Raw genomic sequence first — 230,686 nt, 5'->3', positions numbered from 1 at the left:
AAGTGATTACCGTTATTGTTGAGCTACAAGAAGAGTCAATTGTCGAGTCAAAACACATAGGGAAAAATCATACGAAAAATCACTTAGCGAAAGCACGTAATCTCGTAATAAATGAAATACAATCTGCAACTTCCTCTAGCAATATTAATCAGGAATATGAATATGTATTTTCTGGTTTCTCTTTAGAACTTCCACAAAATGAACTTTATAAATTAGTAGATATTGATGGGATTAAAGCAGTATATCCTAACCAAGAGTATGAAGCAGTATCTATTAGTGAGGATGATATATTTACTTCACAATCAATTACTCCTGAGATGCTTGAAACAGCCCCATTCATCCAATCGGAACAAGCATGGGATGCAGGGTATACTGGTGAAGGTGTAACAGTAGCGATCATTGATACAGGTGTAGATTACACACACCCTGACTTAGTTAATAATTTCGAAGAATATAAAGGCTGGGATTTTGTTGATAACAATGATTCCCCACAAGAAACCCCTGTTGGAGACCCGCGTGGTGATGCGACAACTCACGGTACTCATGTGGCAGGTACTGTAGCCGCAAATGGGAATATTAAAGGTGTTGCACCCGAAGCAACGTTACTCGCTTATCGAGTGCTTGGTCCTGGGGGAAGTGGAAGTACGGAAAATGTCGTTGCAGCTATTGAAAGAGCTGTATTAGATGGTGCGGATGTGATGAATCTATCATTAGGTAATACTTCTAATGACCCGGATTTTCCAACGAGCATTGCTCTAGATTGGGCAATGGCAGAAGGTGTTGTAGCTGTTACGTCAAACGGTAATAGTGGCCCGAACAATTGGACAGTTGGTTCGCCAGGAACATCTCGTGAAGCGATTTCTGTTGGTGCATCACAGCTGCCATATAATTTTTATACTGCAGAGATCTTTACATCTCCAGGGGCAGATTATCCATCTGCAAAAGTGATGGGGTACCCAAATGAAGAGGAGCTACTTGCTTTAAATGAGGGTGAATTTGAATTTGTCGATGTTGGACTAGCTGGAACAGATGAAGATTTTGAAGGGAAGGATTTAGAAGGAAAGATAGCACTTATTCAACGTGGCGACTATCCTTTCGTTGAAAAGGCTGAAAATGCGAAAGAGCATGGTGCTATTGGTGCTGTTATTTATAATAATGTAGAAGGGGAGCAGCCTGAAGTTGCAGGATTAGCTATTCCATCTATTATGACAACTCTAGAAGATGGGGAAGTCTTATTAGCTGAACTTGCAGCTGGGAATAATACGATCTCATTTAATATTGAGTTTGATAGATTGATTGGTGAGACAATTGCTGACTTCTCATCTCGTGGTCCCGTTATGAATACGTGGATGATAAAGCCTGATGTAGCCGCACCAGGTGTTGCGATTTTAAGTACTGTTCCAACACACAATCCAGATAATCCACATGGATATGCATCAACACAAGGCACAAGCATGGCGGCACCACATGTAGCAGGCGCTGCTGCACTCATTTTACAAGCGAACCCGGATTGGAGCGTCGAGTTTGTTAAATCAGCATTGATGAATACTGCTGAAAATTTATATGATTTTGATGGAAACCTATATCCTCATAACACGCAAGGTGCAGGAAGTATTAGAGTGTTTGATGCTATCAATACAAATACGGTCGTCACACCAGGAAGCCATTCATTCGGTATTTTTTCAAAGGAAAAAGGAAAGGAAGTTCAGCGTCAAAGCTTTACTATTCACAATTTATCAAATGAACGTAAACGTTATTCATTAGAGTTTACTGGTCATGAAGGAATTAAAATTCAGACGAGCAGAAATCTACAAGTACAACCAGGAAGAACACAAAATATCAACTTTGGTGTACAAGTAGATGCGAGTAAGCTAGAGCCAGGCTATTACGAGGGAACATTTATTTTAAGTGATGGTGAACAATCTGTGGAAGTACCAACTATCCTTTTCGTACAAGAGCCTGATTACCCAATGCTAAGTGGGTTATCACTTGGTATAGCTGGTGAAAATCTTGTCGGAACAGTAAATGTACCTGGTGGCGCAGAAGTATTTAACTTGAGAATTAGGAATGCTGATACTGGAGAGCTTCTTGCTGAACCGGCTAAAGCAACAAATGTACCACAAGGGCTTCATAGCTTTAGTTGGAATATGACGATAAATGGAGAACCATTAGTTCCAGGGAGATATCAAATCAATGTCTATGCAAGAACTGGTACGAATGAATACGAGTTACAAGGTGGCGTTTTAACAATACAATAAATTAGTAACGAGAATTTTATTGTAGAGAAGGATATTCTATATTTTCGGAGCAGAATGACTCAAAAGCTAGGCACTGAAAAAGGTAAATATCGGAGGCACTGAAAAAGTACAAATCAACTTTTTCAGTGCCTTTTATTTGTTTTCGCTGCATTAAAAAAGCCTAATATAAAAATGGAACGAGTCGATAACGATGGCGGCACCAGTATGTGTAAATATCGCCATACTTTTCTTTAAATATTGATTCCTCCATTATCATAGTGTAATGCAACGCACTACCTAGTAAGAGGAAAGTACACAAAATGGACATCCAATGCCCACTTAAAAACAAACCAATGCCGAGTGTGATGAGAAATAATCCACTATGAAGAGGATGGCGTGAAAAGCGAAATGGTCCATGACTAAATAACGGGCGCACGTCATTATTGCTTATTGACCTACTAAAGTAAGGCTTGATTAAAAAATAGGTCCAATATCTAAGGACGATTCCCTGTGCTAACAAAAACAAACCGATAATAGATGAAAAACTCATCTGTTGTCCAATAACATTACGTAATAAAACACTAACTATAATGGAGAAAAGTACCGTAATAGCTACTATTCCTTTTAATAGTAATGCTCTATTGTGAACCTCCTTTTCTTTTCCGGTCGATTCTTGAAAGATAAACCATTCCACAAACCACGCAATTAAAAGTGTAATAAATAAGATACTAGTAATATTCATATACATAGAATGTGCAACAATAAAAAAATTAGCCAAAAAAATAATATTTTTCACAAAAACTTGGGAATAGATTTAAGTAAATTTTACATCATGAAAAATAGTGGAAATAGAAGAGGGGCACTGAAAAAGTGAAAGAACATCACTTTTTCAGTGCCTAATAAACTTATGACATCGTGTTATTTTGTGCGTATGGAATTTGGTTTTGATAGCCAGAAAATTGTTGGTACGATTGCTGAAGTGTTTGCTGCTTTTCAGCGTCAAAGCTATACCAACCTTTTTCAAACATTAAGTTAAAGAGCTTACGCTGACATTGTTGCGATTGTATAAAGTTTTCTTGAATGTCAGTATAAAGAGATTCGTGACTTGCTTCGTTCATCGCCACAGAATAAGCATCAGTCATGTATTTTTCTGTCGTTAACATATCATTGATGAAATCCCGATCAGTCATTTGTGGGGTTTCAGGATGTTGTGTTTTCGGATTTTGAATTTTTGATGATTGTTGCTGATTTCCTTGATTTTGCATTTGATTATTATTCATAAGTAGAGCCTCCCTCCATTATTGCATCGTGTTTTGTTGCATTTGTGCTTGCTGCTGTTGTTGATCTAAGTGCGTCATTAATGTTTGGTAATGGTTATAATGCATCTTACCAGCTTCCTCTAATGCTTGTGCAATTTGTTGATCTTGACATTGAGAGGCGAAGTGATGCGCTTTCTTCATTGCTAACAAATTCCAAGCAAGCATATCAGTAATATAAAGATGGTCCTTCGTCGTTATAATATTAGGTGGTTGTGGCATAACATTTTGTTGCTGTTGTCCCATTTGTTGCTGCTGTTGCATTGGTAAGTCCTCCCTTACTTGCTTTATTAGCTATGCAATTACATAGACGCTTTTATTGTACTCTTATTAAAAAGCGATATACTTCAATTCATAAAGTTCAAACATCTGACATATACTTAGTAAAGAAGAGAATAGTTTTAATTTACAAAAAATTAAGTTAAATCGGTTGCTAATCAGGAAAAAATCTTATATAGTAAGTGTAACTGAACTAATGCCTGAGATTTCTTAGTATATTTTTTTACAATAAAAATGAATGAGTATTCATTCAAAAGGGGAGGTATTTCATGGTAAACAGAATTGAAAAGGTTGCTGTTTTAGGTTCAGGGATTATGGGGTCAAGTATTGCTGCTCATTTAGCTAACGTTGGTATACCTACGTTACTCTTGGATATCCCGCCAAAGGAACTGCATAAGGAGGAAGAAAAACGAGGATTGTCTTTAGATGATAAAGTCGTTCGTAATCGTTTAGCGACTGAGGCAATAAAAAAGCTAAAGAAGCAAAAACCAGCACCTTTAGCAAAAAAAGGAAATATAGATCTCATCCAGCCCGGTAATTTAGAGGACGACATGAAACGAATTGCTGAGGTTGATTGGATTATTGAAGTAGTTGTTGAAAATTTAGAAATCAAGAAGAAAGTGTTTACACAAGTAGACGAATATCGGAAAAAGGGAAGCATTGTAAGCTCTAACACTTCAGGTATATCGATCGAGGCGATGGCGGAGGATAGGTCGGATGATTTTAAAAGACACTTTTTAGGAACTCATTTTTTCAATCCACCAAGATACTTAAAGCTACTTGAAATTATTCCTACAAAGTCGACGTCTCCAGAAGTTTTTCAGTTTATGCGTTCATTTGGAGAAAACATTCTAGGAAAAGGTGTTGTAGAAGCGAAGGATACTCCTAATTTTATTGCTAATAGAATTGGAACATATGGCTTATTAGTCACTGTACGAGAAATGCTGCAAAGAGGGTATACAGTTGGTGAAGTAGATTCTGTGACAGGTCCAGCAATTGGAAGGCCAAAAAGTGCAACTTTCCGTACGTTAGATGTAGTTGGTTTAGATACATTTTTACATGTTGCAAAAAATGTATATGACAAGGTGAACGGGGAAGAAAAAGAGGTGTTTAATCCACCTGCATTTATGAAACAAATGGCCGAGAACAATATGCTCGGTAGTAAAACAGGGAAAGGTTTTTACTTTAAAAAGAAGACAGACAAAGGAAGCGAAATACTTGAGCTTAATTTTGAGACAATGGAGTATGAACCACGAAGAAAGTTAAAAGCGCCTTCTGTACAACGAAGTAAACAAGCAAAAACGAAACAGGATAAATTGAAAGCGCTTATATATGCGGATGATCGTGCTGGTGAGTTAGTCTGGAGTATACTAAAGCCTGCATTACTATATTCTGCAGAAGTGTGCCATGAAGTGGCAGATTCCATCCATTCAGTTGATTTAGCTATGAAATGGGGCTTTGGATGGGAGATGGGACCGTTTGAAACTTGGGATGCCATTGGTGTAGAAAAATCGGTAAAGCGAATGGAAGAAGAAGGTGAAGAGGTTCCGCTTTGGGTAAAGGAGATGCTCGATAAAGGACTTACCCATTTTTATCAAGCGTTTGATGAATACTATTCCGAAGGTTCCTATGTAAAAGCGGACTTAAATGAAAAAGTCATTTACTTAAAGGCGTTAAAAGAAGATGAAAACGTTATTATGAAGAACGCAGGTGCTTCTTTAATAGATATTGGTGATGATGTAGCATGTTTAGAATTTACGTCTCCTAACAACTCCATTGGATTAGACGTTTTACAAATGATTAATAAGTCTGTAGATGAAGTTGAGAAAAATTATAAAGGACTTGTTATTAATAACCAAGGTAAAAATTTCTGTGTCGGTGCAAATTTAATGATGATCTTGATGGAAGCACAAGACATGAATTTTCCAGAAATAGATCTTGTTGTTCGTCAATTTCAAAAAGCAATGGCAAACATACGCTACTCAGCAAAACCGGTCGTTACTGCACCATTTGGTATGACACTTGGAGGAGGAACAGAAATTTGTTTACCGTCTGCTAGTATTCAAGCATCACTAGAAACGTATATGGGTCTAGTTGAAACAGGTGTTGGCCTCATCCCTGGAGGTGGGGGTAATAAAGAGCTTTATTTAAGACAGATTCAAAGTTTACCAGAAGGTGCCAAAATTGATTTACAAGCTGTTGCAAACCAAGTTTTTGAAACGATTGCAATGGCGAAGGTTTCAACAAGTGCACAGGAAGCACAACAATATGGATTTTTGCGACCGCAAGATGGTGTTAGCATAAATGGTGACCATTTATTACATGAAGCAAAAAATAAAGTTAAATTCTTATTTGATCAAGGCTATAAACCACCGAAGCGAGAAAAGATCCCTGTTGTTGGGGAAACAGGATATGCAACGATGCTTCTAGGTGCAAAGCAAATGCATTTAAGTGGCTATGCCTCAGATCATGATTTGAAAATAGCGGAGAAGCTCGCATTTGTTCTTGCTGGTGGACGTGTACCGAAAGGATCATTAGTAGATGAGAAATATTTACTAGATATTGAGAGAGAAGCCTTTCTAAGTCTAGTAGGGGAACCAAAGACACAACAACGTATGCAGCACATGCTTGCAAAAGGTAAACCGTTACGTAATTAATCGATAAAAAAGGAGGGGAATCATTTGAAAGAAGCAGTTATCGTTGCAGGTGCAAGAACACCTGTAGGTAAAGCAAAAAAAGGGACTTTTCGAAGTGTAAGACCAGATGACCTTGGTGCAATAACGATAAAGGAAACATTGAAGAGAGCGAATAATTATGATCAATCTCAAATTGATGATGTTATTATCGGCTGTGCGATGCCTGAAGCAGAGCAAGGCATGAATATGGCACGTAATATATCTGCGTTAGCAGGTCTGCCCGATCACGTACCAGCGATAACGGTAAATAGATATTGTTCATCTGGGCTACAATCGATTGCTTACGCTGCAGAAAGGATCATGCTCGGATATGGAAAGGCAATCATTGCTGGTGGAGCAGAATCAATGAGCTTGATTCCAATGGGGGGGCATGTCATTGCACCTAACCCTACTTTAGTTGAGCAAGCACCTGAGTATTATATGAGTATGGGACACACTGCAGAAGAAGTTGCGCGAAGGTTTGACGTAACTCGCGAAGATCAAGATGCCTTTGCTGTAGAAAGTCATAAACGAGCAGCGAAGGCGTTGAAGGAAGGAAAATTTAAAGACGAAATTGTTCCGGTACCAGTGACGATGAGATCAATTAATCTTCAACATCAGTTAGTAGAAAACAATGTTGTACTAGAAGAGGATGAAGGAGTTCGCCCTGATACTTCAGTTGAAACACTGGCAAAACTAAAGCCTGCATTTAGTACGACAGGAACAGTAACAGCCGGTAATGCTTCACAAATGAGTGATGGAGCTGCTTCAGTATTAGTAATGGATCGTGAAGAAGCAGAAGAATCTGGGTTAACACCGATCGTTAAATTCCGTTCTTTTACAGTGGCTGGAGTAGCGCCAGAAATTATGGGCATCGGTCCAGTTGAAGCAATTCCACGTGCCGTGAAAATGGCCGGATTAGAGGTAGAAGATATCGGGTTATTTGAACTAAATGAAGCATTTGCTTCACAAGCCATTCAAGTAATCAGACATTTAGGACTTGATAGTGAAAAAGTTAATGTGAACGGTGGCGCAATAGCTTTAGGTCACCCGCTAGGATGTACTGGTACAAAGCTGACTTTGAGTCTTATTCATGAAATGAAGCGGCGGGGAGAGCAGTTTGGTGTTGTCACAATGTGTATCGGTGGTGGCATGGGAGCAGCAGGTGTGTTTGAGTTAATTCAATAAACATCAGAAGTAAGTGTAATAGATTACTATATTTCAAAGGAGGACTAAACGATGGATACGGCTGATAAAACGGTAAGAGGTGGAGGGTTCCTGCTAGAAGAACTTTCGCCAGAACGTGTATTTACCCCAGAGGATTTGTCTGATGAGCATAAGATGATTGCAAAAACGACAGAGGATTTCGTGAAGGGGCAAGTAGTACCTGAAATTGAAAAAATTGAGGAGCATCAGTTTGATATTTCAGTGCGGCTTTTAAAGGAAGCGGGAGAGCTCGGCTTACTTGGAGCAGACGTCCCTGAAGAGTATGGTGGAATCGGCTTAGACAAAATTAGTTCTTCTTTAATTACAGAAAAATTTGCATTAGCAGGTTCTTTCTCTCTTTCACATGGTGCGCATGTAGGGATTGGTACATTACCTATCGTTTTTTTCGGTAATGAAGAACAGAAGCAGAAGTATTTACCAGAATTAGCTAGTGGAGAAAAAATTGCAGCTTATGCTCTTACGGAGCCAAGCTCAGGGTCAGATGCACTTGGTGCAAAAACGACAGCAAAACTAAATGATGCTGGTACTCATTATGTCCTCAACGGTGAAAAACAATGGATAACGAATGCTGGATTTGCTGACGTTTTCGTTGTGTATGCGAAAGTGGACGGAGAACAATTTACCACATTTATATTAGAACGTGATTATGAAGGGGTATCAACGGGTCCAGAAGAAAAGAAAATGGGAATTAAAGGTTCATCCACTAGAACTTTAATTCTGGAGGATGCCCTCGTTCCTATAGAGAACGTGTTAGGCGAGATTGGTAAAGGCCATGTGATTGCATTTAATATTTTAAATATTGGGCGCTGGAAGCTAGGAGTTGGCTGTGTTGGTGGAGCGAAATTAGGTATTGAGTTGTCTGCAAAGTACGCGAATGAAAGGAAACAATTTAAACGACCAATTTCCAAATTTACACTTATTCAAAAAAAGTTAGCTGAAATGGCTGCCAAAACGTATGCAGCTGAAAGTACAATATATCGAACTGGCGGCCTCATTGATGAAGCTTTCCAAGCTTTATCTGCAGAACAACAAAAAGATGGTAAAGCTGTCGGAAAAGCGATTGCAGAGTATGCGATTGAATGCTCATTAAATAAAGTGTTTGGTTCAGAGGTGTTAGACTTTGTTGCCGATGAAGCAGTTCAAATACATGGTGGATATGGATTCATGGCAGAATATGAAGTGGAAACGATGTATAGAAACTCCCGTATTAATCGTATTTTTGAAGGGACAAACGAAATAAACCGAATGCTCGTCCCTGCAACAATTATGAGAAAAGCGATGAAGGGAGAATTACCACTTCTTGAGCAGGCGGGATCTCTTCAAGAGGAACTGATGATGATGATGCCGCAAGAAGTTGGGGATGATCCGCTTGAGCAAGAAAGATATTTGCTCGAAAATGCGAAAAAAATATTTATGATGGTAGCTGGAACGGCTGTTCAAACATATGGAGAGAAATTGCAAAAAGAACAAGAGTTACTATCTCATATAGCTGACATTGTATCAGATATATTCAGTATAGAATCTTGTATATTAAGAACGGAAAAAGCAATCAATCAAACTGGCATAGAGAAAGCAAAGCAAAAGTTATTGTTAACGGAAGTATTTACACAAGAGGCTTTTAATCGAATCGAAGCGTATGCAAAGGAATCATTAGTGGCGTTAGAGGATGGCGATAGCCTACGAACTATGCTTTCTATTTTGAAAAAACTCACTCGTCATACACCTGTAAATGTAGTGGCGAAGAAGCGTGAAATTGCTGCTGCGATTATTGAAGCCGAAAAATACGTTATATAATTTGGGGCACTCCCCTGCCCCAATACTAAATATGACTTGTCCTTTATAAGAAAGGGACATTCTCCTCTCTAAAAGTGAGTCACTTAAGCAAAGAGCTTGAGTGACTCACTTATGCTTTCTATACTTTTAGGCTTTTCATCAGTAACGTATCATTAATTTAATACATAAATTGGTGGAAAAGCTTTATTTTTTTCTTTTGCTGCATATATTAAAAAAAATATTTTAAGGGAGGACCCAACATCATGAAAAAGCCAGCAAATGAATTTATAAAAGGGTACCGTATTGAGGCAGTTGATAAGTTTTCAACGGAATCTGAAGATAAAGGTCCAATTGAGGGTATACAAGAAGCTTATAAAATGCCTCCTCAAGATGTAAAAAAAATTAATGAGGCAAAATAGTGAATTTGCTTGAGAAATAATATAATATTATTTTAGAAAGGAGGTTTTTTATTTTGAGTACTACTATTTATCAATATCCTAAATGTGGAACATGTCGAAATGCTTTAAAATGGTTAGATGACCAAGGAATTACGTATGAATCGATTCATATTGTTGAGCACCCTCCATCAAAAGAAGTATTAACGGATTTGTACAAAAAAAGTGGGTTAGAATTAAAGAAATTCTTTAATACAAGTGGAAAAAAATATCGCGAACTAGGAATAAAGGATAAAATTCCTACTGCAAGTGATGATGAACTTCTTACTTTATTAGCTTCTGATGGTATGTTAATTAAACGCCCAATTGTCACTGATGGGGAGAAGGTCACTGTTGGTTTTAAAGAAGAAACCTTTGAAGAGACTTGGAAGTAACACCATTTAAGGTTGTTTGCAAAGTCTTTTTGTAATATAGTTTTAGATGACGTATGAATAAGAACTGTGTCATACATAATGTTTAAAAACACACTTTGCAGTTCAAGCTGGACATGATAATGATGGAGGGATTTATAATGAGCTTACCAAAAGATTATAAGTATTCAGAAGAGCACGAGTGGGTAAAGGCTGAAGGGAACAAAGTCCGTATCGGAATTACTGACTTTGCACAATCAGAGCTAGGCGATATCGTTTTTGTAGAACTTCCAGAGGTTGGAGATACAATTGAAGCGGACGAGCCTTTCGGAAGTGTGGAATCTGTAAAAACTGTATCTGAGCTTTATGCACCAATTACTGGTAAAGTAGTTGAAGTGAATGAAGAACTAGAAGAATCACCAGAATTTGTTAACGAATCTCCATATGAAAAAGCATGGATGGTCGTTGTTGAGCCGACAGATCCATCTGAATTAGATAAGTTAATGACAGCGGAAGCATATGAAGAGATGATAAGTGAAGACTAAAAGAGACTAAAAACGAGCTTAGTGAAGCTCGTTTTAGTCTTTTCTACAACAAACTTACTTTATATTAACGTTTTTTTCCTTTCATACTTATTGCACAGAGTGTAAATCATAAAAGTAAGGAAGGGGTGTTAGCTTTGAAGAACATTGATCAAGATTTTTTCACTGTGCATGACAATAAACAAGACACCGAAATGGCTTCTGAAGTTCGTGTTGATGTAACAGATAAAGTGGAGCATAAAAAAGAAAGTAATGGCGAAACAGCGCTTTATTTAAACAAAGAAAAAATAGGCGAAATCAAGAATAATGGACAGGAACATTTATATGAAATGGCAGAGGGCTTTGATTTAGATGAAGAGAAAATTTATAAAAAAGAGAAGAAACCTCAACAACCACAATCGTATGTAGAGGGTTGTGACATGGGCTGGTGCTAATTTCCTTTTTTCATAAAAATGCTTGTTATACTCTTCACAAGAATTGTCCAAGAGGGTGACTTAAAAGGGGCGATATGAGGCCACTGAAAAAGTAAAAAGCAACTTTTCAGTGCCTATTAATTGTATTGCAATGGCTACACTCGCCTGATAGGAGAAACTCACTCCTATCAGGCTTTTTAACGATTGCAACGGCTACATACATTGCTAAGGAACACTGAAAAAGTGAAAGAACACAATGGCACTTAAAAAGTCCTAGATTGAAAGGGGAGGCTAATAAATATAAGGTCATTTGAATATAAAAGTTGATGAGACCTGCACAAATTCGCTTTTTCGTAGAGAGTCGGCAAGCCGCTTCGAGCCTCGCTCTGCAGTGTCTCACCCTGACTTACTTTTCCACAGGAAGAGCGACGCTTCTTTGATGAAGCTTCGAGTTGTCTCGACGCTGCTCCATCAGCATTTTTTCTCTTTTGTTATTTCTCTATATGCTCATACAGTTACGGATACGCTCCAAAGCATATGCGCGTAGAGGAAGAGACAGTTACCTCGCTTGCTCCAGGATCATCAATTCGTCCTTAAATTATGGCTTATGAATATTAATACAGGATACAATCATGTTTTTTACTTTTTCAGTGCTCTTCGAATTTTCACCTTTTAAGTCAGCCACTTTTATTATTTCCTAAGTAACATTCACAGTATTATCCATGTAAATATTAAAATAATATCTTTTCAAATTTTCTTCCATCGGCTATGATAAGTATATATTTAGAGACTCGAAGTAACCTAAATATTTTGACTTTAAGAGGTGGAAGGCAGGAAATTTCATGACAAAATTCGTAGGCGATTGGTCAAATCAATTCAAGGGATACAATCGCAACGTACGTTTATTTCTCACTGGCTCTATATTTGCACATATAGGCATGGGAATTTTTATGATCATTTACAATTATTACATTCGTGAGTTAGGATATAGTGACCAAACGAACGGTTCAGTTATTGCAATGCAATCTATCGCTACAGCACTGTTACTATTGCCAGCAGGAATTTTAAGTGATCGGGTTGGAAGAAAAAAGCTCATTTATATTGGTGGTATCTTTGCGGCTTTAAGCTTATTACTTAGAGCTGTTCTTTCCGTTGAGATACTACTTTTAGGAACGGCATTTATGACAGGTATTTTTATGGCATTTATTCAAGTTTCCTCTATTCCGTTGCTAGCTGAAAATTCAACTGAAAAACAACGCGTTCACTTATTTAGTTTTAACTTTGCGATAATTATGGTTGTGAACGTCATAGGAAATACATTGGGTGGTACATTAAGTGACTTCTTTCATTTGATTTTAGGCTTTGATGCATTATGGAGTATACGTTTGACGTTACTGATTGGTGTTGGATTTGTCGTGCTAGCTTTACCATCTTTCTTGAAAATAAAGGAAGAGAAAAAGCTAACATCGCAAACAGTACAAGATCGTTCTTTTAAAAGTTTATTTAAAACACACCGGGCTGGATTTAAAATTATTATTTTATTTGCTATCGCACAAATACTGATTGGCTTCGGATCAGGACTTGTCATTCCATACTTGAATCTATATTTCGTAGATAGATTTGAAATCTCTCATTCACTCGTAGGGATTATCATATCTGCAGGTCAAGCAATGACAGCAGTCGCTCTTCTTATAGGTCCAGCAGTCGTGAATAAGGTTGGAGAAGTTAAAGCAGTTGTTATTTTACAACTATTATCCATTCCATTTCTTCTTCTCACTGCCTATACACAAAATATTTATTGGGCAGTATTTGGTTTTTTATTTAGGCAAGCATTAATGAACGCAGGTAATCCCATTCAAATGTCACTTATGATGCGAAGTGTTGATGACTCAATTAAAGGATTAGCAAATTCGGTAGGTCAAGCAGTATTCCAGCTAGGATGGGCAGTGATGGGACCAGTCTCTACAACAATTGTGATGGTTTACGGTGCTTATTCAGGTTATGCAATCGTATTTTCGATTACTGGTGTTCTTTATTTAGCAGGTACGCTTTACTTCTTCTTTGTTTTTAGAAAACAAATTCCGCATAAAAAAGAGAAACAAATAGAAAATGTCGGATAAAAAAAAGGGAAATTGTCCTTAAAAGGAGAATACCTCAATTAGGTATAACCTTAGTAAGGGCGGGATGATGATGCATGAGCTTCTCTTAGCGTCGGTCAATCGAATTCGAAAGTCAATTCATATGAATGAACTAGTAGATAAAGCATTCATAAATGTTTGTTTTATTTGTGACGAGGAGCAATGGATCGTTCGTTTTAATGGACAGAACATAGACATTGAGTCTGTGAAAGATACAGTTGGGGATGTCATCATTGAAGGTGATATTGAATCACTTAGGCTATTGCTACAAGGAGAAGACTTCCTCATCTCTATGAAAAAAAGAGGTGAGTTAGGAGTTAGTGGTCAGCTGAAGGATCTTTTATTGCTAGAGTCACTCCTTTACTTAAGTAAAAATTTCCGGTAAAAAATAATTGACATTCTTTTTATAGCCGTGATATGATTCCACAAGAGCGATGTTAATTTACTAAAATAATAATACTTTCTTATCCAGAGAGGCGGAGGGACTGGCCCGATGAAGCCCGGCAACCACCAAGGTGACTTGGAAAAGGTGCCAATTCCTGCAAAGTGTGATGCTTTGATAGATGAGGGGTAGGTTTCATAATAGAGAAACCTTTCTGCTTATCTTTCGTGAGAGCAGAAAGGTTTTTGTTTTATTAAAATACAATTTCTTGAGATAATAATAAAATTCTAACATTCTACTATATACAATCCGCACTATGCGTATAGGGATAATAGATTATAAGGCTTATAGTGAGCCAACACAAAAAAAACTAGTTTTAAAAGAACCAAAGAGGGGGCAAAGAAGATGATTTCGTTATCGAATCTTGTGAAAACATTTAATACTCGTGATGGGAAAGTCACCGCTGTCGATGAAATAAATTTAACAATTGATGAAGGTGAGATTTTCGGGATCATCGGATATAGTGGGGCCGGCAAAAGTACACTAATAAGATTGTTAAATATGCTTGAAACCCCAAGCTCTGGTGAAGTAACGATAGCAGGGAAGACGATGAACAAGCTTTCAAGTAAAAAACTTAGAGCGGCACGTCAAGAAATAGGAATGATATTTCAACACTTTAACTTACTTTGGTCTCGAACAGTAAAAGAAAATATCTCTTTTCCGTTAGAAATTAAAGGAGTACCAAAAACGGAACGTGATGAGCGGGTTGAGGAGCTAATTCGTTTAGTTGGACTTGAAGGACGTGGAGGTTCATACCCCTCACAGTTAAGTGGTGGACAAAAACAAAGAGTTGGTATAGCAAGAGCACTTGCAAATAACCCGAAGGTGTTGTTATGTGATGAGGCAACTTCGGCGTTAGACCCAAAAACAACTGATTCTATCTTGGAACTACTAGTAGATATAAATAAAAAGCTTGGTCTTACTGTTGTTTTAATTACACACGAGATGCATGTTATAAGAAAAATATGTCATAGAGTTGCTGTAATGGAGCAAGGAAAAATAGTAGAACAAGGGAATGTTTTAGAAGTTTTCAAGCATCCAAAACAAGAAATGACAAAAGAGTTTGTGAAGCAAGTGACTGAACCGGAAGAAACTGAAGAAGCAATTAGACATCTATTAGAGGAAGAAGATATCGGTCATGTTTTGCAGTTAACTTTTGTTGGAAGAGAAGCAGAAAAGCCTTTAATTACAAATATCATTCGTACATTTGATGTTACGGTAAATATTTTACAAGGGAAGATTAGTCAAACTCAAAATGGACCCTATGGATCGCTTTTCATTAATGTAGACGGTGAGGCTAGTGAGTTAGAGAGAGTAATTGCTTATATCCGTGAGCAAAAGGTACAAGTGGAGGTGATCCATCCATGAATATAGGAACGATCTATAATATTTTATTATTTGAAAATGTAAAATGGCCCAACATGTGGGATGCGACAAAAGAAACGATTTATATGACATCATACTCACTGCTGTTTACATTTCTATTTGGGATATTACTAGGTTTACTTCTCTTTTTAACAGATAAAGGTAACCTATGGGAGAACAGAATTATTCAAGGTGTTATTTCGGCATATGTCAATGTCTTTCGGTCGATTCCTTTTATTATACTGATCGTCTTGCTAATTCCATTTACGAGAATCATTGTAGGAACGATGTTAGGTCCTTCCGCTGCACTACCAGCATTAATTATAGGGGCAGCACCGTTTTACGCTCGTATGGTAGAAATTGCACTAAGAGAAATTGATAAGGGGGTGATTGAAGCATCAAAGGCAATGGGCGCTAGTAATAGACAAATTATCTTTAAAGTATTATTGCCAGAATCAATGCCAGCATTAGTATCAGGCTTGACAGTCACTGCCATCGCATTAGTAGGTTATACAGCAATGGCTGGGGTCATAGGTGCTGGTGGATTAGGTGATTTAGCGTTTAGAGATGGTTTCCAACGACGAAATACCGACATTACGCTGATGGCAACATTGATTGTGTTACTGATCGTCTTTATTATTCAATTTATCGGCGATCGTTTAACCAATAGATTAGATAAAAGATAAAAATAATTGGGGGTAAATTTAGATGAAAAAATTAGTTAAATTAATTACTGCATTTGGTCTTTCGTTAAGTATTTTAGCAGCTTGTGGTACTGGAGAAGATGAAACAACTGATGAGCAAGGTACTGCTGATGCTGGAGAAGTAGAAGAAACAACAGAAGATGATGCAACTACTGAAGAATTAGTATCATTAGTTATAGGGGCGACTAATGTTCCACATGCAGAGGTGTTAGAATTTGTAAAGCCACTACTAGTAGAAGAGGGAATTGATTTAGAGATTGTTACATTTAACGATTATGTTTTACCAAACGAAGCGTTAGATGCTGGTGAATTAGACGCTAACTATTTCCAACACATTCCTTACTTAGAGATGCAAATTGAAGAACAAGGCTATGACTTTGTTAATGCTGGTGGCATTCATATTGAACCAATTGGTGTTTATTCTCAAGATTATGGCAGCTTAGATGAACTACCTGAGGGAGCGCAATTTATTTTAAGTGATTCAGTTGCTGATCATGGTAGAATTTTAATGATGCTTGAGGATCATGGATTAATTACATTAGCAGAAGGTGCAGGTATTGGTGCATCTCTAGATGATATTGTAGAGAATCCAAAAAACTTTGAGTTTTTAGCTAATGTCGAAGCAGCATTATTACCAACTGCTTATGAGCACAATGAAGGTGACGCAATTTTAATTAATTCTAACTACGCTTTAGATGCTGGTTTAAATCCTGTTGAAGACGCAATTGCACTTGAGTCTGGTGACCAAGATAACCCATACGTAAACGTTATTGCTGTACGTAGTGGAGATGAAAATGACGAGCGTATCACTACATTATTACAAGTACTTCGTTCTGAGGATGTTAAAAACTTTATTTTAGAAACTTATGATGGTGCAGTAGTACCTGCTGAATAAGTATGCTGGTGACTCAAAAGGTAAATTTTACCTACTGAGTCACCTTTTTTATAGATGTATTAGCTTAGGGGATGGAGTTTTTCTCATTTTAAGAGCAAAATCATATAAAAAAGAGGTGCCGATGCCATGGGTAGTAGCGAGAAGACTACTCACTAGTACTTTAAGAGCTACGGCGAAATTCCACTGCTTCTAAGAAAAGACTAAAACCTTCCATAATATCTTTCCTTCATATAACTCATACTATGATTGTTTATGATCGAAATCATTTTGAAGGAGCGGGAAGTATGGAAAATCAATACGAGGGTTCAATTCAAGAAGCATTGCATCATTATAAGGAAGGAATTGGTATATTTACTAAGCAAATGCCTGATATTGCTGGTAAATTTAACGAATTTACGGAGGCGTGTTTTAAGGAAGGAGCCCTTTCACAAAAAGAGAAGCAATTAATTGCCCTAGGTATAGGCATTTATAGTCAAGACGAATATTGCATTATATACCATATGAAGGGTTGCATTGATCATGGGTGTAGTAAGGAAGAAATACTTGAGGCAGTAGGCGTAACTGCAGCATTTGGTGGTGGTGCTGCAATGAGTAATGCAGTTACTTTAGTTGAAGAATGCCTTCAAGAGTTTGGAGGACAGGCACATTAGTTTCAAAATGAAAGTATAAAAGAGAATATTGGTGGATATGTAGAAAAGAGTTTGGTAGTTCGATGTCAGATTATATTATACGTTCACGTTATATTTTATGACATAAAACTCCTTTTGGCACATTTTCTTTCAAGTGTTACCATTAAATATGTGAAAGAAAGCAGAGGTAATATAAGAATTAAGTAAGATTACCTCAAAAACATTTGAAAGGAAAGTGATTTATTATCCATCAGATTCAAGCGAAACATACTACTGAGATGGAAAAAGCGATGCAACAATCTCACGGAATCGGTTATGCAGAATACAATCGTAAGTTGGAGAACCGAATGGAAGTGGAAGAGCAGCGAGAAAAGGATCATCATCAGTCTATATCCATTGTCGCGGAATTCCAACGTCAAGTTCATAAATAAAACGTGAGAGACTCAAAAGGTTATAAAATACCTTTTGGGTCTCTCTTTATGCAAATGTACGGTGAGTCTAGTTAGTGTATTATTAGGAGACACCGTGTTTTCATATATCACTCATTATGGACAACTTCTCTCCTAAATGTAAACGATATTCATTCTCAATTAGAGTTACAAATTATCATTTCGATGAGAATGATAAACACTTGCTCATTCATAATTAATGAGATTTAGTGAAAAATATAGCTGTAATGTCAAGTAGGCTGAATACGCAAAATTGAAAAATTTGTGAATAAAAACAAAGAATTATTGGGAAAATACATAAGTTGTTCATAAAAAAGTGTAGAATAAGTAAAAAAATTAAATTGTGAATAGGTTCCTTTTCCTTGAACTGGTTTTGCATTTGATATAAGATTGTAATGAGAATAGATTGAGAATGATATTAATTTCTTAGTCTTAAGCTTTTTAAGTATCATACTGGTACGAAAATAAAAGAGAAGACTCATAATGGAGTTATTTCTTTTCATTCAATTACGTAAAATAAATGGAGGTATGGAAAATGACTAAGCCAAGCTTAAAAGTAGAAGATCTTCATGTATCAATTGAAGATAAAGAAATTTTGAAAGGGTTTGGAATCGAAGTTAAAGGTGGAGAAATTCATGCAATTATGGGTCCGAACGGAACTGGTAAATCAACTTTAGCCTCTGCCTTAATGGGACACCCTAAATATGAAGTAACGCAAGGGAACGCAACTTTTAATGGAGAAGACCTTTTTGAAATGGAAGTTGACGAGCGTGCACGTGCAGGACTTTTCTTAGCGATGCAATATCCAAGTGAAGTTAGTGGTGTTACGAATGCAGATTTTGTTCGTAGTGCTATTAATGCTAACCGTGAAGAGGGAGACGAAATTTCTCTTATGAAATTTATTCGTCAAATGGATGAAAAAATGAATACGTTAGAAATGGATGAATCATTCCAACATCGTTATTTAAACGAAGGGTTCTCTGGTGGAGAAAAAAAGCGTAATGAAATATTACAGCTAATGATGCTTGAACCAAAAATTGCTATTCTTGATGAAATTGATTCTGGTTTAGATATTGATGCACTAAAGGTTGTTTCTAAAGGTATTAATGAAATGCGTAGTGATGATTTTGGTTGCCTTATTATTACTCACTATCAACGCCTTCTTAATTACATAACTCCGGACTTTGTCCATGTTATGATGCAAGGTCGTATCGTTAAATCAGGTGGACCTGAATTAGCTGAAAGATTGGAAGCGGAAGGATATGACTGGATTAAAGAAGAATTAGGTATTGAAGACGAAACGGTAGGCCAATAATAACGACGGTTTTTAAGAGGAGGAATGAAGATGACAGCGGAAACTAAACTTCCAGTAGATCAAAGCAGTGTTACTAGCTTCTCTAAAGATCGCCAGGAGCCAAAGTGGCTTACGGACTTACGAGTTTCGTCAATAGAGAAAGCGAGTACTTTAGATCTACCGAAACCTGATAAAACAAAAATTACGAAATGGAACTTCACACCATTATCTTTGGAAGCTAACGTGCAAACTAGTGGACAATTTGCTGAACTTTCAGATGAAGTGAAAGGTCTTATTGGTGATGAAGAAAAAATACAAAATTTACTTGCTCAAAAAAATGGTGTAACTACCTTTACAAATGTTAGTTCAGATTTAGCTAGTAAGGGCGTTATTTTTACCGATATTGAGACTGCTTTAAAAGAGCATGCTGATCTAGTTGAAAAATACTTTATGTCTGAAGCTGTTTTACCAGATGAAAATCGTTTAACAGCCCTTCACACAGCACTATTAAATGGTGGGACATTTATATATGTACCAAAAAATGTGCAAGTGGACGTACCTTTACAGGCTGTTTATGCACAAGAAGGACAGTTTGGCCTATTTAACCATGTTTTAATCGTTGCTGAAGCTAATAGTTCTGTCACATATATTGAAAACTATGTTACAGAAGGTCAAGCAGTGGAAACTGTAGCTAACATTGTAGCTGAAGTTTATGTTGAGGATGGAGCTACTGTAAACTTTGGTGCTGTAGACAACTTCTCAACAGCAACAACAACGTATGTAAATCGTCGCGGACAAGTGAACGGTAAAGATGCGAAGCTATACTGGGCATTAGGTCAGATGAACGATGGTAATACGGTATCTGAAAATACTACGTATCTTCACGGAGAAGGTTCTTATGCGGATACAAAAACTGTTGCTATCGGGCGAGGCAAGCAAGTACAAAACTTTACGACAAACGTGGTACATTACGGGAAGCATTCAGATGGCCAAATACTGAAGCACGGTGTAATGAAAGAGGAAGCTACATCTATATTCAATGGAATTACTAAAATTGAGCATGGTGCAACGAAATCTAACGGTGAGCAAACAGAGCGTGTACTCATGTTAAGTGAAAAAGCACGAGGAGATGCTAACCCAATTCTTCTTATTGATGAAGATGATGTAACTGCAGGACACGCAGCTTCAGTAGGGAAAATCGACCCTCTTCAAATGTTCTATTTAATGAGCCGAGGAATTTCAAAGCGCGAAGCAGAGCGTTTAATTATTCACGGATTCTTAGCACCTGTAGTTAACGAACTACCTATTGAATCTGTAAAAGAGCAATTGATTGAGGTAATAGAAAGGAAAGTATACTAATGAATGTTCAAGAAGTCCGTCAAATGTTCCCGATATTAGATCAGGAAGTAAATGGGCACCCTTTAGTATATTTAGATAGCGCAGCTACTTCTCAGAAGCCAAAACAAGTGATAGAAAAGCTCGATGACTATTATCGACGCTATAATTCTAACGTTCATAGAGGTGTTCATACTTTAGGAACACTTGCTACAGATGGGTATGAGGGTGCGCGAGAAAAGGTTCGTTCCTTTATCAATGCTAAAAGTACTGAGGAAGTTATTTTTACTCGTGGAACGACGACAGCAATTAATTTAGTTGCTTCAAGCTACGGACGAGAGAATTTAGGGCCAGATGACGAAATTGTTATCACACCTATGGAACATCATAGTAATATTATTCCTTGGCAGCAAGTCGCTAAAGCAACTGGGGCGACATTAAAATATTTACCTTTACAAGCAGATGGATCCATTGATCTTAAGGACGTCGAGGAGACAGTAAACGATAAAACTAAAATCGTTTCTGTTATGCAAGTGTCAAACGTCCTTGGGGCAATTAATCCGATAAAAGAAATAACAGCAATTGCACATAAAAACGGTGCAATAATGGTCGTAGATGGTGCACAGAGCACACCACATATGAAGGTGGATGTGAGAGATTTAGATTGTGACTTCTTTGCTTTCTCTGGTCATAAAATGTGTGCTCCTACAGGCATCGGGGTACTATATGGGAAGAAAAAACTGTTAGATAAAATGGAGCCAATAGAATTTGGTGGAGAGATGATTGACTTTGTCGGTCTTCAAGAGTCGACATGGAAGGAACTTCCTTGGAAGTTTGAAGGAGGTACACCAATTATTGCAGGTGCAATAGGACTAGGTGCAGCCATTGACTTCTTAAATGATATTGGTTTAGACAATATTGAAGCACATGAGCATAAACTAGTCCAGTATGCAATGGATCAATTGTCCAATGTCGACGGAGTGGAGATCTATGGACCTAAGCATCGTGCCGGATTAGTGACATTTAATTGTGAGGATGTACATCCTCATGATGTAGCAACTGTTCTTGATGCTGAGGGTATCGCGGTTCGTGCAGGGCATCATTGCGCACAACCGTTAATGAAATGGTTGAACGTATCAGCAACTGCTAGAGCAAGCTTCTATTTGTATAATACAGAAGAAGATGTAGATGCTTTTGTTAAAGCATTAATAAAAACAAAGGAGTATTTTGGAAATGTCTTTAGGTAATCAACTAGATACGTTGTATCGTCAAGTTATTATGGATCATTACAAAAATCCTCGTAATCGTGGTCAGTTAGAAGGGGATTCATTAACAGTAAATATGAATAACCCCACTTGTGGAGATCGTATTGAGCTACAAATGCGTGTAGAGGATGGGAAAATTACAGACGCAAAGTTTGTAGGTGAAGGCTGCTCCATCAGTATGTCTTCTGCATCCATGATGACGCAAGCGATCAAGGGGTTATCAGTTGATGATGCTTTAAAGCTTTCTGAGATCTTTTCATCGATTATGTTAGGGAAAGACTATGACGAAGGTGACTTCGATTTAGGTGATATAGAAGCACTTCAAGGTGTTGCTAAGTTCCCTGCAAGAATAAAGTGTGCAACACTTGCCTGGAAAGCGATGGAAAAAGGTGTAGACACTAATAATAATGAGGAAGAATAGATAGCGACAATCACTTGGTTTTCACTGTCTTAGTAGTGTAAAATAGACGTATAGATCTTTTAGCCATTGTATGACTTCCCTTTATCAAGCTTCATGGCTTTAAGAAACGTTTAAAAAGGGTACATGGAAGAGTGTTATAATTTTTTAAGGGAGGGTTTATTATGGCAAAGAAAATGCCTGAGATCGGTGAATATCAATACGGTTTTTCCGATAAAGACGTTTCGATTTTTCGCTCTAAAAAGGGCTTAACGAAAGAAATCGTCGAGGAAATTTCCCGTATGAAGGATGAGCCGAAATGGATGTTAGATTTCCGTTTGAAGTCATTAGAACAATTTTATAAAATGCCTATGCCACAATGGGGCGGAGATTTGTCTGAATTAAATTTCGATGATATTACTTATTATGTTAAACCATCGGAAAAGTCAGAGAGATCATGGGATGAAGTGCCTGAAGAGATTAAAAACACATTTGATAAGCTAGGTATTCCAGAAGCAGAACAAAAGTATTTAGCCGGTGTATCTGCGCAATATGAGTCTGAGGTTGTATACCATAATATGAAAGAAGATCTTGAAGAGCAAGGAATTGTGTTTAAAGACACAGACACTGCGCTAAAAGAGAATGAAGCTGTATTTAGAGAGCACTTCGGTACTGTAATTCCGCCAACAGATAACAAATTTTCTGCTTTAAACTCAGCTGTTTGGTCTGGTGGATCGTTCATATACGTTCCAAAAGGAATTAAGGTTGATACACCATTGCAAGCTTATTTCCGAATTAACTCTGAAAACATGGGTCAATTTGAGCGTACGTTGATTATTGCTGATGAAGATAGCTCTGTGCACTATGTAGAAGGTTGTACAGCACCAGTTTATACAACGAATTCACTTCACAGTGCGGTTGTAGAAATTATCGTTAAAAAGAATGCATATTGCCGTTATACTACAATTCAAAACTGGGCGCCAAACGTATTTAACTTAGTAACGAAGCGTGCAGTTGCAGAAGAAAATGCAACGATGGAATGGGTTGACGGAAATATTGGGTCTAAATTAACGATGAAGTATCCTGCTGTTGTCATGAAGGGTCGCGGTGCACGTGGTAATGTGTTATCTATTGCAATCGCTGGTAAAGGACAACATCAAGATGCAGGAGCTAAAATGACACACTTAGCACCTGATTGTTCTTCAACAATCGTGTCTAAGTCGATTTCAAAGCATGGTGGTAAAGTAACGTATCGTGGTATTTGTCACTTTGGACGTCGTTCTGAAGGTTCTAAAGCAAATATCGAATGTGATACACTCATTATGGATAACGAGTCTACTTCAGATACAATTCCATACAATGAGATATTAAACAACAATATTACACTTGAACACGAGGCAACAGTGTCTAAAGTGTCTGAGGAACAATTATTCTATTTAATGAGTCGTGGAGTATCAGAGCAAGAAGCGACTGAAATGATTGTTATGGGATTCATTGAGCCATTTACAAAAGAACTCCCAATGGAATATGCGGTTGAAATGAATCGTCTCATCAAGTTCGAGATGGAAGGCTCTATAGGGTAAAACTAATTTTGATGTCATAACCTAATTCAGACTATTTTGTCTGGATTAGGTTTTTTCGATATAAGGGAGGAGGGATTTTTTTGTGATTTGGGTAGGTTTAACAGGCTGGGGAGATCATGACTCTCTCTATGAAAAACAATCACATAAGCTCACTACGTATGCTAGCCACTTTCCAATTGTAGAAGTTGATTCATCCTTTTATGCGATCCCACCACAGCGAAACATTGAAAAATGGATGGAAGAAACTCCTTCTACATTTACATTTATAGTGAAAGCTTTTCAAGGCATTACGGGACACTTAAGAGGAGATATTCCTTACGATTCAAGGACAAAAATGTTCGAAGCATTTAAACAATCAATTCAGCCAATGAAGGAAGCGAACAAACTGGCGATGATCCTTTTACAATTTCCACCGTGGTTTGAATGTAATAAAGAAAATGTTACCTATTTAAGATATTGTAGACAACAGTTTTCTCACTGGGATATCGCTTTAGAATTTAGACATCGTTCATGGTATAATGAACAATTCATGGAAAAAACAATTGCATTTATGGAAGAAGATGAATGGATACATAGTATATGTGATGAGCCTCAAGCAGGAGAACGTTCTATTCCATTTGTCCCTCATGTTACGAATAAAAACAAAACGCTGTTCCGTTTTCATGGACGGAATATTTATGGTTGGTCTAGTCCGAGAAAAGGTGAAAATTGGCGTGATGTTAGGTATTTATATGAATATAATAATGAAGAGTTAACAGATCTAGCTAAAAAAATCGAAAATCTATCTCATAAAACGAAAGAATCTTACGTTTTGTTTAATAATAATTCTGGTGGTCATGCAGCAAAAAATGGGAAGCAGTTTATTGAAAAATTAAAGTTAAATTATATAGGATTAGCGCCTCGACAATTACACTTATTTGATTGATAATAGAAGATAATCGGATTTCTTGTCACATTTTTTGTTTTTCTGAGGGAATATATGCATGACTGCATAACAAAAAAGGAAGCAGGTCTTTTTATATGGAATGGATAATATTATTGCTTTTAGGCCTTGTAGCTGCCATTTTAGGAAGTATAATGGGACTTGGCGGAGGTATTATCGTTGTTCCGGCATTGATGATGCTAAGTGGGTATATGCCAATATTGCATGGGATTACACCCCAAATTGCTGTTGGAACTTCTCTGTTAATTATGATTTTTACAGGATTATCTTCCACATTAGCGTATTTAAAACAGAAGAAAGTTGATTACCAAAGTGCATTCATCTTTTTTGGAGGAAGTGGACCAGGCGCATTATTTGGTGTTTGGTTAAATAAAGATCTTAATACGGACATCTTTCTAATTATTTTTGGTACTTTTATTGTTTTAGTATCGTTCGTATTAATGGTAAGGAAGTACATTTTACCACTGAAGCCTGCAAAAAAAGGGGTACAGCGGACGTATGTTAATCGTGCAGGTGTTGAGATTACATACGGCTATCACCCAATTATAGGCATTCTCATTGGGTTTGTCGTTGGTATGTGCTCAGGGCTATTTGGTATTGGTGGGGGCTCTTTAATGGTTCCTGCAATGATATTGTTATTCGGTTTTCCGCCCCATATCGCTGTTGCAACATCTATGCTCATGATTTTTTTATCAGCCATTTTAAGCTCAGTATCACATATGGCTTTAGGTAACATTGATTGGCTATATGTTTTAGCATTACTTCCAGGTGCTTGGATTGGTGGACAACTTGGTGCAGCGATAAATAGAAAAATGCAAAGCGATGCTATCGTTAATCTCTTAAGAGTATTTTTAATTATCATTGGAATTAGATTGATATATCAAGGCATTACGGGAAGTTAATGTGATGTAAGCAGAATGGCGGTGGAATTGGGTGAAAGTGAAGAAGCTTAGAATTCTTCATACAAACGATTTACATAGTCAATTAGAAAATTGGTCAGCCGTCGTTGCGCTTATTAAAGAAAGAAGAAATGAAGCAGAGGCGAACGGTGAAGAAGTACTTTTATTTGATGTCGGAGATCACATAGATCGTGTACATCCCATTTCTGAAGGATTAAAGGGAAAAGGGAATGTAACACTATTAAATAAACTTCATTACGACGCAGTAACGATCGGTAATAATGAAGGAATTACTTTTTCAAAAGAAGATTTAAATCGTTTGTATGAAGAAGCAAATTTTCCGGTTCTTATTTGTAACCTTTTTGATGAAACGAATGAAAGACCTTCCTGGGCTAAGCCATATAAAATAATCGAGACGAAAAATAAATTAAAAGTTGGAGTAATTGGTGCTACGATACCTTTTTCTCTCTTTTATCAAACGTTAGGTTGGAAAATAGCAGATCCATTCACTTGCTTGGAACCATTAATAAAAAAAATTCGTCCTGAAGTGGATTACCTTATATGTTTATCTCATTTAGGATTACATCAAGACGAACAGCTCGCAGTAAAGTATCCTCAATTTGATTTCATCATTGGGGCCCATACACACCATGTACTAGAGAGCGGTAAAATGATTAATGGCACTTGGATAAACCAATCCGGACGTTCAGGAAAATATATTGGAGAAATTAAACTTACGCATAGAAATAAAGAAGCGGATCCAATTGTTGATGTTCATTCGATAAAAGTAAATACGAATAACAAAGATCAATTTACAGAGGACTTACTCACTACTCTTGAAATTGATTCACATAAACAATTAAATCAAACCGTAGCTAGGCTAGACGAGCCCCAAGAAGTGAATTGGTATAAAGAAACCCCAATAATACGATTGTTGGCAAGAGGCTTAAGAGAATGGTGCGATGCAGATATAAGTATGGTAAACGCAGGGGTGCTTTTAGATGGTTTAAAAGAAGGTGAAGTAACAATAAAGGACATTCATCGGATTTGTCCTCACCCTATCAATCCTGCTAGTGTAACAATTACTGGTCAAGGTTTATTGGAGATTACACGAATGGCACGATCTCAGGAAATGATTGAGCTTAAATTAAAGGGTTTTGGCTTCCGTGGTAAAGTATTAGGAGAAATGATTTTTGATGGTCTTACATTGCCTCATGATGGTTTTATTCATGAGAACAATGTTTTTATTCATGGTGAATTAATTGAGGGAGACAAGGTCTATAAACTAGCTACACTAGATATGTTTACTCTAGGAAAATTGTACCCTGAAATTAGCGGGTGTAAGGATAAAACGTATTATATGCCAGAATTTTTAAGAGACATATTAATTTGGAAATTAAAGAACCGATAAATAAAAGGGACGGACACTAATTTTCGAATCAATCATAGGCTATTAACATGCAGTTGTTAATGACTTATGAAAGGGTGAAGAAATAATGGTCGAAGTACAGCCAATGTTTATCGAAGGAAAACCTTTTACTGCAGTCTCTGTAGTACTGCCAAAAACGAACCTTTTAGTAGTTACAAATGATAAGGGTTATATCATGTGTGGAGCATTAGATGTAGCGTTACTTAACGAAAAATTAAAAGATCGCAAAGTGGTTGCAGGGAGAGCTGTTGGTGTGAAAACAATAGAACAATTAATTGAAGCCCCTTTAGAGTCTGTTACGGTAGAGGCAGAGAATTTAGGCATCTCTAAAGGAATGACAGGAAAAGAGTTTTTACTTAAATTAACATAAGGAAAATAGCAGCTCCTTCCATGGAGCTGCTTCAACCAAGAGGTGCACGGAAGGGGCAGTACGATGAGAATACGATCAGTTAATTCATTACAGGTAAATGATCGGTTAGCAAAGGCAATTTATAATGAGAATGGACAAGCATTACTTAATAGTGGAGTGCTTTTGACTAAAACAATAATTGATCGAATAAAGCGAAAAGGAATTTCTTTTGTATACATTGAAGATAACGAGACAAAGGATATTTACGTTGACGATGTCATTCCAGAGCATGAGAAGCTAAAATCAGTAATGGAAATTGAAAATAATTTTGGCAAAATGTCTCGAGATATCACGCTCGGGAAATCGATTGATATGGATAAAATAAGTCCAACCTTTGGTGCTATTGTTAAAAATATTCTTCATGGTATTAAGGATCAAAAAGAAGTAATATCTATGCTATCTGATGTATATTGCTACGATTCATACGTCTTTCAACATTCATTAAATGTAACAATATATTCTCTTGCATTAGGAAATAAGCTCGGATTAAATGATAAGCAATTAAATGAGCTTGGTATGGGAGCAATTCTTCACGACATAGGGAAAGTTGCTATCCCAGTTGAGATATTAAACAAACAAGATAAATTAACAGATGAAGAGTTTCAACTTATTCAAGAGCATTCGACCATTGGTTTTGATTTGTTAAGAAAATCGCAAACAATCTCATTAATTGCAGCTCATTGTGCATACCAGCATCATGAAAGGTTAGATGGATCAGGATATCCGCGAGGTATTAAAGGAAAGGATATCCACCTTTATGCAAAGATAATTGGCATTGCAGATGTATTCGACGCAGTGACAGGTAACCGTGTATATCGTAAAGCGAAGCTACCTCATGAAGCACTTGACATTCTTTATGCTGGTGTAAATACGCTCTATGAAAAAGAGATGGTCGAAGTTTTCTCAAGGACTGTCGCACTTTACCCAGTAGGGTTGGAGGTTGTATTAAGTAACGGACATGTCGGTGTTGTGGCTAGACAAAACGGTGAGTTCACTACTAGACCTGTCGTTAGAGTAATAGAAGAAAATAACATTCCAGTTAAGCCCTACGATTTAGACTTAATGAAACAGCTAGATATAACGATCGTAGAGTGTGAAGTTGCGCTTACCCAAAAAATGGTAGGTTCTTAATATAAGAAAGAAGCTTATAAAAATGAGGAGGAACGTTTAAAATGAGGCAGTATCATGATTTATGCAAGCATATTTTAGAAAACGGTACTGAAAAAACAGACCGTACTGGAACAGGTACTATTAGTACATTCGGTTATCAAATGCGCTTTAATCTGAATGACGGTTTTCCAGTGTTAACGACTAAGAAGCTAGCATTAAGAGCCATTATTCATGAGTTATTATGGTTTATAAAAGGTGATACAAATATTCGCTATCTACAGGAAAACAACGTCCGTATTTGGAATGAGTGGGCAGATGAAAACGGTGATTTAGGGCCAGTATACGGAAAGCAATGGAGGTCTTGGCCTACGCCTAGTGGTGAGACGATTGATCAGTTAGGTAATGTCATTGAACAAATTAAAAATAATCCAGATTCACGAAGACTAGTAGTAAACGCTTGGAATGTAGCTGACCTTGATAAAATGGCATTAGCACCGTGCCACTGCCTTTTCCAGTTTTACGTAGCAGACGGAAAACTATCATGTCAACTTTATCAAAGAAGTGCTGACGTTTTTTTAGGAGTGCCATTTAATATTGCTTCATACGCACTTTTAACAATGATGATTGCTCGAGAGTGCGGACTTGATTATGGTGATTTCGTTCATACATTCGGCGATGTTCATATTTACAAAAATCATATCGAACAAGTTAATCTACAACTAACAAGAGACCCAAGACCTTTACCAACAATGAAGCTAAACCCTGAAGTAAAAAGGATTGAAGATTTTAAAATTGAAGATTTTGAGTTGGTCGGATATGATCCACATCCTCATATAAAAGGAGAAGTCTCCGTATGATTTCTATGATTGCAGCAATGGGAAAAAACAGGGAGATTGGACTAAACGGAGAAATGCCATGGCATTTACCTAATGACTTAAAATTCTTTAAGAAAACGACATCAGGTCACTCCGTGTTAATGGGAAGGAAAACGTACGAGTCGATTGGACGGCCTTTACCGAATCGACGAAACTTAGTCGTTACGAGAAGTGAATCTTTTCATGCTGATGGGGTAGAAGTGTTACATTCATTAGATGATGTAAAGCCCCTTGTCAATAGTGAAGAGGAGTTCTTTGTCATAGGTGGTGCCACACTGTATGAACAGTTAATGCCAATTGCTAAACGTCTATATATTACTTCTATTAATGCCGAATTTGAGGCAGATACATATTTCCCAGCGATAGATGAAATAGAGTGGAAAATAGTTTCAAGTGAAAAAGGTATTGTAGATGAGAAAAACAAATATGAACATACTTTTCAAGTTTTTGAAAGGACAAGTAATTAGGTGTTAAGAAAGAGGGAAGTGAAAAAGGACGGGCTTTAACTTATTTAGTTCCTAGTTTCAATGTTGCACTCTTTTGAATACGAGTGGGTTTGCCATACTCACAACGACGAACCATTGACATTCTAACTAAAGGCACTGAAAAAGTTGAACTGGATCTTTTCAATGGACTCTTTATGAAACGGGGATATCCCCGTTTTTTTGTTTTTTATATAGGGAAGTTTGATGATGCTGGCGCGTTATCTGCCATTGAGCAAGCAAAATGAAGTGTGATGGTAAGATGGGGCGTCGCTATCAGCCCGTGAGAGACTAAAAATGTGTGGGAGGTAAGAAGGGAGCGTGCCATCTGCCCGTGAGCAAAGAAAAAATAGTGCGAAGGTAAGAAGGAGCATCGCCATCAACCCTTGAGCCAAAAAAGTTAGTTGAAGGTATGATCCCCCACACATAGTCCATTAAGTAAACAAAATCAACTGATCGGAAGAAGTCATTAACCGGTCCCATCCAACAACATTCATCAACAAATTACCCTTAGTAAAAAAAGAAAAATTTCTAGTTAAGATGCTGTCCATTCCTGCATATAGATGAAAGCAGAAGGGGGTTGACTAGCTATGAAGAATCTTAGAACATTTCGTCCCCGTAAGAAAAGAAAGGGACCCTTACCCTTTCGCTTTGTGTTTTTAATTTCGCTACTTATTTTTAGCTTTTTAACAGTACAGGGACTTATTATAGTAGAAGCGGGGATTAGACCAACGCTCATTGAAATAGCTAAAACAGAAACACAGCGGGTAGGAACATTAGCAATCAATGATGCAATTTCGAAGAAGGTAATAGGAGACTTAAATGTCGATGAAATTGTGGAATACCAATATGATAGTAATGGAAATATTCAATCGTTTCAAATTAACAATTCAATATATTTAAAAGTACAGCATGAAACTGTTAAAAGAGTACAAGATTATTTAAACGACATTGAGCATGGCCGTATTAAAGACTATAGTCTCCCAACCGATGTCGATATAGAACGTGAGGGTGCGACTTTTACCGAGGATGGTATTATTCATATGATTCCTTTAGGGCAAGCAACAAATAATGCCCTTTTGGCTCATCTAGGACCAAGAGTTCCTGTAAGATTATCGACAATCGGAGAAGTGAAAGCTGACTTTGGGCAAGAGATTGTTAATACTGGAATAAATAATACTTATTTAAGCATAACTGTTGATATTGAAGCCGATGTACAAGTGGTTATCCCTTTTGCAACAGACCAAGAAGTAGTCAAAACATCAATCCCTGTTGCAAACGTCTGGCTTTCAGGAGATGTACCTCAGTTTTATAGTAGTGGCGGAGATGGAGTGACTCCAGCTATTATTGCACCGAATGACATAGATCAGCAACAAGGCATTCAAGGAGATTTTAGTGATTTTGAGTTGCCGGAGTTACCTTCTGGGAATAATTAGCAATGCTTATGTATTTCTCCACTAGTATTACTATAATAGATGAGGTTCAGTGTAACGTTCGTAAAAGTTCTAGTGATCACAATGTTCATGATGACATTAGTTTAGTATACGATACAAAAAATAAATTATTATACTAGAAAACACGTTCTGACTAGGAGGTGTTTTCTTTTTGGGTAATTTCATCCTTTACAGCGTTAATTTTAAGTTTACAGTATTATACATATTCTAAATTAATAGAATATTTTAATAATAATTTGTTATATACCTAATATACTTTTACTACACAAAGGGGGACATACATCGATACTTTTCCTTAGTGAAACTGAACTAATAAAGAAAGGGGAGAAATGAAATATGAGTCGTGAACAATGGGCCACAAGACTAGGATTTATTTTAGCCGCAGTTGGCTCAGCGGTAGGTTTAGGGAACATTTGGAGATTCTCCTATGTAACTGGTGAGAATGGCGGAGCAGCATTTTTAATCATTTATATTTTGTGCATTTTTTTAGTAGGCTTACCGGTTTTATTAGCTGAATTTTCTGTTGGTAGAAGAGGACAGTCTGATGCCATTGGCTCCTTTAATAAAATTGCTCCAGGTAAACCGTGGGTACTTGGCGGTATTTTAGGGGTTCTATCCTCATTTTTCATACTATCTTTTTATGGGGTTATTGCTGGATGGATCATATACTTTTTATATAGCTATTTGACTGGCACTGCTCAAGGTGTAGGAGCAGGTGAATTTGAAAACTTCTTTAGTAATTTTGCAGGTGGTTCATATGGTCCTGTATTTTGGCAATTTTTATTTATGGCGATTGTCATAGTGATCGTATTCTTTGGTGTGAAAAAAGGGATTGAGTTTTCTAATAAAATATTTATGCCACTCCTTGCGATTCTTTTAATTATTTTGGCAGGGTTTAGTTTAACATTAGATGGTGCATCGGATGGTTTAGCATTTTTATTTAGTCCAGAATGGAGTGCCTTTGGAAATCCAGATGTTTATGCTGCAGCAGTAGGGCAAGCATTCTTTACTCTGTCTTTAGGTATGGGGGCAATGATTACGTACAGTAGTTATTTGTCTAAGGAAACGAAGTTACCACATGCAGCAGGTACAGTAGTGACTTTGGATACTATTTTTGCCATTGTAGCAGGCATTGTTATTTTTCCAGCAGTTTTTACGTTTGCTAATATCGCTCCAACAGACGGTGCCGGATTAGTGTTTGTTACGCTACCTGAAGTATTTGGCTTGATGGGAGGAGCAGGCTCGTTTTTTGCAATCTTGTTCTTTTTCTTAGTAGCGATTGCAGCATTATCTTCAGCCATTTCTTTGCTAGAGGTTAGTGTATCGTTTGTCATGAGAAAAATGAAATGGAGTCGTAAAAAAGCTACATTGATAGCAGGTATTGCTGTCACGTTACTGGGAATTCCCTCTGCGTTAAGTCAAGGCGGCCCTTTCGATTTCCTCATCTTTGGAGAAACATTTTTGGACTTCGTTGATTTATTAACCGATCAATACTTCCTACCACTTGGTGGAATGATTATCGCTTTATTTGTAGGTTGGGGATGGAACAAAGTCGATGCATTAAAGGAAACGGGATTAACAAACACAATGATTGGAACCATCTGGATTTGGTTTATTAGAATTATTGCACCGCTAGGTATATTATGGATCTTACTTCTTAATATATTGTAATCTTGTAGAAGCTTAAATACGGGAACTAAAGGGAAGGGAACTGATTAAGGTGAAGATCAGGGTACATTGAAAAAGTATAAAACAACTTTTTTCAGTGCCTCTTATTTTTATTGCAATGGCTACGCTCGTCGCTCGCCTGATAGGAGAAACCGACTCCTATCAGGCTTTTTAATGATTGCGACGGCTACGCACATTGCTTAGAGACACTAAAAAAAGTGAAATCTGTTAAGTCCGGACGCTTATCCTCGTTTTTTCTTCCGTTCCTTCTGTTCTAGCTGTCTCAATTGTGGGTAAGGGTCGAACGACCACTCAATAATGCCGTTGTCTCGATAAACGCCATAATGGAGATGTGGAGGGAATTTACCAGATGTACCTGGTTTTCCATAACCTGTGCTTCCAACGTATCCAATAACTGTTCCTGGCTCCACAATTGCTCCACGATCGATACCATCTTCAAACCGACTTAAATGCGCGTAGTAATGATATACATTATCCTTATCTCTGATACCGATTCTCCAACCACCATACTTGTTCCACCCTTTTAACTCGACAACCCCATATGTCGTAGATTTTACGGGAGTACCATGATCGGCAAATATATCCGTTCCTTCATGAATTCTTCTTCCGCCCCAACCACGCGCATCACCAAATGTACTTTTATAGCTGTAATTAAAATGTAGTGGTACTATAAACGATTTTTCTCTTAAATCGAGCGTATTAAATTTTTTATATACTTTTGCATGTCCAGTTATGAGTTCGACAGCTTTATCACGCTGATAGTAGTCCCATAAACCGATTCGAATATCTTCTTCATTACTGCCGAATTTAGTTAAGTGCTCTGCAAATGAGAACAAGATATCTTCATCATTATTGATGTCTGCAAGTCCGTCTCCGTTGCCATCACGTCCAAATCCGTCAAAAAAGGAAATGGATAAAGCATACTTGTCTTCTTCATTTGGGTTAAGTTCGCCAACCCATTTTTGTTGTGGAATATAAATAGCTATAAAACCATCTTCTTTTGGTCGATCTTTTCGAGCTTGTCTTAATCCTCGTTCATAGCTATCTACTGCTGCGTAATAATACCAAGGTATGTGAGAGTGTGCTTCTGCCTTTTTATACAGTGCCATTCTTTCGTTAAAAATCTCTTCAGAAGTCAAATCATCTTTTTTGTCTTCCGCTAATCCCTGTAAGGGGAGAATGAATAAAATAGGCAGTAAAAATAAGCATGTTACTACAATTTTCTTCATTGTATGAACGACTCCTTTCATACTTTATCCATGTTTATAGTGTTGTATTAAATAGGGACAATCCATTCCAACAAATGTTGGTAATTTTTAAAATGAATAGTTTATCTGTAAAAAGTCCCTTTGGAATTTCTCCCAGCATATACAGAACCTTTGAGATTTATTTGTTTTCATGGTAAAGTAACTAATGATTATCGCCTTAGTTGGAATACTGAAATAAAGTACAAGTATGCAAAGAAATATAGATGTGCGAACATACAGGGAGCGTGACTAACAATGTCAAAGCAAGAAGAATATGTGCGTAAACCGGAATGGTTAAAGATAAAATTAAATACAAATGAATCTTATACAGGATTGAAAAAAATGATGCGCGAGAAAAAATTACATACAGTGTGTGAAGAGGCACGCTGCCCTAATATTCATGAATGCTGGGCTGAAAGAAAAACAGCAACATTCATGATCTTAGGAGACACTTGTACTCGTGCTTGTAGATTCTGTGCTGTTAAAACTGGACTTCCAACCGAATTAGATCGTCAAGAGCCAGAACGTGTAGCTGATTCAGTAGCACAAATGGGATTAAAACATACGGTTATAACAGCTGTGGCAAGGGATGATTTAAAAGATGGTGGTGCTGAAATATTTGCAGAAACAGTAAAAGCCATTCGTCGAAAAAATCCTTTTACGACTGTCGAAGTACTTCCGTCAGACATGGGTGGAAAAGAAGAAAATCTAAAAATATTGATGGATGCGAAGCCCGATATTTTAAATCATAATATTGAAACAGTGAAAAGACTTACACCAAGAGTAAGAGCAAGAGCAACATATGAGAGATCATTAGAATTTTTGAGAAGAGCGAAAGAAATGAAGCCAAATATTCCTACTAAATCAAGTTTAATGATTGGTTTGGGCGAGACGAAAGAGGAAATTATAGAAACAATGGATGACTTGCGTGCAAATAACGTTGATATCATGACTATAGGTCAATATTTGCAGCCTACAAAGGGACATTTAAAAATAGTCAAATATTGGACCCCAGAAGAGTTTCGCGAGCTAAGAGATATCGCATTAAGTAAAGGCTTTAAGCATTGCGAATCTGGCCCACTCGTAAGATCTTCTTATCATGCTGATGAACAAGTAAATGCTGCTGAACAGCGATAAAGGTTAAGAACATATTGCTATACGGCGCTAGCATGGATTAAGGGTGACTCAAAAGGTAATATTCAACCTATTGAGTCACCCTCTTTCAATTAAAGTGTTATTGATTCTGTCTGCTTGTTTGATTATTACGATGATCCTCCAATAAAGGCTCATTTAAATCAATATCTTCTCCTTGTGGATATTGAAGTAATAACTCAATCGTAGCATTCAGTGATTGAACGTAATTTTGGTCTCTTGTCGATAGCCCTTGAAATCTTTCTATTTCGTCGACTAATGTCATATCATTTGCAACATAAACATCATAAAATGCTGGCACACCCGAATATGCTGTCTTTTTAACTTGTGTTGCTATATCGTAAATATTCGTATCGTCCATCTCTGGAGTGTAAGTAATTAAGACGTGTTGATCAGTAACGAGCACCCCAGCCTCACGTATATAAGGATTTGTAGCAACCATTTTACTAATATTGTCAGCAAGTAAGGCTCTATCAAAAACAGCATAATCAGGTATACTCTGACCAGCGTATGCAGTTTCTTCTGTTTGCCTTTGGAAACCGAATCGGTTGTATTCATCTACATCGTCACTTGATCGCCTATTAATTACGAAATGTTGTGATGGTTGGTGGTATTCTTGTAAAAAATCGAGTTGTTGCCCCGTTGGTCCCGTTGCATTATCATTTCCACATCCAGTCACTGCAATTGTGAAACCAATACTACAGAGTAAGAGAGATAATCGTTGGTTCTTCATATTCGCACCTCCTATCATTAGGATGACCGATTGTATAAGCGATAACGTTAGTAAATATTGGTTCTATTTATGCTGAATACATTTTGTATATTGAAATTTATTTATAAATAAGGCAAGATATAGTATAGAAGCGAGGTGTGCATATCAATGATTCGTATTCAAGGAAATACTTATGAAGTAATTGAAGATAATAGGAATGGTTGGAATGAAGAGGAATTTAAAAATAGATTTAGTGACGTTCTAAATAAATATGATTACATTGTTGGTGATTGGGGATATGATCAGCTAAGATTAAAGGGTTTCTTCAAAGATGATAATAAAAAAACTACCTTTGACTTAAAAATTGGCTCACTCCAAGAATACCTTTATGAATACTGTAATTTTGGATGTGCTTATTTTGTATTAAAAAAAGTGAAGGAATAATTGATCTCAAATAAATGAAATGGGATTAATGTGTAAACAGTGTATATACCAAGCTATTGATAGTTCTGGCAATGTAAACAGTCATCGAGTGCTCGCTATAAGAAACACAATGATAGTGCGTTATCATTGCACTCAATAGAAATTAAATGGGCGCTGAAAAGGTCAATATCGACCTGCTTCAGTGCCCTCGGATTTATCCCGTGGAGTCCTCCTCTTTTAGAACGGTTCGTCCTTATTTTGCCGTTTGTCGTCATGTGTTGGATGTGCTCCAGGATCTTTACGTTCGAGTCCCTCATGCAAATTTCTGTTTTCATAAGTGAAAGCACTTATTGCTTGTTGATCTTCTTTCCAAGGAGAGTTTTTTCCTAAAGTTCCTTCAATTGGTGAGCCATAGGGTCCTTCTGGGGTTGCTTCAGGAATGATTTCATTTTTATTTTTTTCAACAGCAATAAAATCTCTGTAATTTTGATTACCTTCCATACCTTTATGATCACGGTATTTTTTCATAAAAAAACCTCCTTTTTAACATTAGTATGTTGCAAAGAAGGAAAAACATCTTACTAAATTAAGGTAGTCATTGATTAAATAACTTCATATAAAAAATCTCTTAGTTCGTTTGCATCCTCATCATTAAGTTGAAAAGCATGCTCTATGTATCCAGGTTCCTCTAGATCGTCTGTACCAATGATGGCTGAACGATTTGATTGTATGTCTAATATTAGTTTTTTTCCATAGTAACGAGACGTATTGATAATTGCTAAGTCAAACCGTTGTGAGTCCCCCATAAAACTCACATATCTTGTTTTTGTTTCTTCTGTTTCGTCGTATAAGAAAAATCGCTCTGACATGTATACCCTCCTCATTTCATCTTGATAAACTTGACTATTTCCATCATAACAAAAAAAACCACTAAAATAAATTTCAACCTATTTATGATATACTAACGAGGAAAAGGATGGTGACCGTTGTGTACTTTGTTGATAGAGAATTACTAGGTGAGAGATTAGAATATTACAAACAATTATTGACTTTTTTTTCTGAAAAAGAAAGCTGGAATGCGCTTGAAGAAAAGTTAGCTTTAGAGCGTGTCATACATATGAGTATTGAAACGATGATTGATGTTGGGAATCAAATGATCGATGGGTTTATCATGAGGGATCCAGGGAGTTATGACGACGTTATTGATATATTAATCGATGAAAGGGTTATTGAAGCAAGTGATGGCAAATCACTTAAAAGAGTTATTCAGTTAAGAAAACAGCTTCTTCAAGAGTATACTGTAATCGATCATAATATGCTTATAAACATAATGAAAGAAGAGTTGAAAGTACTCATTACTTTTCCACAAAAAGTAAGAGCGTATTTGGAAAATGAGTTAGGGCCTGTTTCGGCTTTTCTTCCACAGAAAAATCGTCAATAAAGATCTACACAGATACTGCCTAAGGTGAGGTTGACTCAAAAGGTACAAAAAATCCTTTTGAGTCAACCTCACATGATAGTTAATGGTGAGTAAAATTAGCAATTTTTTGTAATAGTGAACAAAATATGAACGGATTAAGTCAAATTTTTAAACATTCTCTTTTCATAATTTACGAAACTTCATTTATTAGCTAAGATGAAATGAGAAGGAAGGTGATAAAGTTGGCGACGAATACGACTTCAACGAGAGATCTTATTTTAAGTATATTGAAGCGAAAAAAGCAACTTACAGTTTCTGCGATTGCGTTGGAATTGGACATTACCGAAATGGCTGTCCGGAGACACTTAAATACTCTTGAGCGCGATGGAATAGTTGAGACATCATTGTTACGACAGGCGATGGGCAGACCGACTCATGTCTATCATCTATCTCACAACGGAGAGGAAATGTTTCCGAGAGATTATGGGACGCTTGTCATTGAATTGTTAAAAGACCTTCAGGAGTTAGATGGTCAAGAAAAAATTGAGCAATTGTTTATCCGCCGCATGGAAAGACAGCAGCAAAAATACGAGAAAAGATTAGTTTCGAAACGATTTGATGAAAGAATTTATGAACTAGCTAAATTGTATAATGACCAAGGCTATATGGTGGAAGTAACGAAAGAAGAGGATGGCAGCTTCACTTTTATGGAATTTAATTGTCCAATTGCTGAAGTTGCAAAACAGTTTCCAATCATATGTGAAATGGAGCACAAACTTTTTCGTAAACTTTTAAATACAGATAATATTCAATGTCATAAATGTTTAGCGACTGGACATGATTCATATTGCCAGTATACAATAATACCTGAATAGTAATCTTTTCGTCACTCACCTGTAGTGGCGTTTCTTTTTTATATGTAAAGGCTGAAGCGAAAATCCACTACAAAGTTAAACATAGCCTTTTATATAGATGGTACAGGAACGATTTTTTCATAAAAATGGAGGTTTCGGTGTTGAAGAATTATGAAGGCTATTTAATTGATTTAGATGGAACAATGTATAGAGGAGAAGAGAAAATAGATGCGGCTTCTCGATTTGTGAAAAACCTCGAGAAAAAGGGTATTCCTTACTTATTTGTAACGAATAACTCCTCGAGAACTCCAAAGCAAGTTTCAGAAAAATTAATGTCAATGGATATTCCAGCAACTAAAGATCACGTGTTTACCTCTAGCATTGCAACAGCTAATTATATTGAGCAACATTTCGGTAAAACGAAGGTTTACATGATTGGAGAAGAAGGATTAGAGGATGCATTAATGAATAAAGGAATGATATTTTCGAGTGATAATGTAGATGTGGTTGTTATGGGACTGGACCGGAAACTTACTTATGATAAGTTAGCTAAGGCGTGTTTACTCGTGAGAGAGGGTGCAACTTTTATATCAACAAATGGTGATATTGCCATTCCAACAGAAAAAGGTTTTTTACCTGGGAACGGTTCGCTATGTTCCGTTGTTGAAGTATCAACAGGAGTGATAGCGACTTATATTGGAAAGCCAGAAGCCATTATTGTGCAGCAAGCACTTGAAGTTTTAGGTGTAGAAAAAAATAAAACGGTAATGGTTGGAGATAATTATGCGACTGATATTATGGCCGGGATCAATGCTGGAATGGATACAATAATCGTCCATACAGGCGTAACAACACGTGATCATTTGTCTAGCATTGATATTCAGCCATCGTGGTCGATTGATTCTTTAGATGAGTGGAAGGTGTAATATAAAGCATCAGTAAAACTTTTGCTTATTTTATATTACAGATAATGCAACAATTTGGCTGTGGAAATGATGACGCGTACTAGCGAGAAGAGCACTCATTACTACTTTTAAGACATGTGACATCATTTCTTCACCGCTTCTAAAAAAACTAAAAACGAGCTTGCTAAAGCTCGTTTTTAGTTTTTTTATTCCGTATCTTCAGCGCTATGAGCAAGTCGACTAGATGCTGCAGCAGCAATTGCACCTACGATATCATCTAAGAAGGTGTGACAGCCTTGGCTTTTATCATTAAGCTTCTGTAGGACACCAGGCTTTTGTTTGTCAATATAGCCATAGTTTGTAAAACCAATTGAACCGTATACGTTTACGATGGATAATGCAATAACCTCATCCACCCCATACAAGCCTTCATCTCTTTCTATAACGCCTTGCAGTGGTTCATCAAGCTTCTTTTCTTCAGCTAAACGGTCGAGCATTACCCCTGTTAAAATGGCGTTTTGTACTTCGCGCTTTTTAAGTACAGCTTCGATATGTTCAATACACAAATCCAAAGTTAGCTCATCAATATAATTTTTCTGCAAGTAATACACTAACTCTGCAATATCATCAATAGATACGCCTCGTTCAATTAACCAATTCCTTGCAGTTTCCGTATAGTATTTGCTATTCTCTTTCAATTTAAATCACCCTCAAGTGTTAGACATACATACTTTTTTAACTTTGTAATGCTCTTAAATTATCGTATGTGTATTTTATGTAATTTATTCTAATGTAAGCTTCATATTTGTCGGTGAACAAAAGTATAATTGTCATGAATCATGCATTCTTTTTGTGAACAGTTTTTTCTATAGGTCATAGACTATATAGTAATTAGAACAGGAATTGGAGGGAGTCCCTCATGTTAGAAAGAGCAATGTTTGATACCTTTAGAATATATCCAGAGCAAGTGATGAGTGTCGGGGATGACCAGTTGATATTATCTGATGGTGTACAGTATCTCCTTCGTGAAATAGATTCGGCTATGCTCAATATAATAAGGGAAAAAGAGGCAATGGCAGAGTGGTTGGAGTTCTATGGGGAACAAGATGTTGCTAAGCTACTTAGACAAGATGGAAAGGGACGGACACTACATGTTGATGGGCAAGAATGGATTGCATTTGAAATACCAAGTAGTAAAACGATTATTAGTGATAATAATCTAGGTAAACGACTCGCAAAATTTCATCAACGAGGAGCGAGCTATGCACCACATCAAAAGTCTTCACAAAATTTAAGTTGGAAAGCTAAATGGACAAAACGTTTAGATCAATTAGAAAACTGGTTTGTATATATATCTAATAAAAGCGGAAAAACATACTTTGATGAACAGTTTTGCCTAACATTCCCATACTTTCTAGGTCTAAGTGAAAATGCTATCCAATACATCACAGACATGGAATTAGATAATCAAGTGCAAACGCCTCCCTTTTATACGATTTGCCATGTGCGTTTTAAATCAAATACATGGCTCACACTGGATGAAACATCTACCTCTCGTATAAAAGTTCCTACTGATTTTACGTATGATCACTTTACAAGAGATATCGCAGAATATATTAGAAACATTTGGAGTGAAAAAGGTTGGTCAGAAGCATGTAAAAAAGAAGTATTATTATTTTTAAAAGAGTATGAAATGATTCATCGGCTTACTTCATATGAACAAAAAAAATTAATTGCCAGGCTTATGTTTCCTATTCATTATTTTGAGATGGTCGAAGAATATTATCAATCAAATGACGAGAAACAAATGAGAAGACGTGAGAAAGAATGCTTGCACATATTTGAAAGCGCAAGTGACTATGAGGAGCTTTTAAAATTTATTGTAGATAAATTTGCTCAATTACATTCTAATATTGAATTACCTCACTGGATTCCTTCAAAAACGACACGGAAAGAAGTAGTGAAAATGTCTCAACATAAAATCGCAGCCCGTTTACAAAAATGATGAAAAATACACTTCCCTATATATTAAGTAACCCTTTCGGTTGAGAGGGAGAAGACGGAACAAACAATAGCTTTTGGAGATGCAATTAGCCCGCTAATTAACATCTCCTTTTTCTGTTGTCATATCAATATTTAAGCGCAATACAATGTGGTTCAACAGGCAATTTTTTTAGCACACCAATTGACAAGGGTGAATAAATGTATGCATTGGTGCTGCTATTTTGGGTGTTAAAACATACGTGAATTTGCTCTCTATAAAGAACCTAGCGATTCGAAAAGGAGAAGAGAACTGTCTGGGCTCATAATGCTCCGCACTTATAGATTAGGAATTCGGGTTATGCACCCGGTCTGATAAATAAGCGGAGAAATTTCCCTTAATTAATAAATAGGCAATGAAAACAGGCTAAATAGACGGAGAGATTCCGCCTATTAACTCGAAGCTCTTGAAAAAAGGGGCTTTAGGTTTGAATAGCCGGAAATTCTCCGCTTATATAGCCCGAAACAAGCTCATTTTTCAATTTAATCGGAATTTATCCGCTTATTTTGCTTCACTGATAAGTATAGGGAGACTTCTACATTTCAATACAAAAGTAAAGGGTGACTCTATAGGAAAAATACTTTTGAGTCACCCTTTTATCTAAGATTAAGAAAGTAGAAAAGACATTTGTGGTTGGGAAAAAAGTAATATGGCGGTGGGAATGATGCCACGCGTAGTAGCGAGAAGATCACTCACTACTACATTAAAGACCTGTGACATCATTCTTCACCGCTTCTAATAAAAGACTAAAAACGAGCTTCAGCAAGCTCGTTTTTAGTCTTTTATTATTAAAATACCTGTTCTAATTCTTTTACACCTGGTACTTCTTCAAGTAGTGCACGTTCAATCCCAGCTTTTAAAGTAATTGTAGAACTTGGGCATGAACCGCATGCACCCATTAAACGAACCTTTACGATTCCATCCTCTACATCAACTAACTCTACATCCCCACCGTCACGAAGTAAGAATGGACGTAATTTATCAAGTACTTCTTGAACTTGTGATTCCATTGTAGCTTCTGCCATTTTAAAACACTCCTTTCTTTCCTTTATTATAATATCCATGAAAGAAAAAATCCATGAACTTGATTGTTTAAATATATATTTATAGTGACAAAATTGTTAATTGTCGTTTTAAGTATGTTACGATATAGATAGAAGAAAGGGAGAATTACAATGAAAGAGATAAAAATTACGATATTTGGCGCAGAAGAAAAATGTGCGAGCTGCATACATTTACCAAGTGCTTATGAAACGATGGAATGGTTAGAGGCTGCTATTACAAGAAAATTTCCAGATCGAGAAATATCATTCAAGTACTGTGATATTGAAAATGCTAACTATAGCACTGACGAAGAGAAACGCTTTTCTGAGATGATATTAAACGATGAATATTTTTATCCACTAGTAGTACTTAATGGAGAAGTAATCGCAGAAGGGAATCCTCATTTATCATCTATTTATAAGGTGATTGAAAACATGTAGGAAAGGGTGACTCAATAGGTTTAACTTTGAGTCACCCCATTCATTTTATTAAGGTGTGGATTTTTTACACGACGACAAGTAGTAAGTAAGCACTCACTATTATCAAGCAAGGGCTCTAAATAATCGTTTAATGTCCAGAATGATGTTTATACATCCAAAGGACTCCTGATTTGAGAACACGAGGTACTCTCCCAGTAAGGGCTTTTTCACCCATTAAACCAAAACCGTGTTTTTTCCCTAATGAACCTAACACACCTTTCAGCTTTATCCTTGGCATTTCCTCAGGGTATGGATCATCATGCCATTTTTTTATAAGAAGCATAGCAATTTGTTCCGCCTGTGATTCTGCTAATTGAGCGCTTGGTGCATGGTTTAATGCTGCACAATCTCCTACAATAAATACATTTTCGTGTGATGGAATGTTATGATATTTTGTTACCATAATTCTACCCATACTATCCTTTTCGACATTTAACTCTCTTACTAATCGATTTGCTTGAATACCTGCTGTCCAAATAATTGCATCTACTGGAACTGGTTCATCATGATTGTATAATACAGTTTTTTCAGCCTTTGTAATATTGGCTTCGTTAATAATTTCAACGCCATTTTGTACTAACCATTCTGTTACATAGTGATAAAGCTTCGGGGGGAACATTGAAAGTATATTTTTCCCTCTATCATATAATTGGATGTTAAGATCAGGCCGGCTTTCACGTAACTCACTTGCTAATTCAACCCCGCTTAAACCGCCACCAACTATAGCGACAGTACCATTTGCTTTTATACTTTGTAGGACATGATAAGTTTTGCGAGATCGCCTCATACTTTGAATACTAAGTGTATTTTCAGCTGCTCCTGGGATCCCATGATAACGATCTTCACAGCCTAATCCGATAACAAGGTCATCGTAATGTAGCTGTTCTCCATTCGACAAAGCAACTTTTTGTTCTTCTAAAATAATATCGGTAACTGTTTCAAATTTTAGTTCAAGACGAACGTCATTTGGAAAGGACAATCTTAAATGAGTATCGGCAACTGTACCAGCAGCTAGCGCATAAAATTCTGTTTTTAAACTATGGTATGGCTCCTTCTCTACTAAAGTGATAGAAACACCTCTAAGCATATCAGAAGCTAGTAACCTTTGTATTACTCGAAGTCCTCCGTATCCGCCACCTAAGATTAATAAATTCCGCACAGGACCGCCTCCTTATATAGTCGGAATCGTAATATTGTTATGGTGGAAAAACGTAAATACCCCTTTAACACTATTTCGATAATGGAAATGTTTTCAACTAAATTAAATGTTATCAGCTTTTCATATAAATAACAATAATTTTTAGAATATTTTATCACTATAGTAGTAGGATTGGATTGACAAAATTATTTATTATCGTTAGGATTTATTGAGGAACTATCATGAGGTGATATTTTGAAGCCAATTATTGAATTTTGTGTTAGCAATATAGTAAGTGGAACGAAAGCTGTGAAAGAAGAATTAGAGAAAGATCCTAACCTCGATGTTATTGAATACGGATGTCTTAGTTATTGTGGGCAATGTGCAAGAAAGAAGTTTGCTTTAGTAAATGGCGAGCTTGTTTCTGGAGAAACGAATGAAGAATTGCTAGCGAATATTTATACATTTATAGACGATAATCTTATGTTTTAAGGGCAATAACAATGTGAAATTCAAGCGGATCGATTAGCTTGGATTTTTTACTTCATAGTAATAAATGCTTTGTGATACAATTCGAATGAACAATAGAGTAGGGTGATAATAATGAGACCAATACCATTTGACCATACATGGCCATATGAAAAACAAATGGGGGAAATTTATTTCTCTCAATGTCCATATTGTAAAACCGATAATGTGCTGACACATATGAAGGAAGCATCATTGGAACTTGCGAAAGAAAAAGTGAAGCAGCGTATTAATTTACCTTGCTGTCACAGAACGATGATCATATTAGAGGCTGATGAAGATTATTTTTGGACGAATGAATCGTTACGATAACAACAATAGAGGAAGTGGTCCTATGAAGTTTACTAAAATGCATGGACTTGGAAATCAATATATTTTTGTGAATCAGTTTGAGGAAAAGCTTCGAGAAGAGGAATTAGTAGCATTGTCGATAGAAGTTTCAGATGTTTTTACTGGTATTGGTTCTGACGGGATGATTCTTATAGGACCATCTACAGTAGCGGATTTACAAATGCGAATATTTAATAAGGATGGTTCCGAAGCAAAAAACTGTGGGAACGGACTACGTTGTGTTGCTAAATATGCGTATGATAACGACCTCGTCAATAAGCTTTCTATGACGATTGAAACATTGGGTGGAATTGTTGAAGCAAGTGTAGAGGTGAATGAGGAAACGAATACAGTGACTCGCGTTACTGTAGACATGGGTGTACCACGGTTAGAGCCGAAAGAAATACCTTTGTTAGGGACAGAAAAAACACCAGTAATCAAAGAAGGAATAGAAGTAGACAATGCCAGACATGAAATGACGGCAGTTTCGATGGGGAACCCTCACGCCGTATTTTTTGTAAACTCTATAGAAAATGCGCCACTAACGACATTAGGGCCTAAAATAGAAAAACACCCGCGCTTCCCTGATAGTGTTAATGTTGAATTTGTTCAACAAGTATCTACTCGCGAAATGCATTTTCGTGTGTGGGAAAGAGGATCGGGCATTACACAAGCGTGTGGGACAGGCGCATGTGCAGCAGTGGTTGCGGCAGTACTAAATGGTTTTTCGAAAAAAGGGGAAGAGGTTTTGGTTCACCTAGCAGGAGGAGATCTCCATATTACGTGGGATAAAGACGATCGCGTTTGGATGACAGGTCCTGCTGAAACGATTTGTATTGGTGAATATGTAAGAAAGAAAAATAGAGTGTAATGGTCCGAATTTCTGATTAGATAAAAGGGTTTACTTATAAGGAGGGAAATTGTCCTTTTGAGTACAGAAAGTCTAAAGGTTGTGGCAATTTAGCCACGGTAATAGCGAGTAGAGTACCCACTAATACTGAAAAAGAGAGTGGCAAAATTTCTCTACCTCTTTAAAGAAAAAAAGTTATAACAGCTTTCTGTTATAACTTTTTTCTTATGCTAATAGGTTTTTATAACGTTATAGAATGTATCTCTTTCAACGGGCTTTTTGTTCGCTCCTTTTATAAGGTGCGTAAGCTCGCTTCGAGTCAACCCTTGTGAGGTCAAGGCACCAGCTGAATGAGAAATTCGCTCTTCAATTAGTGTTCCGTGAATATCAGAGCTTCCGAACGTTAATGCCATTTGTGTAAGTTGTGGACCGATATTAATCCAATACGCTTTAATATGATCAAAGTTATCAAGCATTAAGCGGCTAATCGCAATTGTTCTTAAATCATCATAAGCAGATGTGCGGCGCTTTAATCCGGCGTTTACACTTTTTGGCTGCATTGCTAATGGGATAAAGACCATATAGCCATTTGTTCGATCTTGTAATTGACGAAGGCGATCCATATGGATTAAGCGCTCTTCTTTAGATTCAATTGATCCATAAAGCATTGTTGCATGCGTTTTTAACCCTAATCCATGAGCAATTTCATGCGCTTCTAACCATTGGTCCGTGGAAGCTTTCTCTGGACTCATTTTTGCACGATAGTTTTCAGTAAGAATTTCAGCACCACCACCAGGTATTGTATCTAGACCAGCTTTGATGAGTTCTTCTAAAACTTCTTTCATAGAAAGACCAGAAATTCTGGAGAAAAATTCAATTTCAGCACCTGTATAGGCCTTCACCGTACACTGTGGGTAATGTTTCTTTAAGACACGAACAGTGTTTAAGTAATATTCAAAAGGTACTTCGTGGTTATGTCCACCAACGATATGGAACTCTCTAATGTTGTCATTCCAACGATCAGATACGTACTTGAGAAGTGCTTCCTCATCCATTGTGTAAGCACCTTCTTCACCCGGCTTACGTTTAAATCCACAAAATGCGCAGCTTGCTTCACAAACGTTCGTAGGATTAATGTACATATTTTCAATAAAATAAACGTTATCCCCATTTTTTTGCTCGTTTACTTGATTGGCTAATTGAGCTACAGTAAGTAAGTCAGGCGTGTCATATAGCTTAAGGCCATCTTCAATTGTAAGACGTTCTCCGTTTATTACTTTGTCTTTAATATCTTCTAAACTTTGATCTAAAAGTACGATGCTCATTGATTTCCCTCCATTAAAAATAAAAACTATAAAAATGAGTACATGTAAAATATTTATAGAAAGCGTAGTAAGGCTTTTTCGGATTGCGAAACTCTTATTCTATCTTAACATCATTTTTAGGACAGTGACAAATGGTTGTTATTAGGAATAGTACATTTATATAGTAATAATAATAAAAAATATAAGGAAGCTCCAGTTCTAGGTGTTGATTCCTTGAAGACTGTAGTTTGAAACGATATACTAATAATACATCCGAAGTAAAATAAAGGGGTGAAACATGATGATTAACATTACAGAAGCAGCAGCTTCTCAAATTAAAACAATGATGGAAGAAGAAGGAGAGGCTAAATACCTCAGAGTTGGAGTAAAGGGTGGAGGCTGCAGCGGACTTTCTTATGGAATGGGCTTCGAAACAGAAGTAACTGATAAAGATGAAACTTTTGTAAAACATGGTATTCAAGTTGTTGTAGATAACGAAAGTGCACCGATGCTAAAGGATGTTCAAATTGATTATAAACAAAACATGATGGGCGGCGGATTTACGATTGATAATCCTAACGCCATCGCATCTTGTGGTTGTGGATCTTCTTTTAGAACAGCAACTAATGCTGGCACACCGGAAGATTGCTAAATATTCATATAAACAGGCTCACCATTCGAGGAAAGCCTGTTTTTTTCTCATTTATTACCACTTCTTTCTTCTAAAAAAACCTAGCGAATATATCGCTAGGTTTAAATCTTAAAACAAACTAGTACTATGTCCAGGATGAGCTTTTGCATTAGGGTCTACGTAAGATTTAGCACTGCTGACTGCAATTGGTGCTTCTCCAAATCCAGTAGCAATTAATTTAACTTTTCCGTCGTATGTAGCAATATCCCCAGCTGCATAAACGCCTTCGATGTTTGTTTCCATTTTAGAATTGACAACAATGGAATTTTTCTCGATTTCCAAGCCCCACTCTTTAATTGGACCAAGGTTAGAAATGAAACCAAAGTTTACAATTAGCGTGTCGATATCAATTGTTTCAGTTGTATCTCCATTTTTTTCTTGAATATCAACAGAAGTAATCTTATCTCCATTGCCGTGTAATTTAGTAATCACATAAGGTGTCTTAATACCAATTTTTTGAGAACCTGTTAATTGCTCCACACTGTGCTCATGTGCGCGGAATTTATTTCTTCTATGAACGATTGTAATTTCTTCTGCAATATCTTCAAGCATAAGCGTCCAATCAACTGCAGAATCACCACCACCAGATAAAAGAACCCGGTCTCCAGCGAATTTGTTTAAGTCATTAACAAAATAGTGTAAGTTTTTACCTTCGTACTCCTCAGCACCTTCAACCTCTAAACGTCTTGGTTGGAAAGCACCAACACCCGCAGTGATAATAACTGTTTTTGTGTAATGCTTTTCTTTCGTTGTTGTTAATGTAAAGATGTTATCGTCACCTTTTTCAACTTTATCAACTGATTGTTCTAAAACAACAGTTGGTTCAAATTGATTTGCTTGTTTCCACAATTCATCAACTAACTCTTGTGCACGGACTTTTGGAAATCCCGCTACGTCATAAATGTACTTTTCAGGGTATAAAGCAGATAATTGCCCACCAAGTTGAGGCATAGATTCTATAATTTTCACCTTCATCTGTCTCATCCCACCATAAAATGCAGTAAAGAGACCAACTGGTCCGCCCCCGATAATCGTTACGTCATAAACTTCTCTTTCTGTCGTCAAACCTCGCACCTCCAAAAATAACTTCATTCTTCTTTGTACAATATTATTTATTATAAATGCAAATTCTATATAATAAAAGGAAAAGCAGTTTTTGCATTTTTAATATTAGATATTTTAGAAAATTTAATCTATATATTACATGATGTTAGATTATATGTAAATTATAAATTTTAACCATTATTTTCTCTAAAAAAGTAAAAAAATGTTGTTCTAGTTCATAAAATGTTCAAAAAGAGGTTGAAAAAAGTGTAACTTACTAATAAGATGATATAGGAAGTATTTTAGTTTATTCTCTTTCGAAATAGTGGAAACTCAAATCGATTATGAATAGATATGTATTACTTTTCACGTTTTTGTACGTGAAAAATATCACAATCTATTGTCGGTATGGAAAAAAACACATGCTTGACATTTTGTTGAGTAGGGAAAAATGACAAATAAGAATTAAAATAATTGGAGTGAGAATGATGAATAAAAAGCCTAAAATAGTCATTTTAGGAGCGGGTTACGGTGGAATGATGACAGCATCAAGATTACAAAAGGCAAATGCATATCAAGATGCAGAAATTACTTTAGTAAATAAGCATAATTATCATTATCAAACGACTTGGTTACACGAGCCAGCAGCAGGTACGTTACACCATGATCGTACAAGAATGCTGATTGATAGTGTTATCGATACAAATAAAATTAACTTTGTTAAAGATGCTGTCAGTGAAATAAAAACAGATGAGAAAAAGGTTATTCTTGAAAATGGTGAATTAGAGTACGACTATTTAGTTGTTGGCTTAGGATCAGAGCCAGAGACGTTCGGTATTCCCGGTGTTAACGAACATGCATTTTCGATCCGCAGCGTTAACTCTGTTCGCTTAATTCGTGAACATATTGAATATATGTTTGCAAATTACAATAAAGAGGAAGAAAAACATGATGATTACCTACATTTTGTAGTAGCTGGTGCTGGGTTTACTGGTATTGAATTTGTTGGTGAATTATCAGAGCGTGTTCCTGAATTATGTGCAGAATATGATATTGCCCGTGAGAAAGTTAAAATTTATTCTGTAGAAGCTGCGCCAACTGCATTACCTGGTTTTGACGAAGATCTTGTCACTTATGCAATGAATTTATTAGAAGATCGTGGAGTCGAATTCCTCATTAATACACCGATAGAAGAAGTGACTGCCGAAGGCGTAAAGTTAAAAGGCGGAGAAGAGATTAAGTCTCGAACTGTAGTTTGGACTACTGGAGTTAGAGGAAGTTCAATTCTAGATAAATCTGGATTTGAAACAATGCGTGGCCGTATTAAAGTAGAAAAAGATTTAAGAGCACCAGGTCACGATGATATTTTTGTTATAGGTGATTGTGCATTAATTATTAACGAAGAAATTAATCGTCCTTACCCTCCAACAGCACAAATTGCTATTCAACAAGCGCTGACATGTGCTAAAAATTTGAAGGCATTATTAGCTGGAAGTGAGAAATTACAGGAGTTTAAGCCTGACATTAAAGGTACAGTTGCTTCACTTGGTGGTAAAGAGGCAATCGGTTTAGTTGGTTCTAAAAAACTGTTTGGCACTACAGCATCTGCAATGAAAAAAGTAATTGATAACAAATATTTATATCAACTAGGTGGCATGCCTTTAGTGCTTAAAAAAGGAAAATTTAATGTTTTTTAAAATAAAATAAATGAGAAAGCCTTAAAAGGAATGGATCCTTTTAGGGCTTTCTTTTGGTGGAAATATATTACTCAATACTGCTCTTGAAACGGTGATTTTCTGAGGATAGGTTGCCATCTTCCCTTGAGGTAGGGGAAAGAAGTGTGAAGGTAAGATGGGGCGTTGCCATCTCCCTTGAGCGAAGAAAAATAAGTGTGAAGGTAAGATGGAGCGCGCCAACTACCCTTAAGTGAAGAAAAAGAAGTGTGAAGGTAAGATCGAGCGAGCGCCATACACTTTTACAATAAAAATAGTAAAGAAATGACGCTGTCCTACTCCCTAAATTCTTCAAACAGAAACCTTTTATTTATGTAATATTTTTTAACATAGTGTATTTTGAAGGAAAGGGATTATGTATACGTTTTCACTAACGTTTTTGCCATTTTTTACTTCTTTTCAAAAATGATATTAACTGGTATATTATCAGAAAGTTCAGATTAATGTTTAGGAGGAGTAATAATGGCTCTTAAAGATAAAAAACTAAATTCGAAGGATTGTCCATATTGTGTAGGGAAAGGCTATTTTCAACTATTATTAGGTGGTTCTGAAACGTGTATGAGTTGTGAAGGGTCTGGTCAAAAAAGGTGAATTGTTAAAATATACCATTCTGATATTAAAAGGAGACCATATATAAAGGGTGCTCCTTTTTATTTTCCTACTTTTCATGTACAAGTTTGTTGACGTTCTCTACATAATTAAGTAAACTTATCTTTGATCTTATGGAGGTGGAAAACACCAATGCTAAGTTTACCGCAATTAATTATAGCAATCGTACTTTATTTTGTTCTTTTCTTTGGAATAGGTTTTATTTTAAATATGTTACTTAGATCTACTTGGACGATGGCAATCATTTATCCAATCGTTATCTTTTTCATTGTAGATAACTCTGGTTTCTTTTCTTATTTTACTCGCCCTGGTGAAGTGTTTCCGATATTTTGGAATGACTTAATTGCATTAAAAAGTGCAGACGTCGTAATATTAATTTCGGGGATGGTTGGTGCAGTTTTATCAGGTATTGCAATTCGAATGTTAAGAGTTCGTGGGTACCAAATGTTTTAATTAATACGGCCTCATTTTACAGAGCATCATCTGTAAAATGAGGTTTTTTACGACATAATAAATTAGAATGTAGAAATTAAGTGGTATCGGGAGGGTTACTCTACTATAAAGATAGTGGCAATTTTTTCATCACTTATTTTAAAAGAAAAGACTATAAGTTTCGGCATTGGCGCCACTCGCCGTGCACCACTATAAGAAATCGACTTATAGTAGGGCGGCTCCGCCAATTGCTTAGAAGGATTCGACCTTCTGTATCACAATCAATTTTGTCTCTTTGTAAAAGATAACGCTACACCGAATTTATAGAACTCACATTATACCTTTGCCCCCCATTTTGCCCTTTGGAAAAATACACCAAATTAGTTTTCTCCAATATAATTTGTATAATTCTTCTCTCACTTGGAAAACATGTCAAGGTGAGAGGAGTGGAAACGAAATGATTCGCTTTCAAAAGCCAATGAAGCATATGTTATTTACAATATTACTTCTTGGTGCTTTACTTACGACATTTATGAGTATCTCAAATGTAAGTGCTGAACAGTTAAAAGAATGGATAAATGAGGAGCCGTTTTGGGTACGTGAAAATATTAGTCTAGAGGCAGGGAATTTAAGTCTACGTAAATCTGGACTAGAAACGAGATATTTACCTTTAGAGGTTAAAAAGTATGATAGGTATATTATGTCACATGAAGTAATTGAAGGAACACCTCTTACTCTTGAGGATTCGCAGGATTGGTCTGTTTATCCTTCGATTGAGGTTGTTGCAACAGGATACACTGCTGGTCCAGAATCAACAGGTAAAACTGAAGGGCATCCTCTTTATGGTATTACATTTTCAGGGGTGAAGGTAAAACGTGACATATACTCCACTGTTGCTGCTGATCCGAGTGTTTTCCCAATAGGAACAATACTTTTTATTCCAGGATACGGGTATGGTGTTGTGGCTGATACTGGTTCAGCGATTAAGGGAAACAAAATTGATCTGTATTATGAAACAGTAGATGAAGTTTTTGAGGAGTGGGGTAAAAAGTCTGTAGAAGTTTATATTATTGAAGAAGGTAATGGTCATTTAAGTGAAGAGGAATTAATCGACTTGAATGAAGATGAGGCAGTTCAAGTTTTTCGAAGACAAATGTCTTTTGTTGATGCTTCTTAAATGAGTTGAAATCAAGAGTTTGCTAATACCTTATAAGTTATTACAGTGTTCTGCAGTCACTTGAAAGTCTAATATCACTGCGCGCCTTTTATTACTCTTCGAAATATGGTCAATGATAGTTCTGTTTATAGCTTAGAAGACAACTCACTTCTATTAAAAAGCAGTTGGCAAATACGCCAACTGTTTTACTTTATCCGATATTAGACTTGGCAATTTCGTGACACGAGATTAGATCAAGTGGATGATTTACCTTTTAGCAATGTGTGTAAATATACCTTCTTTCTGTAATATATGGATCCCCTTCTTAAAAAGAAGATTCAAAAGAGGACACTGAAAAAGTACAAAACAACTTTTTCAGTGTCCTTAATTCAAAACACATCATCATCGCTTCTCTGCTAATAAAAGACCCAATACTTATCCTTCACGCAAACTACATATTAGGTTTTTCCTTATGATAAGAAAACTAGGAAGTGGAATTTTTCCGATGTGGGTACACTAGAGTGAAGATAACTCATTAGTACTTTTAGAGATAGATACAATGAATTCCTGCTATAAAAAAAACGTTTTTAACAGATACGTGAAGCTGTTAAAAACGTTTTTACTATTTAATATAGAATCGCATGTATGATTAATGTCAGTATAATTCCTAATAAACCACCAAAAAAAACTTCGATAGGTTGATGCCCTAATAGTTCTTTTAATTCTTTTCTTTTTTCTTGTTCTTCTTTCTTTGGCCATGTCTTCATTTCTTCCACTAACTTATTAAAGTCAGTCACTAACCGATTTAATACGGTAGCTTGTTCACCTGCATGACGTCTAACGCCAGTAGCATCAAACATAACGATGATACCGAAAATGGCTGATATTGCAAAAAGAGGAGAACCGACACCTTCTTCTAAGGCTATTGCGGTAGATAATGCAGTAACTGCTCCTGAATGTGAGCTAGGCATACCACCAGTACTAGTAAGTAGTGACCAGTCAAACCTTTTCGTAGCTAAGTATTGTAATGGAACTTTAATAAATTGCGCAAAACCAATTGTAAACAGGGCAACCCATAAAGGGAAGTTTGTTAAATAATCCATATCATAATTATCCTTTCTATGTAGTCTTGCAGTTTGTGTATACCCTATTTTTATAGCAAATATGTCACATAATCATTTTTTGTATCGTTCATTATAACATATATATATTTAATAAAATGATAAAAATCTCAGTGAAATACTGTCTAGTAGTATATATTGTACACAATTTTATAGAATATCCAAAATTAAAGTAAAAGGATCTTTTAACTGACAAGCGAGGAAAAAATGAGTATATTTTTTATACTATTTTAATAATATGTAAAATATATTGTTTATTCTTAGTGATGGACGGGTAATACATATTTCGTAAGGCGCTTTTGAGTATATGCTATTATCCAAGAGGTGATGGAAGTATTTTTCCAAGCATACTAAGTTATTTTACTTCAGTCAATAATATTTACAAATAATCAGCTTATATAGCGATGTATGCCTTTTGTGAAATCATCTCTATTGATATATGCTATTTAATAGCCAATTGAATTCAAAAAAGTAGAACGAATATATTTACCGTCTATTTTTATAATTAGGACAATTATTGCATACTAAACATTTACAATAATAAAGCCGAGTAAACACGGTGGAAAACTAGGTATATTCCATTACGAGAGGAGGGGTACACACTTGAATGTGATAAAGTGGTTTGACAATTTACTTATAAAATTTGAAAAATTAGTGCTGAGCTGGGCGATCATTATTATTGCAGTTATGACTTTCGGTAATGTTATTTATCGTCAGATTACAGATCGAAGCTGGGGATTTGCCCAAGAAGTAAGTGAAATAGCAATTATTATGGCAACCTTTTTTGGCATAAGTTACGCAGCGAGGTATGGACGCCACATCAGCATGTCTGCATTTTTTGATATGGCACCAAAGAGGGTGAAGAAGTTTTTGTCAATTTTTAATCCTTTAGTAACAGCGCTTATACTATTTACATTATGTTATTTTGCCTATGAATATATGATGCATCCTCTAAATCAAGTGAGAACAACAAGTGCTATGGAAATTCCGTATTGGATTATGTTAATGCCAATAGTAATTGGCTTTTTCTTAGGCGGTATTCAATTCTTAAGAAATATGTGGGTGAATATTACGAATGAAGAAGTTTACTTAGCACAGGAAAAGAAGGATTATGATGAACAATAAAAATTGTATTGAAAGGATTATATCATGTGGATATTCATAGTTGTAATGGTACTTTTACTCATCATGGGTTTCCCAATGATGATCCCCTTAATAGCAGGGGCATTGGTTTTAGTTATCTTTTTCTTGCCGAATATTGATCCTTACATTATTATTCAGCAGATGAGAACAGGGATTGTTCCTTATTCCTTACTTGCAGTTCCGTTATTTATATTTGCTGCTGATATTATGGCAACTGGGAAAACCTCGAAACGATTAGTCGATTTTGTTGGAGCTTTTGTTGGCCATTTACGTGGTGGTTATGCAATAACAACTGCAGCAGCTTGTACATTGTTTGGTTCTATTTCTGGTTCAACACAAGCTACAGTAGTAGCAGTTGGTACACCGATGAGGCAAAGATTATTAAAGGTTGGTTATAAAGATTCGAGTGCAATTGCATTAATTATTAATTCTAGTGACATCGCTCTTCTAATCCCACCGAGTATTGGTATGATCATTTACGCGCTAGTAGCAGATGGCGCTTCTGTCGGTGATTTATTTATCGCAGGTATTGGTCCTGGTATTTTAATATTCTTATTCTTTGCCACATACGCAGTTATTCATGCAAAAATATTTAATATTCCTAAAATAGACAAGGCACCTTGGTCCGAAAGATTCCAGGTCGGTAAAAAAGCGCTTCTACCATTAGGGTTTCCTATCGTTATCGTTGGTGGTATTTACGGTGGGTATTTTACACCTACAGAAGCAGCAGGGATATCTGTCCTTTATGCACTTATATTAGAAGTATTCGTCTATCGATCTATTAAGATTACTAATTTACCAAAAATAGCTTTATCTAGTGGTCTCGTGACATCTGCTGTATTTATATTAGTGGCAGCTGGGCAAGCATTTTCAGTTGCGATGAACAGAGCGAGGATACCGCATACATTAACTGATGCAGTATTAGGTCCAGACCCATCCGCGTTATATGTACTATTTATTGTAGCTATATTTTTCTTTATCGGATGTATGTTTGTCGACCCTATCGTTGTGATTTTAATATTGACACCGATTTTTGCGCCTGTTGCGACAGCAGCTGGTGTCGATCCTGTCCATTTAGGGGTTGTAATCACCTTCCAAGCAGCATTAGGATCAGCTACACCTCCGTTTGGAGTCGACATATTTACCGCGAGTGCTGTATTTAATAAATCATATTTAGATGTTATTAGGGGTACACCACCTTACATTGTCATGTTAGTAATAGTAGCTATACTAGTTATTCTATTTGAGGATATATCTCTATTCTTACTGCAATGGCGAGGATAGAGGTTCCTTTCAAATAAAAAATACTTATTATGGGGGTAATTTTAAACATGTTTAAGAAAAAAGGGCTTCTTGTAAGTGCTGTATTAAGTGCAAGCTTGATTTTAGCGGCTTGTGGAGATGATACAGACGAAGTAGATGGAAATGGTGACGCTGGAGAAGAGCCAGATACTACAGAAACTGATGAAAGCGATGAAGATGATACTGCTGATGAAGGTACTGCGACAGAAGCTGAATATCAGTGGGACTTCGTTACTGAAGAAATGCAAGGGGAAGTACAATACGAGTATGCAGCTGAATTTGCTAGACGTCTAGAAGAAAAATCTGATGGCGCTATCGAAATGACAGTTTACGAGTATGGTGGACTAGGTGACGGAGTTGACCAAGCAGAGCAATTAATGATGGGTTCAACTGAGTTTGGTATTGTTTCTCCAGGTTTCACAGGTACAATGGTAGAAGAGGCACAAGTATTTGCCCTTCACTTCCTTTTCCCTGACGATATCGAATTAACACAAGAGATTTTAAATACAAGTGAAGCGTTAAATGTACACCTTCGTGAAAAATATGAAGAGTGGGATATGACACCATTAGCATACTGGACAGAAGGTGCGATGCAATGGACTGGAAGCAGTCCGCTAAGAACACCGGAAGATTTTGATGGCTTCCAAATTAGAGTACAAAACTCTCCATTAATTATTAATTCTTATGAGGCATATGATGCTAGCCCAACACCTATGGATTGGGGAGAGTTATATACCGGCTTGGATCAAGGAGTTGTTGATGGACAAGAAAATCCAATCTTCTTCATCTACTCTGCTGGATTCCATGAAGTTCAAGATCATATGACAATTTCTAATCATAATAACTATGTAGCCATGACAGTTGTAAATACGCAATTCTACAACAGTTTACCAGAAGATATCCAAGCACTAATTGATGAAACAGTAGAAGAAATGCGTGAAGTTGGATTTGCTCTACAAGATGAGCAAAACCAAGAAAACTTAGACCTAATTGAAGAAGAAGGTGGAACTGAAGTATATACACTTTCTGAAGATGAGCGTCAAGCGTTCCGAGATTTAGCAATGCCAATTCGTGACTACTTCCGTGAAAACAACGGTGAAGATGCTGGAAGAATTTTAGATTTACTTGAAGAAGAGATAGAAGCAGCACAATAATAAATACGAAGAAAAACAGCCGCAATAGCGGCTGTTTTTCTTCGTATTTATTACTTCTATTTCAAATGATCTATTTATTTTTGTGACAGCATCTTCTTAAATTCTAATAATCTATGACATTTTGTGAAGGTCATTGACGTAAACATTAGCTGATGATATATTAAGTGAAGTTTTTACTTTAGTAATTTATCATAGTAAAGTAAAGCTATATTACAAGAAAGGGGATTCATCTAATGAATGCAGTGTTAATAGCAGTTTTCGTTATGATCCTTTTAAGTCTGTTGAGAGTTCACGTTGTAGTAGCAATGGTCACTGGTGCCATAGTTGGAGGGATAGTTGCTGGGATTCCATTTACTGAGACTTTAGATGTCTTTGCGTCAGGGTTAGGATCAGGTGCTAGAATCGCACTTAGTTATGCAATGTTAGGAGCATTTGCTGTTGCAATTAGTTATACTGGAATACCAAACTTACTAGTTAAACTTGCTTTAATGATAGTCGGCAAAGAAGGGGATACATTAACAAGAAAACTAGGAAAAGTTCTCATTCTAATCATAATTTTATTTGTTTCTATATCCTCACAAAATCTTGTGCCGATTCATATTGCATTTATACCTATATTAATACCTCCATTATTAAAAGTGTTTAATGCACTGTACATTGACCGTAGGGCTATAGCAACAATCATGACATTTGGTTTAAAAGCACCTTATATTTTATTACCATTTGGATTCGGTTTCATGTTTCATGAGATTATTCAAAACAATATGGCTGATAGTGGCATGACGATTGATATGTCTATGATACCTACAGCACTAGTAATACCGGTAATAGGGATGGTATTAGGTTTGGGATTAGCTGTATTTGTAACATATAGAGGGAAGAGGATATATGAAAATAAACCAATAGGGCAAGAAGAAAAAAATGAATTAGACTTATCATACTCAGTTTCATCTGTAATTATTGGGTTTGTGTCTATTATTAGTGTTTTAATACTGCAATACGTAATACAAGATATGATATTTAGTGCATTAATAGGTATAGCCATTTTATATATTTATTTCGGATTATTACACTTAAAAGGGAAGTTGCAGCTTTCCAAATCTGAAGAGTTGCTTACTAATGGGATGAAATTAATGGCGTATATAGGATTTGTCATGATTGCTGCAGCAGGGTTTGCAGAAGTGATTAGAGAAACTGGACACATTGATTCATTAGTAATGACTATTTCAACTTGGTTAGACGGTAACAAAGCGTTAGCAGCTGCGATGATGCTACTCGTAGGGTTACTAATAACGATGGGAATAGGTTCCTCGTTCTCTACCATTCCGATTATTGCTGTCATCTTTGTTCCTTTAGCAGAAGCAATAGGATTCAGTGCGCTAGCTACAATAGCATTGATTGGTACAGCTGGAGCACTAGGGGATGCAGGATCACCTGCTTCTGATAGTACATTAGGACCGACGGCAGGATTAAATGTTGATGGTCAACATCATCACATTTGGGATACGTGTGTTCCTACTTTTATTCATCTAAATGTACCACTACTCATATTTGGGTGGATTGCAGCGATGGTTCTTTAATTTCTATTCTTTTGTATAATCGCAGATCATTGTAAAAAAACTTTACTGTATTCTCAAAAAAATTGAAACATATTCCCATGATAAATCGTCTATACAATAGAGAATATTGAGAATTAAAGTTGGGGATAAAAATGAGAGATCATACATTTAAGAGGATGTTATTTGGACTTTTTTTAATAATACTAACTGTAATTGTTTATCTTAGCCCAAAAGGGATTAATGAAGAAGAAGTGTATGCCCATATACACGAAGTTGTTTACACTGTTGAGGGACTTTATGGAAGTCATGAAAAAAGTAATGGCAAATTCTATAATAGTCGGATAACGGATATAGAAGATGTGAAAAAGTTGTTAGGGCCATTTATGAATAATCAAGCTACAAATAAAGTGATTAATGAAATATTCGATCTCAAGGATAATCAACTTATCTATAACGATTGTTTTCAAGAATATTTAATAGGTGTTCGAGAAAATCAATTTAGCTCTCATCCGTATGGAGACTTTTATGCTATCATACAAAACTCAATCTTGAATCCAGCTTTAAAACTATTACTTTACGATGAGTTAAGAATTATAGAAGATGGAGAGTATATTATCGCCAAAGGAGATAATATGCTTGTACAATTTTATGATGAAGATAATGGGAGTTATCACTATGAGAGGTTAGGGTATCCACCAAAAGAAGAGATATGTGTAGAGTTTCGTTTCATAAAAGAAAATGGACAATTAGTTCTTATAGATTATGAAATAGAAGGTAATGCGTTTGTTTCCTTATAGTAGGATGATTTAAAATTATATAAAAAGAGAGAGACTCAAAAGGCTGATTGTTACCTATTGAGTCTCCTTTTTGCAATGTAAAGGTGTAGCCATTTCTAGCTAATCAAACCTTCTCGTTGCTATTATGCAGCTGGTGTTTTTTCTATTTTAGTTGTTGTTGAAGAATGTAGAGCATTTTTTATTTTAGGACATAGAATGGCAGTGAAAATTGTTAAAACAATGTCTTTGAGAAAGAATGGAACCATACTAATTGAAGTTGCTATAAGTGTTATATCAGTAACTCCTGATACTAGTTTCAGATGGTAATGTAAATATGGAATACCAATCCCATAATTAATGAACAATCCTACAAAGCAGGCAATTAGATAAGTTAATAATGTAGGTTTTTTTACCTGTTCTACAATATAACCTACAGAAAAAGCAAGAACAATAAAGGAAAGAACAAATCCAAAAGTCGGTGATAATGTTAGCATATGTAACCCGCCTTGCATTTGAGCGAATACAGGCAAACCTATAAGTCCAATCAATGCATACCCGATCATAGCGAAGCTACCAACCTTTTTTCCTAATAACACACCAGCAAGAATGGCGACAACAGTTTGGAAAGTTAAAGGCACCGTTCCTATAGCGATGAATGAAGGTAGGTTTGCACCAATTGCCATTAAAGCGATAAACATAGCGGCTCTCGTTAATTCTCTAACATTAATAAATGTTTTGTTTCTAGTCATAACTTATAACACCCTCCCTAATCGTTAACAATATTTAAAAATCAGTTAACGATAGCTTAAACAATGAAAGTGGATGTTGTCAACGTTTTTTTATTTGAGGTTAACATATATATATAAAGATTATACTATTGATCAACCTTGACTTTATCCTTGTATGGAAAATATAATAATTTGCATAATAATTTTTTTCATAAAATGTATTGCATCTAAAATATTATTGTGATATATTATTAATCGTCGCTAAAACAACTGGAACTTATCTGAGAAAAGTTGTTGACACATATCGGTGGATCTGATATGATATAAAAGTTGCTGTTACGAACTACAATAGCATCATTTGACCTTTGAAAACTAAACAAAAAGCCAAGCGAAGTGGGATAGACACATCAGTCGTATATACGATTGATGAAAGGATATCCCGTCAATAAGATTTAAAAATTAGCCAAAATTTGGCTTGATGTCAGAGACATCGAACTCAACAATTTTTTGGAGAGTTTGATCCTGGCTCAGGACGAACGCTGGCGGCGTGCCTAATACATGCAAGTCGAGCGGATCAAATAAGAGCTTGCTCTTATGAGATCAGCGGCGGACGGGTGAGTAACACGTGGGCAACCTGCCTTACAGACTGGGATAACTCCGGGAAACCGAAGCTAATACCGGATGATCAACGGAACCGCATGGTTCTATTGTAAAAGTTGGGAGTAATCCTAACACTGTGAGATGGGCCCGCGGCGCATTAGCTAGTTGGTGAGGTAATGGCTCACCAAGGCAACGATGCGTAGCCGACCTGAGAGGGTGATCGGCCACACTGGAACTGAGACACGGTCCAGACTCCTACGGGAGGCAGCAGTAGGGAATCATCCGCAATGGGCGAAAGCCTGACGGTGCAACGCCGCGTGAACGATGAAGGTCTTCGGATTGTAAAGTTCTGTTGTTAGGGAAGAACAAGTGCCATTCAAATAGGTTGGCACCTTGACGGTACCTAACCAGAAAGCCCCGGCTAACTACGTGCCAGCAGCCGCGGTAATACGTAGGGGGCAAGCGTTGTCCGGAATTATTGGGCGTAAAGCGCGCGCAGGCGGTCTCTTAAGTCTGATGTGAAAGCCCACGGCTCAACCGTGGAGGGTCATTGGAAACTGGGGGACTTGAGTGTAGGAGAGGAAAGTGGAATTCCACGTGTAGCGGTGAAATGCGTAGATATGTGGAGGAACACCAGTGGCGAAGGCGACTTTCTGGCCTACAACTGACGCTGAGGCGCGAAAGCGTGGGGAGCAAACAGGATTAGATACCCTGGTAGTCCACGCCGTAAACGATGAGTGCTAGGTGTTAGGGGTTTCGATACCCTTAGTGCCGCAGTTAACACATTAAGCACTCCGCCTGGGGAGTACGGCCGCAAGGCTGAAACTCAAAGGAATTGACGGGGGCCCGCACAAGCAGTGGAGCATGTGGTTTAATTCGAAGCAACGCGAAGAACCTTACCAGGTCTTGACATCCTCTGACACTCCTAGAGATAGGACGTTCCCCTTCGGGGGACAGAGTGACAGGTGGTGCATGGTTGTCGTCAGCTCGTGTCGTGAGATGTTGGGTTAAGTCCCGCAACGAGCGCAACCCTTGATCTTAGTTGCCAGCATTCAGTTGGGCACTCTAAGGTGACTGCCGGTGACAAACCGGAGGAAGGTGGGGATGACGTCAAATCATCATGCCCCTTATGACCTGGGCTACACACGTGCTACAATGGGTGGTACAAAGGGCAGCAAAGCCGCGAGGCCGAGCGAATCCCATAAAGCCACTCTCAGTTCGGATTGCAGGCTGCAACTCGCCTGCATGAAGCCGGAATTGCTAGTAATCGCGGATCAGCATGCCGCGGTGAATACGTTCCCGGGCCTTGTACACACCGCCCGTCACACCACGAGAGTTTGTAACACCCGAAGTCGGTGAGGTAACCTTTTGGAGCCAGCCGCCGAAGGTGGGACAGATGATTGGGGTGAAGTCGTAACAAGGTATCCCTACCGGAAGGTGGGGATGGATCACCTCCTTTCTAAGGAGCAGTTATTTTCTACAACAACTGTAGAAACATAAAGCTCATTACTTTCGAACTTCGCTTTGGACTTTTTGTTTAGTTTTGAGAGGTCATACTCTCAAAATAAAGTTGTTGTGCTCGCTGAACGCTAACGCGTATCAGCTCAAAAGACAGCACAACTACTTGATTATCGCACACTTGCGTGGTGCGATTTGTCCTTTGAAAACTAGATAACAAAAACTGATTTAAATGATCACCAGTAGATATCAATAGAAGTCTATTCTTCTAACGAAATCAACTGTGTGTCTTAGTTAAGGCGAATGTAAGACGCCACACTTTTTAGTGGTTAAGCTAGAAAGGGCGCACGGTGAATGCCTTGGCACTAGGAGCCGATGAAGGACGGGACGAACACCGATATGCTTCGGGGAGCTGTAAGTAAGCTTTGATCCGGAGATTTCCGAATGGGGGAACCCACCATCCGTAATGGGATGGTATCCATACCTGAATACATAGGGTATGAGAAGGCAGACCTGGGGAACTGAAACATCTTAGTACCCAGAGGAAGAGAAAGCAAATGCGATTTCCTGAGTAGCGGCGAGCGAAACGGAATTAGCCCAAACCAAGAGGCTTGCCTCTTGGGGTTGTAGGACACTCCACACGGAGTTACAAAGAAACAGCGTAGGTGAAGCGATCTGGAAAGGTCTGCGAGACAAGGTAACAGCCCTGTAGCCGAAATGTTGTTTCCTCCGGAGTGTATCCTGAGTACGGCGGGACACGTGAAACCCCGTCGGAATCCGGGAGGACCATCTCCCAAGGCTAAATACTCCCTAGTGACCGATAGTGAACCAGTACCGTGAGGGAAAGGTGAAAAGCACCCCGGGAGGGGAGTGAAAGAGATCCTGAAACCGTGTGCCTACAAGTAGTTGGAGCCCGTTAATGGGTGACAGCGTGCCTTTTGTAGAATGAACCGGCGAGTTACGATAACGTGCGAGGTTAAGTTGAAGAGACGGAGCCGCAGCGAAAGCGAGTCTGAATAGGGCGCCATAGTACGTTGTTGTAGACCCGAAACCGTGTGATCTACCCATGTCCAGGGTGAAGTCCAGGTAACACTGGATGGAGGCCCGAACCCACGCACGTTGAAAAGTGCGGGGATGAGGTGTGGGTAGGGGTGAAATGCCAATCGAACACGGAAATAGCTGGTTCTCCCCGAAATAGCTTTAGGGCTAGCCTCGAGGTGAGAGTATTGGAGGTAGAGCACTGATTGGACTAGGGGTCCCCACAGGATTACCGAATTCAGTCAAACTCCGAATGCCATTTACTTATCCTCGGGAGTCAGACTGCGAGTGCTAAGATCCGTAGTCAAGAGGGAAACAGCCCAGACCATCAGCTAAGGTCCCAAAGTATACGTTAAGTGGAGAAGGATGTGGAGTTGCTTAGACAACCAGGATGTTGGCTTAGAAGCAGCCACCATTGAAAGAGTGCGTAATAGCTCACTGGTCGAGTGACTCTGCGCCGAAAATGTACCGGGGCTAAACGTATCACCGAAGCTATGGATTGTCCTTACGGACAGTGGTAGGGGAGCGTTCCAAGGGCGTTGAAGCATGACCGGAAGGACATGTGGAGCGCTTGGAAGTGAGAATGCCGGTATGAGTAGCGAAAAGAGGGGTGAGAATCCCCTCCGTCGAAAGCCTAAGGTTTCCTGAGGAAGGCTCGTCCGCTCAGGGTAAGTCGGGACCTAAGCCGAGGCCGAAAGGCGTAGGCGATGGCAAACAGGTTGAAATTCCTGTACCACCACGTCACCGTTTGAGCAACGGGGGGACGCAGGAAGGTAGGGTAAGCGCACTGATGGATATGTGCGTCGAAGCAGTGAGGCTGACAAGTAGGCAAATCCGCTTGTCATAAGGCTGAGCTGTGATCGCGAGGGAAATTATAGTACCGAAGTTCCTGATCCTACACTGCCAAGAAAAGCCTCTAGCGAGGTGACTGGTGCCCGTACCGCAAACCGACACAGGTAGGCGGGAAGAGAATTCTAAGACGCGCGGGAGAACTCTCGTTAAGGAACTCGGCAAAATGACCCCGTAACTTCGGGAGAAGGGGTGCTCTATTAGGGTGTATGCCCGAGAGAGCCGCAGTGAATAGGCCCAAACGACTGTTTATCAAAAACACAGGTCTCTGCCAAGCCGTAAGGCGAAGTATAGGGGCTGACACCTGCCCGGTGCTGGAAGGTTAAGAGGAGGGGTTATCCTTCGGGAGAAGCTCTGAATTGAAGCCCCAGTAAACGGCGGCCGTAACTATAACGGTCCTAAGGTAGCGAAATTCCTTGTCGGGTAAGTTCCGACCCGCACGAAAGGTGCAACGATTTGGGCACTGTCTCAACGAGAGACCCGGTGAAATTATATTACCTGTGAAGATGCAGGTTACCTGCGACAGGACGGAAAGACCCCATGGAGCTTTACTGTAGCTTGATATTGGATTTTGGTACAACTTGTACAGGATAGGTAGGAGCCTTGGAAGCCGGAGCGCTAGCTTCGGTGGAGGCGTCGGTGGGATACTACCCTGGTTGTACTGGAATTCTAACCTCGGTCCGTAATCCGGATCAGGGACAGTGTCAGGTGGGCAGTTTGACTGGGGCGGTCGCCTCCTAAAAAGTAACGGAGGCGCCCAAAGGTTCCCTCAGAATGGTTGGAAATCATTCGTAGAGTGCAAAGGCATAAGGGAGCTTGACTGCGAGACATACAGGTCGAGCAGGGACGAAAGTCGGGCTTAGTGATCCGGCGGCACCGTATGGAAGGGCCGTCGCTCAACGGATAAAAGCTACCCTGGGGATAACAGGCTAATCTCCCCCAAGAGTCCACATCGACGGGGAGGTTTGGCACCTCGATGTCGGCTCATCGCATCCTGGGGCTGAAGTAGGTCCCAAGGGTTGGGCTGTTCGCCCATTAAAGCGGTACGCGAGCTGGGTTCAGAACGTCGTGAGACAGTTCGGTCCCTATCCGTCGCAGGCGTAGGAAATTTGAGAGGAGCTGTCCTTAGTACGAGAGGACCGGGATGGACACACCGCTGGTGTACCAGTTGTTCCGCCAGGAGCATAGCTGGGTAGCTACGTGTGGAAGGGATAAGTGCTGAAAGCATCTAAGCATGAAGCCCCCCTCAAGATGAGATTTCCCATCACGTAAGTGAGTAAGATCCCTCAGAGATGATGAGGTTGATAGGTCTCATGTGGAAGCATGGCGACATGTGAAGCTGAGAGATACTAATCGATCGAGGGCTTAACCAAACTTTACTAAGACGATCATTTAATCAGAATATGTTATCTAGTTTTGAGAGGATAAACTCTCATAAATAGTCCAGTGACGATAGCGGAGAGGTCACACCCGTTCCCATGCCGAACACGGTAGTTAAGCTCTCCAGCGCCGATGATAGTTGGGGGTTTCCCCCTGTGAAAGTAGGACGTTGCTGGGCATTACGGGGCCTTAGCTCAGCTGGGAGAGCGCCTGCCTTGCACGCAGGAGGTCAGCGGTTCGATCCCGCTAGGCTCCACCATTTTTATAATAAATGTTTAAAACGTGGCGGTGTAGCTCAGCTGGCTAGAGCGTACGGTTCATACCCGTGAGGTCGGGGGTTCGATCCCCTCCGCCGCTACCAATATATTAATACGGAGGAATACCCAAGTCCGGCTGAAGGGATCGGTCTTGAAAACCGACAGGGGTGTCAAAGCCCGCGGGGGTTCGAATCCCTCTTCCTCCGCCATATTAGGTCCCGTGGTGTAGCGGTTAACATGCCTGCCTGTCACGCAGGAGATCGCGGGTTCGATTCCCGTCGGGACCGCCATATTATTTTAATATTTTTCTCTCTAGATGGAGGGGTAGCGAAGTGGCTAAACGCGGCGGACTGTAAATCCGCTCCCTCAGGGTTCGGCGGTTCGAATCCGTCCCCCTCCACCATCTTTTAGGGGCATAGTTTAATGGTAAAACGAAGGTCTCCAAAACCTTTGATGTGGGTTCGATTCCTACTGCCCCTGCCAATTTTGCTTTTTTATAATGGCGGTTGTGGCGAAGTGGTTAACGCACCGGATTGTGGTTCCGGCATTCGTGGGTTCGATTCCCATCAGCCGCCCCATATTTAATAATGGGCTATAGCCAAGCGGTAAGGCAACGGATTTTGATTCCGTCATGCGCAGGTTCGAATCCTGCTAGCCCAGCCATTTTTTGCGGGAGTAGTTCAGTGGTAGAACACCACCTTGCCAAGGTGGGGGTCGCGAGTTCGAATCTCGTCTTCCGCTCCATGAGCGCCCGTAGCTCAATTGGATAGAGCGTCTGACTACGGATCAGAAGGTTAGGGGTTCGACTCCTCTCGGGCGCGCCATTTTTTAGACTAGCTATCAAAAATTTTAATGATTAAAATGCGGGTGTAGTTTAGTGGTAAAACCTCAGCCTTCCAAGCTGATGTCGTGAGTTCGATTCTCATCACCCGCTCCATTTAACAATTAGTATATTGTTTTAATACATTTGGGCCTGTAGCTCAGCTGGTTAGAGCGCACGCCTGATAAGCGTGAGGTCGGTGGTTCGAGTCCACTCAGGCCCACCATTCCACAGTAGCTCAGTTGGTAGAGCAATCGGCTGTTAACCGATCGGTCGTAGGTTCGAGTCCTACCTGTGGAGCCATCTTTGGAGAAGTACCCAAGTGGCTGAAGGGGCGCCCCTGCTAAGGGTGTAGGTCGCGTAAGCGGCGCGAGGGTTCAAATCCCTCCTTCTCCGCCAGTAATACGGAGTTAGGAGTAAAAAAATATCATGGCCCGTTGGTCAAGTGGTTAAGACACCGCCCTTTCACGGCGGTAACACGGGTTCGAATCCCGTACGGGTCACCAACATTTCAATATTCAAAGATTCATTGAATTGAGAGTATCCTGAATAGGAAGATATTCAGTGAATAATCTGCGAGCCATTAGCTCAGTTGGTAGAGCATCTGACTTTTAATCAGAGGGTCGAAGGTTCGAGTCCTTCATGGCTCACCATTTTAAAGAATTATGACTTGTTATACAAGTCTTTTTTTATTTATGTTAATAATAATAACCTATGTAATTTAATAAATCTTGTAGAGAAATTTTATATTAAATAGTAAATCGGGTGTTGTTTGAAAAAAACAATATCCGTTTTTTTTTAGGAAAAGCCAGTCGATTTTAACGAAAAATATTTCGACATTTTTTTATTTAACTATATAAAAAAGTACTATACTATAATAACCTTTTCTATTCGTAATTGTATGTTTAATAGTATAAATTTAATGGGGAATTCAGTTGGTTTATTACTTTATTTATATTGAGCGACAGTTCTCGACAGTATTATTTATTTTATGAATCTAGTAAAAAATTGACAATGTCTATTTTATTTGATAACTTAATACGTGAAATTATGAAAACGTTTTAGTTAATATCGTTTTCGAAAATCTTTAACAAAGAGAGGTGAATAAATCAGTAATGTAAATAAACTATTAAAATAAGGAGGAATTTACTATATGAAAAACAAAAAAGGATTTTTAACAATATTTTTAGTTTTTCTTTTAATTTTTAGTAGTGTAAGTTTCATTAGTGCTGAAAGTGATGGTGATGATTTAGATTCTGAAATTGTTACTGAAGTAGGGCCATCTGTAAAGGTCAACCAAGTAGGATACTTACCGAATATAAATAAAATTGCGATTGTAGTAGATGATAGTGAAGCATCGACGTTTAATGTTATTAATAATGATACTGATGAAATCGTTTACAGTGGAGAGCTTACTGAACCAGTATTTGATGAGCATTCTGGTGATGTAGTAAAGCATGCTGACTTTACTTATGTAACTGAACCAGGTACATATGTTGTTCACGTTCCTGGTGTTGATACTTCTTTCGCTTTTGATATTTCCAATGACGTGTATTATAACTCACTTCTTGAAACGATGAGATCTTACACAACACAACGCTCCGCTACTGCGATAGATGATCCGATTACTGGTATTCAATATGAGGCAGGTCATCTACAAGATCAAGAAGCAATCTTCTATTTCACTGATGAAGAAAATCCTGAACTTACAACAGAAGGCGACACAATTGATGTTAGTGCAGGATGGTATGATGCTGGTGACTATGGATTATATGTAACACCGGGATCAATATCGGTTTCTCAATTGCTATATGCCTATGAATTAAATCCAGAAACATTTTACAGTGGTCAAATGTCATTCCCTGAAGGTGTTTCCGAAGAGGACCGACAAACTGACCTGCCTGATATTTTAATTGAAGCAAAGCATAAATTATTATGGCTAGAAAAAATGCAAAGAGAAGATGGTGTCGTTTATCATAAAGTATCAGGTCTTGAATGGCCAGGTATGGATGTAAAACCAGTAGAAGATACACAAGATCGTTACGTTTTCGGTATGTCAACGTATGGAACAGCAATGTATGGTGCAACAATGGCGATTGCATCAAGACAGTTTAGTGACTATGATCAAGAATTTGCAGATCGTTTACTAGCAAATGCAGAACTCGCTTTTGAATATTTAGAAGCTCATCCTGAACCATATTTCAGAGAAGATGATGGACAAAACGATGGTTCTGGTGCTTATGGAAAACGCGGTACTGATAATGGTGAGAGATTCTGGCTAGCTGCTGAACTATTAAAAACAACAGGGGATAGCAAATATGATGACTACATTCACGAATATGAATTCGACGACACTACTATAGTTGAATTATTTGATGAAGAAGCAGGCATCATTTCATGGGGAAATGGATTACCTTTAGCACAATATGCTTACATCTTAAGTGATAACGCTAATGAAGAGTCTAAAGCTATCGTACAGGATACATTTTTAGCATATGCAGATGATATTCTAGCTCAAATAGAAAGTGATGGATATCGTAATGCTCTTGAATATAGTGAGTATACATGGGCTTCTGCTAAAAATGCAGTTACTAAAGGGAATTACTTGTTATTTGCAAATGAAATACAGCCTAATGATGTTTATATTGATGGTGCATTAGATCAGTTACACTACATCTTAGGGAGAACAGCAACTGGGATGAGCTATTTAACAGGTTCTGGAACAAAAAGTCCTCAACATGTTCACCACAGAATTCGAATGAGTACAGACACGTATATGCCTGGCTTACTAGTTGGTGGACCAAATGGTTTTAATGGGGGAGGAGATCCTGAACAAGCAAGGTTCTTTGACGAAGATGGTGAACTACTCATGCCAATAGCTAAAGCGTATGTCGATCATGATAACTCTTGGTCTACGAATGAATACGCCATTGATTATACAGCACCTGCACTTTTCTCATTAGCTTATTTCTCAAATCCTGAATTTATTTCAGGTGATGAAGAAGATGCCTCAGATAAGTTAGAACAAAAGGTTGCAGAGCTAGAAAGTCAAATTGAAGAACTAAATGAAAGATTACAAGAGTTAGAAAATAATAATGAGATTGATCAATTACAATTAATGGTCGATGAACTTGAAGCTGAGCTTGTAGCACTTTCAGCTCAATATGACGATGTAGAAGCATTGGTTACTATGCTTGAACAACAAGTTGAGAGCTTAAAAGCACAAATTGAAGAACTGATGACAGATGAGGAGTCTACAAGCATCGAAACGGGTGACGAGAAGACTTCTGATAGCGAATTAGAAAATGGGGCAAAATCTGAGGAAGCACTAGAAGTAGCAGATGAAAGTGATTCATCTAATGAAAGCGCTGGGGCTACTTCTGATGAAGATAAAGGTGATCGACTTCCGGATACAGCTACAAGCACCTTCAACTATTTACTATTAGGAACGGTATTATTCATGCTAGGTACTGCAATTTTTCTTCTACAAAGAAGAAAGTTATTAGCTAAATGATGATAAAAAAAGCGACTCTACTTTTATGTGAGTCGCTTTTCTTGTAGTGTCATATAGATATTTTAGAATGTGGACGAGTATACGAATCATATCATAATAGGAGAATATCATCTTGAAGGGAGGAAACAGGTGTGAGAGAGCATGATATGGAAAAAAATGACCTTCAAGAACCATTATTGACATTTTCTCATCAACTATTTCTAGAATCCTATAAAGCAAGCAAAAATGCCGTTGTTAGTCCATTAAGTGTCGCTGTTGCATTATTAATATTGATGCAAGGTGCTAAAGGTAAGACTTACGAAGAACTGATAGAAGTATTAAATATTAACAAGAGTAATGAAAAGAACCTCTTTGAATACATGACATCATTACAGGATGAGGAAGTCATCAAATTAAATATTGCTAACTCCCTCTGGATAAAGAAAGATTTTGATCTCGACCGTTCATTCGTTCGCACAATTAAGGACAACTACAATGTGAAAACAGACGTAATTACGACTGCTGAGCAAGTAAATAAGTGGATAACAAATGCAACAAAAGGAACCATTAATAAAATGGTGGAGAGTTTACATCCTGATACTATCTTATTACTATTAAATGCAATACACTTTCAGGCGAAATGGAAAGAACCCTTTAGTGAGAGTTTAACGTTTGATGATGATTTTATAACAGAAGAAGGAATAGTAACGACTACATTTATGGTTTGTAGAGCCTCATACCATTTCCAAACTAATACTAACTATGATGTACTAAGGTTAGAATATGAAAACGACCGTTTTGTGATGGATATTATAGTGCCAAGTAAAGGCGTAAGAAAAGAAGAGGTAATGAAGGAGCTTAAGACGAAAAATGACTTATGGGATATAAGCGAGGAGAAAAAAATAGGAATTGTTGAAATTCCTAAGTTTACTTTAGAAACGGAGTTAGAACTACCTCCTATTTTGAATAAAATGGGAATAAAAGAAGCTTTTATACCAGACAAGGCAGATTTTTCCCCAATGATTGAAGGTGATGAAAGATTATATATAGATGAATGTAAACATAAGACGTTTTTAGAAGTAGATGAAACTGGCACGGAAGCAGGAGCTGCAACTTCCATTGAGGTTAGATCATCACAGCAGGAAGTGGAATTTCATTTGAAAGTAGATAGACCCTTTTTATTGCAGTTAAAAGATATTAGAAAACAAATCATATTATTCTATGGAAGCTATGAGTCACCAAATTAACTTTCAATTTATATGAAGCAACATGCTGAGTATTCTGCAGGTAATGTAAGCAGAATACAACAAGCATGTTGTTTTTTTAGGGTGTAAATTTGGCTGTGGAAGTGATGCCACGCGTAGTAGCGAGAAGAGCACTTACTATTACTTTAAAAACATGTGGCATCGTTTCTTATTCTTTACAAATAGTAAATAATTATTTCTGAATCAATATTTTTCATGAAACACAAGAATAAGTTGAAACCTTTTGATTTATATGACGTAATAAGGATAGAAATACATTTATAAATTATTTTACTAATTCAAAGTTGAGAGAGAAGGGGAATAATGATGGATATTATTTTGTCAGATTTACAGAGTATACCGTGGGGAATTATCGCACCAGTAATTATTATTCAGTTTATTTTATTAATTGTTGCTATGGTAGATTGTTTTAAGCATAATAATACAAATGGACCGCAGTGGGTATGGATTCTTGTTATTGTTTTTGGAGGAATAGTTGGACCGATATTATACTTTATTTTTGGACGGAGGAATGACTAAAAATGGCACTCATTACGACAAAACAGCTAAGTAAATCGTTTAAAGGGACGGAAGCTGTTAAAGGGATAGACTTACATATAAAAGAAGGAGTCTGTACCGCACTGTTAGGACCAAATGGTGCTGGCAAAAGTACAACTCTCAATATGCTTACAGGACTTATGAAGCCTACGAGTGGGTCGATTGCTTTTGATGAAAGGTACAGTGGTGATCGTAGACAGTATATTGGCTATTTACCACAATACCCTAAATTTTATGGATGGATGACCGGAGAAGAATATTTAGTATATGCTGGCCAGTTAGGATCTCTAAGTAAGGAGGATGCTAAAGCAAGAGCAGAAGAGCTTCTTAAACTAGTTGGTCTAATAGATGATAGGAAGAAAAGAATACAAGGTTATTCCGGTGGGATGAAGCAGCGTCTTGGTATAGCACAAGCGCTTGTTCATAAGCCTAAGCTCGTCATTTTAGATGAACCGGTTTCTGCATTAGACCCTAAAGGGCGAAGGGAAGTGCTTGAATTAATGGACAAGCTGAAAGAAACAACTTCAATTCTTTTCTCCACCCACGTTTTACATGATGCTGAAGAAATTTGTGAAGAAATATTTATTATTAATCATGGAGAGTTGATTGTATCTGGAGACCTTCAGACACTAAAAAAGAAGTATCAGCAACCAACAATTTATATTGAGACAGAAGAACCAATTGAAGATTGGAGTCGCACAATAAAAGACTCGGATTGGATTCGTCATATGAAAGTGAATAAAAATGAGTTGACGATAAGTGTTACAGATATCGAAAACGCAAGAAATGCACTATTAACAAATGAAGAGCTTCGAAAATTGAAAATTGTGAACTTTGAAATTGTAAAAACATCGTTAGAAGATTTATTCATGGAGGTGACAAAGGCATGATGAAATGGTTCATTCTTTTTAAAAAAGAGTTTAAAGAATCGTTAAGGAACTTTAAATGGATATGGATACCAATAGTATTTAGTCTATTAGGAATAATGCAGCCAGTTACTTCTTATTTTTTACCCGATATTTTAGAAAGCTTTGGTGGTATGCCTGAAGGAGCGTTCAGCATTCCTTTGCCAACAGGACCGCAAGTACTTGCGGAGACGTTAGGGCAATTTAGCCAAATCGGATATTTAGTCCTCGTGTTATCGTTTATGGGAACGGTTGCTAGTGAGAGAAATAATGCGACAAACATTATGGTGCTCGTAAAGCCAGTATCGTTTGCTTCCTATATTACTGCTAAGTGGGTTCATATGTATACTCTTGCATTAAGCTCCTTTGTCGTAGGTTTTGTTTTAGCATATTATTATACTTCTTTATTAATAGAGACAGTTCCATTCACGAATGTACTGAAGGGGATGATGGTTTATGCAGTTGGTATACTGTTTGTTTTGACGTTAGTACTATTCTTTAGTACTTTATTTAAAAGTACAGCAGCAGTTGCATTTCTAACGTTAGGGATAACGATTATTATCAGCCTAATGAGTACCTTTGTACCAGATATTATGAAATGGTCACCAGGAACGCTTACACAGCATAGTTACTCGTTGTTTCAAACGGGAACTGCAGATGGTGTTTTATTACCTGTTCTGTGTACACTCTTTATCATTTTTGCTCTTGTTGGTTTGGCTATTTATTTGTTTAGTAAAAAAGAATTGGCTGTTCATACAACATAAAGTTGAAGTGAAGTTTAACTCATACAGTTTATATAAACGGTGGACAACAAATGTTCACCGTTTTGTCATATCAATGTTTATTAACCGATTAAACTATTTATATAATATATAAAGTTATAATATTTCAGAAATTTGTTAATTAAGGTTGATACATCATTAAATATTTAGTATAAATATATTAAGTAAGCGTTTTCAGAATTGTTCAAATAATTATTATTAAATGTTATTTTGAAATAAAAGGGGGGAGAAACAGTATTTAGGGGAGCAAGATCAATGTTCAAAGTATAACATCTGACTAATTCATTCCACCAAATGACACTTCAACTACTACACAACTCGCAACAATATTTTTACAACACTACAAGTATCCACACTTATTAAACATTTTTACGTGAAAAGTTTAACATTTCCGACAGCTACTTTGTGAATGTTTGTGCAAATGGTTTATTTTATTATGAAAACAGGGGTGGGGGAGTATATGAATATACTTGTTTGTATAAAGCAAGTGCCAGATACAAAGATCATAAAAATTAATCCAAAAACAAACACGCTAGACCGTGCAAGTGCACCTGCAATATTAAACCCATATGATGCACACGCGGTGGAAGAGGCAGTGAGGTTAAGGGAAATACATGGTGGTAAAGTGACAGTTTTATCGATGGGACCACCACAAGCAAGAGAGGCCATAAAAAAATGCGTACAAATAGGTGCTGATCAAGGATATTTAATTTCCGATAGAAGATTTGCAGGAGCTGATACGTTAGCAACAAGTTATGCATTATATAAAGCAATTCAAAAACTTATGAAGGAAGATGGCGTCGACTTAGTTTTATGTGGAAAACATGCAATTGATGGTGATACTGGTCAAACCGGTCCTGGTATAGCAAGACGTATGGATATACCACCGTTAACGAATGTGATTAGTGTAGAAGAAGTAGATTTAAAGAATAAGCAAATAAAAGTTCATAGAAAGATAGAGAACGGATATGAGCGTATTCAGTCTACACTTCCATGCTTACTTACTGTGGAAAAGGAAATAAATGAAGTAGCTTATTCTCCTTTACCAAATATGATTCGGGCTGCCAGGTATAATCCAATTGTTTGGACTGTGGATGATTTAGACGATGTGGACATTAAGCAATTAGGTTTAAAAGGTTCACCAACTATTGTAGGGAAAATGTGGCCACCAGAGAAAAGCAAAGGAGCAGAGATGCTCGAAGGGGATGTTAAGGCGCAAGGGGAGAAGATCGTGTCTATACTTTTAGAGCAACGTGAGCTTTTTGAGATGAAAGAGGGGGTTAACGAATGAATAAGGAGGAGTATCGAGGGGTTTGGGTTTTTATTGAGCAGCGTGAAGGTAACTTAGTAGATGTAGGTTTAGAATTATTAGGAGCGGGTAGAGATTTAGCTGATAAATTAGAGGTTGAGCTATGTGGCGTTTTGCTAGGTAGTAACATCGACCAATTGACTCAACCGCTATTTGAGTATGGAGCTGATAAAGTATATGTTATTGATAATCCGGTTCTGGAGCAATACAGAACGGAAACATATATGAAGGCTGTAGGAGACTTAGTTAGAAAATATAAACCAGAAATTTTTCTATATGGTGCAACAGCAAATGGAAAGGATTTAGCAAGTGCTGTAGCAACTGAAGTAATGACAGGACTCACAGCAGATACTACATTATTAGACGTTAATGTAGAAAAGCGACTTTTTGAAGCGAGCAGACCAGCTTTTGGTGGAAACATCATGGCAACTATTCTGTGTAAAAAACATCGGCCTCAAATGGCGACTGTAAGACCAAAAGTAATCAAAAAGCCAGATAGACAAGAAGGACGAACGGGCGAGGTTGTTCAAGAGTCCATAGATCTACAAGAAGATGACTTACGTACAAAAGTAATTGAAATAGTAAAAGATACGCAAAAGAAAGTAAACCTTGAAGAGGCAGATATTATCGTTTCGGCAGGAAAAGGAATAAAAGACGAAAAGGGATTTAAAATGGTAGAAGATCTAGCCAATGTTTTAAATGCAACTGTTGGAGCGAGTCGAGACGTTGTCGAAGCTGGCATCTGTAGTCATGATCATCAAGTAGGGCAGACAGGAGCAACCGTAACACCTAAAATATATTTCGCTATCGGGATATCTGGAGCAGTTCAACATACGGTAGGAATGGCAAACTCTGAATTAATTTTTGCGATTAATACAGATCCAAATGCAGCAATTTTTGATGTTGCTCATTATGGAATAGTCGCTGACGCATTTGAAATCGTTCCTTTATTAACAAGGGAATTTCAAAAAGCATTACATTCCACAGAAGGTGGTGTCGCTCATGTCTGAAAAATTTGATGTTATCGTTGTTGGAGCAGGACCTGCAGGAACGAGCTGTGCTTATACTTGTGCGAAAAATGGATTAAACGTGTTATTAATTGAAAGAGGGGAATTTCCTGGTGCCAAAAATGTTATGGGGGGAATACTATATAGGAAGCAGATGGAGGAAATCATCCCAGAATTTTGGAAAGAAGCGCCACTTGAACGGCCTGTTGTAGAGCAACGATTTTGGTTTTTAGATAAAGAATCGATGGTAACAACAAGCTATAAAGGATTAGAATGGGGAAAAGAACCGTTTAATAATTTTACTGTTTTACGAGCAAAGTTTGATAAATGGTTTGCTGCAAAAGCTGTTGAGCAAGGGGCGACGCTCATTAATGAAACCGTTGTTACAGAGTGTATTGTTGAAGATGGAAAAGTGGTAGGAGTTCGTACAGATAGGCCTGATGGTGATATTTATGCTGATGTTGTTGTCTTATGTGATGGTGTCAACTCATTATTAGCAAAAAAATTAGGTTTTCATAAAGAATGGAAACCTGCAGAAGTAGCACTAACAGTAATGGAAGTAATGAAATTACCGAAGAAAACAATTAATGAACGTTTTAATGTTAATGATGAGCAAGGTGTTTCTATCGAAATCTTCGGGGACTCTACTCAAGGCGCTCTTGGAACCGCTTTCTTATATACGAACAAAGATAGTATCAATATTGGTGTAGGTACTACATTATCTAGTATGATCAAAAAGAAAATGAAGCCTTATAAGCTATTAGAATATGTAAAAGAACATCCTATGGTTCAACCTTATATAGAAGGTGCCGAAACACAAGAATATTTAGCACATTTAATTCCAGAAGGTGGCTATAAGTCTATTCCAAAACTAGTCGGGGATGGTGTCATCGTTGCAGGAGATGCGGCTCAGCTTGTTAATGCTATTCATCGTGAAGGTTCGAACATGGCAATGTCATCTGGGAAAATGGCCGCAGAAACAATTTTAAGAGCGAAAGAAGTAGATGATTTTTCTGAGAGAATATTAGATACGTATCGTAAAGAGCTTTATGATAGTTTTATAGGCCAGGATTTGAAAAAATATAAAGATACTGCACACACCTTTGAAGAGCACCCACAATATTTTGAAAAATACGTACCACTCATGAATGAAGCGATGAACAAAATGTTTACTGTTGACGGTAGATCAAAATGGGATAAACAGAGAGACATTATGAAGTCCTTTACTGCTGAGAGAGGAAAGCTAGGAGTGGCTAAAGACATTTATCGTGCTTGGAGGGTGGTGAAGTAATGGCTAAAACGATTGAAGAGAAGCAGTATTTAGTTAGATTTAACTGTGATACAAAGTCGCATTTAGAAGTGAAAAGTCATGAAATTTGTGACACAAAGTGTCCAGATAAGGACTGTACTATTTTCTGTCCTGCTGACGTATACAAGTGGGAAGGAGATAGAATGTTTGTAGGCTATGAAGGTTGTCATGAATGTGGAAGCTGTAGAATTGGCTGTCCATTTGATAATATTAAATGGGAGTATCCAAAAGGTGGTCATGGTATTGTCTTTCGGTTAGCATAATCAAAAAAGACATAAAACTAGCTTCATAAAGCGAGTTTTATGTCTTTTTTAAAGGTTGTTTTCATAAAATTTGTTGCTTTTTAAGCTTGATGAGACGAAAAATGGCTACAGCCTTGCAAGCGGAAAGTCTCCATCTGAAGTGCGTCCATGCATAAAACAACTATCTATGAGAAAAGAGCCAATCATAAAAAGGGTGCTAATAACATTCCCCACTGTTAATATAAATGGTATTTGACTTTCTAACGACATTTATATAACATTTTATTTCATTGTTTTTATAAATGAGATTGAAGTTTCAGATAATTCGAGGTAAAGTTATTGAAGGTAGCAAAATTAATGTACTCATACAATCATGCTACATAATATAAATGTAGTTACAAGTAGATAAAGTAATTGCGTTGCAGGAGGGAATAGTTGTGACAGAAAAGGAAAGAGAATTGTTGAATTTATTAGAAAATAAAGGTCGGATGCCTTCGGAGAGCATAGCAAAAATGTTAGATATTAGTCTTGAAGAAGTTAATACAATGATTGATACTTTAGAAAAGCAAAAAGTAATTTTAGGCTATTCAGGGATTATAGATTGGTCAAAAGTAAATATAAACGAGACGGTTACAGCAATGATCGATGTAAAAGTGACACCGAAAAGAGGCGTAGGATTTGACGAAGTAGCGGAACGTATTTATCGTTTTAAAGAAGTTAAAGCGCTCTATTTAATGTCAGGAACGTATGATTTATCCGTTGTTATCGAAGGGAAATCTATGTCTGAAATTGCCCGTTTTGTTTCTGACAAACTGTCAACATTAGAATCTGTGCTTTCCACAACGACACACTTTCAATTAAAAAAATATAAGCATGATGGAGTTGTCTTTGAAGATCGTGAGGATGATCATCGCATCGTGGTATCACCATGAGTATGCAAAAAGGACACCAATCAAAGCTATCAGATGCAGTTCAAAGAATTCAGCCGTCTGGTATAAGGCGATTTTTTGATTTAGCTTCTACTATGGAAAATGTTATATCTCTAGGGGTGGGTGAACCAGATTTCACGACGCCATGGAACGTTCGGGAAGCGAGTATCGCTTCTTTAGAGAGAGGGATGACGTCTTATACTGCAAATGCAGGATTAATTGAACTAAGAGAGGCAATTGCTGAATACTTATCTCGACAATTTTATACGAATTATTCCCCGGAAAATGAAATTGTCGTTACCGTTGGCGCAAGTGAGGGGATTGACTTAGCACTTAGGGCAACGATTAATCCTGGAGATGAAGTGTTAATTGTAGAGCCATGCTTCGTCTCATATGCACCACTAGTATCTTTAGTTGGTGGTGTTCCTATTTCGATACTAACATCAATTGAGAATGATTTTAAAGTATCTGCATCAGACATTGAGAAAAAGATTACTCAAAAAACGAAAGTAATATTGATTTCCTTTCCTAATAATCCTACTGGAGCGGTAATGCCTAAGGAGGATTTAGTCGAGGTTGCAAGTGTCGTTCGCAAATACGACTTACTCGTACTATCGGATGAGATTTATGCAGAATTATCTTATGACGAGAGTCATGTTAGCTTTCCATCTATAGAAGGAATGTGGGAAAGAACCATTCTTATCTCTGGTTTTTCAAAAGCATTTGCTATGACTGGTTGGCGTTTAGGTTACGTATGTGCACCGGAAATGTATGCGAAAGAAATGCTCAAAATCCATCAATATGCCATGATGTGTGCATCTACCATGGCCCAATACGCTGCTTTAGAAGCTATAACCAATAGTCAAGAAGAGATGCAGGAAATGATTGTCAGTTATCGACAAAGAAGAAACTTTTTTGTAAAGTCACTTAAAGAAATTGGATTAGATTGTCATTTACCAGGAGGGGCATTTTACGCATTTCCTTCAATTAAAGAAACGTCTTTAAGTTCCGAGGAGTTTGCGGAAAAATTATTAAAAGAAGAAAAGGTTGCAGTCGTCCCTGGTAATGTATTTGGGGAAGGTGGAGAAGGTCACATTCGCTGTTCTTATGCTACTTCGATGGAGCAATTAGAGGAAGCAGTAAAAAGGATAGAACGTTTTATAAAAAACATTTAAAAGTGTAATGAGTGTGACTATGAAAGTGCCCTTAATGAGTTCAAAAAAAAGACTGAAAGCTTTGCGAAGCTTTAGTCTTTTTTTGAATGGAAAAAGTCAACGTTTATATAGAATATGGGGATTAGAAATAGATTTATTTCGCCGTAGCTCTTAAAGTACTAGTGAGTTCTCTTCTCATTAGTAGGCACGACGGTAAAATTCCACTGCCAAATTTATACTTGTCTTTTAAGAAAACCACTTATAGTGGTCTTTAAGGGATTGCGGCGGCTTCGCACATTGCTTAGAGGTTGACTCAAAAGGTAAAGAATCGACCTTTTGAGTCAACCTCTTAAAGGGGAATACTAGGTTGTATACGCTACTAGCATTTCCAATGTTTTCAATTTTATACTTGCCTACAAGTCAATACCGCCCTTAAATAATACCAATTAAATTTAAAAATGCAAAGATAATGGCAATAGGCACAATATATTTTAAAAGGAAGTACCAAGTTTCAAATAACCAACGTTTTAATGATGATCCTTTATTTAACTCTTCAAATAGTACGTGTTTTTTTATGACGAATGGTGTGAATATTGCTATTAAAAGCGCACCAAGCGGGATTAAAATATTGCTTACAAGGAAATCTAGGCTGTCAAAAAATGTCTGTCCAAAAATCTCAATATCAGCAATAATCCCGTATGAAAGTGCTGAAGGTATTCCTAATACAAAAATGAAGAGACCGTATTTCCAAGTGGCTCGTTCCCTTTTGTTTTTATCATTTTTAGTTACAGAAGCTACGACTAACTCTAATAAAGAGAATGCCGAAGTTAATGTAGCAAATAATAGAAGTAACATAAAAATGAAGAAAAAGATGCTACCGAAGGGAATACTACTAAAGACGGCAGGTAGTACTATAAAAATAAGTGGCGGTCCTTCTGTAGGCTCCAATCCAAAAGAGAATACGGCTGGAAATATCGCCAATCCAGCTAATACAGAGATGAAAATAGATAACGATACAATAGAACCTGCAGCTTTAGGTAAGCTCTCATCTGTTTTCAAATAGGAGCTATATGTGACCATGATTGATGTCCCTAAACTAAGTGAAAAGAAAGACTGACCTATTGCCATTAAAACTGTTTCACCAGTAACAGAAGAAAAGTCTGGGATAAATAAAAAACGAATCCCATCTAAGCTACCGGTAAGTGTGACAGAACGAAGGACAATCACGATAAAAAGGATGAATAATGCAGGCATCATTATTTTTGTGTATCGTTCTATTCCTTTTTGAATGCCACCTTTTACAACTATAATTGTAAGTAATAAAAAGAGGAAGTGTGCGCCCACAGCCATGAATGGATTACTAATCGTCTCATTAAATATATTACTAAAGTCATCTGTGCTTAGTCCGCTTAAATTTAAAGTAGTCGATCGAATTAAATAAATCACGATCCATCCACCGACTACACTGTAAAAAGAAAGTAATAAAAAAGCTGTAAATACCCCTAGTTTTCCTATCCAATTCCATGGTGTATTTGGTGCCAGTGTTTCATAAGCGGATATGGCTTCTTTTTTTGTATGTCTCCCTATAGTAAATTCTGCTAGTAGCAGTGGAAGACCTAAGAATAAGGTGAAGAGTAAAAAAATGATAAAGAAAGCACCGCCACCATTTGTGCCTGTCATATACGGTAGCTTCCAGATAGCACCTAATCCTATTGCCGACCCAGATGCGGCTAAAATAAATCCAATTTTTGATGTCCATTGCTCTTGTTTATGTTTCAATCGTATCCACCCTCTAAAAAATATTTTTTAACTATAATACTTTCTTAGTGAAATGTCAATTTAGTCAAGTAAATCATGGTTTATCATCTAGAAAAAGAGGTATGAATTAAAGGAATACAATTGTTTCAACTTTGTCACGTTAATAAACATGTGATATAATTAACCAGTTAAAAAATAGTTAGGAGTTGTTTTCATGTCAAGTCAATATGAAGTAGGAAGTATAGTTGAAGGTAAAGTTACAGGCATTAAACCTTTCGGTGCATTTATTGCATTAGATGATCAAAAGCAAGGTCTTGTTCATATTTCTCACATTGCGCATGGTTTTGTAAAAGATATTAATGAGCATCTTTCAGTTGGAGATGAGGTGAAAGTGAAGGTCTTATCGATTGATGAAGAAACAGGTAAAATTTCACTTTCAATTAGAGAAACTCAACCAAAGCCAGAACAGCAAGAGCGTCCAAAGAGACCAGCTCCTGCAAAACGTAAAGAGCAACAACCAAGTGCGCAACAAGGACAAGGGTTCAACACACTTGAAGAAAAGCTTAAGGTTTGGTTGAAGGAATCAAATGAAATCCAAGCAGACTTAAATAAACGTGTGAAAAAATAAGACAAAGATAGAAATGGAAAAGAGGTAGCTCGTATATGAGCTACCTCTTTTTTGCTCCAGCCATATGAAGCTTAAAAAATGATGTTTTTACAAATATTAACGCTGTGGCTCTGGACTACGTTCTAATTCTTCATCCGGTTTGAACAAGATTGAAATACAATATAAGCCTGCCAATCCTACGAGGGCATAGATGAAACGGGAAAATCCAGCAGCTTGACCACCAAACATTGCCGCAACTAGGTCAAAACGGAAGAAGCCGATTAATCCCCAGTTGATAGCACCGATAATAGCCAAAACTAGAGCTGTTCGTTGAATTCCGCTCATGCGCTCCTCACCTCCTTATAAGGGGTAGAATCAAGTCATATAAGAAGCTAATATGCTCCTGTGCTCTTATCATGATTAATCGGACACTTAATTATGCACATTTAAGAAAAAAACTTCAGTTTTCCCTATTTCGTCATAAAGAGCCATTGATAATTTTTGCTTTTTTAGCTATTGATGGGGATAATAATAAGTGAAGTAAATAAAAGGAGTTGTTTTCTATGGATCCATTTATTTTTCATAACCCGACTCGACTTATTTTTGGAGAAGGGCAAGTAGAAGAACAGTTAGTAAAGCAGTTAAAGGTATATGGAACGAAGGTGTTATTAGTCTATGGAGGGGGAAGCATCAAACGAAACGGACTTTACGATCAAGTTACATCGTTATTAACTGATGCTGGATTTTCAGTCACAGAGCTTCCAGGTGTAGAACCTAACCCTAGAATAACAACTGTACATAAAGGCGTTGATATATGTAAGCAAGAAGGAATTGAGGTGATTTTAGCAGTAGGTGGTGGCAGTGTTATTGATTGTACGAAGGCAATCGCTGCAGGAGCAAAATACGACGGTGATGCTTGGGATTTAGTTATTAAAAAATCGGCAATTAAAGATGCACTTCCTTTTGCTACAATTCTGACATTAGCAGCAACCGGTTCAGAGATGAACGCTGGATCAGTTATTACGAACTGGGAAACTCATGAGAAATATGGTTGGGGAAGCCCATTAGTATTCCCTAAGTTTTCTATTTTAGATCCTAAAAATACCGTTTCAGTCCCAAAAGATCATACTGTTTATGGCATAGTTGATATGATGTCACACGTTTTTGAACAATATTTCCATCAGCAAGGAAACTCTTATCTTCAAGAGTATATGTGTGAAGCAGTGCTAAAAACAGTTATTGAAGCTGCTCCAAAATTAGTAGCAAATTTAGAAGATGTTAAGCTTCGTGAAACGATACTATATTCAGGTACGATCGCACTAAATGGAATGCTGCAAATGGGAGTTAGAGGCGATTGGGCTTCACATAATATAGAACATGCAGTCTCTGCTGTATACGATATACCACATGCTGGTGGTTTGGCAATTATCATACCTGAGTGGATGCGTTATCATAAACAACTAGGAGAACGCAAGCTTGTTAATTTAGCAATCAGAATTTGGAATGTAGATCCATCAGGAAAAACGAATGAAGAAATAGCTGAAGAAGGAATTCAACAGTTAGAAAAGTTTTGGTCAAGTTTAGGTGCACCAAGTAAGCTCGCGGATTATAATATCGATGATAGTAATATTGAAGTAATGGCTGACAAAGCAATGGTAAATGGTCCTTTCGGTAACTTTAATAAACTCCAAAAGGATGACGTTATTTCTATATTAAATGCTTGTCTAAAATAATTCTCATGTGAAAGGATCTTGTTGAGTAAATCTCAGGATCCTTTTTTATTTAACGAAAGTGTTTTTAGGAAAAAGTTCAGATTTAATTCACTAATAATTTACAGACTAGCTTGATTATTGTTGCGGAATTTTATAAAGTGAAAGTTGGAGTATTCATTGTTTGATTTAAAATTGGAGGGAATAAAGATGGCAAATATAACTTTTGACTATTCAAAAGCACTATCTTACGTATCACAACAAGAAGTAGAGAACTTAGATAGTTTAGTAAAAGCAGCACATGATGCAATACATAATGGAACTGGTGCAGGTAGTGACTTCTTAGGGTGGGTTGACTTACCAGTTAATTACGATAAAGAAGAATTTTCACGTATTCAAAAGGCTGCTGAGAAAATTAAATCTGATTCTGATGTGTTACTTGTTATCGGGATAGGTGGCTCTTATTTAGGAGCTAGAGCAGCAATTGAAGCATTACAACACTCTTTCTACAACATTCTTAATAAAGAAGATCGTAAATTACCACAAATTTTCTTTGTCGGACAAAATATTAGCTCTACTTATGTAAAACATTTAATGCAAGTCATTGAAGGAAAAGATGTTTCGATTAATGTTATATCTAAGTCTGGAACAACAACGGAGCCAGCCATTGCTTTCCGTATTTTCCGTGATTACGTGGAGAAGAAATATGGTGTTGAGGAAGCTCGTAAAAGAATTTATGCAACAACGGATAAGGCAAAAGGTGCATTAAAGCAATTAGCTACGGAAGAAGGCTATGAATCGTTCATTATTCCGGATGATGTAGGTGGACGTTATTCCGTATTAACAGCTGTAGGCTTATTGCCGATTGCTGCTGCTGGACTTGATATTAAAGAGATGATGACAGGTGCTGCCGATGCGCGTGAAGCTTATAGTAACCCAAGTGTTACTGAAAACGAAGCTTACCAGTATGCAGCAGTTAGAAATGCACTTTATAATAAAGGAAACACTATTGAGCTTATGGTAAACTATGAGCCTTCATTACATTTCGTTTCTGAATGGTGGAAGCAGCTTTACGGTGAAAGTGAAGGAAAAGATAACAAAGGTATTTTCCCAGCTGCGGTAGATTTCTCTACAGACTTGCATTCAATGGGACAATACGTACAAGAAGGTCGTCGTGACTTATTTGAAACAGTTTTAAATGTAGGGAATGTGCAAGAAGAAGTTACGATTGAAGAAGCAGATACAGACTTAGATGGATTAAACTATTTAGCAGGAAAAACGATGGATTTCGTTAATAAAAAAGCGTTTCAAGGTACTTTACTTGCGCACTTAGATGGTGGTGTCCCTAATCTAATAGTAAATGTACCTGAATTAAATGAATACCACTTCGGTTATCTTGTTTACTTCTTCGAAAAAGCATGTGCAATGTCAGGTTACTTATTAGGAGTAAATCCATTTGACCAGCCTGGTGTTGAAGCATATAAGAAAAACATGTTTGCTCTATTAGGTAAGCCTGGTTTTGAAGCAGAAAAAGCAGAGCTTGAAAAAAGATTAAACGAAAAATAATATTTATGGACGAAGGTGGCTTGTAGGTGAATTCTAGCGTATAAGTTACCTTCGTTTATTTGTAGTTTTAAATTTTTTTATAATTGCGATACAGGAGCGAGAGGAGTTTTAAGAATGAAGATAGGTGAAAAAGCTTTTCAGTGTTCCTAAACAGATGAAGCTTTCCGAGAAAGTTAAAAGTGTTGACTCAATAGGAGAAAATCACCCTTTTGAGTCAATTACTTTTTTAACTAGGCAGTTTAATTTTCCATCGTGCGTACTAGTGAAAAGAGAACTCACTAGTACTTTAAGAGATACGGTGAAATTCCACTGCTTCTAAGAAAAGACTAAAAACGAGCTTTATCAAGCTCGTTTTTAGATTAAGGCAAAAAAGTATAAAATTGGCGGTGGAAATGATGCCACGCGTAGTAGCGAGAAGTGCACTCACTACTACATTAAAGACATGTGGCATCATTTCTTCACCGTACCTAAGAAAAGACTAAAAACAAGCTTTATCAAGCTCGTTTTTAGTTTTTCTTATCATATCCTTTTTTATTTCGGACAATCTAATAGGGGATGAAGTGATAAAGAAGGAGGAGAACATAAGACATGATAGAAGTGCAATCATTGTTAGAAAATAAAGAGTTTCAATTACATGACTTAGAGCAAAAGCTTAAACCATTAGGCTATGTCATTGGAGGTGGCTGGGAATATGACCACGGCTACTTTGACTATAAATTAGAAGATAATGGAACTTACTTATTTGTGCGGCTCCCTTTTGTTGCAGTTAACGGTGATTTAGATACTAAAGGAGTGAGCGTCCGTCTTGGAAGGCCCTTTTTGCTGTCACATGATTATGAAGCGGAGTTAGACCACGATAACGAGGAAGATCCGAATCCACTGTTTAATCAATTTTCTGCACCGAGAAATCCAGATGCAACTTTTCCGGCAGAATGGATACAAACGGGTCGAGAGCAAATACGAGAACTAGAAGTTGTGATCCTCAATTCGTAAGCGTTATGAAGAAACGCGTTTAAAGAAGATGAGTTTATCACCGCTAAGAAGCTGAGAACCGTTTTTTGGGTGAAGCAACGTATCACTACCTCTTCTAATACCAATTAAAAACATATCACTCGTTTGGTAATCGGTTATTGCTTTTTGAAATGTTTCATTAATAAGTTCTGGAGGTACAATCTTAAATTGAAGCTGATCATCCTTCCCGTGTTTTAGCATCTCTGCAATTACGTCTGTCATTCCATGAAACAGCACGCCATTTACCATAAGTAAACTAAGATGTTTCGAGCTTAAAATAACCTCATCTGCACCAGCTCGCTCAGCATTCTTTGCTTGCTGAGGAGAAATTAATTCAACGATAGCATAAATGTTTGATTGCATCCCTTTACTCGTTAGTAAGGTTAGAACTGTATTTGCATCGGATGTTTTCTCATCAACATGCTGGTTTGAGGTAATAATTATGGTATGTGCTTTTTTTATATTCGCTCGTTCGTAAGTTTCATCCTTCGTTGGAGACCCTTTAACAAATGACAATGCCTTTGTATCAATCGGTTTTTTCTCTAAAGTCTCATCAATGAGAACGATATGAATGTTGGAGTAAAGATTCATCAGCTCCTTAATTAGCTGATGACTTCTTTCGTTCCAGCCTACAATAATATAATGTCCTTTTTCTTTCACCTTTGCACCACCAGCATCCTTTTCTTGCTTTGCTAATACTGTTGAACTAGCAAGATTAGTAATGAAAAAAGAAAATAGTGCAATCCCTCCTAAAATGAGAATGATTCCTAATATTCGACCGAAAATACTCTCGGGAACAAAATCACCATATCCAACAGTAGATATAGTAACAACAGACCACCATATCCCATCAAAAATACTCGGAAAGTTATCTGGTTCAATTATGTGCATCAAGTTTCCGATGAAAAGTGCGAATAGGAATACAATAAAAGTCATCTTTATGAGAGAATAAAACCGGGAATAAGACTCTACAATAAAATCAAATCGAAACACAAACATCTCAACTCCTTACATATTACTTGAGTCTCCTTCACCATTATTGGCAAAACGTAGTGCATCTCATTCATTTATTTGATAAGATGATAAACGGGAAAGGAGAGAAGTCGATGTTTGAAGCAATTGTGTTTGCAATCACTATTTTCATTGGTTGGGTTATATTTGATGCAGTAAAGCACAAAAAGGTAATTAAAGAAAATGTCTTTTCAGGATTAGTTGCTGCAATAGTTGCGGGGATTGTGTGGTATGTATTGTTTATCATTTTTTAATAGTTCATACAATTCGAAAAATGACTTGATATACAAATTTAAAATCGTTATAATATTTTCATGTAAGAAATAAATTGCTTGGTGCATATCGTTTTTTTATAATATATGTTCAAATAAGAGCATAGATTATATCTATGACCTCCACCAATATTGAAATGTAGTCGAAGTAGAACAACGAGAGACGTCCTTTACTATGTATCATACAATTGACGGGGCATTAGCTCAGCTGGGAGAGCGTTTGGCTGGCAGCCAAAAGGTCAGCGGTTCGAGCCCGCTATGCTCCACCAATAAAGTAACATATGTTAGAAACATTACATACTTTGTGTACAACGACACGGTCTTTCGCAAAAGCGAGGGGTTGTGTCGTTTTTTAATTTTCATAAGGTATTACCGAAAATATGTAGTTATTTTCGGAATATTAGTATTGATTCTATGTAACTAGCGATGTTTAATTATTATTAAATATTTTCTAACTATTTTATAGTAATTTTATACGATATATTTGAGTTTAAGATAGAAAATAACTAGCGAAAACTTATTTAGTGGATTAAAAAATTTTTAAAATAGACATAAATATAAAAAAAATAATACTACCTTTTTGAAAAATCATGCTATAATGAAAACGTATTCACCGGTGATGCTACTGTTTTTTCTTTTTTTTATCACTTTATGAAAACGTTTTATTACAGTGAATACAAGAAATACTACGAAATAGGAGGGATCAATTAAAAAATAGTAGACTACTTGTGTTTTATAGTAAGAGTGTCGAATTTTTTTTACCACATTGCGAAAGCCTTTTAGTAGTATTTTAGTTTTATTTTCGGATTTCGAAATCTTCATAATACAATAACATCCTATCAAAATCCGAAATTGCAACAATTAGTAATCCAAAAAATGTTAGGAGGTTTCAACTTGAAAAAGAAATTAAGAAAGTTTTTAGCAGTAATGATGACGTTTTTATTAGTAGCAACCTTATTTGCACCGATGGTAAGTGCGGAAGAAAATGGGAATGGAGAAGAGGAAGCGCCATTAGTTAATCCACTTCCAATTAGTCAAGATCCACACGTATCAAATTATGAGAAATATCCTGCTTTATTAGATAATGGTGTTCCAAAAGCTTCTGAAGGTGGAGCATTATCACTTAAAGAAGTAAATGGACAGATGACATTAGTAGACAAAAACAACAATCCTATTCAATTACGTGGAATGAGTACACACGGTTTACAATGGTTTGGTGAGATTGTGAATGAGAACGCTTTCGCTGCGTTAGCAGACGATTGGGGTTCAAATATGATTCGTCTAGCACTCTATGTTGGTGAAAATGGTTATGCAACGAGACCAGAATTAATTAACAAAGTATATGACGGAATTGATTTAGCTATTGAAAACGACATGTACGTAATTGTTGACTGGCATGTGCATGCTCCTGGTGATCCACGAGCTGATGTATACTCTGGTGCAGAAGAATTTTTCTTAACAATTGCAGAAAAATATCCTAACAATCCAAATATACTTTATGAGCTTGCAAATGAGCCAAGTTCAAATAATAATGGTGGCCCTGGAATTACGAATGATGAAGCTGGTTGGGAAGCTGTAAAAGAATATGCTGATCCAATTGTTGAAGCACTTCGAAATAGCGGTAATGCTGATGACAATATCATCATTGTAGGGAGTCCTAACTGGAGCCAACGTCCAGACTTAGCAGCAGATAACCCTATTGATGATCACCATACAATGTATACAGTGCATTTCTATACTGGTACACATAATGGTACTAATGACAGCTATCCAGAAGAAACACCTAGCGATAAGCGTTCAAATGTAATGGCAAATGCGAAATATGCATTAGATAACGGTGTAGCAGTTTTTGCAACTGAGTGGGGAGTTAGTGAAGCTAATGGAGATAACGGTCCTTATTTAAATGAGGCTGACATCTGGCTTAACTTCTTAAATAAAAATAATATTAGCTGGGCTAACTGGTCATTAACAAATAAAAATGAAACATCTGGATCATTTACACCATTTCAGTTAAATGTTTCAGAAGCAACTCCTCTTGATCCAGGTGATGGACAAGTATGGACGAAAGAGCAATTAAGTCTCTCAGGTGAATATGTACGTTCACGTATCATTGGTGAAGAATATGAGCCAATTGACCGTACACCAAGAGAAACTTTCACTGAAGTTATTTGGGACTTCAATGATGGTACGACTCAAGGATTTGGGGTTAATGCTGGTAGCACATTAGAAGGCTTCACTGTTACAAATGAGAATAACGCACTACAAATAGCTGGAATTAGTGAAGCTAATAGTGTTTGGGATGTGCGTATATCAGCTGATAATTGGGATGAAACTGTTGATATTGCTGGTGCACAAGAATTATCGATGGAAATTATAGTTGACGAACCTACTATGGTTGAAATTGGTGCAATTCCACAAAGTGCTTCTGCTGGATGGGCAAATCCAGTTGAAGTAGCAGTATCTCCAGAAGATTTTGATTTACAAGAAGACGGGAATTACATGGCAGTGCTTACTTTAACTGCTGAAGATGCTCCAAATTTAAGTAATATTGCTAATAGTTCTGAAGATAGTTTGCTGAATAACATTATTTTACTGATAAATACTGAAGACGCAGATGCTATCTCTTTAGATAACATTTCAGTGTCTGGGGATCGTGAATCAATTCCAGAGCCAGTTGTTCATGATGAAAAAGGAACTGCAACACTTCCTTCAACTTTTGAAGACGGTACTCGCCAAGGCTGGGATTGGCATAGTGAATCTGGAGTTAAAACATCTTTAACAATTGAAGAAGCTAATGGTTCAAACGCGCTTTCTTGGGAATATGCTTACCCAGAAGTAAAACCAAGTGATGGATGGGCTACAGCTCCACGCTTAGATTTCTGGAAAGATAATTTAGTACGCGGAGATAATGAGTTCGTTGCATTTGATTTTTACATTGATCCAGTTGAAGAACGAGCAACTGAAGGTGAGATTTCAATTAATTTAACATTCCAACCACCTTCAATGGGATTCTGGGCACAAGCTCCGAGTACATTTGACATTGATTTAGAAGCATTAGATGAAGCAACATTAACAGAAGATGGATTATATCACTTTGAAGTAGAAATAGACATTACGAATATTACTAATTTACAAGACGATACAGAGTTACGTAATATGATGCTTATTTTTGCTGATGGTGAAAGTGATTTTGCTGGTAGAGTTTATGTAGATAACGTAAGATTTGATATGTCTCTAGAGAAAAAAGTAGAAGTTCTATCAAGAACAATTGCTGAATTATTAGAGCAAATTGAAACTATTGAAGCTGATAATGCTGAAAGAATAGCAGAATTAGAAGATCAGATTGCTGAACTAGAAGAACAACTTAACGAATTAGTTGATTCATCAGTAGTAGAAGAACTTCAACGTATTATTGAGGATTTACTAGCTCAAATAGCGGCTCTTGAGCAACAAGTACAGGAATTAAAAGATGCTGCAAACGGAGTAACACCTCAACCAGGTAATGGTGATGGTTCTTCTGACGATGTAGACAATGGTACTACTGATGGAGGAGACAATGGTTCTACTGACGGAGAAAATAATGGTTCTGAAGAAGGGGAATCTGGATCTACAGAAGATGAGGACAGTGACTCTTCAGATGGTGCAGAAGAGACTGGATCTTCTAGTAAAGAAGGTAAAGATGGTGAGAAATTACCAAACACTGCTACAAACATGTTTAACTTCTTAATGGTAGGTTTAATGTTACTTGCTATTGGGATTGTAACTTTTGTTATTAAGAGAAAAAATGTAGCAATTAAGTAATAAAATTAATTGAAAAGTGATTGATACTTCATCGTATCAATCACTTTTTTGTTGTTTTATACGACCTAGTTTCTATTTACGAAAACACTTTCGTTATTATTTCGAAAAAAGAAAGGGTTTTCTCTAGCGTATTATGTAAAAGGTTGTTATAATGAAATCGTATTCATTTACTTCCGTGAAATATTAGACACTACTAAAAGTAAATGAAAACGTAGTCAAACTATGGTATTTCTAGTTTTCTTACAAAAAAGGGGGTGTTCTATAAATAGTAGATGACTAGACTTCTAGTTCAGCTTACTATTTTTGGAATAGCGAAATTTTTATAATGGTTTACGAAACCACTTTCGTATTTAGGTTACATTATTTTGATTGTACGAAAGTTACATATTTTATTTCGTTTTAAATATTCCGAAACGTAAAGGTGGACTCCGATAAGTGACAAACGACATTAATGGGAGGGTTCATAGTGAGGAACAAATTAAGACGTTTATTAGCAATTATGATGGCTGTTCTTTTAATTACTTCATTGTTTGCACCAATGGTGAGTGCAGAAGAAGGTGATAATGGAGATGACGATGATTTAGTAACTCCAATTGAAATTGAAGAAAGACCTCATGAGTCAAATTATGAGAAATATCCGGCGCTATTAGATGGAGGACTAGATGAAAGAAGACCTTCAGAAGCTGGTGCATTACAATTGGTTGAAGTAGATGGACAAGTTACTTTAGCAGATCAAGATGGTGTTCCAATTCAATTACGTGGGATGAGTACACACGGTTTACAATGGTTTGGCGAAATCGTAAATGAAAACGCTTTTGCAGCGTTAGCAAATGATTGGGGATCTAATGTAATTAGATTAGCGCTATATATCGGAGAAAATGGCTACGCTTACAACCCAGATCTTATTGAAAAGGTATATGCAGGGATAGAATTAGCGAAAGAAAACGATATGTATGTCATTATTGATTGGCATGTTCATGCACCTGGTGACCCTAATGCTGACATTTACCAAGGTGGCGTTAATGAAGATGGAGAAGAATATTTAGGAGCTAAAGATTTCTTCTTACACATTGCTGAAAAGTACCCAAATGACCCACATCTAATTTATGAGCTTGCAAACGAGCCAAGCTCAAATAGTAGCGGTGGCCCTGGGATAACGAATGATGAGGACGGATGGGAAGCAGTTAGAGAATATGCTCAACCTATCGTAGATGCACTTCGTGATAGTGGAAATGCTGAAGATAACATTATTATCGTAGGTAGCCCTAACTGGAGTCAAAGAATGGATTTAGCTGCTGATAATCCAATTGATGACCATCATACAATGTATACACTACATTTCTATACTGGTACTCACGAAGGAACAAATGAGAGTTATCCAGAAGGTATATCTAGCGAGGATCGCAGTAACGTAATGGCTAACGCAAAATACGCACTAGATAAAGGAAAAGCAATCTTTGCAACAGAGTGGGGCGTAAGTGAAGCTGACGGTAATAATGGTCCTTACTTAAATGAAGCAGATGTCTGGCTTAATTTTCTAAATGAAAACAACATTAGCTGGACTAACTGGTCTTTAACAAATAAAAATGAAACTTCTGGTGCATTTACACCATTTATTTTAAATGAATCTGATGCAACTGATCTTGACCCAGGTGAAGATCAAGTATGGTCTATGGAAGAATTAAGTGTATCTGGTGAATACGTACGTTCACGTATATTGGGAGAAGAATATCAGCCAATTGATCGTACACCAAGAGAGGAATTCTCTGAAGTAATTTGGGACTTTAACGACGGGACTACACAAGGGTTTGTACAAAATAGTGATAGCCCTGTAGATGTAACTATTGAAAATGTAAATGACGCACTTCAAATCACCGGTTTAGATGAAAGTAACGCTATTGCTGGAGAAGAAGAAGATTACTGGTCGAATGTACGAATTTCTGCAGATGAATGGGAAGAAACATTTGACATACTAGGTGCAGAGGAGTTATCGATGGACGTTGTAGTTGATGATCCAACTACAGTAGCCATTGCAGCAATTCCTCAAAGTAGTGCTCATGAATGGGCGAACGCATCTAATTCCGTTTTAATAACGGAAGATGACTTTGAAGAACAAGAAGATGGCACATACAAAGCACTCTTAACCATCACGGGTGAAGATGCACCAAATCTTACAAACATAGCAGAAGACCCGGAAGGTAGTGAGCTTAATAACATTATTCTTTTTGTGGGCACAGAAAATGCTGATGTGATTTCATTAGATAATATTACTGTTACAGGAGACCGTGAATCAGTACCAGAACCAGTGGAACATGACACTAAAGGAGATTCAGCACTTCCGTCTGATTTTGAAGATGGTACTCGTCAAGGCTGGGAGTGGGATAGTGAATCTGCAGTTAGAACAGCATTAACAATTGAAGAGGCTAACGGATCAAATGCTCTTTCATGGGAATATGCATACCCAGAAGTGAAGCCAAGTGATGATTGGGCTACTGCGCCAAGACTAACATTATATAAAGATGATTTAGTTCGTGGCGATTATGAATTTGTAGCCTTTGATTTTTACATTGATCCAATTGAAGATAGAGCTACAGAAGGTGCTATTGATATTAACTTAATTTTTCAACCGCCAGCGGCAGGATATTGGGCTCAAGCATCTGAAACATTTGAAATTGATCTAGAAGAACTAGATTCTGCTACGGTAACAGACGATGGCCTATATCATTATGAGGTAGAGATTAATATTGAAGATATCGAAAATGATATTGAGTTACGTAATCTAATGCTTATTTTCGCAGACGATGAAAGTGACTTTGCTGGAAGAGTATTTCTTGATAATGTAAGAATGGATATGTCTTTAGAAACAAAAGTAGAAGTACTAGAAAGAAATATAAATGAATTGCAAGAACAGTTAGTAGAAGTAGAAGCTTCTAATGAAGAGCAAATCGCACAGCTTGAAACACAAATTGCAGATCTAGAAGCACAACTATCAGACCTTGCTGATGAGTCTGTTGTTGCAGACCTACTAGAAGTGATTGCTAGTCTAGAAGCACAATTAAATGATTTAGAAGCACAAGTTAATGAACTAAAGTCTGAAACTGGTGAGTCTACACAATCTGATTCTTCTGCAGAAGAATCTGCTGAAGATGAAGGAAGTGAAGCATCCGAGGCTGATGAAGAAAAGCAAGCTGCTGAAGAAGAAAAAGAAGGCGACAGATTACCAGATACAGCTACAAACACATTCAATTTCTTAATAATTGGTGCGCTATTATTAATGAGCGGTGTTGCATTCTTTGTTATTCAAAGAAGAAAAGTAGCTACAAACTAATATATTTTCGATAAAAGAGGCTCTCTGTCATTAGACAGTAGAGTCTTCTTTTTACATAAAGGAATGTAATAGAAGTTCAGATCCCTTTTAGCTTCATACTGTTATTTCAATTTTTCACCCCGCACCGATCTGACAGGGCGATTGTACTACTATAATCTTCAATGAAATAGTTAAAATTGCAAAACTGTAGTAACGAGAAATACACACTTTATAGTCGTTTTTAACATCGTCCACATTTTGATATACTTAACCAAAATATACGGAGCAAGAAAGAATATTCTTTTTAGGAGTGAAAAAGATGAAGATGACGGTAGTTGGGTTTTGGCATGGTTATCCAGAGGCAGGGGAAGCGACTTCAGGTTATTTGTTAGAAGCAGACGAGTATAACGTATTAATTGATTGTGGTAGTGGAGTCATTTCCAACGTACAAAAGTTTTGTAATCTAAATGACTTAAAAGCAATCATTTTATCCCATTATCATCATGACCATATGGCAGATATTGGCGTATTCCACTATTCGCAAATATTAACACAATCGAAAGAGAAAAAAATCATTTACGGACATACAGAGGATGAAGAAAAATTTCAAAAGCTACACTTTCAAGATCTAGTAGTAGCAAAAGCTTTTTCTGAGAAGCATGTGTTGACATTAGGACCATTCAATATCAACTTTCACAAAACTGTTCATCCCGCATCTTGTTATGCTATGAGAATAGAACGAAATGGGAAGATAATGACATATACAGCCGATACTAGTTATCAGGAAGAACTAGCTGACTTTGCGAAAAATAGCGATGTACTGATTGCAGAGTGCAGCGCATATGAAGAGAATGATGTTTCACAATTCGGTCATATGAATAGTAGAGATGCTGGGAGGCTTGCACAAAAAGCTGGTGTAAAACAATTGCTGCTATCACATTTACCACACCATGGCGATCATCAGCAATTAAAGAATGAGGCGAGTAAATATTTTGATGGTGAAATTTTGATAGCGTCTTCCGGATTATCTATTTCTTTATAGACCTTGGATAGGTAATGAAAGTATATCCATCGCTTTTTTATTTCCTAATATAAATATGATGAATATGTGAAATAATACACTTTTATAATGCATGAATAAGTTGATAGCTATATAATGTGTAAATAGTTAACAGTAAAAGTGATGGCTTTCACTTTATTTTAGACATCTCGGGAGATGATGGGTAATGGACGTATTATCGTTTCTAGAAGATCCACTAGTACTGATTTTCGTCATTTTATTGTTAGGTTCAGTTTTAGGACAGCTTTCGATTAAAGGATTAAATTTAGGTGCATCGGGCGTGTTACTAGCCGCAATGGTGTTTGGCCATTTTGGCTATATTATTCCTAGCACTGTACAAAACTTAGGACTTAGTCTTTTTATTGTTGCAGTCGGCTTACAAGCAGGACCGCGTTTTTTTAAGATGATAAAAAGTACAGGAATTGTTTTTGGCATTTTAGGGTTTCTTATCGTATTGATTGCTTCCATTACGACGATTATCGTCGCACAAGTTTTTCAATTGTCAGCCCCATTAAGTATCGGCTTAATGACAGGTGCACTAACGAGTACCCCAGGTCTTGCAGCAGCATTAGAAGCTACGAATGATCCTATTGCGTCAGTTGGTTACGGAATTGCCTATCCATTTGGTGTTATCGCTGTCGTATTATTTATACAGTTGTTGCCGCGAATGTTAAAGACTGATTTGAAAAAGGATTTAAAACGTACGACTGGTCCTGTAAAGCATAAAGGATCACCGAAATCAAAGATGTTTAAAGTTGAAAATGAACAACTGCATAAGAAAACTTTAAAGGAGCTAAAGCTAAATCAAAATAGTTCTGTCGTCATTAGTAAGGTGATCCGTGGTGATCGTAGCTTTTTAGGACGTAATGATACTGTGATTTTAAAAGGAGACGAACTAATTGCTGTTGGATTTTCTGAAGATCTAGACACCTTAAAGGAAAAAGTCGGATCTGAAGTACGTACTAGAATAGAGTATAAAGATAATTTAAAGATAAAAAAAATACCGGTAGAATCTGAAGAGTTAATCGGTAAAAACTTACGCGAAATAAAGCTTCGAGCAAATTACGGTGTGAATGTAACACGAATGGAAAGAGGAGGGTTCGAATTTAATCAAAATCCTTCTTGGAGATTTGAGCGTGGAGATATTTTGACTGTCGTTGGTAGTGAACGAAGGTTAAAGCTTGTTGAAAATCTCTTTGGTAAAAGACAGCATTCAGAAACGAATGTCCATATATTGTCGCTCAGTCTTATTTTACTTTTAGGTATTTTTGTAGGTATGATCCCAATTACTATTCCAGGGATTGGAAGTATGACATTAGGAGTTGCTGGTGGCCCTCTTTTCGTCGCAATTTTGATTGGTCACTTCGGGAAATTAGGTCCGATTCATGCACGTTTTTATCAGCCTTCTAATCGCGTCATTCGAGATTTAGGACTCGTTTTATTTTTAGCTGGTGCTGGGACGAATGCAGGGAGCGGCTTAGTAGAGGTCGTGATAAATGAAGGGTTCCGGTTAATCATTGGCGGCGCGATTATTACAATTGTTCCGATATTTCTCGGCTATTTTATTGCGAAAAAGCTATTTAAACTCAGTATTATCCATTCACTAGGAGCACTATGTGGTGGGATGACTAGTACACCTGGTCTCGGTGCTTGTAACAATCTCATCGACACAGATGATCCTGCTATTGCATACGCGGCAGCTTATCCGTTTGCTTTATTTTTTGTAGCATTAGCAGCGCAAGTATTGGCGCTAATATTGTAGTAAAGAAAGAGTGTGTCATAAATGTCATTTGACATGAATAGACATGCTCTTTCTTTTTTCTGGCGGAGTATGCTACAATGATAACAGAGGTAATAACAAAAATAACTCCCGTTTTTTTGTAGACTAGGTACTTTAAAGTAGGCTCATTTCGCATAGATTGTTGTTTTTAAGAATATTTATTTGCTTGGCTCCACTACAGGTGGACGCTTTCCGCGGGCAATGCTTCAAGTGGGACTGGAAAAGGTCGATATTTACCTTTTCCAATCCCTCCCCGCCCCGACGGATCTTCAGCTCTCAACCTGTCTCTTCCTCTACATGCAATGCTCTGGAGTTGTATCCGTCGAGACAACTCGAAGCTTAATCGTGATGTAACGCTCGTCGCTGGAGTCGCCACCTTTCGTTTCACCAAGCCTAAAAAAACAACAAAGTTTACGAAAACAGCTTTAAATTATATCAATAAATTAACTTATTGAGGTGAACAATGTGTCAAGAAGAAAAGTAACGATGCAGCAAATTGCCCACACTGCAGGTGTTTCAAAATATGTAGTTTCTAAAACATTAAATGGGAAGCCAGGCGTAAGTGATAAAACGAGACAAAAGATATTATTCGTTGCGAAACAGCTAGGTTACTTTAAAAATAATGAGAATGTCCCAATGCAACCCGATAGCGAACCGAATGATCATACATCCTTTGTTTTAGGGGTTATTCCAAATCGTCATTATGAAAACCAATCCTCCTATTGGGGGAAGATTATTGAAGGATTATCAGATGGTGTTCATGACAAAAATTGGGGACTTGTCATTGTTACTGAGGAGCAGCCTTTTAAGGACATGATTAATACTAAAGGGGTCAAGGGGATTATTTGCGTAGGACATATTTCTACTGAGATGATGCTAGATTTGCAGCAGTTACACGTTCCGATGGTTTTAGTGGACCATGAGGACCCATTGATTGCAGCAGACTCTGTATTTATTGATAACTATGACGGTACATATAAGCTTACGAAACACCTCGTCACTATTGGACATGAAAATGTACTTTTTGTTGGTGACATTGGATTTGCTTCAAGTTTTTATGATAGATTTTTAGGCTATCGAACAGCATTAGAGCAAGCTGGTCTTCAAAGTTCCGTTCAAGAACCGTTAAAAATCGCCTATACGGATCAATTTGCAGAGCAGTTTTCTAATTGGATTGAAGAGGAGAAAGGGAATCAGGATTTCCCTACTGCCTTCGTTTGTGCTAATGATGATATCGCACAAAGAGTTTTGGAAACGTTACATCAACATCATATCCGTGTTCCAGAGGAGTGCTCAGTTACAGGCTTTGATAATTTAGATATTAGTTTGTATACAGAGCCACCGTTATCTACCGTTCAAGTGTTGAAGGAAGCAATTGGAAAGAGAGCTGTGGAAAAATTGTTTTGGCGTTTTAATCATGCTGATTTCCCAATCGAAAAGATTTTAATAAGAGGAGAAATAATAATAAGGCGATCTGTAGCCTCAAAATAAAGAAAAGTAATGAGCATGCTAAATGGTTTCTTCCATCATTTAGCATGTTATTTTCTACGTTGTATACCGTAGTGAGGTATCGTATAATAGTATCTGTATGACGTAAAAATTTGGGGGAAACGATATGTCTGAAGAAAAGACGATACCACTAGCGGTTAATGGAGGTATTGGGTTTGGCGCAAAGTTGACACCTCAGCAATTAGTCGCTTTAGGTTCATATTTAGATTCAAATTCTGAAGTGGAAATGACGACATTTCAACAGCTTATCATTCATGTGAAAGAGAGTCATGTGGATGAAGTAACACACTCATTAGAAAAAGAAGGATTTAGCGTATACAAAGTTGGCTCCTACGTCAAAAGCTTAAGAACGTGTAATTTCTGTAAAGGAGCAGAAGAAGAAGGGATGCCAGTAGCAATAGAACTTAACAGAAGAATAGCGGGACAAGAAGTTCCTTTTACATTACGCCCTGCCTATACTGGGTGTCCAAATGCATGTGGAGAACCACTAATTAATGACATTGGTGTGATAAAAAGGAATGAACATTATGAATTATATATAGGTGGTCAGGCAAAGGGTGAAGATGCACGTACAGCAGTCTTATTACAAGATAATTTAGAGCCTACTCAATTGTATAGCTTAACAGATGCTGTATTAGAATTATATAGACAAAACGGTAGAAAAAGAGAGAGAATGTCAAAGTTTATAGATAGGTACGGGTTAGAAAATATTAAGAAACACTTAAAACTAGGTTCTTGACGCTAGTATTAAGTGTTTTTTTTTAGAAGACAAGAAAGAAATTTGAGGTGGAAAAGATGGCACGCGTAGTAGTGAGAAGAGTAATCACTCCAACTTTAAAGACATGTGGCATTATTTCTTCACCGCCTCTAAGAGACTTAAAACGAATTCCTCCAAGCTTGTTTTAAGTTTTTCTTATTATCTATCGTTCTATATATAAGTTAATTAAGAGATATGTGGAGATTTATGGAGTTTTAAGGAGATAAGTGTTGATTAACATCGTTAAACAGTAATATATAATCGTTTACAATATGCGATAATAACATATATACTCATCATGTGTTCTTTATATGGAACAAAAATAGGTGATGGGGTGAGTCTAATTATGAAAGTGTTATACATAACGGAAAAGGTGCCGTACACTCCCGGAACGGCAGATCAAATTCGAGCAGTTCAGCAAATCGAAGGCTTAGTACAAGCAGGTATAGAAGTCGATTGTCTTTTTTGTCATGAACAACACCTATATAAGCTAACAAGTGACAAAGTGCTAGCAAAACTATTCAATACGAGTACAGGAAACGTGTGGAGCACATCTCTAAATAAAAAAAGAATCCGACAAAAAATAATGAGTTTGTTTAATGGCACCCCCTTTCGTTTTTCCGCATTCCATATACCAGAGCTCAAAACAGTCATAAAAGAACTTATTGATGAAGCTAACTATGATTTGATACAAATCCAAGGGAGACTTGCACATAACATTATCGACTTACAAATCGATATCCCTGTTTTAGTAGATTATATCGATGTAGATAGCACATATTATAAGCAGCATATCGAGAAAACACAAAACAAATTGAAATTGCTTTATTACAAGGAGCAATTTAGGAGAGTTTGTAACATAGAAAATAGTGTCTATTCGAATTTTAAAGCAGGAATGGTTCATTCCAATAAAGATAAAGAACAAATTCTTAAAAAAGTAGACTATGGAAAAATTAAAGTCATTCCTACATATTTGGAAGAGACCGAGTGTGAAGAGCATACTAGCAATAGAAAAGTAATTGTATTCTCATGTATGATGAATAATCAAGCAGAAATGGAAGCAGCGAATCGGTTAGTAAAAAATATATTTACACCATTAAAACGGAATATAGAAGATCTTGAATGTTGGATTGTTGGTACTCATTTACCAAAAAAAATAGAAACACTTGAAAAAATAGAGGGGGTAAAGATAAACAACAATGTAAAAGACTCCCATCAATTTTATTCTGATGCTTTCGCGTATGTTAACCCCGCGGATTTTGGAAGTGGTTACCAATATGCGGCTTTGCATGCAGCCGTTCACAAGTGCCCAATCGTGACAACGCATGTTGTTAACGAGAGCATTGGTTTAACTGACGAAAAGGATGCATTCATATGTGAAACAGACGATCAATTTATAAAAAGTATAATAGAACTATTAGAAAACCAATCACTCGGGAAACGGTTTGCACAACGAACAGAGCGCTACGTAAAAAACATTTATAAAAAAGATTATTCGATGATGCAGCTAATTGCTACTTATAAAGAACTAGTGGAAGAGAGTGATGACACAGTCATTCATCCAAAGAAGGATGATAGTGAAAAAATACTTAATTAATTTGCAACTGCCCACTGTGGCAGTTGTTGTTTTTTTAGAAAAAAGCCATGCTATTGTAATAAGTTTCTAGATTGTGCAAGCGAACTACATTCGCTATACTTCATATGTAAGGAAGCTACTAAACTATTTGTTTAAGTTTTGTAATTTAGGAGATGCATATGAATATTTTTACATCAGTTGTATTACCAGTTTTGCTCGTATTTTTACTCGGATTCGTAGTTCAAAAGTGGAAGAAGGTTGAGATTAAACCGATATCAACGGTAGCTATTTATTTAATGGTACCAGCACTTGTTTTTCGGACTTTTTATACTGCCGAATTAAACATTCAATATGTTTATATGATTATTTTTGCATTGGTTTTATTATTTTCACTTATTCTCATTAATAAGGTATATTGTCGCTTGATGAAGTACCCTGTAGAACTAGAGAGTGGGTTAATCTTATCAACTGCATTTAAAAATGCAGGTAACTATGGAGCCCCTATCATTTTATTTGCTTATGGAGAAGTAGGCTTTGCCTTTGCAGTATCTTATATGGTTTTGCAATCAATCATCATGAACGTTTTTGGTGTGTACTACGCATCGAAAGGAAGCGCAGGAATGAAGAGCTCCGTTATGGCTGTATTACACATGCCCGCTACTTATGCTGTGCTACTTGCTTTACTATTAAGATACGTACCTTTTCAATTACCAGGAAACTTATTTTTAACTATAGACATTATTGCAGAAGCAACTATTCCAACCGTAATGATCATTTTAGGAATGCAGCTGGCTAAAATTAAGTTAGGGCAGTTTCAGTGGGGGCACATTTCCTATGCTGTTACTGTTAGGTTATTTATTTCTCCACTTATCGCTTTTTTTATCACGTTAGTTTTGCCAATGGATCCATTATTAGCAAAAGTGTTAATTGTTTCGGCAGCAATGCCTTCAGCGGCAACGATTGTGATGTATGCGATAGAGTTTAACGCCAAACCTAAGCTTGTATCAAGTGTAACTTTAATTTCGACTTTATTAAGTATCTTAACCATCACAATTTTACTGTTATTGTTGCAATAATACACTTTAGGAGGTTACATGAATGAAGCTAAAACAAGGTGATCGTATAGTTTTTATCGGAGATAGTATAACACATGCCGGAAGAAATGAAGATCCTAATGGTCTAGGTTTTGGATACGTTAAAATGATCAGCGATGAATTAATAAAAGCTGGCATGCATATCAAAATAGTAAACAAAGGGGAGAATGGTGACCGTGTAATAGATTTAGCCGATCGTTGGCAAGAAGATGTTATCGACATCCAACCAGATTGGGTTTCCGTTTCAATTGGAATCAATGATGTGTGGAGACAGCTAGACCAACCAAGTATTTCTCAAATATATCCTGAGGCATTTACAAACATATATGAAGACCTCTTGGATCAAGTGAAAAATAAAACAGCTGCAAAGATTATTTTAATGGAACCGACTATTATAGAGGAAGATGTAATGTCAAAAGGAAATGAGCTTCTAAAGCCTTATGTACATGCAGTTCATCGGTTAGTTGAAAAATATGATTGTATTATCGTTCCAACGCATTATGTTTTTATCGAAGCATTAAGAACAAAATCACATGGAGCTTTAACGACGGACGGTGTTCACATGACGCCAGAAGGAGATAAATTAATAGCACATACATGGTTAAAATCAATTCGTTAGTACTTATATAAAAAGGACACTGAAAAAGTGATGTTCATTTACTTTTTCAGTGGCCTTATGTTCTTTCACTTTTTCAGTGTCCTAGATATTTACCTTTTTTAGTCCTTCAATGCAGTGAAGCGGAGTCGATGCAATCTTTTGAAACGCTACTATGAGTTGGTATCTGATGGTAGTCGAGCAACGAAAGGAGACATTGTCATTGAATTTATTGGTGCTGAAATAGTTGCTCATACTTTATCAGTGTATGAGGATTAGACATGATGAGATTCTGAGGTGAGGCTTACCTTAGCCTCATCTTTTTTTGTTAGATTAAAGGAAGGAATTGGGTGAGTGTCATCTGTTAGGCGGGTCATCTGCCTTTGATCAAATAGAAAGTGTGTGAAGATAAGATGGGGGGGCTGCCATCTGCCCTTGAGCAAAAAAATTAGGAGCCGAAGGTAAGATGGAGCAGCGCCATCTGCCCCTGAGCATAAAAAATAGAAGCAGAAGGTAAGATGGAGCAGCCATCCTCCCTTGATCTCCAAAAAGAATAGCCGAAGCTAAGATAGCAAGGTCACCATCCGCAATGCTTTAATAAACTGTCCCATCAAATATGTGAAGACCTGGCAATGGTACACTCACCGTGCCCACATAATCCCCTTACTAGCACCCCACTTTTAGTAAAAGCTACGCACTGAGAAGTGAATTCAAAAACTAGCATTCAACCATTGAGTTAACCACTCCCTCACCCTGCTCAATATAAAGTAAACATGAAAACAGGTTGTTAATGAATACATATAATTAAGTTTACTAGAAGTCTTATGTGAGGAATATATGAGTAATCACAACCTGTAGACAAAAAGCTAAAGGTGCTTTAATGGGGGGGATTCAATGAGTTTATCTGTAAAGGATATCGTCCAGCTGCCAATTATGAAGACGTCAAAAGTAAGAACCGGCAAAGAATGGTTAAAAAGTAGAATGGTTGAATGGATTTCTGTCATTGAAGTGCCTGTGGAAAACTTTGTGAGAAAGAATGAATTTGTGCTAAGTACAGGGATTGGTTGTGAAGGGGACAATTTACTACTCGAGAAGTTCGTGAACGACATTATCGATTCAGGAGCATCTGTACTTGCATTTGCAACCGGTAGGTACATTAATGATATTCCAGATCGTGTCATAGAGCTCGCAAATAAACATCACCTTGTGTTAATTGAAATCCCTTGGGAAGTAAGGTTTGGTGAAATACTCCAAATCGTTCTTGAAGAGATCCATAAAGAAAAGCAGGGCGAACGGCAGCAAGCAGAAGACGTGAGACAAGAACTCATTAATTGTGTACTCCATGAGAAAGGGCTTGAAGATATATCAAGCATCCTATATAAGCATATAAACATGCCTATAGCGATCATTGATCACTCTGGGCAATTGAGGGCAAACAAAAAATTCAACGAAGAATTGCTAGCAGTTTTTAATGGGGAGAAAAAAGGTACCGTTCAACAAATACCGTCTTCGGATGTATTATATAGCGAGCATCCACTATTTCATCAAATGAAAGAATACTTAGTTCATAATCACATTTTTTTTCTACTTCCAATTGTTAATAATCATCACAATCAAGGGAGCTTGCTCTTTCACCCGGTCGACCGTGAAAAGCTCACGACTTTTGTGATGAATGTACTCGATCATAGTTTAACAGCTTGTGCACTTTATTTTGTAAAGGAAAATGCAGTCGAGCTAACAGAAGTTCGTTTGAAAGATAATTTCATTTTAGAGCTAGCACAAAAATATTCTGAGGTGACAACGCAGTTGATATCAAAGGCTCAGTTATTAGGCTATGATTTAGCAAGGCCGTATCTTTGCTTAGTTGGAGAAATGACCCATAACGATCGAAAAAAAACGCTTAAAGTGCAGGGGGAGAGTCTAGGTAGTTCTTCACTACAAAGTAGGAACTATTATTTACAAAAAGAAATCACGCGAGCCGGTAAAAATCTTAGAAGAAGGACGATGACGACTTTTGATGAGGATGAAGTTATTATATTTTTAGAAGCCGATAACCAACCATACATGGAAACAGCGAATCAATTTTTAGACAACATTGAAGAAAGGTTATATGAGTTATTATCTCATATCACTTTTTCTTGGGGCATTGCTACCCATAAAGACGGACATTATGCTTTTCATAATAGTTATGAAGAGGCAAAGACAGCGTTAAAAATTGGTAAGCAGCAGAAAGGGTTAGGGGAGAGAACATTTTTTAGCGATACGAGAATAAATCGTTTGCTCATGGCAATTTCTCAAGAAGATGCAATAGCAACAATTGTAAAAGATACGCTACAACCATTATTAGATTATGATGAAAAAAGACAAACAGATTTAATATACACGTTTATTATTTACAATAAGTATAAGGGGAATGTGAGTCAAACCGCACGAGCATTAAATTTACACAGGCAATCATTGCTTCATCGATTAAGAAATATTGAATCACTGACAGGCTTGTCCCTAGTCGATTCTGATGACTTATTTTTATTGGAGTTAAGTGTCAGGTTATGGATGTTAAAAAAATTCAGTTAAAAAATCTAACAATGTGAAGCGCTATAAAAGGTAGATTTTCTACATTTTATAGCGCTTCGTTACTTATTTTAAGCGATTTTACACACTTCTGTCTAAAAATTGTATAAAAGTACATTTGAAAAGTTCATACAAAATGAACATTACGAATAACGTGATTTTTTAATATGGTAATAGTAACAAAAGATATAAGTTTAATAAAGGGAGGAGGAGCCTCATTGCTACCGTTTGAGATGGCGGAATATCAAGATCGGTTACGGAAAACGAAAGAGAGAATGGTTAAATCGGGGGTTGAGGTTTTACTAGTAACAGATCCTGCTAATATAAATTATCTTTCAGGTTATGACGCTTGGTCGTTTTATGTGCATCAAATGCTTGTCGTTTCGCTGGAGGATCTCCAGCCGGTATGGATTGGAAGATATCAAGATGCTAATGGGGCAAGAGCTACGACTTGGATACACGATGATAATGTGATTTCCTATCCTGATTATTACGTACAATCATCCTTTTATCACCCAATGGAGTATATCGCTCACAAGTTAGAGCAAATGGGACATAGGAAGAAATATATAGGTGTAGAAATGGATAATTACTATTTCTCCGCAAAAGCTTACGACGTATTAAAAACGAATCTACCAGACGCGACATTTAAAGATGCAGGACTTCTAGTTAATTATGTTCGCCTCGTAAAATCAGATCAAGAAATAGAATATATGAAAAAAGCTGGCAAAATAGCGGAAGAAACAATGTATAAGGCGGTACAAAGTGTTAAGCCGGGAGTAAGAGAATGTGATACAGCAGCGCAAATATACTCTCAACTGATATCGGGTACCGATGAGTATGGAGGTGATTATCCAGCGATCGTACCTCTGTTACCTTCAGGAAGGAATACTTCTATACCACATTTAACATGGTCTGATAGAGCTTACCAGGAGGGTGACACAGTTATTATTGAGTTGGCAGGATGCTATAAACGGTATCATGTACCGATTGCACGTACTATTTCTGTAGGTTCTACTTCTGAACAGCTAAAAAATATTAGTCCAGTAGTTGTTGAAGGAGTAAATGAAGTATTAAATGCGGTTAAGCCAGGTGTAACTTGTGGGGAGCTAGAAAATGTTTGGAGAAACAGTATCTCAAAACGTGGATATGAAAAAGAAGCAAGATTAGGTTATTCAATAGGTTTAAATTATCCACCAGATTGGGGAGAGCATACTGCAAGTATTCGAAAAGGTGACAATACAGTGTTAGAGCCGAACATGACTTTTCATTTAATTCCTGCGTTATGGTTTAACAATTATGGCATTGAAATAAGTGAATCATTTAGAGTCACAGAAAATGGGTGCGAGACGTTTACAAATTTCCCGAGGGATATGATTATCCATCCACCATTTATGATGAATCAGCATGACGGAAAAATAAGTTAGCTTTGAAGGTGCCAAAAAGTGTGGTGAAGAGCTTTTTGGCCTTCAAGCATAATGAATGATGATCATTAAAGGAGGAGTAGAGAATATGAGAGATTCCAAAATGGGTACTCGATCTATTTGGGCTGGCGAGAGAGACTATCTAGCTTTTGGTGCAACACAAGTGCCAGTTGTGCACAGCGTTTCCTATGGGTATGAAGACATGGATGAATGGTATGAAGTAGCAATCGGAAATAAAAAGGGGCATATTTATGGGCGAAATACAAATCCCACTGTTGAGGCTTTTGAGGAAAAAATAAGAAATCTAGAGGATGCAGATGCTGTTACAAGCTTTTCAACAGGAATGGCAGCGATTAGTAACACTTTAGATACATTGTTATTCCCTGGAGATCGAATTGTTTCAATAAAAGATACGTATGGGGGAACGAATAAAATTTTTACTGAATTTTTACCAAAGAAAAAGGTAGAAGTCGTTTTATGTGACACAGGTGATCACGAAGCGCTTGAAAAAGAAGTTGAGAAGGGGTGCAAAGTGCTCTATTTGGAAACTCCAACAAACCCTACTGTTAAAATTACTGATATTGAAAGAATGGCGAAGGCAGGAAAAAAAGTAGGAGCGACTGTCATTGTAGATAACACGTTTGCAACACCAATTAATCAAAACCCACTTGCATTAGGTGCAGATCTCGTCATTCATAGTGCAACGAAATTTCTCGGAGGGCATGCAGATGCATTAGGTGGAGCTGTCTGCGGCTCAAAGGATTTAGTTGAAGCTATCTATCATTATCGTGAAATAAATGGCGCCACAATGGATCCGATGGCTGCTTATTTACTGTTAAGAGGAATGAAAACATTGAAGCTTAGAATTGATAAACAAAATGAAAATGCACTTGCCATTGCAAAATATTTAAAAACTGTAGATGTCGTTGAAGATGTATTTTATCCGGGTTTAGAGGAGCATATAGGGCATGATATTGCAAAGAAACAGATGCGCGGATTTGGAGGCATGTTAAGTTTTTCGGTCAAAGGTGGCATGGATACAGTTCGTCATTTCTTACCGAAGCTACAGTTCGCCAACAGAGCTGCAAATCTAGGTGCAGTGGAGACAATCGTTGGTCCAGCACGAACGACGAGTCATGTGGAATGTACACCTGAAGAGAGAGCGGCAATGGGGATTCCAGAAGGCTTAATTCGTTACTCAGCTGGGATAGAAGATATTGAAGACTTAATTGGTGATTTAGATCAAGCCTTTCAATCTTTACCATCCAAATTATGAAAATAATAGAACGGGAGGGTATCTGTTGAAAACTATTGCAAAGTGCGCAGAAAATTTAAAGCAAGAATTAATAGAATGGCGTCGTTATTTTCACCAATATCCCGAATTAAGTTTTGAAGAGTCTAACACGAGCGACTATATTGTGCGAGTGCTAAAATCTTTTGGCATCACTGACATTGAAACAAATATTGCAGAACATGGAATAGTAGCTACGATATCAAATGGTCCTGGGCGTGTTATTGCTCTTCGTGCAGATATGGATGCCCTTCCTATACAAGAGAAAACAAATTTGAAATATGCTTCTAAAAATTTGAACGTGATGCATGCTTGTGGGCATGATGCACATATGTCGATGCTACTAGGAGCATCGAAGTTATTAAACGAAGAGATGAAGGATGACAATTTGAAAGGCACGATAAAATTTATTTTCCAGCCTGCAGAAGAAAGTGCAAACGATGAAGGGCTAACAGGAGCACCTTACTTTATCAAGAACGGAATATTGGATGAAGTTGATGCAATAATTAGCGTGCATGTTTGTCCTTGGAGAAAAGTAGGGGAAATACAAGTAAATGAAGGTCCTAGCATGGCGAATATCGATAATTTTGAATTAACGATTTCAGGAAAGGGTGGTCATGGTGGCTATCCGCATCAAACAGTGGATCCAATATGGATTAGTAGCTTTGTTTTACAAGGGATATATAGTTTGATAAGCAGAAAAATAGACCCATTACACGTTGGAACGATTAGTGTCGGGGAGTTAAAGGCAGAAGGATCTAAAAATGTTATACCTGAAAAAGTAACCATTGGTGGTACGATCAGATCCTATAAATCTACTATTCGATCTCAACTCATCAAGGAATTAGAAGCGGTAGCGAAAATTTGTGAAGCTTTTGGTGGAACCTTTGATTTGACCATTCAACGAGGGGAACCAGCCCTATATAATGATGCTGCTATTACAAGACTCATGAAGAAAAATGCAAAAAGGTTGTATCCTGACATGAAGATAATTGAGGAACCGTTTGGTATGGGTGGTGAAGATTTCGGACATATGACAGCTGTTGTTCCTGGATCTATGTTTTTCTTAGGTAGTGCATTTGAGGAGAAAGAATTTCAGCTGCATACACCTCAATTTCAATTAAATGAAAAAGCACTTCCGATAGGCGTGGCAGTATTGACAGCGTGTGCTTGCGATTTAATAAATACTGAGGTAAGGAGGGAAGCGGATGACAACTAAAATTGCCTTTATTGGTTTTGGTGGAGTCGGTCAAACTTTAGCAAAATTACTGTATGAGAAGAAAGATGAATTCTTTAAAAAATATGATTTGGATTTTGAAGTAGTCGCGGTTTCGGATGTAATGAAAGGTTCTCTCTACAACCCTAATGGTCTTAATGTATCAAGATTGATTGAAACCATAAATAAGACAGGAAACTTGAAAGCGTATTCAGATGAGAGTGGTCTTGTAAGGGGGATGGATAGTCTAGAGACGATCAAGAAGAGTAATGCAGATGTAATTGTAGAAGTAACCTTTACTGACGTGGAAACGGGGCAACCAGCAATTGACCACTGCAAAGCTGCATTTAAAGAGGGAAAAAGTGTTGTTACCACAAATAAGGGGCCAGTAGCATTAGCATACAGAGAACTGAGCAAATTGGCAAAAGAAAATAATGCGTACTGGGGATTTGAAGGAACTGTGATGAGTGGAACACCAGCTTTAAGGTTACCGTTAGTCACACTTGCTGGCAATAAAATTAAGGAAATAAGAGGTATTCTAAATGGAACTACAAATTATATGATTACAGAAATGGAAAAAGGTTGTTCTTATGAGGAAGCTTTAAAAAAGGCACAAAACCTTGGTTATGCAGAAGCAGATCCAACAAGTGATGTAGATGGTTTTGATGCCAGGTACAAGGCGACAATTTTGGCTAACTACGTGATGAATACGGAGTTAAAAGCAAATGATATCCCGTGTGTTGGCATCCGTAATATTACGAATGAGAAGGTGAGTGAGGCGTTACGAGAAAACAAAGTGTGGCGATTAATTGCCAAAATAAAAGGTGATGAGAATGGGCAAGTAAAGGCATCAGTACAACCTGAATTAATCGAAATTAACGACCCACTTGCTGGTGTTTCTGGAGCAACAAATGCGATTGTATATGAATGCGATTTAGCGGGTTCAATTATGCTAACGGGGCCTGGAGCTGGCTTAACTGAAACAGCCTATTCATTATTGATTGATTTACTTCATTTTAAAAATCAATAATGGATTAGGAAATTTAAGGAGGGTGGTGCAAGATGCATACAGATGTATTGGTGGAAAAGATGCTCATTGCTGGAGACTGGGTGGATGCTGAGGAATTCTTTCATGTTTATAATCCAGAAAACAACGAGATCATTGCAAAAGTTCCTTTAGCCTCTAATAAACAAATGCTATTGGCAATTGATAAAGGGCATTCTGTCTTGAAAAATCATGCAGCTTGGCCCACGCACGAAAGAATTCGCATTCTTAATAATGTTGCTAACTACATTGAAGAAAATAAAGAAAAATACGCGAGGACAATTGCTACGGAAGGCAGTAAAACAATCAAGGAGGCAAGAGGAGAAGTAAAGCGCACAATCCAGACGATTAAAATAAGTGCAGAAGAAGCAAGAAGAGTGAATGGCGAAACGATTAATTTTGATCAAATGGAAGGTAGCGAAAACCGAGTGGGTTATCATTATCGTTTTCCAATTGGTGTGATAGGTGCGATAACGCCCTTTAACGACCCATTAAATTTAGTTGCACACAAAATTGGTCCCGCTATTGCAGCAGGAAATCCGATTGTTGTAAAGCCTGCTTCTGTTACACCTTTGAGTGCACTATTGTTAGCGGAAGCATTTGTAAAATCAGGCTTACCTAAAGGGTATTTATCGGTCCTCACCGGTTCTGGTAAGGACATAGGTGAAACACTCATCACTCATCCAAATGTAAAAATGATATCTTTTACTGGCGGACTTGAAACAGGAGAGAAAATTGCAAAGCAAGCTGGCTTAAAGAAAGTGAATATGGAACTAGGATCAAATTCGCCCGTCATCGTTCTAAATGATGCGAATCAATCTGAAGCAGTTGCAGCATGTGTCTCAGGGGCATTTTCTGCAGTAGGGCAAAATTGTATCGGCGTTCAACGAATCTATGTAGAAAAAGAAAGCTATAATCAATTTTTAACGGCACTAGTAGAAGAAACGACGAAACTAAAAGTCGGTGATAAACTACTAGAGTCTACGGATATGGGGCCGCTTATAAATGAACGTGAAGCAAAGCGAGTAGAAGCGTGGGTGAATGATGCACTGTACAGAGGAGCAAAGCTCCACACAGGGGGAAAAAGAACAGGTGCATTTTATGAACCTACAATATTAACGGATGTTCCAGAAGGTGCGAAAATAGCAAAGGAAGAAATATTTGGACCAGTCGTTCTTGTATTTCCTGTTAATAATGTAGAGGAGGCCGTAGCACGTTCTAACAGCGTAAACTATGGGTTGCAGGCAGGGGTATTTACTAATAATATTGACAACGCCTACTATACGATTCAAAACATGGCAGTAGGGGGCATTATGGTAAATGATAGCAGCGATTATCGTATTGATGCAATGCCATTTGGAGGTATTAAAGGATCTGGCCTAGGAAGAGAAGGTGTAAGATCGGCAATTGAAGCGATGACAGAGCCAAAGGTAGTCTGCTTTCAATTACAAAAATGGCTATAGTGCCTCAACGTGTAGACGTGGATGTCTCGAAAAAGTAATAGTAAGGATGACTGAAAAGGAAAAATGCAACCTTTTGAGTCATCCTCGCCTCTTTTACACAATTTAATGTATATGAATTAAAAATTTTGAAATTCCTATTGACTATATATCTTTATGTATGGCATGATGTAACAAAGAATTTTTATAATATGAACCTTATCAAGAGAGGTTTAGGGAACTGGCCCATAGAGACCTCGGCAACCATTGAATTCAAAGGTGCTAACTCCAGCAGATGATTTTCTGATAGATGAGGGGACGATTTGCTCAGTTAACGAGAATATCGACCTCTGCATAAGAGGTCTTTTTTATTTCGTTTAATTCATAGTAAACATGTAGGAATTACAAGAATTATAGGTTTTGTAGGTTGGTGGTTTGAAGAAAGGGTTGTGGGAAATGTTTTTGACATACGTTGCGATCATTATTGCGTTATTTTTTGCTATGAATATTGGTGCTAGCGGAGCGGCTGCGACGATGGGTCCTGCATATGGGGCAGGAGCAATAAAAAAGAAAAGATTAGCGCTACTATTAGTTGGATTAGGTGCTTTTTTAGGTGCTGTTATTGGAAGTGGGCAAGTGGTAAAAACAGTAGGGGAAGGAATAATCCCAGCAAATATCTTGTCCGTTGAGGTAGTGCTCATTATTTTATTCTCAGCAACCCTTACTTTATTTATCGCAAATATGATCGGGATTCCCCTATCGACTAGTGAAGTGACAATCGGATCTATTGTAGGAGTTGGCGTAGCTTTCCAATCTTTATTTGTTAATAATGTTCTATTTATTGTCTCCTTTTGGCTTATTGTTCCAATCGCAGCATTTGTAATAGCTTATTGCATTCAGAAAATGATTAGTTACTTCGAAAAAAAATATCCAGGAAGACTGAAAGGAGCAAAGTGGAAGAAAATTCTTTCTATACTACTTATACTTACTGGATTTGTGGAAGCTTTTTCAGCAGGGATGAACAATGTAGCAAATGCAATTGGCCCATTAATAGGGGCTGGCATCATGGAAGAAACTTTAGGAATATGGTTAGGTGCACTGTTTGTAGCACTTGGTGCTCTCTTACTAGGTGGGGCAGTGTTAGAAACAAATGGAAAGAAAATCACAAAATTATCAAAGCTACAAGGTATTGCGGTCTCAGGAACAGGTGGAGCTTTAGTCATTGTTGCATCCATTTTTGGAATCCCAGTACCGTTAACGCAAGCAACTACTTCCGCTATTGTTGGGGTCGGTACAGCAGAAACTGGATTTCAATTATGGCAGAAATCAGTTATTCAAAAAATCATAAAAGTGTGGATTGTCTCACCTGTGATGTCACTCGTTGTCTCTTTTAGCTTAATACATACACTATTAATGCCTAATCCGTATATGATGATTATCGTAATAAGTATTTTTGTCACAACCTTTGGCTCAATTAGTTTATACAGGTCAACGAAGGAAGAAAAAAGGTCGGTGCATAACGAAGGAGGAGGAATTTAATGATGAGTAATCAAGTATTACTCTATGAAAATTTGAAAGATCAGGATTACGCTGATCTTAACGCGAAAATGAAAAATGACGCGTTGCATGTTATCAAATGGGCATATGAGCAATTTAACGATGATTTAGTCTATGCGTGTAGCTTTGGTGCAGAAGGGATCGTTCTCATAGATCTCATTAGTAAAGTAAAGAAGGATGCAAAGGTCGTATTTCTTGATACGAACGTACATTTCGATGAAACGTATGAATTAATTGAACAGATGAAGAAAAAGTATCCGAGTCTTCGTATTGAGTTGAAACAGCCAGAAATAACTTTAGAGGAACAAGCAGATCAATATGGTAATGAATTATGGATAAAAAATCCTGACCTTTGCTGTAAGCTCCGAAAAAATACTCCGCTAAAGTCTGTATTGTCAGGGAGTAAAGCATGGTTGTCGGGGTTAAGACGAGAACAATCACCGACGAGAGCAAATACGCAATTTGTAAATAAGGATGATAAGTTTCAATCTATCAAAATATGTCCACTTATCCATTGGACATGGGATGAAATCTGGGAGTATATTCATTTGTTTAACTTGCCGTACAATAAGCTACATGATCAAGGCTACCCAAGTATTGGCTGTAGCAAATGCACTTTCCCAGTAGAGGAAGGTGAGGACTTAAGGGCTGGAAGGTGGTCCGGGAGTAATAAAACCGAATGTGGATTACACACAAAATAACATGAGAGGGGAAATAAGCATGACTTTGAGTCAACCGCACGGAGGAACACTTATTCATCGCATAAATGAGCAATATGATTATTCAGATGTTTTTCAAACGATAGAGATTGATAGAACAGCACTTTCAGATTTGGAACTAATCGCCAATGGGGCATACAGTCCTCTAAAAGGATTTATGAGTGAAGCAGATTATACATCCGTTGTTCAAAATATGAGGTTGGCGGATGGGACCGTGTGGAGTATTCCTATTACTTTACCAATCTCAGAAGAAACGGCAAATAGTTTGAAAGTTGGTCAAAAAACAAAGTTATCCTATGAGGGTACTATTTATGGCATAATAGAGTTATCTGAGCTTTTTACCCCGAATAAATTGGAAGAAGCCGACCATGTGTATAAAACAACAGAAACGGCACATCCAGGTGTAAAGAAGCTCTATGATAGAGGTAATGTTTATGCAGCTGGGCAAATAACGTTGGTAAAGGTTCCGAAGAAGGAGTCGTTTGCGACATATTACTTAACACCAATAGAGACGCGTAAAACATTCGAAAATCGTGGTTGGAAAACAGTTGTTGGATTTCAAACACGTAATCCAGTTCATCGTGCACATGAGTATATTCAAAAAACGGCTTTAGAAATTGTAGATGGGTTATTTTTAAACCCACTAGTAGGTGAAACGAAGGCGGATGATATTCCTGCAGATGTACGGATGGAAAGTTACGAAGTGTTACTAGAAAACTACTACCCAGCTGATAGAGTATTTTTAGCAGTTTTCCCAGCATCGATGAGGTACGCAGGGCCTAGAGAGGCGATATTTCATTCACTAGTCAGAAAAAATTACGGTTGCACGCATTTTATTGTAGGTAGAGATCATGCAGGTGTAGGTGATTATTACGGTACTTACGATGCGCAGCTCATATTTAATCATTTCACACAGGAAGAGTTAGGTATAACACCGTTGTTCTTTGAGCATAGCTTCTTCTGTAAAAAATGCGGTAATATGACATCGACGAAAACGTGTCCACATAGTAAAGAAGATCGTGTCATCTTATCTGGAACAAAAGTGAGAGAAATGCTCAAAAATGGAGAAACACCACCACCAGAGTTTAGTCGACATGAGGTTGTTCAAGTGTTGATACGTGGAATGAAGGTGACGGTATGAGCCAACAGGAAAAAGTTGAAAACATTCATTGGCATAACACGACGGTTTCAAAGGAAGATCGCCAATCGCTCAATAATCATAAAGGAAGTGTCGTATGGTTTACTGGACTATCGGGTTCAGGAAAATCAACATTGGCGAACGCAGTGGAGAAAAAGCTGCATGATCAGGGTATTAGAACGTATGTCCTTGATGGGGATAACATTCGCCATGGTTTAAATAAAGGGCTCGGTTTTCAACCTGACGATCGAAAAGAAAATATTCGAAGAATTGGAGAGGTATCTAAGCTATTCGTTGATGCAGGTATTGTTGTATTAACTGCTTTTATTTCTCCTTATCGAGAAGACCGCCAATTAGTGAGAAGCCTTCTAGAGAGCGGCGAGTTTCATGAAGTCTATACAAAATGTGCGTTAGATGAATGCGAGCGTCGTGACCCGAAAGGCCTTTATAAGAAAGCGCGTGATGGGGAAATTCCAGCATTCACGGGAATTAGTGCACCGTATGAGGAACCAGAAAATGCTGAGGTTGTAATTGAAACAGACAAGGAACTGATAGATGATTCAGTTAATAAAGTTGTAGCACATTTGAAAGAATTAAAAGTGATTTAATGGAGGGTGACGATGAGTTATACAAAAGTTTGGGCTGATAATGAAAAACTAAGTAAAGAAGAAAAGTTAAAGCTAGAGAAAGATGGACTAGAAATACTAAATGATATTCCTCAATATGCAAAAGATGGTTTTGAATCAATCCCTAAAGATCAGTGGAATCTATTTAAATGGGCAGGTCTCTACTTACAAAAGCCAAAGGAAGACGGCTATTTCATGATGCGAGTCAATGTACCATCCGGGATCTTAACAAATGAGCAGACTGTTGCGTTAGCGGAAATTGCAAAAGACTATGGTCGCAGCGTTGTCGACATTACGACTCGCCAAGCCATTCAATTCCATTGGCTAACGATTGAGCAAATCCCAGATATATTTAGTCGCCTAGAAAAAGTAGGTTTATCCTCTGTAGGGGCATGTGGAGATATTATGAGAACGATCGTCGGTAATCCTTTAGCCGGTATTGATCCAAATGAAACGGTAGACACAAGAAATATTGTCGAGGACGTATATTGGTCATTTCAAAAAAATGAGCAGTTCTCAAACTTGCCACGTAAATTTAAAATTTCGATATCAGGAAACGTTCAAAATGCTCAAAATGCAGAAATTAACTGTCTGTCCTTCGTTCCTGCTACTAAAGTAATTGATGGAGTAGAAGTAAATGGATTCCATGTATACGTTGGTGGTGGTCTATCCTCTAAGCCATATTTAGCAGAAGAGGTAGATGTTTTCGTTCGACCAGAGCAGGTAAAGGAAGTAACAACTGCTATTACGACTATTTATAGAGATTTTGGTTACCGTGAGAAAAGACATCGTGCAAGACTTAAGTTTTTAATTGCAGATTGGGGAACAGAAAAGTTCAAGGAAAAGCTTTTAGAATATGTATCTTTATTAGATAAAGGTGAAAACAAACTTGGGAACTGGAACGCCGGCTATTTTTACGGTGTTCACCAACAAAAGCAAAATGGCTTGAGCTACATCGGTTTTAACGTTCCTGTTGGTAGAATGGATGCAAATGAATTATTAGAGCTTGCTCGTATCTCGAAGCATTATGGAAATGGAGAGCTCAGAACGTGTAACTCACAAAATATTGTCATTCCTAATGTAAAAGATGAAGATGTAGAGTCGCTATTACAAGAATCTATTTTTAATAGAATTACGCTAAATCCACCTAAATTTATTGGCTATTCTGTTTCATGTACAGGTATTGAATATTGTAATTTGGCATTAGTAGAAACGAAGGAAAGAATGAGAGATATTGCTAACTATTTAGATGAAAAAGTCTCCCTAGACGTACCTGTACGAATTCATATGGTTGGATGCCCGAATTCCTGTGGTCAGAGACAAATTGCTGACATTGGTTTACAGGGAATATTGATGAAAAATAAAGAGAAAAAGATGGTAGAGGCTTTTGAAATATACGTAGGTGGAACGCTTACGACTAACGCACAATTCAATGAAAAATTAAAAGGGAAAATATTGGCTGAAGATCTAAATGAAGTACTACGCCAGTTTGTAACTTACTTCGCTGACGAAAAATTATTAGGGGAAACATTCCATGATTTTTACAAGCGAATTGGGGTTGAAAGCTTACAGGAGAAGTTGAATACGATTTTAAACAGTGAAAGCTTTGTCAATAGTTAAGGAAGAGGATCATAATACCATGAATATATATCGTTTTGAAGCGTTAATCAATAGAGACCATACAGCTAATATTATTGTTGTCGCTAATGACGAAGAAAAGGCATTTCAATTGGCTGAAATTGAGCTTGAAAAATCATATATGAAAATCCCTCAAATAGAAGAGCTAACGTTATTTGAGAAGAAAAAAGTAGGAAATGGAGCAGCTTACGTACTGAACCAAGGGGTGGAGTAAAACAACATGAGAGGGGTGGATGAAGTGAACCAGCATAGGGGAAAAGTGTTTTTTGTTGGCGCAGGACCAGGCGATCCGAAGCTGATTACAGTGAAAGGTGCTGAACTGTTAAAGGAAGCGGATGTGATCGTTTATGATAGATTAGTAAATCAAGAGTTACTCGTCTATGGTAAAAAAAATGTAGAACTTATTTACTGTGGGAAGCTCCCGAAATATCATGCAATTCCACAGGAGTCTATCAATCAAATACTTGTTGATCATGCGAAGCTTGGTAAAAGGGTTGTGAGATTAAAAGGTGGAGATCCTTGTATTTTTGGTAGAGTTGGAGAAGAAGCGGAATGCTGTGTAGAAAATCATATCCCATTTGAAATCGTTCCAGGAATAACATCTGGTGTTGCTGCACCAGCTTATGCTGGCATCCCTCTTACTCACCGAGATTTAAGTTCCTCTGTCGCAATTGTCACGGGACATCAGCGAGAAGATGGGAAGGAACAAGACATTAATTGGAAGAGCCTAGCTAGAGGAATCGATACACTTGTTTTTTACATGGGGGTTCATAATATAGCTTTAATTCAAAAGAAGCTAATTCAGTTTGGTAAGCCACCAGAAACACCAGTTGCTTTAGTAAGGTGGGGTACTTGTGACAATCAAGAAACGCTAACGGGGGAGCTTTATAATATCGTTGACCGTGTTCAAGAAGCAGGTTTTCAATCACCAGCCATTATTGTTGTAGGTGAAGTCGTGAAAATGCGTGAAAAAATAGCTTGGTTTAATGAGATAGAAACTCATCAATACTTTTCCGAAGTCGTTCATATGTAATATGAATCGTATAGGGCTAGATTAGCGTACAAAAGTATCATTGATTTTGTAAACTTGAGTTAACAAGCTACATACTAAAAGGAGGAATTTGACATGTCATCTGTACTACAAAGACCTAAAATTGCTAGAAAACTAACTGAATTGATTGGAAGAACACCACTTTTAAGATTAAATGCGATTAGTGATGCTACAGGTGTTGAAGTTCTTGCAAAGCTAGAGTATTTTAATCCACTTGGAAGCGTAAAGGACCGTATTGGGAATGCAATGATCGAAGCGGCAGAAACAGAGGGTCTCATTACGAAGGATACAGAAATTATTGAACCGACTAGTGGCAACACAGGGATTGCACTTGCATTTGTATGTGCAGCAAAAGGATACAAACTAACGCTAGTAATGCCGGATACGATGAGTATCGAGCGAAGAAATCTACTAAAAGCATTAGGAGCAAATCTCGTTTTATCTGAAGGTGCCAAAGGGATGAAAGGAGCGATCGCAAAAGCGAACGAGCTAGTGCAATCTACTCCTCATGCATTTATGCCACAGCAATTCTCAAATGCAGCGAATCCAGAAGTACATCGTAATACGACAGCTGAAGAAATTTGGGAAGATACGGAAGGTAGTGTAGATTTTCTCGTAAGTGGTATCGGAACTGGAGGGACAATCACTGGCGTATCTGAAGTCATTAAGGAAAGAAAACCATCATTTAAAGCAGTTGCTGTAGAGCCTACTGATTCTCCTATATTAAGTGGTGGAACACCAGGACCGCACAAAATTCAAGGGATTGGACCTGGTTTTGTACCTGACGTTCTAAATACGGAAGTGTTTGATGAAGTTGTAAAAGTAAGTAACGAAGCTTCTTTTAAGGCGTCTCGTCAAATTGGAAAAGAGGAAGGACTATTAGTAGGGATTTCTTCTGGTGCTGCCATTCAAGCAGCAAAGGAAGTTGCAGAGCGACCAGAGAATAAAGGGAAAACGATTGTTGTTATACTACCAGATACAGGTGAGAGATACTTATCGACAGCATTATTTCAAGAAGACTAAAATAGAGGTTGACTCAAAAGGTCGAATTTTTACTTTTTGAGTCAACCTCTAAGGTGTGTGCTGAAGATACTCCAACTTTTAATTATTTTCACAAAATATTCGTTTTTCATTGACTTCAAGTTTTTCGGAGTATATAATCACCTATAAATAAATATTGATGGACTCTTATCAAGAGAGGTTGAGGGATCTGGCCCTTTGACGCCTCGGCAACCATTGAACTTAATTGTTCAACAGGTGCCAAATCCAGCAGAACAATACGTTCTGAAAGATGAGGGGTCCGACGTGGATTACTAACCATTCTCAACTATTCTACTGTCGACCTCTTCTAGCAGAGGTCGACTTTTTAGTTTACGCACTAGCTTCATAATCAAACATCTATTTAAAGAGTCATCAAGTTAGGGAGGAACAATTAATGAAAAGAAATCAAGGTGAAGATTGTTGTATAGAAACAAAACTTGTTCAAATAGGAAATAAAAAAGATCCTGTAACTGGTGCTGTAAATCCACCTGTATATTTTTCAACAGCTTATCAGCATACAGGAATTGGTGAGTCAACAGGGTTTGATTATACAAGAACCGCTAACCCTACGAGAAAAATACTAGAAGAAGCGATTGCTTCACTAGAAAAAGGTGATAGAGGATATGCTTGTAGCTCAGGAATGGCAGCTATCCACACTATTTTTGGATTATTTAAGCAAGGGGATGAAATCATCGTATCCCAAGATCTTTATGGAGGAACGTATCGACTATTTGAGCAGCTTTTAAATCAATATGGATTGAAGTTTTTCTATGCTGATATAAGAAGTCCTAAATCATTTGAAAACCTCATTACAGAGCGTACGAAAGCACTGTTTATTGAGTCACCTACGAACCCGCTCATGCAGGAGGCTGACCTTGAAGCATTCGGTGATATTGCAGAAAAATACAATTTATTATATATCGTTGACAATACTTTCTATACCCCTCTGCTACAGCAACCAATCGATGCTGGCGCACATATCGTTATTCACAGTGCAACGAAGTATTTAGGCGGCCACAATGATGTGCTTGCAGGATTAATCGTAGCTAAAGGTGAGGAGCTTAGTGAAAAGCTTTTTACTCTCCATAATGCTATAGGTGCTACATTAGGACCATTGGATAGTTGGCTATTAATTAGAGGAATGAAAACATTAAGCTTAAGGTTAAAAAAGCATGAAGAGAATGCGAAAAAAGTAGTACAGTTTTTACAAAAACACGACGGAATATCAGATGTGTTATATCCAGGAAAAGGTGGGATGGTATCATTCCGTGTAAAAAATGATCAATGGATTAATACGATCTTGAAAAATTTAAAGCTTATTACATTTGCAGAAAGCTTAGGCGGAGTAGAAAGCTTCATCACATATCCAGCTACACAAACACACATGGATATTCCAGAAGAAGTTCGCATTAAAAATGGAGTATGTAACCACTTATTAAGGTTTTCTGTAGGCATTGAAGAGGCGGAAGACTTGTTAAATGATTTAGATCATGCGCTAGCAATTGCTTTAGAGGAGGCGGAGACAAATGAGTAAAGAACAATTTCACTTCGAAACGAAGCTGATTCATAACCAACATTCTGTCGATAAGGAGACAGGTGCAGTTAGTACACCGATTCATCATACGTCTACATTTCATCAATTTGATCTAGACGAATTCGGCAAATACGATTATGCTCGTTCTGGGAATCCGACACGAGATGTGTTAGAGGAAACAATTGCCGAGCTTGAGGGAGGAGTGAGAGGGTTAGCATTTTCTTCAGGAATGGCTGCTATTTCTACTGCATTTATGCTTCTTTCCAAAGGAGACCACGTTCTCATCGCTGAGGATGTATATGGGGGTACATTCCGGTTAGTTTCCCAAGTGTTACAACGTTTTGGTGTCGATTATGACTTTGTAGATACGACAAATTTAGAAGAAGTAAAACAAAAGCTACGTCCGAATACGAAAGTGATTTATATAGAAACACCGTCAAATCCAGTATTAAAAATTACAGACATCAAAGCAGTTTGCGAAATAGCAAAGGAAAACAATTGTTACACTTTTGTTGATAATACATTTTTAACACCAAGCTTACAAAAACCGCTAGAATTAGGGGCAGATGTCGTATTACATAGTGCCACTAAATTTATTTCAGGGCACAGTGATGTTGTAGCAGGCTTGGCTGTTGCGAAGGATAAAGAGCTTGGCGACCAGCTAGCTTTTTTACAAAATACGTTCGGAGCAGTGCTTGGTGTACAAGATTGCTGGCTCGTTCTAAGAGGTTTAAAAACGCTTCATGTACGAATGAAAGAGTCACAGCAAACTGCATTTGAATTAGCAAAATACTTAGAGGAAATCCCAGAAGTAAAGAAGGTTTATTATCCTGGCCTAGATAATCATGAAGGCAGAGAGATACATTTTAGTCAATCAAGCGGAGCGGGAGCTGTATTATCGTTTGTGTTAGAGGATGTAGATGCTGTGAGAGAGTTTGTAAATGCTGTAGAAATACCTGTTTTTGCGGTAAGTCTAGGAGCTGTAGAATCGATCCTCTCTTATCCAACTAAAATGTCACACGCGGCAATGCCGGAGGAAGAACGTTATAAAAGAGGAATTGAAGACGGCTTACTAAGACTATCTGCAGGCTTGGAAAATACAGAAGATTTAATTAAAGACTTTAATCAAGCCTTTCAACATATAAGAAAAGCAACTAAAAAGAAGGAAACTAACTTAGCGGTAGATAGGGGAGCTTTGTAATGGGGCTTTTAGACGATTTAAAAAAACAAGTCATTGTTGCAGATGGAGCAATGGGAACACTACTTTACTCTTATGGTGTAGGGAATTGTTTTGAAGAAATGAATCTGTCCCATCCCGATCAAATTAAAGAGATTCACGGAGCATATTTAGCTGCTGGCTCCCAAGTAATTCAAACGAACACTTACGGAGCAAATTATGAAAAATTACTGCGCTACGGTTTAGAAGATCAAGTGAAGAACATCAATACGAAGGCAGTAAGGCTTGCAAAAGCAGCTTTGGAAGAGCATCGAAGCGACTTGTCGTCATTTAGTTCAGAAGAGAACAAATATATACTTGGAACATTAGGTGGCGTGAGGGCTGTCCCAGGAAAACCTATTTCATTAACGGAAATAAAGCGAAGTTTTAGAGAGCAGCTATACTGTCTCCTTATGGAAGAAGTAGACGGTATTTTACTTGAGACCTACTATGACTTCGAAGAGTTAAAGACAGTTTTACAGATTGCTAGGAAAGAAACACAATTACCTATAATCGCACAAGTATCATTACACGATATAGGAATCGTTCAAGGTGGGATTTCTGTAGATGATGCAATGAAAACGCTAGACGACTTAGGTGCAAATATTGTTGGTCTCAATTGTCGAATGGGGCCACATCATATGATTCGTTCACTTGAACAAGTATCCATTCCTGAAAATGCTTATTTATCAGCGTATCCTAATGCAAGCTTACCGAGCTATTCTAATGGTAGATATCATTACTCATCTAATTCTGAGTATTTTCAACAATCGGCAAATTTACTTTGGGAGCAAGGAGTAAGTCTTATAGGTGGATGCTGTGGTACAACGCCTGAACATATTAAAGCAATTGCAGATGCTGTAAAAGGAAAGGCGCCTATTACAGAAAAAGAAATAACGGTTAATCAGAAATCGGTTGTTCATATTGAGACGCCAGAGCCACCGAAAGTAGAAAAGCTAAATGAAGTTGTAAAAACGAGAAGTTCTATTATCGTGGAGCTCGATACACCTAAAGATTTAGTAACGACGAAGTTTCTTGAAGGCGCAAAAGCTTTAAAAGAGGCAGGGGTAGATGCTGTTACTTTAGCAGATAATTCTTTGGCGAATCCTCGTATTTGTAATTTAAGTATGTCGACAATATTGAAAGAAAAATTACAAGTAACCCCACTCGCTCATATTACTTGTCGCGATCGAAATTTAATTGGATTACAATCTCACTTGATGGGGCTGTCAACGCTAGGAATTGATAACGTGTTAGCAATAACAGGCGACCCAGCAAAGGTTGGCGATTTTCCTGGGGCTACATCTGTATATGATTTATCTTCGTTTGAGCTCATTCAAATGATTAAGCAATGTAATGAAGGACTGTCATTTACAGGGAAGCCGCTAGGTAAAAAAACGAACTTTACAGTCGCAGCTGCATTTAATCCGAATGTGCGCCATTTAGATAAAGCAGTAGAACGGCTACAGAAAAAAATAGATTGTGGCGCTGATTACTTTATGACACAGCCTGTATATTCGGAAAAACAAATTGAAAATATATATGAACATACGAAGCATATTAAGGCCCCAATATATTTAGGGATTATGCCACTGACTAGTTATCGGAATGCAGAGTTTTTACACCACGAGGTACCTGGAATAAAGCTAACCGATGATATTCGCCAGGCAATGGCGCTTCATAAAGAGGATAAAGCAAGATCACAGCAAGAGGGGATCGCCATTGCGAAGAACTTAATTGATACGGCACTTCATTATTTTAATGGCATCTATTTAATTACGCCATTTACTAAATACGAAATTACGGTAGAGTTGACGAATTACATTAAGGAAAAAACGAGTGCAGCAACAGATCGACAAGCAGGGCCAATAAGGAAGGTGTATGATGGCAACATTATTTGAACAACAGCTAAGAAAGAAAATCTTAATTTTTGACGGTGCTACAGGTACGATGTTCCAGCAAGCAAATTTAACCGCAGAAGACTTTGGGGGCGAAGAGTATGAAGGGTGTAATGAATATTTAAACATTGTATCGCCCCATGTTGTAGAACGCATTCACCATGAGTATTTTAAAGCAGGTTCAGATATCATTGAAACAAATACTTTTGGTGCAACAAGTATTGTTTTAGATGATTATGACTTAGGTCATATAGCAGAAGAAGTTAATTTTAAGTCGGCTCAGCTTGCAAGAAGAGCAGCTGATGAATGGTCTACGTCTGAGTGGCCAAGATTCGTTGCTGGTGCTATGGGACCGACGACAAAGGCTATTTCAGTCACCGGGGGCGTTACATTCGAACAGCTCATTGACACATATGAGGAACAAGCGAGAGGCTTAATTCGTGGTGAAGTTGATGTGCTACTTTTGGAAACGTCTCAAGATATGAGAAATGTGAAGGCTGCCTTTTTAGGAATTCAGCGTGCATCTGAAAAACTAGGTAAAACATTACCGCTAATCGTTTCAGGTACGATTGAACCGATGGGAACAACATTAGCTGGTCAAAGTATCGAAGCATTCTACTTATCTTTAGAGCATATGAATCCAGTAATGGTCGGTTTAAACTGTGCGACTGGGCCTGAATTTATGAGAGAGCACATTCGCTCCTTATCCAATTTAGCAACAACAGCTGTAAGCTGTTATCCGAATGCAGGTCTACCAGATGAAGAAGGAAATTATCACGAATCACCTGAATCGTTAGCGAAGAAGATTGCAGGCTTCGCAGAAAAAGGTTGGCTTAATATGGTCGGTGGCTGCTGCGGTACAACACCAGCTCACATTAAAGCTTTAGCGGACGCAATTAAACCATTTAGTCCAAGAAAGGTTCCAGAGGACCACCCACATGCTGTTTCTGGTATAGAACCGCTTATTTATGATGAAGATATGAGACCTCTTATGGTAGGGGAAAGAACAAATGTCATCGGTTCACGAAAATTCAAAAACCTCATCGCTGATGGAAAGTACGAAGAGGCATCAGAAATTGCAAGGGCACAAGTGAAAAACGGTGCACACATTATTGACATTTGTTTAGCCGATCCTGACCGCGAAGAATTAGAGGACATGGAGCATTTTTTACAGCAAGTCATTAATAAAGTAAAGGTTCCTTTAATGATTGATTCTACAGATGATGCAGTCATCGAAAAAGCCCTTACGTATTCGCAAGGAAAAGCGATCATTAACTCTATTAACCTAGAGGATGGAGAAGAACGCTTTGAAAAGGTTGCTCCCTTAATCCGTCAGTACGGTGCTGCGGTAGTAGTAGGGACGATAGATGAAATTGGAATGGCAACGACAGCGGATAGAAAACTAGAAGTTGCGAAAAGAAGCTATGATTTACTTGTTAATAAATATGGTTTAAACCCAAAGGATATCATTTTTGACCCATTAGTTTTCCCAGTAGGTACTGGTGATGAACAATACATTGGGGCGGCAAAGGAAACTGTCGATGGTATTAAGTTAATCAAAGAAGCACTACCTGATTGTTTAACGATCCTTGGTGTAAGTAACGTGTCCTTTGGTCTTCCGCCTGTAGGAAGAGAAATTGTAAATGCGGTGTATTTATACCACTGTACGAAGGCTGGACTTGACTATGCCATTGTAAATACAGAAAAGCTAGAGCGTTTTGCCTCAATTGCGCCTGAAGAGATAGAAATGGCAGAAACACTTTTATTTAAAACGAGCAGCGAAACGTTAGCGAAGCTTGTAGAGTTTTACCGAGGAAAAAAATCGACTGTCAAAAAAGAAGTAAATAACCTTCCTTTAGAAGAAAGACTAGCTCATTACGTCGTAGAAGGAACGAAGGAAGGACTCATTCCTGATTTAGAAAAGGCATTAGAGAAGTTTTCCGACCCACTTGAAATTATTAATGGTCCACTCATGACTGGAATGGCAAAGGTAGGGGAATTATTTGATAAAAACCAATTAATCGTTGCAGAAGTACTTCAAAGCGCAGAAGTCATGAAAGCGGCAGTTGCATATCTTGAAGACTTTATGGAAGTGAAGGACGATAGTGGAAAAGGAAAAGTAATTCTAGCGACAGTGAAAGGTGACGTACATGACATAGGAAAAAACTTAGTAGAAATTATACTGAGCAATAATGGTTTTAGAGTCGTTGACCTAGGAATTAAAGTCACTTCACAAACGCTAATTGATGCAGTTCGTAAAGAAAAACCAGACATGATTGGTCTATCAGGACTACTTGTAAAATCAGCTCAACAAATGATGCTAACAGCACAGGACTTAAAGCAATCAGAGGTTTCGATCCCGATTCTAGTAGGTGGTGCAGCACTTTCACGTAAATTTACAGATAATAAAATTTCTCCAGAATATGAGGGGCTTGTCATGTATGCAAAGGATGCAATGGATGGTTTACACATTGCCAACCAGCTACAAAAGCCAGAGGAGAGGGAAAAGCTCGTAACCGCTCATAAAGAAAAACTTGAAAACATTGCTATTAGCAAAGCGAAGGAAACAAAAAAGGCTGAGCCAGAAGTAGCTGTAAAGGTGAGATCAAACGTCTCCCGTACAGCACCAATACACACACCACCTGACTTAGACAAGCATATTTTAAGGAACTTTTCTTTACCGCATTTAACACCGTATCTAAATTGGCAAACTTTATTGTGTAGTCACTTAGGTGTACAAGGAAATATAAAAAGAAGGCTAGAAAAAAAGGATCCGAAAACACTGGAACTTAAAGGTCTAGTAGAGGAACTGCTTGTTCAAGGTGACAAAGAAGGTAGCATCTCTGTAAATGGCATGTATCAATTCTTCCCTGCACAATCCGACGGTGATGATATTATCGTCTACGATCCGAATGAAAAAGGGAAAGTGCTTGAAAGGTTTACCTTTCCACGGCAAACAAAAAGCCCTTATTTATGTCTGGCTGACTTCCTTCGTTCGGTAGATAGTGGGGAAATGGATTATGTAGGATTTTTAGCCGTCACAGCAGGTGGTGGCATTAGAGAGCAAGCTCGTGTATGGAAAGAACAAGGAGATTATTTAAAGAGTCACGCGATTCAAGCATTAGCATTAGAACTCGCCGAAGGTTTTGCAGAGTATGTCCATCATTTAATGCGAGATCAATGGGGTATCCCTGATCCTGCTGACTTTACAATGCAACAGCGCTTCAGTGCTAAATACGAAGGAGTGCGTGTGTCGTACGGATACCCGGCATGTCCTAATCTAGAGGATCAAGCTAAATTGTTCAACTTAATCAAACCAGGTGAAATAGGCATTGAGCTAACGGATGGATTTATGATGGAACCAGAAGCATCTGTTACAGCAATGGTATTTGCTCATCCTGAAGGCAGATATTTTAGTGTGTAAAAATATAACTAAAAGGGTGACTACAAGGGTTTTTGTACCCATTAAGTCGCCCTTTTTAGTGCGCAGCCATCTGCCCTTGAGCAAAGAAAAAAGTAAGGTAATGCGCCTCCATCCGCCCTTGAGCAACCAAAAAGATAGCAGAAAGACAAATGGCACAAACCTTACTGTCAGTACATCATTTTCATTAACTAACTTATCATAGAATCTATGTTCTTAAACTCTAGCTCTGTGAATTTCTCTATCATTTTAGTCCGATTGACGTTAAAGGCTGCTGTATTTAATGGGCACGATACTTCCACTTCACAGTGGATTTTAGCTAGCTTTCTTGATAAGTGCAGCATGTCTAAATCTGTTTCAATTTTATTGCGCTGTGCTTTCGTTAAGCTAGGTAAATTCTCTAATATACCTTCGATCGTACCGTATTTTTTTAATAGTTGAAGTGCAGTTTTTTCCCCAATTCCTTTAACTCCAGGGTAGTTGTCACTGCTGTCTCCCATCAAAGCCTTCAAGTCTACCATTTGTGGTGGTGTAATTCCTTTCTCCTCTAAAAAAACGTCCTCTTTATATAAAGCGTAATTTCCATATCCCTTTTTTAAGAGAACGACATGCACATTTTCATCTATAAGCTGCAAGATGTCTTGATCACCAGTAAGTATTAATACTTCTGATTCCTCTTTAAATTGTTGAGCGAGTGTTCCGATACAGTCGTCAGCCTCAAATCCTGCTAGACCAACATTCGGAATGTCAAGCGCATCGACTACATCTTTCACGAGATCAAATTGCGGTATTAACTCTACAGGTGGTTCGCCACGGTTCCCTTTATAATCTGGAAACAACTCTGTTCTAAAAGTTTTACTACCCATATCCCAACAGCAAATCACGTGTGTTGGTTTATATGTGTTCACTGCGGTAAATAGATGCTTGATAAAACCGTGTATTGCATTTGTAGGTACACCTTTACTGTTAACCATAAAGTACCCACTCATCGCTGTTGCGTAGAAAGCACGGAACAATAAGGCCATTCCATCAACGAGCATTACTTTATTTTTCATATGAGACATTTCTCCTCTCTTAAACCTGTATTCTATTATAACAAAATTATATTTTAATACATCGTATTAGTTGCTGGTAAATTCATCTTTTACTTCCTCATCAATGAAAAGTTCCAGCTATGTTGAATATTAGCAAGCTATGTAATCATATAATTAATACTGTTTTTATAGGGTTATCTCTGTTAAAATATTTTTTTGTGCCTTAAATATAAAAGTATTACATATGAATCGTTTATATAAGAGATACTGAAATCATGTTTTCTATATAAAATGTGATGCATCTGTAGCGTAAAGGAGGGGTGTAATTGGTTGAATTACCTATTCAAGACCCTGTTAAAATATTTGCTTTAACGATGCTCATCTTCTTCTTAACACCAATGATTATGAGTAAATTTCGAATTCCTGGCATAATCGGACCAATTATTGCTGGAATTATCATAGGCCCTAACGGATTAAATATATTAGAAAGAGATCAAACGCTAATTTTACTTGGAACTGTAGGCCTTCTGTTCATTATTTTTATTGCTGGTTTAGAACTGGATATAGATGGTTTTAAAAAATATAAGCATAGAAGTATTCTTTTTGGCACCCTCTCATTTAGTATTCCATTTAGTCTTGGCATGATCGTTTGTTTATTTATGGGGTATTCCATGATGGCCTCAATACTTATTGGTTCTATCCTAGGCTCTCATACACTTTTAGGTTATCCGATTGCAAGTAGGTTAGGCATTTCTAAAAATAAAGCAGTAACGACCGCTGTGGGTGGAACGTTAGTAACTGACACGTTAGCATTACTTGTTTTAGCAGTGATTACTGGAGCAGTTCACGGTGAAATTTCGGTAAATTTTTGGATTTCGTTATGTGTGTCATTGACTGTCTTTGTTCTATTAGTATTATTAGGAGTCCCGAGGCTTTCAAGATGGTACTTTAAAAATGTAAACAGTGAAGGAATAAAAGACTTTACGTATGTGATGGTCATATTATTTTTATCTGGGTTTTTAGCATTATTAGCTGGTGTGGAACCGATTATAGGTGCATTTTTGGCAGGATTAGCGCTGAACCGACTTGTATTAGATTACGGACCACTAATGAATAGAATACGCTTTTTCGGTAATGCATTGTTCATTCCATTTTTCTTACTATCAGTCGGGATGTTAATGGATTTACGTGTACTATTTAGCGATCCTAGTGCTTCTATATTAATCGCTTTAATATTGCTAGCTCTCTTTTCGGGAAAGGCGCTACCCCCTTATATTATTGGAAAAATTTATGGATATTCTAGTACCGAAGTTAAAGTGATGTTTGGTTTAACAATACCGCAGGCTGCTGCTACTTTAGCAGCAACGTTAGTCGGTTACAATGTAGGTTTGCTAGACCAATCTACCGTCAACGGGGTAATCATTATGATATTACTCTCTTGTATAATTGGTCCGTCGTTTGTCGATAAATTTGGCCGACAATTAGCTTTTAGTGAGGAAGAGAAGCCGTATAAGAGAAACGAAGGTCCTGAAAGAATTTTAATTCCACTGTCTGACCCAAAAACGATGGAGTCTTTACTAGACCTCTCCTTTATGATTAAAGAGTCACAGAGTCAAGACCAACCATTGTATCCATTAACTGTAGTCCAAAAAGAAGAAAATGCTGCTGAAATTGGTGTAGCGAAGGCGGAAAAAATGTTAGGTCATGCAGTTATGTATGCATCTGGTGCTGATATGCCAGTAAGACTTTTAACGAGAGTCGATCTAAATGTGTCAAATGGGATCGCAAGGGCAGTTACGGAAGAAAGGATTAACATTATCGTAGCTGGTTGGGATGCTAAAATGAAACAAAAACAGCTATTTGGCGGTGTAATCGATAGAGTTATCGATAAGACAACACAAACAGTACTTGTATCAAAAATCTCAGATCCATTAAATACAGCAAAAAGAGTGGTCTTGGTAGTATCAAGAGGCTCAAATCGAAAACCTGGGTTTATTGATGCTTTCCAAAAAATAAAGTTGATAGCAAGCAAACTAAATGTTCCACTTGTTATTTTTGTCGTCAATGACGATACAAATCATTATGTGAAGCATGTGAAGGATGTAAAGCCTAACCCACCAACGACGTTAATTTATATAGAAAGCTGGAATTACCTATATGCTAAATTTGTTCCTCAAGTAACGAATGATGACTTAATTATTATTCTTAGTGCGAGAAAAGGAACGATTGCATGGAATATACCGTTAGAACACTTCCCTAAAAAGTTGGCAAAAAATAATTTAAAAAACTTTATCGTATACTATCCAGCTGAAGAAGAAGAAGTAGACGTAAGAGGAACGAGAGGTACGTACCTCCCTAGAGAATCTTTATTTAGTAAGCAGGATGAAAAATAATTTCTATTATACAGAGCAAGGGAAAACTTCAGGGTAAAAACTTTAAGATAACATATGTAAAAGGAAGGACAGATGGCGTTGCCGTCTGCCCTTTTTTAAAAGATAAGTATATATTTGCAGTGGAATTTTATCGCCTTGCGTACTAGCGAGAAGAGCACTCACTAGTACTTTATAAGAGCTACAGCGAAATTCCACTGCTTCTAAGAAAAGACTAAAACGAGCTTCACCAAGCTCGTATTTAGTTTTTCTTATCCTTTTATTCCTTGAAGCCATTCATGATAGCAATCGGGACAAAGTGCTTTTTCTATATGATCGTCTTCTTGGACAAATGCTCCATAGCGGACATATTCTCCAACTTCATTATCGCAATAAAAGCAAAAGTCATCCATATATAATCCCCCTATATTAAATTGACTGTGTTAACAAGTTGAACTATAACGCCAACCGTTATTAAATAGGGTGTACGTAAATGTGCTAAAGGATAATATAGTATGGATGGAAAACATGGTATATCTTTTATTTCGGTAGAGAATTTTGTATAAAGCTGTGCTGCACACATGGTTAAAGAGACGTTCAACATGAAAAATTAGCCTTTGACCCTTATTATATTAGGGTTTTAATACTACTTTAATACAGTCATCGTGTTTCTCATCAAAAACATCATAGCCGTATTCTGCTTTCTCTAAAGGTAAACGGTGTGTGATGATATCAGTAGGGTCAAATTTATCGTCAACAATTTGTTTATATAACTCCGGCATAAAGTGAATGACAGGTGCTTGGCCCATTTTAAGTGTTATGTTTCGTGCAAAGAAATCACCAAGTGGGAACATGTTATATCTTGTACCGTAAACACCAACAATACTAACAGTTCCACCTTTACGAACAATTCTACTTGCTAGAACTAATGGTCCTAATGTTCCACCTTGTAACTTAAGCATAGTTTCAATTGATTCAATAGCATTCTTTTTACCATCCATTCCAACACAATCGATAACGGCATCTGCGCCGCCTTTCGTTATTTCCTTTATATGTCCTCCAAGGTCAGCATGCTTGGAAAAATCAAACACTTCAACATTATTTGTACGTTTAGCATGCTCTAAGCGATATTGTACATAATCAATGGCAATTACTCGCTTCGCCCCTTTTTGCCATGCAAACTTCTGAGCTAATAAACCAACAGGTCCACAACCAAGCACCACGACAGTATCCCCACTTTTTACTTCAGCTTGTTCAATGCCCCAATAAGCTGTAGGAATAATATCGGATAAAAATAGCAACTTTTCGTCTTCTAATTCACATTCTTCAGGTACTACAAACGGTGTGAAATTCCCATATGGAACTCTTAATAATTCTGCCTGTCCGCCTGGGTAACCGCCAAAGGTTCCAGAGTAACCGAAGTATGCACCAGCTTCTCCATTTGCGTTAGAATTGTCGCACTGACTTTCTAGGTCATGTTTGCAAAAGAAGCATTCTCCACAGGCGATGTTAAATGGAATGATGACGCGATCTCCTTTTTTCACCTTTGTTACTTCTGGTCCTACTTCTTCGACTATACCCATCGGTTCATGACCAATAATATATCCTTCTGGGAAGTTCGGCACCATGCCATGTACTAAATGTAAATCAGAGCCGCAAATAGCAGTACTCGTTACTCTTACGAGAACATCGTCTTTTTTTTCTAACTTTGCATTTGGTACTTCTTTCACCTTAACGTCTTTTATTCCTTGATAAGTAACAGCTTTCACGTTAAATTCCCCTTTATGTTCAATTAGCCTTTATAACAGCATTTTTTGCAAAAAGGAGAGAATATATGTATAAATAAACTTGTTAAACTTGTAGAGTAAAAAGGGAACAGATTAATACATATAACTTAGTATTGTTATAATAAAATATGGTAAGATGAAGATTAGTGTCAATAACAATTAATTCACATTAAAAATGAAAAATGAATACATAAATATAGGCAGTAATCTAACTACAATACATCCTATCCAATTTCTTCTTTGTCATGTAAAATGAAAAAGGATATGAAAAGAATGGTTCATACTTTTATTCAGCTTTAAGGAGCGTATCGTCTATGTTCATTACTATTAATAACATGAAATTAAACTATAAAGTTGATGGAGAAGGATCGCCTGTGATTTTATTGCATGGGTGGGGTGCCAATATTCAAGCATTTAGTCCCGTTCATCAACATTTAGCAAAGCATCATAAAGTATATACGTTAGATTTACCCGGATTCGGAGAAAGCGAAGAGCCACCAGAACAGTGGGGGACAGAGGATTATACAGATTTCCTTCATGCTTTTATCCAACAATTAAAGATTAATAACCCGATTCTTATTGGTCACTCTAACGGTGGAAGAATCTCCATTTTTTATTCCGTTAAATATGGAGGAGTAAAAAAGGTTATCCTTGTGGATAGTGCGGGGATAAAGCCAAAAAGGAAATTAAATTATTACTTGAAAGTATATACATTTAAGACGTTAAAGCACATATTAAGCTTACCTATTTTAAAAAAATATAAAGAAGATATATTAGCGAAAGTAAAATCTAAAACTGGTTCAACTGATTATAAAAATGCATCTGGCGTTATGCAGCAAACGATGGTAAAGGTAGTTAATGAAGATTTGCAACATTTAATGCCGAAAATGAATATTCCTGTTCTCTTAATTTTTGGGGAAAATGATACGGCCACACCTGTTTCAGATGGGAAGCGGATGGAAGAGTTAATACCTGATGCGGGTTTAGTTGTATTAAAAAATGCTGGTCACTTTGCGTATCTAGACCAGCTACATCAGTTTTTAGTTATTGTAGATAAATTCCTAGAAAAAGATAGAGAGGGATAAAAATGAATGTATATTTGGAAATGCTGCTCATTGCCTCCTGGCTTTTAGTTATCGCATTTAAAGTAATCAAAAGTGTGCATATGCTACAGCTTAACTCTTATCGTAATGAGCGATATTTACTTTGGATATCAAGAAACAAAGATAAGGTATTTCAATTAAGGGAGTATTTATTACTCATTCCATTAATTTTGACTTTTTTCACTAGCTATCTCGTTAATACGATAGCAGCAGCGATCGTGCTTCTTTTCTTATTCTTCATTAGAACGAAGGCAGTGGAGAAAAAGAAGCTTGTATATACGCCAAGAGTGAAGCGTCTTTTAACTACTACTTCGATATTATACGTGCTCGTCATTGTTGGTGCTTATGTGTTACAGCACTTTTATGGTGAGTTTCTTAAAATTTCCGTATTAGTATTAAGCATCGCTCTCTCTTATTATTTCTTACTGGCGGCGAATACAATTAATTTACCAATTGAAAAGAGGATTAATGAGTATTATTTTAATGATGCAAAGCAACGCATTAAGTCTGCCCAACATTTGAAAGTGATTGGGATTACTGGGAGCTTCGGTAAAACAAGTGTAAAACACTTTATGCACGCAGTGTTATCAGCGAAATTTAACGTACTCATGACACCTGAAAGCTTTAACACGAAGCTTGGTGTCACTAGAACTATTCGTGAGAAGTTAAAGCCTTATCATGAGGTTTTCATAGCTGAAATGGGGGCAAAGCAAGGCGGAGATGTTGAGGAAATATGCGAACTCGTAGACCAGCAATATGGTGTATTAACAGCTATTGGAGAACAACATTTAGAAACGTTTAAATCGTTAGATAATATTAAAAAAACGAAGTACGAGATTATTGAGACACTCCCAGATAATGGTGTTGGTGTTTTAAACAAAGATGACGAAAACATTATGTCTTATGCACCGTATCAAAAGCGTGATGTCATTTATTACGGTATCGACGCACCAGACGTTGATATTCGGGCAAAGGATATTTCCTATAGCAGTAAAGGGATGGACTTTACTGTTGTGTTGAAAAACGGAGAAACACAGACATTTAGAACGAAGCTACTAGGTAAGCATAACGTTTATAATATATTAGCCGCAATTGCGATTGGCTTACAACTAGGAATGAAGCTTTCAGAAATGGTAAAGCCGATCCGTAGCTTGGACGCTGTTCCACATAGGTTAGAATTAAAACGATCAACGGGTAATATTACAATTATTGATGATAGCTTTAACTCGAACCCTGTTGGTTCAAAAATGGCTGTGGACGTCCTTGGAAGTATGGAAGGATACAGAATGCTTGTTACACCAGGAATGATTGAGCTTGGCGAAAAAGAGTATGAATTAAATAAAGAATGGGCAACATACGCTGCTAATAAATGTGATTATATTATTTTAGTCGGGAAAAAGCAGACAAAGCCGTTACAAGACGGTTTAAAGGAAGCCAATTACCCAGAGGCACAACTGTATATTGCGGAAAACTTACAGGATGCGATCCAACAAATGCACAAAGTGGCTAAGGAAAAAACGATCGTCCTATTAGAAAATGATTTACCGGATACATTTAATGAATAAGGAAGGTGTTCGTATGAGAACAAGAGTTGCTGTTATCTTTGGTGGCATGTCTGTAGAGCATGAAGTTTCTGTTATTTCGGCATTACAAGCAATTCAAAATATGGATGAAAGTAGATATGAAATTATCCCTGTATATATCTCTAAAGAAGGTGCTTGGTATACAGGAGATACATTACTAGACATTGAAGAATATAAAAATTTAAAAGGTCTACTTGCAAAATCACAGCGAATACAACTACTTCGTGAAGGTGATAATCGCGTTATTATTAATAAGGAGCCTAAGCCAAAATTTGGGAAAGCATACATCAATGAAATTGATGTAGCATTTCCAATCGTTCACGGAACGTTTGCAGAAGATGGAGTACTCCAAGGCTACTTAGAGTTGTTAGGATTACCTTATGTAGGCTGTGATGTAGTCTCTTCAAGTACAGGTATGGATAAAGTCATCATGAAAAATGTGTATAGAGATTCAGGATTACCAATTCTTGATTACGTATGGTTTTACTCAACGAAATGGAATGAGGATCAAGATGAACTAGTGAAAAAAGTAGAGGGAAAATTACAATATCCTGTTATTGTAAAGCCTGCTAATTTAGGATCAAGTGTCGGAATTAGTAAAGCGGCAAACGTTGACGAACTTGAAGAAGCAGTGGAACTTGCTTCACAGTTTGCCAACAAAATCGTCATAGAAAAAATGGTCCAAAATATGACCGAAATAAACTGTTCCGTATTGGGAGATTACGAGGCAGCGGAAGCATCAGTATGTGAGCAAGTACTAGGTAATGATGAAATTCTGTCTTATGAAGATAAATATGCAGGTGGAGGCTCTAAAGGCGGTGGTGCGAGTAAAGGGATGGAATCAACGAATCGCATCATTCCAGCTGACATTAGCGAGGAAAAGACTAAGGAAATTCAGGAACTTGCAGTCGCTGCATTCCAAGTATTAGGTTGCAGCGGGGTTTCCAGAATTGACTTCCTCATAGATAATGATACAAACAACGTATTTATAAATGAAATTAATACTATTCCTGGCTCCTTATCGTTTTATTTATGGGAGCCAACAGGAAAGCCTTATAAGGAGTTAACGAATGATTTGATCCAACTAGCGCTTAAAAGAACGCGTGAGAGAGAGCAGTTAATGTTTTCAATTGATTCTAATTTGTTTTCTTTAGGGAAGCTAAGCGGTGGAAAGGGATCTAAAAACTGATAAAAGAATAAATGAGGGTGTCATATAGGGATGTTTATCGATATCCTTTTGTGGCACCCTTTTTCTTACTCGAACAAAACGTTCAACGGTAATCTGCTATATTTTCTAGAAGAAAATGTCATGATTTATTATGATATTCATATAGTTGAATAGGTTGTCCTTACATAAAGTACATACATCTTAATACAAGAAAAATGGGGGAGATATGTTGAAGATTGCTTATTATAAAGTAAATACGAAAAAAAAGTCAAAGTTATTTATGCTTTTCGGAATCGGTATAAGCGTCATTGCTATTATATGGGCTGCCATTTTCTTTTTTCCTGTATCTGAGAGACCTGAAAAGTCTTTCTTTCAATTAGAGGATGATAGGCCGATGGTAATTGCTCATCAAGGAGGAGAACATTTAGCGCCATCTAATACCCTCGTCGCATTTGATCAAGCAGTTAATTTAGGTGTTGATGCAATAGAATTTGATATACATATGACAAAGGACGGTCATTTAGTCGCAATTCATGATCCTACTGTTGACCGAACGACAGACGGTAAAGGTAAAGTAAATGACATGACGTTAGAGGAAGTAATAGCATTAGATGCGGGATATTATTTTAACGATTTAAACGGAGAATATAGTTTCAGAGGGTTGGGGATACGGATACCGACTATTGATGAAATATTTACTCATTTTTCTAATACAAGGATGGTCATTGAGATAAAGGATAGTAATCGTCCTGAATTATACGAATCTATAGTCGACGAGTTGTGGACAAAAATTAATCAGTATGATGTACAGGATAATGTTTTAGTTGCTTCCTTTAACCAAGACATCATCGAGATGTTTATCGATAAAGCAGGAGATGAAGTGGCCATTAGCGGGGGAAGATCCGAAATTAAACGTTTCGTTATTTTTCATAAACTGCTTTTAAACAGTTTATATTCACCGAAAGTGGATGCTATCCAAATTCCTATACAAGAAGGTAATTTTAATTTAAAAGATAAAAAGTTAATTCGGGGTGCACATGCAAGAGGTATGGATGTTCATTATTGGACGATTAATGACCGAACAACGATGGAAAAGATTATTGAACTTGGGGCAGATGGCATTATTACTGATCGTCCTGATATAGCACTTGATCTTTTAGGAGAATAGATGTTTTCCCCTCATAGGCAAAAATCGCTTTCCAATATATAATGGGAAGGAAGAGGGGATTATATGATTAAAAAGATGATTTGGAGTACTCTTATTACTTGTTGTAGCATATGTGTGATCGTCGTTATGCTATTTCGAAATGATATGAGTTTTACATTTGGACATCAAATGGATGAAGTGAACAAACCACATACCTTTGAAAATGAAGACTATATATTTTTTTTAGATGACACAACTATTGAATCGGTAATTAAGCAGGCTGTTTCTACTACAAATGATCCATTAATGGACTATTTACTCCCTGTTAGTAACCAAGAGAGTGACATTTTCTTTGCGTATATTGAGACGCCAAAGTATCAAATAGAAAGCTTAGCCCGTATGACCTACTATAAGTTTGGAAGAGTCATAAGCGTATCAGAGGCAAAAAATAATGTTACCGATCAATATATCCCATTCAGTATTAGGTTTAAAAATAATGCTGAAAATGACTATGAAAGTATATTGATTCAAGATGATGAAGTTATTCAGCCAAAAAGAAAAGTAGTGAAAAATAACGGGAACTTTATTACTATATTCTTTTCAGTAGATGACATTAACGTTGCAAGAGAAGCAACATTAAAACTACTAGGTGAAAATAAGGATAAAGCTTTTACAATTGACTTTTCTAGTTATGAATAAAACTGGGGTGACTAATGTTGAATAGGCCACTGAAAAAGTGGTGTTCTTTCACTTTTTCAGTGGCCCTAAGCAATGAGCGTAGTCGTTGCAATCTTTTGAAAGACTACTATGAGTGGGTTGCTCATAGTAGTCGTGCAACGAACGAAGCCATTGCCAGTACTTTCTACCATTTATGAGACAACCTCTTCATAGAAAAAGAAGTAAAACTCACTACTACTTTAAAGACATGTGGCATATTTCTTCACCGCTTCTAAGAAAAACCAAAAACGAGCTTAAACAGCTCGTTTTTTAGTTTTTCTTATTAATCATTTAATAACTCTGGATACGTGTCAATCATGTATTCAATAATTTTCTGTTCAAATCTTAAATATAATCTAAATGAATATTCCTCGTCTGTTTCGCCAACTTGCTGAGATTCTTCCGCGCTATATACATCTTTAATCGAATGCCAGATGAATGATTTTAAATAATGATACTCAAGATGACGGTGATAAACGACTTCGCTCTCTTCTTTTAGCTCATGAAGCATTGTCGTAGTAGCAAGGTCGTCATTTTCAATAAGCGCTTCAGATGAGACATAGTTTAAAAACGCTTCCTCGTTATATTCAAAATCTCCCGTTTCCTTAGCAATGTGCATCCATGTAGATAATTCTTTTGCCATCCATTCTGCTTCAGCATCTACATCTTCATCCTCTGATAAGCGTTCGCCTATCAAGCCCATATATATTTGATTCAGTCTAGCGTGCTCTAAAAATGCTTGCTCTCCAGGCTCTGTTAAGGATATGGATAAGCTAACTTTACTAATTGCTTCTTGTGCAGCTTCGATAGCAACTTGTTCACGTTCCTCTAATTCCTCTTCGTAATCCCCAATTGCTTCAACGTCCTCTTGAGCGTTAGGGTTATTTATAGAATCCATATTTATTGAAGTGGAATCACTTCCTTCATTATTAGATCCGGTTGCTTCGTTCATTTCTAGCGTTTTTGGTTGTGGGTCATCGGCACTTAAAAAGAACATAAGGCCTGATAATACGATAAATAAAACGCCACCTATCCCATAAAATATGGTTTTACTATGCTTCATAATGTCACCTCAAGTGAGTGTATCAAAATTTTAATACTAAAATTAATTATAATAGATATATTCAATAAACGAAATAGTAATATAACGTTGATATTGAGTAGATGGATTGAAAGATATTACATTTATTTTTTACGTATATCGAGTGGAAGATACATGTTGTTTTATTTTTACAAAAACTAACCATACTCGGTTCATATAGAGCGCAATAAAGCTCTGTATATCTTTTTTGAGCAATGAAAAAATTCGTATATAGGTAAAGGCCCACACAAATAGGCTTTTGTCGCATACAATGACATTGGTCTATGATAAAGGAGGGAGCAACATGTACGAACAAAATTATGCTTATCAGGAAGACAACCGTGGTGGAGAAGTAAAATATGTTTCCTTGTATGATCCATTCCTTATGCAAACATTACAATCACTATTAGGTAGAATGGTTGTTGTTGAGACTAGTAAAGGTAGTGTTCATGGAAAACTAGCAGATGCCAAACCTGATCATGTGTCTGTACAAACAAAAGAAGCAACGTTTTTTATACGAGTACAGGAAATTGTTTGGGTTATGCCTAAATAAATTATTCATATGCTATTAAAACGTAACAGGGGTTAACCCATTAGCGCTTCATCTGAAGGCACTGAAAAAGTGGTGTTCTTTCACTTTTTCAGTGTCCTCGATCTTTCCCTATTCATTCAACCTCACTTTCCCGTAACTCATAGTCATCAATTGTCACAAACTCAAAGCCCTGTTCTCTTAATAATGGGATAGCCGCCATAACACCTTCAGCTGTTCCACTAGAAGGATGATTCATATGCAACAATGCTATCGAACCAGGTCTAGCTTGTAGTAAAGACTCTTTTACTTGCTCAGAGGAATAAGTAGCACCAGCATCACCTAAAATATCATAATTGACTACTTTTAATCCTAAGTCCTCAACAATTTGAACAGCAATCTCATCATAAAATGCGGTACCCGAACGGAAATAAGTAGGTTTTTCGCCAGTAAGTGAGTAAATATATTGTTGGTTAACCATGACCTCATTTACAACATCCACAGGGCTGTCTGTGCCGCTTATGTTCCATGCAGATTGGCCAGTAATTGAGAGAGGACGGTGCTCAGTTCCATGATTTTGAATAGAAAAGAGAGGATCGCTGCTAAGATCCATGAAGATTTCTTTATTTTCCTCAATCCACCTAGCATTGAAAAACAGTGTTGCTCGTATTTGTTCTTCTCTTAAAAAGGAGATTAATTGCTCATCATAGCCGTTACCTGTTGGGCCCCCACAAGCATCAAACGTTAACGCAATAACATTATCCTCGGTATTTAGCTGATGATGTACACCGGGGACATTTTCTCCCCATAAAGTGGCGTTTAGTGATTGATTGTTCCACTTTTCAATAATAGGATCAATATTGACTTTTTCTTCATCGGCTTGAATAGGTGCATCAGGGAGTATCATTCTTTCTTTATAAAGGAAAGAGTGAGGATCAATGACCGAAGCAGAAGATGATACCTCTTTATCTTCTTTAGAATGGAAAAAAATGATCGAGGCTATAACCACGACAGATAAAAGGCTAATAATCATTACATTACGCACGTCTTAATACCACCTATTTCGAGACTTTTCTTCTATTCTCACATGACTTGAAGTCGGAGACAAGGAAAAAGTGGACGATCATAGACAACATTCTGATTAGAACGATATAATAGAAACCAACCTAAAACATAGGGCGGTGAAGAAATGGATCCGAACACAGTGTCTGAAGATTACGTGCAATTACAATTAGAAATTATCGACGTTCAAGCGAAGGTGAGAGAGAATGTTCAAGAAAATTTTCAGCTTCAGATTGATAGTGATGACATAAATAAGGATGTTGCTATATTACCACAGCTTCAAAAGTCACCAATACGGACTCAATACTACAAAGAAGCTTTAAGGGCAGTGGCAGAAACAATACATAATGAAACAACAGACTTAACGCATTTAATGAATATCATTAGTCAATTAACAGATGAAAATATCGTCAAATGGATAAAGGCTGCAATCACCTTTGATACTCAGTTCTTTGAGAATGTTTCGGAACAAAACGATGTAGCACAATGGGTCCCACACTTTATAGCAGAACAGGCGATTAGACCGTTTCTACATATTGTCTCAGAAGCTTGCAAAAGCTTTATTAATGATATGGATGTCATGGGAACTTGTCCATGCTGTGGTGAGCCTCCGAGAATTGCAGAAATGGAGAAAGATGGCGATAAAAAACTCATCTGTCCTAGATGTGAAACAGTATATGATCTCAAAAAGCATGCATGTGTACATTGTGGTGAAGATCGAGAAGGAAAGCTATTTTATATTTCAGTTGAAGAAGAAGATGCATCCATGGTGGAAGTTTGTAAAACATGTAGGAATTATTTAAAGCTAATTGCTCCCGATGAGGATGAGAAATCAAAGAAAGTTGTAGCTGCAATGGTTGATATAGAAACGCTTTATTTAGACTTTATTGCTCAAGAAGAGGGTTATGGGGATGATAGATAATCATGATGCCACGAAGAGAAATCTCCTCCCTTTAACTGGAGTGATTTTAGCAGGCGGCCGTTCGAGACGAATGGGCAAGGATAAAGCATTACTAAAAGTTTCAGGAAAAACAACGATTGAGCGCATTACGAATATCGTAACGAAAACGTGTCAAAAAACGTTAATCATTTCAAATGACATCGATAAATACCAATTTTTAAATAAAAAGATAGTGAAAGATATGTATGTTGGAAAAGGTCCTTTAGCAGGTATTCATGCGGGATTGAGGGCAGCAAATACAGAATGGTGTTTCTTTATTGCTAATGATATGCCCTTAATCACTAGATCTATCGTTTTTGACTTATATGAAATTAGTAAAGAATATTCACAATGCGATGCAATAGTACCACGAGTTAAGGGAAGAATACATCCACTTTGTGCCTTTTATAAAACGAGTGCATTACGTAAAGTAGAGAGCTGCTTAGAAAAAGAGGAATTAAAAATGTCCAACTTTCTCTCTAAAATAAACGTGCATGAAGTGGTTGAAAAACCACTATATGAGAAAGGATATAGTGAGGAAGAACTAGACCGGATTTTTTTTAACATGAATGAACCTTGTGACTACCGCAAAGTTTTAGAAGTCTTTAAATAAGTGAAGACTATTCATGTGTTTATGCTTTACATGATTTGCCGACAATATGATTAAGGAGGTGGTCAAAATGAATAAGACATTTTACGATTATTATAATAATGCAGTTACCTACTCTACAAATGACCACCCTTTTTCAAGAGAACCGAAGCACGTATGGATCATTTGTCAATTTCGAGGAAGTTGGCTTCTTACATTACACCCGAGTAGAGGATTAGAGTTTCCTGGGGGGAAAGTAGAACCTGGTGAAACAGCCGTTGAGGCAGCAAAGAGAGAGGTATTTGAAGAAACAGGTGGAATCGTTTCTGAATTGTATTATATAGGTCAATATCAAGTAGAAGGTAAAAGTGATACTGTTATTAAAAACGTTTATTACGCCATCATAGATGAGTTAATATCGAAGAATAATTACTTTGAAACGAAAGGGCCGAAGCTGTTAAAAAGCTTACCTGATAATATTCGTACAAACAATGAATATAGTTTTATTATGAAAGATGATGTGCTGCCGTTAAGCTTGCGAGAAGTTCGAACTAATTTTCAACACCTAAAACCAATAAGAAAAGAGGTTGACTCAAAAGGATAATTTTTTTCCTAATGAGTCAACCTTTATACTATGAATAGCTTTTGGATCAGCTTCTATTATTCTTACGTGTTATGCCTTTTTATAAGTTTTTTCTCCAATAATTCAACGAGCTGATACATGATTGTTGCGAGAATAGCAATGATAATAAGAGATAGCATCACTAGTGTGAAATTAAATACTTGGAATCCGTATACAATCATATAACCTAGCCCTTGTTTTGATACTAAAAATTCCCCAACAATGACACCTACCCATGCAAGACCAACATTTACTTTTAATGTGGATATAATTGTTGGATATGAAGCGGGGAAAATAACAGAGAAAAAAGATTGTTTTTTAGTAGCCCCGAAAGATTGAATTACTTTCAAATAGTTTTCATCTACACCTTTAAAGGCGTTATAAACGACTAATGTTGTAATGACGACAGAGATGAGCGCCCCCATCGCAATAATAGATGTGAATCCAGTTCCGAAAGCTACAATCAAGATAGGTCCTAAAGCTACTTTAGGCATAGAATTAAGAATGACTAAATACGGGTCTAGTACTCTGGAAAGAAATGGTGACCACCACAGTATTGCGGCCATCATCGTTCCAAGCACTGTACCTAATAAGAAACCAGCAATCGTTTCAAAAAGGGTGACGGAAGTATGCATAAATAAACTTCCGTCCTGTACTCTTGAAACAAATAGCTCCCATACTCGTGTGGGAGAACTAAATAATAGTGGATCAATCCATCCTAACCTTGTGCCAATTTCCCAAAACGCAAAGAAGAAAATGAAAATACTTAGTTGAGTCATCCTTACATATCGTTTTTCACGTGTTAATCGTTGTACGTATTCTTTGTGTAGTTGCTCATTACGTTTGCTCAAGAGATTCCAACTCCTTCCAAACCTCTTGGAACCATTCGTTATATAACGAATGATTACGGACGTCAAAAGGTAGCTTTGTTGACAATTGATTTGGAATCTTAAAAACATTTTTGATTTGTCCCGGACTATGCCCTATTAAAATAACTCTATCACTCATTGCTATTGCTTCACCTATATCGTGAGTGACTAAAATTGCTGTCTTTTTGTGCTCCTTTATCGTGGAAAACACGAGGTCCTCAAGCTTTAGCTTTGTTTGATAATCTAAGGCAGAGAATGGCTCATCTAGTAATAATAGCTTAGGTTGAGTAGATAACATCCTTACTAAAGCCACTCTTTGCCGCATACCACCTGATAGCTCGCTAGGATATTGTTTTGCAGTTTCTGCTAAACCCATTTCATTTAATAAATACTTGGCATGCTTTTTTTTGTCTTCAGTTAATTTCCCCATTGTTTTGAGGCCAATCGTAATATTTTCTTCTATTGTTAGCCAAGGAAACAAATAATCTTGCTGAAGCATATATCCAGTTTCCGGTGTAGGCTTTTTTATTTCTTTTCCATCAAGCAAAACGTTACCGCTTGTTGGTCGAATTAAACCAGAGATGAGTGAAAGTATTGTTGATTTACCACAACCACTAGGACCTATTAAAGAAATAAACTCTCCTTCGTTCACCGCAAAATTTATATCCTTAATTGCTTCAGTCATTGAATCCTTTGAAAAAAATGTTTTTTCCACTTTCTCTAGTTGTAAAAATGACATGTTAACCTCCTCCTATCGAAGGCATTTATTCATTCACTATTTGATTTGGTATATCTGTATTGACTAAATCCTCATATGGTACATCCATTGGTAACTCACCAGACTCATCCATCATTTCTTGTAATAAATACCAACCATCTTCATCTAAAATTGGCGTTTCTGCATAAGATCCCTGATCTCTATAACGTTCAATCACTTGTTCAATTGTTTCTAAAGAAGTGTCTTCAAAGAAATCTACTATTGACTCTGCAACAACCTCTTCTGGCTGTTCTTGAACCCACTGCTGTGCTTTATATATTGCTCTAGTAAAGCTTTCTAAAGCTTCTTCATTTTCCTCTAAATAGCTCTGTTTTGACATAAACACTGTATAAGGAACATTTCCGGATTGTGTACCGAAAGAATCGATAATATACCCTATACCGTCCTCTTCAAATTGTGTCGCTTGTGGTTCAAACAATTGTACATAATCGCCCGTTCCAGAAGCGAATGCTGAAGGTATATTTCCAAAATCTATATTTTGAATAAGCTCTAAATCCTCATGTGGCTCAATACCATTTTGTTTAAGGACGTATTCACCTACCATTTGTGGCATACCACCAGCGCGTTGCCCTAAGAAAGTACTTCCTTTTAAATCATCCCATTCAAAATCTTCTACTGGCTCACGTGATACTAAAAAAGTACCATCAGTCTGTGTCAGCTGAGCGAAGTTTATAGCTGGATCATTAGCACCTTGTGCATACACGTAAATAGATGTTTCTGCACCAACTAATGCAACATCAGCACCATCTGACAATAATGTTGTCATTGTCGTGTCTCCACCCCAAGTAGTTGTTAAATCAATTTCAATGCCTTCTTCCTCAAAAAACCCTTCTGAAATCGCTACATAAAGGGGAGCATAAAAGATAGACCTTGTAACCTCTGCTAAACGAATTTCTGTTGTTTCTTCATCTGAACTACAACCGACGAAAAGAGAAACTCCTAAAAGGAATATAAGTGAAAGGAACCCGTATTTCATGAATTTCATTTGTAAATAACCTCCTATAATAGGTGAACGCTGATGTGATAAATTATGATGATATGTTGAAAAATGTGCATGCATATAAAAATAAATAAACTGATGAAATAAAATATTCATTGATGATAAAATGGTTACGGCAAAACCGTGTTTAATTATAAGAATGTAGAAAAATGTGGATATGTAGCCGTATATTAGTTGACAGTGAGTAGAAAATCAGTTATCCTTTTTGCGAACGGATACTCTTATCCTGAGATGGCGGAGGGACAGGCCCAAAGAAGCCCAGCAACCATCACCGTGTTGACAAGGTGAACGGTGCTAACCTGCAGGACATGTATTTTGCGTGTCTTGACCGATAAGAGGTGAAAGGCGAATGCAATGATAACCTTTCCTCTATAGGAAAGGTTTTTTTATTGGAGATTTAGCAAAAAAGTGCAAACAATAACAACTATCATTCGTCCAAATCGGCATTTGTCGATTTGTACCATTTAGTAGGAGAACGAGTACCGTTGATTCATTTAACATATCCTATCCATAGGGAACAGAATTAAGGAGGTACGTACTGTGTCAGTAAAACGTCGTTTATTTACATCTGAATCTGTAACAGAAGGGCATCCTGATAAGATTTGTGACCAAATTTCTGATGCCATCCTAGACGAAATTATGAAAAATGACCCAAACGCAAGGGTAGCGTGTGAAACATCTGTAAACACGGGGCTAGTATTAGTAGCGGGGGAAATTAGTACATCAACTTATGTAGATATACCTAAGATTGTAAGAGAAACAGTGAAAGGTATTGGGTACACAAGAGCGAAATATGGTTTCGATTACGAAACTTGTGCTGTATTAACTTCTATTGATGAGCAATCACCGGATATTGCACAAGGTGTTGATCAAGCGTTAGAAGCTCGTGAAGGCCAAATGAGTGATAGTGAAATTGAAGCGATCGGAGCTGGAGACCAAGGTTTAATGTTTGGTTATGCTGATAACCAAACGCCTGAATTAATGCCACTGCCTATTTCTCTTTCGCATAAATTAGCGAGACGACTTAGTGAAGTAAGGAAAGACGGTACAGTTGGCTATTTACGCCCTGACGGAAAAACCCAAGTAACAGTTGAGTATGATGAGAACGATCAGCCAGTTCATATCGATACAATCGTCATTTCAACACAACACCACCCTGAAATAACAAATGAACAAATTGTTGCTGATCTAAAAGAGCATGTCATTAAACCGATTGTGCCAGCTCAATTAATAGATGAGAAAACAAAATATTTTATTAATCCAACAGGCAGATTTGTCATTGGTGGACCACAGGGAGATGCAGGGTTAACTGGAAGAAAAATTATTGTTGATACTTATGGCGGCTATGCTCGCCATGGAGGTGGAGCATTCTCTGGTAAAGACGCAACAAAGGTTGACCGCTCTGCTGCCTATGCAGCTCGTTATGTAGCAAAGAATATTGTTGCTGCTGGTCTAGCAGATCGATGTGAAGTACAACTTGCATACGCGATTGGTGTAGCGCAACCAGTTTCTATTGCAATTGATACGTTTGGTACTGGTTCTGTTTCGGAAGAAGTACTAGTAGAAGTTGTCCGCAACAACTTTGATTTGCGTCCTGCCGGCATCATCAATATGTTAGATTTACGCCGTCCAATTTATAAGCAAACGGCAGCTTACGGCCACTTTGGAAGAACAGATGTAGATCTACCTTGGGAAAAAACGGATAAAGCTGCTTCTTTAAAAGAACAAGCATTAAATAGTGCTGCAAAATAAGAAATGTGTGACCGCCCAGTCTTTTCGATAAGGAAATTGGACAACCTCCAGTAAAATAAAACTGATTATATCGGAATTCGATGTTGCATACTTTAATGGTACTGAGACACCGTGCACGCTAAGGATAAGAGTACTCATTAGTTCTTTATTAGATACACGCAACGCAATTCCACCACTAATAATAGAAAAGACGCGACTGTCTCAAAAGCTAGAGGTTGACTCAAAAGGTAAAAATTCGACCTTTTAAAAGAAAAGACTAAAAACGAGCTTGAAGCTCGTTTTTAGTTTTTCTTATTGTGCAATACGATTAGACCTCTGTTCGTTTTCATATATAACTTGCTCGTACTCACTCACTAAGTTAGAAAATATATGATTCCATGATTGTGTTTTAGCGTACGCTCTTGCTTTCAAACTCATTTTTTTATTTAAATCCTGCGTAAATAATATAGTCGTAATGCTTTTTAGAAATGCATCTGCTTTTTTCCCAGGACATATCATTCCAGTTTCTCCGTTTGTCACGATCTCTTTTACTCCACCGCTATTAGAAACGATGGCTGGTGTACCTGAAGCAAGAGATTCTAATACGACATTCCCAAATGTTTCTGATGTCGAAGGGAAAACAAATAAATCGGCAGACGAATACGCACTTGCAAGTTCTTCTCCATCTAAATAGCCAGTAAATATAACATCATCCCTATGCTTTTCTTTTAATTCATCCTTCATCGGACCCTCTCCAACGAATACCCATTGAATCAGTTCTTTTTGATGTGATGGCATATTTGAAATGACTTCAGAAAGAATGTGAAGATCCTTTTCAGGTGCAAGTCTCCCAACGTAAAGTAGTATATATTTTTTGTTAATACTGTACTTCTGCCGGAAATATTTAGGATCGTAATTAGGATGAAATAAATCGCAATCAACACCTCTTTGCCACAGTGATAAATGTTGAAATCCCTTTTTTTCTAAATGAGACATTGTTTCTTTAGAAGGAACAAAAACTCTTTTTGCATCACGATGAAACCATTGCTGATATTTCCAAATCCAGGGGAGCATAAAGCCCAATTTATAGTAGTGTAGGTAATGATCAAAATGTGTATGGTAGGAAGCAACAAAAGGTACGTGATATTTGTTGGAATAGTGTAAACCACATAGCCCCATATTAAATGGAGTAGCAATATGGATAAGCTCTGGCTGTAAAGCATGTAGCCGTTGTCGAATTGTTAATACGTTAGGGAGTGCTATTCTGCATTCTGGGTAGAGGATAAAAGGTAAACTGGCAAATCGGTGTACATTTCCGTTAAATAGCGATTCATCGTCATTTAGTTCAGGAACAAAAATATCATAATCAATCTTTTCCTTTCCTAAATAATGAACTAATCGATTCATTGTTTTAGAAACGCCATTTACTTGAGGAGTGAAAGTATCAGAGAATAAAGCAATACGCATTTTTTTTCCTCCTTATTGTTAAAAAGGGTAAACATACATGATGCTAATAACGGTAATAAAACCTAGAAATGCACCAGCAATAACATCAGATGGATAATGTAATCCGATCGTAATTCTTGAAATGGCAACTAGTATTGCAATAGGGAGTAATATAGGTATTAAGATGTTAGCAAAAAACATGTAAGGTAAGAGTAATGAAAAAATAGCTGTCGTATGCCCAGATGGAAAAGATGAATCCTTTAAAGGGTTTTTCGCAACATAAGAATAATTTATAGCTAGGTATGGGCGAAGTCTTGGGACAATTTTTTTAATCATGATTGCCAGGGCATGGCTACAAGCTAAAGATAAAGATGAAATAATGGCAATAGCTTTTAATTCGTTTTGAAAGAAGATAAGTGTAATAACGCAAAAAAGTATTGTAAATCGTGCACCACCTAAATGAGTAATCATTCCCATGATTCGATGGTAAAAGGACTCTTGTTCTGCACGGTTAATAAGACGAAAGATTGAACAATCTTGTTCGTAAAACCAGTAACGGGCTTTTTCCACTTTTTTAAACCTCCCTTATTGTTCTACTTAAAATTCTAATAAAAAAGTTTTAAGGAAATATAATGTAAATGTGAAGCTTTTGCTAAGAAATTTAAAAATATAGATAAAGGTGGACTCAAAAGATCGATTTTTTACCTTTTGAGTCCACCTCTAAGCAATGTGCGAAGTCATCGCAATCGTTAAAAAGCCTGATAGGATTCGGTTTCTCCTATCAGGCGAGCGACTGCAATACAAATAAATGCCCTGTAAAAGTGCTCTGTATTTTTTAGTGACCACTGAAAATCACTAACTAGTACTTAAAGATGCGGAGGAATTCCTCTGCTTTAAAGATAAGTTAATAGCAGTTATAACGTTTTTTGTAATATGTGCGCAGCGAATGTAGCCATTGGCAGGACTCCTATTCACTTTTGGGACAATGATTAGTCTTTGAGTCCTTTATAATATTGTCCTTTTTCTACGTATTCTCTTCTAATTCTGTCCATATCCATCATGTCGTTGTCTGATAATTTTCTGACCACTTTTGCTGGGCGGCCAAATGCTAGTGATCGAGGAGGGATTTTTTTCCCTTGTGGGACGAGACTTCCAGCCCCTATAAAAGCACCTTCTCCAATTTCCGCGCCATCTAAAATGATTGAACCCATTCCGATTAGTGCATGCTTTCTTATGACGCTACTATGTAACGTGCATTGATGTCCAATAGTAACACCATCTTCAAGAATAAGTGGGTTATTTGGACTTTGATGCAATACGCTATTATCTTGTATGTTCACGTTCTTACCAATAATTGTGGGTGCCACATCTCCTCGGATTACAGTATTAAACCAAACGCTTGATTTTTCTCCGATTGATACATCCCCAGTAACTACTGCTCCATCAGCAATAAATACAGAGTCATCTATTTCTGGAGATTTATCTCTATATGGGTAAATCATTGACTTACGCCTCCTTTTCCATATAACATTTTATGGATAACTTTTATCAGTTAATAACATATTACCAAAATGTTATTGTTCAGGGAAATGTCAATAGTATGTCACTTGACGAATAAGTATGAGAAAGAGAAGATATGAAGGAAGGGAGTTTTTGCGATGTGGAAATGGGAAGTTGAAAAGCCTAAAGGTGTTTTTGTTATCGTGCATGGAGCTGGTGAATATCATGTACGCTATAAATGGGTGAGAGAACAATTGAACAAGCTCCAATACAATGTCATACAAGGAGATTTGCCTGGCCAAGGGACGACAACTGGACCAAGAGGCCATATTAACTCCTTTCATGACTACATCCAAGTCGTAAAAAAATGGTTAAATGAAGCAACAAAGTATGATGTGCCAATCATATTACTTGGACATAGTATGGGATCACTGATTTCTATTCACACGTTGATGTCGTTACAAAAAGCTGCTTTGCCACATGCTGTAGTATTATCATCCCCGTGCTTAGGATTAGTGAATGAACCTGACTTTAATAAAAAAGTTGCTGCTCATATTTTAAATGTTGTTTATCCAAGCTTTCGGTTTCCATCTGGATTAGTACCAGGATCAGGCACTAGAGATGAGTGGATGCGAAGTCGTGATAAGCATGACGATAAGCTAATCAAAAAGGTGAGTGTTCGCTGGTACCGAGAATTAGACAAGGCGATGACAAATGCGATTGAGAATGTAAATGAATTTCCGGATGTACCTCTTTTAGTAACACAAGCTGGAGGAGACTTAATTACGAATAAACATAAGGCGAAGGAATGGTTCGACCGTTTACCTATATCAAATAAATACTATAAAGAATGGGATCATTTATATCACGAAGTATTAAACGAGCCTGAGCGCCATAAAGTATTAGCTCACTTGATAGGGTTTGTAACATTACAGCGATCATGATAAAGTAAAAGGCAATGTTGAAGGAAGGAGACGAAGTATGAAAATTCCAACCTCCTCATGGACATTAATGTTCCATGTGTATAAATTTGTTTTACCAAAAGTCCATGAATATTTACAATTCTGGAAAAAGAAAGCACAGGAAATTCCTAATGAAGAATTAAGGAAGCAGGCGTTAGCTAGCATTGAATCAAAAACCTTTCACTGTGAGGGTGGCTCTATTTACGGAATATTGGCAAAAGAAAGAAGAGATGAAGTAATTGAATTTGTAGTAGCATATCAAACGATAAGTGATTATTTAGATAACTTATGTGACCGAAGTACGTCTCTTGATCCAAATGATTTTCGTGCATTACATGAGTCGATGCCAGATGCACTGACTCCTGGAGCAGAAGTGAAGGATTACTATCGTTTCCGTGAAGAAAAAGATGACGGCGGCTATTTAGAAAGTCTTGTGAAAACTTGTCAAAAATGTATTAGTAAATTTCCAAGCTACAAAGTCGTAAAAGAGGCGAATATACATTTAGCCAATTTATATAGTGATCTCCAAGTACATAAGCATGTGAAAAAGGAAGAACGTGTTCCACGATTAGAAAAATGGTTTGCAGAATTTGAAAAGGAAGTCCCACCAATGACGTGGTATGAGTTTTCGGCTAGCACAGGGTCAACGCTAGGTATTTTCTGCTTAACCGCTTACTCTACATATGAAAACTTTACAGAAGAAAAGGCTTTGAAAGTGAAGGAAGGATATTTTCCTTGGGTACAAGGCTTACATATTTTAATGGATTATTTTATAGATCAAGAAGAGGACCGACTTGGTGGAGATTTAAACTTTTGTTTTTATTATAAAGATGAAGAGGAAATGATGGACAGGCTCGTTCACTTTTTCCGTCAAGCAGATAAGAGTATTCGCGACTTGCCAGATTGGAAATTTCATAGATTGATCAATAATGGCTTACTAGCCATCTATTTAGCAGACGAAAAGGTAAAACAAGATCCGCATCTTCGTAAACAAGGGCATCGCTTTATCCGCAGTGGAGGAGCACCAACGATGTTCTTCTATGTGAACGGTTGGCTTTATCGAAGAGCTAGTGGTACGTAATAAAGTGAGAAGAACTGCAAAGTGGCAGTTCTTTTTTTAAAAGATACGAAAGTATAATTGGCAGTGGAATTTTTTCGCCGTGCGTACTAGCGAGAAGATCACTCACTAGTACTTTAAGAGCTACAGCGAAATTCCACTGCTCCAAAGAAAAGACCGTATTATACAACGTAATAAAGAAAGAGGATTTTTCTTGTTGATATGGAAATTATACTTATCACTGTAATGGAGGTTTTAATGATAAGAACCGTAAAAGTAGATGATGTTATTTTTTCATTAAAGGAAGTAGAGTCTTTCGATTGGTTAAAAGGTGTAGGTAAAGTGTTTCGCGTTTTTTCAGAACAAGATTCAGGAAATTTATGCTTTGGTGTTATGGATGGTGGAGTGAAAAAGTTTGTTAAGTATGCAGGAGCAAAAACCGTCAATTATGAAGGGAAAAGAGAGGATGCTATCGCAAGACTTAAAAAATGTATTCCTATATACGAGCAATTAAAGCATGATAGTTTAGTCAATTTAATAGATCACTTTGAGGTTGAAAATGGATATGCGCTCGTTTTTGATTGGTTTGAAGGAGAAAGTCTCCATTCTCCTGGGGATTTTCCACCACCACATAAATATAAACATCCAGATTCTCCATACTATCGTTTTAAGCAAATGCCTGTTAAATTACGATTAAAGTCACTAAATACGATTTTTCAATTTCATATTCATGTTGAAAAAAACAAATATGTTGCAATTGATTTTTACGACGGTAGTATCCTTTATGATTTTAAAAATAACCAGACAAAAATATGTGACATTGATTTTTATGAAAAGAAGCCTTATGTCAATGAAATGGGGAGGCTTTGGGGATCAAAAAGGTTTATGTCGCCTGAAGAATTTCAATTGGGAGCGGCCATTGATGAGAAAACGAATGTATTTAACATGGGTGCTGTAGCATTTGCATTATTAGGGGGAGAGCTTGATCGTTCCTATTCTAAGTGGGAAGGAAGTAAAGCGTTATATGCTATAGCAAAAAAGGCAGTTGAACAGGAAAAACATAATCGGTACACATCAGTTGAGGCGTTTTATAATGCCTGGATAAGTGAGTGTGGTCTGGACTGATATAGTTTATTCGTGAGGTGATTATTACCTCCCGTAGGAACGAGCAAAGCTTATTCGCCAATGCTTTCGGATTGTCTCGACAGATTAACTAGTAGAGGAAGATAACTCCTAGATTCCTGTCATATCAACTTCTATATAAAAATTGTATTGGTTTTGGTTACTTAATAAGCATGATAAACTGATCATTTCACAGGCTCAGAACCTTGAATAAAGGTTGACTTAAAAAGTTAAAAGCAACTTTTTAAGTCAACCTCTTTTCTCAATCGCTATAATAAATGGTGGATTGTTAATTTGGTTTGTAAATTGATATTCAAGAACATGGAAATGCTCTTGTGGTAAGGCTCTGATGAAGGGGATGAGCGCATCTTTCTCCACTTTACCTTCAGCATGGCCGTGGTAAACGACGAGTACTAATATGCCTTCTACCTTTAAATGCTTTATAATATGTTCTATCGCTTTTATCGTAGTCTCCGGAGTAGTGACTACTGTTTTATCGCTTCCAGGTAAATAGCCTAAGTTGAAGATTGCCCCTGCTATGTTCTCATAATCATCTTGATCTAAATAGTTTAACAACTTTTCGTGGCCATCATGAATCAATTGTACATTGCTATCTTGATTATTTTCAGCTAGTTTTTTTCGCGTTGCTGTAATGGCAGCTTCTTGTATATCAAAGCTATATACTTTTCCGGTGTTACTAACGAGCTTCGATAAAAATAGCGTGTCATTACCTTTTCCAGCTGTGGCGTCAATAACAACATCTCCTTCAGTAACTGCTTTCATCAATAGTTCTCTTGCAAATGGTAAAACGCCTAAAAGCTTCATCATTAAATGTACTCCTTATTACGAACATAATGTTTTCCTTGCCAGCTATTGCGGCGCTTCAGTTCAGCATCAATTCCATTTAGAACTTCCCATTTGTTTAAGCTCCACATAGGGCCAATCATCAAATCAGCTGGACCATCTCCGGTAAGACGGTGAATGATCATTTCAGGAGGGAGTACCTCTAATTGGTCACATACGAGTTGAATATATTCTTCACTACTCATAAACTCAAGTAGTCCTTTTTCGTATTGCTTTACCATAGGTGTTTTCTTTAATAAATGTAGTAAATGAATTTTTATGCCTTGGACATCGAGCTTTGCAACTTCCTGTGCTGTTTCCAACATCATATCTTTTGTTTCTAGAGGTAAACCGTTTATAATATGCGAACAAACACGAATATTGTGCTTTCTTAGCTTGTCTACGCCTTCTTTATAGCATTCGTAATCGTGCGCTCTATTGATAAGATCAGCAGTTCGCTCGTGAACTGTTTGTAAACCTAATTCAACCCATAAATATGTTCGTTTATTTAACTCGGCTAAATATTCAACAACATCGTCTGGAAGGCAATCTGGGCGAGTAGCTATCGACAAACCGACAACATCATCTTGTTCAAGAATGACTTCAAACATTTCTCTTAACTCTTCGACTGGTGCATACGTATTAGTATATGCTTGGAAATAACCGATATATTTACCAGCTTTCCATTTTTGATGTAGTTTTTCCTTAATCGTCTTAAATTGTGTGACAAGGTCGTCCTTTCGATCGCCGGCAAAATCACCTGACCCACGCTCGCTACAAAACGTGCATCCACCATGAGCTACTTTACCGTCACGGTTTGGACAATCAAAACCACCATCAAGGGGAACCTTGAATATTTTTTCACCAAATTCAGCTCGTAAATGTGCATTCCACGTATAATACTTTTTATCGCCGAAAAAAGCAGGTGCTTGTTCGTTCATTATGATAACAACCTTTCAAAAGTGTATTTAAAGATTCTTTAATGTTGAAATAACTTCATCGATATCTTCCTTTGAAATATCGAGGTGGGTAGTAAATCTAATTACTGTTGGAGCAAAGGCAACGGCCAAAATACCTTTTGCTTTGAAAATTTGTAACCATTCTTGAGAAGAATTTTCAGAAGCAGAAGTTTCAACTAAAATAATATTTGTTTCCACTTTGTTAACGACTTTTAGTGCCGTATATTGTTCAATTGCTTTAGCGAGCCTTTTTGCATTTTCATGGTCTTCGGTAAGGCGATCGACATTTGATTTTAATGCTAATAATCCAGGGGCTGCTATCACACCTGCCTGTCTTAATCCGCCACCGAGCATTTTACGTTTTTTTCGAGCACGGTCGATAAAGGCCTTATCTCCTACTAAAACGGATCCTACTGGAGCACCTAGCCCTTTTGATAAACAAAACTGAATCGAATTAGCGTAAGCTGCATATTCTTTTATCGCTATGTTACTCGCTACTGATGCATTAAATATTCTTGCACCGTCAATATGAACTGGAACATGATAAGAGCGAGCTAGTTGATAAACCTCTTTTATATACGTCAAAGGTAAAATTGAACCGCCACTACGGTTATGAGAGTTTTCAAGCCATATAAGGGAAGTCTCTGGAAAATGAATATCTTCACCTCTAACCGCGGCTTCTATATCGTCAATGGCAATTTGTCCACGACGATGTGCTAACGTCCTCGATTGTACACCTGCAAATGCAGAAGTAGCAGCTCCTTCATATAGAAAAACGTGTGATTCGTTATCCATTATGATTTCCTGCCCAGGCTGCGTATAGGATAGTATCGCAGCTTGATTCCCTTGTGTACCGCTTGTAACAAATAATGCTGCTTCTTTTCCAAATAGTTGAGCGGCATATGTCTCTAGTTCATTTACTGTAGGGTCCTCGCCATATACGTCATCACCAACGAGTGCTGTCAACATTTTTTCGCGCATCTCATCGGATGGTTTCGTTACTGTATCACTTCTTAAATCGATCATTATCGTCCCACACTTTCCGTTATTATCTGTAAAACATCCTACCATACATTCGTAAATATACACCAGTATGTTTAAAAGGAAAGAGGGGTAACAGACATTAAGGTAAAAATCTAGTATTGATAAAAGATCTAACATCGACTAAAATTTACTTAGTATTACGAAATAAGGAGGGCGCTTTATGCCTAAAATGCCTAAGGCCATCTGGATTCTCGTTATTGGAATGGCAATCAACGTGACAGGGGCTTCTTTTTTATGGCCTTTAAATACAATATATATTAACCAAGTACTTGGACAGTCATTGACAGTTGCAGGTACTGTTCTTATGTTTAATGGATTATCAGGTATTATCGGTAACTTAATTGGTGGCAAGCTTTTCGATAAAATTGGCGGTTATCGTACTATTTCAATTGGGCTTACAATTACAATGACTAGTGCATTTCTTTTAGCATTCTTCCATTACTCCTTTATTGCTTACATTATCTTTCTCATGGGCTTAGGCTTTGGAGCAGGTTTAATGGTTCCATGTATGTATGCAATGGCTGGTGCAATTTGGCCAGAAGGGGGCAGGCGTCCCTTTAATGCGATCTATGTTGCACAAAATGTAGGGGTCGCTGCTGGTTCAGCGATTGGTGGCTTTTTAGCAAGCTATCGCTTTGATCTCGTTTTCTTCGGTAACGGAATGATGTATGTTGGGTTTTTCCTCCTAGCATTTTTTGCGATTCGTCATATTAAAGTAGAACAGGATAGTGCAGCTACGACAAATGTATTTGAGCAAGGTGCAATAATAGAAAATAAAAAACGATTCCATGCATTACTCATGTTGTGTTTTGGTTTTCTTATTTGCTGGGTGGCATATGCACAGTGGGCATCCACTGTTTCTGTTCATACGCAAAACCTAGACATCCCACTTACGCAATACAGTTTATTATGGACAATAAATGGGTGTATGATTGTTTTTTGTCAGCCTATTATTAAATACTTTATAAATCGATTTGTTCATTCTTTAAAATCACAGATTTATGTAGGATTAGCAATCTTTATGGGTTCATACTTAGTGTTATCCCAAGCAGAGGTATTCACAGCCTTTTTAGCAGCTATGATTATATTAACGATAGGTGAGATGTTCGTATGGCCTGCGATACCAACAATCGCTCATCAGCTAGCACCAAAAGGAAAAGCAGGATTTTATCAAGGGATCGTGAATAGTGTAGGAACAGGTGGCCGTGTTATCGGTCCGTTATTTGGCGGCTTTTTAGCAGATATGTTTGGAATGGCAATTTTATTTTACGTCATAGCCTTTATGTTCGTTATTCCATTTATAACAACACTCATATTTGATCGAAAAATAGCAAATACGACGTTTTCAAGAAAAAAAGTAGAATCATCTGCATCATAAAAAGTTTAAAATTGAAAAAATAGGTAAATGATATTCGTAGAATGCTTGACACTACAGTGTTGGATGCATACAATAACAATAATTAAAACTATTTGAATATAGTCGAAAGATGACGACAAGGACTAGTAGTCAACGAACACGTTTTCAGAGAGTTAACGGGTGGTGGAAGTTAACCGTGGAATTTGATGAACTCGCCTTGGAATTGTAAAGAGGAACAGAGTATCACAATATCTCATTACTCTTTAACGAATAACCTACGTTACAGGTCAAAGAGAGCGGCTATTTGCTTTTTCACCGCTAACGTGGGTGGTACCGCGGGAAGGATTTCAACCTCTCGTCCCTGTTTTACGCTAGGGATGGGAGGTTTTTTGTCATCTTAAGATGTATAATGGGAGGTTTTGGCGATGGCTTTTGACCATCAGTTCGTAGAGCAGAAGTGGCAAAAAGTTTGGGAAGAAAACAAAACATTTAAAGTTGAGGAGAACACAACGAAAGAGAATTTTTATGCGCTAGACATGTTTCCGTACCCTTCAGGATCTGGACTTCATGTAGGACACCCTGAAGGTTATACTGCAACGGATATTCTTTCAAGAATGCGCCGTATGCAAGGGTACAATGTACTTCATCCAATGGGGTGGGATGCGTTCGGACTTCCAGCAGAGCAATATGCATTAGATACTGGAAATCATCCAAATGAATTTACAGTGAAGAACATTGATGTATTTCGAAAGCAAATTAAAGCACTTGGTTTTTCCTACGATTGGGACCGAGAAGTAAATACGACGGATGAAAGCTATTATAAGTGGACGCAATGGATATTCTTAAAGCTTTATGAGAAAGGACTTGCGTATGTAGATGAAGTAGCAGTAAATTGGTGCCCAGCGCTCGGGACAGTATTGGCTAACGAAGAGGTCATCGATGGAAAAAGTGAACGCGGAGGTCATCCTGTAGAGCGTCGCCCTATGAAGCAATGGATGCTACGCATTACTGCTTATGCAGATCGTTTACTTGAGGATCTAGAAGAACTCGATTGGCCGGAGAGCTTAAAGGATATGCAGCGCAACTGGATCGGACGTTCGGAAGGTGCAGATGTAACATTTGATGTTGAAGGCGTCGATAATACAATTACTGTTTTCACTACAAGACCAGATACACTATATGGCGCAACATACATCGTACTAGCACCAGAGCATAAGCTAGTTGAAAGAATTGTAACACCAGAGCAATTCGAGGCTGTTGATGAATATCAAAAGAAGGTAGCAACAAAAAGTGATTTAGAAAGAACGGAGCTTGCTAAAGACAAAACCGGTGTTTTCACTGGTGCTTATGCGATACACCCAGTTAGTGGAGAAAAGCTACCAATCTGGATTGCTGACTATGTACTCGTAAACTACGGAACAGGTGCAATTATGGCTGTACCGGGCCATGATGAAAGAGACTACGAATTTGCACAAGCATTTGATCTTCCAATCGTTGAAGTAGTTTCTGGGGGTGACCTTTCTAAAGAGGCATATACTGGCGATGGTCCGCATGTTAACTCGGATTTCCTAAACGGGCTTGATAAGGAAGAAGCCATTAGCAAAATGATCGAATGGTTAGAAAATAACAACCGTGGAGAAAGAAAGGTAACATATCGCCTTCGTGATTGGCTATTTAGTAGACAACGTTATTGGGGTGAGCCAATTCCAATCATTCACTTTGAAGACGGTACGATGAAGGCTGTACCTGAGGAGGAGCTACCTTTAACACTCCCAGAATTGGAAGAGTTTAAGCCATCTGGAGAAGGCGAATCTCCGTTAGCGAATGCAACCGATTGGTTATATGTAACAGATCCTGAAACTGGTAAAAAAGGTCGACGTGAAACGAACACGATGCCACAATGGGCAGGAAGCTGTTGGTACTATTTACGTTATATTGATCCACATAATGACGAAGCACTTGCGGATCCTGAATTATTGAAAAAGTGGTTGCCAGTAGATATTTACATTGGCGGAGCTGAGCACGCTGTTCTCCATTTACTTTATGCACGGTTCTGGCATAAATTTCTTTACGATATTGGTGTTGTTCCAACGAAGGAGCCATTCCAAAAGCTATATAACCAAGGAATGATTCTTGGTGAAGGAAATGAAAAAATGAGTAAGTCTAAAGGAAATGTTGTGAATCCTGATGATATCATTAAAAGCCATGGTGCGGATACATTAAGGTTATATGAAATGTTTATGGGGCCATTGGATGCATCGATAGCATGGAGCACAAATGGTTTAGACGGTGCACGCCGTTTCCTTGATCGTGTTTGGCGATTAATTGTATCTGATAATGGAGAGCTAAATCACGCCATTGTTGATAAAGAGGGATCTGCACATATGACACGGGCGTACCATCAAACTGTAAAAAAAGTAACAGAGGACTTTGAAGGATTACGTTTTAATACAGGAATTTCACAAATGATGGTATTTGTAAATGAGGCATACAAACAAGAGGAATTATGTAAGTCTCATATTGAAGGATTTGTGAAATTACTTTCACCAGTAGCTCCGCATATTAGTGAAGAGCTTTGGAGTAAGCTTGGACATGAAGAAACAATTGCATATGCTACGTGGCCAATATATGATGAGTCATTGTTAGTAGAGAATGAAGTAGAAATTGTTGTCCAAGTTAATGGTAAGGTGCGTTCGAAGCTTGTTATCGCTAAAGACGCAAGTCGTGAAGACATGGAGCAAAAAGCAGTTGAAATTGATAAAGTAAAAGAAGAAATTGAAGGGAAAACAGTTCGAAAGGTTATTGCAGTACCTGGAAAACTTGTCAATATTGTAGCTAACTAAGGTTGAATCAAAAACGATAGAAAAGTCTTGGCAAAATAAACTAATACCTAGCTTGCAATGAAGTTAGGTATTAGTGTTTTGCTATATATATTGTGTTAAGTACTTAATAGGGTTAATGTCAACCTATTAGTCAGTCTCTATTCCCACATATTCATTGCGGCAGCTTGTCCTGCTGTATATCCTGTAGAAAAAGCAACAGTTATATTGTATCCACCAGTATAGCCGTGAATATCCAGTACTTCCCCACAGAAGAATAATCCCTTCATTAGCTTAGATTCCATTCGTTTAGGCTGCAGTTCTTTTACTGAAACACCACCACCAGTGACGAATGCTTTTTCAAGTGAAAGTGTTCCTGTAGCTGATATATGAAAACTTTTCACTACATTTGCTAAAGACCTTATTTTTTCTTTTGATATTTCTGGCTGTATCATAAGTGGATCAATATCGCTTATTTTAAATAATAATGGTAATAATCTCTCTGGTACCCAGCTATTTAGTACATTTTTGACTGCCTTTTTCGGTTGTTCCACGAGTAGGCTTTCAATCTCCGTAATAACAGTGTCTACATGCTTATCAGGAAATAAATCTAAAGCCAGTGGTACAGCTTTAACCTGATACTTTTTTTTAGCTTTCACAACGTATTGACTACAACGAAGAACGATTGGACCAGAAATACCAAAATGAGTAAAAATCATGTCACCTACGTGACCTTTTACTAGCTTCTTGCTTTTCGGATCAAGTACTGATAATTTAACGTTGCGAAGTGATAATCCTTGTAGTTCTTTATTTTTAATAAAACGATCATTAGCTGTAATCGGCACTTCTGTAGGGTATAGTTCAGTAATAGTATGACCTGCTTTTTTGGCCCACGGATAACCATCACCCGTACTACCTGTATGAGGAACTGATTTTCCACCAACAGCGATAATGACATTAGGTGCTTCAATTACCTCTCCTGAAACGAGTTGTACCCCTTTTACCTTTGAATTTGAAAAATCATATAGCACTTCATTCACTTCAGTTCGAGTTCTAATACTTACTTTAAGGCTTTGGACTTTTTCAATGAGTGTTTTAACAACAGTTATCGCTTTGTCACTTACAGGGAACATCCTTCCATTGTCTTCCTCTTTTAATTTGATTCCTAAGTTTTCAAAAAACTGTATAATATCTTCATTATTGAATACTGAAAAAGGACTATACATAAAGCGCCCATTACCTGGGATATGCGCGATAATTTCCTCTACGTCCGCTCTGTTTGTAACATTACAACGGCCTCCACCAGAAATCGCAAGTTTACGGCCTAGTTTACTTCCTTTATCAAGTAGAACGACTTTTGCTCCATATTCAGCAGCGGCTACCGCAGCCATTAAGCCTGCTGGGCCACCACCAATAACGATTACGTCAGCATGCATATTTTTCACCATCTTTCCTATTTCAATATAAAGAGTATCATTTTTTAAATCGAAAACAAAGCTGCGACTAGGCTAGTTAATGTATTCAATAAATAAATTATAGAAAAATGAGCCTAAATACTATCTCTAAATTCACCAAATAACGGTATATTACATCATATATAATGGTGAGAAGAGGTTAGTTCACATTAAGTACTTAATAATTAGTATTTTTTACAAAAACTCTGTTTTATTTCTATTTATAATATGTTACACTTCAGTTGGTAAAAAAATTAACAGCAATTTGGAAGGAGGAGAGGCACATGTTTCAACACTTAATTAAGAAGTTTGAAGCGAAACGCGCTGTGTGGGCAGAAGAGACACAGCAAAGAATTATGGCATATGCTGAACAGGAAAGGTTAGAAGCCTTGAGGCGTATGAAAAAAGAAGAAGAGCAACAATGTCTATTGAATAACGAGGTTGAGAAGTACCTGAGGACAGTTCATCCAACCTTTTTGTTGAAGCCAGAGGTTCAAAAAGCATTATTGAACATGTTGCAGGCTCGCTCCGAAGGTACTGTTAGTGTAAATATTAGTATGACTAAGGAAATGAGAAAAGCATATTCCTATTATCATAGTGAATTTAAAATCTTTGTTCAGCTTCTTGAACACAAAGGATACAAAGTTTCAAATAATGAAGAACTATTTTTAAATACGTTTATAACTAAATTAAGAGAGAAAAATTATCAACTATGTATGGAGAAATATGGTGATTTTGTACCGGATAATGCTACTATTTATGAAGCATTTGAACACTACTTTGAAATTGTGGAAGATCAATTTAAATATGAAAGTGGTAACGTTGATTTCTTTGCAATCTATTTAAACCAAAAAGGGATTGCTGGTGATGATTGGACGAAATCTCGCTTAAAGAGAAAGCTAAAGCATTATGAAAAGGCGAATAAAGATGAAGTGAGAATGAAGCGTTTAGAAAAAAGGTTAGAAAATATTAGCTAATACTAAAAGATGACTCAAAGGCAAAAATTTTAAGGGCTACAAAAGGTAAATATCGGATTGACACTGATAAAGTGAAAGAACACAATGGCACTGAAAAAGTACAAAACAACTTTTTCAGTGCCTTTTATTTGTATTGCAATGGCTACGTTCGTTGCGCGCCTGATAGGATAAACCCACTCCTATCAGGCTTTTAAACGATTGCAACGACTACGCACATTGCTTAGGGGCACTGAAAAAGTGAAAGAACGCCACTTTTTCAGTGCCCTCAAAAAAATCTCTACTGAGTCACCTTTTTTTCGAGATGGAGATATCTATCATGCTAGGTTCCTTTTCTTCTGCATTCTATCATGATAAAGTGAGACATGTAGAAGGAGGGATACATCGATGAAAACGAATATACTCATCGTTGGTGCCGGTAGAATGGCCGAAGCAATTATTTCTGGATTAGTAAAAAAAGAAGAACAATTAGGAAAACTGACAGTTGCAAACCGTACGGACAAGGGTAGATTAAATCATTTAAAACATACATATAACATTGCTATAACCGAAGATTGGACGAAGGAAGTAGAGGACAATTCATGCATTATTTTAGCAACTCCTCCTAAATCACAAGAGGAACAGCTGAAAATATTAAGTGGAATTGTGAATGGTCAGCTCATTATTACTGTAGCTGCAGGAATTGATCCTACATATATGGAAAAGAGATTGCCTAACGGAACGTCAGTTTGTTGGATTATGCCAAATACGGGGGCTCAAATAGGGAAGTCAATGTCTACATTTGTTTGTGGTAAACATGTTAATCATACAGAAAGAAACCTCATTCATTTTATTTTATCTGCAATTGGAGAAGCTGAGGAACTGACAGAACAGCAAGTACACGATATGACGGCAATTACAGGAAGTGCACCAGCATTTGTTTATACTTTCGTACAAGCGCTAGAAAAGGCGGCTATGAAAAGTGGTGTAACACGAGAACAAGCGAGAAAGCTCGTAACAAAAATGGTTAGTGGCTCCATTGCGATGTTGGAAAGTGGTTCGGAACCAGAACAGTTAATTTCTCAAGTTGCTTCACCAGGAGGGTCAACAGCCGAAGGGTTAAAAGTACTCGAGGAGGCAAACTTTCAGCAAATAATCGAAGGTGCAGTTGAAGCAACGAACAAGCATGCTAGAAATCAAGGGAAATAACGATGGATAATGTGGAGGGTTACACATGCTTAAAAAAATGGCACTAAAAACGAATACGAGAGATGAAATGCTTGATATCACTAATGAAGTACAAAACTTCGTAAATGAGCAGGGGGTTCATTCTGGTGTCGTATATATTTATTGTCCCCATACGACTGCAGGAATTACAATTAATGAAAATGCAGATCCTGATGTAAAACATGATATGATCATGCGACTAGATGAAGTATATCCATGGACACATCGTCAATATAGACATGTTGAAGGAAATTCAGCTTCGCATTTAAAAGCAAGCACAGTTGGTGCTTCGCAAGTTGTGATAATAGAGGACGGGAATCTAATCTTAGGAACATGGCAAGGTATTTATTTTTGTGAATTTGATGGACCAAGGAATCGTCATATATATATGAAAATAATGAAGGAAGGATAGCTAGGGAGATGTGACTCCCAAAGCTACTCCTTCCAAAAGTATGTTAGTTAATCATTATCATTTTCATTTTTCTCTTCTGACTCGTTATTGTTAGTAGAGTTTTTTCTTTTTCTCACTTGTACATAAACGATAATGCAAATAGCTATCATAACTGGGAGCAGCACAGGTGAAAGGCCAATTAAAAGAACTGTCGCTGTTGAGAGGAATGACAGTATAAAGTTAATTGTATCAATAAATAAACTCTGTGCCTTTTTCCACGTATTAAGTGATTCTCCCTCGTTAATGGAAGGGACCGAAATTTGCCTTTCACTAATATGGATGTGCACGGTTGAATAATCAACATGATTTTCTAAAAAGTTCATTCTACCAGTAACTTGTTCAATTTCTTCTTGTACTTTAGCTAAGTCATTCGAGATTTTCAATAAATCCTCTGTATTCTCTGCACCTTCTAAAAAGGATAAAAGCCTTTCCTCTACAGTTCTTTTTGATCGTAAACGAGATTCAAGATCAACATATTCTTCTGTTACATCATTACCGCTTATAGAACGATCTAACACTTTTGTACTTTCAGAAGCGAGCTCATCCATAAAAGGATGGAAGTAATTTTGTGGTATCCTTACAGTTAAAGTACCAAATGCTTGTTCACGTTCACTATGATAAAGTGTAGATTCTACGATATATCCTCCTACCTTTTGCACAAACTCTTGTGTTTTTTGCTGTATAGCCTCGTAGCTCTCTACCTCAACAGATATATCTCCAGTGTAAATAACCATTCTTTCTGTAGTAACACTGTCTACTACATCAATAGAAGTCTCCACGCTCTGTTCATCAAAAGCTCTACCTTCTAGTTCCGAAAATCCAGCATCGCTGTCATCATAATCATAAACAGCCTCTTCTGGCATGCTATCTCTAGCTTCTAAAGAGATGTCGTTGTTACCAGCACTACAAGCAAAAAGAATAGAGGTTAAAAGGCTAAACAAAGCGAGCATATAGAAACTGTATTTTTTCATAAATGACGCCCCTTTCGTGTACGCCCATAAAAGATGCGAACATACACTTTTTTCTTTTATAGTCGTTAAGAAATAAAAAAGGTTTCCGTTATTTGTAAAATAATGATAGTGCGAATCTTTTTCGGTGTTATGTGTGGATATATTATGATATTCGCATAAGAAGTATGGTAAAATGCTACCAGGTCGTTTCATTTTATAAGAATGAATCATAATAGACATTAAGTCTATATTATTGAAGGTAGGAGAATAAAAATGTCAGATAAACAGCTTTTACGTGGGACGATGATATTAACTGCCAGTATCATTATTTCTAAAGCGTTAGGCCTCATATATATATTTCCGTTTAAAGCGATCGTAGGTTTAGAGGGGCTAGCATTATATCAATATGGATATGGTCCATATACATTAATTCTTAGTTTAGCGACTCTCGGAATACCGCTCGCTGTATCAAAGTTTGTGTCTAAGTATAATGCGCTAGGAGACTATAGAACAGGACAAAGGTTATTTAAGTCTGGAATTATAGTGATGTCTATTACCGGCGTTATTGCATTTATTATTTTGTTTTTACTTGCGGAACCAATTGCAAATCATGTCCTAGATCCGGGGGAACTTCAAGGGAATACGATTCAAGATGGTGTGTTTACAATTAGAATGGTAAGTGTTGCTTTACTTATCGTTCCAATTATGGCTTTAATACGTGGTTACTTTCAAGGCTTTGGCTCTATGGGGCCAACTGCAATCTCACAAGTGATTGAACAAATTATTCGGATCATTTTTATTTTATTATTAACTTACATTATTCTTGAAGTGTGGCAAGGTACAATAGGGACAGCAGTAGGTTTTGCTACATTTGGAGCCTTTGTAGGGGCGCTCGGTGGACTTCTAGTTCTACTTATTTATTGGTGGAAAAGGAAGGGATACATCAATAAGCAAATTGAAACAAGCACGATGGATCACCAAATACCTTTATCAAAAATGTATAAAGAGCTTTTAACATACGCTTTGCCAATATCATTTGTTGGCCTTGCTATACCGCTTTATCAAAATGTAGATATTTTATTTTTTAACTCAGCAATGCGAGCTATCGGCTATGTACAAACGGAAGTAGATATGTACTTTGGTGCATTTGCACAGGCAGCACATAAACTTATATTAATCCCAGTTTCTGTTGCAACAGCAATGTCCTTGACGATTTTACCAACTGTTACAAAGTCGTTTATTAATAAAGAGCATGCTACCTTACAAAAACAAATAACACAAACTTATCAAATTATATTGTTTTTAAGTATTCCAGCGTCTGTTGGTCTCGTGTTACTATCTGATTCTGCATATGCAACATTATTTGGATTAGAAGATATGGAAATTGGCGCATATATGCTTAAGTACTATGCACCTGTAGCAATTTTGTTTTCAATATTTGCGGTGACATCTTCTTTATTACAAGGGATTAATCGTCAAAGATATGCTGTTATCGCATTATTAGCTGGATTGATTTTTAAATTAACTTTCACTTATTTAATGATTGTATGGTTAGGTCCAGCTGGAGCTATTTTAGCTACAGGAGTAGGGTACGTCATCGCTATTGGGGTGAATGTGTGGGCAATTGGAAAATTTGCGCAATATGATTATCAATTTTTAGCAAAGAGACTGTTACTTATCGTCATGTTTGCTAGTTTGATGGCGCTTGTCGTTTTCTTAGTAAGGAATCTTATTGGAGCGATCCTCCCACTAGAAACTTGGATAAATGGAGCAACCATTTTGTTTACTTCGATAGTAGCAGGATTACTCACATATGGGTACTTAAGTGTTCGATCTGGATTAGCTGGACAAATTTTAGGTCATCGTTTCAAATTTTTGAGTAAAAAACGTCGTGTCGCAAGATCGTCAGATTAATATAAAATGAGTAAGGGAGACTCAATAGGTAAATATCAACCTTTTCGAGTCTCCCTTCACTTGGCGGAATTGGCGCTGGAAATGATGCCATGCGTACTAGCGAGAAGAGCACTCACTACTACTTTAAATACATGTGGCTTCATTTCTTCACCGCTTGAGGGTGTCCCAAAAGCTATAAAAAGTTTTGGCAATGGCTCCACTCACCGCGCGACCACTATAAAAAAACCACTTATAGTGGTCTTTAAGGGATTGCGGCGGCTACGCACATTGCTTAGAGGTTGACTCAAAAGGTAAAAAATCGACCTTTTGACTCAACCTTTCTTATATCCAGTTTTCTGCCCAAGTTTGTAGCTCGTTCATTGCAATTTCTAGCGCTTTGCCTTTTTCAGTTAGTTTGTACTCTATCCTTACTGGTGTCTCTGGATAAACGGTTCTCTCTACTAATCCAGCTTCTTCAAGTTGTTTTAAACGGTCAACTAGCATTTTATCACTCATGCTTGGGATTACAGCAGATATATCTTTAAACCGTTGTGGGCCTTGTAATAGAACTCGTAAAATTAACCCATTCCAACGCTTACCTAATAATTCAAATGCAGATTCAAACTTAGGACAAAGATTAATTTGAACCATGAACATCATCTCCTTAACCTTCAGTATAGCATACCTCACTTATTTTTTGTAAGTTGCCCTATTTGCTAGATGTACGTAATATAAGTTGTAAAGTAAAGAGTGAAGTATCTTTTAGAGTGATAGATCATCTGATATAATGTAAGAATTAGTAAAAGCGATCAGGATGGTGAGCTCCTTGGAACATGAGGAAAATAAGGGTCTTTATATAGATTGGGTATTAATCACAGCAGTAGCATTAATTTCGGTATTCGGTCTAGTGATGATATATAGTGCTAGTTTCGTTCAAGGATACGAAACACAAGGAAATGTTTCACACTTTTTTGATAGACAGCTTCAGTGGATTATTGTATCGTCCATTTTATTTATATTTTTTATGTTTTTTCCGTATCGTCATTTTAAAAAACTATCTTTTTTCATCGTACTCGCTTGCTTTATTATGCTAGGTCTCATTTTTATTCCTACAATGGGCGTAACAGTAGGTGGTGCGACTCGTTGGTTTAGTATAGGTGGCTTTCAAATTCAGCCCTCTGAATTTGTTAAAATAGGCTCAATCATTTATTTAGCATATGTCTATTCGCAAAAACAATCATACATTAATACATTAAAAGGCGTGTTTCCACCTCTGCTTATAGTGGTCATTTTATTTCTACTAATCATGAGACAACCAGATCTCGGTACCGCGACGTCTATTGTCATGGTAGCTCTGTTAATTGCATTTTGTTCTGGAGCTAGATATTTACACCTCGTATCGATTGGGAGTATAGCAGTGTGGGGACTATATCAATATGCGCATTCTGCAGAATACCGTTTAAATCGCTTAATTGGTCATCGTAATCCTTTTGAATTAGAAGCAACAGATGGCTACCAGCTTGTTCAATCTTATATTGCTATTTCACATGGTGGGCTATCCGGAGCAGGACTTGGACAAAGTGTTCAAAAATTATTTTACTTACCAGAAGCACATACCGATTTTATATTAGCGATTATTAGCGAGGAGTTAGGAATAATAGGGATAGCATTTGTATTTACATTTATGCTAATAATCATTACACGGGGAATCATAATCGGAGCAAGGTGTAAAGATACTTTCGGTTCGTTATTAGCATTTGGTATTGTATTTCAGTTGGCGATTCAAGTAATATTTAATGCAGGAGCAGTAAGTGGTGTATTACCGATTACTGGTATTCCTTTCCCATTTTTAAGCTATGGCGGATCTTCTTTAATGGTTACTTTTATTTCTATGGGGATATTAGTCAATATATCTAGGAAAGTGGAGAGAGAAAGAAAAGAACAGCTCGTAAATGAAGAGGAGTATGAAAATGATGAAACTGAAATACCAGTTAAAACTCCGCTTCGTCCTGTTAGATAAATTTGTGAAAATTAGAAGGTGGAGTAAATGCAAGAACGTAAATCACCGTTACAACAATTAGATTTTACCCTATTATTTTTATTATTCTTGCTGATGTGTATTAGCCTTATGGCAGTATATTCAGGTAGCGCTGCAGTTACTGATAGATGGAGTTTAGACCCACTACACTTTGTACAAAGACAAGTCATATGGTTCGGAATCGGGACCCTTTTAATGCTTGCAGCCATGAGTATTGATTACGAAGTATTTAAAAGCTTTTCCATTCCACTTTATGCTATAGGAATGTTATTACTCCTTGGTGTTCACTTTTTTGGAGAAGAAAGATTAGGTGCACAAAGATGGTTAGAGATTGGCCCTATTGCTTTCCAACCATCAGAGTTTGTGAAAATATTTGTCATTATTGCTTTAGCTCACTTATTATTTAATATTACGAAAAAGCCAAGAGAAAAATCGTTTAAAAGTGATTGTTACGTTGTTGGCCTTATTCTTGCGGTGGGGATGCCGCCATTTGTTCTAATCCTCATTCAGCCAGATTTAGGGACATCATTAGTTGTTGCTGCAATCATGTTTAGTATGATATTGCTATCTGGCGTTACTTATCGAATGATAGGGTTATTAGGAGCGTTGGCTCTTTCAGCAATTGGTTTTTTAGTGTGGCTACACAATAATTTTTTCGAAATCTTTATTGATATTATTAAACCACACCAATTATCTAGGATTTATGCTTGGTTAGATCCTTCTGCTAACATAGCAGGTGATGGATATCAATTATTTCATGCAATTCAAGGAATAGGTGCTGGACAATTGTACGGAAGTGGTCTTGGCCAAGGTGTGAAAACTGCGAGTGGAGATATCCCAGAGCTGCATACTGATTTTATTTTTACTGCCATTGCCGAAGATTTTGGGTTTTTTGGGGCTACGCTGCTCATTGTAATTTATTTTTTGCTTCTTTATAGATTAGTGATTATTGCATTTAATTGTAACAATACGTTTGGCACTTATTTAGTAGCTGGTGTTGTTGCGCTAATCGTGTTCCAAGTATTTCAAAATATAGGGATGACGGTTGGGCTTGTACCAATAACAGGATTAGCTCTTCCATTTATAAGCTTTGGAGGAAGCGCCTTGATGGCGAATATGATTGCAATAGGTATAGCTTTAAATGTCAATATTCGGACGAAACACTACATGTTTGGTGAAGAGGAGTAAGAAATATAGACAGATGTAAGAACATATGATGTTCAGAGAGTGTCCCTGTGCAATAGAAAATCTTGACAATGGCTACACTCGCTGCGCGCCCACTATAAGAATCTGTTTATAGTGGGCTTTAAGGAATTGCGTGAGATCCGTACAGGGCTTAGAGGGTGACTCAAAAGGTAATAATTAGACCTTCTGAGTCACCCTCTTTCATTGACTAGTAGATCAGTTCACTACATTTTGAGGTTAACACATTAGAAAAAAAACCCGCTTGTGGATTGGAAAACGAGTGATCTTAAGTCAAATCAACAATGAATTTTCAAACTGTGTACATATAAATGGGGGGGACAACGATGTTTGTTGGATACGGACAGTTAGCAAAAGCAATGATAGAAATATTACCAAATGATCAAATTATTCAAGTGTTTTCTAGATCGAAGGAAGCTATATTACAGTCTAAGAGGGAAAACATAAAATGGATAGGACGAGAAAATTTCTATGAAGAAAAGGAAGTATGGCTGTTTTTACCGGAAAAAGCGATCCCACGCTTTCTTCAAGAGCATGTGGAAGACTTACATCCTCATGCAAAAATATATTATTGTGCGACGAAAGGGAAAGCTAAAGATGTTCAGTCGCTTATAAAACGTACACAAAGCATCATACCAGTAAAATTCATTACCCAGGCAACCCAATTAATGAAGGATAGAAAAGGTCTCGCCGGTATACCTAGGGCAAATGTAGGTGAAATGGAGTCGATAAGAACTTTTTTTAAAGGGGCGATCGATATTGTTAGGGCAGAGGAGGAGGAAGTTTATTTTGTTAATAAGATAGCAACTAAAATTGCCATTGAAGCGATATGTGAATTTGAAGAGGAATTGAATAATAGAGACATTTCTCAGGAGATCATTGAGCATGCAGGGAAACAAATGATTCCCGGAGTTATTCATGCTTATTTACATAATAAATTAGGTGGTTTTGGCCAACAAGTTCTTAAAGAAAGGAAAAGTGACCAATGAGAATTGATAAACTCTTATCTAATACTGGCTTTGGTTCTAGAAAAGAAGTGAAGGGCTTGCTAAAAAAAGGTGGGGTAACTGTTAATAGTGAATTAATAAAAGATGGAAAAAGGCAAATTGATCCTTCGGAAGACCATATTGAAGTTTTTGGGGAAGTAATCGAATATAAGCCGTTTATCTATCTTATGATGAATAAACCAAAAGGGGTTATTTCCGCTACAGAGGATGTTACTGATAAAACGGTTGTCGATTTATTGGCTACTGAACATGCTTTATATGATCCTTTCCCAGTTGGACGATTAGATAAGGATACTACAGGTTTCATGTTGTTAACAAATGATGGGAAACTTGCACACCAGTTAACATCACCTAAGAAAAAAGTGGATAAAACGTATCGTGTACATATTGATGCCCCCTTAACATCAGCAGATGAGGCATCTTTAATAGCTGGAGTTGAATTAGACGATGGATATATAACAAAACCGGCCAAGCTTACATATGGAAATGATAATACAGTGATTTTCTTAACAATAACAGAAGGTAAATTTCATCAAGTGAAAAGAATGTTTCAGGCTCTTGGAAGAAAGGTAATTAACTTAAAGAGAGAAACTATTGGTCCCCTTAAATTAGACCCATCATTATTACTTGGAGAGTATCGTGAATTAACAGACGAAGAGGTGGCAGGTTTGAGAGAACAAAATAAAAGCTAAACGAAGCCTTGCATCAAAAGTTTCGTTTAGCTTTCATTAAATGACGATGGTATTATGATACCTTAATCTTTTTATTTGTAGTTGTCCACTTCCCACGTTGCCGACTAATGACAAGGTCATTATACTCTAGTACATTTAAATCTCGTTGTATCGTTCGCTGAGTTGTTCCGAATTCTTCAACTAATTCTTTGGTAGAGACGCTTCCTCTTTTTTGAATATAAAGATAGATGGATTTTATCCTAGTCATCATCCTGTCAGTTGAAGGTTTCAAGTAACCACTCCTTATTCGTTTTTTAGATTAATCAGCTTGTTAATAGAAATTTAGAATTTTCTTACTACTCATTTTAACGTTTTACTTCTGTACAGTAAAGTTTGTTTCTTACAAAAAGTGAGAAAAGTATGTTAAGTCTATTAACAGTAAACGATCCCCTCCTTTAATAATCATGTTATGAAAAGACAAGAGAAAAAAGAAGTTTATTTCATTTTTATAAATGCCTCATTTCGCATAGATGTTGTTTTTAAGAATATTTATTTGCTTGGCTTGGCTCCACTACAGGTGGACGTTCTCCGCGGGCAAGGCTTTAAGAGGGACTGGAAATGGTCAATTTGTACCTTTTCGAGCTGCTCAATGCAATAAGCGTAGTTGTTGCAATCATTTGAAACTCTACTATGAGTGGGTTTCCCTACAGTACTCTGCACATTACTTAGAGGGTGACTCAGATTTGCCCTTTTGAGTGAAAGTAACGTTTTCTTTTTTCAGGTAAAATAGGTTTATTTTTTTGGATGGAGGTAGAAAGATGATTAATTGGAATGAAGAAGTAAATGAAAGAGAAAAGGAATTAACTATTCATACACAACAATTGTTGCAAATAAAAAGCGTGCTAGATGAGGAGACAATCACAGATGGTGCTCCATTTGGAAAAGGAATTAGTGAAGCCTATCATTGGATGCTATCACTAGCCGATGGTGATGGATTTATTACTAAGGATCTGGATGGCTATGCAGGTCATATAGAATTCGGAGATGGTGATGAAATTATAGGGGTTCTTTGCCACTTAGATGTTGTTCCTGAAGGTGGAGGGTGGACTAGTCCCCCATATAGTGCAGAAGTACGTCATGGGAACATATATGCAAGAGGGGCAATCGATGATAAGGGGCCGACAATGGCTGCTTATTACGCGTTAAAGATTATCAAAGAGTTGAAACTACCAATACAGAAAAAAATTCGAATTATATTAGGTAATGACGAAGAAAGTAAGTGGAGGTGTGTTGAACATTATTTTAAACATGAGAAAATGCCTATGGCTGGTTTTGCCCCCGATGCAAATTTCCCATTAATTTATGCAGAAAAAGGTATTTGTGATTTCATGCTGCGCCCTCAGTTTAATAAAAACGAGTCTAGTGTTGTTTATCAGTTCAAATCAGGTGAACGCTTAAATATGGTTCCTGAGGTTGCTACATGTCAATTAATTAGAGCTAACAAAAATAGTATGAGGCTGCTTTTTGAGAAGTATTTAATGAGACATCAATTAGATGGTGAAGTGAGTGAGGAAGAGGGACGGTTATGCTTGAAAATAAATGGTAGATCAGCACATGGCTCTGAGCCTGATAAAGGAATTAATAGTGGGTTGTATTTAGCTAATTTTATTTACAGCCACGTACCTTTGACGGAGGAAGATGATCGGTATTTTTCTTTATTAAATCGTTATTTTTACAAAGATACGAAAGGGGAACATATCGGAATAGCATATGCTGATGAGGACAAAGGTGCAATAACGTTAAATATCGGTGTGATGGAATACTCACAAGGGGAAGGTGAAATTGGAGTTAACCTTCGGTATCCAGAGGGGGCTAACTTTGAACATATTCGTCAAACATTAGTTCAAGTTTTCTCAAAACACCAACTCGACTTGAATATTATTACGCACGAACGGCCACACGCAGTAGACTTAAACCATCCTCTTATTCAAGTGTTGAGTAAAGTATATAAGGAGCATACGGGAGATGATGGAAAGCCAATAGCTATCGGTGGAGGAACTTATGCACGGTCACTTAAGGCTGGGGTCGCCTTCGGACCTATGTTTCCTGGACAAGAAGATGTTGCACACCAAGCAAATGAATATATTTCAATTAATCATTTAAAAAAGGCGACAGCGATTTATGCACAAGCGTTGTTCGAGTTGGCAAAATAAAATATTTCAATGGAAAATAAAGAAAAGCTAGCAAGAAGGTATTTTCGTCATCTTGCTAGCATTACATTTCGTCAAGTTTGAATTATTCACTTTCGAAATCAAATAAATCAGTTGATAAGTAACGCTCACCAGTATCACAAGCAATTGCAACGACAACGTCTTCAGGTGTTAATCTCTTAGCAACCTGTAAAGCTGCAAAGCAAGCGGCTCCTGATGACGGCCCTACTAAAATACCTTCAAGTCTTGCAAGATCCCTCGTTACTTTGTATGCATCTTCATCAGAAATACAAAAGATTTCACCGTATACATCCTCATTTAAAATTGGAGGTACAAAGCCAGGGCTAGTGCCAACAAGTTTATGAGGACCTGGTTTTCCACCAGATAAGACAGGTGAACCTTTAGGCTCAACGACGTGTGTTGTCATATTTGGATAAGATTTTTGAAGTTCTTCTGCTGTTCCAGTTATTGTTCCTCCAGTGCCAGATGAGGCAACAAAAGCAGATAATGGCTTTCCAATTACATTCATGGAATCTACTATTTCTTTAGCCGTTGTATCGCGATGTGCATCAGGGTTAGCTGGGTTCTCAAACTGCATTGGCATGAATCCGTTTGGTATTTCTTTTACTAACTCATGCGCTTTGTCGATGGCACCTGGCATCTTTTTATCACCTGGAGTTAATACGACCTCGGCACCGTATGCTTTTAATAAATTGATTCGTTCTTGTGACATTGTATCTGGCATGACGAGGATTGCCCTATAGCCTCTTGCGGCTGCATTCATAGCGAGGCCTATCCCAGTGTTACCTGATGTAGGCTCTATAATGACAGAATCTTTATTAATAATTCCTTCCTTTTCTGCTTGGATGATCATATTAAAGGCAGCTCTATCCTTTACACTTCCACTTGGATTCATAAATTCTAATTTTAAATATACAGATGCACCCTCAGATGAAGGGACTTTTTGCAGCTTTACAAGTGGCGTATTTCCAATCAACTCTGCCATATTATTAACAACACGCATTCCTTCACTTCCTTTACTCTATGATTTATCACATATGATAAAAATTACGCATTGATGTTCACTTTTTATTCATAATCGCTTTCCCTATTGTAACATACTAAATTAAAATGAAAAAAGAAGGTGTTTTAATATGAACAACAAGCATCATTTTATTGGTGTAAAAGTATCTGATAAAGTTAGTCAAGTATTAATAGGTAAACAGGAAGAATTAGATGTTTCTCATTATTTTAAGAAGGTAGTTTCAAAAGAAGATTTTCATCTTACACTTCTCTTTTTAGGTGGCTGGGAGAAAACACATACATTATGGGAAAGACTTAAAATGACTCTGACGCAGCGTACTTTCTCACTTACATTAAATAGTATCGGCTATTTCGGTAAAGAAGCGGAACCTAGGGTCATTTGGGGAGGGGTAGCACAAAGTGATGCATTATTTAATCTACATAAAAATATTATATGTTTAGCGCAAGAAAGTGGTTTTCCTTTAGAGAAGAGACCTTTTAAGCCACATATCACAATAGCTAAATCATTAAAAGCTAGTTCTTTTAATCAATCGTTGTATTTAGAACAAGAAGTAAGCTGGGATGTGGACACACTTCATTTATTCGAAGTAAATCCGGGGAAAAGACCTATGTATACATCTGTATCAAAAATTGAACTTTCAAGGTAAAATAGATTTCATAACTATCGATTTTAGAATGGAGTCGAACAGATGGCGCAACTCATCAAACTATCAGATTACATTTCAAGGTATGAAATAGATATATATCGTTACCCAGGTCGTTACGTTCGTCTTAAAAAAGAAAGATGGAATCAGCTTCAAAAAGAGCATCAAAAAGATGATTTTATGAATAGCGAACGTGACGATAAAATAGGCCATGTTACAGATAAAATAGGTGGTCTTTGGAATAAAATGACACAACTTAATAAACAAAGTAAAGAAAATGAACGTACATGGCTTTCTAAAAAAGAAGTTAGTATGGAGTATTTACGTACAAGTTTTCTTCATGATCTTTTTCAATTTCAATTAAAATGGGCAAGCTCAACAATATCTGAAATATCATACGTCAACAAAAGATTTTATCACGATTCTTTGTTAACTTTTTTATTAAGGGAACTCCCCGATACTTGTTTTGTGTTGTATGAGCCAGTATTTTTAGTTAAAAAGGCGCCTGTAGATTTAAATATTATTATTATTACGCCTTTCGAGATATGGTTATTAACACCGTTATTTGGAAATGAAAAGACGGTATTTCGTCCGGACTCGGAAAGGTTTTGGTTGAGAATAAATGGAACGAAAGAAGAGAAGTTTATTAATCCAATTGTATCCATTAAAAGAATGAGAACAGTAATTGAGCCTATTTTAGTGGAAGCAGGTTTATCTTGTCCGATACGTACAGCGATTATGGCAAAGGATAGCTATATTGATGTAACTCCTTCTCAGAATACGATAAAAAAAATAGACCGTAGAACAATACAGGATTGGAAAAAAGGACTAGTTATGAAAGCTGCACCTATAAAGCATGGTCAGTTAAAAATTGCAGAAGCACTCTTGTATCATTGTGTTGCAAATGCACAGGAACGCACACCGAATATATAATAAGCAGTTGTTATATTAATTTAAAAAATAATGTCCGTGTAGTGTAGCTTTTGAGCTATAATAAATGTAAGGGAAGAATTTCTAATTGACTTTTTAAACATTTAAGTTGAACATAGGTGAAATCTTTCTTACAATGATAAAAGGCTTAAAAAATTGTTACATGGTGATTCTATGATGCGCTGCTCAAAGATCATCATCAAGATGAGGAAAATGAGGGTGAAAAGATTGATACACTTTATGGGTGATGAGTGGAACTTACGTCCTGCTGGTGGAGCAACCGGAGAAGCTTATATTGCTCAACAGGGGGAACATAAAATATTTATAAAGAGAAACTCTTCTCCATTTTTAGCTGTATTATCGGCTGAGGGGATTGTTCCAAAGCTGTTGTGGACAAGACGATTAGAAAATGGTGATGTCATTACTGCTCAAAAGTGGGTGAGTGGGAGAGAGTTAAAGTCACCTGAAATGTCCCAAAATCGTGTGGCGAAATTATTATCTAAAATTCATCAATCAGAAGAACTTCTCCATATGTTTATGCGGATGGGAAATCACCCATTATCTCCACATACATTGTATGATGAATTACGTGGGAAAATTGGTGAAATGGATATAAAGGATCCATACGTCATGGAAGGTATTCAGTGGTTAAAAAAACACATTGAAGGAATAGATGTTGGTGTAAAAGTAGTATGTCATGCTGATGTGAATCATAATAACTGGATTATAAGCGAAGATAATTTGTACTTAATTGATTGGGATGGAGCTATTGTTGCAGACCCTGCACTTGACTTAGCACCACTTTTATATTTATATATACCGAAAAATAAATGGGAAAATTGGTTATATGAATACGGTCTTAACCTAAATGTAAACTTACAAAAAAGACTAAGATGGTATATGGTAGCCCAATGTGTTGAAGCCATTTTATGGCATTGGCAGCGGCAAGAATTTCATGATATTTCTAGATGGACGGATTTATTAAGTCAACTTTTTAATGAAACGGAATTCCATCTTTCTTAAAAACAATAGGAGTTTGACTAAAAAGGTTGTTTATTACCCTTTCAGTCAAACTCCTCATTTTTTGATTCAAGCAGTATTTATTTAATAATGCTTGTTATCCATTTCCGCCTGTTGGATATCTGTGATCCACTTTTGAAGTTCATCAGGTGAAAAGTTACCTTGGTTTCCATCTTTATTATGTGCATAGGCGAACTGCTCCACGTTCATTAAAGCGCTTTTTATTGAATCTGGTACGTCATTATTTTCAAGGAGGTTACTAATTAGATGTTCGACTTGTTCATATTCGTCATGGGTACCATAGTTCTCATCTTGTTGATTTTTTAATATATCTGTTAATAATTGCAGCTGATGATGGTAATTCATTGTCATCGAAACCACTTCCTTTTAAAAAAATAAGCTATGTTATATATTGTTGTTAATTTTCACATCAGGATACTCGCTTTGTATCTTCCGCAGCGTCTCGTAACTATCGTGCAAATCAACACCATTTAACAGAGCCAAAAAATAATACTAATAAAAGGTTGTGTTTTCTTGAATTGAAATATTCAAAAAGAGATTAAATTTCCCTACCTTTACGTTGCTCATAATCTGTTGTAACCGCACCACCGCCCTGCTCTAGTAATGTTAGTTCATCAATCCACCTTTTTATATTAGGATAATTCACGCTTACATAATCTTGAACATTTTCTGACTCTGTAAAATTATCAACATAATGATTTAATTCTTGAATAGTACCAACAAAGTTTTCATTAATGTTTACTTCTTTTATTATTTTTATTTTACTGCTAATTTGATCAAAATCACCTTCCTCCATTTTTCCTGAGAATTGTTTGTCCAAAAGATACTTCAGTTCAGAGATGACTTCCTCACTGATTTTAATCATCGATATACACTCCTTTAAAAATTAAAGTTAAAATAATTCAGACAAGTTGTATGTCTTTTCCCCATGATAAGGTGAAGCTAAACACGATATGAAATTCATTTTTACATTTGCGGTTACTTTGTATATGATAAATGGAGTATGTTTAAATTGGAGTGAAGGAAATGCGTTTACGAAATAAACCATGGGCTGCACAAGTTATTTCTGAGCACCCGGAGATCGTTGTACCTAACCCTGCTGAATGTAAAGGGAGATGGAGCGAGTTGTTTAATAATCAACACCCCATTCATGTAGAAGTCGGTACAGGTAAAGGACGATTCGTTACAAGAGTAGGGGAAAAGCATCCAGAATGGAATGTTATAGGGATGGAGAAATATGATAGCGTCATTTTAACTGGAGTAGAAAGACTTATTGAAAGCCCGCAAGAAAACGTTAAGCTAATTAAAGACGATGTAGAAAAAGTAACTGATTTTTTTGCACATAAGGAAATTGATCGCCTATATATTAATTTCACTGATCCTTGGCCGAAAAATCGCCACGAAAAAAGAAGGTTGACACATGAAGGGTTTTTGAAGAAGTATATGGAAGTATTAAAAGACAATGGCGAGATTCATTTTAAGACAGATAATCAAGGACTTTTTGAATATTCGTTAGCATCTTTAAGTCAGTTTGGACTAAAGCTAAAAAACGTAAGCTTAGACTTACACAATAGTGACTTAGAAGATAACATTATGACTGAATATGAAGAGAGATATGTTGAAAAGGGCATGAGAATTTTTCGTTTAGAAGCATATCGTTAATTGGAGGGATATAATGGCCTTAGAACAATTGAAGATAGCTGATATGACGTTTACTTGGCTGAATGGTGGAGTAACCCATATGGACGGTGGAGCAATGTTTGGTGTTGTTCCAAAACCTTTATGGGTAAAAAAATATCCATGTAATGAAACAAATCAGATTGAATTGCGTACAGACCCGATACTCATTCAAGTTGAAGGAAGAAATATTCTTGTTGATACTGGCATAGGTAATGGGAAATACTCACAAAAGGCAAAGCGCAACTTTGGGATAACAGAAGAAGCAAAGTTAGAAGAAAGTCTCCTTTCCTTAGGGTTAACAACTTTAAGCATTACAGATGTGCTGATGACTCATATGCACTTTGATCATGCTAGTGGTGCTGCAATAATACAAGATGAAAATCATGTGCCACTATTTCCAAATGCTACTTTCTGGATAAATGAAGTAGAATGGGAGGAGTTGAAAAACCCTAATATCCGTTCAAAAAATACATATTATGAGGAAAACTGGAAGCCAATAGAACGGCAAGTAAAAAACTTTAAAAATGAAATAGAAATAGTCGAAGGTATTAAATTAGTTCACACTGGTGGTCACAGTGCAGGCCATTGTATTATAAAGATTAACCGTCATGGAGAACAGCTTATTCATATGGCTGATTTGATGCCGACACATGCTCATCAAAATGTTCTTTGGGTACTTGCTTATGATGATTATCCAATGGATTCGATAACGATGAAGCAATACCATCTATTACCTGCTATAAAAGAGGGGGCTTGGTTTTTGTTCTATCATGATTACAAATATCGAGCAGTGAAATGGTCACACGATGGTAAAGTGATTGAAGAGGCTGTTTTAAGAGATAGTGGAAATGAAAATACGAGTAAAGAATGTTAAGAGATGATGAGAGATTAGAGGTTGACTCAAAAGGTGAAAATGCACCTTTTGAGTCAACCTCTTAATTAATCCTCTTGTTTTTCGAGTTTTAATATCGCTCCAGAAGAAGCGTCTACATAAAATTCGTAAGCGCTCATCGAACCAGAATCATCTGTACAAGTAATGCCGCCTCTATATACGTCATATTTAAGTTGATCTTGTTCATATTCCTCTGTAATCATATGAACCCAAGATCCATCAATAGAGCCTAAAGATTCTGCTTTTCTTTTTACCATTTTTAAAGCCTTTTCAGGTGATAGTTGCCCTTGGTTTTTATCTAATTGATTTTTTGCTATTAGTGTAACTGCTACTCCAGCACCAACACCTACTGCAAAACGTTTCCAACTCAATAAATCCACCTTCTTTCCATTAAACTCACTCTTTATCATATCTAATTTTATTCGAAAACATTCTACCCTAAGTATAGCGAACTACAAATCAATTGCCAATTATAACTAATTATTTTTCTTTCCTGATTGTAAATGAATCTTTAGTAAAGAATAAAAATAAGGTTCATCATATCGGTATTTTTAAAAGAGAACTATTTCGTTAAACGAAAAAAGTGGAAAGAAGATAAACAATTCGTTAAAATGATAATGGATAACATTTCTAGATGTACTGTGAAAGGAGTTAGTTTATGAAGAAGGATACATATGAATTATTTGAAACGTTAACACAATTGCCAGGTGCACCAGGTTTTGAGCATCAAGTAAGAGCTTTTGTACGTGAAGAGTTAAAAAAGTATAGTGATGAAGTCATTCAAGACGGACTCGGTGGTGTTTTTGGTGTAAAAAAAGGTGACGAAAATGGACCTAAAGTGATGGTTGCTGGTCATATGGATGAGGTAGGCTTTATGGTTACTTCAATCACAGACAAAGGGTTAATTCGCTTTCAAACATTAGGTGGATGGTGGAGCCAAGTGCTATTAGCACAACGGTTACAGATTATTACTGATCAGGGACCTGTTCTCGGTGTGATAGGCTCTATTCCGCCACATCTATTGGACGAAGCTAAACTTAGTAAGCCGATGGAAATCAAAAACATGTACATCGATATCGGAGCGGATAATAAAGAGGATGCAATTAAAATAGGGATTAAACCAGGACAGCAAATCGTACCAATCTGTCCGATGGAAAAAATGGCAAATGAAAAGAAGGTAATAGCAAAAGCTTGGGATAATCGTTACGGTGTTGGTTTATCCATTGAGTTATTAAAGGAATTAAAAGATGAGAAAACGCCAAATATACTTTATTCCGGTGCCACTGTTCAAGAAGAAGTAGGTCTTCGCGGAGCACAAGTTGCTGCAAATATGATCAAGCCTGATATCTTTTACGCATTAGACGCTAGTCCGGCGAATGATGCATCAGGTGAAAAGGATGCATTCGGACATTTAGGAAAAGGTGCTCTAGTTCGAATTTTTGACAGAACAATGATCACCCATCGTGGGATGAGAGAGTTTATTTTAGATACAGCAGAATCAAATAATATTCCGTATCAATACTTTATCTCCCAAGGAGGAACGGACGCTGGTCGTGTGCATATGTCTGGTAACGGTGTTCCTTCTGCTGTTGTTGGGATTTGTTCACGATATATTCATACTTCAGCATCGATTATTCATGTAGATGATTATGAGGCGGCAAAGCAGTTAATTACGACGCTAGCTAGAACAACTGATAAGGCGACTGTAGAAGCGATTCGTCAAAATGTGTAATTATTAAATAAAATGGTGTCTGATGATAGGAGAAGTCTTCATGTCAGGCACCCTTTTTTTATTCATACATACTGTTCTTATTTCATTGGAGACGAATTTATTTATGTTTGAGGTGATGAAATGATAGATGAGCTATATGTTGGTACGAAAAATCCAGCTAAAATTGAAGCGGTGAAAAAGGTTTTTTCTACTCATACAAAGCTTATTACGTTAGATGTGCCGAGTGATGTATCTTCCCAGCCATTTTCAGATTTAGAAACGAAAGAAGGAGCAGTTAATAGAGCGAAGTATTTACTCGACAGTGAGAAAGCTTCTTTTGGACTAGGCTTAGAAGGTGGTGTTGTCGAGGACAAAGGGACAATGATGCTTTGCAACTGGGGGGCGCTAGCATGTTCCAGTGGTGAAGTATACGTTGCAGGTGGTGCACGAATTGTAATCCCTAAAACCATTGCAGACAAGGTAAGAGATGGGATGGAATTAGGAGATGCGATTGATGAATGGAGTAACCGCTCCGGTGTTAAGAAAAAAGAAGGAACAATCGGAATTTTGACAGATGGCGAGGTAACAAGGGTGTCTATGTTTGAACATGTTGTTAGGTTGCTCTATGGTCAATGGAAATTTACAAATAAACGATCAGATGTATAGAGATTTTATTTTATCGGTATTGGGCGTTAGGAACTTAGGTGGGGAAGGATGTTAATGAGGTTTTCCGTTTAGTAAAAAAGAGTCTTGGTAATAGATACATTCGCTAAGTACCGACTACAGACGTAATAACCGTAAGTAATTCTTTGCAGTGGAATTTTTCACCGTGCATACTGGCGAGAAGAGCAGTCACTAGTACTTTAAGAGATACGGCGAAATTCCACTGCTTTAAAGAAAAACGACTTAACAGTTCACGAAGCTGTTATGTCGTTTTTCATACAAACACATTACTCACTTTCGAAAATATATGATAAAGCTTTTAAGGCTTGATCAACAGTTTCAACAGTCACTTGTGCCTTTTCCGAGATTTCCTTTAATGGATGATGTAGTGTCTCCGGTCTAATTAAAATTAATGGCTTATTTTTAGCTATTGCAGTAGCAGCATCCATAGCGCTATTCCATTGTTTATATTTCTCGCCAAATAAAGCAATAACGACATCTGATTTTTCAAGTAAGACGTGTGTTCTTAAGTTATTTATTTTTGAAGCAGCTTCATCTTTATAATAACTATTGGGCTGTGTTCCTAAAATCTCCTCACCTATATTATCAGAACGCTCGTGATTTTCCATAGGAGCAACAAAAGTCAATGGAAGCTGCATCTGCTTTGCTTTTTCTTTAAATTCCTCACGCCAGTTATCGTGTATTTGTCCAGCTAAATATACTACTAGGTTCATGAATGATCCCTCCTATTTATCGTTATTATTATTTTATCTAAAATAAATTAGAAATAAAAATAATAAGAAAAATATAAGAAATATATCGATTTATGCTTGTTTTTTAGTCTATTAAATGTATATGATGATATAAGACCTAGATGGAAAATCCCAATAGGAGGTATTTTGTTGTTATGGATCTAAAATGGTTAGTGAAAAGTAGTTTACTTGTGATTATGCTAGTTTTAATTGTAAGTGGATGTAGTATTTCAAAAGAGGATGCTCAACAATTTGCTTCAAATTCGTTTGCAAGTAAGTTAGAGCAAGAAGCAAAATCGGCTACACATGAGCTTGATGACATTTCATTATATATTCCAAGTTATACTACTGTGGAAGAAATTGATGAATTTAATGTTTTACTTGAAAGAAGTAATCATATTTTATTACTATTCTTAAATGATATAGTGGAAAATAAAACAAAAGAGGGCATACTAGAAACGTTATTAATTGAGGATGACCCTTTTATTTTCGAAAGTGGCGAAACGACGGAAGGAAATCTAGCATATTTAGTTGTAACAGAACTAGAAGAGGATATGTATAGTGTGATAGTCGGCTATAACGGTTACAAAATAACAACGCTATCTTCTCTATCGGATATGAATAATATATCAGAAATGATGTTCGATATTGTACGATCAATAGAAGAAAAATAGTAGAAAGGATGTTTCTATAAATAGAAGCATCCTTTTATTTTTGGCTCTGTTATCGTTTAGTGTTGATTTTCATGAGGTGCGAGCAGCTTGCGGGGGTAACATTAGCTTAAAATCACAAGGGAAAGCGAACTTGCGCAGGGATCATCCATTCACTATATACAGAGTAATTTATATTATTAACTGATAATGATAGAATAAGGAGGCCACTGAAAAAGACCTGAATTTTATAGGGTAGACTAATAAATATAAAGTTGTTTGAATATAGACATTGATGAGACCTGTGCAAACTCGCTTTCCGCGGGCGGCTGGTGAGCCTCCTTGATGCTTTGCATCTACGTAGTCTCACCTCTGCCTTTGCTTCCCGCAGGAGTCTCGCTTGCTCCGGTCTCATCAACTTTTTTTCTACAATTAGGTATATTGAATATTAATGCAACAAAATAGCAAGTTTTTCACTTGTTCAGTGGCCTCCGAATAAGTACTTTTTTAGTGCCCTCGTGTTCTTTCACTTTTTCAGTCCTCAACATAGCATATTTTTTAGTAGAATATGTTTACTAATAGCTGATTGGAATACTAGAAGCAATATTATCATTGCATATGGATAATAATTGTATAATAGTGATACAGTATTTATAGATATTTTGTATTGGATGTGATGAATTTGAAAGATTTTTTAAGTAAGAAAGGTGTACATATTTCCTTTAAGACATACGTGATAGATGCATTAAGCTTTATGGCCTTAGGATTATTTTCTTCTTTAATTATTGGTCTTATAATGAAAACAGCGGGAGGAGAGCTCGCTAGAATTGATTGGCTAGCACCTAGAGTTGGATGGTTAATGGAGGCAGGCGATCTTGCTATGTCGCTAATGGGACCCGCAATCGGGGTTGCCATTGCATTTGGTTTAAAAGCACCTAGACTTGTTTTGTTTTCATCTGTCATTACAGGGGCTGCTGGTGCAGCTTTAGGAGGTCCAGCAGGGGCTTTCATATGTGCATTAATTTCTACTGAAGTAGGGAAGCTCGTATCCCAGGAAACAAAGGTAGATATTATCGTAACACCATTAGTGACTATCATTGCGGGGTTTATCCCTGCGATGTTTATTGGACCAACTATAGCTAATGCGTTAGTGCAATTTGGGTCATTTATTGAATGGTCAACAGAACTTCAGCCTTTTTTAATGGGAATTTTAATCGCCGTGTTTATGGGGCTTGCATTAACTGCTCCGATCTCAAGTGCAGCAATAGCAGTTATGCTGGACCTACACGGAATAGCTGCGGGGGCAGCTGCGGTTGGTTGTGCAGCACAAATGGTGGGCTTTGCTGTGGCTAGCTATCGCGAAAATAAATGGGCAGGTCTAATATCATTAGGAATTGGAACATCAATGCTTCAAATTGGTAATATTGTTAAAAATCCGCTAATATTAATTCCACCAACAGTGACAGCAGCTATATTAGGACCATTTGCTACTGTTCTTTTCCAATTAGAAAATAATGCAGCTGGTGCAGGGATGGGGACGAGTGGTTTAGTAGGGCCAATTATGACGATGAATGTAATGGGGAGCTCTAGTTATGTCCTTATGTCGATTCTCGTTTTATATTTTTTAGCTCCAGCAATCATTAGTTTGATATGCTCTGAAGTGTTGAGGAAGACTGGTATGATTAAATTTGGTGATATGAAAATTAATCAATCATAGGGGGATTTGTGATGAAACAATTAGAATCAAGAGAACAGTTTGAACAATTAACGAATGGAACAGGTACTGTGTTTATGTTTTCTGCTGGCTGGTGCCCGGATTGCGTCGTTATTGAACCTGATTTGCCCGCAATTGAGAAGGAGTTTCCTGAATTTGATTTTTATAAGGTGAACAGAGATGAATTTATAGAGCTATGTCAGGAATTAGAAATAATGGGAATTCCAAGCTTTGTCGCATATAAAAATGGTGTTGAAGTTAACCGCTTTGTTAATAAGAATCGCAAGACAAAAGAAGAAATAGTAAGCTTTTTACGAGAAGCGAAAAGTAAATGATGATAAAAATAGAGGGGTTTAGTAAGTGTGTATCACTTACTAAATCCTTTTTTAAAAGGTTCTGTTAAAGGCTAGTGTTCATTTTTAACGAAAGGTGCGAGACGCCTGCTAGTATAGAGTAAGCTGAATATCCGAAAAAGTGTTAAATAATTTCATTTGCTTTGGTAGTAAAGCCAATTTTTTTTCGGTGAATACATATTATGATAAAATAAAGGTGAGATAGAAGGAGGCTTCACTAAACTATGAGACCTATTGAAATAAAGAGAGAAATAGAAAGTCATTTAAATAACGAAAATTGGACTACCTCTTATGATAAAGACGCGGAAGCACTTCGCGTAATAGACAAACGGTATAATAAAGGTGTTACTATTCAATTGTCTTCCTTAAAGGATAAGTTTAAAGCAGATAAAGAAAAAACATTAGCGTATGTATTACACAACATAAACGAAGGTTTAAGCTTGTTAACTGCAGAAACAATTATCGATGGAAATGAGAAAAATATATTTCCAGTAATACGCTCGGCATCGTTTAATATTGAACTAGAAGACGGTAGGAAGCTTATTTCAACACCTCACACCGCTGAAACAAAGATACTATATGCTTTAGACAGAGGAAATTCTTACACTTTAATAGATGAAGATGCATTAAAAAGGTCACGCAAAACGATGGAAGAGATCGAAGAAATTGCACTGTTTAATGTTCGTTCTTTAAATGTTGAGGTAAAAGAGGATGTAGTAGCTGGGAACCATTTTTATTTTGTGCATACGGATGATGCATATGATGCAAGTAGAATTTTAAATGAGTCACTATTAAAGGAATTTGCGAAAAAAATAGATGGAGACTTTGGAATTGCGGTTCCACATCAAGATGTACTTATTTTAGCTGATTTAAAAAATGAAACTGGCTATGATGTATTAGCCCAAATGGTCTTTCAGTTCTTTTCAGAAGGTAGGGTGCCGATAACAGCATTACCATTCTTATATGAAGACGGAAATTTAGAACCGATATTTATTCTAGCGCAAAAAAAACCTAAAGAATCCAAGAAAGATAAATAGTAAAAAGAGCGAGTGCCCTATTAGCTATTACAAGTTTTTTCAATCGCTCCACTAGCCGTGCGCCCACTATAAGAAATCGACTTATAGTGGGCTTTAAATAGTTGCGGCGACTCATCCTATTTTAGTGACTACCACGCGTTATTAAAGGTTTACTCGAGATGTAAAAATTAATTTTTTGTGTCTAACGCTCATTTTTCACACGTTTTCAAACAGACTGAAAAAATCTTGCTATTTTCTCCAAAAAGTTAGGAAGAAAAATTAGTAGATTAAGCTAGCGTGAAACGTCCGTTCTTGTGATATACTTCTAAAGTAATTACATTATTTATAAGGGAATTTTAATAGATGGGTGATTGTTATGACAAAAAAAATAAAACTGATACATAAAATAAAAGAGTGGTTATTTCCACAAGAGGAACGTGCAGAACTACAGAAGCCTAAAAAAAACGATCTTTACGTGAATGCGAAACGGTTAGAGAATCCGAAGGTTTTACATCAATATCCACAAGCCAACTTTCGCTTTCCTGTTATTAAGGATGAGGAATGGAAGCCACCTACAAGAGAGGAACAAAGACAAAAATTGCGTAAAAGCAAACCTCAAGAGGAAGAACTTTTAACAGACGTGAAGAAGAATGAAAAAGTTGTAGTACAAAAGAAAGAGTCGAAAGTAAAAAAACAGCGTTTTTCTGTTAAAGAGACGCCATCTCCTATATATGGATATCGAAAGCGGCCAATCAATAAAGAGACAGAAGCATTTGAAGTAGAAGAGGAAATATTTAATCGTGATGATATTGTTAAAGAAAATGAAACTACGGGTCAAACAGTAGAGGAGCTCATTCCCGAGCCAGTAAAGATCTCGGTAAATGAAAAAGTGAATGAGAAAAATGTTGAGGTACAGATAGAACATCAAGTATTAACTAGAGCAGAAAGAAGAAGAGCGATGAGAGAGGGGAAAGAAGACGAGGAAGTACAACATAATGAAAAAGAAGAAGAGTCGAAAAAAACAAATGATATAGAAAGAAAAGAGATACAGCCATTTAATGTACTCATGTACCCTAAAGATAAGAGGAAAGAAGAAAAAAATAGACAATTACAAGAAACTGGCTACTCTCCTCCATCTATTCATATATTAAATGTTCCAGAGCCACTTCCAAGTGATAGTGATGAATGGATAGATGCTCAAGCTAATATACTAAATGAAACGTTCGACTATTTTAATATCCGAGCAAAAGTAGTACATGTAACGAGAGGCCCATCTGTCACTAGATTTGAGATTCAACCTGAGCCTGGGGTGAAGGTTAGTAAAATAACTAATCTAACCGATGATCTGAAATTAAGTCTAGCTGCAAAAGATATACGAATGGAAGCGCCTATTCCTGGAAAAAATACTATTGGGATCGAAGTACCTAATGATGAATCTACTCCTGTTTATTTAAGAGAAATAATTCATCATAAAAATTTTCATAAGGAACCATCGCCGCTAACTGTCGCCCTAGGAATGGATATATCCGGAGAGCCAATTGTTACGGACCTTCAGAAAATGCCTCATGGGCTTATTGCAGGGGCAACTGGTTCGGGAAAAAGTGTTTGTGTAAATTCTATTTTAGTAAGTTTATTGTATAAGGCATCACCAAAGGAAGTGCGTCTGTTACTCATTGATCCAAAAATGGTTGAATTAGCACCGTTTAATGGAATCCCCCATTTAGCTGCACCAGTCATTACAGATCCAAAAGAAGCAACAGAGGGTTTAAAATGGGCAGTTAGTGAAATGGAGAGACGGTATGAACTATTTGCAAAGCAAGGAACGAGAGATTTAAAAAGATACAATGCGAAAATGCAGAAAGAAAATATGGATAAAGACGTTCTTCCATATTTAGTTGTCGTTGTCGATGAACTTGCAGACTTGATGATGGTTGCACCACATGATGTTGAGGAGGCTATTTGTCGTATTGCACAAAAAGCAAGAGCATGCGGTATTCACCTTCTAGTTGCAACTCAAAGACCATCAGTTGATGTGATTACAGGCTTAATAAAAGCTAATATTCCTTCTAGAATTGCTTTCTCTGTATCATCACAAGCTGATTCAAGAACGATTATTGATGGGGGTGGAGCAGAGCGGCTATTAGGAAAAGGAGATATGCTTTTTCTAGAAAACGGCTCAGGCAAGCCAGTAAGAATTCAAGGTACTTTTGTCTCAGATGAAGAAATTGACCGAGTAATCGCTCATGTTAAGCAGCTTAGTAAGCCTGAATTTTTATTTGAAAAAGAGGTGCTACAGCAGCAAATAGAAATAGAAGACGAAGATGACCTTTTTCAAGAAGCGTGTTCCTTTGTTTGTGAAGTTCAAACAGCATCTGCCTCTTTACTACAAAGACAATTTAGAATTGGCTATAATAGAGCTGCAAGGTTAATTGATGATATGGAAGCAAGAGGCATTATTTCAGGAGCAAATGGGAGTAAACCTCGAGATGTTTTTCTTACAAAGGAAAATTTAGATGAAAGTATGTAAAAATGAGCAATGATTACCTACACAAATTTCTCATTTTTTAATAAAATGTGTTAAGATTATTACAACTTTTAAAAAGAAGGGAATTCATTTAAATTTTTTCGTGAATCCCTATACTTTTTATAAGTGGAGGGGGCGTAATCGAGCTTTCAAGGTGTTAAATGGGGAAGAGTGGTGAGGTAATTCATACCGAACTACTATTTCGTGATATGTTTCACTTGAGATAAAATCTAGAATCAAAATCAGGAAAGGGAGTGTGTTCTTATGCAACAAGTTCCTTTAAAAAATTTGGTTCAAACAGTATCTCCGGAGTGGCTTCACCTTTTGAAAGAAGAAGAACGATCCCAATGGGTAGTGCTACGTGATGGGATTCAGCAAGTAAATGAAGATGATTTAGTAGAAATTGTTGAAGCTGTTATTCTGGAGCACCAAAAGGTTAATTTTTATCAGTAGTAAACACTTTTCAATCATTTTAATGAAAATAGTTACAGAAATTTAGAGAATTAAACTGTAAATAGTCGGTTTATGAAGCTAAGGAGTTATGGTAATGAAAGAAAAAGAAATCTATTTAAAGCTGCAGGGAAAACTAAAGCGTTTGACGAATGAAACATTTAAATTTGACGAGCGCGTTGGTGAAGGTTGGTTCTCTGCAGTTTACTTTTTAAAAACGAAAAAAATAATAGAGAAATACAAGCCAAATAATATAGTGACGATGCAATTTTTTCAGAAGGAGCATGCAGTATTATGTGGCACGGATGAGGTCATTGCACTTTTAAACACATTTGCAACAAATCCTCAAAATCTAGATATTCGCTCACTTGAAGATGGAGATAAAATTGCACCATTTGAAACTGTATTAACGATAACCGGACCATATCAAGACTTTGGCTATTTAGAAGGTGTAATAGATGGGATTCTTGCTAGAAGAACTTCTGTAGCAACCAATGTCTATGAGGTTGTGAAAGCCGCTAAATCTTCTGGAGTCGAAAAACCAATCATTTTTATGGGTGATCGAGATGATCACTTTACACAACAATCAGGTGATGGTTATGCTGCATACATAGGTGGCTCTAAAGCACAGGCAACACATGCAATGAATGAATGGTGGGGCAAAAGAGGAATGGGAACAATGCCTCATGCACTTATTCAACTGTTTGAAGGTGATTTAGTAGCAGCTTCTAGAGCATATAAGGAAACTTTTCCAGAAGATGATCTTTTAGCATTAGTGGACTATAATAACGATGTCATCACTGATTCACTTAAAGTCGCTAGAGAGTTTGGTAAAGACCTTAAAGGTGTTAGAGTAGACACATCAAAAAACTTAATTGACCAGTATTTCACAAGGAATCCTGACATATTAGGTACATTTGATCCAAGAGGTGTCAATCCTCAGCTATTATTTGCCCTTCGGGAAGCGTTAGATAAAGAAGGTTTTCACCATGTAAAAATTGTTGCATCAGGTGGCTTCGATGCAAAGCGCATTGCAGAATATGAAAAAATGGGTGCACCAATAGATATGTATGGTGTTGGTAGTAGCTTATTAAAAATACATATTGGTTTTACTGGTGATAATGTTATTTTGGATGGAAAGTCGGAAGCAAAGACAGGTAGGAAGTTCCGAGATAATCCTCGTTTAGAAAAGATAGAACTTGGGAAATAAAAGCGAAAAACTGTTCAATAGAGCTATATTGAACAGTTTTTTTAGTTAAAAGATAAGGTACTTTAAAGAAAAGACGTTTATAGCAGCTTTGTTAATACGTTTTTTCTTTTAAAAATACCCTGTATTGTGTATTGTAATAAAGGAAGTGCGAAGTACATATCATTCCCACCATGTCTTCACTAATGGTTCCTAGGAGGGACGAATATGGATAAGGATCTCTCATCTGTTCTTGTAGATTTTCAGGAAGTAAAAGCAGATAAACAAAGCAGATTAATACATGCTTTTATTGAGTTATATAGCGCATTATTTAGCTATATAGAACAAGAAGCGAACATTAGGGAAAAAGTTCGAGCAAAAGCATTGTTTTCTAAGCAGACAGAGATAACATTTGAAAGTATTACAAAAAATAAAAGTGTAGCTCCTCATTTTGAGCACTGGTTTGCCTTTGATTATATTACCATTATAGGATCGAGAATATTTGACTTGTATTTGAGAGAACAAAAGCATACGTTAACAAAAGAAATGCTTGAAATTAGTAGCTTTATGCTTTTAATGTATCTCCACCCTGTTAAGTTAATTTCTAAGAATGATAAATCTCTTCAATACATAGACATATTTCAAGGTAATAAAATCGATGCGGAAACTTTTTTATTTGAATTAAGAGCTGAAGAGGGAGATATTATTTTTCTTAGATGTTTACAAGTTGGATTTCAAAAAATGATAATTGGACCATCCTTTATCATTGATAAACAGTGGAAAGAAGTTGTCATGAACGAACTAATGACTATAAACGACCTTGAAGAGGGGGCAATAAGAAAATACTTAAAAGAAAATGGCATGAAATATTATAAGTATAGAAAGCGGGCAAAACTATGAGGACATGTAAAAAAGGGATATGTAATGTGTAAAAATATTGCGTGGTATCGCCTATAAATTTTTGCTATAATGTGTTAGTATGTAAAATTTTAATCGCACATTATTGAAATAGGCATATAATTTAACGATATGAGGTGCAATTTTTGCCTCAGAACCATAGGATTTATGGAGGTTCAAACATGACAACTTATCATTTTATTGGAATTAAAGGTTCGGGAATGAGCGCATTGGCGCAAATATTAAGTGACATGGATTACAATGTACAAGGATCTGACGTTAATAAAGTCTTTTTTACGCAAAAGCCGTTAGAGCAAAAGGGGATTCCTTTATTCCCTTTTCAAAAGGAAAATATTGTGGAAGGGCAAACATTAATTGCCTCTCCTGCTTACAACGAAGAAAATGAGGAAATTAAAGCAGCGATGGAGCAAAACATTCCTGTTAATAAATACCCAAATTTCTTAGGTGAATTTATACAGCAATTTACGAGTATTGCTGTAACCGGTAGCCATGGTAAAACTTCAACTACGGGGTTATTAGCGCACGTATTACAAGAGGCTAAGCCTACCTCCTACCTTATTGGTGATGGAACTGGCAAAGGTGAAAAAGATAGCGAATATTTCGTCTTTGAGGCTTGTGAATATCGTAGGCATTTCCTCCATTATAGTCCTGACTATGCCATAATGACGAATATTGACTTTGACCACCCAGATTACTTTAGTGGTGTTCAAGATGTATTTGATGCATTTCAAGAAATGGCAATGCAGGTGAAAAAAGGGATTATTGCTTGTGGTGATGATAACTACTTACAACAGTTAAATGCCCAAGTGCCAGTAGTTTATTATGGATTTAATGAAGAACATGATTTTTGTGGAAAAAATATACGTTCTGATGAAAATGGTACTCATTTTGACGTTTATGTACGAAGTTCATTTTATGGATCGTTTACAATACCTGGTTATGGAAAACATAATGTACTTAACGCATTAGCTGTTATTGCACTCTGTAAGTATGAAGAAGTCGATATCAACATTATTCAATCCAGGTTAATAACGTTCTCTGGTGTAAAAAGACGCTTTAGTGAAAAGCTGGTAGGAAATCAAGTATTGATTGATGATTATGCACATCATCCTACTGAAATTGCAGTGACTATCGATGCAACAAGAAAGAAATACCCTAATCGAGAAGTAATTGCTGTATTCCAACCACATACATTTACAAGAACAAAAACATTTCTAGACGAGTTTGCTAATTGTTTACAAGCTGCAGATAAAGTTTTTCTTTGTGATATCTTCTCATCAGCTAGAGAAAACAAAGGTGACCTATCCATTCAAGATTTGTTAGAGCTTATTCCAGATGCTTCAACGATTTCTGAAGAAACGATAGATCAACTTAGCAAGTATGAAGACGCAGTAATTTTATTTATGGGAGCAGGCGACGTCCAGAAGTTCCAACAAGCATATGAAAACTGCTTAAAAAGTAAACAATAATATTTAAAAAAATGAAGAGGGAGACTCAAAAGGTTGATTTTAACCAATTGAGTCTCCCTTAAAAATAGAGCGGGTGACTCAAAAGGGAAAAATTAGCCCTTATGAGTCACTCTCTTACTTTAAATTTTCTGGATTTAGCGATTCTAAATCCTTCACTACAAATCGGCCATTTTCACGAATAAGCTCACCGTCAAAATAGATGTTACCACCACCGTATTCAGGGCGTTGGATGTTTACAATATCCCAGTGTACAGCTGAATCATTACCATTATAGGCATTATCATACGCTTGACCAGGCGTGAAATGGAAACTGCCATCAATTTTCTCGTCGAATAAAATATCTTGCATCGGATGTGAAATATAAGGATTTACCCCAATAGCAAATTCACCGATATAACGGGCACCTTCATCTGTATCGAGAATAGCATTGATCTTTTCATTGTTATTTGAAGTCGCATTAACAATTTTACCATTTTCAAATGTAAATCTTATGTTTTCAAATGTGAAGCCTTGATAAGGTGAAGCTGTATTATACGTAATTGTCCCATTTACGGAGTTTTTCACTGGTGCTGTATAAACCTCACCATCTGGAATGTTAAGACGTCCGGCACACTTAATTGCAGGAATATCTTTTATAGAAAAAGTTAAATCAGTTCCTTCACCAGTAATTCGTACTTGATCAGTGTTATTCATTCTCTTCACTAAAGCGTCCATCGCATTATCCATTTTTCCATAATCTAGATTACAGACGTTAAAATAAAAATCTTCAAAACCTGTAGTACTCATTTTTGCTAGCTGTGCCATTGATGAGCTCGGATAACGTAGAACTACCCACTTTGTTTTTGGGACTCTTATTTCTCTATGTACCTTTGTTCCAACTGTCTTTTGGTGTAAAGCCATTTGCTCATCCGGGACATCAGAAAGCTCATTTATATTGTCACCAGCGCGCAATCCAATATAGGCATCCATCTCTTTCATTACCGTTGCTTCGAACTGAGCTGTTAATTGTTGCTGTTCAGAAGTCGCACCTATAAGTAAAGACCGGTTTACTTCGTGTTCTTTTAGGGAAACGAATGGTAAACCACCTGCTTGATACGCTTCTTCTACTAGCGCGTTTACTAATTCCTTTTGAATGCCAAAGTTTTCAATAAGGATTTTTTCTCCCTTTTGTAGGTTTACAGAATAGTTAATTAAATTTTTAGCTAATACTTGAATGCGTGGATCTCTCATTCTGTACCTCCTTGAAATCGTATGATAGTGTTTATTCTACACTTAATTTGACGTTTTAACTAGTAATGTGCGTGATTGACGGGTGATTTTATTATATATGCTATGAAATATGAGAATTTCGTTCATATTTTTTGGAAGTTTGTGATAAAAAAATGTAGAATAATGTATAGTAGCGTTGTACATCATTTTTTTACTGGACAAGCATAAATGTAAATCGGAGGTGTTAAAAAGTCATGGAGTGGATTATATATGTAAGTGTAGCTATTATAGCTGTTTCATTTGCATTTTTAGTGTATTATTTAATTAGAACACTCGTTGCGATGAAAGCAACCATGATCAGTTTATCCAATACTGTTGAAAGTCTAGAAAAACAGGTGGATAGTGTAACGAAGGAATCGAAGGAATTAATACATAAGACAAATATTTTAGCTGATGATATGCAACGAAAATCTGATGCACTCAATTCTGTTTTTCATGCTGCAAAAGATTTAGGAGATTCGTTTCAAAGAATCAATCTTTCTGTGAAAAAGGTATCTGAGTCAGTTTCCAGAAGAGCAGACGAGCAATCTGATCAAATTGCGCAAGCTGTAAAGTGGGGAAATGTTGCTCTTCAGTTTTGGGAAAAGTGGAGAGCTAAGAAGTCACAAATGGACAATGAAAAACAAGAGGAAAAATAATTCTCGAAAGGGTTGATGATAATGAGTCAAGAAAAAGAAAACAATAATGGGCTTAATACAAAGGATTTTCTAATTGGTACATTCATTGGTGGTGTGATAGGTGCTTCAGCAGCACTATTACTAGCGCCGAAATCAGGTAAAGACCTTCGCCAAGATATTAATGACCAAGCAAAAATTGCGAAAGAAAGAACTACAGATTGGACACATCAAGCAATCGAAAGAGGAAATCAATTAGCAACATCTGCGAGACAGAGTACTTCAGAATTTGCGAGAACAGTATCCGATCGTTCAACTACTCTTTTAGAAAGAGCGAAGGATTTAGCACGTTCAGTTCGCAACGATGTAGATGATTTAACAGAATCAGCCGATAGCTTAACTAATGACTTAGAAGGAATTAGTGAAGAAATTGCTGCTTCGGTGAAAAAAGAAGTAGAGGATCTACAACGTTCCGTTGAGCAACTAGTAAAAGAAGTAGAAGAGAAAGAAAAGAATAAAGAATAAATAAGTGAGGGATAAATGATGAGCATCCAGAAGATTCAATCAAGTGATCAATTTCAACGTATTCAAAACGAAGGTGCTCCGTTTTTTTTATTAAAAAACAGCACGACTTGTCCAATTAGTCATGAAGCATACAATGAAACAGAAGCATTTGCAGATGATCAAAGTGACATTCCTGTTTATTATTTGAATGTTCAAGAATCACGTGATCTGTCTAATGAAATTGCCGCACAATATAATGTGAAACACGAATCACCACAGGCTTTATTGTTTAGTGAGGGCTCTGTAAAATGGCATGCATCTCATTGGAAAGTGACAAAAAAGAGCTTAAAAGATGCTTGGGCAAATATATAACAGATGATAGATAAAGCACTTCTGACGCTATAAATGGCGATAGAGGTGCTTTTTTAAATAGCGTTGTATTCTGGAGAGTTGGAATAGAGACAGCAACAACAGCTCTTGAGGTAAGGGGGGATAAAGGTAAGATGGGGAGCTGCCATCTGCCCTTGAACAAAGATAAATAGTTGTGAAGGTAAGATGTTGACACATCGCATTCCCCTAATACAGTAAAAAGCAAAAGAAAGCGAGCACTAATGCCAGCTTTCATTTTAAAAGTGTAGATGTTTCAAATGCATTAAAGTTCTAAAGGTTGGCTCAATAGGTGAATAAACTTTTGAGCCAACCTTATCATAAATACAACAAATTCAATTTACTTCTCCGTCCATTTAAGCTCTAACACATCCCCGTGCATAATACTATCAGCAAAGGATGTTTCCTCTCCATTTTTCAGCATGATTGGCTTTTTAGTCGTGTCTAATGTAAACTCGACATCAACTACTGCAAATACATCTTGATAAATAAAAGGGGATGGTTTTACTTTTTTTATAGTGATATTGTCACCATTGTTTAGTGTACTTTGCAACGTTAACTTTTCATCACCACGAAAAACTTCCACTAGCACCTGCTCTAGTACGACAACTTCTCCATTAAAAGATACTTTCATTTCATTGGCGTACAAATGGTTCGTTTGTTTTAAAACATCCTTGACTACAAAAGATGTTTCTTTTGCTGGACGGTATTCGAGTGTATCTCCATTTCTCACAGCGTCTGTATACGATGCTTCTGAACCATTAAGAAAAAGCTGTGGTATTTTATTTGGAATATCGTATTCTTCGTTATTGATGAAAATGGTTCTTTTGCTTGTGAAATTTGGTTTTTCGTAAGCTGGTTCTACTACTTTTAGTACTTCATCTACTGTTTGATAATAAACAACTTCTATTGTATCTCTGTCTTGTACAACATCCTCTAATGAAGATTCTTTATTATTTTTAAATAGTTTAGGGTTCAACGTTACTAAATCATTGTTGTACGTTATTTCTAGCTTTTTAATATCATCTAACAGATCTTTTATTTTTGTATTTGCATCTTTTCCGTTTTGTCCATTTTCAACAGTAATGACATCACCATGAGATAGTGGATCATCAAGCTTTGCATCTAGCCCATTCTTTTTAATGATAGGAGGAGTTCCATGTTCACCAGGTATTGATAAAGCTCGTCCATTTACATTTGTAATGATACCCATACCAGGCTTTCCATAGAGCTTAGAAAGCTCCATACCACTAGTAATGATGCCATCACCGATCGTTAATTGCTTAATATCAAATAAGCGAACGGTTTGATTATTGACAGTAATGCTTATATATTCGACAGGACTTTCTTTTGCAGCGATAGCAATCCCGATCGGGGTTACAAGCTCTGGTGTAGAGTCTAACGCAGTTTCAAAAGTAATTCCTTTGATCGCGTCAAGGCCCCTTATCGCAACACGGTTTTTTGGTAACTGTAAGTATTCCGCAATTTTTTCAGGTAAATAAGGAGTCATACTTCCGCCACCAACTAACATAACAGCTTTTGGGGATTGTTGATTCAATTCAATAATTTGTTCACTTATACCTCTTGCAAGTGTATCGATAGCAGGTTCGATTTCTTTAAACACTTCATTTTGTGAATACTCAGTTTCAAAACCTAAAATATCCACGATTGAAACTCGTTCTTCTACAGTTGCTTTCCTTTTCAGGTCTTCTGCTTCATTGAAGTCTAATAAAAAGTGATCGCTTATCGCTTCTGTAATCTCGTCTCCAGCAAGTGGAACCATGCCATAGGCGACAACAGTTCCAAGGTTAGTAATGGCGATGTCTGAAGTTCCGGCTCCAATATCAACTAGTGCAACATTCAGTCTTCTCATCGATGGTGGGATCAGTACTTGAATAGCAGCAATAGGTTCTAACGTTAATGCTTCCAGCTCTAGATCTGCACGCTGAAGTGCAGCGATAAGAGATTCAACAACAACCTTTGGTAAAAAAGTTGCAATGACTTCAACAGCTGCTTTTTCGCCTCTTTGATCAACGAGACTTCCGATGACTTGATCATCTAGCTGATAATTAATAACGGAGTAACCAACACAGTAATCGTTTACACGCTTATGTTTATCTCCAGAATCTTTAGCTAATGTAAATTGAGCTTTTTGCACCGCACTGAGTTCAAGGTGTAAAACATCCTCTTTATTAAAAATTGGCTTACCTTGTATAGGAAGTTCAACTTTTTCTCTAATTGTTTTTAAGGAACGCCCAGCCGCTGCTACACAAACGGTCTTAAGCTTCCCATGCCTTTCTTCTAGTCGATTTTTGATAGAATTAATAACGGTTGAAACAGCTATAACATTATGAATTTGCCCATCTAACATGGAACGTTCAGTATGCTCTTCGCGTACCATATCAACAACATGGTATCCAGTAGAACGTTTATGCAAGATGAGACCAACTACAGACCGCGTCCCAATATCTAAAGCGAAGATTGGTTTTATATCTTCATGTTCCATTAGTTGCACCACCCTAACACTTTTTCCAAGTATAAAAACAAGTTTTGATTTAATTATACATGATGCTATTGATTCCAAGTAGAAAAATGTCAAAAAAAGAAGAATAAGTTACAATTATTACTTTAACGCTTAAAAGCGTTTAATTATTAAAGAAATATCGTGACATTATTTCTTTTTTCGTTTATAATAGTCCATAATTACATTAATCACTATAATGGACTGAGATGCAATGAGAGGAGTTTTTAAAAATGGGTAATGAACAATTAGAAGAGTTGAGGGATCAATTGGACAAAGTAAATTTACAATTGATGGAGGTTATTAATGAGAGAGCTAGTCTCGTAAAGGAGATTGGCCGAGTAAAGAGTGCTCAAGGTCTGAATCGCTTTGATCCTGTACGTGAACGGAAAATGCTTGATTTAATTGCTGAAAATAATAAAGGGCCTTTTGAAACATCTACCCTTCAACATCTTTTTAAACAAATATTTAAAGCAAGTCTCGAAATTCAAGAAGATGATCATAGGAAAGCATTACTTGTCTCACGTAAAAAACATCCTGAGGATACTTTAGTTTCTATTAATAACGTAAAAGTTGGGGATGGTAGACAGAGATTAATTGCGGGTCCTTGTTCTGTTGAGAGTTATGAGCAAGTTGAAGCAGTTGCAAAAACTCTAAAACAAGAAGGAATTAAATTTTTACGAGGTGGCGCATTTAAACCTAGAACATCACCTTATGATTTCCAAGGACTAGGAGAAGAAGGTTTAAAAATCTTAAAGGATGTTGCCAAGAAATATGATCTATCAGTTATTAGTGAAATCGTTAACCCTAAAGATATTGAAATGGCACTAGATTATGTAGATGTCATTCAAATCGGAGCAAGAAATATGCAAAACTTTGAGTTATTAAAGGCTGCAGGAAGTGTAGATAAACCTGTTTTATTAAAACGAGGCTTATCAGCAACTATTGAAGAGTTTATTAACGCCGCTGAGTACATTCATGCTGGTGGGAATGGTAATATTATGTTATGTGAGCGAGGTATTCGTACGTATGAAAAAGCGACTCGTAACACATTAGATATATCAGCAGTACCAATCTTAAAGCAAGAAACGCATTTACCAGTGTGGGTAGACGTTACTCATTCAACAGGAAGAAGAGATTTATTATTACCGACTGCCAAAGCAGCTTTAGCAATTGGAGCAGACGGGGTCATGGCTGAAGTTCATCCAGATCCAGCAGTAGCTCTATCTGATTCGGCTCAACAAATGGATATTCCACAATTCCAAAACTTTGTCAGTAGCTTAGTTGAATCTGGATTATATAAGAGAGAAGAGGAAGTTGTAAATCAAAAATAAAGCATATTGATAAAAGAGGGGCTCCTTTTGGTCATATAATGGTGACTTAAGGAGATCCTCTCTTTTTTATGAATTTTTCCCACTAAAAAGAAGTAATGTCTACGTCAATACAGTATTTAGAAATGAAACACATCATCTAGTTTTAAAAAGCTTTGTTTGAAAAAACAAAGTGTTTCGTATAAATAGTGTTTATTGCAATTCCATTGTACTATTTAATGAATGAGCGACACATCTTTTGTGAAAAATAGTTAAAAAGAGAGGCCAAAATAAATATTTTTCTATAAAATTCTACAAAAAAATTTATTTTATTTTCATATACACTTAAGGATAGGGGATTTTGTGTCGATATAGATAAAGAATTGCGCCCCTCCTAAAAGTGTCGTATCATTACTATAAAATATGAAAATTTGAAAAATGATGATTGGCATAAATTAAGGAGGATCAATATGAATATTACGATTTATGATGTGGCAAGAGAAGCAAGTGTATCAATGGCTACAGTGTCTAGGGTAGTAAACGGAAATCCAAATGTAAAGCCTACAACGAGAAAGAGAGTGTTAGAGGCAATTGAGCGTCTTGGCTACCGACCAAATGCTGTTGCAAGAGGTTTGGCTAGCAAAAAGACAACAACTGTTGGTGTTATTATCCCAGATATTTCGAGTATTTTCTTTGCAGAATTGGCGCGAGGTATTGAAGATATTGCAACAATGTACAAGTATAATATTATTTTATGTAACTCTGATCAAAACATAGATAAGGAAATCCATTTAGTAAATACTTTACTAGAAAAACAAGTAGATGGAATCGTATTTATGGGCGGAGAAATCACAAAAGAACATGAAGAGGCATTTAAAACATCTCCTGTTCCAATTGTATTATCTGCAACGATTGATCAAAACAGGTTATTCCCTTCAGTCAATATTGACTATGAACAAGCTGCCTTTGATGCAGTCACATCATTTATAAAAAGAGGGCATAAAAAAATTGCTATTTTATCGGGAAGCTTAGAGGATCCTATTAATGGATATTTGAAGTTTGCAGGTTATAAAAGAGCATTAGAAGAAGGAAATCTGCCGTTAGACGATGATCTAATCGTCATCGGTGATTACACATATGACTCTGGCTTAGAAGCAATGGAAACATTGTTAGCGTTAGAGGACAAGCCTACTGCAATCTTTGCAGGAACAGATGAAATGGCTTTAGGGGTTATTCATGGAGCTCAAGATGCAGGTTATGACGTACCGAATGACTTTGAAATCTTCGGATTTAATAATACAAGGTTAGCTACAATGGTGAGACCAACTTTATCAACTGTAGTTCAGCCAATGTATGATATCGGTGCTGTATCAATGAGATTATTAACAAAATATATGAAGAAAGAAGAAGTAAGTGAGAATGTCGTTATATTACCACATCGATTGGAATTTAGACATTCTACTATAGAAGCGCAATAAGAGCGCAGCTTCCCCCTATATGTCCAGTAAAATCATCTTCAGGCTTGAAATATAAAGAAACTACAGTAGTTAGTAGGGGAGAAAATTATGAAAAAATTAGATATGTTAACTCCAATTGGTATATTCCTTGGCTTAACGATGATTTTATTGGCTATTTATACGAGTGAAATAGGTGGCGGTGGAGCTGGTTACTTTTTTCAGGTTACTTCGATTTTAATCGTACTCGGAGGATTGTCTGCAGCGATTTTAATTAACTTTTCAATGGCTGATGTAAAAAGTGTACCAATCGTTTTAAAGGAAACATTTCAAACGCAAAATCATGATATACAAGGGTTGATTGAAACGTTTGTTGATCTTTCTACAAAAGCAAGAAGAGAAGGATTACTTGCTCTTGAGATGGGATTAGAGGATGTCAATGATCCATTTATTGAAAAAGGTGTATTATTAGCTGTCGATGGCATAGAACCAGAGATTATTAAAGACATTATGATGGCAGAAGTTGTCGCTATGGAAGAACGACACCGAAAAGGCCGATCGATTATAGAAAAAGCTGGTGAGTACGCACCAGCATGGGGAATGATTGGTACTTTAATTGGACTTGTTTTGATGCTACAAAATTTAAATGATCCATCTTCACTAGGACCTAATATGGCTGTTGCACTACTTACGACTTTATATGGTTCTTTACTTGCCAACTTAGTTTTTATACCTATGGCAAGTAAATTAGCTTTAAGTACAGAAGAAGAAGTATTTATAAAGCAAATCGTTATTGAGGGAGTTATCGGAGTTCAATCAGGTCAAAACCCTAAAATTCTACAAGAAAAATTAAGTGCATTTTTACCTAACCATGCAAAAAAAGGTGAAAGTGAAAAGGAAGAAGAGGAGATTTTGAATGATTAGAAGAAGGAGACAAGGAAATACAGAAAAAGGTGCTCCTAAATGGATGGTTACATTTTCCGATCTAATGACATTAATTCTTGTATTCTTTGTCTTATTATTCTCTATGTCGGTAGTCGATGGACAAAAATTTCAAGCTGTAGCAGAGTCTTTTCAGGATCGAGCACTTTTTGAATTTTACCCATCGCTTATCCCATTCGACAATCCAGCGGAAGATAGAGATACGAAGGATGACCCTTTTGATAATGAAGTCGATCCGTTTGAGAACTTTTTAGACTCAAAAAAGGAAGAAAATAATCAACAATTAGATGATCTTCTAGTTGAGGTACTAGACTTTTTAGAAGCAAACAATTTGTACGAAAGTATATCAGCCTCACGCGATGATCGCGGTGTAGTACTAGTGTTACAGGAACAGGTTTTGTTTGAATCAGCTAGAGCGGAACTCATTTCAGACGCAACTGCATTCTTAGATAAAGTAGGTACATTAATAGAATCTGTACCTAATCCAATTATGGTAGAAGGCCATACGGATAGTAGGCCGATTGAAACATTTCAATTTCCATCCAATTGGGAATTATCTGGTGCCAGAGCGAGTAGTGTAATAAGGTACTTAGTCGATAACCATGATCTTGATCAATCTAGGTTTGTATCAGTAGGTTATGGGGATACTAGGCCAATAGCACCTAATACGACGAATGAGAATTTACAAAAAAATAGACGTGTTGTTATTGTAATTGCTGAACCTGATGCTGAAAATGCAGAAATATATTAAAATAATTGCAATAAGATATCTAGTACTTTATATTGATAAAAATTTCCGGGGAAATCTCCGGATTTTTTATTTTATTCTACAATTATGCCCCATAAGCTTATTGGCAAATGGGAAAAATATAGAGGGACTAAAAAAGGTTAATATTAAGGGCACTGAAAAAGTGGTGTTCTTTGAGACCACTGAAAAAGTAGAAATTGATATTTTATTGTATTAATATTCAATATATCTAAATTATAGAAAAGGTTGATGAGATCGGAGCAAGCGAGGTAACTGTCTCTTCCTCTACGAGCATATGCTTTGGAGCGTATCCGTCGAGACAACTCGAAGCATAAGGCGACGAAGTAACGCTCGTTCCTGCGGGAGTAAAGGCAGAGGTAAGTTGAGAAGCTTTAAACTATCGCTACTGAAAGTAACTGATTAGGAGGGTTAAAGTAATGAAAATAGGAATTATAGGTGCGATGAAAGAAGAGGTCCAATATTTTAAGGAGTCAATTAATGAACAAAAAAGTAAGAAAATTGGTTCGTTCACTTTTTTTTCAGGTGTGTGGGAAGAGCACGAAGTCGTAATAACCCAATGTGGGGTTGGGAAAGTGAATGCAGCCATGACGACACAAATATTGATCGACATTTTTCAGAGTGAGAAAATAATATTTACAGGTGTTGCAGGAGAAATATTAGAGAGCTTGAATGTTGGAGATATTGTAATTTCTACTATTTGTCAGGAGCACGATATTGATGCAAGTCCGTTAGGGTTCAAAAGAGGAACAATTCCGATGCATGACGGACCTTCAGCGTTTAAAGCTGACCCCGAATTAGTTGACAAAGCTTATGAAGCATCTATGGAAACAGTGAATAAAGGAATACAAGTCATCAAAGGGAAAATAGTTAGCGGAGATCAATTTATAGCTAATAGAGAGGATGTAAAGGAGTTATCCGAATTATTTGATGCTGCATGCGTTGAGATGGAAGGTGCCGCTGTTGCACATGTTGCTAGCTTTAATCAAGTTCCTTTCGTAGTTGTGCGTGCTATCTCAGATAAGGCGAATGGTGAGGCTGCTGATAGCTTCGAGTCATTTGTTGAGGAGGTAGCCAAGCTATCAGCAGAAATTATTGGAAATTTGATAAAAAAAATATAGTTTAGTTAGTCATAGATAGGATGAAGAACTTTGGCAGCGGTTCTTCTATTTTTTTTCTCAATCTCAGTTTTTCTAGGAATAGGTGGATACATATTAGAAGGGTCGTCCCAATATAAAGGAAGGGGATGAGGAGATTCCTTCTGCCACGTGTCAATCCAGTTATTTGGTATTGGATTTTTTAATAAATTTGTTTGGTTTGACATTTCAAGCCATATTGCTGCCCAAGCTCGTGGCACTACTCTCCAAATATCATAACCTCCTCCACCAACAGCAATCCACTTGCCATTACAGTATTCGTGAGCAAGGCTATGAGCGAGTTTAGGTATTTCTTGATATAGGCGTAGTGTTCCACAGAGGTGTGTAAGTGGATCGTAGTAATGGGCATCTGCACCATTCTGTGTCAGTATAATATCAGGCTTAAAATACGCTATGACTTCTCGCATCACACTTTCATAGGCACTTAGAAAAGAACTATCCTCCGTAAAAGCTTCGAATGGTACGTTAAAGGAGTATCCATATCCTTCTCCATGTCCAAACTCATTAACGTGTCCAGAACCAGGGAATAAAAAACGACCACTTTCATGGAATGAAAGTGTGCATACATTAGGATCATCGTAAAATGCCCATTGTACTCCATCCCCATGATGTGCATCAGTGTCTACATATAAAACCTTTGCATCATATTTTTTTCTCATATATTCAATCGCAATGGAGCTATCATTATAAATGCAAAAACCAGAAGCCTTCCCTCGAAAGCCATGGTGCAACCCGCCACCGAGATTAATAGCATGCTTAAATCCTTGTTCAAAAACTAAATCTACTGCTGCTAAAGTGCCACCTACTAGCCAAGCAGCTGCATCATGCATATAAGGGAATACCGGGGTGTCTTCTGTACCAATACCGTATGTCATTGCATACGAGGAGCGAAACTCTCCCATACTAGCGCCCTTTACTGCTGTGATAAAGTCCTCTTCATGAATGAGCGATAGTTCCTCGTCTGTTGCTTTTCTAGCTGGGTAAATATCATTTGGATTTAGTGCATGTAGTTTCTCTAGTAGGTCCTTCGTTAACGTTAATCTCTTTTGGTTAAATGGGTGATGTTCACTAAATTTATAACTTAATTGCTGTGGTGAATAAATAAATGCAGCTTCCCGATTCATTATTTCATCTCCAAGTCAGTTGGCCATAAAATGGTATAACCTTTTATTCTTAATGAATGAACAAGTATTCTTATATCCATTGTTTGTAAGCGAAAAAGAAGAATTTTTTTTGTTAAGGTTTCAGCCGGATAAACGAGGGCACTTTGGATATTGATGTTATGTTCTTTAATAACGGAGGCAACCTCGGATAACATACCACTTTTGTTAGCCACCTCTAATTCTAATCTGGAAGTTGGGACATCAACACCGGTTAGCTTCACAAATGTATTCAATAAGTCCTTCTCAGTAATAATGCCAATCAGCTTTCCATCGTCTTCTACAGGCAAGCAACTAATTTGATTTTCAGTCATCATATTAGCTGCTTCTTCAATAAAGTCATATGAAAACGCTGTCAAAACATTTTTTGTCATAATATCTAATAAAGGTCTTTCATAAATAGTGATATTATTATCATCAAATATGGATGGACATGCATCTCGAAGATCTCGGTCAGATATTATTCCCGCTATTTGTGCTGTTTTATCCAAAATTGGTAAGTGCCTAATCTTATTAACTTCCATTAAATTTAGCGCTTCTTGGATCGTTGTTTCTGTCGTTGCTGTGATTACTGATGTCACCATAATATCTTTTACTTTCAAATGATATCCCTCCCCTATCTATTAAGAGATCTTACTAGAACATGTATTTATACTTAAAGCGAACTCTATCAAACTCGTGAACGTGATCTGGTGTAACGTTTTTTCCAATTCTTGCCATTAAACAGTTTGCTGGATGAGAGCATATTTCAGGATCGTCTGTAGCATACCATTCAAGACCGCCTGACTTCATCACCTTCTCCATAATATCTCGATATTCCCAAACTGTTAAGCCAGTACCCTTAAGGTCCCAATGCCAATAATACTCTGTCGTAATAATAATATAATCTTCTACATTATCATCCATCATAGTCACTTTTAAAATGTGCTTAGCTAACGCATAGCCTCTGTAATTTGCTGAAACCTCGATAGCACCTAATTCAATTAAATTTTCTAAATTAACTTCAGACCAACGCTCTAATGGATCTGGATATAGAAGGGTGGCATAGCCTACAATGACATTATCTACTCTAGCGATAATGATCCTATTTTCTGGCAACTCAACTACCTTTAGTAAGGATTCATACTGCTTCTGGGCAGGGCGAAAGGCAACTAAACCGTCATCAAAGCTAAGACGATTCAGCGTTTCTTTTGTTATCGGACCTTCAATAACAAAGGAATGCTCTTTGCTCTTTAATTCGATCGAATGAAATTTCTTTTTATGTTTCATGAAACAGCCACCTTTTACGATGAGAAGGATTATTATAATTACTATAACACAATTTATATTACTGTTTTTTGTGATTTTCTTAAATTGGAAAAAAAGTTGTTGTCATGTCCTATACGTTATTGAAGTGCTAAAGCTGTTGACCTAAATGATCATTTTCTAATCGCGTAAAGATTTATGCAAGCTCAGATGTCGTATTCAATTAAAAGGAGGTTGACTTATAAGGAGAAAGTTTTCCTTATAAGTCAACCTCTATGAAATGTGCGGGTCAGCCGCAATCCCTTAACCCCTACTATAAATGGTTTTATGATAGTGGGTGTCCGACGAGTGGCACCTTTTTAATATAGCTTTTGATACACATCCTCAGATGACTAGTGTAGCCATGAAAGGGAATTTGTTAGCTTATGGAACTCACTGACATTATTTGATTCTATCCGTTATTATTTCGATTGCGATTTCCATTTCCATTTCCGTTTCCATTGCCATTATTGGAATCATGCTCGTTACCTTCACTGTTATTTTCATCTTCATCGTCTTCAGGCTTAGTAGCATTATCTTGTTCTCTCTCTGGTCTTCTACGCTCATCCTCCTCTGGCTCAGGCTCAGGTTCGGGTTCAGATGGTTCTTCATCTTCTGGATTGATGTATTCACCAATGATTACAACGTCACTTTGTGAGGATTCCCTACCAGCAACATCTACTGCGGTTACATAATAAGCACCATCGTGTCCTGAATAAGTGAATTCTTCATCCCATTTCACGCTATCAACGAGTGTGAAATCAGTACCTTCATCGATAGAATAATATATACGGTAGCCAATGACGTCTTCCTCATGATGATTATTCCATGATATTCGGTTACTTGAAACTGAAAGTGAAGATAATGGATCTGGTGTTTTCCCGTTATCTGGTGCTTCTCTGTCAGGAATAAGTGAACTCCAGCTCTCTGGCATAAACGATGCTACATTCACATCTTCACCAAAATCGAAATATTCTTCTTTTACAGATATTCCTTCATTTGTAAATTCTAATGGTGTCGATTCTAGTGCTCGATACAAGTCACCATCAATACTCACATAATTAACGCGCTCAAGGCTATCATCAACTTCTGTTGGGACATACTTAGCATTAAATAGATCGGTTGTTACAAAACCAGCTTCTCTACATAAATCGGAAGGAAGCATACCTGAAATACCACAGATCGATTGACTAACAATTCCTCCTGGAGATTGGAACTGATCAGAAGGACCAATTAATTCAGGATTAACTTCATAGAGCTCATTAGCCATATTTGCCCACAGCCGTTGAAGTCGAGGCGAATAATCGTTCGCTAATCGATGACCATTACCATATCCAATCCATGCGCTTAAAGTAACATTTGGATTAAGACCAACAAACCAATAGTCTCTAGCATGTCCTTCATCATTTGTTGCAGTTCCCGTTTTTCCAGCCCAATCGGCTTGGAAGCTTAAATAGCCAGGGATTCTAGTTGCTGTACCCGATCTTAGTACCTCACGCATCATGTCAATCATTAAATAGCTTGTTTGTGGTGAAAATACTTCTACTGGATCAGGTTCATGCTCATAAATAACTTCACCAGCCGAGTTTTCAATTCTTTCAATGACGTAACCCTCTAGATATTGTCCTTCATTTCCAAACGTTGCATAAGCTGCCGTATTTGCTTCGACTGTCATTTCCAATGTCCCTAGTGCAGTCGATGGATGAGGAAAAGAAGAATCATTAGGGAAAAATTTTTCAAATCCTAAATTAACTAAAGTTTCTCTTCTTAAGTCGTGTGGGATTTTCTCCGCCTCTCGAACTGCAGGAACGTTACGGGATAGTGCCAACGCGGTTCTTGCAGTAATGAGCCCACGGTGATCCCTATCAAAGTTTCTCACTTGTGTTGAATCGTTAGGTGGTGGATAAAAATAAGTTACGTCTGGTGTTATCATACCAGGCTGGATCACACCAGTATCTAAACCGAGTGCATAAGTATAAAGTGGTTTTATTGTAGAACCAGTTTGTCTTTCCGCTTGTGTAGCATGATTATAGTTTTCTTGCTCATAATCACGTCCACCAACAAAGCTTAAGATTCTACCTGTACCATTTTCAATGAGCATGGAACCGGCTTCCTCTAAAAACTCCCTTGCTTCTACTTCACCTTGTTCATTCGTTCTCGTACCACTTACACTGCTTGCAAAGCTATCCGAGTAATCAGCTACTGCTTTTTGATGTGCATCATAAAGCTCTCTATCAATCGTCGTATGAATTTTATAACCATCACGATGTAACGAGCGCTGTGCTTCTTCCCGGTACCTTTGTCTTAATAAATCTCGTTGATTTTCATCATCAATGTCTTCTAGGATGATTCCATCTGCCTCAAGTAAGGCAATTGCTAAAGCATCTGTAGCTCTACTTCGTACGTAGTCAGTGACATATGGGTAGTCATCAAGACTGCTCGGCTGTGGCTCAGCAAGATTTGCACGAATATCATATGCTAATGCTTCTTCGTATTGTTCATCCGTAATATAGCCTCTAGAATGCATTCTATTTAAAACCGTTCGCATTCTATTTAAACCTGCATCCATATTTTCCTTTACTTGCGCTTCACCTTGTTGCCTAGATGTAAAAGGTGTGTAGGCAAATGGACTTTGTGGTAATCCTGCAATAAATGCTGCTTGTGGTATGTTTAAGTCTTTTGCGTCAACTCCAAAAATACCTTGTGCCGCAGCTTGGACACCAGCAATTTGTCTCCCAGATGCATTACGCCCAAATGGAACGACATTTAAATATGCTTCAAGTATCTCATCTTTTTCAAAAAATTGTTCTAGCCGAATAGCTAAAAGTATTTCCACAGCTTTTCTGTCGTGTGTTACTTCGCTCGTTAAAATTTGGTTTTTTATAAGCTGCTGTGTTAGCGTACTACCACCAGTTTGCGTTGATGCATTTGAAAAGTCTTGATAAATTGCTCGCAGTAGCGCTTTTGGTACAATTCCGTTATGCTCTTCAAAATACTCATCTTCCGTTGCAATAACGGCATTAATTACATGCTCTGACATTTCCTCTAATGGAATTTCCCTTCGTTCTAAAGGGCTTGGTAAATCGCCTAAGTAGTCGTTTCCAGCAAAATAAATTTCCGTTGCTTCTTCATAGTCGTATATGTCTCTTCTCATGTCCTCATAGCTTCGTACAGGCTCGTCCTTTACGAGTGAAATAAAATAACCAGCCCCAGCCCCACCAACAAACAGTAAGGACATAGTACCTATAATCGTAAAAATGAGAAAGAGGTTCCATACAACTTGTGATGTTACACGAACGCTTTTAAAAACAGTTTGTGTCTCACGTCGTTGAAAAATTTTTTTTATAGAAAACCGATGATCGCTCATAATTGCATAACCTCCTAAAAAGTCATGAATATTATAGCATAAATAAGAGGATTGTTAGTAGAAAACTTGTACAATAACGAGTTGTTGTTGACAATAGTACTATAGTATGGTAAAAATTTAACATTGATAAATATTTATATTTGCATTGATGAGGATAGAGTAGTTTTTGTCTCACTGTCTCAGAGAATCGGTGGCTGCTGTGAACCGATACACAGACTAAAATGAATTACCCCCTCGGAGCAACTTCTTTGAAAGAAGAACGTATGAGAGGCGTTAACTCTATTTTTGAGAGGAGAATTAATTGATTAATTCTCAATCAGGGTGGTACCGCGAATAACTCGTCCCTAAAGATTTAGGGGCGAGATTTTTTTGTTTTTTGGACATATAGCTTTTAAAGTAAATTTTAAAGAAGGGATGTTATCAACGATGAACTTATTAGAGGATTTACAGTTTCGTGGTTTAGTAAACCAAGTAACAGATGAAGACGGATTGAAGGAGCTTTTAAATAAGGAAGCTGTTACGTTATATTGTGGATTTGATCCAACTGGAGATAGTTTACACATTGGACATCTATTAACGATATTAACCCTACGCCGCTTCCAGTTAGCTGGCCACAAGCCATTAGCCCTTGTAGGTGGCGCAACAGGGCTTATTGGTGATCCAAGTGGGAAAAAGGCAGAAAGAACGCTAAATGAACAAAATATTGTTGAGCAATTTAGTGACAAAATAAAAGGTCAATTATCCCGCTTTCTCGACTTTAAAGGAGAAACTAGCGCTAAACTCGTAAATAATTATGATTGGATCGGTTCCATGTCTGTTATTGATTTCTTACGAGACGTTGGAAAAAACTTTGGTCTCAATTACATGCTTGCGAAGGATTCTGTTGAATCTCGTATTTCTTCAGGTATTTCCTTCACTGAGTTCAGTTACATGATTCTACAATCATACGATTTCTATGAATTATACAAAAATGAAGGCTGCAAACTGCAAATTGGTGGAAGTGACCAGTGGGGGAACATTACTGCTGGATTAGAGCTAATCCGTAAAATGAATGGTCAGGAGGAGGATGAAAGGGCGAAAGCGTTCGGCTTTACGATTCCTCTAGTAACGAAGGCTGACGGTACAAAATTTGGAAAAACCGAGGGTGGTGCGATTTGGTTAGATCCAGAGAAAACCTCTCCATATGAATTTTATCAATTTTTACTAAACACAGATGATAATGATGTAATCAAGTTCTTAAAGTACTTTACATTTTTATCTCAAGAAGAGATTGAAGCGTTAGAAGTTGAAGTTGCAGAGCGCCCACACGAACGAGCTGCGCAAAAAAGATTAGCAGAGGAACTGACCGCGTTTGTACATGATGAGGCAGCATTAAAGCAAGCAAAAAACATATCTACTGCTCTATTCAGTGGCGGTGACTTAAAGCAGCTTACCGCAGATGAAGTGCTCCAAGGCTTTAAAGATGTGCCTTCCTTTACAACGGAAACTAATATAGGATTAATTGATTTGTTAGTTAATGCTGGCATTTCTCCATCTAAGCGTCAAGCAAGAGAGGATATATCCAATGGTGCTGTCTATATTAACGGAGACCGTTGTCAGGAATTAGATAAAGTCGTTGGAAATGAGGAGAAAATAGATGGTCAATTTACGATTATAAGAAGAGGGAAGAAGAAATTTTTCTTAATTCGTTACGAATAAAAGTATCGTTTTGAAAGTGTGGTTCCCATTGTCTAATAAAAAGGCCTGGAAATGGTTACACTAGCGACATTTCATAAGGGGAGACTGTATAGGTAAAAATGAACCTTTTGAGTCTCCCTTTTTTTGACTAGATGTATCAAATTTAAGTAGTAAGGAATACAAAAAAAAACTAACAGGTGAAAAAATAATAAGACCAGAGTTGAAATGTTACTCATTCATTCCTTATAATAACTATTTGATATTTATTCGGTCGAATCAAAATAAAGGTGATAATGCTTGGAGCAATGAGGATTAAAGAAAGCAGTGCAATGATGACACTTACCATTGCGAAGATATGATTCTATAGAAATCTCGTGTTTACATTCCCCACATAAAATAGCTTTTTTATGGAATTCCTCTTTACGCCATAATTCAGTGTGATGTTTTGCAGCTTCTTTATGACATTTGTAGCATGGATAGTATTTACGACAGCATTTAAATTTGATAGAAACAATATCATTTTGCCCGTAATAATGCTTGCATCTTCCTTGTTCATCAACAGGAAAACCATAAATTTTCATAAAATTTCACCACCCCTTTATTAATAGATTAACCGTACGTTTTAATGGAAGTTATTATGAAAAATAAAAGCCCCTTAAACGTTGATTCACAACATTTCAAGGGGCTTTTGTGGTTAAGCTTTAAACAAAGCAGATTAACGAGAGTAGAACTCAACGATAAGCTGTTCTGTGATTTCAGCAGGTAATTCAGAACGCTCTGGTAAACGTGTGAAAGTACCTTCTAAAGCGTCTGCGTTAAAGTCAAGATATGCTGGTACGAAGTCATTTACTTCAACTGCATTTTTGACAGCATCAAGGTTACGTGATTTTTCACGAAGACCAATTACTTGGCCAGGTTTTACACGGTAAGATGCGATATCTACGCGTCCACCATCGACAGTAACGTGACCATGATTAACAAGTTGACGAGCTTGACGACGAGTACGAGCAAGTCCCAAACGATAAACAAGGTTGTCTAGACGAGACTCAAGAAGAATCATGAAGTTCTCACCGTGGATACCTTGAATTTTACCAGCTTGGTCAAACAATTTACGGAATTGACGTTCGTTCATTCCGTACATGTGACGTAGTTTTTGCTTCTCTTGAAGTTGAAGTCCGTATTCAGACATCTTCTTACGTTGGTTAGGACCGTGTTCCCCAGGTCCATAAGGTCTTTTTTGAAGCTCTTTTCCAGTTCCACTTAGGGAAATTCCTAAACGGCGGGAAAGCTTCCAGCTTGGTCCAGTATATCGAGCCATAGTTAGCTCCTCCTTTATATTTAAAAAGTTAGTCAAATATAAACAGTGGCAATCTCATTCATCTAGCCATTTTACTTTCATGTATCCTCGCCTCGACAGCTAGAGGTTACGCGATACACCTCGTTTTTTAGCAGAAGACTACTTCTGCGACGTAGACACGCCTGTCCTTTACGTAGTGACAATCAAACGGGAATAAAATGAACCACATGATGTTTACCGTGGCTGCCTTATTTGCACAAATTACAGTGTATATTTTTTTTTATATGAAGTCAAGTGAATGAGAAAAATAATATATGCATAATGATAAAAAAAAATTACAGTTTACACCATTTTTGTTATACGATAGAGATGAGTATATTTTTTCCAATCATAAATTTTTTTAAAATGTCTAATTACATATTTTCCTTAATGGAATTACTGCAATATTTAATATAATGTCCTGGAGCGAAAATCAACAACAAATTTTACATAGCCAATCAAATTAAAGAGATGCTTGTATTAAAAAAGGAGAGGGTACAAGTGAAAAGTATAACTTATAATAGTGACTTTTCTCATTTTTTTCAAACCTTTTTTGAAAGTGAGAAACTTTACAAGAACGCTATTTTATTTTTAATAGATAGAAGTGGTGAAATTGTTTCTGTGTATCCATCATCCCCTCTACCTTTTATGGAGTCTTTACTCAATGATGTGTTAAGGACGATGAAAACAGGTGAAGCGCATTGTTCGAACGATCAATTTCAATTGATTACGACGGAAATATGTATGAGTAATGACACTCATCATTTTAATGGTACACTCGGTTTATTGTTTGAAAGATTGATAACAAATAAAAAGGAAGCGTTATCATTTTTAGGGAATATAAAGCTTTCGATATACTCTTTTATGAAACGGGAAAAAAGTACAATGAAAGAGGGAAATGATGTGAGTGAAGGTCAAGTGGATTCTGTTTTTTTGAAGGTAGCTAGCGTTCTTCAAAGTACTAAAGGTAGTAAGAACATGAAAATATTCGTTAGAAGCTTTTTAACCGTAGCTAAAGAGTTTTGTAAACAAGATGATATGTTACTTTTCTCATTGTTCGATAAAGAAAAAAGAATTTATTATCCTGTGGAGGCTACAAATGAAAACTTATTAAATAGTAAGAATGACTTTACATTAGAAGAAGATACTCTGCAATTTAAAGGGGACAAAGAAATTGTTGTTAATCATGAAAAGGTGAAAGCTTCAACATTCTGTCTCACTCATAAACAGGATAATATTTTAATACCTGTTTTGTACCAAGATAAAACAATTGGGTTTGTTTCGTATTTAACTAAAATTGATAGTGTAACCAACAAAATTACGTTTCGTTTAGAACGAATGATTGAAGCATTAGGGCCATGGTTTCACCAATTGGTAGAAAATGAACAAATTCTCTTTGAAAGAACAAGAAAAGATTTGTTATTAAAAGTTAACCGTACTTTTTATTCATCGATGGATGTGTCTGCCATTTTAGAAGAGGTGCTAAGCGCACTTTATGAAGCATACCCCCAATATGAAATTGATTTACTATTATCCCATGATTGGGATGTGTCGTCACATCTTCCAGTAAAGCCTTTAGAATTTAATAATAAATTACTAAACAAAGATTACGCAGCTACAGCATACTTAACAGGTGAAATTCAAGTTGATAAGAGCATCATTACGACGCTGTATGTACCTTTAAAAGGAAAACAAGGAGTATATGGTGTATTTAAAATGGCTACCTCTGAGTTGCAGTATACATTTGAAGATGAACTTGATTTTATTCAAGTTTTAGCAGATACAGGTGGAAATGCATTAGAAAATGCTGAGTTATACCAACAGTCGAAACAGCATATAGCAAACTTAAAGTTTATAAATGAAACTTCTCAACAGTTAAATGAAAACCTTAAGCTTTCTGAAGTAACTTTATATATGGTAACAAAGCTAAAACAAAATTTTGCTGCAGAAGAAGTAGGTTTTTTACTATTTGAAGATAAGGATAATGGGAAATATGAAACATTAGAAGGCAGCAGTGATTACTTTTTAACAAAAGCATCAATGATTGATTTAAAACCTTATTTAGATAAAATTGAAGAAAGTCATGATGCTATATTTCAAGGAAACTTAGACAATAACGGAAGTCAGTTTTTGTGTGATTATCAATCATTAATGGTTGTGCCGATGAGTCATAATGGGGAAGTAATCGGAGCGGTGGTTGTACTTGGTAAAGCAGCTTATTCATTTAGTTTTGATTCGTTTAAGCTTTTTCAATCATTTGTCCAACATGCAACATTGGCTTTTGTAAACTCGATTCTTCATGAAGAGCTAGAGAAGTTAGTGATAACTGACTATTTAACGAAATTGTATACACGAGAATATCTAGATAGACAAGTGATCTCTTCATTTGATAAGTATGAATCTGGTGCTTTTATTTTATTTGATATTGATCATTTTAAACGAGTAAATGATCAATATGGGCATCAAATTGGCGATGAAGTAATTATTCAAGTAGCGAAAATGATCAGCAGCACTATTAAAAGCAAGGACATTGCTGCAAGGTGGGGGGGAGAAGAAATCGCGATTTACTTACCTGAGGAGGACAAGGTAGAGGCAATGGCCATTGCTGAAATAATTAGGAAAAAAGTAGCGCAGCATTCATCTCCACATGTAACTGTTTCATCTGGTGTATCTAGTTGGAGTAAGACCGATAATCAATGTTCATTAAAAAGGCTATTTCAGGATGCCGACAAAGCGTTGTATAAGGCCAAAAGTGCTGGTAGAAATCGTGTAGAAAGCTAAGGAGCTGTTGTCGTTGACTCAAAAGGTTAATTTACCTATTGAGTCAACTTTTAAGCAATGGGCGAAACGGGCGGTATCACTGAACTACCCTACTATAATTGAGTTTCTTATGACGGGTTTACTGTGAATATAGCACCTATTAGCTTAGCGCCCCTCACAGCTAGCTTTATTTCTCTACAAGTGCTTCATCAAGGCTTGAACAAATAGTTCTAGTCCTTCCTGGTCTTCCTTAGTAAATCTATTTTTTGATGGGCTATCGATGTCCAAAACACCAAATATTTGATTATTTTTTATCATTGGTATGACGATTTCTGAATTCGATGCTGCATCACAAGCGATATGCCCAGGAAACTCGTGGACGTCATCAATTCGCATCGTTTTTTTCTCCTTTACAGCAGTACCGCAAACACCTTTACCATTAGGGATGCGAATACACGCTGGTAATCCTTGGAATGGACCTAATACTAACTGATCTTCCTTCCACACATAAAAACCAACCCAATTAATATCAACTAGAAACTGGTTAAGTAGTGCGGACGCATTACTCAAGTTTGCAGTTACATCTGTTTCTCCTTCTAAAAGAGCATTTAATTGTTTATTAAGCATGTCATATTGTTCTGAAATTGTGCCTTCATAATGTTGCTGTTGAAACATGTAAATGACCTCCTACTATTAAAAATGAATCAATTTATTTTTGAAAAGTATATCACAACTTTATTAGAATGATAGAAAAATAACGATTTACATCGTATTATTTTATAATAAGAGATAGTACATGGAGGTGAAGAAATTGACAAAAAGAGCTTCAAAAGAAAAGGTGATTAAAGCTGCAATTAATTTATTTAACGTGAAAGGATTTTCAGGGACCTCAGTGCGGGATATTGCAAATGATGCAGGTTGTAACGTTGCTCTTATATCATATTATTTTAGGAATAAGCAAGGTTTACTAGAACATTTAATCACTTCTTTCCTAGAAAGGTATATTGAAGCAATTGAAATACAAGTAAAAAGAGCTGAAAATGAAGAGGAATCTGCATACGATTGCCTTTTAAAAGCTATATGGGATGTCATGCTCTATCAACAAAATAAACATCAACTAGCGAGGTTTGTCCATAGAGAGATTACGTTAGACACTGTGCTCGTTCGGGAATTGATGACTACGTATTTAGCGAAGGAAAAACATCTTTATCACACTCTTGTTCAAATAGGCTATGAAAATGGAGAAATGGATAAACTTCCAAATGAATACTTTGAATTGCAATTACGTGGAATGCTGATCATGCCATTTCTCCACCCACAGTATATTCGAGAGGTCTATCACCTCATGCCACACGAGGGGCATTTTTTAGATCAATATTTTTCAGAAATAGCAAACTGGGTTGCTATTCATTTCAATGATGATATTACTTCTGTATGATAACTTAGACGAAATGCTCCGTGGTTGTGTTTCGTTTGTAAATACAATCAATCAAAATAATAAGTGTCGTTGAAGCTGCTCTATACCTTGCCCCAACTGCTTAGCGCTATGAGCATCTGATCCATAAACGAGTGGTATATTTAATTGTGCTGCACGCTCAACCCACGGGATTGGAGGATACATTTCTTGGCACAGAGGCTTGGTTAAACCAGCCCCATTTATATCAAGGGAGTATTCATGCTTTTTTATGAGTAGTAGTGTACTTTCAATTAAAATATTGTCATCAAAATTCCTAGGAAAACGCTTCTGAAACTTACGTATGAGCGTCATATGGCCGATTCGCCTTGGCTTAAAAAAACCTAAGTCTGCCTTAATTGACTTATGTAATGTTGCATAGTATTTTTCATAGACTCTCTCTAGAGAAGAATATTCTTTTAGTAATTGTTCCATTGATTTAGGAGAGTAATCTAAACAAATATATTCATTGTTTGGACATAGGATAAAGTGTGTAGATAAAATAGAGTCGTCAAGCTCTGTTCCCCAATCATTTAAAAACGTGGCTGTTTCTTCCTCATAACCTTCAATGTAATCCACTTCTAAGCCAACATTAATCTTTATATCTTGGGCATATATTTTTTTGAGTTTTTTTATTTTTGTAATATAATGTTCTAAATCATTTATACTTATTGCGCTGTCTTGACTTGGAACGGGATCTTTAAAAGTACTAGGGAGTGGAGCATGTTCAGTAAATGATATTTCATCATATTTTAACGTTATTGCCTTTTCTATATATTGTTCGAATGTATCTTTTGTTCCGTGAGGACAATAAGGGCTATGAACATGCCCGTCTTTTAATACTTTCATCGCTATTCACCACTCCAAACAGTATAGTTTCTCCATTTTTTTTTCTTATAACATGCTATCATATAAAAAAACATAAAAAAAAGATATATTTTGTAAATATTTATCTCATTTTGTATGGTAAAATATAAAATAATCATTATTAAAATAATTAAAAATGGATGTAAACAATATTAGTATACTATGAAAAAATAGATTATATAAAGACACATAAGAAAAATGGACAAGAAGGGGTGGCCTCAATATGTATATTGTTTATGGATTAGTTGTCCTTGTGCTGATTATCATTGGTTATGGGGCATGGTCTAGGAGACGAATATATAAAGAAGTAGATCAACTAGAGAATAAAAAAATACAACTTATGAATGAACCGGTCACAGAGGAATTGTCCAAATTGAAAGGTTTAAAAATGCTGGGAGAAACAGAAGAACGTTTCGAACAATGGCGGGAAGGCTGGGATGAAATAGTAACCCTTCAACTACCTGATATTGAGGAAAAACTTTTTGACATTGAAGAATCAGCAAATAAATATCGTTTCGGTAAAGCAAGAAGAATAAGTAAGTTTGTAAACAAAGAGCTTGATAAAATTAAAGAGCATCTTAGCGAAATGCTTGATGAGGTGGAACACCTTGTACATAGCGAAGAGCAGAATCGTCAAGATATCCACGAAGTCAAGGATTATTATCAAGAGACAAAGAAGAAGTTGTGGTCACAAAAAGGCACATTAGGAGGAACGGGTTTAACATTGGAGCGAGCAATGAAAGAGCTTCAATTACTTTTTCAAGGCTTTGAAGAATCTACAGAGCAAGGAAATTATTTGCAGGCAAGAGACTTACTAATAGAGATTCGCAGTGAGCTTGATTACTTTAATGATGTAATGACTAAAGCGCCTCAATACCTCGTTCTCATAGAAAAAGAACTGCCAAGACAGTTAGAGGAATTAGAGACAGGGATTGAAGAAATGGAAGAGAATGGCTACAATCTTGAGCATTTCTCATTCCATTTACAAATAAATGATATGAAACGCAGATTGGTCGCTCTGTTGCCTCTGCTAGAAGGTTTAAAAATAGGTGAAATTGTCGAGCCATTAGATGAAATTCAAAAAGAGATAGACACAATATACGACAAGTTAGAGTACGAGGCATTATCTAAGCAGCTTGTCGATAAGGAGCTTCCATTTATTGAAGAGCGCGTGATGAGGCTACCCAATATAGTTGAACAGTTACTAGAGGAAACAGAGAGAGTAAAACTTAGCTATAAACTGTCAGAAGATGAGGATCGAAATCGTTTAAAGATAGAAAAAGAAAAAAAGGATATTTCACACCAATTGATCGTTATTGTAGATTCAGTTAAAGAAAACAACCAATCATTCACAGCGATACGATCGATGATGAAAGAATTTAGTGAAAAACTGCAACAGCTTGAAAATGAAATTGAAGCTGCAAAAGAAAGACTAAGTGTATTAAGAAGTGAAGAAAGAACAGCTGAGAATCGCATTTATCAATTAAAAGAAAAGCTCCTCTATGGAAAGAAAAAGCTGAAAAAGAGTAATATCCCAGGTGTACCGGATGGGTTACTGTATGAACTTGATGAAGCAGAGAAAGCATTATTTTTTGCTTCGGATAAATTAAATGAAATACCATTAGCAATTGAAGAAGTGATGATGAAAGTAGAAGATGCAGAAATGCATGTCGATCGATGTATTGATAAACTATTATTAACTATAAAAGAAGCGAGCCAAGCAGAAAGTGCAATTCAATATGGTAATAGATACCGTAGACATTCTGACGAGATAAATATAAAACTCCTTCAAGCAGAAGATCTTTTCCGTCACTATCAATATAACGAAGCATTTGAATGGGCTGTTTCTGCAATAGAGCCAATTGATCCAGATGTGAAGGAAAAGTTATCCAGTCACCATATGTTAGAAACATCACGATAACAGTTGGATAAAGGAGGATTACGTTGAAAAAGAAGTGGATTGCGATGATTACTTTGAGTGTTGTTTGTGTAGTTGTATGGTTTTATGCATTCCAACTCATATTCTTTGATTCCGAATCAGTAAAGACACTGGAAGCTGATCAATTAGTGGAGCAAACGTTTGTAACTGTAGAGGAAGTTGAAAAGAAAGATACAAAAAGTACAATTGAAGAAGCTGTAAAAGAGGATACAAACAGTACTATAGAGCATGAAAATATTAGTAATGTATATGGGCATTTTCAAGAAAAGGGGATATTGGAAGGTGATTTAGATAGTTTAGCACCAGATGGGATCATCTCCATTGATAAATTACTTGAATTAGTACTTAGTGAATAAATAAAAAAGAGGCTGTGCTAAAAAGTATTAAAATTACCGGCAATGGCTCCACTCGCCGCGCGCCCATTATAAGACATATAGTGGACTTTAAGAGATTGCGACGGTTCCGCACAATGCTTAGAGGTTGACTCAAAAGGTGAAAATTCTTCCTTTTGAGTCAACCTCTTCTTTTGATGAAGAAGAGAGTCGATATAATGTGTTATTTATTTCTTTGTAAAAACTTTGCCTAACAATGTTCCGAAAATCGCAGGTATAATCCAACCAATTCCTAGATGTCCGAAAGGCAGCCATTGCATGAACGGTAAGAAGACGTCACTAAATATTGTAGTTTGGCTTAACCCATCAGGTATACTAACTATCGCAGCCCCGATAACCCCACCTTGAAAGCTTCCTTTGTTTAGACGGAGAAGATCCTTGCATAATGTTAAAATGATGAGCACAATGGCAATTGGGTATAGCATCATTAACATAGGTAATGAAAACTGAATTAGCTGATTTAACCCCATATTAGCCATTGCGAAGCTAAAGAGTGCAATTGTTCCTGTAGTAACAGGATAAGGAATTGCAGGTATAGTGCGTTGAATGAATTCACCAAAAGCGGATATTAAACCAACAGAAGTTGTTAAACATGCAATAGTAATTACTATCGACAAAAGAATAAGCCCAGCAAATCCAAGTAAATGATTTGATATATTAGCTAATATTGCACCCCCGTTATCTAGGTAGCCAATACTATCAATGCTCGTTGCACCGAGATATGCTAAAGATAAATAAACGAATATCAAGCCTAAACCGGCAATTAACCCAACTTGTATCGCCTTTTTCTTTGTATCTTCAAGTGTATGTATTCCACGTTCCCTCATTCTTGTTATTACTACAATACCAAAAACGAGCGAAGCTATTGCATCCATCGTAAAATATCCTTCTTGGAAGCCTTTGAAAAAAGAGTACTGTACATATTCTGGAGAAGGTAAATTCAGTGAACCCATTGGTTTTATTATGCCAACGACCGTTAACAACAAGAGTATTCCAATAATAATCGGGGTTAAAAGTTTACCAATCCGATTCACGAGTTTAGATGGATTTAGACTTAGCCAAAAACTGACTCCAAAGAAAGCGAATGTAAAAATAAATAATGTAAATGTACTAGTACTTTCTAAATATGGTAATAGTCCTATCTCATAAGCGACCGAGCCGGTTCTTGGAATTCCAAACAATGGACCAATAGCTAAATAAACAGCTAAAGGAAAAAAGATAGAAAAAAGCGTTCCTACATTGCTAGATACTTTTTGCAAGTCACCTCCGGACTTTGCGATGGCAAGTATAGCTAAAATAGGTAAGCCAACTCCCGTAATTAAAAATCCTATAATAGCAAACGATACGTTTGTTCCGGCTGCTTGTCCTAATGCAGGTGGGAATATTAAATTACCTGCACCTAAAAATAAAGCAAACAACATGAGGCCGATAATGATTGTGTCTTTGATTGAATAACTGTTGCTACGCATGTTTGCCTCCTTTCTCTTACAATTAGTATTATGTTTTTATACAAGTAAAATATGTAGAATAAAATAGCGACTAAAAAAATGTAACATAAGAAGGCATTGAATAACAGTGAAATTTACGTGAATATGATAGTTCTTTATGATAATATAAGTTGTTGCAGTATTTATTGAATGAAAGAAGGGGCATCTCATGATTTATTTTGATAATAGTGCTACTACTAAACCTTATATTGAGGTTATAGAAACATATACAAAAGTATCAACAGAGTTTTTTGGTAATCCCTCATCCTTACATCCTTTAGGTAAGGCATCAGAAAGGCTTCTTAATCAAGCGCGTGACATGATGGCAAACTTAATGCAGATCAAACCACAGGAAATCATTTTTACTTCTGGTGGTACAGAAGGGAATAACCTTGCGATCAAAGGTGCTGTTTATCGTTTACAAAGTAGAGGGAATCATTTAATTACTACAAGCGTGGAACATGCTTCCGTATTGGAAGTTTTTCGCCAATTAGAACAAGAGGGTTTTTCGGTTACTTACCTAGAGCCTAATAATGATGGAATAATAACAGAAAAACAGGTGAAAGAAGCAATAAATGAAGACACTGTACTAGTCTCCATTATTCATGTTAATAACGAAGTAGGTACTATAAATCCGATACAATCAATTGGTAAGATGTTAAAAGAATATCCGAAAGTTTTATTCCACGTTGATCATGTACAAGGGATTGGAAAAGTACCTCTAAATTTTCATAAATCTTATATCGACTTATGTACGATATCGGCTCATAAATTTCATGGAATAAAAGGAAATGGTGCGCTATTTATAAGGGAAGGTATTCGCCTACACCCACTTTTAAATGGAGGAAGCCAAGAGCGGAAAATAAGAGCAGGAACAGAAAATGTACCAGGAGCAGTCGCTATGGTAAAGGCACTAAGACTTTCTCTTGATAATAAAAATAAGTTAGACGATATGCGGCAAATAAACGGGTATCTAGAAAAACAGTGCGCACAAATAAATGGGGTTGTTATTAATTCTCCTAAGGAACGCGCCCCACACTTACTAAATATATCAATTCCAGGTGTGAAACCTGAAGTCTTAGTTCAAGCATTAGCAGAAAAAAATATTTATGTTTCTACTAAATCTGCTTGTTCCTCTAAACTATCGGAGCCAAGTAAGGTTTTGTTAGCAATGGGGTATGATGAAGATAGAGCATCTAGTGCAATTAGGTTATCGCTTTCTTATGATAATACAAAAGAAGAAGCAAACGAATTTTTACGTCAGTTTAAAACTGTTGTGGAGTTATTGAAAAAGGTGGTAGAAAAATAATGGAATATAATCATATTTTAATTAGGTACGCCGAGTTAGCACTCAAAGGGAAAAATAGAAAAGAGTTTGAGCGGAAATTAATGCATAATGTACAAAGGGCTTTAATTCAATTTTCCGAAGCAAAGGTGAAAAGAACGTTCGGTCGTATGTTTGTAGAATTAAATGGAGAAGAAGAAGCACTTGTTACGGATCGGCTTAAAGATGTGTTTGGCATCCATTCCTTTAGTCCAGCATTAAAGATTGAATTAGATCAAGATAAGATCAACGATGCAGCGCTATGGGCAGTAAAGGATGCACTTCCAAATGAAAAAGGTACTTTTAAAGTGTCTGTTAAAAGAATTAACAAGAATTACCCACATCGCTCTCAACAGTTAAATTACGATATAGGTTCACACATTTTGAGAAACACAGATCATTTAACTGTCGATGTTCATCATCCTGATGTAGAGGTGAAAGTAGAAATTCGTGAAGAAGCAACGTACATTACATGTAAATCATATCTTGGAGCAGGTGGACTACCTATTCATACAGCTGGAAAAGTGCTTCTCATGTTATCAGGTGGAATAGATAGCCCGGTTGCAGGGTATTTAGCGTTAAAAAGAGGCGTAGAGCTTGAAGCAATTCATTTCCATAGCCCACCATTTACAAATGACCGTGCAAGACAAAAGGTAGAGGATTTAACGAGAGTTTTGACTCGTTTTGGAGGTCACATAAAGCTCCATATTATCCCTTTTACTGAAGCTCAAAAAGCGATTCACCAACAAATACCTGACAGCTATGAAATGACAGTGATGCGCCGATTTATGCTACGAATAGCAGAGGGAGTTGCTAAAAAGAAGCATGCTTTAGCAATAGTGAATGGGGAAAGCCTCGGACAAGTTGCGAGTCAAACATTAGATAGTATGCATACGATAAATGATGTTACCAATTTACCAGTACTGCGCCCTTTAGTAACAATGGATAAATTAGAAGTGATTGAAATAGCAAAAAAAATAGGAACATACGAATTATCAATACTACCATTTGAGGATTGCTGTACAATCTTTTTACCGCCTCAATCCAAAACAAAGCCGAATAAGGAGAAAACAATTAAATTTGAACAAGAAATGGATGTTGATTTTTACGTTCAAGATGCAATAGAGCGTATGGAAACTGTAAAAATTTCAGAAAAAACAAATATAGATGAAGAGTTTAAAGACCTTTTCTAAGTATTAAAATTGGTAGAAATAAGCAAAAATTTTTTTACATGTTTTCGCCTTCAAGTACACAATATATGTGTACAAGGGAGGTGAAAAACATGGCGAACAACAATAGTTCTAACCAATTATTAGTCCCTGGTGTCCAACAAGCGTTGGATCAAATGAAATATGAGATCGCACAAGAATTTGGTGTTCAGCTAGGCGCTGATGCGACTTCTCGCGCTAACGGATCTGTAGGTGGAGAAATCACGAAGCGTTTAGTATCAATGGCTGAGCAACAAATCGGTGGAACACAACAATAATAATTAAATATTTGGATGAAAGGGGTACCTCACTTCGAGGTACTCCTTTTGATTTTTTAAACTAATATTTGTATGATAATCTTGGCAGTGTTAATTAAAGGAGGAGTGTTTTTGGGTACTTTATGGTTCGGTGGAAAAATTAGAACATTAATAAGTGAAAATGACGTCCAAGAAGCAATTTTTGTGGAGGATGGGCGAATTATTGATGTTGGGCAAAAAGAGGAGCTTATAGAAAAATACAAAGGTAGAATTACAAAATACAATGATTTAAATAATAGTGTCATGTACCCTGGCTTTGTAGATAGTCATTTACATATGATTGGTCACGGAGAGAAGATTATTCGATTGGACTTATCGAGTATTACAAGCATCGAAGAGTTGAAAAAAACATTAAAAAAGGCTGTTAATCATTTACCGGAAAATAGTTGGGTTTATGGTGAAGGATTTAACGAAAACTTATATGATGATCAGAAAATACCAGATAGATTTATTTTAGATGAGGTTACAACAAAACACCCGGTTATATTAACGAGAGTTTGTAGACATGCTGTTGTCACGAATACATTAGGGTTAAACATTGCAAACATAACCGCTTCAACTCCCGATCCTCCAGGGGGAGTAGTAGTAAAAGACAGCCTTGGAAATCCTACTGGTTACTTATTAGACCAAGCACAAGAATACTTAAAAGAAATGTTACCGAAGCAAGATTTCGCTTACGTTAAAAAAGCCCTTCAGACGTCATTAGATGATTTGTACGCAAAAGGTTTTGTAGGTGGTCATACAGAGGATTTAAATTATTACGGTGATCCAATTAAGACACTACAAACTTTTGAACAAATTATTGATGGAAAAAATAAAAAGTTCCGAGCCAATTTACTCATTCACCATGAGGTTGCTTCAGAGATATTAGATTACGCTAAAGGTAAATCTCTTCCATTTATCGAGCTAGGTTCTGTAAAAGTATTTGCAGATGGTGCGCTTGGTGGTAGAACTGCACTGTTAAGTGAACCATACAGTGATGATCCATCAACAAACGGCGTCGCTATTTATACACCTGAAATGTTAGCAGAAATCGTCAAGAATGCTAGACATCTCAATATGCCTGTCGCGATTCATGTAATAGGTGACTTAGCTCTGGAATACGCGCTAGATGCAATTGAAAAATATCCAGTAGAAAAGGGCAAAAGAGATCGACTTATTCACTTGCAAGTTACGCGTGAAGACTTAATTCAACGGTTAACAAAATTGGACGTTGTTTTAGATATTCAGCCGAGATTCGTCGCCTCTGATTTTCCTTGGGTAGAAGATAGATTGGGGGAAAGCAGGTTACCGTATTCATTCGCTTGGAAGCGTCTACTAAGCTCAGGTCTAAAATGTGCAGGAGGATCAGATGCCCCGATAGAGCCAGTTGATCCATTGCTAGGTATTCATGCAGCTGTAACTAGAAGGAAGCCAGATGAAAACCATGATGGCTATGGACGAGCTGAAAAACTAAGTCTGTTTGAAGCGCTACGTCTCTTTACCGTAGGAAGTGCAGAAGCAATAAGTAAAGAGGATGAACGAGGATTAATTAAGAAAGGGTTCCTAGCAGATTTTACGATTTTAAATAAAGATCTCTTTGACCTTGAACCGGATGAATGGTTGCAGGTAGAGGTAGATAAAACAGTAGTTGATAATACGATAATGTATGAAAAATAGGATGTGGGCGGTTAGCTATATTTTAGCTGAGGGTAAGACGGCTGGATGGCGCTAACTGGCCTTTCGCGAGAAAAAAATGTGTGAAGGTAAGATGGGAGACTGCCATCTTACCTTGAGCAAATAAAAAAAGCATTGAAGGTAAGATAGGAACGAATCAACTCTCCTTAAGTCAAGAAAAAGCCGTTTGTAAGTAAAATGGCACGACAACATCCTTAAGTTGAAAAGAAAACCACTTATTTATGTATATTGCAAACCTCGACTTTCCTACGGAAACAAAGTAAAAAACAAAAAAAGACACCCTAATAGGGTAGTCTCTTTTTCTATTATGTTTTATTTATCTTACAAAAAGCTACGTTTTACTTTGTGAACAAAGGAGTTGTCCTTTAATTTTATTGTTTTAATCATTTTATCGGACACTTTAATTTTTACCTCGTGAGAATGACGAATACTTAAAGCTTCATTATCTGCTCCTATAATTGGATGATCATTCCCGTCTTGTACAATCTTTAATACTAGTTCTCTGTCTTTATTTAAGAGTAGAGGTGACCCTAATGTACGATATTCATTATTGTTTAATGAAGCGATTTCTGTAAGCTGCATGCTTGCTAATCTAGGATCGACAATTGCGCCTCTTAAAGACTTATTATATGCTGTACTGCCTGTTGGTGTTGACACGACCATACCATCGCCCCGGAATGTTTCAAAATATATATTGTCAATATACACATCGATTGCGAAAGTTTTAATAATATTAGATCTTATAGAACACTCATTAATACAATGAAAATTTTCGTTTCCATCTACGGTAACATCGAGTATTGGATACCGAAGTACTTCAACCATGTCACTTTGAAGTCCAGCCTTTATGCCATCTAAATCATCAAGGTTAAAATCTGTATAAAAGCCTAAACGTCCATCATTAATACCAACATATAGACAATCTTCCCTAAAGCCAGTTTTTCTAATTGCTTGTAGAAAAGCACCATCACCACCAATACTAGCGATTATATTGGCCTTACTAGCATCATCCACTAATGTTAAGCCATGCTCTCTACCAAGCTCCTTAAGTTTTTCTAATTTAACTTCTACTTCATCTGTAGGAGTGTAATATAAAAATACATTGTTACGGTCAGACATGCTGCATCTTCCTTCCTATTTTGGTAAAAAACATACTAATTCTAATTTAAACTATTTCATAAAAACAATTCTATTTTTTTCAAAGAATTCCTTCTTTAATTATTACAATAGCTTCAAACAAACTAAAAGGAATTAATCACAATTACGTTTATTTTTGCAAATGTAGGTGATACTTGGAAGTGATAGGAGGGTCGATATATGAATATATTTTTATGGATTATTGGGATACTGTTTTTTCTATTATTATTAATTCCGTTTTTAAAAATGAGAGTGACGATGAACTACATACATAATGGTAAGGATGATGAACTAACCCTCCAGCTAAAAACATTTTTTGGACTTATAAAGTATGAAATGAATTTTCCGTTATTAGCAATTGATGATGAGAGTGCTTCGTTAGTTTTTGAAGAAAAATCAAAAAGTGCTTTAGGAGAGAAAAAGAAAAAAAAGAAATTTACGGTGAATGAATTTATTGATGATATCATTCATTTTGAGCGTTTACTAAAGCACGTCGTTGGCTTTCATACGATTGTAAGAAAATTTTTGAAAAAAATGTCTTTAGAAAAATTAAATTGGGAAACACATATCGGTACAGGGGACGCCGCGTTAACAGGATCTTCCTCTGGAATATTATGGGGAATTAAAGGGAATGTCATAGGAATTGTGAGTAATTACATGAAGCTAAAAGTGAGACCAAACATATTAATTCAACCACAATTTCAACAAATGGTATTAAAAACCTCTTTTTCATGCATTGTTTCTTTTAGAATAGGACATGCTATCCTTGCAGGATTGAAGGTTCTACGACACTGGAAAAAAGGTAGAACATTGTTCAAGAAAAGCACAGAACAAACATCAGGGAGGGATATAAATGTCTGATCATCCAATTCAAGGACTAATGAAAACGGCAATGGAAAACTTAAAAGAGATGGTTGACGTCAACACAATTGTTGGAGATCCTGTGGAAACTCCAGACGGAAGTG

General features: G+C 36.9%; 204 protein-coding genes, 17 tRNA genes, 3 rRNA genes, 4 riboswitches and 2 other annotated features (2 of these 230 cut by a window edge). Of the genes, 172 read left to right on the top strand and 52 right to left on the bottom strand.

Annotated elements, in window-relative coordinates:
* Nucleotides 1-2,258, top strand: the 3' portion of a protein-coding gene (locus BCELL_RS17130) for a S8 family serine peptidase (RefSeq protein ID WP_013490027.1). The gene continues 148 nt to the left of window position 1, outside the view; 2,258 of the gene's 2,406 nt are visible here — the last part of the coding sequence; its start codon lies off the left edge, out of view; its stop codon occupies nucleotides 2,256-2,258.
* A 160-nt stretch (nucleotides 2,259-2,418) separates the two neighbouring features.
* Here the strand turns inward: BCELL_RS17130 and BCELL_RS17125 are convergent, their stop codons facing one another.
* From BCELL_RS17125 to BCELL_RS17115, 3 genes are all read right to left on the bottom strand, one after another.
* Nucleotides 2,419-2,985 carry a methyltransferase family protein gene (locus tag BCELL_RS17125; protein WP_157184215.1) on the bottom strand — a complete coding sequence of 189 codons (567 nt, stop codon included), beginning with the start codon at nucleotides 2,983-2,985 and terminating at the stop codon, nucleotides 2,419-2,421.
* A gap of 157 nt (nucleotides 2,986-3,142) precedes the next feature.
* A complete protein-coding gene (locus BCELL_RS17120) occupies nucleotides 3,143-3,517 on the bottom strand; it encodes a spore coat protein (RefSeq protein ID WP_013490025.1) in 375 nt (124 codons plus the stop codon).
* Nucleotides 3,518-3,535: 18 nt separating this feature from the next.
* Entirely contained in the window at nucleotides 3,536-3,817 is a 282-nt protein-coding gene (locus BCELL_RS17115) for a hypothetical protein (protein ID WP_013490024.1), read from the bottom strand.
* A gap of 284 nt (nucleotides 3,818-4,101) precedes the next feature.
* Between BCELL_RS17115 and BCELL_RS17110 the strand changes: the two genes are divergently transcribed.
* The 28 genes from BCELL_RS17110 (at nucleotide 4,102) to BCELL_RS16985 (ending at nucleotide 33,035) form a co-directional block, all read left to right on the top strand.
* Nucleotides 4,102-6,489 carry a 3-hydroxyacyl-CoA dehydrogenase/enoyl-CoA hydratase family protein gene (locus BCELL_RS17110; protein ID WP_013490023.1) on the top strand — a complete coding sequence of 796 codons (2,388 nt, stop codon included), beginning with the start codon at nucleotides 4,102-4,104 and terminating at the stop codon, nucleotides 6,487-6,489.
* Nucleotides 6,490-6,513: 24 nt separating this feature from the next.
* On the top strand, nucleotides 6,514-7,695 hold the full coding sequence (locus BCELL_RS17105; RefSeq protein WP_013490022.1) for an acetyl-CoA C-acetyltransferase: 1,182 nt from the start codon (nucleotides 6,514-6,516) through the stop codon (nucleotides 7,693-7,695).
* 51 nt (nucleotides 7,696-7,746) lie between these two features.
* Complete coding sequence (locus tag BCELL_RS17100) at nucleotides 7,747-9,528, top strand: acyl-CoA dehydrogenase family protein (RefSeq protein WP_013490021.1); 1,782 nt, start codon at nucleotides 7,747-7,749, stop codon at nucleotides 9,526-9,528.
* Nucleotides 9,529-9,770: 242 nt separating this feature from the next.
* Nucleotides 9,771-9,926: a hypothetical protein gene (locus BCELL_RS22680; protein WP_013490020.1), complete on the top strand. Its 156-nt coding sequence runs from the start codon at nucleotides 9,771-9,773 to the stop codon at nucleotides 9,924-9,926.
* Between the two features lie 53 nt (nucleotides 9,927-9,979).
* Entirely contained in the window at nucleotides 9,980-10,336 is a 357-nt protein-coding gene (locus BCELL_RS17095) for an arsenate reductase family protein (RefSeq protein WP_013490019.1), read from the top strand.
* A 137-nt stretch (nucleotides 10,337-10,473) separates the two neighbouring features.
* Nucleotides 10,474-10,857, top strand: a complete 384-nt coding sequence (gcvH, locus tag BCELL_RS17090) for a glycine cleavage system protein GcvH (protein WP_013490018.1) — start codon at nucleotides 10,474-10,476, stop codon at nucleotides 10,855-10,857.
* A gap of 134 nt (nucleotides 10,858-10,991) precedes the next feature.
* Nucleotides 10,992-11,288, top strand: a complete 297-nt coding sequence (locus tag BCELL_RS17085; RefSeq protein WP_049786655.1) for a DUF2553 family protein — start codon at nucleotides 10,992-10,994, stop codon at nucleotides 11,286-11,288.
* Nucleotides 11,289-12,109: 821 nt separating this feature from the next.
* Nucleotides 12,110-13,387, top strand: coding sequence for an MFS transporter (locus BCELL_RS17080; protein ID WP_013490016.1), 1,278 nt, complete (start codon nucleotides 12,110-12,112; stop codon nucleotides 13,385-13,387).
* A gap of 121 nt (nucleotides 13,388-13,508) precedes the next feature.
* Nucleotides 13,509-13,790 carry a hypothetical protein gene (locus tag BCELL_RS17075; RefSeq protein WP_198283989.1) on the top strand — a complete coding sequence of 94 codons (282 nt, stop codon included), beginning with the start codon at nucleotides 13,509-13,511 and terminating at the stop codon, nucleotides 13,788-13,790.
* 76 nt (nucleotides 13,791-13,866) lie between these two features.
* A riboswitch (SAM riboswitch) is annotated at nucleotides 13,867-13,975 on the top strand.
* Nucleotides 13,976-14,192: 217 nt separating this feature from the next.
* On the top strand, nucleotides 14,193-15,215 hold the full coding sequence (locus tag BCELL_RS17070) for a methionine ABC transporter ATP-binding protein (RefSeq protein WP_013490014.1): 1,023 nt from the start codon (nucleotides 14,193-14,195) through the stop codon (nucleotides 15,213-15,215).
* Nucleotides 15,212-15,898, top strand: a complete 687-nt coding sequence (locus tag BCELL_RS17065; RefSeq protein ID WP_013490013.1) for a methionine ABC transporter permease — start codon at nucleotides 15,212-15,214, stop codon at nucleotides 15,896-15,898. The genes BCELL_RS17070 and BCELL_RS17065 overlap by 4 nt, the downstream gene beginning before the upstream one ends.
* A gap of 22 nt (nucleotides 15,899-15,920) precedes the next feature.
* Nucleotides 15,921-16,811 carry a MetQ/NlpA family ABC transporter substrate-binding protein gene (locus BCELL_RS17060; RefSeq protein ID WP_013490012.1) on the top strand — a complete coding sequence of 297 codons (891 nt, stop codon included), beginning with the start codon at nucleotides 15,921-15,923 and terminating at the stop codon, nucleotides 16,809-16,811.
* A gap of 284 nt (nucleotides 16,812-17,095) precedes the next feature.
* Nucleotides 17,096-17,461, top strand: coding sequence for a carboxymuconolactone decarboxylase family protein (locus BCELL_RS17055; RefSeq protein ID WP_013490011.1), 366 nt, complete (start codon nucleotides 17,096-17,098; stop codon nucleotides 17,459-17,461).
* Between the two features lie 269 nt (nucleotides 17,462-17,730).
* A complete protein-coding gene (locus BCELL_RS22935; RefSeq protein ID WP_198284028.1) occupies nucleotides 17,731-17,871 on the top strand; it encodes a YuzK family famiily protein in 141 nt (46 codons plus the stop codon).
* Nucleotides 17,872-18,424: 553 nt separating this feature from the next.
* Nucleotides 18,425-19,204 (top strand): Fe-S cluster assembly ATPase SufC, encoded by a 780-nt coding sequence (sufC, locus tag BCELL_RS17050; RefSeq protein ID WP_013490009.1) that lies wholly within the window; start codon nucleotides 18,425-18,427, stop codon nucleotides 19,202-19,204.
* A gap of 30 nt (nucleotides 19,205-19,234) precedes the next feature.
* Complete coding sequence (sufD, locus tag BCELL_RS17045) at nucleotides 19,235-20,542, top strand: Fe-S cluster assembly protein SufD (RefSeq protein WP_013490008.1); 1,308 nt, start codon at nucleotides 19,235-19,237, stop codon at nucleotides 20,540-20,542.
* Nucleotides 20,542-21,765 carry a cysteine desulfurase gene (locus BCELL_RS17040; protein WP_013490007.1) on the top strand — a complete coding sequence of 408 codons (1,224 nt, stop codon included), beginning with the start codon at nucleotides 20,542-20,544 and terminating at the stop codon, nucleotides 21,763-21,765. Before sufD ends, BCELL_RS17040 begins: the two co-directional genes overlap by 1 nt.
* On the top strand, nucleotides 21,752-22,204 hold the full coding sequence (gene sufU, locus BCELL_RS17035) for a Fe-S cluster assembly sulfur transfer protein SufU (RefSeq protein WP_013490006.1): 453 nt from the start codon (nucleotides 21,752-21,754) through the stop codon (nucleotides 22,202-22,204). Before BCELL_RS17040 ends, sufU begins: the two co-directional genes overlap by 14 nt.
* Nucleotides 22,205-22,365: 161 nt before the next feature.
* Nucleotides 22,366-23,763, top strand: coding sequence for a Fe-S cluster assembly protein SufB (sufB, locus tag BCELL_RS17030; protein ID WP_013490005.1), 1,398 nt, complete (start codon nucleotides 22,366-22,368; stop codon nucleotides 23,761-23,763).
* 82 nt (nucleotides 23,764-23,845) lie between these two features.
* Entirely contained in the window at nucleotides 23,846-24,688 is an 843-nt protein-coding gene (locus BCELL_RS17025) for a DUF72 domain-containing protein (RefSeq protein ID WP_013490004.1), read from the top strand.
* A 95-nt stretch (nucleotides 24,689-24,783) separates the two neighbouring features.
* A complete protein-coding gene (locus BCELL_RS17020; RefSeq protein ID WP_013490003.1) occupies nucleotides 24,784-25,608 on the top strand; it encodes a sulfite exporter TauE/SafE family protein in 825 nt (274 codons plus the stop codon).
* 31 nt (nucleotides 25,609-25,639) lie between these two features.
* Nucleotides 25,640-27,016, top strand: coding sequence for a bifunctional metallophosphatase/5'-nucleotidase (locus BCELL_RS17015; protein WP_013490002.1), 1,377 nt, complete (start codon nucleotides 25,640-25,642; stop codon nucleotides 27,014-27,016).
* A gap of 85 nt (nucleotides 27,017-27,101) precedes the next feature.
* Complete coding sequence (locus tag BCELL_RS17010; protein WP_013490001.1) at nucleotides 27,102-27,404, top strand: YunC family protein; 303 nt, start codon at nucleotides 27,102-27,104, stop codon at nucleotides 27,402-27,404.
* Nucleotides 27,405-27,467: 63 nt separating this feature from the next.
* On the top strand, nucleotides 27,468-28,574 hold the full coding sequence (locus BCELL_RS17005) for an HD-GYP domain-containing protein (RefSeq protein ID WP_013490000.1): 1,107 nt from the start codon (nucleotides 27,468-27,470) through the stop codon (nucleotides 28,572-28,574).
* A gap of 41 nt (nucleotides 28,575-28,615) precedes the next feature.
* Nucleotides 28,616-29,410, top strand: coding sequence for a thymidylate synthase (locus tag BCELL_RS17000; RefSeq protein WP_013489999.1), 795 nt, complete (start codon nucleotides 28,616-28,618; stop codon nucleotides 29,408-29,410).
* Complete coding sequence (locus BCELL_RS16995; RefSeq protein ID WP_013489998.1) at nucleotides 29,407-29,895, top strand: dihydrofolate reductase; 489 nt, start codon at nucleotides 29,407-29,409, stop codon at nucleotides 29,893-29,895. Before BCELL_RS17000 ends, BCELL_RS16995 begins: the two co-directional genes overlap by 4 nt.
* Before the next feature lie 605 nt (nucleotides 29,896-30,500).
* The gene (gene yunB, locus BCELL_RS16990; protein ID WP_013489997.1) at nucleotides 30,501-31,346 is read left to right on the top strand and encodes a sporulation protein YunB; all 846 of its coding nucleotides are present in this window, start codon (nucleotides 30,501-30,503) and stop codon (nucleotides 31,344-31,346) included.
* 354 nt (nucleotides 31,347-31,700) lie between these two features.
* Nucleotides 31,701-33,035, top strand: a complete 1,335-nt coding sequence (locus tag BCELL_RS16985) for a sodium-dependent transporter (protein WP_013489996.1) — start codon at nucleotides 31,701-31,703, stop codon at nucleotides 33,033-33,035.
* Between the two features lie 239 nt (nucleotides 33,036-33,274).
* On the opposite strand, the gene BCELL_RS16980 is transcribed toward BCELL_RS16985, so the two are convergent.
* Nucleotides 33,275-34,282, bottom strand: a complete 1,008-nt coding sequence (locus tag BCELL_RS16980) for a M23 family metallopeptidase (RefSeq protein ID WP_013489995.1) — start codon at nucleotides 34,280-34,282, stop codon at nucleotides 33,275-33,277.
* Between the two features lie 273 nt (nucleotides 34,283-34,555).
* Here BCELL_RS16980 and lipA point away from each other — a divergent pair, with 273 nt between their 5' ends.
* Entirely contained in the window at nucleotides 34,556-35,437 is an 882-nt protein-coding gene (gene lipA / locus BCELL_RS16975; protein WP_013489994.1) for a lipoyl synthase, read from the top strand.
* 97 nt (nucleotides 35,438-35,534) lie between these two features.
* Here the strand turns inward: lipA and BCELL_RS21755 are convergent, their stop codons facing one another.
* Complete coding sequence (locus BCELL_RS21755) at nucleotides 35,535-36,185, bottom strand: YhcN/YlaJ family sporulation lipoprotein (protein ID WP_013489993.1); 651 nt, start codon at nucleotides 36,183-36,185, stop codon at nucleotides 35,535-35,537.
* Nucleotides 36,186-36,332: 147 nt separating this feature from the next.
* On the opposite strand from BCELL_RS21755, the gene BCELL_RS16965 reads away from it, so the two are divergent.
* A complete protein-coding gene (locus BCELL_RS16965; protein WP_013489992.1) occupies nucleotides 36,333-36,608 on the top strand; it encodes a YutD family protein in 276 nt (91 codons plus the stop codon).
* Nucleotides 36,609-36,824: 216 nt separating this feature from the next.
* Here the strand turns inward: BCELL_RS16965 and BCELL_RS16960 are convergent, their stop codons facing one another.
* Both BCELL_RS16960 and BCELL_RS16955 read right to left on the bottom strand, forming a co-directional pair.
* Nucleotides 36,825-37,115 carry a hypothetical protein gene (locus tag BCELL_RS16960; protein WP_013489991.1) on the bottom strand — a complete coding sequence of 97 codons (291 nt, stop codon included), beginning with the start codon at nucleotides 37,113-37,115 and terminating at the stop codon, nucleotides 36,825-36,827.
* Nucleotides 37,116-37,189: 74 nt separating this feature from the next.
* Nucleotides 37,190-37,456: a DUF3055 domain-containing protein gene (locus BCELL_RS16955; protein ID WP_013489990.1), complete on the bottom strand. Its 267-nt coding sequence runs from the start codon at nucleotides 37,454-37,456 to the stop codon at nucleotides 37,190-37,192.
* Nucleotides 37,457-37,563: 107 nt separating this feature from the next.
* On the opposite strand from BCELL_RS16955, the gene BCELL_RS16950 reads away from it, so the two are divergent.
* From BCELL_RS16950 to BCELL_RS16940, 3 genes are all read left to right on the top strand, one after another.
* Complete coding sequence (locus BCELL_RS16950; RefSeq protein WP_013489989.1) at nucleotides 37,564-38,028, top strand: DUF86 domain-containing protein; 465 nt, start codon at nucleotides 37,564-37,566, stop codon at nucleotides 38,026-38,028.
* Between the two features lie 212 nt (nucleotides 38,029-38,240).
* Nucleotides 38,241-38,882, top strand: coding sequence for a helix-turn-helix transcriptional regulator (locus BCELL_RS16945; protein ID WP_342633088.1), 642 nt, complete (start codon nucleotides 38,241-38,243; stop codon nucleotides 38,880-38,882).
* Nucleotides 38,883-39,022: 140 nt separating this feature from the next.
* Nucleotides 39,023-39,787 carry a TIGR01457 family HAD-type hydrolase gene (locus tag BCELL_RS16940; protein WP_041808369.1) on the top strand — a complete coding sequence of 255 codons (765 nt, stop codon included), beginning with the start codon at nucleotides 39,023-39,025 and terminating at the stop codon, nucleotides 39,785-39,787.
* A 185-nt stretch (nucleotides 39,788-39,972) separates the two neighbouring features.
* Here BCELL_RS16940 and BCELL_RS16935 read toward each other — a convergent pair whose 3' ends face one another.
* On the bottom strand, nucleotides 39,973-40,464 hold the full coding sequence (locus BCELL_RS16935; RefSeq protein ID WP_013489986.1) for a phosphatidylglycerophosphatase A family protein: 492 nt from the start codon (nucleotides 40,462-40,464) through the stop codon (nucleotides 39,973-39,975).
* A gap of 221 nt (nucleotides 40,465-40,685) precedes the next feature.
* Here BCELL_RS16935 and yutH point away from each other — a divergent pair, with 221 nt between their 5' ends.
* Nucleotides 40,686-41,771, top strand: coding sequence for a spore coat putative kinase YutH (gene yutH, locus BCELL_RS21750; RefSeq protein ID WP_013489985.1), 1,086 nt, complete (start codon nucleotides 40,686-40,688; stop codon nucleotides 41,769-41,771).
* Nucleotides 41,772-42,595: 824 nt separating this feature from the next.
* Here yutH and BCELL_RS16925 read toward each other — a convergent pair.
* Complete coding sequence (locus BCELL_RS16925; protein WP_013489984.1) at nucleotides 42,596-42,832, bottom strand: NifU family protein; 237 nt, start codon at nucleotides 42,830-42,832, stop codon at nucleotides 42,596-42,598.
* A 150-nt stretch (nucleotides 42,833-42,982) separates the two neighbouring features.
* On the opposite strand from BCELL_RS16925, the gene BCELL_RS16920 reads away from it, so the two are divergent.
* The gene (locus BCELL_RS16920; protein ID WP_013489983.1) at nucleotides 42,983-43,291 is read left to right on the top strand and encodes a YuzD family protein; all 309 of its coding nucleotides are present in this window, start codon (nucleotides 42,983-42,985) and stop codon (nucleotides 43,289-43,291) included.
* Nucleotides 43,292-43,418: 127 nt separating this feature from the next.
* On the opposite strand, the gene BCELL_RS16915 is transcribed toward BCELL_RS16920, so the two are convergent.
* Nucleotides 43,419-44,489, bottom strand: coding sequence for an NAD(P)/FAD-dependent oxidoreductase (locus BCELL_RS16915; protein ID WP_013489982.1), 1,071 nt, complete (start codon nucleotides 44,487-44,489; stop codon nucleotides 43,419-43,421).
* A gap of 234 nt (nucleotides 44,490-44,723) precedes the next feature.
* Here BCELL_RS16915 and BCELL_RS16910 point away from each other — a divergent pair, with 234 nt between their 5' ends.
* The 3 genes from BCELL_RS16910 (at nucleotide 44,724) to dapF (ending at nucleotide 46,197) form a co-directional block, all read left to right on the top strand.
* On the top strand, nucleotides 44,724-44,960 hold the full coding sequence (locus BCELL_RS16910) for a YuzB family protein (protein WP_013489981.1): 237 nt from the start codon (nucleotides 44,724-44,726) through the stop codon (nucleotides 44,958-44,960).
* Nucleotides 44,961-45,071: 111 nt separating this feature from the next.
* Nucleotides 45,072-45,308 (top strand): hypothetical protein, encoded by a 237-nt coding sequence (locus tag BCELL_RS16905; RefSeq protein ID WP_013489980.1) that lies wholly within the window; start codon nucleotides 45,072-45,074, stop codon nucleotides 45,306-45,308.
* Between the two features lie 22 nt (nucleotides 45,309-45,330).
* The gene (gene dapF, locus BCELL_RS16900; protein WP_013489979.1) at nucleotides 45,331-46,197 is read left to right on the top strand and encodes a diaminopimelate epimerase; all 867 of its coding nucleotides are present in this window, start codon (nucleotides 45,331-45,333) and stop codon (nucleotides 46,195-46,197) included.
* Nucleotides 46,198-46,406: 209 nt separating this feature from the next.
* On the opposite strand, the gene mqnE is transcribed toward dapF, so the two are convergent.
* Nucleotides 46,407-47,501 carry an aminofutalosine synthase MqnE gene (mqnE, locus tag BCELL_RS16895; RefSeq protein ID WP_013489978.1) on the bottom strand — a complete coding sequence of 365 codons (1,095 nt, stop codon included), beginning with the start codon at nucleotides 47,499-47,501 and terminating at the stop codon, nucleotides 46,407-46,409.
* Nucleotides 47,502-47,781: 280 nt separating this feature from the next.
* Here mqnE and BCELL_RS16890 point away from each other — a divergent pair, with 280 nt between their 5' ends.
* Nucleotides 47,782-48,132: a HesB/IscA family protein gene (locus BCELL_RS16890; RefSeq protein ID WP_198284024.1), complete on the top strand. Its 351-nt coding sequence runs from the start codon at nucleotides 47,782-47,784 to the stop codon at nucleotides 48,130-48,132.
* Nucleotides 48,133-48,240: 108 nt separating this feature from the next.
* Here BCELL_RS16890 and BCELL_RS16885 read toward each other — a convergent pair whose 3' ends face one another.
* Complete coding sequence (locus BCELL_RS16885; RefSeq protein ID WP_013489976.1) at nucleotides 48,241-49,236, bottom strand: NAD(P)/FAD-dependent oxidoreductase; 996 nt, start codon at nucleotides 49,234-49,236, stop codon at nucleotides 48,241-48,243.
* 464 nt (nucleotides 49,237-49,700) lie between these two features.
* Here BCELL_RS16885 and BCELL_RS16880 point away from each other — a divergent pair, with 464 nt between their 5' ends.
* From BCELL_RS16880 to BCELL_RS16870, 4 genes are all read left to right on the top strand, one after another.
* Nucleotides 49,701-50,912 carry an NAD(P)/FAD-dependent oxidoreductase gene (locus BCELL_RS16880; protein ID WP_013489975.1) on the top strand — a complete coding sequence of 404 codons (1,212 nt, stop codon included), beginning with the start codon at nucleotides 49,701-49,703 and terminating at the stop codon, nucleotides 50,910-50,912.
* A 498-nt stretch (nucleotides 50,913-51,410) separates the two neighbouring features.
* Nucleotides 51,411-51,539: a YuiA family protein gene (locus BCELL_RS22930; protein WP_013489974.1), complete on the top strand. Its 129-nt coding sequence runs from the start codon at nucleotides 51,411-51,413 to the stop codon at nucleotides 51,537-51,539.
* A 150-nt stretch (nucleotides 51,540-51,689) separates the two neighbouring features.
* Nucleotides 51,690-52,010, top strand: coding sequence for a YuiB family protein (locus BCELL_RS16875; protein WP_013489973.1), 321 nt, complete (start codon nucleotides 51,690-51,692; stop codon nucleotides 52,008-52,010).
* Nucleotides 52,011-52,446: 436 nt separating this feature from the next.
* Nucleotides 52,447-53,166 carry a 3D domain-containing protein gene (locus tag BCELL_RS16870; protein ID WP_013489972.1) on the top strand — a complete coding sequence of 240 codons (720 nt, stop codon included), beginning with the start codon at nucleotides 52,447-52,449 and terminating at the stop codon, nucleotides 53,164-53,166.
* 605 nt (nucleotides 53,167-53,771) lie between these two features.
* On the opposite strand, the gene BCELL_RS16865 is transcribed toward BCELL_RS16870, so the two are convergent.
* Nucleotides 53,772-54,248 carry a divergent PAP2 family protein gene (locus BCELL_RS16865; protein WP_013489971.1) on the bottom strand — a complete coding sequence of 159 codons (477 nt, stop codon included), beginning with the start codon at nucleotides 54,246-54,248 and terminating at the stop codon, nucleotides 53,772-53,774.
* 627 nt (nucleotides 54,249-54,875) lie between these two features.
* On the opposite strand from BCELL_RS16865, the gene BCELL_RS16860 reads away from it, so the two are divergent.
* The 5 genes from BCELL_RS16860 (at nucleotide 54,876) to BCELL_RS16840 (ending at nucleotide 60,221) form a co-directional block, all read left to right on the top strand.
* On the top strand, nucleotides 54,876-55,391 hold the full coding sequence (locus BCELL_RS16860) for a TRAP transporter small permease (protein ID WP_245547036.1): 516 nt from the start codon (nucleotides 54,876-54,878) through the stop codon (nucleotides 55,389-55,391).
* A gap of 24 nt (nucleotides 55,392-55,415) precedes the next feature.
* Nucleotides 55,416-56,693 (top strand): TRAP transporter large permease, encoded by a 1,278-nt coding sequence (locus BCELL_RS16855; RefSeq protein WP_013489969.1) that lies wholly within the window; start codon nucleotides 55,416-55,418, stop codon nucleotides 56,691-56,693.
* A 47-nt stretch (nucleotides 56,694-56,740) separates the two neighbouring features.
* On the top strand, nucleotides 56,741-57,865 hold the full coding sequence (locus tag BCELL_RS16850; RefSeq protein ID WP_013489968.1) for a DctP family TRAP transporter solute-binding subunit: 1,125 nt from the start codon (nucleotides 56,741-56,743) through the stop codon (nucleotides 57,863-57,865).
* Between the two features lie 233 nt (nucleotides 57,866-58,098).
* A complete protein-coding gene (locus BCELL_RS16845) occupies nucleotides 58,099-59,445 on the top strand; it encodes a Na+/H+ antiporter family protein (protein ID WP_013489967.1) in 1,347 nt (448 codons plus the stop codon).
* Between the two features lie 131 nt (nucleotides 59,446-59,576).
* Complete coding sequence (locus BCELL_RS16840; RefSeq protein ID WP_013489966.1) at nucleotides 59,577-60,221, top strand: hypothetical protein; 645 nt, start codon at nucleotides 59,577-59,579, stop codon at nucleotides 60,219-60,221.
* Between the two features lie 122 nt (nucleotides 60,222-60,343).
* Here the strand turns inward: BCELL_RS16840 and BCELL_RS16835 are convergent, their stop codons facing one another.
* The gene (locus BCELL_RS16835) at nucleotides 60,344-60,949 is read right to left on the bottom strand and encodes a biotin transporter BioY (RefSeq protein ID WP_013489965.1); all 606 of its coding nucleotides are present in this window, start codon (nucleotides 60,947-60,949) and stop codon (nucleotides 60,344-60,346) included.
* A 483-nt stretch (nucleotides 60,950-61,432) separates the two neighbouring features.
* Here BCELL_RS16835 and BCELL_RS16830 point away from each other — a divergent pair.
* From BCELL_RS16830 to BCELL_RS16685, 30 genes are all read left to right on the top strand, one after another.
* Nucleotides 61,433-62,987: ribosomal RNA gene (locus tag BCELL_RS16830) — 16S ribosomal RNA — on the top strand.
* Between the two features lie 326 nt (nucleotides 62,988-63,313).
* Nucleotides 63,314-66,246, top strand: a 23S ribosomal RNA gene (locus BCELL_RS16825).
* 69 nt (nucleotides 66,247-66,315) lie between these two features.
* Nucleotides 66,316-66,431: ribosomal RNA gene (gene rrf / locus BCELL_RS16820) — 5S ribosomal RNA — on the top strand.
* The 16S, 23S and 5S rRNA genes sit together here with 16 tRNA genes alongside, the layout of an rRNA operon.
* A gap of 5 nt (nucleotides 66,432-66,436) precedes the next feature.
* A tRNA-Ala gene (locus BCELL_RS16815) sits at nucleotides 66,437-66,512 on the top strand.
* A 25-nt stretch (nucleotides 66,513-66,537) separates the two neighbouring features.
* Nucleotides 66,538-66,614, top strand: a tRNA-Met gene (locus BCELL_RS16810).
* A gap of 12 nt (nucleotides 66,615-66,626) precedes the next feature.
* Nucleotides 66,627-66,719, top strand: a tRNA-Ser gene (locus BCELL_RS16805).
* Nucleotides 66,720-66,724: 5 nt separating this feature from the next.
* Nucleotides 66,725-66,800: transfer RNA gene (locus BCELL_RS16800), tRNA-Asp, on the top strand.
* Between the two features lie 28 nt (nucleotides 66,801-66,828).
* A tRNA-Tyr gene (locus tag BCELL_RS16795) sits at nucleotides 66,829-66,913 on the top strand.
* 6 nt (nucleotides 66,914-66,919) lie between these two features.
* Nucleotides 66,920-66,993: transfer RNA gene (locus BCELL_RS16790), tRNA-Trp, on the top strand.
* A gap of 19 nt (nucleotides 66,994-67,012) precedes the next feature.
* Nucleotides 67,013-67,088 (top strand) — tRNA-His (locus tag BCELL_RS16785).
* Between the two features lie 10 nt (nucleotides 67,089-67,098).
* Nucleotides 67,099-67,173, top strand: a tRNA-Gln gene (locus BCELL_RS16780).
* Nucleotides 67,174-67,179: 6 nt separating this feature from the next.
* Nucleotides 67,180-67,254, top strand: a tRNA-Gly gene (locus BCELL_RS16775).
* 3 nt (nucleotides 67,255-67,257) lie between these two features.
* Nucleotides 67,258-67,334, top strand: a tRNA-Arg gene (locus BCELL_RS16770).
* A gap of 39 nt (nucleotides 67,335-67,373) precedes the next feature.
* Nucleotides 67,374-67,447: transfer RNA gene (locus BCELL_RS16765), tRNA-Gly, on the top strand.
* A 32-nt stretch (nucleotides 67,448-67,479) separates the two neighbouring features.
* Nucleotides 67,480-67,556: transfer RNA gene (locus BCELL_RS16760), tRNA-Ile, on the top strand.
* Between the two features lies 1 nt (nucleotide 67,557).
* Nucleotides 67,558-67,633 (top strand) — tRNA-Asn (locus BCELL_RS16755).
* A 5-nt stretch (nucleotides 67,634-67,638) separates the two neighbouring features.
* A tRNA-Ser gene (locus tag BCELL_RS16750) sits at nucleotides 67,639-67,729 on the top strand.
* Between the two features lie 32 nt (nucleotides 67,730-67,761).
* Nucleotides 67,762-67,836 (top strand) — tRNA-Glu (locus tag BCELL_RS16745).
* 71 nt (nucleotides 67,837-67,907) lie between these two features.
* Nucleotides 67,908-67,983: transfer RNA gene (locus tag BCELL_RS16740), tRNA-Lys, on the top strand.
* A 500-nt stretch (nucleotides 67,984-68,483) separates the two neighbouring features.
* A complete protein-coding gene (locus tag BCELL_RS16735; RefSeq protein ID WP_013489964.1) occupies nucleotides 68,484-70,844 on the top strand; it encodes a glycoside hydrolase family 9 protein in 2,361 nt (786 codons plus the stop codon).
* 131 nt (nucleotides 70,845-70,975) lie between these two features.
* On the top strand, nucleotides 70,976-72,070 hold the full coding sequence (locus tag BCELL_RS16730) for a serpin family protein (protein ID WP_013489963.1): 1,095 nt from the start codon (nucleotides 70,976-70,978) through the stop codon (nucleotides 72,068-72,070).
* Between the two features lie 321 nt (nucleotides 72,071-72,391).
* Nucleotides 72,392-72,607, top strand: a complete 216-nt coding sequence (locus BCELL_RS16725; protein ID WP_013489962.1) for a PLD nuclease N-terminal domain-containing protein — start codon at nucleotides 72,392-72,394, stop codon at nucleotides 72,605-72,607.
* 2 nt (nucleotides 72,608-72,609) lie between these two features.
* Entirely contained in the window at nucleotides 72,610-73,515 is a 906-nt protein-coding gene (locus BCELL_RS16720; protein ID WP_013489961.1) for an ABC transporter ATP-binding protein, read from the top strand.
* Entirely contained in the window at nucleotides 73,512-74,294 is a 783-nt protein-coding gene (locus tag BCELL_RS16715) for an ABC transporter permease (protein WP_013489960.1), read from the top strand. The genes BCELL_RS16720 and BCELL_RS16715 overlap by 4 nt, the downstream gene beginning before the upstream one ends.
* A 478-nt stretch (nucleotides 74,295-74,772) precedes the next feature.
* Nucleotides 74,773-75,603 carry an electron transfer flavoprotein subunit beta/FixA family protein gene (locus tag BCELL_RS16710; RefSeq protein ID WP_013489959.1) on the top strand — a complete coding sequence of 277 codons (831 nt, stop codon included), beginning with the start codon at nucleotides 74,773-74,775 and terminating at the stop codon, nucleotides 75,601-75,603.
* Nucleotides 75,600-76,631 carry an electron transfer flavoprotein subunit alpha/FixB family protein gene (locus tag BCELL_RS16705; RefSeq protein ID WP_013489958.1) on the top strand — a complete coding sequence of 344 codons (1,032 nt, stop codon included), beginning with the start codon at nucleotides 75,600-75,602 and terminating at the stop codon, nucleotides 76,629-76,631. Before BCELL_RS16710 ends, BCELL_RS16705 begins: the two co-directional genes overlap by 4 nt.
* Nucleotides 76,624-77,919, top strand: a complete 1,296-nt coding sequence (locus tag BCELL_RS16700) for an FAD-dependent oxidoreductase (RefSeq protein WP_013489957.1) — start codon at nucleotides 76,624-76,626, stop codon at nucleotides 77,917-77,919. The genes BCELL_RS16705 and BCELL_RS16700 overlap by 8 nt, the downstream gene beginning before the upstream one ends.
* Nucleotides 77,919-78,200 (top strand): ferredoxin family protein, encoded by a 282-nt coding sequence (locus BCELL_RS16695; RefSeq protein ID WP_013489956.1) that lies wholly within the window; start codon nucleotides 77,919-77,921, stop codon nucleotides 78,198-78,200. Before BCELL_RS16700 ends, BCELL_RS16695 begins: the two co-directional genes overlap by 1 nt.
* A gap of 416 nt (nucleotides 78,201-78,616) precedes the next feature.
* Nucleotides 78,617-79,111 carry an Lrp/AsnC family transcriptional regulator gene (locus BCELL_RS16690; protein ID WP_013489955.1) on the top strand — a complete coding sequence of 165 codons (495 nt, stop codon included), beginning with the start codon at nucleotides 78,617-78,619 and terminating at the stop codon, nucleotides 79,109-79,111.
* Nucleotides 79,108-80,283 (top strand): aminotransferase, encoded by a 1,176-nt coding sequence (locus tag BCELL_RS16685; RefSeq protein WP_013489954.1) that lies wholly within the window; start codon nucleotides 79,108-79,110, stop codon nucleotides 80,281-80,283. The genes BCELL_RS16690 and BCELL_RS16685 overlap by 4 nt, the downstream gene beginning before the upstream one ends.
* A gap of 411 nt (nucleotides 80,284-80,694) precedes the next feature.
* Here the strand turns inward: BCELL_RS16685 and BCELL_RS16680 are convergent, their stop codons facing one another.
* A complete protein-coding gene (locus tag BCELL_RS16680; RefSeq protein WP_013489953.1) occupies nucleotides 80,695-82,041 on the bottom strand; it encodes a sodium-dependent transporter in 1,347 nt (448 codons plus the stop codon).
* A gap of 193 nt (nucleotides 82,042-82,234) precedes the next feature.
* On the opposite strand from BCELL_RS16680, the gene yugI reads away from it, so the two are divergent.
* Nucleotides 82,235-82,648 carry a S1 domain-containing post-transcriptional regulator GSP13 gene (gene yugI, locus BCELL_RS16675; protein WP_013489952.1) on the top strand — a complete coding sequence of 138 codons (414 nt, stop codon included), beginning with the start codon at nucleotides 82,235-82,237 and terminating at the stop codon, nucleotides 82,646-82,648.
* A gap of 96 nt (nucleotides 82,649-82,744) precedes the next feature.
* Here yugI and BCELL_RS16670 read toward each other — a convergent pair whose 3' ends face one another.
* Nucleotides 82,745-82,972 (bottom strand): DUF378 domain-containing protein, encoded by a 228-nt coding sequence (locus BCELL_RS16670; protein ID WP_013489951.1) that lies wholly within the window; start codon nucleotides 82,970-82,972, stop codon nucleotides 82,745-82,747.
* Nucleotides 82,973-83,190: 218 nt separating this feature from the next.
* On the opposite strand from BCELL_RS16670, the gene BCELL_RS16665 reads away from it, so the two are divergent.
* From BCELL_RS16665 to BCELL_RS16655, 3 genes are all read left to right on the top strand, one after another.
* On the top strand, nucleotides 83,191-84,360 hold the full coding sequence (locus BCELL_RS16665; RefSeq protein ID WP_013489950.1) for an iron-containing alcohol dehydrogenase: 1,170 nt from the start codon (nucleotides 83,191-83,193) through the stop codon (nucleotides 84,358-84,360).
* Nucleotides 84,361-84,546: 186 nt separating this feature from the next.
* Nucleotides 84,547-85,902, top strand: a complete 1,356-nt coding sequence (locus BCELL_RS16660) for a glucose-6-phosphate isomerase (RefSeq protein WP_013489949.1) — start codon at nucleotides 84,547-84,549, stop codon at nucleotides 85,900-85,902.
* Between the two features lie 588 nt (nucleotides 85,903-86,490).
* Nucleotides 86,491-86,895: a YugN-like family protein gene (locus tag BCELL_RS16655; protein ID WP_013489948.1), complete on the top strand. Its 405-nt coding sequence runs from the start codon at nucleotides 86,491-86,493 to the stop codon at nucleotides 86,893-86,895.
* Between the two features lie 3 nt (nucleotides 86,896-86,898).
* Here the strand turns inward: BCELL_RS16655 and BCELL_RS16650 are convergent, their stop codons facing one another.
* Nucleotides 86,899-87,906: a potassium channel family protein gene (locus tag BCELL_RS16650; RefSeq protein ID WP_198283988.1), complete on the bottom strand. Its 1,008-nt coding sequence runs from the start codon at nucleotides 87,904-87,906 to the stop codon at nucleotides 86,899-86,901.
* 113 nt (nucleotides 87,907-88,019) lie between these two features.
* Between BCELL_RS16650 and BCELL_RS22925 the strand changes: the two genes are divergently transcribed.
* The 29 genes from BCELL_RS22925 (at nucleotide 88,020) to metH (ending at nucleotide 128,503) form a co-directional block, all read left to right on the top strand.
* On the top strand, nucleotides 88,020-88,178 hold the full coding sequence (locus BCELL_RS22925; RefSeq protein WP_013489946.1) for a hypothetical protein: 159 nt from the start codon (nucleotides 88,020-88,022) through the stop codon (nucleotides 88,176-88,178).
* A 211-nt stretch (nucleotides 88,179-88,389) separates the two neighbouring features.
* Nucleotides 88,390-88,465, top strand: a tRNA-Ala gene (locus tag BCELL_RS16645).
* Nucleotides 88,466-89,090: 625 nt separating this feature from the next.
* Nucleotides 89,091-91,997 carry a carbohydrate-binding domain-containing protein gene (locus BCELL_RS16635; protein WP_013489944.1) on the top strand — a complete coding sequence of 969 codons (2,907 nt, stop codon included), beginning with the start codon at nucleotides 89,091-89,093 and terminating at the stop codon, nucleotides 91,995-91,997.
* Nucleotides 91,998-92,463: 466 nt separating this feature from the next.
* Nucleotides 92,464-95,325: a carbohydrate-binding domain-containing protein gene (locus BCELL_RS16630; RefSeq protein WP_013489943.1), complete on the top strand. Its 2,862-nt coding sequence runs from the start codon at nucleotides 92,464-92,466 to the stop codon at nucleotides 95,323-95,325.
* Between the two features lie 298 nt (nucleotides 95,326-95,623).
* Entirely contained in the window at nucleotides 95,624-96,346 is a 723-nt protein-coding gene (locus BCELL_RS16625; RefSeq protein WP_013489942.1) for an MBL fold metallo-hydrolase, read from the top strand.
* Nucleotides 96,347-96,530: 184 nt separating this feature from the next.
* Nucleotides 96,531-98,126 (top strand): aspartate:alanine exchanger family transporter, encoded by a 1,596-nt coding sequence (locus BCELL_RS16620; RefSeq protein WP_013489941.1) that lies wholly within the window; start codon nucleotides 96,531-96,533, stop codon nucleotides 98,124-98,126.
* A 483-nt stretch (nucleotides 98,127-98,609) separates the two neighbouring features.
* Nucleotides 98,610-99,635 (top strand): LacI family DNA-binding transcriptional regulator, encoded by a 1,026-nt coding sequence (locus BCELL_RS16615; protein ID WP_013489940.1) that lies wholly within the window; start codon nucleotides 98,610-98,612, stop codon nucleotides 99,633-99,635.
* Nucleotides 99,636-99,759: 124 nt separating this feature from the next.
* Nucleotides 99,760-100,392 (top strand): NAD(P)/FAD-dependent oxidoreductase, encoded by a 633-nt coding sequence (locus tag BCELL_RS16610; protein ID WP_013489939.1) that lies wholly within the window; start codon nucleotides 99,760-99,762, stop codon nucleotides 100,390-100,392.
* Between the two features lie 364 nt (nucleotides 100,393-100,756).
* The gene (locus BCELL_RS16605; protein WP_013489937.1) at nucleotides 100,757-102,007 is read left to right on the top strand and encodes a glycosyltransferase; all 1,251 of its coding nucleotides are present in this window, start codon (nucleotides 100,757-100,759) and stop codon (nucleotides 102,005-102,007) included.
* A gap of 158 nt (nucleotides 102,008-102,165) precedes the next feature.
* Nucleotides 102,166-103,062 carry an AEC family transporter gene (locus tag BCELL_RS16600; RefSeq protein ID WP_013489936.1) on the top strand — a complete coding sequence of 299 codons (897 nt, stop codon included), beginning with the start codon at nucleotides 102,166-102,168 and terminating at the stop codon, nucleotides 103,060-103,062.
* A 22-nt stretch (nucleotides 103,063-103,084) separates the two neighbouring features.
* The gene (locus BCELL_RS16595; RefSeq protein ID WP_013489935.1) at nucleotides 103,085-103,699 is read left to right on the top strand and encodes an SGNH/GDSL hydrolase family protein; all 615 of its coding nucleotides are present in this window, start codon (nucleotides 103,085-103,087) and stop codon (nucleotides 103,697-103,699) included.
* A gap of 870 nt (nucleotides 103,700-104,569) precedes the next feature.
* Nucleotides 104,570-106,249: a PucR family transcriptional regulator gene (locus tag BCELL_RS16590; protein ID WP_013489934.1), complete on the top strand. Its 1,680-nt coding sequence runs from the start codon at nucleotides 104,570-104,572 to the stop codon at nucleotides 106,247-106,249.
* 215 nt (nucleotides 106,250-106,464) lie between these two features.
* Entirely contained in the window at nucleotides 106,465-107,673 is a 1,209-nt protein-coding gene (locus tag BCELL_RS16585) for a M24 family metallopeptidase (RefSeq protein WP_013489933.1), read from the top strand.
* Nucleotides 107,674-107,758: 85 nt separating this feature from the next.
* Nucleotides 107,759-108,946, top strand: a complete 1,188-nt coding sequence (locus tag BCELL_RS16580) for a cystathionine gamma-synthase family protein (protein WP_013489932.1) — start codon at nucleotides 107,759-107,761, stop codon at nucleotides 108,944-108,946.
* A gap of 25 nt (nucleotides 108,947-108,971) precedes the next feature.
* Nucleotides 108,972-110,180, top strand: a complete 1,209-nt coding sequence (locus BCELL_RS16575) for a M20 metallopeptidase family protein (protein WP_013489931.1) — start codon at nucleotides 108,972-108,974, stop codon at nucleotides 110,178-110,180.
* Complete coding sequence (locus BCELL_RS16570) at nucleotides 110,170-111,207, top strand: homoserine dehydrogenase (RefSeq protein ID WP_013489930.1); 1,038 nt, start codon at nucleotides 110,170-110,172, stop codon at nucleotides 111,205-111,207. The genes BCELL_RS16575 and BCELL_RS16570 overlap by 11 nt, the downstream gene beginning before the upstream one ends.
* 32 nt (nucleotides 111,208-111,239) lie before the next feature.
* The gene (locus tag BCELL_RS16565; protein ID WP_013489929.1) at nucleotides 111,240-112,685 is read left to right on the top strand and encodes an aldehyde dehydrogenase family protein; all 1,446 of its coding nucleotides are present in this window, start codon (nucleotides 111,240-111,242) and stop codon (nucleotides 112,683-112,685) included.
* Nucleotides 112,686-112,877: 192 nt separating this feature from the next.
* A riboswitch (SAM riboswitch) is annotated at nucleotides 112,878-112,978 on the top strand.
* A gap of 139 nt (nucleotides 112,979-113,117) precedes the next feature.
* On the top strand, nucleotides 113,118-114,200 hold the full coding sequence (locus BCELL_RS16560; protein WP_013489928.1) for a sulfate permease: 1,083 nt from the start codon (nucleotides 113,118-113,120) through the stop codon (nucleotides 114,198-114,200).
* Entirely contained in the window at nucleotides 114,200-114,919 is a 720-nt protein-coding gene (locus BCELL_RS16555) for a phosphoadenylyl-sulfate reductase (RefSeq protein WP_013489927.1), read from the top strand. The genes BCELL_RS16560 and BCELL_RS16555 overlap by 1 nt, the downstream gene beginning before the upstream one ends.
* Nucleotides 114,920-114,938: 19 nt before the next feature.
* A complete protein-coding gene (gene sat / locus BCELL_RS16550; protein ID WP_013489926.1) occupies nucleotides 114,939-116,078 on the top strand; it encodes a sulfate adenylyltransferase in 1,140 nt (379 codons plus the stop codon).
* Nucleotides 116,075-116,683, top strand: coding sequence for an adenylyl-sulfate kinase (gene cysC, locus BCELL_RS16545; protein ID WP_013489925.1), 609 nt, complete (start codon nucleotides 116,075-116,077; stop codon nucleotides 116,681-116,683). The genes sat and cysC overlap by 4 nt, the downstream gene beginning before the upstream one ends.
* 12 nt (nucleotides 116,684-116,695) lie before the next feature.
* The gene (locus tag BCELL_RS16540) at nucleotides 116,696-118,321 is read left to right on the top strand and encodes a nitrite/sulfite reductase (RefSeq protein WP_013489924.1); all 1,626 of its coding nucleotides are present in this window, start codon (nucleotides 116,696-116,698) and stop codon (nucleotides 118,319-118,321) included.
* A 19-nt stretch (nucleotides 118,322-118,340) separates the two neighbouring features.
* Nucleotides 118,341-118,553 (top strand): DUF3906 family protein, encoded by a 213-nt coding sequence (locus BCELL_RS16535; protein WP_013489923.1) that lies wholly within the window; start codon nucleotides 118,341-118,343, stop codon nucleotides 118,551-118,553.
* A 6-nt stretch (nucleotides 118,554-118,559) separates the two neighbouring features.
* Complete coding sequence (gene cobA / locus BCELL_RS16530) at nucleotides 118,560-119,372, top strand: uroporphyrinogen-III C-methyltransferase (RefSeq protein WP_013489922.1); 813 nt, start codon at nucleotides 118,560-118,562, stop codon at nucleotides 119,370-119,372.
* A 93-nt stretch (nucleotides 119,373-119,465) separates the two neighbouring features.
* A complete protein-coding gene (cysK, locus tag BCELL_RS16525) occupies nucleotides 119,466-120,413 on the top strand; it encodes a cysteine synthase A (protein ID WP_013489921.1) in 948 nt (315 codons plus the stop codon).
* A gap of 162 nt (nucleotides 120,414-120,575) precedes the next feature.
* A riboswitch (SAM riboswitch) is annotated at nucleotides 120,576-120,688 on the top strand.
* A gap of 137 nt (nucleotides 120,689-120,825) precedes the next feature.
* The gene (locus BCELL_RS16520) at nucleotides 120,826-121,965 is read left to right on the top strand and encodes a methionine biosynthesis PLP-dependent protein (RefSeq protein ID WP_013489920.1); all 1,140 of its coding nucleotides are present in this window, start codon (nucleotides 120,826-120,828) and stop codon (nucleotides 121,963-121,965) included.
* The gene (metC, locus tag BCELL_RS16515) at nucleotides 121,958-123,166 is read left to right on the top strand and encodes a cystathionine beta-lyase (protein WP_013489919.1); all 1,209 of its coding nucleotides are present in this window, start codon (nucleotides 121,958-121,960) and stop codon (nucleotides 123,164-123,166) included. The genes BCELL_RS16520 and metC overlap by 8 nt, the downstream gene beginning before the upstream one ends.
* Nucleotides 123,166-125,082, top strand: a complete 1,917-nt coding sequence (locus BCELL_RS16510) for a bifunctional homocysteine S-methyltransferase/methylenetetrahydrofolate reductase (RefSeq protein WP_013489918.1) — start codon at nucleotides 123,166-123,168, stop codon at nucleotides 125,080-125,082. The genes metC and BCELL_RS16510 overlap by 1 nt, the downstream gene beginning before the upstream one ends.
* Nucleotides 125,066-128,503 (top strand): methionine synthase, encoded by a 3,438-nt coding sequence (metH, locus tag BCELL_RS16505; RefSeq protein WP_013489917.1) that lies wholly within the window; start codon nucleotides 125,066-125,068, stop codon nucleotides 128,501-128,503. The genes BCELL_RS16510 and metH overlap by 17 nt, the downstream gene beginning before the upstream one ends.
* 188 nt (nucleotides 128,504-128,691) lie before the next feature.
* Here metH and BCELL_RS16500 read toward each other — a convergent pair whose 3' ends face one another.
* Entirely contained in the window at nucleotides 128,692-129,555 is an 864-nt protein-coding gene (locus tag BCELL_RS16500) for a 5'-3' exonuclease (protein WP_013489916.1), read from the bottom strand.
* 305 nt (nucleotides 129,556-129,860) lie between these two features.
* Between BCELL_RS16500 and BCELL_RS16495 the strand changes: the two genes are divergently transcribed.
* On the top strand, nucleotides 129,861-131,927 hold the full coding sequence (locus BCELL_RS16495) for a cation:proton antiporter (RefSeq protein ID WP_013489915.1): 2,067 nt from the start codon (nucleotides 129,861-129,863) through the stop codon (nucleotides 131,925-131,927).
* A gap of 248 nt (nucleotides 131,928-132,175) precedes the next feature.
* Here BCELL_RS16495 and BCELL_RS22920 read toward each other — a convergent pair whose 3' ends face one another.
* On the bottom strand, nucleotides 132,176-132,316 hold the full coding sequence (locus tag BCELL_RS22920; protein WP_013489914.1) for a hypothetical protein: 141 nt from the start codon (nucleotides 132,314-132,316) through the stop codon (nucleotides 132,176-132,178).
* A 219-nt stretch (nucleotides 132,317-132,535) separates the two neighbouring features.
* Nucleotides 132,536-133,672, bottom strand: coding sequence for a zinc-dependent alcohol dehydrogenase (locus BCELL_RS16490; protein WP_013489913.1), 1,137 nt, complete (start codon nucleotides 133,670-133,672; stop codon nucleotides 132,536-132,538).
* A 332-nt stretch (nucleotides 133,673-134,004) separates the two neighbouring features.
* Here BCELL_RS16490 and BCELL_RS16485 point away from each other — a divergent pair, with 332 nt between their 5' ends.
* The 5 genes from BCELL_RS16485 to BCELL_RS16465 all read left to right on the top strand — a co-directional run bounded on the left by BCELL_RS16485 (nucleotide 134,005) and on the right by BCELL_RS16465 (nucleotide 139,390).
* Nucleotides 134,005-134,775: an alpha/beta fold hydrolase gene (locus BCELL_RS16485; RefSeq protein ID WP_013489912.1), complete on the top strand. Its 771-nt coding sequence runs from the start codon at nucleotides 134,005-134,007 to the stop codon at nucleotides 134,773-134,775.
* Between the two features lie 2 nt (nucleotides 134,776-134,777).
* Nucleotides 134,778-136,358 (top strand): UDP-N-acetylmuramoyl-tripeptide--D-alanyl-D-alanine ligase, encoded by a 1,581-nt coding sequence (locus BCELL_RS16480; RefSeq protein WP_013489911.1) that lies wholly within the window; start codon nucleotides 134,778-134,780, stop codon nucleotides 136,356-136,358.
* A gap of 13 nt (nucleotides 136,359-136,371) precedes the next feature.
* A complete protein-coding gene (locus tag BCELL_RS16475; protein WP_041809131.1) occupies nucleotides 136,372-137,565 on the top strand; it encodes a D-alanine--D-alanine ligase family protein in 1,194 nt (397 codons plus the stop codon).
* A 205-nt stretch (nucleotides 137,566-137,770) separates the two neighbouring features.
* The gene (locus BCELL_RS16470; RefSeq protein WP_157184214.1) at nucleotides 137,771-138,712 is read left to right on the top strand and encodes a glycerophosphodiester phosphodiesterase family protein; all 942 of its coding nucleotides are present in this window, start codon (nucleotides 137,771-137,773) and stop codon (nucleotides 138,710-138,712) included.
* 63 nt (nucleotides 138,713-138,775) lie between these two features.
* Complete coding sequence (locus BCELL_RS16465) at nucleotides 138,776-139,390, top strand: hypothetical protein (RefSeq protein ID WP_013489908.1); 615 nt, start codon at nucleotides 138,776-138,778, stop codon at nucleotides 139,388-139,390.
* A gap of 301 nt (nucleotides 139,391-139,691) precedes the next feature.
* On the opposite strand, the gene BCELL_RS16460 is transcribed toward BCELL_RS16465, so the two are convergent.
* Complete coding sequence (locus tag BCELL_RS16460) at nucleotides 139,692-140,471, bottom strand: hypothetical protein (RefSeq protein ID WP_013489907.1); 780 nt, start codon at nucleotides 140,469-140,471, stop codon at nucleotides 139,692-139,694.
* A gap of 322 nt (nucleotides 140,472-140,793) precedes the next feature.
* Here BCELL_RS16460 and BCELL_RS16455 point away from each other — a divergent pair, with 322 nt between their 5' ends.
* Complete coding sequence (locus BCELL_RS16455) at nucleotides 140,794-141,042, top strand: YuzF family protein (RefSeq protein ID WP_013489906.1); 249 nt, start codon at nucleotides 140,794-140,796, stop codon at nucleotides 141,040-141,042.
* Between the two features lie 112 nt (nucleotides 141,043-141,154).
* Here the strand turns inward: BCELL_RS16455 and BCELL_RS16450 are convergent, their stop codons facing one another.
* Nucleotides 141,155-142,063: a polysaccharide deacetylase family protein gene (locus BCELL_RS16450; RefSeq protein WP_013489905.1), complete on the bottom strand. Its 909-nt coding sequence runs from the start codon at nucleotides 142,061-142,063 to the stop codon at nucleotides 141,155-141,157.
* Nucleotides 142,064-142,207: 144 nt separating this feature from the next.
* Here BCELL_RS16450 and BCELL_RS16445 point away from each other — a divergent pair, with 144 nt between their 5' ends.
* The 3 genes from BCELL_RS16445 to ytkD all read left to right on the top strand — a co-directional run bounded on the left by BCELL_RS16445 (nucleotide 142,208) and on the right by ytkD (nucleotide 144,213).
* Nucleotides 142,208-143,002 (top strand): formate dehydrogenase accessory protein FdhE, encoded by a 795-nt coding sequence (locus BCELL_RS16445; RefSeq protein ID WP_013489904.1) that lies wholly within the window; start codon nucleotides 142,208-142,210, stop codon nucleotides 143,000-143,002.
* Complete coding sequence (gene mobA / locus BCELL_RS16440; protein WP_013489903.1) at nucleotides 142,992-143,633, top strand: molybdenum cofactor guanylyltransferase; 642 nt, start codon at nucleotides 142,992-142,994, stop codon at nucleotides 143,631-143,633. The genes BCELL_RS16445 and mobA overlap by 11 nt, the downstream gene beginning before the upstream one ends.
* 67 nt (nucleotides 143,634-143,700) lie before the next feature.
* Nucleotides 143,701-144,213 (top strand): RNA deprotection pyrophosphohydrolase, encoded by a 513-nt coding sequence (gene ytkD / locus BCELL_RS16435; RefSeq protein ID WP_013489902.1) that lies wholly within the window; start codon nucleotides 143,701-143,703, stop codon nucleotides 144,211-144,213.
* Nucleotides 144,214-144,275: 62 nt separating this feature from the next.
* Here ytkD and BCELL_RS16430 read toward each other — a convergent pair whose 3' ends face one another.
* From BCELL_RS16430 to BCELL_RS16420, 3 genes are read right to left on the bottom strand one after another with little or no spacing between them, the layout of a single operon-like run.
* Complete coding sequence (locus BCELL_RS16430; protein ID WP_013489901.1) at nucleotides 144,276-145,082, bottom strand: ABC transporter permease; 807 nt, start codon at nucleotides 145,080-145,082, stop codon at nucleotides 144,276-144,278.
* Entirely contained in the window at nucleotides 145,069-145,839 is a 771-nt protein-coding gene (locus BCELL_RS16425) for an ABC transporter ATP-binding protein (protein WP_013489900.1), read from the bottom strand. The genes BCELL_RS16430 and BCELL_RS16425 overlap by 14 nt, the downstream gene beginning before the upstream one ends.
* 25 nt (nucleotides 145,840-145,864) lie before the next feature.
* Entirely contained in the window at nucleotides 145,865-146,863 is a 999-nt protein-coding gene (locus BCELL_RS16420) for an ABC transporter substrate-binding protein (RefSeq protein WP_013489899.1), read from the bottom strand.
* A 233-nt stretch (nucleotides 146,864-147,096) separates the two neighbouring features.
* Nucleotides 147,097-147,216: riboswitch (SAM riboswitch) on the top strand.
* Nucleotides 147,217-147,418: 202 nt separating this feature from the next.
* On the opposite strand from BCELL_RS16420, the gene metK reads away from it, so the two are divergent.
* Nucleotides 147,419-148,630, top strand: a complete 1,212-nt coding sequence (metK, locus tag BCELL_RS16415) for a methionine adenosyltransferase (RefSeq protein WP_013489898.1) — start codon at nucleotides 147,419-147,421, stop codon at nucleotides 148,628-148,630.
* Nucleotides 148,631-148,921: 291 nt separating this feature from the next.
* Here metK and BCELL_RS16410 read toward each other — a convergent pair whose 3' ends face one another.
* The 3 genes from BCELL_RS16410 to BCELL_RS16400 form a co-directional block, all read right to left on the bottom strand.
* Nucleotides 148,922-150,076 (bottom strand): glycosyltransferase family 4 protein, encoded by a 1,155-nt coding sequence (locus tag BCELL_RS16410; RefSeq protein ID WP_013489897.1) that lies wholly within the window; start codon nucleotides 150,074-150,076, stop codon nucleotides 148,922-148,924.
* A gap of 18 nt (nucleotides 150,077-150,094) precedes the next feature.
* The gene (locus BCELL_RS16405; protein WP_013489896.1) at nucleotides 150,095-150,625 is read right to left on the bottom strand and encodes a phosphatase PAP2 family protein; all 531 of its coding nucleotides are present in this window, start codon (nucleotides 150,623-150,625) and stop codon (nucleotides 150,095-150,097) included.
* A 419-nt stretch (nucleotides 150,626-151,044) separates the two neighbouring features.
* Nucleotides 151,045-151,557: a gamma carbonic anhydrase gene (locus tag BCELL_RS16400; RefSeq protein ID WP_013489895.1), complete on the bottom strand. Its 513-nt coding sequence runs from the start codon at nucleotides 151,555-151,557 to the stop codon at nucleotides 151,045-151,047.
* 156 nt (nucleotides 151,558-151,713) lie between these two features.
* On the opposite strand from BCELL_RS16400, the gene BCELL_RS16395 reads away from it, so the two are divergent.
* The 3 genes from BCELL_RS16395 to BCELL_RS16385 all read left to right on the top strand — a co-directional run bounded on the left by BCELL_RS16395 (nucleotide 151,714) and on the right by BCELL_RS16385 (nucleotide 154,699).
* Nucleotides 151,714-152,499, top strand: a complete 786-nt coding sequence (locus tag BCELL_RS16395; RefSeq protein WP_013489894.1) for an alpha/beta fold hydrolase — start codon at nucleotides 151,714-151,716, stop codon at nucleotides 152,497-152,499.
* Between the two features lie 37 nt (nucleotides 152,500-152,536).
* Complete coding sequence (locus BCELL_RS16390) at nucleotides 152,537-153,598, top strand: tetraprenyl-beta-curcumene synthase family protein (RefSeq protein WP_013489893.1); 1,062 nt, start codon at nucleotides 152,537-152,539, stop codon at nucleotides 153,596-153,598.
* 234 nt (nucleotides 153,599-153,832) lie between these two features.
* The gene (locus BCELL_RS16385) at nucleotides 153,833-154,699 is read left to right on the top strand and encodes a protein kinase domain-containing protein (protein ID WP_013489892.1); all 867 of its coding nucleotides are present in this window, start codon (nucleotides 153,833-153,835) and stop codon (nucleotides 154,697-154,699) included.
* Between the two features lie 246 nt (nucleotides 154,700-154,945).
* On the opposite strand, the gene mnmM is transcribed toward BCELL_RS16385, so the two are convergent.
* The 3 genes from mnmM to ltaE are packed head-to-tail and all read right to left on the bottom strand — an operon-like array spanning nucleotide 154,946 to nucleotide 157,524.
* Entirely contained in the window at nucleotides 154,946-155,521 is a 576-nt protein-coding gene (gene mnmM / locus BCELL_RS16380; protein ID WP_041809128.1) for a tRNA 5-(aminomethyl)-2-thiouridylate-methyltransferase MnmM, read from the bottom strand.
* 2 nt (nucleotides 155,522-155,523) lie between these two features.
* Nucleotides 155,524-156,480 (bottom strand): tRNA modification radical SAM protein MnmL/YtqA, encoded by a 957-nt coding sequence (mnmL, locus tag BCELL_RS16375; protein WP_013489890.1) that lies wholly within the window; start codon nucleotides 156,478-156,480, stop codon nucleotides 155,524-155,526.
* Between the two features lie 27 nt (nucleotides 156,481-156,507).
* A complete protein-coding gene (gene ltaE, locus BCELL_RS16370; RefSeq protein ID WP_013489889.1) occupies nucleotides 156,508-157,524 on the bottom strand; it encodes a low-specificity L-threonine aldolase in 1,017 nt (338 codons plus the stop codon).
* Between the two features lie 187 nt (nucleotides 157,525-157,711).
* Here ltaE and BCELL_RS16365 point away from each other — a divergent pair, with 187 nt between their 5' ends.
* Entirely contained in the window at nucleotides 157,712-158,920 is a 1,209-nt protein-coding gene (locus BCELL_RS16365; protein WP_049786712.1) for an MDR family MFS transporter, read from the top strand.
* A 103-nt stretch (nucleotides 158,921-159,023) separates the two neighbouring features.
* Nucleotides 159,024-159,265 (top strand) — a binding site (T-box leader).
* A 59-nt stretch (nucleotides 159,266-159,324) separates the two neighbouring features.
* Entirely contained in the window at nucleotides 159,325-161,742 is a 2,418-nt protein-coding gene (gene leuS / locus BCELL_RS16360; RefSeq protein ID WP_013489887.1) for a leucine--tRNA ligase, read from the top strand.
* A gap of 137 nt (nucleotides 161,743-161,879) precedes the next feature.
* Here the strand turns inward: leuS and BCELL_RS16355 are convergent, their stop codons facing one another.
* Entirely contained in the window at nucleotides 161,880-163,175 is a 1,296-nt protein-coding gene (locus tag BCELL_RS16355) for a BaiN/RdsA family NAD(P)/FAD-dependent oxidoreductase (RefSeq protein ID WP_280967010.1), read from the bottom strand.
* A gap of 281 nt (nucleotides 163,176-163,456) precedes the next feature.
* Between BCELL_RS16355 and BCELL_RS16350 the strand changes: the two genes are divergently transcribed.
* From BCELL_RS16350 to BCELL_RS16340, 3 genes are all read left to right on the top strand, one after another.
* Nucleotides 163,457-164,149 (top strand): hypothetical protein, encoded by a 693-nt coding sequence (locus BCELL_RS16350; RefSeq protein WP_013489885.1) that lies wholly within the window; start codon nucleotides 163,457-163,459, stop codon nucleotides 164,147-164,149.
* Between the two features lie 384 nt (nucleotides 164,150-164,533).
* Nucleotides 164,534-165,334 carry a pyrroline-5-carboxylate reductase gene (proC, locus tag BCELL_RS16345; RefSeq protein WP_013489884.1) on the top strand — a complete coding sequence of 267 codons (801 nt, stop codon included), beginning with the start codon at nucleotides 164,534-164,536 and terminating at the stop codon, nucleotides 165,332-165,334.
* 25 nt (nucleotides 165,335-165,359) lie between these two features.
* On the top strand, nucleotides 165,360-165,764 hold the full coding sequence (locus BCELL_RS16340) for a secondary thiamine-phosphate synthase enzyme YjbQ (RefSeq protein WP_013489883.1): 405 nt from the start codon (nucleotides 165,360-165,362) through the stop codon (nucleotides 165,762-165,764).
* A 47-nt stretch (nucleotides 165,765-165,811) separates the two neighbouring features.
* Here BCELL_RS16340 and BCELL_RS16335 read toward each other — a convergent pair whose 3' ends face one another.
* The gene (locus tag BCELL_RS16335) at nucleotides 165,812-166,774 is read right to left on the bottom strand and encodes a DUF4349 domain-containing protein (RefSeq protein WP_013489882.1); all 963 of its coding nucleotides are present in this window, start codon (nucleotides 166,772-166,774) and stop codon (nucleotides 165,812-165,814) included.
* 252 nt (nucleotides 166,775-167,026) lie between these two features.
* Here BCELL_RS16335 and BCELL_RS16330 point away from each other — a divergent pair, with 252 nt between their 5' ends.
* Nucleotides 167,027-168,667, top strand: coding sequence for a putative polysaccharide biosynthesis protein (locus BCELL_RS16330; RefSeq protein ID WP_013489881.1), 1,641 nt, complete (start codon nucleotides 167,027-167,029; stop codon nucleotides 168,665-168,667).
* 321 nt (nucleotides 168,668-168,988) lie between these two features.
* Here the strand turns inward: BCELL_RS16330 and BCELL_RS16325 are convergent, their stop codons facing one another.
* Nucleotides 168,989-169,297: a winged helix-turn-helix transcriptional regulator gene (locus BCELL_RS16325; RefSeq protein ID WP_013489880.1), complete on the bottom strand. Its 309-nt coding sequence runs from the start codon at nucleotides 169,295-169,297 to the stop codon at nucleotides 168,989-168,991.
* Nucleotides 169,298-169,472: 175 nt separating this feature from the next.
* Between BCELL_RS16325 and ftsW the strand changes: the two genes are divergently transcribed.
* From ftsW to BCELL_RS16305, 4 genes are all read left to right on the top strand, one after another.
* Entirely contained in the window at nucleotides 169,473-170,666 is a 1,194-nt protein-coding gene (gene ftsW, locus BCELL_RS16320) for a putative lipid II flippase FtsW (protein ID WP_013489879.1), read from the top strand.
* 27 nt (nucleotides 170,667-170,693) lie between these two features.
* The gene (rodA, locus tag BCELL_RS16315) at nucleotides 170,694-171,872 is read left to right on the top strand and encodes a rod shape-determining protein RodA (RefSeq protein WP_013489878.1); all 1,179 of its coding nucleotides are present in this window, start codon (nucleotides 170,694-170,696) and stop codon (nucleotides 171,870-171,872) included.
* Between the two features lie 341 nt (nucleotides 171,873-172,213).
* Entirely contained in the window at nucleotides 172,214-172,876 is a 663-nt protein-coding gene (locus BCELL_RS16310) for a hypothetical protein (protein ID WP_013489877.1), read from the top strand.
* Complete coding sequence (locus tag BCELL_RS16305) at nucleotides 172,873-173,586, top strand: pseudouridine synthase (RefSeq protein ID WP_013489876.1); 714 nt, start codon at nucleotides 172,873-172,875, stop codon at nucleotides 173,584-173,586. Before BCELL_RS16310 ends, BCELL_RS16305 begins: the two co-directional genes overlap by 4 nt.
* A gap of 52 nt (nucleotides 173,587-173,638) precedes the next feature.
* Here the strand turns inward: BCELL_RS16305 and BCELL_RS16300 are convergent, their stop codons facing one another.
* Entirely contained in the window at nucleotides 173,639-173,857 is a 219-nt protein-coding gene (locus tag BCELL_RS16300; RefSeq protein ID WP_013489875.1) for a DeoR family transcriptional regulator, read from the bottom strand.
* Between the two features lie 526 nt (nucleotides 173,858-174,383).
* Between BCELL_RS16300 and pepV the strand changes: the two genes are divergently transcribed.
* Complete coding sequence (gene pepV / locus BCELL_RS16295; RefSeq protein WP_013489874.1) at nucleotides 174,384-175,778, top strand: dipeptidase PepV; 1,395 nt, start codon at nucleotides 174,384-174,386, stop codon at nucleotides 175,776-175,778.
* 82 nt (nucleotides 175,779-175,860) lie between these two features.
* On the opposite strand, the gene cysK (BCELL_RS16290) is transcribed toward pepV, so the two are convergent.
* Entirely contained in the window at nucleotides 175,861-176,799 is a 939-nt protein-coding gene (cysK, locus tag BCELL_RS16290) for a cysteine synthase A (protein ID WP_013489873.1), read from the bottom strand.
* A gap of 130 nt (nucleotides 176,800-176,929) precedes the next feature.
* Between cysK (BCELL_RS16290) and thpR the strand changes: the two genes are divergently transcribed.
* From thpR to BCELL_RS16275, 3 genes are all read left to right on the top strand, one after another.
* The gene (thpR, locus tag BCELL_RS16285) at nucleotides 176,930-177,466 is read left to right on the top strand and encodes an RNA 2',3'-cyclic phosphodiesterase (RefSeq protein WP_013489872.1); all 537 of its coding nucleotides are present in this window, start codon (nucleotides 176,930-176,932) and stop codon (nucleotides 177,464-177,466) included.
* Between the two features lie 42 nt (nucleotides 177,467-177,508).
* Nucleotides 177,509-178,396 (top strand): hypothetical protein, encoded by an 888-nt coding sequence (locus BCELL_RS16280; protein WP_013489871.1) that lies wholly within the window; start codon nucleotides 177,509-177,511, stop codon nucleotides 178,394-178,396.
* A gap of 210 nt (nucleotides 178,397-178,606) precedes the next feature.
* A complete protein-coding gene (locus tag BCELL_RS16275; RefSeq protein ID WP_041809126.1) occupies nucleotides 178,607-179,416 on the top strand; it encodes a phosphotransferase family protein in 810 nt (269 codons plus the stop codon).
* 81 nt (nucleotides 179,417-179,497) lie between these two features.
* Here the strand turns inward: BCELL_RS16275 and BCELL_RS16270 are convergent, their stop codons facing one another.
* The gene (locus BCELL_RS16270; RefSeq protein ID WP_013489869.1) at nucleotides 179,498-179,785 is read right to left on the bottom strand and encodes a YtzH-like family protein; all 288 of its coding nucleotides are present in this window, start codon (nucleotides 179,783-179,785) and stop codon (nucleotides 179,498-179,500) included.
* 187 nt (nucleotides 179,786-179,972) lie between these two features.
* Nucleotides 179,973-180,299 (bottom strand): hypothetical protein, encoded by a 327-nt coding sequence (locus BCELL_RS16265; RefSeq protein ID WP_013489868.1) that lies wholly within the window; start codon nucleotides 180,297-180,299, stop codon nucleotides 179,973-179,975.
* Between the two features lie 161 nt (nucleotides 180,300-180,460).
* Between BCELL_RS16265 and trmB the strand changes: the two genes are divergently transcribed.
* Together trmB and BCELL_RS16255 are read left to right on the top strand one after the other, a co-directional pair.
* A complete protein-coding gene (gene trmB / locus BCELL_RS16260; protein ID WP_013489867.1) occupies nucleotides 180,461-181,096 on the top strand; it encodes a tRNA (guanosine(46)-N7)-methyltransferase TrmB in 636 nt (211 codons plus the stop codon).
* Between the two features lie 13 nt (nucleotides 181,097-181,109).
* Nucleotides 181,110-181,988 (top strand): YtnP family quorum-quenching lactonase, encoded by an 879-nt coding sequence (locus BCELL_RS16255; RefSeq protein WP_013489866.1) that lies wholly within the window; start codon nucleotides 181,110-181,112, stop codon nucleotides 181,986-181,988.
* Between the two features lie 65 nt (nucleotides 181,989-182,053).
* Here the strand turns inward: BCELL_RS16255 and BCELL_RS16250 are convergent, their stop codons facing one another.
* Nucleotides 182,054-182,386 carry a PepSY domain-containing protein gene (locus BCELL_RS16250; protein WP_425357448.1) on the bottom strand — a complete coding sequence of 111 codons (333 nt, stop codon included), beginning with the start codon at nucleotides 182,384-182,386 and terminating at the stop codon, nucleotides 182,054-182,056.
* Between the two features lie 278 nt (nucleotides 182,387-182,664).
* On the opposite strand from BCELL_RS16250, the gene BCELL_RS16245 reads away from it, so the two are divergent.
* Together BCELL_RS16245 and BCELL_RS16240 are read left to right on the top strand one after the other, a co-directional pair.
* Nucleotides 182,665-183,738, top strand: coding sequence for a M42 family metallopeptidase (locus BCELL_RS16245; protein WP_013489864.1), 1,074 nt, complete (start codon nucleotides 182,665-182,667; stop codon nucleotides 183,736-183,738).
* A 120-nt stretch (nucleotides 183,739-183,858) separates the two neighbouring features.
* Nucleotides 183,859-184,383, top strand: coding sequence for a DUF84 family protein (locus BCELL_RS16240; RefSeq protein WP_013489863.1), 525 nt, complete (start codon nucleotides 183,859-183,861; stop codon nucleotides 184,381-184,383).
* Between the two features lie 284 nt (nucleotides 184,384-184,667).
* Here the strand turns inward: BCELL_RS16240 and BCELL_RS16235 are convergent, their stop codons facing one another.
* A complete protein-coding gene (locus tag BCELL_RS16235) occupies nucleotides 184,668-185,114 on the bottom strand; it encodes a YtoQ family protein (RefSeq protein ID WP_013489862.1) in 447 nt (148 codons plus the stop codon).
* 173 nt (nucleotides 185,115-185,287) lie between these two features.
* Here BCELL_RS16235 and BCELL_RS16230 point away from each other — a divergent pair, with 173 nt between their 5' ends.
* The 9 genes from BCELL_RS16230 to murC all read left to right on the top strand — a co-directional run bounded on the left by BCELL_RS16230 (nucleotide 185,288) and on the right by murC (nucleotide 195,412).
* Complete coding sequence (locus BCELL_RS16230) at nucleotides 185,288-185,806, top strand: hypothetical protein (protein ID WP_013489861.1); 519 nt, start codon at nucleotides 185,288-185,290, stop codon at nucleotides 185,804-185,806.
* 658 nt (nucleotides 185,807-186,464) lie between these two features.
* Nucleotides 186,465-187,499, top strand: a complete 1,035-nt coding sequence (locus BCELL_RS16225) for a PTS sugar transporter subunit IIC (RefSeq protein WP_013489860.1) — start codon at nucleotides 186,465-186,467, stop codon at nucleotides 187,497-187,499.
* 11 nt (nucleotides 187,500-187,510) lie between these two features.
* Complete coding sequence (locus tag BCELL_RS16220) at nucleotides 187,511-187,831, top strand: thioredoxin family protein (protein WP_013489859.1); 321 nt, start codon at nucleotides 187,511-187,513, stop codon at nucleotides 187,829-187,831.
* Between the two features lie 242 nt (nucleotides 187,832-188,073).
* Entirely contained in the window at nucleotides 188,074-188,886 is an 813-nt protein-coding gene (locus BCELL_RS16215; RefSeq protein WP_013489858.1) for a DUF1444 domain-containing protein, read from the top strand.
* Between the two features lie 355 nt (nucleotides 188,887-189,241).
* Nucleotides 189,242-191,392 (top strand): DNA translocase FtsK, encoded by a 2,151-nt coding sequence (locus tag BCELL_RS16210; protein ID WP_013489857.1) that lies wholly within the window; start codon nucleotides 189,242-189,244, stop codon nucleotides 191,390-191,392.
* A gap of 261 nt (nucleotides 191,393-191,653) precedes the next feature.
* Nucleotides 191,654-191,842: a hypothetical protein gene (locus tag BCELL_RS16205; RefSeq protein ID WP_013489856.1), complete on the top strand. Its 189-nt coding sequence runs from the start codon at nucleotides 191,654-191,656 to the stop codon at nucleotides 191,840-191,842.
* A 94-nt stretch (nucleotides 191,843-191,936) separates the two neighbouring features.
* Nucleotides 191,937-193,049 (top strand): nicotinate phosphoribosyltransferase, encoded by a 1,113-nt coding sequence (locus BCELL_RS16200; RefSeq protein ID WP_013489855.1) that lies wholly within the window; start codon nucleotides 191,937-191,939, stop codon nucleotides 193,047-193,049.
* Between the two features lie 204 nt (nucleotides 193,050-193,253).
* Entirely contained in the window at nucleotides 193,254-193,925 is a 672-nt protein-coding gene (locus BCELL_RS16195) for a hypothetical protein (RefSeq protein ID WP_013489854.1), read from the top strand.
* A 179-nt stretch (nucleotides 193,926-194,104) separates the two neighbouring features.
* Nucleotides 194,105-195,412 (top strand): UDP-N-acetylmuramate--L-alanine ligase, encoded by a 1,308-nt coding sequence (gene murC / locus BCELL_RS16190; protein ID WP_013489853.1) that lies wholly within the window; start codon nucleotides 194,105-194,107, stop codon nucleotides 195,410-195,412.
* A gap of 114 nt (nucleotides 195,413-195,526) precedes the next feature.
* Here murC and BCELL_RS16185 read toward each other — a convergent pair whose 3' ends face one another.
* Nucleotides 195,527-196,642, bottom strand: a complete 1,116-nt coding sequence (locus BCELL_RS16185; protein ID WP_013489852.1) for an aminopeptidase — start codon at nucleotides 196,640-196,642, stop codon at nucleotides 195,527-195,529.
* A 233-nt stretch (nucleotides 196,643-196,875) separates the two neighbouring features.
* Between BCELL_RS16185 and BCELL_RS16180 the strand changes: the two genes are divergently transcribed.
* The 3 genes from BCELL_RS16180 to ytxJ are packed head-to-tail and all read left to right on the top strand — an operon-like array spanning nucleotide 196,876 to nucleotide 198,171.
* Nucleotides 196,876-197,319, top strand: coding sequence for a DUF948 domain-containing protein (locus BCELL_RS16180; RefSeq protein WP_013489851.1), 444 nt, complete (start codon nucleotides 196,876-196,878; stop codon nucleotides 197,317-197,319).
* Nucleotides 197,320-197,340: 21 nt separating this feature from the next.
* A complete protein-coding gene (locus tag BCELL_RS16175) occupies nucleotides 197,341-197,820 on the top strand; it encodes a YtxH domain-containing protein (protein WP_013489850.1) in 480 nt (159 codons plus the stop codon).
* 15 nt (nucleotides 197,821-197,835) lie between these two features.
* Nucleotides 197,836-198,171, top strand: a complete 336-nt coding sequence (gene ytxJ / locus BCELL_RS16170; protein WP_013489849.1) for a bacillithiol system redox-active protein YtxJ — start codon at nucleotides 197,836-197,838, stop codon at nucleotides 198,169-198,171.
* Between the two features lie 355 nt (nucleotides 198,172-198,526).
* Here ytxJ and pilM read toward each other — a convergent pair whose 3' ends face one another.
* Entirely contained in the window at nucleotides 198,527-200,692 is a 2,166-nt protein-coding gene (gene pilM / locus BCELL_RS16165; protein WP_013489848.1) for a pilus assembly protein PilM, read from the bottom strand.
* A 248-nt stretch (nucleotides 200,693-200,940) separates the two neighbouring features.
* On the opposite strand from pilM, the gene BCELL_RS16160 reads away from it, so the two are divergent.
* The 5 genes from BCELL_RS16160 (at nucleotide 200,941) to BCELL_RS16135 (ending at nucleotide 206,300) form a co-directional block, all read left to right on the top strand.
* The gene (locus BCELL_RS16160; protein WP_013489847.1) at nucleotides 200,941-202,041 is read left to right on the top strand and encodes a bifunctional 3-deoxy-7-phosphoheptulonate synthase/chorismate mutase; all 1,101 of its coding nucleotides are present in this window, start codon (nucleotides 200,941-200,943) and stop codon (nucleotides 202,039-202,041) included.
* 446 nt (nucleotides 202,042-202,487) lie between these two features.
* Complete coding sequence (gene ccpA / locus BCELL_RS16155) at nucleotides 202,488-203,495, top strand: catabolite control protein A (RefSeq protein ID WP_013489846.1); 1,008 nt, start codon at nucleotides 202,488-202,490, stop codon at nucleotides 203,493-203,495.
* Nucleotides 203,496-203,582: 87 nt separating this feature from the next.
* A complete protein-coding gene (motP, locus tag BCELL_RS16150) occupies nucleotides 203,583-204,395 on the top strand; it encodes a flagellar motor protein MotP (protein WP_013489845.1) in 813 nt (270 codons plus the stop codon).
* Nucleotides 204,388-205,164: a flagellar motor protein MotS gene (motS, locus tag BCELL_RS16145; RefSeq protein ID WP_013489844.1), complete on the top strand. Its 777-nt coding sequence runs from the start codon at nucleotides 204,388-204,390 to the stop codon at nucleotides 205,162-205,164. The genes motP and motS overlap by 8 nt, the downstream gene beginning before the upstream one ends.
* 434 nt (nucleotides 205,165-205,598) lie before the next feature.
* On the top strand, nucleotides 205,599-206,300 hold the full coding sequence (locus BCELL_RS16135; protein ID WP_013489843.1) for a 5'-methylthioadenosine/adenosylhomocysteine nucleosidase: 702 nt from the start codon (nucleotides 205,599-205,601) through the stop codon (nucleotides 206,298-206,300).
* A gap of 5 nt (nucleotides 206,301-206,305) precedes the next feature.
* On the opposite strand, the gene BCELL_RS16130 is transcribed toward BCELL_RS16135, so the two are convergent.
* From BCELL_RS16130 to BCELL_RS16115, 4 genes are all read right to left on the bottom strand, one after another.
* On the bottom strand, nucleotides 206,306-207,460 hold the full coding sequence (locus tag BCELL_RS16130) for an acetoin utilization protein AcuC (RefSeq protein WP_013489842.1): 1,155 nt from the start codon (nucleotides 207,458-207,460) through the stop codon (nucleotides 206,306-206,308).
* On the bottom strand, nucleotides 207,460-208,098 hold the full coding sequence (locus BCELL_RS16125; protein ID WP_013489841.1) for a CBS and ACT domain-containing protein: 639 nt from the start codon (nucleotides 208,096-208,098) through the stop codon (nucleotides 207,460-207,462). The genes BCELL_RS16130 and BCELL_RS16125 overlap by 1 nt, the downstream gene beginning before the upstream one ends.
* A gap of 34 nt (nucleotides 208,099-208,132) precedes the next feature.
* Nucleotides 208,133-208,765: a GNAT family N-acetyltransferase gene (locus BCELL_RS16120; RefSeq protein ID WP_013489840.1), complete on the bottom strand. Its 633-nt coding sequence runs from the start codon at nucleotides 208,763-208,765 to the stop codon at nucleotides 208,133-208,135.
* 427 nt (nucleotides 208,766-209,192) lie between these two features.
* Nucleotides 209,193-212,147, bottom strand: coding sequence for a transglycosylase domain-containing protein (locus BCELL_RS16115; protein WP_013489839.1), 2,955 nt, complete (start codon nucleotides 212,145-212,147; stop codon nucleotides 209,193-209,195).
* A gap of 136 nt (nucleotides 212,148-212,283) precedes the next feature.
* Nucleotides 212,284-212,496: a binding site (T-box leader), on the top strand.
* A gap of 77 nt (nucleotides 212,497-212,573) precedes the next feature.
* Here BCELL_RS16115 and tyrS point away from each other — a divergent pair.
* Nucleotides 212,574-213,845: a tyrosine--tRNA ligase gene (tyrS, locus tag BCELL_RS16110; protein WP_013489838.1), complete on the top strand. Its 1,272-nt coding sequence runs from the start codon at nucleotides 212,574-212,576 to the stop codon at nucleotides 213,843-213,845.
* A 242-nt stretch (nucleotides 213,846-214,087) separates the two neighbouring features.
* Here tyrS and BCELL_RS16105 read toward each other — a convergent pair whose 3' ends face one another.
* Together BCELL_RS16105 and rpsD are read right to left on the bottom strand one after the other, a co-directional pair.
* A complete protein-coding gene (locus tag BCELL_RS16105; RefSeq protein WP_013489837.1) occupies nucleotides 214,088-214,405 on the bottom strand; it encodes a CHY zinc finger protein in 318 nt (105 codons plus the stop codon).
* A 134-nt stretch (nucleotides 214,406-214,539) separates the two neighbouring features.
* Nucleotides 214,540-215,142, bottom strand: coding sequence for a 30S ribosomal protein S4 (rpsD, locus tag BCELL_RS16100; RefSeq protein ID WP_013489836.1), 603 nt, complete (start codon nucleotides 215,140-215,142; stop codon nucleotides 214,540-214,542).
* Nucleotides 215,143-215,661: 519 nt separating this feature from the next.
* On the opposite strand from rpsD, the gene BCELL_RS21745 reads away from it, so the two are divergent.
* Nucleotides 215,662-217,941: a sensor domain-containing diguanylate cyclase gene (locus BCELL_RS21745; RefSeq protein ID WP_013489835.1), complete on the top strand. Its 2,280-nt coding sequence runs from the start codon at nucleotides 215,662-215,664 to the stop codon at nucleotides 217,939-217,941.
* 174 nt (nucleotides 217,942-218,115) lie between these two features.
* Here BCELL_RS21745 and BCELL_RS16090 read toward each other — a convergent pair whose 3' ends face one another.
* Nucleotides 218,116-218,595: a GAF domain-containing protein gene (locus BCELL_RS16090; RefSeq protein ID WP_013489834.1), complete on the bottom strand. Its 480-nt coding sequence runs from the start codon at nucleotides 218,593-218,595 to the stop codon at nucleotides 218,116-218,118.
* Between the two features lie 136 nt (nucleotides 218,596-218,731).
* On the opposite strand from BCELL_RS16090, the gene refZ reads away from it, so the two are divergent.
* Complete coding sequence (refZ, locus tag BCELL_RS16085) at nucleotides 218,732-219,358, top strand: forespore capture DNA-binding protein RefZ (RefSeq protein WP_013489833.1); 627 nt, start codon at nucleotides 218,732-218,734, stop codon at nucleotides 219,356-219,358.
* Between the two features lie 51 nt (nucleotides 219,359-219,409).
* On the opposite strand, the gene hisJ is transcribed toward refZ, so the two are convergent.
* Complete coding sequence (gene hisJ / locus BCELL_RS16080) at nucleotides 219,410-220,222, bottom strand: histidinol-phosphatase HisJ (protein WP_013489832.1); 813 nt, start codon at nucleotides 220,220-220,222, stop codon at nucleotides 219,410-219,412.
* Between the two features lie 241 nt (nucleotides 220,223-220,463).
* Here hisJ and BCELL_RS16075 point away from each other — a divergent pair, with 241 nt between their 5' ends.
* The gene (locus BCELL_RS16075; RefSeq protein ID WP_013489831.1) at nucleotides 220,464-222,161 is read left to right on the top strand and encodes a septation ring formation regulator EzrA; all 1,698 of its coding nucleotides are present in this window, start codon (nucleotides 220,464-220,466) and stop codon (nucleotides 222,159-222,161) included.
* 23 nt (nucleotides 222,162-222,184) lie between these two features.
* Entirely contained in the window at nucleotides 222,185-222,535 is a 351-nt protein-coding gene (locus tag BCELL_RS16070) for a hypothetical protein (RefSeq protein WP_013489830.1), read from the top strand.
* A gap of 203 nt (nucleotides 222,536-222,738) precedes the next feature.
* Here the strand turns inward: BCELL_RS16070 and brnQ are convergent, their stop codons facing one another.
* The gene (gene brnQ / locus BCELL_RS16065; protein WP_013489829.1) at nucleotides 222,739-224,040 is read right to left on the bottom strand and encodes a branched-chain amino acid transport system II carrier protein; all 1,302 of its coding nucleotides are present in this window, start codon (nucleotides 224,038-224,040) and stop codon (nucleotides 222,739-222,741) included.
* A gap of 187 nt (nucleotides 224,041-224,227) precedes the next feature.
* Between brnQ and BCELL_RS16060 the strand changes: the two genes are divergently transcribed.
* From BCELL_RS16060 to BCELL_RS16045, 4 genes are all read left to right on the top strand, one after another.
* On the top strand, nucleotides 224,228-225,367 hold the full coding sequence (locus BCELL_RS16060; protein ID WP_013489828.1) for a cysteine desulfurase family protein: 1,140 nt from the start codon (nucleotides 224,228-224,230) through the stop codon (nucleotides 225,365-225,367).
* A complete protein-coding gene (gene thiI, locus BCELL_RS16055) occupies nucleotides 225,367-226,575 on the top strand; it encodes a tRNA uracil 4-sulfurtransferase ThiI (protein ID WP_013489827.1) in 1,209 nt (402 codons plus the stop codon). The genes BCELL_RS16060 and thiI overlap by 1 nt, the downstream gene beginning before the upstream one ends.
* Nucleotides 226,576-226,664: 89 nt before the next feature.
* Complete coding sequence (locus BCELL_RS16050; RefSeq protein ID WP_013489826.1) at nucleotides 226,665-226,868, top strand: alpha/beta-type small acid-soluble spore protein; 204 nt, start codon at nucleotides 226,665-226,667, stop codon at nucleotides 226,866-226,868.
* 111 nt (nucleotides 226,869-226,979) lie between these two features.
* Nucleotides 226,980-228,566: an amidohydrolase gene (locus BCELL_RS16045; RefSeq protein ID WP_013489825.1), complete on the top strand. Its 1,587-nt coding sequence runs from the start codon at nucleotides 226,980-226,982 to the stop codon at nucleotides 228,564-228,566.
* 339 nt (nucleotides 228,567-228,905) lie between these two features.
* Here the strand turns inward: BCELL_RS16045 and BCELL_RS16040 are convergent, their stop codons facing one another.
* Nucleotides 228,906-229,703: an NAD kinase gene (locus BCELL_RS16040; RefSeq protein ID WP_013489824.1), complete on the bottom strand. Its 798-nt coding sequence runs from the start codon at nucleotides 229,701-229,703 to the stop codon at nucleotides 228,906-228,908.
* 198 nt (nucleotides 229,704-229,901) lie between these two features.
* Here BCELL_RS16040 and BCELL_RS16035 point away from each other — a divergent pair, with 198 nt between their 5' ends.
* Nucleotides 229,902-230,582 carry a DUF2953 domain-containing protein gene (locus BCELL_RS16035; protein ID WP_013489823.1) on the top strand — a complete coding sequence of 227 codons (681 nt, stop codon included), beginning with the start codon at nucleotides 229,902-229,904 and terminating at the stop codon, nucleotides 230,580-230,582.
* Nucleotides 230,575-230,686, top strand: the beginning of a protein-coding gene (gene ytfJ, locus BCELL_RS16030) for a GerW family sporulation protein (protein WP_013489822.1). It continues 353 nt past the right edge of the window; 112 of the gene's 465 nt are visible here — the first part of the coding sequence; it begins with the start codon at nucleotides 230,575-230,577; its stop codon lies off the right edge, out of view. The genes BCELL_RS16035 and ytfJ overlap by 8 nt, the downstream gene beginning before the upstream one ends.

This window comes from Evansella cellulosilytica DSM 2522, from assembly GCF_000177235.2.
GTDB classification, from domain to species: domain Bacteria; phylum Bacillota; class Bacilli; order Bacillales; family Salisediminibacteriaceae; genus Evansella; species Evansella cellulosilytica.
Note: the sequence above shows the minus strand (reverse complement) of the source record. Positions and strands in the feature narration are given on the sequence as shown.

Bases quoted from the DNA above. Each gene is read 5' to 3' on its own strand.
- BCELL_RS17125 (WP_157184215.1), bottom strand. From the start codon at position 2,985: ATGTATATGAATATTACTAGTATCTTATTTATTACACTTTTAATTGCG.
- BCELL_RS17120 (WP_013490025.1), bottom strand. From the start codon at position 3,517: ATGAATAATAATCAAATGCAAAATCAAGGAAATCAGCAACAATCATCA.
- BCELL_RS17115 (WP_013490024.1), bottom strand. From the start codon at position 3,817: ATGCAACAGCAGCAACAAATGGGACAACAGCAACAAAATGTTATGCCA.
- BCELL_RS17110 (WP_013490023.1), top strand. From the start codon at position 4,102: ATGGTAAACAGAATTGAAAAGGTTGCTGTTTTAGGTTCAGGGATTATG.
- BCELL_RS17100 (WP_013490021.1), top strand. From the start codon at position 7,747: ATGGATACGGCTGATAAAACGGTAAGAGGTGGAGGGTTCCTGCTAGAA.
- BCELL_RS22680 (WP_013490020.1), top strand. From the start codon at position 9,771: ATGAAAAAGCCAGCAAATGAATTTATAAAAGGGTACCGTATTGAGGCA.
- gcvH (WP_013490018.1), top strand. From the start codon at position 10,474: ATGAGCTTACCAAAAGATTATAAGTATTCAGAAGAGCACGAGTGGGTA.
- BCELL_RS17080 (WP_013490016.1), top strand. From the start codon at position 12,110: ATGACAAAATTCGTAGGCGATTGGTCAAATCAATTCAAGGGATACAAT.
- BCELL_RS17075 (WP_198283989.1), top strand. From the start codon at position 13,509: ATGAATGAACTAGTAGATAAAGCATTCATAAATGTTTGTTTTATTTGT.
- BCELL_RS17070 (WP_013490014.1), top strand. From the start codon at position 14,193: ATGATTTCGTTATCGAATCTTGTGAAAACATTTAATACTCGTGATGGG.
- BCELL_RS17065 (WP_013490013.1), top strand. From the start codon at position 15,212: ATGAATATAGGAACGATCTATAATATTTTATTATTTGAAAATGTAAAA.
- BCELL_RS17060 (WP_013490012.1), top strand. From the start codon at position 15,921: ATGAAAAAATTAGTTAAATTAATTACTGCATTTGGTCTTTCGTTAAGT.
- BCELL_RS17055 (WP_013490011.1), top strand. From the start codon at position 17,096: ATGGAAAATCAATACGAGGGTTCAATTCAAGAAGCATTGCATCATTAT.
- BCELL_RS22935 (WP_198284028.1), top strand. From the start codon at position 17,731: ATGCAACAATCTCACGGAATCGGTTATGCAGAATACAATCGTAAGTTG.
- sufC (WP_013490009.1), top strand. From the start codon at position 18,425: ATGACTAAGCCAAGCTTAAAAGTAGAAGATCTTCATGTATCAATTGAA.
- sufD (WP_013490008.1), top strand. From the start codon at position 19,235: ATGACAGCGGAAACTAAACTTCCAGTAGATCAAAGCAGTGTTACTAGC.
- BCELL_RS17040 (WP_013490007.1), top strand. From the start codon at position 20,542: ATGAATGTTCAAGAAGTCCGTCAAATGTTCCCGATATTAGATCAGGAA.
- sufU (WP_013490006.1), top strand. From the start codon at position 21,752: ATGTCTTTAGGTAATCAACTAGATACGTTGTATCGTCAAGTTATTATG.
- sufB (WP_013490005.1), top strand. From the start codon at position 22,366: ATGGCAAAGAAAATGCCTGAGATCGGTGAATATCAATACGGTTTTTCC.
- BCELL_RS17020 (WP_013490003.1), top strand. From the start codon at position 24,784: ATGGAATGGATAATATTATTGCTTTTAGGCCTTGTAGCTGCCATTTTA.
- BCELL_RS17010 (WP_013490001.1), top strand. From the start codon at position 27,102: ATGGTCGAAGTACAGCCAATGTTTATCGAAGGAAAACCTTTTACTGCA.
- BCELL_RS17005 (WP_013490000.1), top strand. From the start codon at position 27,468: ATGAGAATACGATCAGTTAATTCATTACAGGTAAATGATCGGTTAGCA.
- BCELL_RS17000 (WP_013489999.1), top strand. From the start codon at position 28,616: ATGAGGCAGTATCATGATTTATGCAAGCATATTTTAGAAAACGGTACT.
- BCELL_RS16995 (WP_013489998.1), top strand. From the start codon at position 29,407: ATGATTTCTATGATTGCAGCAATGGGAAAAAACAGGGAGATTGGACTA.
- yunB (WP_013489997.1), top strand. From the start codon at position 30,501: ATGAAGAATCTTAGAACATTTCGTCCCCGTAAGAAAAGAAAGGGACCC.
- BCELL_RS16985 (WP_013489996.1), top strand. From the start codon at position 31,701: ATGAGTCGTGAACAATGGGCCACAAGACTAGGATTTATTTTAGCCGCA.
- BCELL_RS16980 (WP_013489995.1), bottom strand. From the start codon at position 34,282: ATGAAGAAAATTGTAGTAACATGCTTATTTTTACTGCCTATTTTATTC.
- lipA (WP_013489994.1), top strand. From the start codon at position 34,556: ATGTCAAAGCAAGAAGAATATGTGCGTAAACCGGAATGGTTAAAGATA.
- BCELL_RS21755 (WP_013489993.1), bottom strand. From the start codon at position 36,185: ATGAAGAACCAACGATTATCTCTCTTACTCTGTAGTATTGGTTTCACA.
- BCELL_RS16965 (WP_013489992.1), top strand. From the start codon at position 36,333: ATGATTCGTATTCAAGGAAATACTTATGAAGTAATTGAAGATAATAGG.
- BCELL_RS16960 (WP_013489991.1), bottom strand. From the start codon at position 37,115: ATGAAAAAATACCGTGATCATAAAGGTATGGAAGGTAATCAAAATTAC.
- BCELL_RS16955 (WP_013489990.1), bottom strand. From the start codon at position 37,456: ATGTCAGAGCGATTTTTCTTATACGACGAAACAGAAGAAACAAAAACA.
- BCELL_RS16950 (WP_013489989.1), top strand. From the start codon at position 37,564: ATGGTGACCGTTGTGTACTTTGTTGATAGAGAATTACTAGGTGAGAGA.
- yutH (WP_013489985.1), top strand. From the start codon at position 40,686: ATGTTAGAAAGAGCAATGTTTGATACCTTTAGAATATATCCAGAGCAA.
- BCELL_RS16925 (WP_013489984.1), bottom strand. From the start codon at position 42,832: ATGGCAGAAGCTACAATGGAATCACAAGTTCAAGAAGTACTTGATAAA.
- BCELL_RS16920 (WP_013489983.1), top strand. From the start codon at position 42,983: ATGAAAGAGATAAAAATTACGATATTTGGCGCAGAAGAAAAATGTGCG.
- BCELL_RS16905 (WP_013489980.1), top strand. From the start codon at position 45,072: ATGAGACCAATACCATTTGACCATACATGGCCATATGAAAAACAAATG.
- dapF (WP_013489979.1), top strand. From the start codon at position 45,331: ATGAAGTTTACTAAAATGCATGGACTTGGAAATCAATATATTTTTGTG.
- mqnE (WP_013489978.1), bottom strand. From the start codon at position 47,501: ATGAGCATCGTACTTTTAGATCAAAGTTTAGAAGATATTAAAGACAAA.
- BCELL_RS16890 (WP_198284024.1), top strand. From the start codon at position 47,782: ATGATTAACATTACAGAAGCAGCAGCTTCTCAAATTAAAACAATGATG.
- BCELL_RS16880 (WP_013489975.1), top strand. From the start codon at position 49,701: ATGATGAATAAAAAGCCTAAAATAGTCATTTTAGGAGCGGGTTACGGT.
- BCELL_RS22930 (WP_013489974.1), top strand. From the start codon at position 51,411: ATGGCTCTTAAAGATAAAAAACTAAATTCGAAGGATTGTCCATATTGT.
- BCELL_RS16875 (WP_013489973.1), top strand. From the start codon at position 51,690: ATGCTAAGTTTACCGCAATTAATTATAGCAATCGTACTTTATTTTGTT.
- BCELL_RS16870 (WP_013489972.1), top strand. From the start codon at position 52,447: ATGATTCGCTTTCAAAAGCCAATGAAGCATATGTTATTTACAATATTA.
- BCELL_RS16865 (WP_013489971.1), bottom strand. From the start codon at position 54,248: ATGGATTATTTAACAAACTTCCCTTTATGGGTTGCCCTGTTTACAATT.
- BCELL_RS16855 (WP_013489969.1), top strand. From the start codon at position 55,416: ATGTGGATATTCATAGTTGTAATGGTACTTTTACTCATCATGGGTTTC.
- BCELL_RS16850 (WP_013489968.1), top strand. From the start codon at position 56,741: ATGTTTAAGAAAAAAGGGCTTCTTGTAAGTGCTGTATTAAGTGCAAGC.
- BCELL_RS16845 (WP_013489967.1), top strand. From the start codon at position 58,099: ATGAATGCAGTGTTAATAGCAGTTTTCGTTATGATCCTTTTAAGTCTG.
- BCELL_RS16840 (WP_013489966.1), top strand. From the start codon at position 59,577: ATGAGAGATCATACATTTAAGAGGATGTTATTTGGACTTTTTTTAATA.
- BCELL_RS16835 (WP_013489965.1), bottom strand. From the start codon at position 60,949: ATGACTAGAAACAAAACATTTATTAATGTTAGAGAATTAACGAGAGCC.
- BCELL_RS16735 (WP_013489964.1), top strand. From the start codon at position 68,484: ATGAAAAACAAAAAAGGATTTTTAACAATATTTTTAGTTTTTCTTTTA.
- BCELL_RS16725 (WP_013489962.1), top strand. From the start codon at position 72,392: ATGATGGATATTATTTTGTCAGATTTACAGAGTATACCGTGGGGAATT.
- BCELL_RS16720 (WP_013489961.1), top strand. From the start codon at position 72,610: ATGGCACTCATTACGACAAAACAGCTAAGTAAATCGTTTAAAGGGACG.
- BCELL_RS16715 (WP_013489960.1), top strand. From the start codon at position 73,512: ATGATGAAATGGTTCATTCTTTTTAAAAAAGAGTTTAAAGAATCGTTA.
- BCELL_RS16710 (WP_013489959.1), top strand. From the start codon at position 74,773: ATGAATATACTTGTTTGTATAAAGCAAGTGCCAGATACAAAGATCATA.
- BCELL_RS16705 (WP_013489958.1), top strand. From the start codon at position 75,600: ATGAATAAGGAGGAGTATCGAGGGGTTTGGGTTTTTATTGAGCAGCGT.
- BCELL_RS16700 (WP_013489957.1), top strand. From the start codon at position 76,624: ATGTCTGAAAAATTTGATGTTATCGTTGTTGGAGCAGGACCTGCAGGA.
- BCELL_RS16695 (WP_013489956.1), top strand. From the start codon at position 77,919: ATGGCTAAAACGATTGAAGAGAAGCAGTATTTAGTTAGATTTAACTGT.
- BCELL_RS16685 (WP_013489954.1), top strand. From the start codon at position 79,108: ATGAGTATGCAAAAAGGACACCAATCAAAGCTATCAGATGCAGTTCAA.
- yugI (WP_013489952.1), top strand. From the start codon at position 82,235: ATGTCAAGTCAATATGAAGTAGGAAGTATAGTTGAAGGTAAAGTTACA.
- BCELL_RS16670 (WP_013489951.1), bottom strand. From the start codon at position 82,972: ATGAGCGGAATTCAACGAACAGCTCTAGTTTTGGCTATTATCGGTGCT.
- BCELL_RS16665 (WP_013489950.1), top strand. From the start codon at position 83,191: ATGGATCCATTTATTTTTCATAACCCGACTCGACTTATTTTTGGAGAA.
- BCELL_RS16660 (WP_013489949.1), top strand. From the start codon at position 84,547: ATGGCAAATATAACTTTTGACTATTCAAAAGCACTATCTTACGTATCA.
- BCELL_RS16655 (WP_013489948.1), top strand. From the start codon at position 86,491: ATGATAGAAGTGCAATCATTGTTAGAAAATAAAGAGTTTCAATTACAT.
- BCELL_RS22925 (WP_013489946.1), top strand. From the start codon at position 88,020: ATGTTTGAAGCAATTGTGTTTGCAATCACTATTTTCATTGGTTGGGTT.
- BCELL_RS16625 (WP_013489942.1), top strand. From the start codon at position 95,624: ATGAAGATGACGGTAGTTGGGTTTTGGCATGGTTATCCAGAGGCAGGG.
- BCELL_RS16620 (WP_013489941.1), top strand. From the start codon at position 96,531: ATGGACGTATTATCGTTTCTAGAAGATCCACTAGTACTGATTTTCGTC.
- BCELL_RS16610 (WP_013489939.1), top strand. From the start codon at position 99,760: ATGTCTGAAGAAAAGACGATACCACTAGCGGTTAATGGAGGTATTGGG.
- BCELL_RS16605 (WP_013489937.1), top strand. From the start codon at position 100,757: ATGAAAGTGTTATACATAACGGAAAAGGTGCCGTACACTCCCGGAACG.
- BCELL_RS16600 (WP_013489936.1), top strand. From the start codon at position 102,166: ATGAATATTTTTACATCAGTTGTATTACCAGTTTTGCTCGTATTTTTA.
- BCELL_RS16595 (WP_013489935.1), top strand. From the start codon at position 103,085: ATGAAGCTAAAACAAGGTGATCGTATAGTTTTTATCGGAGATAGTATA.
- BCELL_RS16590 (WP_013489934.1), top strand. From the start codon at position 104,570: ATGAGTTTATCTGTAAAGGATATCGTCCAGCTGCCAATTATGAAGACG.
- BCELL_RS16580 (WP_013489932.1), top strand. From the start codon at position 107,759: ATGAGAGATTCCAAAATGGGTACTCGATCTATTTGGGCTGGCGAGAGA.
- BCELL_RS16570 (WP_013489930.1), top strand. From the start codon at position 110,170: ATGACAACTAAAATTGCCTTTATTGGTTTTGGTGGAGTCGGTCAAACT.
- BCELL_RS16565 (WP_013489929.1), top strand. From the start codon at position 111,240: ATGCATACAGATGTATTGGTGGAAAAGATGCTCATTGCTGGAGACTGG.
- BCELL_RS16560 (WP_013489928.1), top strand. From the start codon at position 113,118: ATGTTTTTGACATACGTTGCGATCATTATTGCGTTATTTTTTGCTATG.
- BCELL_RS16555 (WP_013489927.1), top strand. From the start codon at position 114,200: ATGATGAGTAATCAAGTATTACTCTATGAAAATTTGAAAGATCAGGAT.
- sat (WP_013489926.1), top strand. From the start codon at position 114,939: ATGACTTTGAGTCAACCGCACGGAGGAACACTTATTCATCGCATAAAT.
- cysC (WP_013489925.1), top strand. From the start codon at position 116,075: ATGAGCCAACAGGAAAAAGTTGAAAACATTCATTGGCATAACACGACG.
- BCELL_RS16540 (WP_013489924.1), top strand. From the start codon at position 116,696: ATGAGTTATACAAAAGTTTGGGCTGATAATGAAAAACTAAGTAAAGAA.
- BCELL_RS16535 (WP_013489923.1), top strand. From the start codon at position 118,341: ATGAATATATATCGTTTTGAAGCGTTAATCAATAGAGACCATACAGCT.
- cobA (WP_013489922.1), top strand. From the start codon at position 118,560: ATGAGAGGGGTGGATGAAGTGAACCAGCATAGGGGAAAAGTGTTTTTT.
- cysK (WP_013489921.1), top strand. From the start codon at position 119,466: ATGTCATCTGTACTACAAAGACCTAAAATTGCTAGAAAACTAACTGAA.
- BCELL_RS16520 (WP_013489920.1), top strand. From the start codon at position 120,826: ATGAAAAGAAATCAAGGTGAAGATTGTTGTATAGAAACAAAACTTGTT.
- metC (WP_013489919.1), top strand. From the start codon at position 121,958: ATGAGTAAAGAACAATTTCACTTCGAAACGAAGCTGATTCATAACCAA.
- BCELL_RS16510 (WP_013489918.1), top strand. From the start codon at position 123,166: ATGGGGCTTTTAGACGATTTAAAAAAACAAGTCATTGTTGCAGATGGA.
- metH (WP_013489917.1), top strand. From the start codon at position 125,066: ATGGCAACATTATTTGAACAACAGCTAAGAAAGAAAATCTTAATTTTT.
- BCELL_RS16500 (WP_013489916.1), bottom strand. From the start codon at position 129,555: ATGAAAAATAAAGTAATGCTCGTTGATGGAATGGCCTTATTGTTCCGT.
- BCELL_RS22920 (WP_013489914.1), bottom strand. From the start codon at position 132,316: ATGGATGACTTTTGCTTTTATTGCGATAATGAAGTTGGAGAATATGTC.
- BCELL_RS16485 (WP_013489912.1), top strand. From the start codon at position 134,005: ATGTTCATTACTATTAATAACATGAAATTAAACTATAAAGTTGATGGA.
- BCELL_RS16480 (WP_013489911.1), top strand. From the start codon at position 134,778: ATGAATGTATATTTGGAAATGCTGCTCATTGCCTCCTGGCTTTTAGTT.
- BCELL_RS16475 (WP_041809131.1), top strand. From the start codon at position 136,372: ATGAGAACAAGAGTTGCTGTTATCTTTGGTGGCATGTCTGTAGAGCAT.
- BCELL_RS16470 (WP_157184214.1), top strand. From the start codon at position 137,771: ATGTTGAAGATTGCTTATTATAAAGTAAATACGAAAAAAAAGTCAAAG.
- BCELL_RS16465 (WP_013489908.1), top strand. From the start codon at position 138,776: ATGATTAAAAAGATGATTTGGAGTACTCTTATTACTTGTTGTAGCATA.
- BCELL_RS16460 (WP_013489907.1), bottom strand. From the start codon at position 140,471: ATGAAGCATAGTAAAACCATATTTTATGGGATAGGTGGCGTTTTATTT.
- BCELL_RS16455 (WP_013489906.1), top strand. From the start codon at position 140,794: ATGTACGAACAAAATTATGCTTATCAGGAAGACAACCGTGGTGGAGAA.
- BCELL_RS16445 (WP_013489904.1), top strand. From the start codon at position 142,208: ATGGATCCGAACACAGTGTCTGAAGATTACGTGCAATTACAATTAGAA.
- mobA (WP_013489903.1), top strand. From the start codon at position 142,992: ATGATAGATAATCATGATGCCACGAAGAGAAATCTCCTCCCTTTAACT.
- ytkD (WP_013489902.1), top strand. From the start codon at position 143,701: ATGAATAAGACATTTTACGATTATTATAATAATGCAGTTACCTACTCT.
- BCELL_RS16425 (WP_013489900.1), bottom strand. From the start codon at position 145,839: ATGTCATTTTTACAACTAGAGAAAGTGGAAAAAACATTTTTTTCAAAG.
- BCELL_RS16420 (WP_013489899.1), bottom strand. From the start codon at position 146,863: ATGAAATTCATGAAATACGGGTTCCTTTCACTTATATTCCTTTTAGGA.
- BCELL_RS16410 (WP_013489897.1), bottom strand. From the start codon at position 150,076: ATGCGTATTGCTTTATTCTCTGATACTTTCACTCCTCAAGTAAATGGC.
- BCELL_RS16400 (WP_013489895.1), bottom strand. From the start codon at position 151,557: ATGATTTACCCATATAGAGATAAATCTCCAGAAATAGATGACTCTGTA.
- BCELL_RS16395 (WP_013489894.1), top strand. From the start codon at position 151,714: ATGTGGAAATGGGAAGTTGAAAAGCCTAAAGGTGTTTTTGTTATCGTG.
- BCELL_RS16390 (WP_013489893.1), top strand. From the start codon at position 152,537: ATGAAAATTCCAACCTCCTCATGGACATTAATGTTCCATGTGTATAAA.
- BCELL_RS16385 (WP_013489892.1), top strand. From the start codon at position 153,833: ATGATAAGAACCGTAAAAGTAGATGATGTTATTTTTTCATTAAAGGAA.
- mnmM (WP_041809128.1), bottom strand. From the start codon at position 155,521: ATGAAGCTTTTAGGCGTTTTACCATTTGCAAGAGAACTATTGATGAAA.
- mnmL (WP_013489890.1), bottom strand. From the start codon at position 156,480: ATGAACGAACAAGCACCTGCTTTTTTCGGCGATAAAAAGTATTATACG.
- ltaE (WP_013489889.1), bottom strand. From the start codon at position 157,524: ATGATCGATTTAAGAAGTGATACAGTAACGAAACCATCCGATGAGATG.
- BCELL_RS16365 (WP_049786712.1), top strand. From the start codon at position 157,712: ATGCCTAAGGCCATCTGGATTCTCGTTATTGGAATGGCAATCAACGTG.
- leuS (WP_013489887.1), top strand. From the start codon at position 159,325: ATGGCTTTTGACCATCAGTTCGTAGAGCAGAAGTGGCAAAAAGTTTGG.
- BCELL_RS16350 (WP_013489885.1), top strand. From the start codon at position 163,457: ATGTTTCAACACTTAATTAAGAAGTTTGAAGCGAAACGCGCTGTGTGG.
- proC (WP_013489884.1), top strand. From the start codon at position 164,534: ATGAAAACGAATATACTCATCGTTGGTGCCGGTAGAATGGCCGAAGCA.
- BCELL_RS16340 (WP_013489883.1), top strand. From the start codon at position 165,360: ATGCTTAAAAAAATGGCACTAAAAACGAATACGAGAGATGAAATGCTT.
- BCELL_RS16335 (WP_013489882.1), bottom strand. From the start codon at position 166,774: ATGAAAAAATACAGTTTCTATATGCTCGCTTTGTTTAGCCTTTTAACC.
- BCELL_RS16330 (WP_013489881.1), top strand. From the start codon at position 167,027: ATGTCAGATAAACAGCTTTTACGTGGGACGATGATATTAACTGCCAGT.
- BCELL_RS16325 (WP_013489880.1), bottom strand. From the start codon at position 169,297: ATGGTTCAAATTAATCTTTGTCCTAAGTTTGAATCTGCATTTGAATTA.
- rodA (WP_013489878.1), top strand. From the start codon at position 170,694: ATGCAAGAACGTAAATCACCGTTACAACAATTAGATTTTACCCTATTA.
- BCELL_RS16310 (WP_013489877.1), top strand. From the start codon at position 172,214: ATGTTTGTTGGATACGGACAGTTAGCAAAAGCAATGATAGAAATATTA.
- BCELL_RS16305 (WP_013489876.1), top strand. From the start codon at position 172,873: ATGAGAATTGATAAACTCTTATCTAATACTGGCTTTGGTTCTAGAAAA.
- pepV (WP_013489874.1), top strand. From the start codon at position 174,384: ATGATTAATTGGAATGAAGAAGTAAATGAAAGAGAAAAGGAATTAACT.
- cysK (WP_013489873.1), bottom strand. From the start codon at position 176,799: ATGCGTGTTGTTAATAATATGGCAGAGTTGATTGGAAATACGCCACTT.
- thpR (WP_013489872.1), top strand. From the start codon at position 176,930: ATGAACAACAAGCATCATTTTATTGGTGTAAAAGTATCTGATAAAGTT.
- BCELL_RS16280 (WP_013489871.1), top strand. From the start codon at position 177,509: ATGGCGCAACTCATCAAACTATCAGATTACATTTCAAGGTATGAAATA.
- BCELL_RS16275 (WP_041809126.1), top strand. From the start codon at position 178,607: ATGAGGGTGAAAAGATTGATACACTTTATGGGTGATGAGTGGAACTTA.
- BCELL_RS16270 (WP_013489869.1), bottom strand. From the start codon at position 179,785: ATGACAATGAATTACCATCATCAGCTGCAATTATTAACAGATATATTA.
- BCELL_RS16265 (WP_013489868.1), bottom strand. From the start codon at position 180,299: ATGATTAAAATCAGTGAGGAAGTCATCTCTGAACTGAAGTATCTTTTG.
- trmB (WP_013489867.1), top strand. From the start codon at position 180,461: ATGCGTTTACGAAATAAACCATGGGCTGCACAAGTTATTTCTGAGCAC.
- BCELL_RS16255 (WP_013489866.1), top strand. From the start codon at position 181,110: ATGGCCTTAGAACAATTGAAGATAGCTGATATGACGTTTACTTGGCTG.
- BCELL_RS16245 (WP_013489864.1), top strand. From the start codon at position 182,665: ATGAAGAAGGATACATATGAATTATTTGAAACGTTAACACAATTGCCA.
- BCELL_RS16240 (WP_013489863.1), top strand. From the start codon at position 183,859: ATGATAGATGAGCTATATGTTGGTACGAAAAATCCAGCTAAAATTGAA.
- BCELL_RS16235 (WP_013489862.1), bottom strand. From the start codon at position 185,114: ATGAACCTAGTAGTATATTTAGCTGGACAAATACACGATAACTGGCGT.
- BCELL_RS16230 (WP_013489861.1), top strand. From the start codon at position 185,288: ATGGATCTAAAATGGTTAGTGAAAAGTAGTTTACTTGTGATTATGCTA.
- BCELL_RS16220 (WP_013489859.1), top strand. From the start codon at position 187,511: ATGAAACAATTAGAATCAAGAGAACAGTTTGAACAATTAACGAATGGA.
- BCELL_RS16215 (WP_013489858.1), top strand. From the start codon at position 188,074: ATGAGACCTATTGAAATAAAGAGAGAAATAGAAAGTCATTTAAATAAC.
- BCELL_RS16210 (WP_013489857.1), top strand. From the start codon at position 189,242: ATGACAAAAAAAATAAAACTGATACATAAAATAAAAGAGTGGTTATTT.
- BCELL_RS16205 (WP_013489856.1), top strand. From the start codon at position 191,654: ATGCAACAAGTTCCTTTAAAAAATTTGGTTCAAACAGTATCTCCGGAG.
- BCELL_RS16200 (WP_013489855.1), top strand. From the start codon at position 191,937: ATGAAAGAAAAAGAAATCTATTTAAAGCTGCAGGGAAAACTAAAGCGT.
- BCELL_RS16195 (WP_013489854.1), top strand. From the start codon at position 193,254: ATGGATAAGGATCTCTCATCTGTTCTTGTAGATTTTCAGGAAGTAAAA.
- murC (WP_013489853.1), top strand. From the start codon at position 194,105: ATGACAACTTATCATTTTATTGGAATTAAAGGTTCGGGAATGAGCGCA.
- BCELL_RS16185 (WP_013489852.1), bottom strand. From the start codon at position 196,642: ATGAGAGATCCACGCATTCAAGTATTAGCTAAAAATTTAATTAACTAT.
- BCELL_RS16180 (WP_013489851.1), top strand. From the start codon at position 196,876: ATGGAGTGGATTATATATGTAAGTGTAGCTATTATAGCTGTTTCATTT.
- BCELL_RS16175 (WP_013489850.1), top strand. From the start codon at position 197,341: ATGAGTCAAGAAAAAGAAAACAATAATGGGCTTAATACAAAGGATTTT.
- ytxJ (WP_013489849.1), top strand. From the start codon at position 197,836: ATGATGAGCATCCAGAAGATTCAATCAAGTGATCAATTTCAACGTATT.
- pilM (WP_013489848.1), bottom strand. From the start codon at position 200,692: ATGGAACATGAAGATATAAAACCAATCTTCGCTTTAGATATTGGGACG.
- BCELL_RS16160 (WP_013489847.1), top strand. From the start codon at position 200,941: ATGGGTAATGAACAATTAGAAGAGTTGAGGGATCAATTGGACAAAGTA.
- ccpA (WP_013489846.1), top strand. From the start codon at position 202,488: ATGAATATTACGATTTATGATGTGGCAAGAGAAGCAAGTGTATCAATG.
- motP (WP_013489845.1), top strand. From the start codon at position 203,583: ATGAAAAAATTAGATATGTTAACTCCAATTGGTATATTCCTTGGCTTA.
- motS (WP_013489844.1), top strand. From the start codon at position 204,388: ATGATTAGAAGAAGGAGACAAGGAAATACAGAAAAAGGTGCTCCTAAA.
- BCELL_RS16135 (WP_013489843.1), top strand. From the start codon at position 205,599: ATGAAAATAGGAATTATAGGTGCGATGAAAGAAGAGGTCCAATATTTT.
- BCELL_RS16130 (WP_013489842.1), bottom strand. From the start codon at position 207,460: ATGAATCGGGAAGCTGCATTTATTTATTCACCACAGCAATTAAGTTAT.
- BCELL_RS16120 (WP_013489840.1), bottom strand. From the start codon at position 208,765: ATGAAACATAAAAAGAAATTTCATTCGATCGAATTAAAGAGCAAAGAG.
- BCELL_RS16115 (WP_013489839.1), bottom strand. From the start codon at position 212,147: ATGAGCGATCATCGGTTTTCTATAAAAAAAATTTTTCAACGACGTGAG.
- tyrS (WP_013489838.1), top strand. From the start codon at position 212,574: ATGAACTTATTAGAGGATTTACAGTTTCGTGGTTTAGTAAACCAAGTA.
- BCELL_RS16105 (WP_013489837.1), bottom strand. From the start codon at position 214,405: ATGAAAATTTATGGTTTTCCTGTTGATGAACAAGGAAGATGCAAGCAT.
- rpsD (WP_013489836.1), bottom strand. From the start codon at position 215,142: ATGGCTCGATATACTGGACCAAGCTGGAAGCTTTCCCGCCGTTTAGGA.
- BCELL_RS16090 (WP_013489834.1), bottom strand. From the start codon at position 218,595: ATGTTTCAACAGCAACATTATGAAGGCACAATTTCAGAACAATATGAC.
- hisJ (WP_013489832.1), bottom strand. From the start codon at position 220,222: ATGAAAGTATTAAAAGACGGGCATGTTCATAGCCCTTATTGTCCTCAC.
- BCELL_RS16075 (WP_013489831.1), top strand. From the start codon at position 220,464: ATGTATATTGTTTATGGATTAGTTGTCCTTGTGCTGATTATCATTGGT.
- brnQ (WP_013489829.1), bottom strand. From the start codon at position 224,040: ATGCGTAGCAACAGTTATTCAATCAAAGACACAATCATTATCGGCCTC.
- BCELL_RS16060 (WP_013489828.1), top strand. From the start codon at position 224,228: ATGATTTATTTTGATAATAGTGCTACTACTAAACCTTATATTGAGGTT.
- thiI (WP_013489827.1), top strand. From the start codon at position 225,367: ATGGAATATAATCATATTTTAATTAGGTACGCCGAGTTAGCACTCAAA.
- BCELL_RS16050 (WP_013489826.1), top strand. From the start codon at position 226,665: ATGGCGAACAACAATAGTTCTAACCAATTATTAGTCCCTGGTGTCCAA.
- BCELL_RS16040 (WP_013489824.1), bottom strand. From the start codon at position 229,703: ATGTCTGACCGTAACAATGTATTTTTATATTACACTCCTACAGATGAA.
- BCELL_RS16035 (WP_013489823.1), top strand. From the start codon at position 229,902: ATGAATATATTTTTATGGATTATTGGGATACTGTTTTTTCTATTATTA.